Origin of the sequence: Homoserinimonas aerilata (assembly GCF_006716125.1) — a bacterium.
GTDB classification, from domain to species: domain Bacteria; phylum Actinomycetota; class Actinomycetes; order Actinomycetales; family Microbacteriaceae; genus Homoserinimonas; species Homoserinimonas aerilata.
Genome location: NZ_VFOM01000001.1, coordinates 1,202,733 through 1,431,508, shown reverse-complemented (window position 1 = coordinate 1,431,508; position 228,776 = coordinate 1,202,733). Strand labels below are relative to the sequence as shown.

Annotated in this window: 222 protein-coding genes, 1 tRNA gene, 3 pseudogenes and 1 riboswitch (2 of these 227 cut by a window edge); of the genes and pseudogenes, 112 read left to right on the top strand and 114 right to left on the bottom strand. The window is 66.2% G+C overall.

Annotated elements, in window-relative coordinates:
- On the top strand, positions 1-96 hold the end of the coding sequence (locus tag FB562_RS06760) for a hypothetical protein (RefSeq protein ID WP_036299925.1). Its footprint begins 105 nt before the window's first position; the window shows 96 of its 201 coding nt (coding positions 106-201); its start codon lies beyond the left edge, outside the window; its stop codon occupies positions 94-96.
- Positions 97-298: 202 nt separating this feature from the next.
- Here the strand turns inward: FB562_RS06760 and FB562_RS06755 are convergent, their stop codons facing one another.
- The 8 genes from FB562_RS06755 to FB562_RS06720 form a co-directional block, all read right to left on the bottom strand.
- Entirely contained in the window at positions 299-1,060 is a 762-nt protein-coding gene (locus FB562_RS06755; RefSeq protein WP_246081368.1) for a phosphatase PAP2 family protein, read from the bottom strand.
- Between the two features lie 408 nt (positions 1,061-1,468).
- Entirely contained in the window at positions 1,469-1,984 is a 516-nt protein-coding gene (locus FB562_RS06750; protein ID WP_141880424.1) for a PepSY domain-containing protein, read from the bottom strand.
- 186 nt (positions 1,985-2,170) lie between these two features.
- Positions 2,171-3,124 (bottom strand): sensor histidine kinase, encoded by a 954-nt coding sequence (locus FB562_RS06745; protein WP_036294215.1) that lies wholly within the window; start codon positions 3,122-3,124, stop codon positions 2,171-2,173.
- The gene (locus tag FB562_RS06740; RefSeq protein WP_036294218.1) at positions 3,121-3,801 is read right to left on the bottom strand and encodes a response regulator transcription factor; all 681 of its coding nucleotides are present in this window, start codon (positions 3,799-3,801) and stop codon (positions 3,121-3,123) included. Before FB562_RS06740 ends, FB562_RS06745 begins: the two co-directional genes overlap by 4 nt.
- 33 nt (positions 3,802-3,834) lie before the next feature.
- Positions 3,835-4,410 (bottom strand): hypothetical protein, encoded by a 576-nt coding sequence (locus tag FB562_RS06735; protein ID WP_141880423.1) that lies wholly within the window; start codon positions 4,408-4,410, stop codon positions 3,835-3,837.
- On the bottom strand, positions 4,407-5,360 hold the full coding sequence (locus FB562_RS06730) for an ABC transporter permease (protein ID WP_246081367.1): 954 nt from the start codon (positions 5,358-5,360) through the stop codon (positions 4,407-4,409). The genes FB562_RS06735 and FB562_RS06730 overlap by 4 nt, the downstream gene beginning before the upstream one ends.
- 10 nt (positions 5,361-5,370) lie before the next feature.
- Positions 5,371-6,270 (bottom strand): ABC transporter permease, encoded by a 900-nt coding sequence (locus tag FB562_RS06725; protein ID WP_036296859.1) that lies wholly within the window; start codon positions 6,268-6,270, stop codon positions 5,371-5,373.
- Positions 6,267-7,004, bottom strand: a complete 738-nt coding sequence (locus FB562_RS06720) for an ABC transporter ATP-binding protein (RefSeq protein ID WP_036296862.1) — start codon at positions 7,002-7,004, stop codon at positions 6,267-6,269. Before FB562_RS06720 ends, FB562_RS06725 begins: the two co-directional genes overlap by 4 nt.
- Positions 7,005-7,468: 464 nt before the next feature.
- Between FB562_RS06720 and FB562_RS13620 the strand changes: the two genes are divergently transcribed.
- Positions 7,469-7,630, top strand: a complete 162-nt coding sequence (locus FB562_RS13620) for a hypothetical protein (RefSeq protein ID WP_185740470.1) — start codon at positions 7,469-7,471, stop codon at positions 7,628-7,630.
- Between the two features lie 44 nt (positions 7,631-7,674).
- Here the strand turns inward: FB562_RS13620 and FB562_RS13615 are convergent, their stop codons facing one another.
- The 3 genes from FB562_RS13615 to FB562_RS13940 all read right to left on the bottom strand — a co-directional run bounded on the left by FB562_RS13615 (position 7,675) and on the right by FB562_RS13940 (position 10,162).
- Entirely contained in the window at positions 7,675-7,827 is a 153-nt protein-coding gene (locus FB562_RS13615) for a hypothetical protein (protein WP_158497520.1), read from the bottom strand.
- Positions 7,824-9,956, bottom strand: a complete 2,133-nt coding sequence (locus FB562_RS06715; protein WP_373457221.1) for a heavy metal translocating P-type ATPase — start codon at positions 9,954-9,956, stop codon at positions 7,824-7,826. The genes FB562_RS13615 and FB562_RS06715 overlap by 4 nt, the downstream gene beginning before the upstream one ends.
- A gap of 62 nt (positions 9,957-10,018) precedes the next feature.
- Positions 10,019-10,162 (bottom strand): YHS domain-containing protein, encoded by a 144-nt coding sequence (locus FB562_RS13940; protein ID WP_306342084.1) that lies wholly within the window; start codon positions 10,160-10,162, stop codon positions 10,019-10,021.
- Positions 10,163-10,518: 356 nt separating this feature from the next.
- Between FB562_RS13940 and FB562_RS06705 the strand changes: the two genes are divergently transcribed.
- The 4 genes and pseudogenes from FB562_RS06705 to FB562_RS13785 all read left to right on the top strand — a co-directional run.
- Positions 10,519-10,971, top strand: coding sequence for a DUF6153 family protein (locus FB562_RS06705; RefSeq protein WP_036296872.1), 453 nt, complete (start codon positions 10,519-10,521; stop codon positions 10,969-10,971).
- A 97-nt stretch (positions 10,972-11,068) separates the two neighbouring features.
- Entirely contained in the window at positions 11,069-11,674 is a 606-nt protein-coding gene (locus FB562_RS06700) for a DUF305 domain-containing protein (RefSeq protein ID WP_036296875.1), read from the top strand.
- Between the two features lie 129 nt (positions 11,675-11,803).
- Positions 11,804-12,643: a F510_1955 family glycosylhydrolase gene (locus FB562_RS06695; RefSeq protein WP_141880421.1), complete on the top strand. Its 840-nt coding sequence runs from the start codon at positions 11,804-11,806 to the stop codon at positions 12,641-12,643.
- A gap of 259 nt (positions 12,644-12,902) precedes the next feature.
- Positions 12,903-13,205: pseudogene (locus FB562_RS13785) on the top strand (hypothetical protein); the annotation flags it as partial.
- A gap of 140 nt (positions 13,206-13,345) precedes the next feature.
- Here the strand turns inward: FB562_RS13785 and FB562_RS06685 are convergent.
- A complete protein-coding gene (locus FB562_RS06685; protein ID WP_141880420.1) occupies positions 13,346-14,830 on the bottom strand; it encodes an ATP-binding protein in 1,485 nt (494 codons plus the stop codon).
- Positions 14,827-15,609: a hypothetical protein gene (locus tag FB562_RS06680; RefSeq protein WP_141880419.1), complete on the bottom strand. Its 783-nt coding sequence runs from the start codon at positions 15,607-15,609 to the stop codon at positions 14,827-14,829. Before FB562_RS06680 ends, FB562_RS06685 begins: the two co-directional genes overlap by 4 nt.
- 877 nt (positions 15,610-16,486) lie before the next feature.
- Here FB562_RS06680 and FB562_RS06675 point away from each other — a divergent pair.
- The 4 genes from FB562_RS06675 to FB562_RS06660 all read left to right on the top strand — a co-directional run bounded on the left by FB562_RS06675 (position 16,487) and on the right by FB562_RS06660 (position 20,031).
- Positions 16,487-17,203 (top strand): VIT1/CCC1 transporter family protein, encoded by a 717-nt coding sequence (locus FB562_RS06675; RefSeq protein WP_136042897.1) that lies wholly within the window; start codon positions 16,487-16,489, stop codon positions 17,201-17,203.
- Positions 17,204-17,276: 73 nt separating this feature from the next.
- Entirely contained in the window at positions 17,277-18,698 is a 1,422-nt protein-coding gene (locus FB562_RS06670) for a ferredoxin reductase family protein (protein WP_042538265.1), read from the top strand.
- A 14-nt stretch (positions 18,699-18,712) separates the two neighbouring features.
- A complete protein-coding gene (locus tag FB562_RS06665; protein WP_042538263.1) occupies positions 18,713-19,192 on the top strand; it encodes an FMN-binding protein in 480 nt (159 codons plus the stop codon).
- The gene (locus FB562_RS06660; protein ID WP_052492863.1) at positions 19,192-20,031 is read left to right on the top strand and encodes an FAD:protein FMN transferase; all 840 of its coding nucleotides are present in this window, start codon (positions 19,192-19,194) and stop codon (positions 20,029-20,031) included. Before FB562_RS06665 ends, FB562_RS06660 begins: the two co-directional genes overlap by 1 nt.
- Here the strand turns inward: FB562_RS06660 and FB562_RS06655 are convergent.
- The 4 genes from FB562_RS06655 to FB562_RS06640 form a co-directional block, all read right to left on the bottom strand.
- A complete protein-coding gene (locus FB562_RS06655; protein WP_042538261.1) occupies positions 20,022-20,999 on the bottom strand; it encodes a sensor histidine kinase in 978 nt (325 codons plus the stop codon). The two genes, FB562_RS06660 and FB562_RS06655, sit on opposite strands and share 10 nt — an antisense overlap.
- Positions 20,996-21,709 carry a response regulator transcription factor gene (locus tag FB562_RS06650; protein ID WP_228385636.1) on the bottom strand — a complete coding sequence of 238 codons (714 nt, stop codon included), beginning with the start codon at positions 21,707-21,709 and terminating at the stop codon, positions 20,996-20,998. Before FB562_RS06650 ends, FB562_RS06655 begins: the two co-directional genes overlap by 4 nt.
- Before the next feature lie 236 nt (positions 21,710-21,945).
- Positions 21,946-22,833, bottom strand: a complete 888-nt coding sequence (gene lgt / locus FB562_RS06645; protein ID WP_052492873.1) for a prolipoprotein diacylglyceryl transferase — start codon at positions 22,831-22,833, stop codon at positions 21,946-21,948.
- A 168-nt stretch (positions 22,834-23,001) separates the two neighbouring features.
- The gene (locus FB562_RS06640) at positions 23,002-23,295 is read right to left on the bottom strand and encodes a metal-sensitive transcriptional regulator (RefSeq protein WP_042538258.1); all 294 of its coding nucleotides are present in this window, start codon (positions 23,293-23,295) and stop codon (positions 23,002-23,004) included.
- Between the two features lie 294 nt (positions 23,296-23,589).
- Here FB562_RS06640 and FB562_RS06630 point away from each other — a divergent pair, with 294 nt between their 5' ends.
- From FB562_RS06630 to FB562_RS06610, 5 genes are all read left to right on the top strand, one after another.
- Positions 23,590-23,955 carry a thioredoxin family protein gene (locus FB562_RS06630; protein ID WP_042538256.1) on the top strand — a complete coding sequence of 122 codons (366 nt, stop codon included), beginning with the start codon at positions 23,590-23,592 and terminating at the stop codon, positions 23,953-23,955.
- Between the two features lie 160 nt (positions 23,956-24,115).
- Positions 24,116-25,525: an MBL fold metallo-hydrolase gene (locus FB562_RS06625; protein WP_042538252.1), complete on the top strand. Its 1,410-nt coding sequence runs from the start codon at positions 24,116-24,118 to the stop codon at positions 25,523-25,525.
- 17 nt (positions 25,526-25,542) lie between these two features.
- Positions 25,543-26,313, top strand: coding sequence for a sulfite exporter TauE/SafE family protein (locus FB562_RS06620; RefSeq protein WP_136057005.1), 771 nt, complete (start codon positions 25,543-25,545; stop codon positions 26,311-26,313).
- 20 nt (positions 26,314-26,333) lie between these two features.
- On the top strand, positions 26,334-26,852 hold the full coding sequence (locus FB562_RS06615; protein ID WP_042538248.1) for a DUF4395 domain-containing protein: 519 nt from the start codon (positions 26,334-26,336) through the stop codon (positions 26,850-26,852).
- Positions 26,853-26,884: 32 nt separating this feature from the next.
- Positions 26,885-27,250 carry a rhodanese-like domain-containing protein gene (locus tag FB562_RS06610; protein ID WP_042538246.1) on the top strand — a complete coding sequence of 122 codons (366 nt, stop codon included), beginning with the start codon at positions 26,885-26,887 and terminating at the stop codon, positions 27,248-27,250.
- A gap of 276 nt (positions 27,251-27,526) precedes the next feature.
- Here FB562_RS06610 and FB562_RS06605 read toward each other — a convergent pair whose 3' ends face one another.
- The 3 genes from FB562_RS06605 to FB562_RS06595 all read right to left on the bottom strand — a co-directional run bounded on the left by FB562_RS06605 (position 27,527) and on the right by FB562_RS06595 (position 30,668).
- Positions 27,527-28,072 carry a hypothetical protein gene (locus FB562_RS06605; RefSeq protein ID WP_136057006.1) on the bottom strand — a complete coding sequence of 182 codons (546 nt, stop codon included), beginning with the start codon at positions 28,070-28,072 and terminating at the stop codon, positions 27,527-27,529.
- Positions 28,073-28,295: 223 nt separating this feature from the next.
- The gene (locus tag FB562_RS06600) at positions 28,296-28,877 is read right to left on the bottom strand and encodes a hypothetical protein (protein WP_042538244.1); all 582 of its coding nucleotides are present in this window, start codon (positions 28,875-28,877) and stop codon (positions 28,296-28,298) included.
- 273 nt (positions 28,878-29,150) lie between these two features.
- Positions 29,151-30,668, bottom strand: a complete 1,518-nt coding sequence (locus FB562_RS06595) for a SulP family inorganic anion transporter (RefSeq protein ID WP_042538242.1) — start codon at positions 30,666-30,668, stop codon at positions 29,151-29,153.
- Positions 30,669-30,860: 192 nt separating this feature from the next.
- On the opposite strand from FB562_RS06595, the gene FB562_RS06590 reads away from it, so the two are divergent.
- Complete coding sequence (locus FB562_RS06590) at positions 30,861-31,214, top strand: MerR family transcriptional regulator (RefSeq protein WP_042538356.1); 354 nt, start codon at positions 30,861-30,863, stop codon at positions 31,212-31,214.
- 102 nt (positions 31,215-31,316) lie between these two features.
- Here FB562_RS06590 and FB562_RS06585 read toward each other — a convergent pair whose 3' ends face one another.
- On the bottom strand, positions 31,317-32,378 hold the full coding sequence (locus FB562_RS06585; protein WP_141880418.1) for a YeiH family protein: 1,062 nt from the start codon (positions 32,376-32,378) through the stop codon (positions 31,317-31,319).
- A gap of 63 nt (positions 32,379-32,441) precedes the next feature.
- Between FB562_RS06585 and FB562_RS06580 the strand changes: the two genes are divergently transcribed.
- The gene (locus FB562_RS06580) at positions 32,442-33,371 is read left to right on the top strand and encodes a LysR family transcriptional regulator (RefSeq protein WP_342777285.1); all 930 of its coding nucleotides are present in this window, start codon (positions 32,442-32,444) and stop codon (positions 33,369-33,371) included.
- 41 nt (positions 33,372-33,412) lie between these two features.
- Here the strand turns inward: FB562_RS06580 and FB562_RS06575 are convergent, their stop codons facing one another.
- The 7 genes from FB562_RS06575 to FB562_RS06545 all read right to left on the bottom strand — a co-directional run bounded on the left by FB562_RS06575 (position 33,413) and on the right by FB562_RS06545 (position 40,426).
- Entirely contained in the window at positions 33,413-33,946 is a 534-nt protein-coding gene (locus tag FB562_RS06575; RefSeq protein ID WP_141880416.1) for a signal peptidase II, read from the bottom strand.
- Positions 33,943-34,551 (bottom strand): cadmium resistance transporter, encoded by a 609-nt coding sequence (locus FB562_RS06570; protein WP_141880415.1) that lies wholly within the window; start codon positions 34,549-34,551, stop codon positions 33,943-33,945. The genes FB562_RS06575 and FB562_RS06570 overlap by 4 nt, the downstream gene beginning before the upstream one ends.
- Positions 34,551-36,476 carry a heavy metal translocating P-type ATPase gene (locus FB562_RS06565; RefSeq protein WP_221625364.1) on the bottom strand — a complete coding sequence of 642 codons (1,926 nt, stop codon included), beginning with the start codon at positions 36,474-36,476 and terminating at the stop codon, positions 34,551-34,553. The genes FB562_RS06570 and FB562_RS06565 overlap by 1 nt, the downstream gene beginning before the upstream one ends.
- Positions 36,473-36,832, bottom strand: coding sequence for a Cd(II)/Pb(II)-sensing metalloregulatory transcriptional regulator CmtR (gene cmtR / locus FB562_RS06560; protein ID WP_036275916.1), 360 nt, complete (start codon positions 36,830-36,832; stop codon positions 36,473-36,475). Before cmtR ends, FB562_RS06565 begins: the two co-directional genes overlap by 4 nt.
- A gap of 470 nt (positions 36,833-37,302) precedes the next feature.
- On the bottom strand, positions 37,303-38,769 hold the full coding sequence (locus tag FB562_RS06555; RefSeq protein WP_141880414.1) for an SCO6880 family protein: 1,467 nt from the start codon (positions 38,767-38,769) through the stop codon (positions 37,303-37,305).
- A gap of 6 nt (positions 38,770-38,775) precedes the next feature.
- Positions 38,776-40,119 (bottom strand): type IV secretion system protein, encoded by a 1,344-nt coding sequence (locus tag FB562_RS06550; RefSeq protein WP_141880413.1) that lies wholly within the window; start codon positions 40,117-40,119, stop codon positions 38,776-38,778.
- Between the two features lie 34 nt (positions 40,120-40,153).
- Positions 40,154-40,426, bottom strand: a complete 273-nt coding sequence (locus FB562_RS06545) for a DUF6112 family protein (protein ID WP_129073445.1) — start codon at positions 40,424-40,426, stop codon at positions 40,154-40,156.
- A 184-nt stretch (positions 40,427-40,610) separates the two neighbouring features.
- On the opposite strand from FB562_RS06545, the gene FB562_RS06540 reads away from it, so the two are divergent.
- Complete coding sequence (locus FB562_RS06540; protein ID WP_141880411.1) at positions 40,611-41,249, top strand: hypothetical protein; 639 nt, start codon at positions 40,611-40,613, stop codon at positions 41,247-41,249.
- A 99-nt stretch (positions 41,250-41,348) separates the two neighbouring features.
- Here FB562_RS06540 and FB562_RS13720 read toward each other — a convergent pair whose 3' ends face one another.
- Positions 41,349-41,624, bottom strand: coding sequence for a DUF6112 family protein (locus FB562_RS13720; protein ID WP_141880410.1), 276 nt, complete (start codon positions 41,622-41,624; stop codon positions 41,349-41,351).
- On the opposite strand from FB562_RS13720, the gene FB562_RS06530 reads away from it, so the two are divergent.
- A protein-coding gene (locus tag FB562_RS06530; RefSeq protein WP_141879659.1) for an IS3 family transposase occupies positions 41,517-42,709 on the top strand; the annotation gives its coding sequence in 2 pieces (ribosomal slippage) (positions 41,517-41,801 and positions 41,804-42,709; 1,191 coding nt in all). The genes FB562_RS13720 and FB562_RS06530 overlap by 108 nt on opposite strands.
- A gap of 13 nt (positions 42,710-42,722) precedes the next feature.
- On the opposite strand, the gene FB562_RS06525 is transcribed toward FB562_RS06530, so the two are convergent.
- Entirely contained in the window at positions 42,723-43,181 is a 459-nt protein-coding gene (locus tag FB562_RS06525) for a low temperature requirement protein A (RefSeq protein WP_185740469.1), read from the bottom strand.
- 115 nt (positions 43,182-43,296) lie between these two features.
- A complete protein-coding gene (locus FB562_RS06520; protein WP_141880408.1) occupies positions 43,297-44,046 on the bottom strand; it encodes an SDR family oxidoreductase in 750 nt (249 codons plus the stop codon).
- A 129-nt stretch (positions 44,047-44,175) separates the two neighbouring features.
- On the opposite strand from FB562_RS06520, the gene FB562_RS06515 reads away from it, so the two are divergent.
- From FB562_RS06515 to FB562_RS06490, 6 genes are all read left to right on the top strand, one after another.
- Positions 44,176-44,634: a MarR family winged helix-turn-helix transcriptional regulator gene (locus FB562_RS06515; RefSeq protein WP_141880407.1), complete on the top strand. Its 459-nt coding sequence runs from the start codon at positions 44,176-44,178 to the stop codon at positions 44,632-44,634.
- Positions 44,635-44,676: 42 nt separating this feature from the next.
- The gene (locus tag FB562_RS06510) at positions 44,677-46,635 is read left to right on the top strand and encodes a BCCT family transporter (protein ID WP_246081365.1); all 1,959 of its coding nucleotides are present in this window, start codon (positions 44,677-44,679) and stop codon (positions 46,633-46,635) included.
- 263 nt (positions 46,636-46,898) lie between these two features.
- Positions 46,899-49,913 carry an FtsX-like permease family protein gene (locus FB562_RS06505; RefSeq protein ID WP_141880405.1) on the top strand — a complete coding sequence of 1,005 codons (3,015 nt, stop codon included), beginning with the start codon at positions 46,899-46,901 and terminating at the stop codon, positions 49,911-49,913.
- Complete coding sequence (locus FB562_RS06500; RefSeq protein WP_141880404.1) at positions 49,910-52,639, top strand: FtsX-like permease family protein; 2,730 nt, start codon at positions 49,910-49,912, stop codon at positions 52,637-52,639. The genes FB562_RS06505 and FB562_RS06500 overlap by 4 nt, the downstream gene beginning before the upstream one ends.
- Entirely contained in the window at positions 52,636-53,577 is a 942-nt protein-coding gene (locus FB562_RS06495; RefSeq protein WP_141880403.1) for an ABC transporter ATP-binding protein, read from the top strand. Before FB562_RS06500 ends, FB562_RS06495 begins: the two co-directional genes overlap by 4 nt.
- The gene (locus tag FB562_RS06490) at positions 53,574-54,281 is read left to right on the top strand and encodes an ABC transporter ATP-binding protein (protein ID WP_141880402.1); all 708 of its coding nucleotides are present in this window, start codon (positions 53,574-53,576) and stop codon (positions 54,279-54,281) included. Before FB562_RS06495 ends, FB562_RS06490 begins: the two co-directional genes overlap by 4 nt.
- Positions 54,282-54,308: 27 nt before the next feature.
- On the opposite strand, the gene FB562_RS06485 is transcribed toward FB562_RS06490, so the two are convergent.
- The 7 genes from FB562_RS06485 to FB562_RS06455 form a co-directional block, all read right to left on the bottom strand.
- Positions 54,309-55,172: a MurR/RpiR family transcriptional regulator gene (locus FB562_RS06485; RefSeq protein ID WP_141880401.1), complete on the bottom strand. Its 864-nt coding sequence runs from the start codon at positions 55,170-55,172 to the stop codon at positions 54,309-54,311.
- Positions 55,150-55,980, bottom strand: a complete 831-nt coding sequence (phnE, locus tag FB562_RS06480) for a phosphonate ABC transporter, permease protein PhnE (protein WP_246081364.1) — start codon at positions 55,978-55,980, stop codon at positions 55,150-55,152. The genes FB562_RS06485 and phnE (FB562_RS06480) overlap by 23 nt, the downstream gene beginning before the upstream one ends.
- Before the next feature lie 8 nt (positions 55,981-55,988).
- Complete coding sequence (gene phnE / locus FB562_RS06475; RefSeq protein WP_141880399.1) at positions 55,989-56,795, bottom strand: phosphonate ABC transporter, permease protein PhnE; 807 nt, start codon at positions 56,793-56,795, stop codon at positions 55,989-55,991.
- The gene (phnC, locus tag FB562_RS06470) at positions 56,792-57,613 is read right to left on the bottom strand and encodes a phosphonate ABC transporter ATP-binding protein (protein WP_141880398.1); all 822 of its coding nucleotides are present in this window, start codon (positions 57,611-57,613) and stop codon (positions 56,792-56,794) included. Before phnC (FB562_RS06470) ends, phnE (FB562_RS06475) begins: the two co-directional genes overlap by 4 nt.
- A gap of 19 nt (positions 57,614-57,632) precedes the next feature.
- On the bottom strand, positions 57,633-58,640 hold the full coding sequence (gene phnD, locus FB562_RS06465) for a phosphate/phosphite/phosphonate ABC transporter substrate-binding protein (protein WP_141880397.1): 1,008 nt from the start codon (positions 58,638-58,640) through the stop codon (positions 57,633-57,635).
- Positions 58,641-58,647: 7 nt separating this feature from the next.
- On the bottom strand, positions 58,648-59,382 hold the full coding sequence (locus FB562_RS06460; RefSeq protein WP_141880396.1) for an HAD family hydrolase: 735 nt from the start codon (positions 59,380-59,382) through the stop codon (positions 58,648-58,650).
- 83 nt (positions 59,383-59,465) lie between these two features.
- The gene (locus tag FB562_RS06455) at positions 59,466-60,113 is read right to left on the bottom strand and encodes an amino acid deaminase (protein WP_141880395.1); all 648 of its coding nucleotides are present in this window, start codon (positions 60,111-60,113) and stop codon (positions 59,466-59,468) included.
- A 53-nt stretch (positions 60,114-60,166) separates the two neighbouring features.
- Here FB562_RS06455 and FB562_RS06450 point away from each other — a divergent pair, with 53 nt between their 5' ends.
- Positions 60,167-60,868, top strand: coding sequence for a polyamine aminopropyltransferase (locus FB562_RS06450; protein WP_141880394.1), 702 nt, complete (start codon positions 60,167-60,169; stop codon positions 60,866-60,868).
- A 26-nt stretch (positions 60,869-60,894) separates the two neighbouring features.
- Here FB562_RS06450 and FB562_RS06445 read toward each other — a convergent pair whose 3' ends face one another.
- Positions 60,895-61,848 (bottom strand): quinone oxidoreductase family protein, encoded by a 954-nt coding sequence (locus FB562_RS06445; protein ID WP_141880393.1) that lies wholly within the window; start codon positions 61,846-61,848, stop codon positions 60,895-60,897.
- A 73-nt stretch (positions 61,849-61,921) separates the two neighbouring features.
- Here FB562_RS06445 and FB562_RS06440 point away from each other — a divergent pair, with 73 nt between their 5' ends.
- Together FB562_RS06440 and FB562_RS06435 are read left to right on the top strand one after the other, a co-directional pair.
- On the top strand, positions 61,922-62,365 hold the full coding sequence (locus tag FB562_RS06440; protein WP_221625363.1) for a MarR family winged helix-turn-helix transcriptional regulator: 444 nt from the start codon (positions 61,922-61,924) through the stop codon (positions 62,363-62,365).
- Between the two features lie 47 nt (positions 62,366-62,412).
- Complete coding sequence (locus FB562_RS06435) at positions 62,413-63,192, top strand: alpha/beta fold hydrolase (protein ID WP_141880392.1); 780 nt, start codon at positions 62,413-62,415, stop codon at positions 63,190-63,192.
- A 24-nt stretch (positions 63,193-63,216) separates the two neighbouring features.
- Here the strand turns inward: FB562_RS06435 and FB562_RS06430 are convergent, their stop codons facing one another.
- Positions 63,217-63,918 (bottom strand): alpha/beta hydrolase, encoded by a 702-nt coding sequence (locus FB562_RS06430; RefSeq protein WP_141880391.1) that lies wholly within the window; start codon positions 63,916-63,918, stop codon positions 63,217-63,219.
- Between the two features lie 105 nt (positions 63,919-64,023).
- Between FB562_RS06430 and FB562_RS06425 the strand changes: the two genes are divergently transcribed.
- A complete protein-coding gene (locus tag FB562_RS06425; protein WP_141880390.1) occupies positions 64,024-64,212 on the top strand; it encodes a hypothetical protein in 189 nt (62 codons plus the stop codon).
- Between the two features lie 86 nt (positions 64,213-64,298).
- On the opposite strand, the gene FB562_RS13610 is transcribed toward FB562_RS06425, so the two are convergent.
- Positions 64,299-64,466: a hypothetical protein gene (locus tag FB562_RS13610; RefSeq protein ID WP_185740468.1), complete on the bottom strand. Its 168-nt coding sequence runs from the start codon at positions 64,464-64,466 to the stop codon at positions 64,299-64,301.
- A 5-nt stretch (positions 64,467-64,471) separates the two neighbouring features.
- On the opposite strand from FB562_RS13610, the gene FB562_RS06420 reads away from it, so the two are divergent.
- Complete coding sequence (locus tag FB562_RS06420; RefSeq protein ID WP_141880389.1) at positions 64,472-64,831, top strand: hypothetical protein; 360 nt, start codon at positions 64,472-64,474, stop codon at positions 64,829-64,831.
- Positions 64,832-64,923: 92 nt separating this feature from the next.
- Positions 64,924-65,454, top strand: a complete 531-nt coding sequence (msrA, locus tag FB562_RS06415; protein ID WP_141880388.1) for a peptide-methionine (S)-S-oxide reductase MsrA — start codon at positions 64,924-64,926, stop codon at positions 65,452-65,454.
- On the opposite strand, the gene FB562_RS06410 is transcribed toward msrA, so the two are convergent.
- Complete coding sequence (locus FB562_RS06410; RefSeq protein ID WP_141880387.1) at positions 65,451-66,158, bottom strand: NADPH-dependent F420 reductase; 708 nt, start codon at positions 66,156-66,158, stop codon at positions 65,451-65,453. The two genes, msrA and FB562_RS06410, sit on opposite strands and share 4 nt — an antisense overlap.
- A gap of 144 nt (positions 66,159-66,302) precedes the next feature.
- Here FB562_RS06410 and FB562_RS06405 point away from each other — a divergent pair, with 144 nt between their 5' ends.
- From FB562_RS06405 to FB562_RS06395, 3 genes are all read left to right on the top strand, one after another.
- The gene (locus tag FB562_RS06405) at positions 66,303-66,635 is read left to right on the top strand and encodes a heavy-metal-associated domain-containing protein (RefSeq protein WP_141880386.1); all 333 of its coding nucleotides are present in this window, start codon (positions 66,303-66,305) and stop codon (positions 66,633-66,635) included.
- 2 nt (positions 66,636-66,637) lie between these two features.
- On the top strand, positions 66,638-68,860 hold the full coding sequence (locus FB562_RS06400) for a heavy metal translocating P-type ATPase (RefSeq protein ID WP_141880385.1): 2,223 nt from the start codon (positions 66,638-66,640) through the stop codon (positions 68,858-68,860).
- A gap of 98 nt (positions 68,861-68,958) precedes the next feature.
- Complete coding sequence (locus FB562_RS06395; RefSeq protein ID WP_246081363.1) at positions 68,959-70,401, top strand: threonine/serine exporter family protein; 1,443 nt, start codon at positions 68,959-68,961, stop codon at positions 70,399-70,401.
- 20 nt (positions 70,402-70,421) lie between these two features.
- Here FB562_RS06395 and FB562_RS06390 read toward each other — a convergent pair whose 3' ends face one another.
- Positions 70,422-72,434: a DUF262 domain-containing protein gene (locus tag FB562_RS06390; RefSeq protein WP_141880384.1), complete on the bottom strand. Its 2,013-nt coding sequence runs from the start codon at positions 72,432-72,434 to the stop codon at positions 70,422-70,424.
- Between the two features lie 120 nt (positions 72,435-72,554).
- Here FB562_RS06390 and FB562_RS06385 point away from each other — a divergent pair, with 120 nt between their 5' ends.
- Complete coding sequence (locus FB562_RS06385) at positions 72,555-73,328, top strand: hypothetical protein (protein WP_141880383.1); 774 nt, start codon at positions 72,555-72,557, stop codon at positions 73,326-73,328.
- Between the two features lie 109 nt (positions 73,329-73,437).
- Here FB562_RS06385 and FB562_RS06380 read toward each other — a convergent pair whose 3' ends face one another.
- The gene (locus tag FB562_RS06380; protein WP_246081362.1) at positions 73,438-74,979 is read right to left on the bottom strand and encodes a deoxyguanosinetriphosphate triphosphohydrolase family protein; all 1,542 of its coding nucleotides are present in this window, start codon (positions 74,977-74,979) and stop codon (positions 73,438-73,440) included.
- A 64-nt stretch (positions 74,980-75,043) separates the two neighbouring features.
- Here FB562_RS06380 and FB562_RS06375 point away from each other — a divergent pair, with 64 nt between their 5' ends.
- Positions 75,044-75,505 (top strand): SRPBCC family protein, encoded by a 462-nt coding sequence (locus FB562_RS06375; protein WP_141880382.1) that lies wholly within the window; start codon positions 75,044-75,046, stop codon positions 75,503-75,505.
- Between the two features lie 15 nt (positions 75,506-75,520).
- Here the strand turns inward: FB562_RS06375 and FB562_RS06370 are convergent, their stop codons facing one another.
- Positions 75,521-76,360 (bottom strand): helix-turn-helix transcriptional regulator, encoded by an 840-nt coding sequence (locus tag FB562_RS06370; protein ID WP_141880381.1) that lies wholly within the window; start codon positions 76,358-76,360, stop codon positions 75,521-75,523.
- Positions 76,361-76,461: 101 nt separating this feature from the next.
- On the opposite strand from FB562_RS06370, the gene FB562_RS06365 reads away from it, so the two are divergent.
- Genes FB562_RS06365 through FB562_RS06355 form a run of 3 tightly spaced genes read left to right on the top strand, consistent with a single transcriptional unit; the run spans position 76,462 to position 78,749 of the window.
- Positions 76,462-77,232: an SDR family oxidoreductase gene (locus FB562_RS06365; RefSeq protein WP_141880380.1), complete on the top strand. Its 771-nt coding sequence runs from the start codon at positions 76,462-76,464 to the stop codon at positions 77,230-77,232.
- A gap of 48 nt (positions 77,233-77,280) precedes the next feature.
- A complete protein-coding gene (locus FB562_RS06360; RefSeq protein WP_141880379.1) occupies positions 77,281-78,015 on the top strand; it encodes an alpha/beta fold hydrolase in 735 nt (244 codons plus the stop codon).
- Entirely contained in the window at positions 78,012-78,749 is a 738-nt protein-coding gene (locus tag FB562_RS06355; protein WP_141880378.1) for an esterase/lipase family protein, read from the top strand. The genes FB562_RS06360 and FB562_RS06355 overlap by 4 nt, the downstream gene beginning before the upstream one ends.
- An 18-nt stretch (positions 78,750-78,767) precedes the next feature.
- Here FB562_RS06355 and FB562_RS06350 read toward each other — a convergent pair whose 3' ends face one another.
- Positions 78,768-80,516 carry a DEAD/DEAH box helicase gene (locus tag FB562_RS06350; RefSeq protein WP_425459823.1) on the bottom strand — a complete coding sequence of 583 codons (1,749 nt, stop codon included), beginning with the start codon at positions 80,514-80,516 and terminating at the stop codon, positions 78,768-78,770.
- Positions 80,517-80,957: 441 nt separating this feature from the next.
- On the opposite strand from FB562_RS06350, the gene FB562_RS13775 reads away from it, so the two are divergent.
- Positions 80,958-81,791, top strand: a complete 834-nt coding sequence (locus tag FB562_RS13775) for an aggregation-promoting factor C-terminal-like domain-containing protein (RefSeq protein ID WP_246081361.1) — start codon at positions 80,958-80,960, stop codon at positions 81,789-81,791.
- Positions 81,792-81,824: 33 nt separating this feature from the next.
- Here the strand turns inward: FB562_RS13775 and FB562_RS06340 are convergent, their stop codons facing one another.
- On the bottom strand, positions 81,825-83,279 hold the full coding sequence (locus tag FB562_RS06340) for a DHA2 family efflux MFS transporter permease subunit (protein ID WP_141881112.1): 1,455 nt from the start codon (positions 83,277-83,279) through the stop codon (positions 81,825-81,827).
- A gap of 294 nt (positions 83,280-83,573) precedes the next feature.
- Here FB562_RS06340 and FB562_RS06335 point away from each other — a divergent pair, with 294 nt between their 5' ends.
- Entirely contained in the window at positions 83,574-84,359 is a 786-nt protein-coding gene (locus FB562_RS06335; RefSeq protein WP_141880376.1) for a thioesterase family protein, read from the top strand.
- Between the two features lie 47 nt (positions 84,360-84,406).
- Here FB562_RS06335 and FB562_RS06330 read toward each other — a convergent pair whose 3' ends face one another.
- The 3 genes from FB562_RS06330 to FB562_RS06320 form a co-directional block, all read right to left on the bottom strand.
- Positions 84,407-85,210, bottom strand: coding sequence for an SGNH/GDSL hydrolase family protein (locus tag FB562_RS06330; RefSeq protein ID WP_141880375.1), 804 nt, complete (start codon positions 85,208-85,210; stop codon positions 84,407-84,409).
- A gap of 64 nt (positions 85,211-85,274) precedes the next feature.
- The gene (locus FB562_RS06325) at positions 85,275-85,886 is read right to left on the bottom strand and encodes a methylated-DNA--[protein]-cysteine S-methyltransferase (RefSeq protein WP_141880374.1); all 612 of its coding nucleotides are present in this window, start codon (positions 85,884-85,886) and stop codon (positions 85,275-85,277) included.
- Positions 85,883-86,377: an RNA polymerase sigma factor gene (locus FB562_RS06320; RefSeq protein WP_221625361.1), complete on the bottom strand. Its 495-nt coding sequence runs from the start codon at positions 86,375-86,377 to the stop codon at positions 85,883-85,885. Before FB562_RS06320 ends, FB562_RS06325 begins: the two co-directional genes overlap by 4 nt.
- A gap of 139 nt (positions 86,378-86,516) precedes the next feature.
- Here FB562_RS06320 and FB562_RS06315 point away from each other — a divergent pair, with 139 nt between their 5' ends.
- From FB562_RS06315 to FB562_RS06305, 3 genes are read left to right on the top strand one after another with little or no spacing between them, the layout of a single operon-like run.
- Positions 86,517-89,591: a DEAD/DEAH box helicase gene (locus tag FB562_RS06315; RefSeq protein ID WP_141880372.1), complete on the top strand. Its 3,075-nt coding sequence runs from the start codon at positions 86,517-86,519 to the stop codon at positions 89,589-89,591.
- 46 nt (positions 89,592-89,637) lie between these two features.
- Positions 89,638-90,084 carry a DUF1801 domain-containing protein gene (locus FB562_RS06310; protein ID WP_141880371.1) on the top strand — a complete coding sequence of 149 codons (447 nt, stop codon included), beginning with the start codon at positions 89,638-89,640 and terminating at the stop codon, positions 90,082-90,084.
- Between the two features lie 43 nt (positions 90,085-90,127).
- A complete protein-coding gene (locus FB562_RS06305; protein WP_141880370.1) occupies positions 90,128-90,706 on the top strand; it encodes a winged helix-turn-helix domain-containing protein in 579 nt (192 codons plus the stop codon).
- Between the two features lie 45 nt (positions 90,707-90,751).
- Here FB562_RS06305 and FB562_RS06300 read toward each other — a convergent pair whose 3' ends face one another.
- Entirely contained in the window at positions 90,752-91,411 is a 660-nt protein-coding gene (locus FB562_RS06300; protein ID WP_246081360.1) for a M50 family metallopeptidase, read from the bottom strand.
- 157 nt (positions 91,412-91,568) lie between these two features.
- On the opposite strand from FB562_RS06300, the gene FB562_RS06295 reads away from it, so the two are divergent.
- The 6 genes from FB562_RS06295 to FB562_RS06270 all read left to right on the top strand — a co-directional run bounded on the left by FB562_RS06295 (position 91,569) and on the right by FB562_RS06270 (position 97,182).
- Positions 91,569-92,867 carry a cysteine desulfurase gene (locus FB562_RS06295; RefSeq protein ID WP_141880368.1) on the top strand — a complete coding sequence of 433 codons (1,299 nt, stop codon included), beginning with the start codon at positions 91,569-91,571 and terminating at the stop codon, positions 92,865-92,867.
- Positions 92,864-93,310, top strand: coding sequence for a Fe-S cluster assembly sulfur transfer protein SufU (gene sufU, locus FB562_RS06290; protein ID WP_141880367.1), 447 nt, complete (start codon positions 92,864-92,866; stop codon positions 93,308-93,310). Before FB562_RS06295 ends, sufU begins: the two co-directional genes overlap by 4 nt.
- A 225-nt stretch (positions 93,311-93,535) precedes the next feature.
- A riboswitch (TPP riboswitch) is annotated at positions 93,536-93,645 on the top strand.
- 124 nt (positions 93,646-93,769) lie between these two features.
- Complete coding sequence (locus tag FB562_RS06285) at positions 93,770-94,381, top strand: ECF transporter S component (protein WP_141880366.1); 612 nt, start codon at positions 93,770-93,772, stop codon at positions 94,379-94,381.
- A 2-nt stretch (positions 94,382-94,383) separates the two neighbouring features.
- Positions 94,384-95,874: an ABC transporter ATP-binding protein gene (locus FB562_RS06280; RefSeq protein ID WP_246081443.1), complete on the top strand. Its 1,491-nt coding sequence runs from the start codon at positions 94,384-94,386 to the stop codon at positions 95,872-95,874.
- Positions 95,871-96,656, top strand: coding sequence for an energy-coupling factor transporter transmembrane component T family protein (locus FB562_RS06275; protein WP_141880364.1), 786 nt, complete (start codon positions 95,871-95,873; stop codon positions 96,654-96,656). Before FB562_RS06280 ends, FB562_RS06275 begins: the two co-directional genes overlap by 4 nt.
- Positions 96,643-97,182, top strand: a complete 540-nt coding sequence (locus FB562_RS06270; RefSeq protein ID WP_246081359.1) for a nucleoside/nucleotide kinase family protein — start codon at positions 96,643-96,645, stop codon at positions 97,180-97,182. Before FB562_RS06275 ends, FB562_RS06270 begins: the two co-directional genes overlap by 14 nt.
- An 81-nt stretch (positions 97,183-97,263) precedes the next feature.
- Here the strand turns inward: FB562_RS06270 and FB562_RS06265 are convergent, their stop codons facing one another.
- The 3 genes from FB562_RS06265 to FB562_RS06255 form a co-directional block, all read right to left on the bottom strand.
- Entirely contained in the window at positions 97,264-97,485 is a 222-nt protein-coding gene (locus tag FB562_RS06265; RefSeq protein ID WP_141880363.1) for a YbdD/YjiX family protein, read from the bottom strand.
- A complete protein-coding gene (locus tag FB562_RS06260; protein ID WP_141880362.1) occupies positions 97,485-99,779 on the bottom strand; it encodes a carbon starvation CstA family protein in 2,295 nt (764 codons plus the stop codon). Before FB562_RS06260 ends, FB562_RS06265 begins: the two co-directional genes overlap by 1 nt.
- A 148-nt stretch (positions 99,780-99,927) precedes the next feature.
- A complete protein-coding gene (locus FB562_RS06255; protein WP_141880361.1) occupies positions 99,928-100,638 on the bottom strand; it encodes a YceI family protein in 711 nt (236 codons plus the stop codon).
- 205 nt (positions 100,639-100,843) lie between these two features.
- Here FB562_RS06255 and FB562_RS06250 point away from each other — a divergent pair, with 205 nt between their 5' ends.
- On the top strand, positions 100,844-101,155 hold the full coding sequence (locus FB562_RS06250) for a thiamine-binding protein (protein ID WP_141880360.1): 312 nt from the start codon (positions 100,844-100,846) through the stop codon (positions 101,153-101,155).
- Between the two features lie 7 nt (positions 101,156-101,162).
- Here FB562_RS06250 and FB562_RS06245 read toward each other — a convergent pair whose 3' ends face one another.
- Positions 101,163-101,969 (bottom strand): EI24 domain-containing protein, encoded by an 807-nt coding sequence (locus FB562_RS06245; protein ID WP_221625360.1) that lies wholly within the window; start codon positions 101,967-101,969, stop codon positions 101,163-101,165.
- A gap of 32 nt (positions 101,970-102,001) precedes the next feature.
- Positions 102,002-103,519: an MDR family MFS transporter gene (locus FB562_RS06240; RefSeq protein WP_141880359.1), complete on the bottom strand. Its 1,518-nt coding sequence runs from the start codon at positions 103,517-103,519 to the stop codon at positions 102,002-102,004.
- Between the two features lie 187 nt (positions 103,520-103,706).
- Between FB562_RS06240 and FB562_RS06235 the strand changes: the two genes are divergently transcribed.
- Complete coding sequence (locus FB562_RS06235; protein WP_185740467.1) at positions 103,707-105,296, top strand: SPFH domain-containing protein; 1,590 nt, start codon at positions 103,707-103,709, stop codon at positions 105,294-105,296.
- Positions 105,297-105,419: 123 nt separating this feature from the next.
- On the opposite strand, the gene FB562_RS06230 is transcribed toward FB562_RS06235, so the two are convergent.
- The 3 genes from FB562_RS06230 to FB562_RS06220 form a co-directional block, all read right to left on the bottom strand.
- A complete protein-coding gene (locus FB562_RS06230) occupies positions 105,420-108,818 on the bottom strand; it encodes an error-prone DNA polymerase (RefSeq protein WP_141880357.1) in 3,399 nt (1,132 codons plus the stop codon).
- 85 nt (positions 108,819-108,903) lie between these two features.
- Positions 108,904-110,484: a DNA polymerase Y family protein gene (locus FB562_RS06225; protein WP_141880356.1), complete on the bottom strand. Its 1,581-nt coding sequence runs from the start codon at positions 110,482-110,484 to the stop codon at positions 108,904-108,906.
- The gene (locus FB562_RS06220; protein WP_141880355.1) at positions 110,481-111,188 is read right to left on the bottom strand and encodes a hypothetical protein; all 708 of its coding nucleotides are present in this window, start codon (positions 111,186-111,188) and stop codon (positions 110,481-110,483) included. Before FB562_RS06220 ends, FB562_RS06225 begins: the two co-directional genes overlap by 4 nt.
- A gap of 105 nt (positions 111,189-111,293) precedes the next feature.
- Here FB562_RS06220 and FB562_RS06215 point away from each other — a divergent pair, with 105 nt between their 5' ends.
- The gene (locus FB562_RS06215; protein WP_141880354.1) at positions 111,294-112,124 is read left to right on the top strand and encodes a type II CAAX endopeptidase family protein; all 831 of its coding nucleotides are present in this window, start codon (positions 111,294-111,296) and stop codon (positions 112,122-112,124) included.
- A gap of 28 nt (positions 112,125-112,152) precedes the next feature.
- Here the strand turns inward: FB562_RS06215 and FB562_RS06210 are convergent, their stop codons facing one another.
- On the bottom strand, positions 112,153-112,518 hold the full coding sequence (locus tag FB562_RS06210; protein WP_141880353.1) for an RNA-binding S4 domain-containing protein: 366 nt from the start codon (positions 112,516-112,518) through the stop codon (positions 112,153-112,155).
- A 64-nt stretch (positions 112,519-112,582) separates the two neighbouring features.
- Here FB562_RS06210 and FB562_RS06205 point away from each other — a divergent pair, with 64 nt between their 5' ends.
- Positions 112,583-114,049 carry a flavin monoamine oxidase family protein gene (locus tag FB562_RS06205; RefSeq protein ID WP_141880352.1) on the top strand — a complete coding sequence of 489 codons (1,467 nt, stop codon included), beginning with the start codon at positions 112,583-112,585 and terminating at the stop codon, positions 114,047-114,049.
- Positions 114,050-114,059: 10 nt separating this feature from the next.
- On the opposite strand, the pseudogene FB562_RS13770 reads toward FB562_RS06205, so the two are convergent.
- Positions 114,060-114,623 (bottom strand): annotated as a pseudogene (locus tag FB562_RS13770) (Pr6Pr family membrane protein); the annotation flags it as partial.
- Between the two features lie 85 nt (positions 114,624-114,708).
- Entirely contained in the window at positions 114,709-115,152 is a 444-nt protein-coding gene (locus tag FB562_RS06200) for a hypothetical protein (RefSeq protein WP_141880351.1), read from the bottom strand.
- A 152-nt stretch (positions 115,153-115,304) separates the two neighbouring features.
- Here FB562_RS06200 and FB562_RS06195 point away from each other — a divergent pair, with 152 nt between their 5' ends.
- From FB562_RS06195 to FB562_RS06185, 3 genes are all read left to right on the top strand, one after another.
- A complete protein-coding gene (locus FB562_RS06195; RefSeq protein WP_141880350.1) occupies positions 115,305-115,808 on the top strand; it encodes an FHA domain-containing protein in 504 nt (167 codons plus the stop codon).
- A complete protein-coding gene (gene ftsR / locus FB562_RS06190) occupies positions 115,808-116,524 on the top strand; it encodes a transcriptional regulator FtsR (RefSeq protein WP_141880349.1) in 717 nt (238 codons plus the stop codon). Before FB562_RS06195 ends, ftsR begins: the two co-directional genes overlap by 1 nt.
- Before the next feature lie 183 nt (positions 116,525-116,707).
- Positions 116,708-117,259, top strand: coding sequence for a MerR family transcriptional regulator (locus FB562_RS06185; RefSeq protein ID WP_141880348.1), 552 nt, complete (start codon positions 116,708-116,710; stop codon positions 117,257-117,259).
- A 143-nt stretch (positions 117,260-117,402) separates the two neighbouring features.
- Here the strand turns inward: FB562_RS06185 and FB562_RS06180 are convergent, their stop codons facing one another.
- Positions 117,403-118,191, bottom strand: coding sequence for a ParA family protein (locus FB562_RS06180; protein WP_141880347.1), 789 nt, complete (start codon positions 118,189-118,191; stop codon positions 117,403-117,405).
- A gap of 112 nt (positions 118,192-118,303) precedes the next feature.
- Here FB562_RS06180 and FB562_RS06175 point away from each other — a divergent pair, with 112 nt between their 5' ends.
- The 3 genes from FB562_RS06175 (at position 118,304) to def (ending at position 123,663) form a co-directional block, all read left to right on the top strand.
- Positions 118,304-121,708 carry a pyruvate carboxylase gene (locus tag FB562_RS06175; RefSeq protein ID WP_141880346.1) on the top strand — a complete coding sequence of 1,135 codons (3,405 nt, stop codon included), beginning with the start codon at positions 118,304-118,306 and terminating at the stop codon, positions 121,706-121,708.
- 77 nt (positions 121,709-121,785) lie between these two features.
- Positions 121,786-123,120, top strand: a complete 1,335-nt coding sequence (locus tag FB562_RS06170; protein WP_246081358.1) for a MinD/ParA family ATP-binding protein — start codon at positions 121,786-121,788, stop codon at positions 123,118-123,120.
- 54 nt (positions 123,121-123,174) lie between these two features.
- Positions 123,175-123,663 carry a peptide deformylase gene (gene def, locus FB562_RS06165; protein WP_141880344.1) on the top strand — a complete coding sequence of 163 codons (489 nt, stop codon included), beginning with the start codon at positions 123,175-123,177 and terminating at the stop codon, positions 123,661-123,663.
- Positions 123,664-123,757: 94 nt separating this feature from the next.
- Here def and FB562_RS06160 read toward each other — a convergent pair whose 3' ends face one another.
- Positions 123,758-125,584 carry an AMP-dependent synthetase/ligase gene (locus FB562_RS06160; protein ID WP_141880343.1) on the bottom strand — a complete coding sequence of 609 codons (1,827 nt, stop codon included), beginning with the start codon at positions 125,582-125,584 and terminating at the stop codon, positions 123,758-123,760.
- A gap of 201 nt (positions 125,585-125,785) precedes the next feature.
- On the opposite strand from FB562_RS06160, the gene FB562_RS06155 reads away from it, so the two are divergent.
- From FB562_RS06155 to FB562_RS06145, 3 genes are all read left to right on the top strand, one after another.
- Positions 125,786-126,733 (top strand): ROK family glucokinase, encoded by a 948-nt coding sequence (locus tag FB562_RS06155; protein WP_141880342.1) that lies wholly within the window; start codon positions 125,786-125,788, stop codon positions 126,731-126,733.
- A 30-nt stretch (positions 126,734-126,763) separates the two neighbouring features.
- The gene (locus FB562_RS06150) at positions 126,764-127,453 is read left to right on the top strand and encodes a lysophospholipid acyltransferase family protein (RefSeq protein WP_141880341.1); all 690 of its coding nucleotides are present in this window, start codon (positions 126,764-126,766) and stop codon (positions 127,451-127,453) included.
- A gap of 131 nt (positions 127,454-127,584) precedes the next feature.
- Positions 127,585-128,913, top strand: coding sequence for a class II 3-deoxy-7-phosphoheptulonate synthase (locus FB562_RS06145; RefSeq protein ID WP_246081442.1), 1,329 nt, complete (start codon positions 127,585-127,587; stop codon positions 128,911-128,913).
- Between the two features lie 42 nt (positions 128,914-128,955).
- On the opposite strand, the gene pknB is transcribed toward FB562_RS06145, so the two are convergent.
- Together pknB and FB562_RS06135 are read right to left on the bottom strand one after the other, a co-directional pair.
- Positions 128,956-130,887 carry a Stk1 family PASTA domain-containing Ser/Thr kinase gene (pknB, locus tag FB562_RS06140; RefSeq protein ID WP_141880339.1) on the bottom strand — a complete coding sequence of 644 codons (1,932 nt, stop codon included), beginning with the start codon at positions 130,885-130,887 and terminating at the stop codon, positions 128,956-128,958.
- A gap of 85 nt (positions 130,888-130,972) precedes the next feature.
- Positions 130,973-132,238, bottom strand: a complete 1,266-nt coding sequence (locus FB562_RS06135; RefSeq protein ID WP_246081357.1) for a LysM peptidoglycan-binding domain-containing protein — start codon at positions 132,236-132,238, stop codon at positions 130,973-130,975.
- Between the two features lie 292 nt (positions 132,239-132,530).
- On the opposite strand from FB562_RS06135, the gene FB562_RS06130 reads away from it, so the two are divergent.
- Positions 132,531-132,842, top strand: a complete 312-nt coding sequence (locus FB562_RS06130; RefSeq protein ID WP_141880338.1) for an Rv2175c family DNA-binding protein — start codon at positions 132,531-132,533, stop codon at positions 132,840-132,842.
- Between the two features lie 18 nt (positions 132,843-132,860).
- On the opposite strand, the gene FB562_RS06125 is transcribed toward FB562_RS06130, so the two are convergent.
- Complete coding sequence (locus tag FB562_RS06125; protein WP_141880337.1) at positions 132,861-133,958, bottom strand: polyprenyl synthetase family protein; 1,098 nt, start codon at positions 133,956-133,958, stop codon at positions 132,861-132,863.
- Positions 133,959-134,038: 80 nt separating this feature from the next.
- Between FB562_RS06125 and FB562_RS06120 the strand changes: the two genes are divergently transcribed.
- From FB562_RS06120 to FB562_RS06010, 23 genes are all read left to right on the top strand, one after another.
- Complete coding sequence (locus FB562_RS06120; protein ID WP_141880336.1) at positions 134,039-134,416, top strand: DUF3040 domain-containing protein; 378 nt, start codon at positions 134,039-134,041, stop codon at positions 134,414-134,416.
- A 254-nt stretch (positions 134,417-134,670) separates the two neighbouring features.
- Positions 134,671-135,102, top strand: a complete 432-nt coding sequence (mraZ, locus tag FB562_RS06115; RefSeq protein ID WP_141880335.1) for a division/cell wall cluster transcriptional repressor MraZ — start codon at positions 134,671-134,673, stop codon at positions 135,100-135,102.
- Between the two features lie 102 nt (positions 135,103-135,204).
- Positions 135,205-136,170: a 16S rRNA (cytosine(1402)-N(4))-methyltransferase RsmH gene (gene rsmH / locus FB562_RS06110; protein ID WP_141880334.1), complete on the top strand. Its 966-nt coding sequence runs from the start codon at positions 135,205-135,207 to the stop codon at positions 136,168-136,170.
- Positions 136,167-136,796 carry a cell division protein FtsL gene (gene ftsL, locus FB562_RS06105; protein WP_141880333.1) on the top strand — a complete coding sequence of 210 codons (630 nt, stop codon included), beginning with the start codon at positions 136,167-136,169 and terminating at the stop codon, positions 136,794-136,796. Before rsmH ends, ftsL begins: the two co-directional genes overlap by 4 nt.
- 73 nt (positions 136,797-136,869) lie before the next feature.
- On the top strand, positions 136,870-138,621 hold the full coding sequence (locus FB562_RS06100) for a peptidoglycan D,D-transpeptidase FtsI family protein (RefSeq protein WP_141880332.1): 1,752 nt from the start codon (positions 136,870-136,872) through the stop codon (positions 138,619-138,621).
- Between the two features lie 26 nt (positions 138,622-138,647).
- Positions 138,648-140,186 (top strand): Mur ligase family protein, encoded by a 1,539-nt coding sequence (locus FB562_RS06095; protein WP_141880331.1) that lies wholly within the window; start codon positions 138,648-138,650, stop codon positions 140,184-140,186.
- Positions 140,187-141,170: a glutamate ligase domain-containing protein gene (locus tag FB562_RS06090; RefSeq protein WP_141880330.1), complete on the top strand. Its 984-nt coding sequence runs from the start codon at positions 140,187-140,189 to the stop codon at positions 141,168-141,170. It begins immediately after the preceding gene.
- Positions 141,167-142,273 (top strand): phospho-N-acetylmuramoyl-pentapeptide-transferase, encoded by a 1,107-nt coding sequence (gene mraY, locus FB562_RS06085; protein ID WP_141880329.1) that lies wholly within the window; start codon positions 141,167-141,169, stop codon positions 142,271-142,273. Before FB562_RS06090 ends, mraY begins: the two co-directional genes overlap by 4 nt.
- Positions 142,274-142,285: 12 nt before the next feature.
- The gene (locus FB562_RS06080) at positions 142,286-143,344 is read left to right on the top strand and encodes a Mur ligase family protein (protein WP_141880328.1); all 1,059 of its coding nucleotides are present in this window, start codon (positions 142,286-142,288) and stop codon (positions 143,342-143,344) included.
- A 181-nt stretch (positions 143,345-143,525) separates the two neighbouring features.
- The gene (gene ftsW / locus FB562_RS06075; protein WP_141880327.1) at positions 143,526-144,815 is read left to right on the top strand and encodes a putative lipid II flippase FtsW; all 1,290 of its coding nucleotides are present in this window, start codon (positions 143,526-143,528) and stop codon (positions 144,813-144,815) included.
- Positions 144,812-145,888 (top strand): UDP-N-acetylglucosamine--N-acetylmuramyl-(pentapeptide) pyrophosphoryl-undecaprenol N-acetylglucosamine transferase, encoded by a 1,077-nt coding sequence (locus FB562_RS06070; protein ID WP_141880326.1) that lies wholly within the window; start codon positions 144,812-144,814, stop codon positions 145,886-145,888. Before ftsW ends, FB562_RS06070 begins: the two co-directional genes overlap by 4 nt.
- Positions 145,889-145,893: 5 nt before the next feature.
- The gene (gene murC, locus FB562_RS06065; RefSeq protein WP_141880325.1) at positions 145,894-147,300 is read left to right on the top strand and encodes a UDP-N-acetylmuramate--L-alanine ligase; all 1,407 of its coding nucleotides are present in this window, start codon (positions 145,894-145,896) and stop codon (positions 147,298-147,300) included.
- Positions 147,297-148,424, top strand: coding sequence for an FtsQ-type POTRA domain-containing protein (locus tag FB562_RS06060; protein ID WP_141880324.1), 1,128 nt, complete (start codon positions 147,297-147,299; stop codon positions 148,422-148,424). Before murC ends, FB562_RS06060 begins: the two co-directional genes overlap by 4 nt.
- 180 nt (positions 148,425-148,604) lie before the next feature.
- Positions 148,605-149,762 carry a cell division protein FtsZ gene (gene ftsZ, locus FB562_RS06055; RefSeq protein WP_141880323.1) on the top strand — a complete coding sequence of 386 codons (1,158 nt, stop codon included), beginning with the start codon at positions 148,605-148,607 and terminating at the stop codon, positions 149,760-149,762.
- 101 nt (positions 149,763-149,863) lie between these two features.
- Positions 149,864-150,367: a cell division protein SepF gene (locus tag FB562_RS06050; protein WP_141880322.1), complete on the top strand. Its 504-nt coding sequence runs from the start codon at positions 149,864-149,866 to the stop codon at positions 150,365-150,367.
- A gap of 71 nt (positions 150,368-150,438) precedes the next feature.
- A complete protein-coding gene (locus FB562_RS06045) occupies positions 150,439-150,750 on the top strand; it encodes a YggT family protein (RefSeq protein WP_246081356.1) in 312 nt (103 codons plus the stop codon).
- Between the two features lie 101 nt (positions 150,751-150,851).
- Positions 150,852-151,577, top strand: a complete 726-nt coding sequence (locus FB562_RS06040; RefSeq protein WP_141880321.1) for a DivIVA domain-containing protein — start codon at positions 150,852-150,854, stop codon at positions 151,575-151,577.
- Positions 151,564-152,145 (top strand): signal peptidase II, encoded by a 582-nt coding sequence (lspA, locus tag FB562_RS06035; protein ID WP_246081355.1) that lies wholly within the window; start codon positions 151,564-151,566, stop codon positions 152,143-152,145. Before FB562_RS06040 ends, lspA begins: the two co-directional genes overlap by 14 nt.
- A gap of 10 nt (positions 152,146-152,155) precedes the next feature.
- Positions 152,156-153,076, top strand: coding sequence for an RluA family pseudouridine synthase (locus FB562_RS06030; protein WP_141881107.1), 921 nt, complete (start codon positions 152,156-152,158; stop codon positions 153,074-153,076).
- Between the two features lie 106 nt (positions 153,077-153,182).
- Positions 153,183-156,698, top strand: coding sequence for a DNA polymerase III subunit alpha (dnaE, locus tag FB562_RS06025; RefSeq protein WP_281284311.1), 3,516 nt, complete (start codon positions 153,183-153,185; stop codon positions 156,696-156,698).
- Between the two features lie 61 nt (positions 156,699-156,759).
- The gene (gene hisD / locus FB562_RS06020) at positions 156,760-158,085 is read left to right on the top strand and encodes a histidinol dehydrogenase (RefSeq protein WP_141880319.1); all 1,326 of its coding nucleotides are present in this window, start codon (positions 156,760-156,762) and stop codon (positions 158,083-158,085) included.
- Between the two features lie 56 nt (positions 158,086-158,141).
- Positions 158,142-158,615: a transcriptional regulator NrdR gene (gene nrdR, locus FB562_RS06015; RefSeq protein ID WP_141880318.1), complete on the top strand. Its 474-nt coding sequence runs from the start codon at positions 158,142-158,144 to the stop codon at positions 158,613-158,615.
- A 69-nt stretch (positions 158,616-158,684) separates the two neighbouring features.
- A complete protein-coding gene (locus FB562_RS06010) occupies positions 158,685-159,749 on the top strand; it encodes a quinone-dependent dihydroorotate dehydrogenase (RefSeq protein WP_141880317.1) in 1,065 nt (354 codons plus the stop codon).
- A 16-nt stretch (positions 159,750-159,765) separates the two neighbouring features.
- Here the strand turns inward: FB562_RS06010 and FB562_RS06005 are convergent, their stop codons facing one another.
- A complete protein-coding gene (locus FB562_RS06005) occupies positions 159,766-160,347 on the bottom strand; it encodes a DUF3043 domain-containing protein (protein WP_141880316.1) in 582 nt (193 codons plus the stop codon).
- Between the two features lie 39 nt (positions 160,348-160,386).
- Between FB562_RS06005 and FB562_RS06000 the strand changes: the two genes are divergently transcribed.
- The 6 genes from FB562_RS06000 to FB562_RS05975 all read left to right on the top strand — a co-directional run bounded on the left by FB562_RS06000 (position 160,387) and on the right by FB562_RS05975 (position 166,026).
- A complete protein-coding gene (locus tag FB562_RS06000) occupies positions 160,387-161,802 on the top strand; it encodes a dipeptidase (RefSeq protein ID WP_141880315.1) in 1,416 nt (471 codons plus the stop codon).
- Between the two features lie 124 nt (positions 161,803-161,926).
- Positions 161,927-162,301: a HesB/IscA family protein gene (locus FB562_RS05995; RefSeq protein ID WP_141880314.1), complete on the top strand. Its 375-nt coding sequence runs from the start codon at positions 161,927-161,929 to the stop codon at positions 162,299-162,301.
- 209 nt (positions 162,302-162,510) lie between these two features.
- Positions 162,511-163,389, top strand: a complete 879-nt coding sequence (gene ctaC / locus FB562_RS05990; protein ID WP_141880313.1) for an aa3-type cytochrome oxidase subunit II — start codon at positions 162,511-162,513, stop codon at positions 163,387-163,389.
- Positions 163,390-163,398: 9 nt separating this feature from the next.
- A complete protein-coding gene (gene ctaD / locus FB562_RS05985; RefSeq protein WP_141880312.1) occupies positions 163,399-165,162 on the top strand; it encodes an aa3-type cytochrome oxidase subunit I in 1,764 nt (587 codons plus the stop codon).
- A gap of 5 nt (positions 165,163-165,167) precedes the next feature.
- The gene (locus tag FB562_RS05980) at positions 165,168-165,590 is read left to right on the top strand and encodes a cytochrome c oxidase subunit 4 (RefSeq protein WP_141880311.1); all 423 of its coding nucleotides are present in this window, start codon (positions 165,168-165,170) and stop codon (positions 165,588-165,590) included.
- A complete protein-coding gene (locus FB562_RS05975) occupies positions 165,571-166,026 on the top strand; it encodes a GNAT family N-acetyltransferase (protein ID WP_246081354.1) in 456 nt (151 codons plus the stop codon). Before FB562_RS05980 ends, FB562_RS05975 begins: the two co-directional genes overlap by 20 nt.
- Before the next feature lie 236 nt (positions 166,027-166,262).
- Here FB562_RS05975 and qcrB read toward each other — a convergent pair whose 3' ends face one another.
- The 4 genes from qcrB to ctaE all read right to left on the bottom strand — a co-directional run bounded on the left by qcrB (position 166,263) and on the right by ctaE (position 170,553).
- The gene (qcrB, locus tag FB562_RS05970; RefSeq protein ID WP_141880309.1) at positions 166,263-167,897 is read right to left on the bottom strand and encodes a cytochrome bc1 complex cytochrome b subunit; all 1,635 of its coding nucleotides are present in this window, start codon (positions 167,895-167,897) and stop codon (positions 166,263-166,265) included.
- Positions 167,894-168,967 carry a cytochrome bc1 complex Rieske iron-sulfur subunit gene (qcrA, locus tag FB562_RS05965; protein ID WP_141880308.1) on the bottom strand — a complete coding sequence of 358 codons (1,074 nt, stop codon included), beginning with the start codon at positions 168,965-168,967 and terminating at the stop codon, positions 167,894-167,896. Before qcrA ends, qcrB begins: the two co-directional genes overlap by 4 nt.
- A 71-nt stretch (positions 168,968-169,038) precedes the next feature.
- Positions 169,039-169,848, bottom strand: coding sequence for a cytochrome bc1 complex diheme cytochrome c subunit (gene qcrC, locus FB562_RS05960; protein ID WP_141880307.1), 810 nt, complete (start codon positions 169,846-169,848; stop codon positions 169,039-169,041).
- A gap of 60 nt (positions 169,849-169,908) precedes the next feature.
- A complete protein-coding gene (ctaE, locus tag FB562_RS05955) occupies positions 169,909-170,553 on the bottom strand; it encodes an aa3-type cytochrome oxidase subunit III (protein WP_141880306.1) in 645 nt (214 codons plus the stop codon).
- Positions 170,554-170,624: 71 nt separating this feature from the next.
- Here ctaE and trpD point away from each other — a divergent pair, with 71 nt between their 5' ends.
- The 3 genes and pseudogenes from trpD (at position 170,625) to helR (ending at position 174,100) form a co-directional block, all read left to right on the top strand.
- Positions 170,625-171,677 carry an anthranilate phosphoribosyltransferase gene (trpD, locus tag FB562_RS05950; protein WP_141880305.1) on the top strand — a complete coding sequence of 351 codons (1,053 nt, stop codon included), beginning with the start codon at positions 170,625-170,627 and terminating at the stop codon, positions 171,675-171,677.
- A gap of 73 nt (positions 171,678-171,750) precedes the next feature.
- Positions 171,751-172,080: a hypothetical protein gene (locus FB562_RS13715; RefSeq protein WP_141880304.1), complete on the top strand. Its 330-nt coding sequence runs from the start codon at positions 171,751-171,753 to the stop codon at positions 172,078-172,080.
- 144 nt (positions 172,081-172,224) lie between these two features.
- Positions 172,225-174,100 (top strand): annotated as a pseudogene (gene helR / locus FB562_RS05940) (RNA polymerase recycling motor ATPase HelR).
- On the opposite strand, the gene FB562_RS05935 reads toward helR, so the two are convergent.
- The 7 genes from FB562_RS05935 to FB562_RS05905 all read right to left on the bottom strand — a co-directional run bounded on the left by FB562_RS05935 (position 174,081) and on the right by FB562_RS05905 (position 178,417).
- A complete protein-coding gene (locus FB562_RS05935; RefSeq protein WP_141880303.1) occupies positions 174,081-174,593 on the bottom strand; it encodes a GNAT family N-acetyltransferase in 513 nt (170 codons plus the stop codon). The pseudogene helR and the gene FB562_RS05935 sit on opposite strands and share 20 nt — an antisense overlap.
- Positions 174,594-174,657: 64 nt before the next feature.
- On the bottom strand, positions 174,658-175,011 hold the full coding sequence (locus FB562_RS05930) for a nuclear transport factor 2 family protein (RefSeq protein WP_141880302.1): 354 nt from the start codon (positions 175,009-175,011) through the stop codon (positions 174,658-174,660).
- 159 nt (positions 175,012-175,170) lie between these two features.
- Positions 175,171-175,743, bottom strand: coding sequence for a dihydrofolate reductase family protein (locus FB562_RS05925; RefSeq protein WP_141880301.1), 573 nt, complete (start codon positions 175,741-175,743; stop codon positions 175,171-175,173).
- Positions 175,744-175,867: 124 nt separating this feature from the next.
- Positions 175,868-176,542, bottom strand: coding sequence for an SRPBCC domain-containing protein (locus FB562_RS05920; RefSeq protein WP_141880300.1), 675 nt, complete (start codon positions 176,540-176,542; stop codon positions 175,868-175,870).
- 52 nt (positions 176,543-176,594) lie between these two features.
- Positions 176,595-176,993, bottom strand: coding sequence for an ArsR/SmtB family transcription factor (locus tag FB562_RS05915; protein ID WP_141880299.1), 399 nt, complete (start codon positions 176,991-176,993; stop codon positions 176,595-176,597).
- Positions 176,994-177,149: 156 nt separating this feature from the next.
- On the bottom strand, positions 177,150-177,632 hold the full coding sequence (locus FB562_RS05910; protein ID WP_141880298.1) for a heme-degrading domain-containing protein: 483 nt from the start codon (positions 177,630-177,632) through the stop codon (positions 177,150-177,152).
- A gap of 5 nt (positions 177,633-177,637) precedes the next feature.
- The gene (locus FB562_RS05905) at positions 177,638-178,417 is read right to left on the bottom strand and encodes an SDR family oxidoreductase (protein WP_141880297.1); all 780 of its coding nucleotides are present in this window, start codon (positions 178,415-178,417) and stop codon (positions 177,638-177,640) included.
- Positions 178,418-178,532: 115 nt separating this feature from the next.
- Here FB562_RS05905 and FB562_RS05900 point away from each other — a divergent pair, with 115 nt between their 5' ends.
- The 4 genes from FB562_RS05900 (at position 178,533) to FB562_RS05885 (ending at position 181,172) form a co-directional block, all read left to right on the top strand.
- Positions 178,533-179,009, top strand: a complete 477-nt coding sequence (locus FB562_RS05900; protein WP_141880296.1) for an NfeD family protein — start codon at positions 178,533-178,535, stop codon at positions 179,007-179,009.
- Entirely contained in the window at positions 179,006-179,935 is a 930-nt protein-coding gene (locus tag FB562_RS05895) for an SPFH domain-containing protein (protein WP_141880295.1), read from the top strand. Before FB562_RS05900 ends, FB562_RS05895 begins: the two co-directional genes overlap by 4 nt.
- Positions 179,925-180,707 (top strand): glycerophosphodiester phosphodiesterase family protein, encoded by a 783-nt coding sequence (locus tag FB562_RS05890; protein WP_141880294.1) that lies wholly within the window; start codon positions 179,925-179,927, stop codon positions 180,705-180,707. The genes FB562_RS05895 and FB562_RS05890 overlap by 11 nt, the downstream gene beginning before the upstream one ends.
- Positions 180,708-180,809: 102 nt before the next feature.
- On the top strand, positions 180,810-181,172 hold the full coding sequence (locus tag FB562_RS05885; protein ID WP_141880293.1) for an RNA polymerase-binding protein RbpA: 363 nt from the start codon (positions 180,810-180,812) through the stop codon (positions 181,170-181,172).
- Between the two features lie 10 nt (positions 181,173-181,182).
- On the opposite strand, the gene FB562_RS05880 is transcribed toward FB562_RS05885, so the two are convergent.
- The 10 genes from FB562_RS05880 to FB562_RS05835 form a co-directional block, all read right to left on the bottom strand.
- Complete coding sequence (locus FB562_RS05880) at positions 181,183-181,920, bottom strand: polyprenol monophosphomannose synthase (RefSeq protein ID WP_141880292.1); 738 nt, start codon at positions 181,918-181,920, stop codon at positions 181,183-181,185.
- Positions 181,913-183,493 (bottom strand): apolipoprotein N-acyltransferase, encoded by a 1,581-nt coding sequence (gene lnt / locus FB562_RS05875; protein WP_141880291.1) that lies wholly within the window; start codon positions 183,491-183,493, stop codon positions 181,913-181,915. The genes FB562_RS05880 and lnt overlap by 8 nt, the downstream gene beginning before the upstream one ends.
- Positions 183,494-183,496: 3 nt before the next feature.
- Entirely contained in the window at positions 183,497-185,944 is a 2,448-nt protein-coding gene (locus FB562_RS05870; protein ID WP_141880290.1) for a DEAD/DEAH box helicase, read from the bottom strand.
- Positions 185,941-186,744, bottom strand: a complete 804-nt coding sequence (gene tatC, locus FB562_RS05865; protein ID WP_342777281.1) for a twin-arginine translocase subunit TatC — start codon at positions 186,742-186,744, stop codon at positions 185,941-185,943. Before tatC ends, FB562_RS05870 begins: the two co-directional genes overlap by 4 nt.
- A gap of 5 nt (positions 186,745-186,749) precedes the next feature.
- A complete protein-coding gene (locus FB562_RS05860; RefSeq protein ID WP_141880289.1) occupies positions 186,750-186,959 on the bottom strand; it encodes a twin-arginine translocase TatA/TatE family subunit in 210 nt (69 codons plus the stop codon).
- A gap of 72 nt (positions 186,960-187,031) precedes the next feature.
- The gene (locus FB562_RS05855; RefSeq protein ID WP_141880288.1) at positions 187,032-188,009 is read right to left on the bottom strand and encodes a helix-turn-helix transcriptional regulator; all 978 of its coding nucleotides are present in this window, start codon (positions 188,007-188,009) and stop codon (positions 187,032-187,034) included.
- The gene (locus FB562_RS05850) at positions 188,002-189,015 is read right to left on the bottom strand and encodes a helix-turn-helix transcriptional regulator (RefSeq protein WP_246081353.1); all 1,014 of its coding nucleotides are present in this window, start codon (positions 189,013-189,015) and stop codon (positions 188,002-188,004) included. The genes FB562_RS05855 and FB562_RS05850 overlap by 8 nt, the downstream gene beginning before the upstream one ends.
- A gap of 7 nt (positions 189,016-189,022) precedes the next feature.
- Positions 189,023-189,958: an FKBP-type peptidyl-prolyl cis-trans isomerase gene (locus FB562_RS05845; RefSeq protein ID WP_141880287.1), complete on the bottom strand. Its 936-nt coding sequence runs from the start codon at positions 189,956-189,958 to the stop codon at positions 189,023-189,025.
- 37 nt (positions 189,959-189,995) lie between these two features.
- Positions 189,996-191,012, bottom strand: a complete 1,017-nt coding sequence (locus FB562_RS05840; protein WP_141880286.1) for a tRNA (adenine-N1)-methyltransferase — start codon at positions 191,010-191,012, stop codon at positions 189,996-189,998.
- On the bottom strand, positions 191,009-191,746 hold the full coding sequence (locus FB562_RS05835) for an HAD family hydrolase (protein WP_342777280.1): 738 nt from the start codon (positions 191,744-191,746) through the stop codon (positions 191,009-191,011). The genes FB562_RS05840 and FB562_RS05835 overlap by 4 nt, the downstream gene beginning before the upstream one ends.
- A 172-nt stretch (positions 191,747-191,918) precedes the next feature.
- On the opposite strand from FB562_RS05835, the gene FB562_RS05830 reads away from it, so the two are divergent.
- Positions 191,919-192,773 carry a proteasome assembly chaperone family protein gene (locus FB562_RS05830; protein ID WP_141880285.1) on the top strand — a complete coding sequence of 285 codons (855 nt, stop codon included), beginning with the start codon at positions 191,919-191,921 and terminating at the stop codon, positions 192,771-192,773.
- Positions 192,774-192,795: 22 nt separating this feature from the next.
- Here the strand turns inward: FB562_RS05830 and mshC are convergent, their stop codons facing one another.
- The 3 genes from mshC to FB562_RS05815 are packed head-to-tail and all read right to left on the bottom strand — an operon-like array spanning position 192,796 to position 196,285.
- Positions 192,796-194,046, bottom strand: a complete 1,251-nt coding sequence (gene mshC, locus FB562_RS05825) for a cysteine--1-D-myo-inosityl 2-amino-2-deoxy-alpha-D-glucopyranoside ligase (protein ID WP_141880284.1) — start codon at positions 194,044-194,046, stop codon at positions 192,796-192,798.
- A gap of 9 nt (positions 194,047-194,055) precedes the next feature.
- Positions 194,056-194,934, bottom strand: coding sequence for an undecaprenyl-diphosphate phosphatase (locus FB562_RS05820; RefSeq protein WP_141880283.1), 879 nt, complete (start codon positions 194,932-194,934; stop codon positions 194,056-194,058).
- Between the two features lie 49 nt (positions 194,935-194,983).
- On the bottom strand, positions 194,984-196,285 hold the full coding sequence (locus FB562_RS05815) for a M20/M25/M40 family metallo-hydrolase (protein WP_141880282.1): 1,302 nt from the start codon (positions 196,283-196,285) through the stop codon (positions 194,984-194,986).
- Positions 196,286-196,397: 112 nt separating this feature from the next.
- Here FB562_RS05815 and FB562_RS05810 point away from each other — a divergent pair.
- Positions 196,398-196,482 (top strand) — tRNA-Leu (locus FB562_RS05810).
- Positions 196,483-196,654: 172 nt separating this feature from the next.
- On the opposite strand, the gene FB562_RS05805 is transcribed toward FB562_RS05810, so the two are convergent.
- The 8 genes from FB562_RS05805 to FB562_RS05770 form a co-directional block, all read right to left on the bottom strand.
- Positions 196,655-197,740: a TIGR03364 family FAD-dependent oxidoreductase gene (locus FB562_RS05805; protein WP_141880281.1), complete on the bottom strand. Its 1,086-nt coding sequence runs from the start codon at positions 197,738-197,740 to the stop codon at positions 196,655-196,657.
- On the bottom strand, positions 197,737-199,557 hold the full coding sequence (locus FB562_RS05800; protein ID WP_141880280.1) for a PhnE/PtxC family ABC transporter permease: 1,821 nt from the start codon (positions 199,555-199,557) through the stop codon (positions 197,737-197,739). Before FB562_RS05800 ends, FB562_RS05805 begins: the two co-directional genes overlap by 4 nt.
- The gene (phnC, locus tag FB562_RS05795; protein ID WP_141880279.1) at positions 199,554-200,444 is read right to left on the bottom strand and encodes a phosphonate ABC transporter ATP-binding protein; all 891 of its coding nucleotides are present in this window, start codon (positions 200,442-200,444) and stop codon (positions 199,554-199,556) included. Before phnC (FB562_RS05795) ends, FB562_RS05800 begins: the two co-directional genes overlap by 4 nt.
- 71 nt (positions 200,445-200,515) lie before the next feature.
- Positions 200,516-201,454, bottom strand: a complete 939-nt coding sequence (locus FB562_RS05790; RefSeq protein ID WP_185740465.1) for a PhnD/SsuA/transferrin family substrate-binding protein — start codon at positions 201,452-201,454, stop codon at positions 200,516-200,518.
- 327 nt (positions 201,455-201,781) lie between these two features.
- A complete protein-coding gene (locus FB562_RS05785; RefSeq protein WP_141880277.1) occupies positions 201,782-202,183 on the bottom strand; it encodes a hypothetical protein in 402 nt (133 codons plus the stop codon).
- Positions 202,184-202,277: 94 nt separating this feature from the next.
- Positions 202,278-203,210 (bottom strand): DMT family transporter, encoded by a 933-nt coding sequence (locus FB562_RS05780; protein WP_141880276.1) that lies wholly within the window; start codon positions 203,208-203,210, stop codon positions 202,278-202,280.
- Positions 203,211-203,752: 542 nt separating this feature from the next.
- Complete coding sequence (locus tag FB562_RS05775) at positions 203,753-204,265, bottom strand: hypothetical protein (RefSeq protein WP_141880275.1); 513 nt, start codon at positions 204,263-204,265, stop codon at positions 203,753-203,755.
- Between the two features lie 179 nt (positions 204,266-204,444).
- Positions 204,445-204,741 (bottom strand): hypothetical protein, encoded by a 297-nt coding sequence (locus tag FB562_RS05770; RefSeq protein ID WP_141880274.1) that lies wholly within the window; start codon positions 204,739-204,741, stop codon positions 204,445-204,447.
- 153 nt (positions 204,742-204,894) lie between these two features.
- Between FB562_RS05770 and FB562_RS05765 the strand changes: the two genes are divergently transcribed.
- Both FB562_RS05765 and FB562_RS05760 read left to right on the top strand, forming a co-directional pair.
- Positions 204,895-205,413, top strand: a complete 519-nt coding sequence (locus FB562_RS05765; protein ID WP_141880273.1) for a PadR family transcriptional regulator — start codon at positions 204,895-204,897, stop codon at positions 205,411-205,413.
- 4 nt (positions 205,414-205,417) lie between these two features.
- Positions 205,418-207,154: an ABC1 kinase family protein gene (locus tag FB562_RS05760; RefSeq protein ID WP_246081352.1), complete on the top strand. Its 1,737-nt coding sequence runs from the start codon at positions 205,418-205,420 to the stop codon at positions 207,152-207,154.
- A gap of 28 nt (positions 207,155-207,182) precedes the next feature.
- Here the strand turns inward: FB562_RS05760 and FB562_RS05755 are convergent, their stop codons facing one another.
- The gene (locus tag FB562_RS05755) at positions 207,183-208,226 is read right to left on the bottom strand and encodes an LLM class flavin-dependent oxidoreductase (protein WP_141880272.1); all 1,044 of its coding nucleotides are present in this window, start codon (positions 208,224-208,226) and stop codon (positions 207,183-207,185) included.
- 156 nt (positions 208,227-208,382) lie between these two features.
- Here FB562_RS05755 and FB562_RS05750 point away from each other — a divergent pair, with 156 nt between their 5' ends.
- Complete coding sequence (locus tag FB562_RS05750) at positions 208,383-208,730, top strand: winged helix-turn-helix transcriptional regulator (protein ID WP_141880271.1); 348 nt, start codon at positions 208,383-208,385, stop codon at positions 208,728-208,730.
- Positions 208,731-208,767: 37 nt separating this feature from the next.
- Here the strand turns inward: FB562_RS05750 and FB562_RS05745 are convergent, their stop codons facing one another.
- Positions 208,768-209,418 carry a YitT family protein gene (locus FB562_RS05745; RefSeq protein ID WP_246081351.1) on the bottom strand — a complete coding sequence of 217 codons (651 nt, stop codon included), beginning with the start codon at positions 209,416-209,418 and terminating at the stop codon, positions 208,768-208,770.
- A gap of 177 nt (positions 209,419-209,595) precedes the next feature.
- Between FB562_RS05745 and FB562_RS05740 the strand changes: the two genes are divergently transcribed.
- Entirely contained in the window at positions 209,596-211,182 is a 1,587-nt protein-coding gene (locus tag FB562_RS05740; protein WP_246081350.1) for a M20/M25/M40 family metallo-hydrolase, read from the top strand.
- Between the two features lie 110 nt (positions 211,183-211,292).
- The gene (locus FB562_RS05735) at positions 211,293-211,850 is read left to right on the top strand and encodes a dihydrofolate reductase family protein (RefSeq protein ID WP_141880270.1); all 558 of its coding nucleotides are present in this window, start codon (positions 211,293-211,295) and stop codon (positions 211,848-211,850) included.
- Positions 211,851-211,857: 7 nt separating this feature from the next.
- On the opposite strand, the gene FB562_RS05730 is transcribed toward FB562_RS05735, so the two are convergent.
- Complete coding sequence (locus FB562_RS05730) at positions 211,858-212,223, bottom strand: hypothetical protein (protein ID WP_141880269.1); 366 nt, start codon at positions 212,221-212,223, stop codon at positions 211,858-211,860.
- A gap of 46 nt (positions 212,224-212,269) precedes the next feature.
- Here FB562_RS05730 and FB562_RS05725 point away from each other — a divergent pair, with 46 nt between their 5' ends.
- A complete protein-coding gene (locus tag FB562_RS05725; protein ID WP_246081349.1) occupies positions 212,270-213,145 on the top strand; it encodes a hypothetical protein in 876 nt (291 codons plus the stop codon).
- A 289-nt stretch (positions 213,146-213,434) separates the two neighbouring features.
- On the opposite strand, the gene FB562_RS05720 is transcribed toward FB562_RS05725, so the two are convergent.
- The gene (locus FB562_RS05720) at positions 213,435-213,782 is read right to left on the bottom strand and encodes a DUF5997 family protein (RefSeq protein WP_185740524.1); all 348 of its coding nucleotides are present in this window, start codon (positions 213,780-213,782) and stop codon (positions 213,435-213,437) included.
- A 37-nt stretch (positions 213,783-213,819) separates the two neighbouring features.
- On the opposite strand from FB562_RS05720, the gene FB562_RS05715 reads away from it, so the two are divergent.
- Positions 213,820-214,530 (top strand): LysR substrate-binding domain-containing protein, encoded by a 711-nt coding sequence (locus FB562_RS05715; RefSeq protein WP_141880267.1) that lies wholly within the window; start codon positions 213,820-213,822, stop codon positions 214,528-214,530.
- On the opposite strand, the gene hemL is transcribed toward FB562_RS05715, so the two are convergent.
- The 8 genes from hemL to hemE are packed head-to-tail and all read right to left on the bottom strand — an operon-like array spanning position 214,527 to position 222,890.
- Positions 214,527-215,843, bottom strand: a complete 1,317-nt coding sequence (hemL, locus tag FB562_RS05710; RefSeq protein WP_141880266.1) for a glutamate-1-semialdehyde 2,1-aminomutase — start codon at positions 215,841-215,843, stop codon at positions 214,527-214,529. The two genes, FB562_RS05715 and hemL, sit on opposite strands and share 4 nt — an antisense overlap.
- Entirely contained in the window at positions 215,840-216,817 is a 978-nt protein-coding gene (gene hemB, locus FB562_RS05705) for a porphobilinogen synthase (RefSeq protein ID WP_141880265.1), read from the bottom strand. Before hemB ends, hemL begins: the two co-directional genes overlap by 4 nt.
- A 10-nt stretch (positions 216,818-216,827) precedes the next feature.
- Positions 216,828-217,598, bottom strand: coding sequence for a uroporphyrinogen-III synthase (locus FB562_RS05700; RefSeq protein ID WP_141880264.1), 771 nt, complete (start codon positions 217,596-217,598; stop codon positions 216,828-216,830).
- Positions 217,599-217,622: 24 nt separating this feature from the next.
- Positions 217,623-218,561, bottom strand: coding sequence for a hydroxymethylbilane synthase (hemC, locus tag FB562_RS05695; protein WP_141880263.1), 939 nt, complete (start codon positions 218,559-218,561; stop codon positions 217,623-217,625).
- Positions 218,558-219,703 carry a ferrochelatase gene (locus FB562_RS05690; protein ID WP_141880262.1) on the bottom strand — a complete coding sequence of 382 codons (1,146 nt, stop codon included), beginning with the start codon at positions 219,701-219,703 and terminating at the stop codon, positions 218,558-218,560. The genes hemC and FB562_RS05690 overlap by 4 nt, the downstream gene beginning before the upstream one ends.
- Positions 219,700-220,416 (bottom strand): hydrogen peroxide-dependent heme synthase, encoded by a 717-nt coding sequence (gene hemQ, locus FB562_RS05685; RefSeq protein WP_141880261.1) that lies wholly within the window; start codon positions 220,414-220,416, stop codon positions 219,700-219,702. Before hemQ ends, FB562_RS05690 begins: the two co-directional genes overlap by 4 nt.
- 30 nt (positions 220,417-220,446) lie before the next feature.
- A complete protein-coding gene (locus FB562_RS05680) occupies positions 220,447-221,829 on the bottom strand; it encodes a protoporphyrinogen/coproporphyrinogen oxidase (protein ID WP_141880260.1) in 1,383 nt (460 codons plus the stop codon).
- Positions 221,826-222,890, bottom strand: a complete 1,065-nt coding sequence (hemE, locus tag FB562_RS05675) for a uroporphyrinogen decarboxylase (protein WP_141880259.1) — start codon at positions 222,888-222,890, stop codon at positions 221,826-221,828. Before hemE ends, FB562_RS05680 begins: the two co-directional genes overlap by 4 nt.
- A 38-nt stretch (positions 222,891-222,928) precedes the next feature.
- Between hemE and FB562_RS05670 the strand changes: the two genes are divergently transcribed.
- On the top strand, positions 222,929-224,194 hold the full coding sequence (locus tag FB562_RS05670) for a glutamyl-tRNA reductase (protein WP_141880258.1): 1,266 nt from the start codon (positions 222,929-222,931) through the stop codon (positions 224,192-224,194).
- A gap of 39 nt (positions 224,195-224,233) precedes the next feature.
- On the opposite strand, the gene FB562_RS05665 is transcribed toward FB562_RS05670, so the two are convergent.
- Complete coding sequence (locus FB562_RS05665) at positions 224,234-226,045, bottom strand: DEAD/DEAH box helicase (protein ID WP_246081348.1); 1,812 nt, start codon at positions 226,043-226,045, stop codon at positions 224,234-224,236.
- Positions 226,046-226,202: 157 nt separating this feature from the next.
- Positions 226,203-226,469, bottom strand: a complete 267-nt coding sequence (locus FB562_RS05660) for a GlsB/YeaQ/YmgE family stress response membrane protein (protein WP_141881097.1) — start codon at positions 226,467-226,469, stop codon at positions 226,203-226,205.
- Positions 226,470-226,642: 173 nt separating this feature from the next.
- Between FB562_RS05660 and FB562_RS05655 the strand changes: the two genes are divergently transcribed.
- Together FB562_RS05655 and chvE are read left to right on the top strand one after the other, a co-directional pair.
- Complete coding sequence (locus FB562_RS05655) at positions 226,643-227,404, top strand: SGNH/GDSL hydrolase family protein (RefSeq protein WP_141880257.1); 762 nt, start codon at positions 226,643-226,645, stop codon at positions 227,402-227,404.
- 293 nt (positions 227,405-227,697) lie between these two features.
- Positions 227,698-228,776, top strand: partial view of a multiple monosaccharide ABC transporter substrate-binding protein gene (gene chvE / locus FB562_RS05650; protein WP_141880256.1) — the 5' portion only. 40 nt of this gene lie beyond the right edge of the window; only the first 1,079 of its 1,119 coding nucleotides appear in the window; it begins with the start codon at positions 227,698-227,700; the stop codon falls past the right edge of the window.

Below are 228,776 nucleotides of genomic sequence, written 5' to 3'. Positions count from 1 at the left end.
GTTATCGATCACGAGGGCGTGATCTATCGCCTGAGCGACACACAGAATGCACCGGGCACATTCGACTACCTGAAGACACCGGCGCAGCCGCGCTGAAGATCCTCGGCCTTCGCGAGGGTCCGTAGTCAGCTGAGTCCCTCAACCGGCTGTGGCCTTATCGCCAGGCAACGCGAGCGGTTGCACGTGGAGAATCCTGTCCGTGAAGACGATGAACGAGCCTCGAGATCGCATGTGAGACCGTTTGGAGCCGATGAGGCGGGCGATGTCCTCAGTGGTTTTTTCGATCGTGCCGTCGGCGTCACCTTCTCCGCTGCGTCCGATGCGCGCCTGGAACCAGGGAGGGGCTTGGACGAGACCCGTCGGGATCTTGTTGCTCGTGCAGGACGCGAGCGGTGAGGTAGAGCTGGTGTGCGGTGATGACCAGAGCGAGCCAGGCAGCGCCGAGCATCCAGGCACCGAGGACGTCGGTTGCCCAGTGGTGTCCGAGGTAGATCCGATCGATGCCTGTGGTGAAGGCGAAGAGTGCGGCGGTGGCGATCGTGACGGTCTTGGCCCGGAAGGTCGTCTGACGCAGGATGAGCAGGTAGGCGATCACCCCTATGACTGTCACCGCGTTCAATGTGTGCCCGCTCGGGAAGGATGCCGAGTGTTCATACGGGGGCACCGCATCGGCGAGAGGAGGCCGGTCGCGTCCGAACAGTTGTTTTCCTACGACCGTCATGAGGAGCGACCCGCCGCCGCTGGCGACGATCAGGATCACTGGCGTCCAGGATCGGCGATGGATCGAGAGAATCGCCATCGCAGCGATGGCGATGATGGGCATGCCAACGGGACCGGCGATATGGGTGTATCCGGTGAGGATCACGTCGAGAAATGGCGATCGGAGGGAAAGAACGAAGTCGAGCAGGGGGCGGTCGAGACCGGCTACCCCATCTGCGTCGGTGATGTTGTCGTACACCTGGGCGGCAGCGACGCTAAGCACGAGAACGAGAATCAGCCCAAACGCCAGGATTAGGATCAATGCACCGTTCGGTCCGAGTCGTTCGCTGACCGTGCGCACACCATGGGCGAGGCGACGCCACACTGAGTTACTCCGCCGTGGAGAGATCCGGCTATCGTGTGCGATCTCACCGGGATCTCCGTGATCAGGCTTTTCGGCTCGAATCATGCCGGGCTCCAATCGATAAGGGCCTTAATCCTGTGATACGTTCTCACGATCGGCCAAGAGCCTGCGGCGAGGCTCCCGCAGACCAACCTCCGACCTCCGGCCGACAACCTTCCCGGATCGGCAATCGTATACCGGGTACGGCGGCTCTCTGGCAACACTGTCCTGCCGCTCCATCACATGACGACTTCACGGAGGTGCCGCGCGATCGCAGACCAGATGCAGCCGGGCGGCGTCAACGACTCGAGGGTCTGCGCCGGCGCAAATGCCGGGCGCAGACCCTCACGGTCGCAGGCGACGCAATCAGTCCGAGGTCTCCGAGTCTGCGGTGTCTTGTGCGAGAACTGTTCCGTCGCCGGCATCGATCTTGACATCGATGACGGTGCCGTCGGCGGTGGTGACCTCGATGCCGTAGACGACGAACCCGTTCTCGTTCTCGAGCTGTGCGGCGGCGGCCGTCCCGGAGACCGCCTTCAGTGCGACCGCAGTGGCCTCCTCTGGCGTGACTTTCGCGAGGCTTTCCAGGGCGGTCGACTGTGCAGCTTCGGCAGCGGAGTCATCCGCCCCTTCTGCGCCTTCCGTCCCTTCCGCAGCTTCTGCGCCTTCGGCGCCCTTGGCGCCGTCGGCTTCCTCGGTGTCGGCTGTGCCGTCGTTTGGAGCGGGGATGGTTCCGACGTAGCCGGGGTCCTGCTCGCTGTTGGTGGTATTTGCCGGGGCGCTTGCCGCGCCGGTAGTGGCGACGGCCACTCCGGTGCCGCCCAGGGCGAGTGCGGTGACGAGTGCGCCGGTGGCGATCGCCCGCTTGGCTGTTGTCTTCATGCTGTTCTCCTTCGCGGTGTCGTTCACCGCCGCAGTGGCGGTTGCGGACTGCCTTTCGTTGAAGATCGAGTGAGTTCTCGACTGTGAATACAGGCTAAGAAGAAGGCGATGAGATGAACGTGAGAGCGCCAGAATTGCCTCCGGACCGTCGCCCGTTGGCTCTGTCGGTGGACCATCCGTTCGCGGTCAGCGCGTGGCGGTCGGTATTTTGAAGGTGACCGTGCTCCCGCGCCCGGGCCAGGATTCGAGAGCGATGGAGCCGTCATGGGCCTGCATGATCTGCTTTGTCAACGCCAACCCCAATCCGTGCCCCGGGGTGGTTCGTGATGTTTCGGCACGCCAGAACCGGTCGAAAGCATGGACGAGTTCTGCGGGAGTCATTCCGATACCGTCGTCGTCAATCCGGATCACGGCTGCACCCCCGTCGCCGCGGGTGGTACTGAGGGTGACAGCGCCGCCCGGGCCGCTGAACTTCACTGCGTTGTCGAGGACGTTCCCGATCGCGCGCGAGAGGAGTTCGGCTGATCCACGCACCGGTAGCGGGGGCCCAGTGTCGACGGCGATGTGAACATCGTCGCGGCGGCCCGCAGCAGCGACGACCAGCTCCGGAAGGATCTCATTCAGATCGATCAGGGTGAAGCTGTCGGAGAGTTCCGCCTTGCTCGTGCGGGACAGTTTCAGCAGGTCCTCGGTAAGCCGGATGAGCCCACCCGTGGCCGTAAGTGCGACAGTGATCGCTTCCTGATACTCGGCGGGTGAACGGGAGCGACTCAGAGCCAGTTCGAGTTCCCCCTGGATGACGCTGAGCGGGGTGCGCATCTCGTGGGAAGCACCATCGACGAACTGCTGTTGTCGTTCGAAGCTGACCCGGATCGGTTTCAGCGCCGAACGTGCCATCAGCCAGCTGAACAGCGGGATGACGACGAGGAGGCAGGCATAGAACACGATCAGCGCAGTGCGCAGCAACGCGAATCCTTGCTCCGCGGCATTAACTGCGCCTTCGCCATCGCTCTCGGCGGCGTCGAAATCGAACGTTCCGGTGACGAACGTGTACACGCCGATCGCGAAGATCGCGAAGATCGCCAGCTGGATGACCGTGTACGCGACGGTGAGGCGGATCGTCGCACGGCGGAAGATCATTCGTCTGCCGCGATCAGATAACCGGCGCCCCGGCGAGTCTGGATGATGTCGGATTCACCGGGCGTGGACAGCTTTTGGCGAAGGTAGCGGATGTACGTTTGCACGACGTTGCTGAACCCCTCGTAGTTGCTGTCCCAGGCATGGTCGATCAGTTCGGTGGAACTGATGATCGTACCTGCGTTGCGCATCAGGTACTCCAGGACCGCATACTCCTTGGGGGTGAGGTCGATGGTACGCCCATCGCGGATCGCCGTCTGTGTGGAGGGAATCAGGGTGACGCCCTGGGCGGTGAGCACCGGCGGCTGTGCGCGCGGCGCGCGGCGCAGCAGCGCCCGGGTACGGGCCAACAACTCGACCAGGTGGAACGGTTTGACGATGTAATCATCGGCGCCCGCGTCCAGCCCCGCGACCTTGGAGCGCATCGAGTCCAGCGCGGTCAGCATCAGCACCGGCGTGTCGTGGTTGATCTCGCGGATGCGCCGACAGACGCCCATGCCGCCGTCCGGCAGTCCGGGGAGCATCAGATCCAGGACGACCAGGTCGTACGTGTCGATCTCGAATGCTTCGATCCCGCCCGGAGCGGTTCCGGCGATGGTGACGGCATACCCGGTCTCAGCGAGGGCGCGGCGGATGACGTCGCCGAGCGCGACGTCATCCTCGACGACGAGAATCCTCACCGGGCACCCGCCTGCCGCAGGCCGGGGCGTCGGTCAGTCGGGCTGTTCACCGGTACCGGCCCCTTTCGATGCGTTCGCGGTAGCGACCTGAACGCCGTCGGCGCTGGCCTGGATGACGAAATCGACCTGGTTGGTGGACGTGCGGTACAGGCTGAAGGTGTTCTCGGGGAAGTGCCCGGGCTCGGTGCCGTTGTCGAAGTACACGGTCGTCTCGTCCTGGGCAGGAATTGTCACGTCATCAAGTGCCATGTAGTACCCCTCAGACTGTTGGGTGGTGACATCGGTCATCTGATAGTAGATCTCGACGTTGGTCAAGGGTGTGCTGGTGCTGTTGGTCAACGTGATCTGCAGCCGGTCATCCATCGCCTTCCCGGTGGCCGGGTCGACGAGGTCCTCCACGGCCGCCGAGGCGATACTCAGACCTGGTGCCGTGCTGGTGTTGCTGATCGGGTTGGACGCGACCGGCAGCACGGAGTTGGAGCCCGGTGTCGCGCTGGCAGAGGCACCGGGGGTCGCCAGGGCGGTGCCGGTGGCAGCTTGGCAGCCGGTGAGGACGCCGGCGGTCAGGACCATTGCGGCGACGAAAGGGATCAGGTTTTTGGTGTTCATGATTGTTTCCTTTGCAGAGCGCGCCGGGTGGTGACGGCGCTGGCGATAGTGATGGAGGCGACGGTCGCGGCGGTGAGCGTGAGGATGTAGGGCAGCATCGCCATCCACACCACGGGCAGTGGTTGTTGGTTGTACTGGCCCTTGATCCCCAGAAACGCGAACGCGATCCGTTCGAAGTGCTTGGTAACCGAGGACACTTCCAGTCCGTTGCGGATGCTGTCGAAGCGTGCGAACTGGGCGAGCACGGCCAGCTCATCCGGTTTCTGAATCTGCAACGCGGCGAACAGCCCGCCCGGGACCTGATTGTCCGGGTCCATCGTGTCGCCGATCTGGGGTATGAGCAGCACGAAGGTCAGCCAGACCAGCAGGCTGATGATCAGTCCGGCGCTGAGCTGCCTAGTGAGCACAGTGACAGCGATCGCGATGGCCGACCAGAACACCAGGTACAACCAGGCGAAGCCGCAACTGACTGCGAGCCGGGCCAGGTCGGTTCCGGTCAGGGTTCCCCCGCCGATGGTGGTGACCGCGATGGCGGAGACGATCGCTAGGCCCAGCACGACCAGTCCCCATATCGTCGCAAGGGCTGCGATCTTGCCGCCGGCCAGCGCGAAGCGCTGCACGGGGCGGCTGAGCAGCAGCGGCAACGTCCCGCGATGCTTCTCTTTCGCAATGGTGGCGTAACCCAACACGATCGCGAACAGCGCCCCGAGGATCTCGAGGTACTCCATCCCACCTCGCAGTAGTTGCAGGGGGAACAGCTGCGGGGCGGCGGGCGTCACACCGGAGCCGCTGGCAGTGACGTCTGCGACGTACAGGGTGTAGGCGTCCAGCTGCGCCCGGAAGTCGGCGGCGCCCACCGCGACCGAGATCACGGTGACGACGGCGAGGAAGCCGATCAGGATGAGGAAAAGGCGGTCGCGGCGCAGTTCCAGGATCTCTTTGCGGGCCACCGTGGCGATGTCAGTCATGAAGGGCACTCCGGATCTTTCGTCGAGGGATCACGGTGATCGCGATCAGGCCCGCGAGCAGGAATATCGCCAGGACGAGGACACCGGCCCCGGCGCTGCCGACCACCAGGTCGTTCTGGAGCAGCACGCTCGCGGTCGTCTTGAACTGTTCAGTGATCGCGAGCGGGCCGGTCAACGCGGACAGGACCGAGAACGAGTCCCCCGCGACGGGAACAGCCGGCACGGGGTTCAGCAGTGCCACAGGCCGGGCGGCGGAGCCCAACTGGGGCAGCACGAATGTGATTCCGCTCCACACCACGAACGGCACAAGGAAGGCGGTGCTCTCGCGGCGGGCGAACAGGCCGGAGATCATCCCGATGATCGCGAAGACCATCAGCAGCAACCACGACGTGCCCGCGAAGCCCACCAGCCGGGCGGTGAGGTCCCCGCCGAGGGGGGTTCCGGTGATGATCGCGATCGAGACCCAGCTGATCAGGGTGCTCACCAGTGACACCGTGGCAAGGACCAGCCCGATCCCGGCCAGCTGCCCGAGCAGACGCGCCTGGATGGCGAGAGGGCGGGTGAGCACCAGGATGGAGGTGCCCTGCTTGCGGTCGCGGAGCGTGGCCTGCGCGCCGAGGACGATCGCCATGAGGCACCCGATCAAGACAACGTAGATCGCCGAGTTACGTGCGTAGTACAGCGGGGCCACGTCAGTGAACGGGTTGGGCGCGGCGGTCAGACCCGCCGCGAGGATGCCCTCATACACGGAGGTGACGGTACGCGTGGTGATCCATCCGATAATCGCAGACACGGACACCATGCCGACGAACACCATCAGTAGCAATAGTGCGATGCGTGCGCGGGTGATGCTGAGCACCTCATGCCGGGCGCTCGTCCAGAAGCCATTCACGGTGTCCCGGCCCGCTCCAGCTGGAAGAAGATCTCCTCCAACGACTGCTCTTCGGGATACGCCGCCAGAGTGCTCGCGACCGTGTCATGGTGCACCAGGCGTCCTTGATTGAGGATGCCGATGCTGGTGCACGTGCGGGTGACCTCTGAGAGCAGATGCGTGTTCATGAACACTGTCAGCCCGAGTTCCTTGTTCAGTCGCACGATCGTCTCGCGCAGGGTTCGGACGCCCTCCGGGTCCAGGCCAGACGTCGGCTCGTCCAGAAAGAGAACGGCCGGGGCGTGCAGGATCGCCTGTGCGATCCCTACCCGCTGACGCATACCCTTGCTGAACGTGCCCAGCCGTTGGCTGTCGTGCCCCGTGAAGTCCAGGAACCGCAGAACATCCGCGATCCGTGCATCCGGGCGGCGCAACCCCGACAGTCGACCGAAGAACTGCAGATTCTCCACCAGCGTCAGATTGTCGTAGAACTGCACGTTCTCCGGCAGATAGCCGATCAGACTGCGCACCGCCGCAGCATCCGCGATGATGCTCTTCCCTCCGACCACCGCGTCTCCCGACGTCGGCGGAAGCAGGGTGGTCAGCATGTTGACCGTCGTCGTCTTGCCCGCCCCGTTGTGGCCGAGCAGGCCGAAGATCTCGCCCGCCGGGATCTCGACACTCACATCGGTGACCGCGGGTGTGGCCCCGAACCTGCGGCTGAGCCGCGTCAGGACGATCGCTGAATCTCTCATGACAGTGACGTTAGAACCCCGATCATGAGACCAGGATGAGAGACGATCGGCGAGCAGATGTCAGCTGCTTCGTCCACGAGCCGTCTCCGACCGCGACGTGCCGATGGGTGCGATGTCCGCAGCATGGTGGTGCTCTGCATTCGTCGCGGCGGGGCGGCGGATGAGTAGCTGCCTCCTTGGATCGAATATGGGCTGATCTGATCATCGGCGTTGGCCTGCTCGACAGGGACCTCCATCGAAGAGAATGCCCGAGATCCGTCCGCATACAGACGGACCGTCACCCGTCCGGGCGGGGTATCGGATGCGGCGCGACCAAACGCCTCTGTCTCTCAACAGTTGCAGCCTCTTGTGCGTTCATTTCGGCCTTCTGGTGACGCCCGCCCACGAGGCCGAACGACATGACTACGAGCCTCAGCCCGCGACGGCCGACGGCGTACAGTGAACCGAAATTTGGAGGAGAGCCTATGGACCCCTTGTCATTGCTCGCCCTGACCGCCGTCACCATTGGGGTGTTGGCTTACGCCGTCTACGGTGCCGTCCGCAAGGGTGTGCGCGATGGTCTAAAGGACGATCGTGAGAGACTCCGTGCGGAAGAGCACGCCGATCAGAACGGCGAGATGAAGTAGTCCTCACGCCAGTCCTCACCGGTTGGCGAACAGAATGCGAGTTGTTAGGGTCTTGCGAAGAGGTCAGGGAGGACCTCACGAATAAGGGGGGCGAGGTAGCGGACGTTGTCGCTGCTGTAGCCGTTTTCACCGTGGTCGCAGGCCGTTGCGGGTTCAATGGCGTCGGCCATCACGTCCTCCGGGTTCGTCATGGTCATCGGTCGAGGATGGTCCGGGTCGTGGTCTCCGGCCTGAGGTCGAGGCGTCGCAGCAGCTGGGCGTTGAGGGCGACGACGATCGTGGACAGCGACATTAGGATCGCGCCGACCGACATCGGCAGGATGAACCCGATGGGTGCGAGGACGCCGGCGGCGAGGGGGACGGAGATGAGGTTGTAGGCCGCGGCCCACCAGAGGTTCTGCTTCATCTTCCGATACGCCGCACGGGACAGCTCGATCACGGAGAGCACAGAGCGGGGGTCGTCGCTGGCGAGGATGACCCCAGCCGAGGCGATCGCCACATCCGTGCCCGCTCCGATGGCGAGCCCGACGTCGGCCTGCGCGAGGGCGGGGGCGTCATTGACGCCGTCGCCGACCATCGCGACCTTCCGGCCCTCTTTCTGCAGCTCTTGGACCTTCGCGGCCTTGTCTTCGGGGCGCACGCCGGCGAAGACCCGGTCGATGCCGAGATCCTGCGCGACGGCATGTGCGACGGCCTCGGCGTCTCCGGTGATCATGACCACCTGCACGCCCAAGACGTGCAGCGCGTCGACCGCTTCGCGCGACTCCGAACGCACCTCGTCGGCGAGCTTCAGCGCACCGATGACGTCCCCATCCTGAACGACATGGAGGATGATCGCGCCATCGGCACGCCACTGGTCTACGACGGGAAGCTCATCTGCGTTCTCTTCGGTGAGGAGGTGCGGTCCACCCACCCGGACGGTGGTGCCGTCCACGGTTGCGGTGACGCCAACGGCGGGAGACGAGGTGAAGTCACGGCTTCCGGGCACCGTGAGCTTCTTGTCGGCAGCGGCACGGACAATGGCCTTCGCCAGAGGGTGCTCACTGTCTACCTCGGCGGCGGCAGCGAGGGCGAGCACCTGGTCTGCGTCACGACCGTCGGTGACTGACACTTCGGAGACGCGGGGCTCGCCCTTCGTGAGGGTCCCGGTCTTGTCGAACAGCACCGTGTCAACGGTGCGCATGCTCTCCAACGCCAGACGGTCCTTGACGAGCACCCCGCCGCGCGCGGCGCGCTCGGTCGCGATCGACACGACCAGAGGGATGGCAAGACCGAGCGCGTGGGGGCAGGCAATCACCAAGACGGTGATCGTGCGGATGACCGCGGCATCCGGGAAGCCCACCAATATCCACACGATCGCGGTGATGGCCGCAGATCCCAGCGCGAACCAGAACAGCCACCCCGCGGCGGTGTCGGCGAGACGCTGGGCGCGAGAGGACGAGCTCTGCGCTTCGGTCACCAGCCGCTGAATGCCCGCGAGGGTGGTGTCGTCACCGGTCGCGGTGATCTCGACACGCAACCCGGAATCGGTGGCGACAGTGCCCGCCGTGACCGTGTCGCCCGTGCCGCGAGTGACCGTACGGGATTCGCCCGTGACCATGGATTCATCCATCGACGCGCGACCATCAATAATGCGCCCATCCGCGGGAACGCTGCCACCAGGCCGAACGACGACAACATCGCCAACGACGAGCTCAGTGGGTGAGACGACGACGACCTCGCCGTTCTCGACACGTTCCGCCTCATCCGGCAGAAGGGCGGCCAGGGAGTCGAGGGCGGAGGTGGTCTGGGCGAGGGAGCGCATCTCGATCCAGTGGCCGAGCAGCATGATCACAATCAGGAGTGCCAGCTCCCACCAGAAGTCCAGATCGTGATGCAGCAGCCCCACGCTCGCACCCCAGGATGCGAGGAATGCGACCGTGATCGCGAGGCCAATCAGGAGCATCATCCCGGGCTTGCGGGAGCGGATTTCGCTGACGGCGCCGACGAGGAACGGTTTCCCGCCCCAGACATACATCACCGTTCCGAGCACTGGCGACACCCAGGCGATCCCGGGGATGTCGGGGAGGGTGTAGCCGAGGATCATCGAGAACATGCCCGACAGGGCAACGGTCGGGACCGCCAGGATGAGCATGATCCAGAACAACCGCCGGAACTGTCCGACGTGATCCCCATGGCCACCATGACCCTCGTGACTGTCGTGACTGGCGCCCTCGTTTCCGTGGACGCCGTGGGCACTGTGCGTCTCGTGCCCGGCCGGGCTGGGGGAAGCGGGATGCGCGTGCGTATGTTCGACCTCGTCGTTGTGCGAGTGGCTCATGGTCATATCCTCCTCGGAGTAATGAACCTGTGGGGCTGCCAGGGCGGCGGACCCCGCGAGTGAAGTAGTCAGGCTGCGGCCGCGTATTTTGCGGGGTCAGCGTCGAAGCGGGGGCCGCATGCGGCGCAGCAGAAGTAGTAGCGGGTGCCCTCGTAGTCGCGGAACAGTCCCGCGGACTCGGCATCCGCCTTGACGACAACACTGCCGGCCATCACGGGGCATTGTGCGAGTTCCTCCGCGGATGGGGCGAGGAGATCTGTGCGTCCTTCGGCGGCGACCGCACCGTGATTGTTATGGCTGCAGCAAGATCCAGTGGGGGAATCGGACATGTGGGTGTTCCTCTTTCACGTTCGAGTGGTTCGTCTCTGACGCGGACAACCATATACCCACCGGGGGTATTCCTGTAGAGTGTGCGGAGCGGCATGAACTCGCTCAAATAGACGTCTACTGAAGCAGATTCGCGCACTGGTCCAGGAACTCGTCACTCGGCTGTGGGCGGTGAATCAGTTCCCCGAGGGTGCGCAAAGTCGACGGTGCTAGCGTGTGTCGCGGGAGGGGAGAGACAAGCATGCAGATCGCATCACGCATTCAGCGTCAGCAACTGTCGCTGCGCGTCCTTCTCCCGCTCGTCGGTGCGGCTGTCTTGATCATCGTCGGCCTGCTTGGCATGCATACCTTCAGTGCGGATCCAGCCGGCCACGGCACCGTCACCGCACACCACTCCGCGACGACGATGGCCGCGGATACCGGCCACGACGCACTGACACCGGCAGCCTCCGAGGCTGCCTCCGTTCCCTGTGATGACGCCTGCCTCTCGGGGACAGGGCAAGGCCATCCGGACATGACCACGGCCTGCATCCTCGCGCTGCTTGCCGGACTACTCCTCCTACTGCGCCCAATCCTCGTGGCCCGTCGTCTCGGGCCGCCTCTGCAGATCGTTGCGTCCTCAGTGCGCCTGCAGGCTGTGAGTATCCTGCCGCGCACACCCTCGCCCTTAGCCCTCTCGATCAGTCGTACCTGATAGGTCGCAACCGGCATCTCGCCGGCATCATCGCGTCCCCTCTGCGTGGCGCGCTACTCCCGACCCCTCACACACGACCCCATCGAAGGAATTACTCATGAAGAAGCTTCCCCTTGCCTTCGGCACTGGCATGCTCAGCCTCGCTCTCGTTCTCACGGGCTGCGCTGACGCATCAGCACCGACAGGCGAAACCACCACATCGTCCGATACCTCGTCCACCGCCACGGCGAACGACGCCGACGAGATGTTCGTGACCATGATGATCCCGCACCACCAGCAGGCCATCAAGATGGCCGACATCGTGCTCACCAAGGACGGACTCGACCCACGTGTCGCGGAGCTCGCCCAACAGATCAAGGACGCCCAAGGCCCAGAGATGGACCTGATGCTCGGCTGGCTCGAGAACTGGGGCGTCGAGTACGACCCCGACGCCATGGGCGGCATGGACCACGGATCAATGGACGACTCCGGCGACGGCATGATGTCCGACGAAGACATGACGGCCCTGGAAGAGGCAGACGCCACGCAAGCGAGCCGCCTCTTCCTCGAACAGATGATCATGCACCACGAGGGCGCCGTGGACATGGCGCGCACCGCGCTCGACGACGGTCAGAACCAGGACGTCCTCGACCTCGCCCAACAGGTGATCGACGACCAAACCGCCGAAATCTCAACCATGCAGGACCTCCTCAACGAGCTGTGAAACTTCCGGGCGGGTCGACACCCGAAACGGCCCGCCCGGCCTCACCAGGTCACAACACCCCCAGCTCCCGCACCCCCGCCCGCGATCTGTCGCCCGGTGCGGAAACCTTTTACTACTACCGGAGACCCTATGAACCGCCTCCTGCCCCTGACCGTTCTCACCACGCTGGCCCTCACGATCACCGGGTGTGCCAGCACACAGACAACCGCAACAGACATCGCCCCGCCGCGCATAGAGCATGTCCACGGCATCGCCGAAGACCCACGCGGGAGCGACCTACTCGTCGCCACCCACAACGGCATCTTCACCGTCACCCCCACCGGTGACGTCTCCGGCCCCATCGGCGGCCACGACTTCGACGCCATGGGATTCACCGTCACCGACAACACACTCTTCGCCTCCGGGCACCGCGGGCCCGACACCGCGGCAGAGCTCGGCGCGCCCAACCTCGGAATCATCCAAAGCGATGACTACGGCCAGACATGGTCCCCGGTTGCGTTGAACGGCAGCACGGACTTCCATGTCCTCACCGCCGGCCCCGACGGCACCCTCTACGGGATCGCCTCCAGCGGGGTCGACCTCCTCCGCAGCACCGACAGCGGCGGCGAATGGACCCGAGGAGCATCCATCGCCGCAGCGGACCTCGTCGTCACGGACGACGGCCTCTACGCCGCAGCAGAAGAAGGACTACTTCACAGCACCGACCAAGGCGTGACATTCTCCCGCGACGAAAGCGCCCCACTGCTCTACACGCTCGACGCACGCCCCGATGGCACCCTCCTGGGCGTAGGTACCGACGGCGCGATCTGGACACAGAACCCGGACAACACCTGGCAGAGCCTGGAAGCACTCGAAGGTGCCGTTCAAGCTTTCAGCGTCATCGACGCCAACCGCATCGTTCTCGTCGATGATCGCGGCATCGTCGAGATCACCCCCGACGGAACCACCATCCTCAGCCCACCTCGATAGCCGGAACTCACCATGAACAGATTCAAGACATCGCTCCAAAGCCCCGCCGACTTCATCGCCGCCGGGACCATCTTCGTCATCCTGCTCACAATCGTCAGCTACTCCTCATCATCTGGGCCCTCCGGTGAAGCACGCGCATCAGGCGCCGTACCCGCATCACCTCCGGCACCTTCCCACCCACCCCGGACGAGCGACTACTCCACGGCATGAACGCGTACATCGCAGGCTTGTGCAACTCGGACAGCTGCTACAGATCCCGTTTGTCGCCATCGGCCACGACCCACGCAACGAGCTCGTGCGCGGCCAAGTTGAACTCAACGAAGACGGTTACGTGTGTGTGCAGCATCCCACCACCGCGGCAGGAACCGGCTGCGGAGCTGCGCTCGACGCGCAGCATTATCTCGCTGGGCTTGTCGAAGCAGCCCTAGGTCTGGACGAAGTTGGCGTCGCATACGGCGTTCGGCTTGCGGGACGCCTGATACGCGAACCTGCGCACCAATCCTGCTCAGGTTCATCCCCAACGAGCGCTCACTTGGCTTGCGCCGTTGGCGAGCACAATTAAGAACGGAGGTGGGGCCAGATGTGGCCGTCGCGGTAGGGTCACTTCAGGTTGACAAAGCCACAGTCTGCGGACGGTGGAGTCATCGTGCGACGGATCGTTCGGTTCTGCACAGTTGCCGCCGACATGGCAATAGAAATGATTCAGCTCGTCATTCGGCTGGTGGTATCGAAAAGTTCCAGCTCTCCGGGGTGTAACTGGTGTTGGCAAACGAAGGAACGGTCCTTGATGCGCCAGAGTCCTTGGCCCACGCCGAGCCCGGGCAGCAACCTCTGCTCGGTGCCGGTAAGCCCGAGCGCTCTCGCAGTGGCTCCGAGCTGATCGGATTCCTGCCGGTAGATGATTCGCGTCTCGGCGTTAGCGAGAAGGCTGCTTGCCAGCGCTCGCATCGCGGAGCCCTGGTCACCGACATTCTCCAAGTCGGTCAGCTTGTGGAAGATCAACATGTTCGCGATCCCGTAGTGGCGGGCGAGCCGCCAGTGCGCATCCATCCGACGCAACAACGCCGGATGAGACATGAGGCGCCATGCCTCGTCGTAGATGCACCAGCGCTGACCACCGTTGGGGTCGAGTAGGGCGGATTCCATCCAAGCCGACGAACAGGTCATGAGGACCGAGGTCAGAGTCGAGTTCTCTGTGACTCTCGATAGGTCAAGAGAGATCATCGGTAGTGACGGATCGAAACGCACTGTCGACGGACCATCGAAGAGTCCGGCGAGGTCACCGGCGACAAGACGCCGAAGTGCATGCCCGACGAGACGCCCGTCTTCAGCGAGGCGCCCATCCGGATCGGCCTGCTCTGTCGGGGTGAGGATGTGTTCGACAATCATTGGCAGGATCGGTACATCGTTGCTGCGAACGACCCCGGTCAGAGCAGTGTCGATCGCAGTGTGTTCCAAAGGCGTGAGGGGGCGCGTCAGAACCGTTTCGGCGAGTGCGCCGATCAAGTCGCGTCGTCGAGCGGCGACCGTGGATGCCCAGGTCTCCTCGCTCATTCCGGCGGGTCGGTAGCCTTCGTCGAGAGGATTGAGCCGAGCGGCAAGCCCATGACCGAGCACGATCGCCCGCCCACCCACAGCTTCAGCGATCGCAGTGTGCTCGCCCTTCGGATCGCCGGGGACGTAGACGCGACGACCGAACGGGATCGAACGTGTGTAGAGGCTCTTAGCCAAGCTGGATTTTCCGGAGCCGACAATGCCTGCGAGCACGAGGTTCGGGGCGGTGATGAGGCCGCGCGCGTAGAGCACCCAGGGGTCGTAGACGAAAGATCCCCCGGAGTACAGATCCTGACCAACGAAGACCCCGTCGGATCCGAGCCCACCTTCAGCCAAGAATGGGTACGCACCCGCAAGGGTTGCCGAGGTGTCTTGATGCCGTGGCAGACGAAGCCTTCCGGGCGAACGCAGCTGAGCTGGTCCCGGTTCACCAGTAGGCGAAATGTATGTGGTTGCCCGACGCTCAGCCAGATCCGCGGCGTACTTTGCGCGGGATGCCTGATGCTTAGCCCTCAGTTGCTCCGCTTGCAACTTCGCGGCAGCCTGCCTGCGCTGCTTGCGTATGCGCCGCTTCTCGGATGCTGGAGCGACGAGGACCGCAGTGTGCAGGCGCTCGGCATTGTTGCGGCTCACAGTGCCAGACCTCGCTGCTGCCTGACCGCCGTGATGCTGGCGGGCTCAAACCAAGAAACTCTCTGAGACTCGCGAGCCCGGCTCGGTGCCGACGGAGCAGCAAGGCTTCGAGCGTCATCTGGCAGTTGATCTACCATGTCCACCGCGTGGATTCGGTAGAGCGCGACGTGCGCGAACGCGTGACTGTAGGCGAGGTGGTAATCACCGTCGTGCAGTTCATGCTCAAGCGGCCCGCTCGGCGGCGCGTCGTAGACGTATCCATTCTCCATCGCTGCGCTGGTGGTCTCGTCGCCGTAATCCCAGTACTTCAGATGGTTGAGCCCGGCGAGAGCACCGTCGGCGTCGATTATGTCCAGCACCTCTCCCGCCTCTTGACCTTGCATGAAGACGACATTGATCCAACGAGCGACAGCCGGTGCTTCGCTGGCTGGAACTTCGTGCCAAGCAACGCGACTCGCCGCACCCGCTGCGGCGTCGAGTCGTTCCTCGGCCTGGTCGATCAGGGTCGCGGCTTGGTGTAGTTCGTCGGCGGCTGCCAGGGCATCCTTGGATCCGATGGAGTGGTCACCTTGGTCGTCGAACGCGCGAGGGCGATTCTTGACGTGGGCGGAGGCGAGCTGATCGAGAATCTGCTTGAGCGATTGCACGCCTGAAAGCAGGTCACCGAGAACGCCGTAGAGATTCTGAGGACTCTCGAACGTTCGTGTCGCGTGGGCGAGACCGCGCAACGCTTCGGATGCTTCCCCGGCGTCAGCGCCGGGATCGTAGAACGTGGGCATGGCGACCTCCCAAGGTAGTTGCGTGACATCCAGGAGGTGCACGCAACGATCCTCTACGTCGAAGGCCCCAGTGGTGGGTCAATCGGACGCCACGTGAACAAGCAACATGAGGCTGAGGGCATGTATTCGTGCGCTTGCGCCGACGGGTCACCATGATGTTGCTCGCTCGCCAACTTGGCTCTCACTGCAACACTGTGCGGGCAGAGCCGCGCTAGGACGCCACGATTCGCCATTCTGTCCGGGGATCGTCGCTTGCGAACAGGATCTAGGTTCTATGACCTTTCCACTCTTTAGAGACTCCTGGACGACGAGGGCCGGGCTCTTCAGATCCTTAAACGTGCTTGTCTGAGCCAGTTCCGTGATCGTGGCAAGTAGCTCAGATACCTGCGCATGTCGATGTCCCAAGTCATCGGCACTTCTGCCCGAAGCCCTCAACACTCGTGGCGTCAGCCGATCCCACGGATAGGCAGCTGTCGTGCATCCCATGGGATGCGCGACAGCCATTGCGGCCTATAAACCAAGGTCGGAAGGCTGGACGTTCTCCCGATTCTCGCGATCAAATGCCAGCAATGCTTCTGGCGGTTCGCGTCTATCAGAACGGCCCGCGCGACTCGCCGAAAACGATCGTTTCCGGCGCGGTATCACTTGGTTGCCGGGGCGGTCGCCGCTAACGGGAGCCGGAACCCCGTTCTGGCATGGGCCTTCGGTTGGTGCCGCGACCGGACTTGCTAGCGGTCGAGCTGCGGAGGGCGCGTTTGTGGCGGGCGTATTCTTGTCCGATGACTCGACCTCTCACGAAGTGGCATTCCGCGCACGCAGAGCTCGACCTACGTCGGGATGTGCCTTCCATAGCCGCGCCGGGAGAAAGAACGGGGCGATGATGTTGGCGACGCATCCGGGTGAACCCCACCGCGGCGATCTCGCTGGGCGGCTCAACTGGCTCAGAGCCGGAGTGCTCGGCGCGAACGACGGCATCGTGTCGGTCGCGTCGCTCGTCGTCGGTGTCGCGGGGGCGACGACCGATTCCGCGACGCTGCTCGCCGCGGGTGTCGCCGGTCTCGTCGGCGGTGCGATCTCGATGGCGCTCGGGGAGTACGTGTCGGTGAGCAGCCAGCGAGACAGCCAACGGGCTCTGATCGAGAAGGAACGAGGAGAGCTGGCCGATAATCCTGCGACCGAGCTCGAGGAGCTGGCGGGCATCTATCAGGCGAAAGGTCTTAGCCCGGCGACCGCACGCCTCGTTGCGGAGGAGCTCACCGCGCACGACCCGCTGACCGCGCACCTCGAAGCGGAACTAGGCATCACGGAGAATCAGGTGGTCAGTCCGTGGGCGGCGGCGGGGGCCTCCGCACTTGCCTTCGCACTCGGAGCGCTGCTTCCGCTCTTGGCGATACTGCTCCCGCCTCCCGAGATCCGGGTGCCGGTCGCTTTCGCGGTGGTGCTGCTGGCGCTCGCGCTGACCGGATTCCTGAGCGCGAGGATCGGCGGGAACCCCGCGCTGAGGCCCACGATCAGGGTGGTGCTCGGTGGGGCGATCGCGCTGGTGGTCACGTTCGCGATCGGTACGCTGCTCGGGACGAGTGGCGTTGCCTGAGAGACAGATATGAGTTGCCTATCGGGAGCCGTTCCTTAGACCTGTCTCAGAGTCGGCGCAGCACGATTCCCCTATGACCACTCTGACGACGAGACCGCGTGCTTCCGTCCCCGCCGCTTCCCCTGAGCCACGGCGGGCAGCCCATGGCCGCGCGCGGGTCTGGCGTGCAGCGGCGATCACGGTGATCTGGGCGACCAGCCTGTTCGTCGTCGCTTTGTGGATCGCCTGTGGTGGAGTGACCGCAGTCCTGGGAGTCAACGCCGAGACCGTCACGACGCTCGGACGCCTCACCGGGTTGGTCGCGGCGAATCTGCTGCTCTATCAGGTGCTGCTGATGGCGCGCGTCCCGCTGTTCGAGCGCGGATTCGGTCGCGACGGGATCACGCGGCTGCATCGCTTCGTCGGATTCTGGTCGTTCTGGTTGATGGGCGCGCACATCGCACTGCTCGCGGTGGGCTACGCGATGGCTGCCGGCATCAACCCGCTCGTCCAGCTGTGGAGCTTCATCTGGGAATACCCCGGCATGCTCCTGGCGACTGCCGGCACTCTGCTGATCCTGCTCGTGGTCGTCACCTCGATCCGGCGTGCTCGTCGGCACCTGCGGTACGAGTCCTGGCACCTCCTGCACCTGTACGCGTACCTGGGCGTCGGGCTCGCGCTGCCGCACCAGCTGTGGACGGGCGCCGACTTCCTGTCCTCACCGATCGCGACCGTCTACTGGTGGTCGATCTGGGCGCTCTCCGCAGGATCGGTACTGCTCTTCCGCATCGGGATGCCGCTGCTGCGGTCCACTCGTCGGGCCCTGCGGGTGGCGGGGGTCGAGGCGGACGGTGCTCGGGGCGTCACCATCCGGGTCACCGGTCGCGACCTCGCGACGCTCGGTGCCAGGGCTGGTCAGTTCTTCGTCTGGCGGTTCCTCGATGGACCAGGCTGGACTCGCGCGCACCCGTTCTCGCTCTCCGCTGCGCCGGGAAGCGAGCTGACGTTGACTGCCCGTGTGCTGGGCGACGGCACGCGACGCCTCACCGCGCTGCTCCCTGGCACCAGGGTCATCGTGGAAGGACCATACGGGGAGATGACCGGTGAGCGCAGGACCGGGACGAAGCTGCTTATGATCGGCGCAGGCGCCGGGGTCGCACCGCTCGTCTCGCTGCTCGAGACGGAAGGCTACGGACCGGGAGAAGCGATGCTTATCACCCGGGAGTCCGCGGCCGAGGACGCTCTTCGGCAGGAGGCCATCGCTCACCTCATCAGTACCCGTGGCCTGAGCTACCTGCCGTTCATCGGCCCGCGATCTTCCGGCGCGTCGAGCTGGATCCCTGCCACGCACGAGGCGTGGTCGGGCGCAGATCTCCTCCGCCATCTCGTGCCGGAGCCGAAGGACCACGACGTGTTCATCTGTGGCGGTGAGGCCTGGATGAAAGACCTCAGGCGCGACCTGGTTGGCGCCGGGTTCCCCGCCCATCGCATCCATTCCGAATCGTTCACGATCTGAGCAGGGAGACGGCCATGAAGAAGATCCTCTACACGCTGCTCGCGACCGTCAGCGGACTCGTGCTGCTGTTCAGCTACCGAACGTCTCTGGAGGCGGTCACCCCGACCGACGCCAGTGCGGCGACAGCGGGCAGTTCATTGACGACCGCCGAGACCGGCGCGAGCGGCTCGGGAACCACATCGACGAACTCGGGAACCATGTCTGGCACCGGCCTCGCCGACGGAACCTACACCGGCGCATCATCGCAGACCCGCTACGGGCCGGTGCAGGTGCAGATAACCGTCTCCGGTGGACAGATCACGGACGCACAGGCGGTCGATTACCCGAACAGCAACGGTCGGGACCGGCAGATCAACGGCACCGCGATCCCGAGGCTCGTCTCGGAGACGATCCAGGCGCAGAGCTCGAAGATCCAGATGGTGTCCGGTGCCACATACACGAGCGGTGGCTACCTCTCGTCGCTGCAGAGCGCGATCGACCAGGCGCAGAGCTGATGCGTACCGCGAATGAGGTGACGCGGGTCTGGGTCGAGGAGATCATGGGCATTCCGATGAGCATCCATCTGATTGCTCCGGGGGAAATGACCGACGAGGGCGCCGACCGGGCAGTGCGAGCATGCTTCGACGAACTGCGTGACATCGACCGGGTCTTCTCGACATATCGCACTGATTCCGACATCAGCCGCATCCGTCGCGGTGAACTCTCCATCGCCGACGCTGACAGCAGGGTGGCGCTGGTCGCGGATGCCTGCGAACGCGCCGAAGAGGAGACTGGCGGCCTGGTCTCCGCCCGGTGGCGGGGAAGGTTCGACCCGACGGGATACGTCAAGGGCTGGGCGGTGGAAGCTGCGGGCCGTCGGCACCTCGAGCCGCTGCTGGCTGCCGCGACCGCGGTCGGCATCAACGCCGGAGGAGACCTGCAGCTGTTCACAGCCGAGGGAGCCGACTGGCGATGGCCGGTGGGAATCGCCGACCCGCACGACCGCGGTCAGTTGATCGCGGTGGTCGACGTGGTGAACGGTGCGGTGGCGACCTCAGGGACGGCGGAGCGCGGGCATCATATCCTCGATCCGCGCACCGGTAGGCCCGCGACAGGCACCGCGTCGGCCACGATCGTGACCGACGGTCTCACGCAAGCGGACGTCTGGGCGACCGCTGCCGTGGTGGCCGGCCCGGCGAACCGCTCGTGGATCGCGGCTGCGGGGTCGCGCACCGGCATCGTCGTCGATGCTGATCGTCGCGTGACCCGCTGGCTCGGCACGACGATGGTGGACGTGCAGACGACGACGGTCGGTTCGCATCCGATCGGAGGAGACGCACTCGTTCAGGGATGAGCCGGCAGTGTGAGCAGGAAAGTCGTGCCGGATGCTGTCGACCGTTCGACCTCGATGGACCCTCCGGCACGGCGAGCGACATCTCGCACGAGTGAGAGTCCGAGACCGAAGCTGCGAGGGCGCCCACTCTCGCGCGGACGCGCGAAGCGCTCGAAGACCTGCTCGGGCGAGATGCCTTCGATCCCGGAGCCCTCGTCGATGACGCGCACCGTCACGTTGCGGGCGTCCCGCGCGATGCGGATCGAGACGGTACCTCGCGCCGGGGAGTGCTGCACGGCGTTGTCGAGCAGCGCGACCAGGATGCGGACGAGCGTGACTTCCGGCAGCTGCGCCTTCACCTCCTGATCCACGGTGATCGCGAGCGAGACCTCGGAGCGCTTCTCGCTCGTCGTCATCGCTGCGACCGCTGTCGCCGCCGCTGTCGCGACGTCCGCGTTCCCGTCGGCGAACGATTCTCCTTCCGCGGCGATGAGCAGGTCGTTGAGCACGTCGGCCATCATGTCCGCATCGCGCCGGAGGTTGGTGAGACCCGCTCCGAGGTCCTCGCCTCGGTCATGACGGCGTTGCAACACCTGGATACGGCTCGTCAGCGCCGTCAGCGGCGTACGCAGTTCGTGGCTCGCGTCGGCCACGAAGTTTCGCTGCCGACGCAGCGCCTCCCCGAGCGGGCGGACCGATCGTCGAGCGGCGACCGCGGCGACAACCCCGAGCAGCACCACGCCGATCACTCCGATGATGATCACGGCCGGAACGATCACGTCGATGTCGACGATGAAGTCGTCCCGCGTTCCGGCGGGACCGCCGAACCAGCCGCCGCCGTGCTCCTCGCCTTCGCGGCGCGACGTTGAGAGCACCACCGCGATCAGCACGCCGATGCCGATCGCGACGATCACACCCGACGAGACTCCGACCCAGAGTCCGATGGATAGCGCTGCGCGACGCACGCGTCGATTATCGGCGTCGCTCATGACGGTGTTCCCGCGCGGTAGCCGCGTGCGCGGACGGTCTCGATCATGTCGGGGGACGTCTTGCGCCGCACATAGTGCACGTACGTGTCCACCGAACTCGTCGTATCTCCTTCATGGAACACGGCGCGGAGGATCTCGTCCCGACTGAACACGTGCTCGGGGCTGGTGCTCAACAGCTCCAGGAGCGCGCTCTCCGTCGCCGTCAGCGCCACTCGGATTCCAGATGGATCGTACGCGGCCTGGGCGTCCGGCGTGAACACCCACTCGCCGAGGCGTCGACGTACCCCATCAGCCCTGAACGCGCGTCGCAGCGCCCGAAGGCGCGCCAGCAGCTCGTCGTAATCGAACGGCTTCACCAGGTAGTCGTTCGCTCCGCCGTCGAGACCGGTGACACGATCGTCCACGGTGCCGAGCGCGGTCAGCATCAGGACCGGCGTCGTGATGTGCGCGGTACGCACGGCACAGATGAAATCGACGCCGTCCATGCCGGGGAGGCGTCGATCGACCACCATGGCGTCGTATCGCCTGCTCAGCGCGAGCCGGAGCGCGGTCTCGCCGTCCGCGGCATGCTCGACGTCGTACACCTCTTCCAGCACTTCGACGGTCAGCGCAGCGATCTCCGCATCATCTTCAACATAGAGCAGCGAACCGCGTGGCCCCTGTGCCGAGTCGCCCATGGTCGTCGTCCCGTCTTCCGCGATCGAGACCATCAGCGTACGCCCGGCGCAAACCGGGTCGGGTAACCCGGATGATCTTCCGCATGCCGTCGTCCGTCACACCAGAAACGATCGTTTTGGCGTCACTGGCCCGGTGGCTCCTTATGAGGCGCCACAAACGATCTTCGGAAACCCCTCTCGGCAGGGATTTTCGGCGCACCACGTCAAGAGGCGTTGTGTCCGTGATCGCTTAGACAGAACTAGCTGACAGCTGGAGGTGTGGGTGGCGTTCAGCTCTCGTCTGCGCTGCTGGGCTGATGTTCCACCGCTGGCGCGCGTCCTTCTTGGTACACGGAGGGTTCGGGTTCGGGGTGTCGTCGCCCCTGGACGACGAATAGCGCGATGCCGAGGGCGACGACGACGACGGATGCCCAGACGTTCGCGGGGATGCCGAACAGGGCGTCGCTGGTGGGGTCGATCCTGATGGCCTCGAGCCAGCTGCGTCCGAGGCCGTACCAGATCATATAGAGGGCGAAGGTTCGTCCCCACCGGAACCGGTATCTGCGCTCGAGGAGGAGGATGATCGCCACGCCGATCAGGTTCCAGATGATCTCGTACAGGAACAGCGGGTGGAACAGCGTTCCGGCCGGGAGGCCGTCCGGGAACATGGTGTCCGTCGGCAGGATCTCGAGCCCCCACGGCAGCGTGGTGGGCAGCCCGAAGAGTTCGTGGTTGAAGTAGTTGCCGATCCGACCCATGGACTGCGCGATGAGCATCGCGGGCGCGAGAGCGTCGGCGAAGGACCACAGCCGGATACCGGTTCGTCGGCAGCCGATGTACGCACCGACAGCGCCGCCCAGGAGGGACCCGTAGAGGGCGTTGCCGCCGTCCCAGATGGCGAAGATGTTCCCGAGGTTCGCGCCCGGATAGAAGTAGTCCCCGACGTGGGTGAACACGTGATAGAACCGGGCTCCGATGATGCCGATCGGGACAGCCCAGATGACGATGTCGACAACCACGCCGTCCTCCGCGCCTCGTGCCGACAGGCGTCGTTGGGTGATGATCACGGCGGCGATGATCCCGGCGATGATGCACAGCGCGTAGGTGTGGATTGTGAGCGGCCCGAGGGTGAACTGTGCCCACGACGGTGGGGGGCTGGGAAGACTCGTCAAAAGCACGAAGCACCGCTCCTCATCTGGCATCACTGTGAATGCTTCAACACATCATTGTTCAGCGCCGGTCCCATGCGAACAGCGCCCTGGGAAGACTAACGGTGTTCGACACGGGAATCGTCGAACTCCTCCCAGGTCACCAGGCGAGGGCCCCGAGGAGCGGGCCTGACCGGTTCAGGCCAGGGAGAGGAAGAGCTTCTCCAACTCGGCGGGGGAGGTGACGTCGTCGGCGTCCGGATCGGTGAGGCATTCCCGCAGCGCGGTCGAGATCACGAGGAATCCGGCCCGGTCGAGGGCCTTCGAGACGGCGGAGAGCTGCTGCACGACGTCGCGGCAGTGCGCGTCGTCCTCGACGGCCGTAATGACCGCCGCCAGCTGGCCCTGAGCTCGCTTGAGGCGGTTGACGACTTTGCGCTTGGCTTCGGGGTCGTGGACGAGCGGGTCGCCGGTGACGAGGGTGTCGGTCATGGGTGGTCCTTCCGTCGAGTTGACAACCACTATACCCCCTGGGGTATCGTATTCACATGAACTGATACTCCCCGGGGTATCGCCGAGCAAGGAGATCAGCGTATGTGCAGAGCAACGAAGTGCCACACCTGTGGAAAGACGACCTGGACCGGGTGCGGTCAGCACGTCGCATCCGTGCGGAAATCCGTGCCCGCATCCGACTGGTGCAATGGCAGCCATACCCGTGCCGAAGTCCAGGCCGCCCAGTCTCAGCGGGGTGGCTTCTTCGCCCGCCTGTTCGGACGGTGATCGGCGATGGCAACTGTTGAACTGACCACCGGGAACTTCGAACAGCTCACCCACGCCGAGGGCATCGCGCTGATCGACTTCTGGGCTGAGTGGTGTGGACCCTGCCGGGCCTTCGCCCCGGTATTCGATGCAGCATCCGACAGGCACCCCGACATCCTCTTCGGGAAGGTCGACACCGAGGCCGAGACCGCTCTGGCCTCCGCCCACCGCATCACCTCGATTCCGACCCTGATGGTCGTCCGCGACGGCGTCCTGGTCTACCGGCAGCCGGGAGCTCTTGCCGAACCGCAGCTCGAGCTGCTCATCGAGAAGGCCCGCGAACTGGACATGGACGACGTCCGCCGCCAGCTCGCCAACACCGCTACCCCCTGAAAGGACCTGGCACCATGTGCGCACGAATCACCTGCTCCTCCTGCGGCAAGCCCACCTGGGACGGCTGCGGCCAGCACATCGAACAAGCCCTCGCGGGCGTCCCCGTATCCCAGCGCTGCACTTGCACGCACTGACCCAGAAGAAAGCGACGGAGACCCTTATGCTCCTCGAACGCCTCTACGACGACGACCTCGCCCACGCCAGCTACATCATCGGCTGCCAGCGCACCGGTGAAGCGATCGTCGTCGACCCGCGCCGCGACATCCAGGTCTACCTCGACCTCGCCGCGAAGAACAGCATGACCATCACCGCGGTCACCGAGACCCACATCCACGCCGACTACCTCTCCGGCACCCGCGAGCTCGCAGCCCGTACCGGGGCGACGATGTATGTCTCCGGCGAGGGCGGCCCGGACTGGCAGTACGGTGTCGGGTTCCAAGACGCCACCCGGATAATGCACGGTCACCGCATCACGGTCGGCAACATCACGGTCGAGGCGGTCCACACTCCCGGGCACACCCCCGAGCACCTGTCCTTCCTCGTCATCGACGGCGCCACGACCTCCGAGCCGGGCTATGTCCTCACCGGTGACTTCGTGTTCGTCGGGGACGTCGGACGCCCGGACCTGCTGGACGAGGCCGCAGGCGGCATCGACACCCGCTTCGACGGCGCACGGGATCTATTCGCGAGCCTCCGCGACCACTTCCTCACCCTGCCCGACTACGTGCAGGTGCTCCCCGCGCACGGGTCGGGGTCCGCCTGCGGCAAGGCGCTCGGCGCCGTCCCAAGCTCGACAGTCGGATACGAGCGGCGTTTCGCCTGGTGGGCTCCCTACCTCGAGGCCGGCGATGAGCAGGGATTCATCGACACGCTGTTGAACGATCAGCCCGACGCACACGCCTACTTCGCACGAATGAAGCGGCAGAACCGCGTCGGACCGGCCGTGCTGGGCGAACTTCCTCCGCTCCTCGAGCGCAGCGTCTTCGATCTTGACGCCGACATCGACGCCGACCGGGTCATCATGGTCGACACCCGCCACCACTCCCTCGTGCACGAGGGCACTGTTCAGGGCGCGCTGAACGTGCCCGGAGTCGCGAAAGCAGCCAGCTACGGCGCCTGGGTCTACGACCCCGACACCGAGACGCGGCCGCTCGTCCTCATCATCGACTCGGGGGACGCCGCGGCCCGGTTCCGGGATCATCTGCTGCGGGTCGGCATCGATCAGGTCGACGGGTTCATCACCACACTCGATGGCCTCCCCACGGTGCAGCCCAAGACGATCGCCCCCACCGACCTGGACCAGGTCGACGCGGCGCTCCTCCTCGACGTGCGAAACCGTACCGAGTACAACGCCGGGCACATCCCCGGCGCCGCGCAGCTCTCCGGTGGTCGGGCCCTCTGGCACACCGACGAACTGCCCGCCGGCAAGATCCTCACCTACTGCCAGAGCGGCGTCCGCAACAGCGTCGCCGCCAGCGCCCTGCGCCGGGCCGGCCTCGACGTCATCGAGATCGAAGGCAGCTACAACGCCTGGCTCGCCGCGACGCCGTCTCGGCCGACGGCCGCCTGAGCGGCCGAGGAGCTCGAGTGGACACCTCCATCATCCTCGCGATGACTCTCGCGGCCCTTGTCGGTGTCGCACTCGGGCTCCTCGGCGGCGGGGGCTCCATCCTCACTTTCCCCATCTTCTCCCTCGTCCTGGGCATCGGAACGAGGGAGACGATCGTCTCCTCTCTCTTCGTCGTCGCTATCACCAGCGCCGTCTCCGCCGCCTTCCGTGTGCGCCGACGCGAGGTGCGCTGGAAAGTCGCCGGCGTCTTCGCGGCGACCGGCTTGATCGGGGGAATCGGTGGCGGGATGGTTGGTCAGCTGCTACCAGAAACCGTGCTCACCGTTCTGTTCGCGGCGATCATGATCGTCACAGCGATCGCCATGATGCGGCCGCGACGAGGACGCGCGGCGCGCCCTCCGACGCGGCCGGTCGTCCGTGGAATCCGAACGACAGCTACGGGACTCGGCGTGGGAGTCCTCACAGGGGCACTGGGAGCAGGCGGCGGGTTCCTCATCGTCCCCGCCCTCACCTTCCTCGGCCAGCCCATCGCCGCTGCAGTGGGGACATCGCTGCTAGTCGTCGCCGTGAACTCGTCCGCCGGCTTCCTCACCCAGATCACGACCGTGGCCATCCACTGGCCCATCGTCCTCACCTTCACCGCGCTCGCCGTCGCTGGATCCTTCATCGGTCTGGCACTGTCGCATCGCCTCCCGGCTGCCGGCATCCGGACCGGGTTCGGGGTTCTGGTGCTGGCCGTGGGGCTGACCATGCTCGCCACCCTCATCATTCAGACGCTCTCCGCCTGACCACCACCAGAAAGAAGCCCATGCCTCACGCGACCGACACCGCGCCCCGCACCGGGGAACACGTCGACGGATACGAGGTGCCCGTCCTCGACGAGCACGCCGTCCGCATCGCCGCCGGCATCCTCCTCGCCATAGGCATCACCGCCCTTACCATCACGCTCGCCTCCGACAGCATCAGGCCGCTGCAGATGTTCGGCATGTTCTTCCTCCTCGACATGACGACGCGCGTACTCATCAGCGACCGGCTGTCCCTCACTCTCGCCCTCGGCCGTGCTCTGACACGCCGCCGCCGTCGGCACTGGGTGGGCGCGCCGCAGAAGGTCTTCGCCTGGTGGCTCGCCCTCGGTCTCGCTGCTATCTCGTGCGTGACGATGAGCGCTGGAATGGTCCCGCTACCCGTGACTCTCGGGCTCTGCGGAGTCTGCTTCACAGTCCTGCTCCTAGAAGCCACCCTCGGGTGGTGCGCGGGATGTGCCCTGCACCAACGCTTCAGTAGGCAGCCCACCCGCCACTGCGCCAACGGCGCCTGCGACCGCTGACACTCTCGCTCCCTCACAACGAAAGGACGCACATGGGCCGCCTAACCCTCACCACCCTCGCCGTCATCACCGCACTCACGCTCACCTCCTGCGCCAGCACACCCACACCACAGGCTGACCTCGGCCCCGACGCGGTCATCATCGACGTGCGCACCCCCGCCGAGCGCGCCACCGGCCACCTCGACGGCGCCCTCCTGCTCGACGTCACGGGCGGCGACCTCCAAGCTGCGCTGCCGGACCTTGACCCCGAAGCCACCTACCTCGTCTACTGCCGTTCAGGTAACCGGGCAGGAGTCGCCATCGACCTGATGAAGCAGGCCGGCTTCACCGACCTCCTCAACCTCGGCTCCCTGGAAGACGCCGCCGCCACGACAGGCCTCCCCGTCGTGCAGCCCTGAGACGTACGTGCTCGCCCCCACGAGCACGTACCTGCGTGCACAGCACGCCACCGCATCGCTCGAGCACTGCCTCGCGATGCACAGTCGGGGCGGGGTCGCCAGATGCCCGCCCCGACTGTTCAAACCTGCTCGCCTTAGCCCACCGAAAACGATCGTTTACGGTGAGGTCAGGTGTCGTGCGCTTTCGAGGGTGCCACTAACGTTCGCCGGAAGCGCGTTTCGGCAGGCGCTTTCGGCAGCTCCCGTTGATCGCCGGCGGACGGAAAAAGTCGATGCCTACCCGTCGAACACCTCACCACTAGCAAATGCGGCATCCTCGGCTAAGAGTTCCACGAGGGGTGTTGGACACTTCGTGAGGATGTCTCGTTCTGCTGACGGCATTGGCTGCGAGCGAAAATCGGCCCTCACGTCGTAGCAGGTGTAAACCTCGCTTGGCCCGTTGTAGGCATAGCCATCATCGGTCGGGATGGCCGGTCGTGGTCCTGAGGCGATGAACACCGAGACGTGAGCGAAGGCATCCGTCGAAGAGATGTTGTAGAGGACGATGCCACCCTGCTCGATCTCGAACTCAGCCGCTGAGAGGGCGTCGCCATCCCACCGTGCGCCAGGAAGGGTGTCGAGGTAAGCCGTCGGACCATCAACTGGGGGACTGTAGAGACGCTGGGATAGAGGATCTTCGAAGGATGCGACTTGTCGCCAGAGCACACCATCTATTCCGCTGGGATAGCCATGGTATTCGACAGCGCATCCTGTGAATGTTGTCGTCGCCACGATTGCGCAGAGGAACATCGCGCCCGCTCTGCCCTTCCGCCTCATCTCCACGCTCTCACTCTCTCACTCTCTCACTCCGAAGCTCGAGAAATGTCGGAGATGTGGTTCAACGGGATCCCCCGGAGAATAGCCGCGATCGCAGCCGAAATCGATCGTTTACGGCGCGATCCTGGCGTGTGCAACGGAAGGCCTGCCGAAAACGCGCGGCGTAACCACCAAGCGGCAGAGGTTTTCGGCTGAGCGTGCGGGTGACAGCGACGCTAGGAGCTCGCCACTAGTCAGCGTCGGGAGCTACGTTAACGTCCCAACCGCCTAACGAGTCAGGCAGCGAGCTCGTCCAGCGCAGCATGTCTTGCCAGGGAAGAGGGGTCGCATGTACGACGCTGGGCTTTCCCGCGCATAGGTCGTACCCCCATTGGAACGCTGCAATCGGCGTGATCACTCGCGGTTCGTAAACAGAGAACCGGACAAGATATGAATGGGCGCGCCATTGAAGGTCTGGCGCGTTGGGATTCGCGGGGGCGTCAAACAGCGTCGGCAGAAACCCAAGCGAACTGAAAGGACCCTGCTGGTTCAGGCTCGGCATATTGTCCAAGAACGCTGTCGAGGGCGATTCATCTGCGGGGGTCATCTCCACGAACTGAACCCAGGCGAACACAGCGTTGTAGCCGGAGCCGGCATGCTCAACGGTTGCCGTCATGATCGGGTAGCCGATGAGCCGTTCGTGTGGCACATCGTTCAGAAGGGCGTTCAGCCCAGTCTGCGAAATGTTCGTGCTCGTCACCGTGTCTACAGTGACGACGCCTGCAAACCCCTTCGACTCGAACGGGATGCGCAACACCTGACCCGTGCTCATCCTCTGAGCCTACGGTGGGTCTCATCTGACGAAGGGCATACTCCGTAGTTGTGGAGTGCCGAAAACGATCGTTTACGGCGTGATTTCGTATTCTGCTCTGCGAGGGGTGCCGCAAACGTGCACCGGAAGCCGGTTTCGGCAGACTGTTTCGGCGCGCTGGAGGGCCGAGCCTCGCGCTCGATGCCGAGCTTGAGGGTCGAGGAGCGGCGGCGTCGGTGGATGACGAAGAAGGGGCGACCCGAGGCCGCCCCTTCTTCTTGCGTGAATCGTGACTCAGTGCCCGGCGCCGAGGTTTCCGGTGAGGCGGCCGTGGAACGCTGCTGCGGTGTCGTTCAGGCCTTGGATGGTGACGGTCTTCCCGTGGTTTTCGTACTTGGTGACGATGGCGTCGAGGGCGGCCACGGTGGAAGCGTCCCAGACGTGGGAGTGACTCATGTCGATGACTACCGTGTCGGGGTCGTCGCCGTACTCGAACTGGGTGGTGAGGTCGTTGCTGGAGGCGAAGAAGAGTTCTCCATCGACGGCGTAATGCGCTGTGTCGCCGTCGTCACTGAGGGTGCGGGTGACGCTGACGAAGTGTGCGACGCGTCGGGCGAACATGATCATCGCGGCCACGACTCCGAGGATGACGCCAACGGCGAGGTTGTGGGTCCAGACGGTGGCGATGACGGTGATGAGCATGACGGCGGTCTCGCTCTTCGGCATGCGCTTGAGCGTGCTCAGGCGGATGCTGTGCCAGTCGAAAGTCGCAATCGAGACGAGGATCATGACGGCGACGAGCGCTGCCATGGGAATGATCGCCACCACGTCGCCGAGCGCGAGCACGAGGACCAGCAGGAAGACGCCGGCGAGGAAGGTCGAGATCCGGGTGCGTGCGCCGGAGGCTTTGACGTTGATCATGGTCTGGCCGATCATCGCGCAGCCACCCATGCCGCCGAACGCGCCGGAGAGAACGTTCGCGGCGCCCTGTCCAAGTGCCTCGCGGGTCTTGCGGGAGTGGGTGTCGGTGATGTCGTCAACGAGCTTCGCGGTCATGAGCGACTCGAGCAGGCCGACCACGGCCATAGCCAGCGCGTAGGGAGCGATGATCTGCAGCGTCTCGAAGGTGAGCGGCACATTCGGAATGAACAGCGCCGGCAAGCTCTCGGGAAGTTCTCCCTGATCGCCCACGTTCGGCACGTTCCACGCGAAGACCACGACTGCCGCGGTGAGCAGCACGATCGCGACGAGTGGCGCCGGGATCACCTTCGTGATCCGCGGCATGAGATACATCACCAGCAGGCCGACCGCGACGAGCGGGTAGACCAGCCAGGGAACGCCGATGAGCTGCGGAAACTGCGAAGTGAAGATCAAGATCGCCAGAGCGTTCACGAACCCGACCATCACCGAGCGCGGGATGAACCGCATCAGCTTGGCGACCCCGAGCAACGCGAGGACGATCTGGATGAGTCCACCGAGCAGGACCGTGGCGATGAAGTAGTCCATGCCGTACTCACGAGCGACGGGCGCGATGACGAGCGCGATTGCTCCGGTGGCCGCGGTGATCATGGCAGGGCGTCCGCCGAGGAACGCGATCGCGACGGCCATGATGAAGGACGAGAACAGGCCGACTCGGGGGTCGACGCCCGCGATGATCGAGAACGCGATCGCCTCCGGGATCAGGGCAAGGGCGACGACGAGGCCCGCGAGGACTTCACGGGTCAAAAGGCGCGGGCTGCGCAGCGCCTGCATGACGGTGGGTTCGATGCGGTAACGCGACGCGGAGTCGCGGGTGGGGGTGACGGCAGTCATGTGCCCTCCGGGTGCTGGGCTCTCTCGTGAGAGCGCGGGAAACGAATGGGAGCGCAGCGGTGCGCAGGCGTCGGTCAGGCCGACACGGAAAGATAAGGGGAGCGGGCGCGAGAGCCGCGCCGATCTAGACTCTAACGTAACGTGAGTGTTGTGGGGAAATCAGTGGAAGACGAACACAGGACCGTCGAGACGATGCGGATCGGCGAAGTGGCCGAGCGCACGGCGCTCTCGTTCCGCTCGCTTCGACACTGGGACGACGTGGGGCTCGTGCAGCCGTCCGCGCGCACGGAGGGCGGGTTCCGGCTTTACACCGAGAAAGATGTCGATCGCATCCTCATCATCCGCAGAATGAAACCGTTGGGATACACCCTCGACGAGATGCGCGAACTCCTCGACGTCGTCGACGCCCTCACCGTCGACCCGAGCGACGTGGCGTTGCGCGCCCGGATCGATGACATCCGCGACGGCGCCGACCAGCGTCGCCAGAAACTCACGGAGCAGCTCGCCATGGCCGACGAGTTCGTGCAACTGCTCGGTCAGCTCTAAAGAGAGACGGATGCACCGCGTTGGAGGCCTCGGCCCATAGTCGATCGGTCTGCCGAAAACGATCGTTTGCGGCGCGTAGTGACGCCCTGGTGCCGGCCATGTTCAGCCGGCGAGGGTGACTCCGCAATAGGCGATGGTGGCGACGAGGAGGGTGGAGAGCGCGGCGAGGGCGAAGGGCTTGAGGCCCACCTTGATGAGGTTCCGAATCTTGACGCCGCAGCCGAGTCCGAACATCGCTGCAGCCAGCAACCCTGTCTGCAGCAGCCCGCCGGTCGTCAGCACGAAGTCCGGCAGAGGGATAAAGGAACGCAGGAGCACCATGGCGATGAACCCGATGATGAACAGCGGGACGACGGGCGGCAGCTTCGAATGCGACATCTGTTGACCGGGTTCGCCTGCCGTACGGCTGAGACGGCGCTGCCGGATGCTAAGGATGGCCACGACAGGGGCGAGCAGCAGCACTCGGGCGAGTTTGACGATGACCGCGACCGTGAGCGCTCCGCCACCGATGATGCCTCCAGCGGCGACGACTTGCGCGATTTCATGGATGGAACCCCCTGCCCACATCCCGGCCGTCTCGGAGCCCAGGCCAAGCAGGTCCGTGATCAGTGGGACGAGGGGAATCATCAGCGTTCCGAAGATCACCACGAGGGCGACCGCGGTGATGGTGTCTTCCTCGGCCTCGTCGTCCGGGTCGGTGACCCCTGCCGCGCCCGCCACGGCTGCCGCGCCGCAGATGGAGAATCCGCAGGCGATTAGCAGCGAGAGCCCGGATGGAACCCGTAGCAGCTTCCCCAGGAGAACGGTGCCGAACAGTCCGCCGGCGACAATGCACACGATGACGACCAGCATCGGGGCTCCGAGTTCGAGGATGTCTGTCAGTACCAGTTGGAGTCCGAGGAAGACGATGCCGGCGCGCAGGAGCTTTTTCGCGGAGAAGTCGATGCCGTCGGAGGCCGCTGCTGGCAGCCGGACGACGTTGGCCAGGAGTACGCCAAGCACGATCGCGATAATGAGCGGGCTGACTCCCGGCAGCAGCAGGCTGACCCCGTACGATGCTCCGGCCGCGGCGAGGCAGAGGACAAGCCCGGGCAGCAGCGCGCGGACTCGGGCAAGCAGCGTGTGTTCCGGTCGGGCGGTCGCAACGTCCTGGGCATGGGTCATGCATCCATCATTTCCTCGGACCGCTCGTGCGAGTAGAGGCAGATACCGTCCGCCATACAAGTTATGCTTGTGCTTGGGAGGCGGAAGATGCGCAACGGGCCGGACTTGGAGGCACTGCGAGCCTTGGCGCTCGTCGCGAAGGAAAGCAGCATGTCGGCGGCAAGCGCGCAGTTGGGCGTGAGTCAGCAGGCGATATCTCTGCGCATCCGGAACCTGGAAAAAGATCTGCGCATGCGACTGCTGGTGCGTTCCGCACGGGGCTCCCGACTGACTCCGACAGGCGAGCTGGTTGTTGGCTGGGGAACAACGCTGCTGACAGCGGCCGACGAGTTCTCGGATGCTGTCAACTCGCTCCGCACGGATCGCGGGAAGATGATGCGCATCGCCGCGAGCCTCACGATCGCAGAACACCTCCTACCGGAATGGATCGCCCGGTGGCGCATCTCTCACGGCAATGACGGCCCGGTCGTTCAACTCACAGCCGCCAACAGCAGCACGGTCGTCGAGGCCATACGCGAGGGAACCGCAGACCTCGGGCTCGTCGAGACCCCTGTCGTTCCCGCCGGCCTCCGGTCGGTCACCGTCGCTTACGACACCATCGAAGTCGTTGTGCAGCACGGTCACCGATGGGCGAAGACCCGCCGGGTGTCCGTCCGTGAACTGGCGGGCACTGGGTTGGTGCTCCGCGAGACCGGCAGCGGCACCCGACAAGCGCTCGAGAACGCCCTCACCGAGGCGGGCTTTCCCCTCGCAGCCGAGCCCGCAGCCGTGCTGACGACCACGCTCGGCGTTCGCAGCGCGATTATGGCCGGCATAGCCCCCGGCGCGTTGAGCTCCCTCGCCGTGTCCGAGGACGCCCGCGCCGGCCGACTCGTGCGAGTTCGGATCAACAATCTCCAGATCACCCGCCCGCTCACCGCCATCTGGGCCGGGACGACTCCGCCCCCTCACATACGGGACTTCCTGGACGTCATCGCGCGAACTGACCGGTAACGATCGATTTCGGCGCGGTCTGTCGCCGTGAAGCATCGGGGTCAGTCTTTGGACTCATCACCGCCCCGGATCATAAGGAACCCTCCGGCGATCGCGGCAGCGAAGATCACGATGTCGGCAATGTTCCCGATGAACCAGTTCCCGTAGGCGAGGAAGTCAACGACGTGCCCCTGGGCGAATCCCGGATCCCGGAAGAGGCGGTCGCCTGCATGTGAGGCGGCAGCTCCACCGAGCGCGCCGACGATGACCGCCCACCCCAGGCGGCGAATCCGGAACGCGAACACGATCGCTGTGACGGTGGCTGCGACAGCGAGCAACGCGAACACCCAGGTGAAGCCCTCCCCGAACGAGAATGCCGCACCGGGGTTGTACGCGAGTTGCAGGCCAAGCAGGTCACCGATCAGCGGGATGCGCTCGCGCTCGGTGAGGGTCGCTTCGGCCCACGCTTTCGTCCCCTGATCGATCAGAACGACGACCAGCGCGATCAGGAGCGCTCCGCCGGTGAGCTGCCAACGCCGCGCGGACGGCAGCTGTCGCGCAACAGACGGCTGAGATTCTGCCTCGGACGATGTCATGCGAGGACCTCGATCAAGCGGACGATGACGCCGGATTCGATCAGGATGAACAGCCCAAGACCGATGAACACGGCCGGTACGAGCCAGTGCTCGACGCGCTCCAGTCCCTCGGTGACGGCCTTGTTGGTGCCGATCAGCCGCCCGGCGGCGCACCATACGGCGACGAGGATGAGGAACACGACGATCATGACGGCGACGTCGCCTGGCGTGCTGGTGCGGAAGATCGGCGTGTACAGGGAGATGTTGTCCGCACCGTTGGCGATCGTGATTCCCGCGACCCCCCATAGTCCGACCGCGGTGATCTTCGAGTCGTCATCATCGTCATCGCTGTTACGGCGCAGGCCGCGAATGAGCGTCCAGATGCCGATGCCGAGCGGGATCAGGCCGAGGAAGCCGACCCACTCGTCCGGGACGATGGTGAGGCCGAGCGCAGCGATCACACTGATTACGACGAGGGTGATGAAGCCGAGGTATTGACCTGCAACGATCTGCCATGGCCGGGGTTTTCCTCGGCTGGAGGCGAGGAACAGCACGGTGAGGACGACAATGTCGTCGATGTTGGTCGCGGCGAACAGGCCGATCGCTGACCCGATGGTGGCGAGCATCAGCTGGCCACCCGTGGTGTGCGGGTGCGGGCGGCACGTAGGCCGTTGAGGATCACGATGACCTCTGCGACCTCGTGCACCATGACGACGGCCGCGAGCCCAAGCACCCCGAAGAGTGCGAGCGGAAGCAGTGCGGTGATGATCAACAACGACAGAATGATGTTCTGGTTGATGATCCGGCGGCCCCGGCGGGCGTGGTCAAACGCCCGTGGGATGAGGCGGAGATCGTGACCGGTGAAGGCCACATCCGCGGATTCGATCGCCGCATCGGAGCCCGTGGCGCCCATAGCGATACCGACGTCCGCACCAGCAAGGGCTGGGGCATCGTTGATGCCGTCGCCGATCATTGCGACCGGCCCCGCCTTCGACAGCTCTCGAATCGCGGTCGCCTTGTCCTCAGGGCGCAGCTCGGCGCGCACGTCACTGATCCCGGCCTGCGCAGCCAGCGCATGAGCCGTGCGGGCGTTGTCGCCGGTGAGCATCGTCACACCAACGCCCTGACCTGTGAGTGTCCGGACGACCTCGGGGACTTCAGTGCGCAACTCGTCACGAACGCCGATCGCGGCGACCGGTGACCCGTCACAGTGGACGATCACGACGGTCATGCCCTGCTCCTCGAGAGCTACGACCCGGTTGCCGAGCTCGCCAGCGTCAAGCCAACGAGGACTTCCGACAGTGATTTTCGATCCGTCCGCGGTGCCGTCAATGCCATGGCCGGCCTGCTCGGTCACGTCTGCAGCTGCCGGAGTGCCCGGAGCGGCGGCGGTGATCGCGGCGGCGAGAGGATGCGTGCTGTGCTGCTCCAACGCGGCCGCCCAGGCCAGCGCCTGAGCCTCCGTCACACCATTGGTGGTGAGCACGGCGGTGACGGCGGGCTCGTTGCGGGTAAGGGTGCCGGTCTTGTCGACGGCGACGTGACGTACTGTGCCGAAGCGCTCGAAGACAGCGCCAGACTTGATGATCACGCCGAACTTACTTGCCGCACCGATCGCGGCGACGACCGTCAGCGGCACCGAAATTGCCAGTGCACACGGAGACGCCGCGACCAGCACAACGAGCGCGCGGGTTATCCATACCTCTGGATCTCCCAGCAGCGACCCGATGATCGCGACGAGCGCTGCGAGGATCAGCACACCGGGCACGAGCGGGCGGGCGATCTTGTCCGCGAGACGTGCACGCTCGCCCTTCTCGGTCTGCGCCTTCTCGACCAGCTCCACGATCGTGGTGAGCGAGTTGTCGGTGCCCGCAGCGGTCGTTTCGACCTCCAGCGCGCCGGCGCTGTTGATCGCACCGGCCGACACCGCATCGCCGGGCTCGACCTCGACGGGGATCGACTCCCCGGTGATCGCCGAGGTGTCCAGGCTGGAGCGGCCAGAACGGACGATCCCGTCGGTTGCGATCCGCTCGCCGGGACGGACCACCATGACCTGGCCGACCGTCAGCTCTCTCGCGGGCACCTGCGCAGAGACGCCGTTCTGCAGCACGGTCGCTGTCTCCGGCACGAGCTTCAGCAGCGCCCTCAGCCCGCCCCGGGCACGGTCCATCGCTTTGTCCTCGAGCGCCTCAGCAATCGAGTACAAGAACGCCAGAGCCGCAGCCTCCTCCACGTAGCCGAGGATGACCGCGCCGATCGCGCTGATCGTCATCAGCAGCCCGATACCGAGCTTGCCCTTGAACAGTTTCCGGATCGCGCCGGGCGTGAACGTCGACGCACCGAGGAGCAGACCGGCCCAGAACAACACCAGCGCCGGGATCTCGAGGCCGGACCATTCAAGGATCAGACCGGCCAGGAATGCGACACCGGAGAAGACCGGCACCATGATCCCACGGTCCCTCCACCAGGGCCGCACAACCTCTTCGGTCTCATCCTCCGCCGCAGTGGCAGGCTGGGCAGGCTCGTGCTCGCAGCCACACGCCGCGCTCACGCGTCCGCCCCCGTCCCACAGCAGCCAGCCACCGTGCACGCAGAGTCCACGCACGGCGCGTGCTCATCGACCGCCAGCGTCACGTCCACGAGCGCGACGAGCGCAGCCGTAAGATGCGGGTCGGCGATCTCGTAACGAGTCTGGCGACCCTCCGGCTCGGCAACGACAATCCCGCAGTCACGCAGGCAGGTGAGATGGTTCGACACGTTCGAACGCGTCAGCTCCAGCTCACGAGAGAGCACAGCCGGGTAGCTCGGTCCACCGAGCAGAGACATTAGGATTCGGGAACGCGTGGGATCGGCCATGGCCCGGCCGAGCCGGTTCATGACATCGAGGCGTGAGGAAATAGTCAGCACACACTGAACTATACAGTGATTGATGACCTATTGGAACGGCTTCACCCCAGGCGACATCTCTGGGGCCTGGGTGTAAGTACATCCGGCTCACACCCCACCGAATACGCCTACCGAAACCCGCTTACGGCGCACGTTTCTGGCATTCGATCTGGTGTGCCTTCACTCACCGCGCCGCAAACGATCGTTTTTGACGGGCTTCCGCGCCCAGAGCAAGGCGCATGGGGTGCGCCAGTAAAGTGCCCGCCGAAACTTCCCGCCGAAACGTAGGAGCGCCGAAATAGACTGCCACCGTTTTCGGTGGACAGGAGGCGCCAGATCGGAACGTAACTGTTGACATATTTCGCGACGTAGGGCGCTGTCGTGACGCAGCATGGATCGCCGGGCACACCATATCGATCGATGCCTAGACACCTGATTCATCGTTGCCAGGCGCGGTAGTGGACCGGCTCCGTGCACGCGCTGTGTATGGCTCACACCACGCGACAAAGTGGCAGAGCCGCGGCGGTGAATGCTTGGGCCTGCTGTCCGACGAGGAGGCGCGTCTCGCAGGATGCTTGAATGGCGGCTTGCTCGATCGCGGCGACGGCGGCGTCGAGGTCTTCGGCTGTTCGTGCTGAGACCGAGATGAGTCCGGTGTAGCGCAGGACGCCGTGCCCAGCCGTGAGGTCAGCTTCCTGCTGGAGAACGTCCTGAAACTCAGCCGTCTGCGAGGCATCCTCTATCTGGCCGATGCGTTGACGCTGAGCTGCGTCTGAGATGTACTCCGTCTTCTTTTTTCGGATGTCACGTGCTGCCTGGTCGGACCGCATCGGTGTGCAGAGCAGCGAGAAGGACCGCTGTATCCCGGTCGACAGAAGCACGGGTGCCAAGAAGCCCGGGTAGACCATCGACCGCGGCCACTCTGAGATCCATAACACCGCGTGGAAGGCCGAGTCTGTGCGTAGCCGGGACCAGGATTCGTTCACTGCGACCGGACCTGCGGTGGCGAGCGACTGGCCGAGTTCGCCGTGCCGTTCAAGTGTCGCGGCGACTGCCGGGTCGTATGCCGAACGCAGGATGACGGCGATCTCGCCGCACGTCAACCACGATGAGGGTGCGAGGTCGGCTGAGCGCAGCGCGGCGATGAGCGTGGACATCTCTTGGCGAAGGACAGCAGCAGCGCCACGGATGCCACCACCGGCAGTGCGGATCTGTCGTGCCGCTGTCTGCATGTCGAGCGAGAGGGAGAGCGTGGTGGCGTGGCGTTCTCCAGCGGGTGCTGCGCGGTCGATGAGTTCGGCGTACGTCGTCGAGGCCCAGGAGTCATCTGCGTTGCCGTGCGATGCCCACCATTCAGCGAGTCCTGTCCCGGAGTCTGGGAGGGTGCGCTCAAGCACTTGCATCATTGAGAGGCGCCCGGACCTGCAGACGGTCGCGAGCACACGCCCCCAGGAGGAGACACGCCGTTCCTGCTCACCGGGATCGAGGAGCGCGAATGCTGGGTGCGAGACTGCAATGATGGCCGTGAGAGTGCTGGCGGTGGGGTCATGAACCATTCCGGCGCCAGTGATCGGGTCGTCGTACTCGCGCAGCCGTGCCATGTCGCCGGGTAGTGCGAGCGAGCCCGCAGGCCGCGGCTTCACAACGCGTCGCCGGTAGAGCAGCTGTCCACCGGTGGTTTTCCACATCCACCAGAAGGCAACGGGAATCCATTCGACGATCGGACGCCCAGCGATCCGGATCCACACCACGGATGCGGCACAGAGCCATACGGGTGCCGACAACGCGATGAGCATGCCGCCGCCGGCATAGAAGGCCCACACAAGCGTGGTCACACCAATTCCGAGCGCCACCAGCTGTGAGAGGGATAGACCGAGCAGGATGCCCCTTCGTGTCAGTCGGGAGAATTTCACCGGAATGAGGTCCCCGGCTCGTTGATTGTCGTAGTCCTTTGACATGGTCAGCTATTCCTTCCCAGATCGTGGCTGCTGGGTTCTGGGTGGTGCTGGATCTGATCGCGGTGCAGGAGGCTGAGGCGTGGAATGAGGAGCGGGTGCAGCCGCACCCGAACCACCTGCACCGGCAGCCGCAGTTTCGGCTGTGCTGCCAACAGCGCCTCCGAGCTGGGGTCCGGCAGTAGCGGCAGCTTTGATGACCTTCGCGCCAATGACCGCTGCCGCTGCGGGGCCGGCAGCTGCGGCAGCGCCACCGGCACCGGCACTGGCTCCCGCCCCCGCTCCGGCAGCTGATCCGCCGGACGTCGCCCCACCCGAAGCAGACGCGCTGGGTGAAGCGGTTGCTGCTGGAGCGGCGTTGGATGTCCCGCCACCACCGGAGCCACCGTCGAGAACTTTCTTCACTCCGTCGCTCTGAAGCTTCGACGGCACAGGCACCGGTCGGTTCACGGCGCTCTTCGCTTCCTGCTCGCTTCCCATCGCGTGGTAAAGATCGAAGCCGAGGAAAGAGATGAACCGGTAGACCATGTACGGCGCAAAGGCTGCGATGAACAGCAGCACGATGCCTGAGATCGGTTCAGTCACTGCCGACAAGTCAGCCTCGATCGGGGTCGAGACCTGCGTGATCGCAATGAGGAACACGACGACGAGTACGAGCTTGGAGATGATGAGCGCGACCACGAACGCGGCCCATTTGCCGATCCATCCGCGGGTGACATCCCATGCCGCTCCACCGAATGCGATCGGCGCGAGCACTATTGCGACGAGCAGCAGCGCCTTGCGGATCAGGAGCGAGAACCACACGATAGCGACAGCACAGATCATGAGCCCGGCGAGGAAGATTGTGACGATCGCACCGACCCCGGGAGCAGCGATATTGATTGTCGTGAGTCCCGCGGTCAGGAGCGCGATCTTGTCGCCCATGGTGGCGGTGGTTTCTCCCGCGGCCTGAACAACCCCGATGCACAGCTGATCCACGATCTCCAAGGCCGTCGCCGTCAACGTGATGACGACGAACGATCCCAGGACCGCCTTGGCTGCGCCGAGGGCCGCGCGGGAAAGTGCGGCGGGTTCGCGCCGGATCAGGCCGAGAATCAGCTGGAAGCAGAAGAACAGGAGAACGATGAAGACACCGATGCCGAAGAGCAGGTTGTAGACGTTCAGGTAGCCCGGGGATTGGACGTCCACGAGGGTTGTGCTGTCGAAGACGGTCCACATGGCTTCGATGAGCCATCCGGCAGCTTGCCCCATCGTGGAGGCGAGCCAGTCGAATGGCGCTGACACGAGTGTTGCGGCCCCCTCACCGACGGCATCACACACGTTGGAGATGACAGGAATATCGCAGACACTCATCGCAGGCCTCCCGGAAGTGATGGATGGGTGAGTCTCAGACCTGCTGTCCGACGTTCCAGAAGAAATTGATGAGCGTCACCGATGCGCCGCAAATGACGGCGGCACCACAGGAGATGAGCACGCCGAGCTTGCCGCGAGACGCGAGGTGCGGGTTGGACGAGTTCGATCCGAATCCCCAGACGATCGCCGAGATGATGAGCGCGAGCACGGAGAGAATCAAGCCGATCGTCATGACGGCGCCGACGATGGTGCGCAGCTGCGCGATCCCCGGCAGCCCCGAGTCGTTCGGGGTGATGTCGATGTCCATCGGCAGGGCTGAGGTGATGGTCGTGATGAGTTCAAACACGGTGGCTCCTTGCAGTCGGGGCGCCTTGGCGGCGGATCGTGAAACAGCGTCGACAACAAGGTGCACCGTCGTGTCCACTCCTCGATGGAAAGTGGGGCCAAGTTGTCGACGCTGGAATCAACCGCCTGGTCGATAGGCTGTGCCGATGAGCAAGCCTTCCGGTAGCACCGTCTTCGCTGAGTTCGCCGATGATCTCCTCAGAATCCCGTGGGGGTCGTTGTCAAAATCGGAACTTGAGTTCCGCCTATTTTTGCTTCTTGTAGAAGCGGGAAAACTCAAACTTGAATGGAGCGACGTGCGACTCGCTCAGGAACTTTCCACTAATCTGACCAAGATTCGGACACTGCGCTTCAAAGCTCAGCAACGTCAATATCGTGGAAAGACCACATGGGATTGGAACGAGCTGCTCGACAATGACTGCGTCACGCTGAACGCGGTGGATAAGAGCGGGGATGAGTTGGTGCTCCACGTAAAGGATCCATTCCTCAAAGATGTTCTCACCGAAAAGCTGCGTGAATCGCCGAACCCTGCGCTCGTCCGCTCATCTCTGACACCCGGGCATCTGAAAGTGGACGTTATCGATTTCTGGTCGAAAGTCTTAAACAGCGGCGGCTTGAGTGAGCAAGAGATCGGTGATCTTCGGGATACGATGATCGCTGCTTTGCCAGAGCGAAAGAAAGGGTTTGTGTTGAAGGCGCTTAATGTCGCGGATAAAGGCGCAGGTGCCGCTAACATCGCAAGCTTCGGAGTAGCCTTCGCGGCGCTGTTGTCTGGCAAGAACTAGAGCAGACCATCTCTCGCTGATTCGCCGTTCCTACGCTGAATTTGCCCGAGACCTAGTGGTGTGTGAAGTGGCGCGCGTGGGACTGCGTGACAGCGAAAACTACAGCTGCTCACCCAACTGAATGAGCCAGTTCATCCACGTCACGCCGCCGCCAGCGAGGATCGCTGCACCCAGCGCGACGAAGACCCCGGCACGTGCGGGACTGCTGCACGAATAGGTGACATCTGATCTGGCTAGCCCGGAGGGTTGGCCTGGAAGGATGGCATCATGCCTAAGCCCTATCCGCGAGAGTTCCGTGATGACGTCGTGCGCGTCGCGCGGGGCCGTGAGCCTGGTGTGACGATCAAGCAGGTCGCGAAAGATTTCGGTGTCCATGCGGTGACGTTGCATAAGTGGTTGCAGCGCGCGGCGGTCGACGACGGGGTCAAGCCCGGCGAAAGCCGTGGTGAGGCCGCGGAGTTGCGGGAAGCGCGTCAGAGGATTCGTCTGCTCGAGCAAGAGAATGAGGTGCTCCGCCGTGCGGCGGCGTATCTGTCGCAGGCGAATCTGCCGGGAAAAGGTTCTACCCGCTCGTGACAGAGCTCGCCGCTGCGGGGATCCCCGTGACGGTGACGTGTCGGGTATTGAAGCTTGCTCGCCAGCCTTACTACCGGTGGCTGGCTGACCCCATCACGACCAGCGAGGTAGTGCAGGCATATCGTGCGAACGCGTTGTTCGACGCGCACAAGGACGACCCCGAGTTCGGTCACCGGTTGCTCGCAGACGAGGCCCGCGACGCCGGGGAATCAATGGCGGACCGGACCGCGTGGCGCATCACGGCCGCGAACGGCTGGTGGAGTGTGTTCGGGAAGAAACGGGGCAAGAACGGCAAGAAACCCGGCCCTGCCGTTCACGACGACCTCTGCACGGTCACCGATGAGAGCGGGCGGGTCCGGCACGAGTTCACCGCCGAGGGTCCGAACCAGCTCTGGCTGACCGACATCACCGAACACAAGACCGCAGAGGGCAAGCTCTACCTCTGCGCGATTAAAGACGTGTTCGGGAACAAGATCGTCGGGTACTCGATCGACTCGCGGATGAAGTCGAGTCTCGCTGTCCGCGCGCTGGAGAACGCCGTCCAGATGCGCGGTGACGTCGCCGGGTGCGTGGTCCACTCCGACCGCGGATCGCAATTTCGAAGCCGAAAATTCCTGCGTGCTCTATCCCGCAACCGCCTGGTCGGATCAATGGGCCGGGTTGCATCATGCGGAGACAACGCCGCGATGGAATCGTTCTTTGCGCTGCTGCAAAAGAACGTCCTCGACCATCGCTCCTGGACAACCCGCGAGCAGCTGCGCATCGCGATCGTGACCTGGATCGAACGCACCTATCACCGACGCCGACGGCAAGCCGCTCTGGGGCGTTTGACGCCCGTCGAATTCGAGACCATCATGAACACGACCGTCGCACTGGTGGCGTGACTATAACTGTCACCTATCCGTGCAGCAGTCCCAATGTTCGCCAGATCGAGAAAGGCTGCCGCCCCCTCGCATGCGGCACCAGCCACATCACGAGCAGCACGAGTCGAATCCAGATCGCTCCGGCCGCGAACAGCCATGCCGAATGCTCAATGCCCGCTGAGATCGCGATCGCCATCGCCGCCGCGCCAGGCATCGCCGTGATGACGAGCACCCCAATGGAGCGATGGCTGGCGCCGAAGAGGTTATTGGTGACCATCAGGTTCACCCACGTCCACCACAGCGGAAAGAGCAGCAGCAGGAAGGCCACGACCGCGGCGAAGCTCATGTCCTTCTCCAGCAACCCTGCCGAGATCGCGATGACCACGACGAAGACAAGGTCAAAGAACAGTTCGTACCAGTCCGCGGCGCGGTGCGTCGACGCCGCACGCTCCGTGTCGTGGTTTGGGCTTGCGCCAGCTGACTCAGTCGTCATGCGACCATCATCCGCCTGAGAGGCACTGCGACGCCCGGTTATCGCCAATTTCGCGCTCATGGTCGTGCGTGTAAGTCGCCCAATGCGAAGGCGCGGTGGTCGAGCTTGCCTGCGCTTACCTCGTCGACTGCCCGAAGGCTGCGAGGGCCTCATCGGCCTTGGCCCGGTTCGGGAGGTGCACCAGCTGCCCAGGCAGGTCGGGAGCTGCGGAGACGGCGACCGCAACCGCGCCGATCTGCTCGGAGGTGACCAGGTTGGGGGCGCTGTGGGCGATGAAACGGGTCGCCACCGGGCCAAGCTCGAGCAGGAAGACGCGCTTGCTGCCTCCCAGCTCGGCGGCAAGCACCTGCTGCATCATCGCGAGTGCGCTCTGCTCCATACTGACCAGACCGCTGCCGGGCACCGCGTAGTGTGCGGACTGGCCGACCACGATGGAGTAAGCGCCCTGAGCGGTCATGCGGGGCAGGGCAGCGCGCAGGACCGCCATGTGGGTGGTCGCGAGCCCGACGAACGCCGACTGCCAGTCATCCTCGTCGATCTCCCACAGCCGCTTTCCCGACCACCAGCCGCCGATCGGGGCGACCACGTCATCGACGCTGCCGAGCTGCATCACCATCGTGTTCACGAGTTCCTCAGCCCCGGCGAAGGTCGTGTAGTCGTGCACGACAAGGTGCAGGTGTTCGGATGCTGCATCACCGAGTGCGGTGCGGAACTCGTCTGCGCGGGCCGTGCTGCGGGTCGGGACCACGACGTCAGCTCCGGCGGCGAGATAGGCGCGGACTGCGCCCTCGCCGACGCCGCCGGTGCCGCCCGGGATGAGGATGTGCCGGCCGGAAAGGTCGGGATGAGTGAGGCTGTCAGTCATGAGATCGCTCCTGAAGGATCGGTGCGCGCCCAATGGCGACGCGCTCACAGGTAGTGTTGGCTATGCCAACGTTGATATCCCCAACGTAGCACGGATTGCGTTGAGGTGACCAACGGATATCCTCGGTGTATGAAAGAGGCGGATGACGGACTTCAATCCCCGGCGCGGCTGCACGCGCTGGCGAGCTGGCAGGCGAACAAGGTCTCCACGATCGGTGCCCGTATGACTGCGCGCCACATGCCGCTGTCCGCCCGCGCAGAGTTCGCCGTACTCGCCGCTCTCGAAGAGTATGGGTCGCTCAGTCAGGCCGACCTTGGCAGGCGGCTGGGCCTCGATCGCAACGACGTGAGTGGCATCACTGCCCGGCTTGAGGCTGGTGGGCACGTCAACCGCAAGGCCAACCCCGCCGACCGACGACGCAACCTCGTCACGCTCACCGACGCAGGCATCCGCTACCTCGACGAGATCCAGCGGCACGCTGACGTCGCCCAGGGCGAACTCCTCGTCGGGCTTGACGCGGCCGAGCGTCAGCAGCTCAATTCTCTTCTCGCCAAACTGCTGCAGGCCCACAAACCCGAATCAGCCTGATGCGGCGGCCGACCGCACGCAGTTGCTGCAAGTATGGGACTCGTGAACAGCGATCACGGAACGGATGACAACGCCAACAACACGTCGCGGTCTGCGGCGCGTCCAGGCGCCCACGCCGCAGGAGTAGCACGAAACATCGCCCGCGGGCTGAAAGGCCTGGCGCCGAAGGGTGTGCATCCGGCGCTGATCCCCGGAGTGGGGGTGGAGCAGACCGGGCGGGTCTACCGCACCGACTGGCTGGTGTTCGGTGTCGCCGCGGCCTTCACCGTCGCCTTCATCGGCTGGGGCATCTTGGCTGGCGATAACCTCGCCGCGACCGCGCAGTCCTCGCTGAACTGGGTGATCGAGTACACGGGGGTGTTCTTCACCTCGGTGGCGACGGCGATTCTGCTGTTCATGATTTTTCTTGGCGTCAGCAAGTACGGTCGCATCAGCCTCGGGCGTGATGATGAAGCCCCCGAGTTCTCGATGTTCTCGTGGATCTCGATGCTGTTCGCCGCAGGCATGGGCATCGGCCTGGTTTTCTGGGGGGCTGCGGAGCCTCTGACCTTCTTCGAGACACCGCCGCCGGGAACAGTCGAGGGCGGCACGCTCGAGGCCATGCAGACCGCACAAGCCCAGGTGCTGTACCACTGGGGGCCGCAGGCATGGTCGTTCTATGCGCTGGTGGGTGTGGCGATCGCGTACGGGTCGTTCCGTCGCGGGCGCACACCACTGATCTCGTCGGTTTTCGCACCGCTGCTGGGGGAGAACAAGACGACCGGGCCACTCGGCAAGACGATCGACATCTTCTCGATCCTCGTGACACTGTTCGGCACCGCCGCATCCCTTGGCCTGGGCGCCCTGCAGATCGGCCACGGCATCGAGATCGTCTCCGGCATCGGCGAGATCGGCAACGGGGTTCTCATCGCCGTGATTGCGGTTCTCACCGCGTGCTTCATCGCATCCGCAGCATCCGGTGTCTCCAAAGGAATCCAGGCGCTGTCGAACACCAACTCTGTCGCGGCCATCGTTCTGTCGCTGTTCGTCTTCTTCGTCGGCCCGACCCTGCTGATCATGAACATGATCCCCACGATCGCGTTTGAGTTCATCAATAACCTTCCGCAGATGATGGGGCGTTCCGGCGCGCAGGGCGAGGCGACGGAGCAGTTCCTCGCCGCCTGGACGATCTTCTACTGGGCCTGGTGGATCTCGTGGTCACCATTCGTCGGCATGTTCATCGCCAAGATCTCTCGAGGCCGCACAATCCGACAGTTCGTGACGGTCGTGATCCTCGTGCCGTCACTGATCTCTCTGATCTGGTTCGCGATCTTCGGGTCGACCGCGATCGATCAGCAGATGAACGGGGCCGAGCTGCCGACGACACCGCCCGAGAATGTGCTCTTCGGTGTACTCGCGAACCTTCCGTTCACCGAGATCACGAACATCCTGCTGATCCTCCTCATCGCGATCTTCTTCATCACCGGTGCCGACTCGGCATCCCTCGTCATGGGAACCATGTCGCAGCAGGGTCGCCCCACCCCCAAACGCTGGGTCACAATCACGTGGGGCACGCTCGTTGGCGTGATCGCCGCGGTGCTGCTTGCCACAGGAGTGGAGGGGAGTGGCCTGCGCGCGCTGCAGAACGTGACAATCATCGCGGCACTGCCGTTCGCGCTCATTCTCGTCTTCATAATGGTCGCGCTGATGAAGGACCTCAGGCGCGACCCGCTGATCCTGCGAGACAAGTATGCGCGGCAGGCACTCCGCCACAGCGTGCGCACAGGGTTGGAGGAGCACGGGGACGACTTCGCGCTCGTCTCGACCGAATATGACCACTCGCTTGACGAGCATCCGTGGGTCGACGAACCGGCAGACGAGGCGTTCACCGAAATCTTCGAGACCGCTTCGCCGCCGCTCACCGAGGCAGACACCGACGCAGCGGTGAGCGACCCGGATGCTGCTGACGGGCAGTCCCCGACGCTCGGCCAGAGCCAAGACCCCGAGTCGACGAGCCAGTGATCGCCGTGCTGGTCGCATGATCCCCTAAACTGCCGCAGGGCCGTCGCATCAGATGACGCCACCAATGGAGGTGAACCGTCATTCATTCGTCAGGGGCTCTTCGAGGGTGGGTCGGCGCCCTCGCAGTACGCCGCTGGCGCGCGCAATCCAGGCTGTTTGCCCTCGTCGTTGCCGTCGCTGTCATCGCCGGATCGGTGCTTGCCGGATCGTTGCTCCTCGTTCGCGCTGCAGAAGAGGCGGGCGTTCGAGATGCCCTGACGTCGATGACCGGCGATCAGGTGGACGTCACCATCCGAGTGATCGGCCCCTCGAGCCCTGTCGCCGAGACTCGAAAGGCTCTGGATGACGCGACCGCGAAGGCCTATGGGCCTGAGGTCAGCTGGTCGAGCACCGGCTGGGTGAGCTCCGACTGGCGGACGACCGCAGCAGGTGTCTATTCCTACCTTGTTGAACTCGACGACCCCGCTGCGGAGGCAGAGCTTGTGGTCGGCCGGTGGCCGACGTCGGGGCTCGGCATCGCAATGCCCGAGGCAGCCGCGCGCTCCCTCGGCGTCGGCGTCGGCGACACGTTCACGCTCGTGAACGATGAGACTCCCGTCGAGCTGCACGTCGACGGTCTCTACCGGTCATCGCCAGACTCCGGCGTGTTCTGGCAGAACGACCCGCTGGCGGCGGCGGGGAATGCCGTCGATTTTGCAGAACCGGGCAGATCGTTCTACTTTCCCGTGCACGCAGTGGGCCCGCTCATCGCGGCACCGAATGGGGTAGACGCATCTCACATCCCGCCGGCGCAGCTGTCGGTGGTGGAGCATCCGTCGTTCACCTCCACGGGTGTGGCCGGGTTGCCTGCCCTGCACGAGCGGGTGGCGGATGCTGAGATTGAGATAGCGCGGGCCGCCGAGTACCCCGGTGAGATGCTCATCATCGACACCAAGATGGACACCGCGCTCGATGCTGTCTCCGAGGGGCTCACGGCATCGCGTGCGGCAGCACTGATCATCATCCTTCTGGTGCTTGTTGTCGTCGCCGTTGCGGTCGCCTCGGTGACGCGGTTGCTTGCGGATGCCCGTGCCGCAGAATTCGAGCTGCTCCGTTCGCGAGGGGCGTCGTGGCTGCAGACTTCCCTCGCCGTCGCGATCGACGCGACGGCCATCGCAATTGTGGTCGCGCTTGCCAGCCCCTGGGGTGGCGTGCTTCTTCATGCGCTGATCGTCGGGTCTGCGCCGCTGAACAAGGCGGGGCTCGAACAGTGGGTTCTCCCGGATGCGGCGGTGTGGTCAGGTGCGATCGCGTTTGCGGTGGTCATCGCCGCACTGATCTTCGTGCCGTCGGTTGCACCTCGCCAGCTGACCGCGACGACGTGGGCGCCCGCGATGGCAGTGGCAACCGAGAGCGCCGTCGTTGTGGCCGCGATGCTGATGGTGTGGAGAATCGCAGCAGTTCAGCCCGAGGGGGGCGACCTCCTCCTCACCGCCACACCCGCAGTGCTCCTGATCGCCGCCGTGATTATCGGAAGCCGTGTTCTGATCGTCGCAACCCGGGGGATTGCGGCGTTGACGTCGAAGGCGCGGGGAGCGATCCTGCCGCTGGGTGGCTGGTTCGCAGCCCGCGGCCCTGGCCGGTCCGCCGGGGCGGTGCTCATTGCGTTGACGGTGGGCGCATCCGTGGTGATTCTCGGCGTGAATGCGACCTGGCAACAGTCTGTTCAGAATGAGGCTGCCGTGGCGTTGGGGGCACCCGCACGAGTCGAGTCGGGCGATGTCTCCATCGCTCCGAGCATCGCGGCAAGTGCCGCGCCCGTGATGCGCCGGGACGCGCTGATCTCCAAGACAGATCCTGCGGGTCCCGGCGGACCCGTGCCGGTAGCACCGGCGCAGGTGCTGGGGCTCAGCGCCGCAGCACGCGCTGTGCTTGACGAGGGACCGGCTGCAGAAGCGGGCGGATCGGCGATCACCAGAGCCCTGACTGAGGCAGGCTCCGAAGACACCGGGCCTATGGTGCCCACCGGTGCTGTATCCCTGCAGGCCGGGGTGGCGTTCGAAGGGCCGGAGGGTGTGGTCGCCGAGGTCTCGATTGCGCTCGAAGACGCAGCAGGCACCATCACCGTCGTTCCGCTGGGTTCCATCACCGCCGGCACCGCGGTGACGTTGGTGGCGCCGATAGCATCGGACGGGTTGCAGGAGGATGTCCGCTTGGTCGCCGCAACCATGCACCTCGATTCCGACGTGCCCCTGACGGGTGAGACGCCAGCCGAACTGACTATCGGCACACTGACGGCGTTGACCGCAGAGGGCACGGCCACGAGCTCGCAGATGACACTGCGTGATGCTTCGAGCTGGCGCGGCACGAACAGCAACGACGAGGCAGAGCCGCCCACGGTCACGGTGACGGATTCCGAGATCCGCCTCGATTCCGTCGTCGGGGTCAGCTATTCGCCGGTCACCTACGGCGCGGTCGGGTGGGACCCGTCGGGGGCGATCAGCGCAGTGGTTCCCGAGTCCTTGATGGATGACCTTGATGTGGAGGCGGGCGCGCAGCTGCAGGGTTTCATCGCGGGCACACCGGTGTCGTTCCGAATCGTCGCCGACACGAGCGGCGTACCGGGTTCGGCAACGGCCAGTGACCTTGCGGCACTCGAATCCGGGCTTCCCTCACCGTCTCGAATGACGTCGACCATAGTCGTCGACGGAAAAGCTCTCGTTCACTGGCTTGTGCAGGCTTCAGCGCATGGGCCGCTTGTCGACGAGTTCTGGCTGAGTGGCGAGGTCGCAGACGCCTCGCTCACGTCTGACAGCAACGCGGGAGCAATCGTCGATACCGCGACTCTCGCGCAGGGGATGATGGAGGCACCGCTCAGAGCAGAGATCCCCGCAACGTCAGCGATCGCCGTCTGGGCCAGCGTGTTGCTCGCGCTCGCAGGATTCGGCGCCCGAACAGCCGCGATCAGCCGGTCTCGTCGTCTTGAGTCGGCGCAGTTGCGCGCCCTCGGGCTGTCGCGACGCGGGATGCTGGGTGTCGCGTCCGCCGACGCCGGTGCGGTTGCTGCAGGCGGCATCGTCATCGGGCTCGGAGCCGGCCTCGTGACGCTGATGCTTGTCGGCACCCGAGTCGTGACCGCGAGTGGAGGGATGGGGGTCAACCTCGTAGTGCCCTGGCAGGCTGTGACCGTTCTTCCTCTCGTACTACTGGGGGCGCTCGCCGTCATCTCCGTCGGAATCGCGAACGGGCAGCGTCGCCTGCCGCTTCCCGATCTCCTGCGACTGGGGGCAGACGGATGAGCGTGTATCGGTCCGGCAGCGGATGGCGCGGTGTGAGGGCTATCGGCGCATCGTTCCTTCTCGTCGTGCGGCGGGCGCGCAAAGATCTGGCACCCCTGCTCGGAATCGTCGTGCTGATCGCCATCATGAGCGCGATCGCGGTGGCGGCGCCCCGCGAGGTCGACGCGACACTTGACCGCGCTGCCCGCGAGGCAGTTGCCGCCGCCGGCACGGGGGCAGATCTGCTGCTGCGCTCGTCCATTTCGGATGAAGCGGGCGTCGGAACCACGACGGCTGAACGGCTCCTCACGTTCGCCGGCGAAATGCCGGGGCGCTTGCCGGATGGCCTGTCCGCTGCTGTGGCGGAAGTGCACACCGGAATCCTTGGTCCAGAACTCAGCGGAACAGGTCCGCTCGGAGTTGTGCGGATGCGTATCGGTGTGTTGGATCCATCAGCCGAAGCCGATCTGCGCGTTGTGCAGGGGGAGTTGCCGAGCGGTGATGAGAGCGAGGGAGCGGTCGAGGGAGCGGCCGTCGCGCCGATCGATGTCGTCATCTCCGCTCCTTCCGCCGAGGCGGCGGGGCTCACTGTCGGCGACTCCGTCACCGTCGCGGGCCGCGTAGGCGGCAACGACATCACCGTTCGTGTTGTCGGCATAGCCGAAGTGATCGACGCTTCTGCACGGGCGTGGGTTGACCTTCCTGGTGTGTGGGACCCGCGGGAGATCTCTTCACGGGGAGCTCGTTCAGGGGTGACGTTCACTGTTCTCAGCGACGTGGCCGCGTTCGATCGGGTGTCGAATGAATTTTCTGATGTGTCGATGGGCATCATCCGCACCGCATTCGAGCCCTCGACGTTCACCCTGCAGCGAGTCGATGACGTGCGTGCGGAGATCGACGCAATAGAGACATCGACGTCCGACATCAGTCAAGGGGCGCCGCTCAGTGTCAGCGCCACTTCGGGGTACGAGGCCGCATTGGAGGGGTTTACCGCGGCGGTGACTGCTGCGACGGCTCAGCTGTCTGTGCTCGCGGCCGGGTTGCTCGGCGTGGCTGTGCTCATCACAGTGCTGTCGACTACAGCGTTGGCTCGTCGTCGGCGAACGGAGATCGCGCTGCTTCGCTCACGCGGAGCCTCACTTGGTGTGATCGGCGCACACGCGGCCACCGAATCGGCGGTCGTCACCCTGATCGGCGCCGGTCTGGGCGTCGCTGCCGCTTCGATGTTCGGCGATCGTGTCGACTCTCTGCTGCTCCTGTGTGGCGCGATGGTCATCGTCGCCGTGACCCCTGTCGTGACCACTCTGAACTGGGCAAGAGAAGCCGTAACATCGTCTCGAGCACGCGCCTTCCGCATTGCCGGGGTTGCGGTTCTGGTCGCAGTGGCTGCCCTGGCGGTGATCGCGCAGCGTTCAGGAGTGAGCGTGGAGGGTGCGCGTATCGATCCACTCGCTCTTGCTGCTCCGATACTGTGCGCCGCAGTGGTCGCTCTGGTGCTTTCGCCGCTGTCCGGGGCTGCTGTGCGGCCGATCTCGAGGCTTGCGTCCCGCACACGCGGGCCTGGCGCGCTTCTCGCTGCGTCAAGCGCCAGGGATGGGCGGTCGGCCGTGACATTGTTCGCGTTGATCCTCGCCGTCAGCGTCGCGGTGACCTCCGTTGTGCTGCTCCATACCGTGGCGGCGGGTCAGGAATCTGCGTCCTGGCGGGCGGTGGGTGCCGACGTGCGCATCGACGATGCGACGGATGCCGCCACCCTGGTTGATGAATTTGAGGGCGCGGGAGCAACAGCAGCGGCGATCGCGGAGCTCCCGGGCGTGGATGTCAAGGGTGACGGCAGGTCGAGCAAGGCGACGGTGTTTGCCGTCGAGGAGGATTACGCCCAGGTGCTGTCGGCGCTTCCTGCCGGTCATGCACAGCGTGCGGATGCCGACGCGGTGAGACGACTTGTGGCGCAGGACGGCGGCGCCCAGGGCCCGGTGCCTGTGTTGTTCGACGCCCGGCTGACGGCTGTTACCGAAGGCGACACCGTCACCCTGGACATCGACGGCACGTCTGTTCCGGTGACGGTTGTCGGCGCAGCCGTAGCCGGACCGGCGGGGTCGGGGCGCTCGGTGTTTATCGACAGGTCGAGCTTGTTGGCCTATCTGGACGGCGTGGTCGCACCCTCGGCAGGGGAGGAGTCGCTGGCGGCCGTTCCGCTGTCAACTGTGCTTGCCGCCGGCACGAACGCGCGCTCCACCGCGCAAGCGATCTCCAACGGTGACGAAGGCAGCGTCATGATTCGCGAGGATGTTCTCACGCAACTCCGCGCTGATGCCCTGGTGTCGGGCGTTGCAACGGCAACCCTGCAGTCGCTTATCGGCACCGGGATCCTGGCGCTGTTGGCCCTCGTCGTCACCGCTGTTCTCGGTGCCCGGCGTCGGGGGCGCATCTTGGCGCTGCTGGGCGCACTCGGCGTACCCAAGCGAGCCAACATCGCTCTTGCAACCGGTGAACTGGTGCCGTTGGTCGTGAGCGGGATCGTCGGCGGAGGGGTTGCCGCTGCCGTCGCGATCGGCGTGGCCGGGTCGGCTTTCGGCGTTGAGATTCTTGCGGGAGGGCCCGCGCCCATCATCGTGTCACCATGGCTGATCGCCGCAGTTGTCGGGGCCGCCGCAGTGGCGCTGGCGATTGCGGTCGCGATCGATATGCCACTCTCGCGGCGCGTCAGCACGGCAGAGATCCTGCGAACAGGGGAGGAATCATGACCATAAGCAGTTCACTCTCAGAAGCGAGGGGGTCGGGATTCGGGGCGGATGCTCTCATTGCCTGTGACAGCGTCGTGCGAGTGTTCCGCAGCGGCGGCGTTGAGGTACAGGCGCTGCAGGGTCTCGATCTGCTCGTGCAGGAGAAGGACATGCTCGCGATCGTGGGCGCATCCGGATCGGGCAAATCGACGCTCCTCGGCATCCTTTCGGGGCTCGACGCACCGACGGCCGGCACCGCCCACCTGGCGGGGCACGACCTCACGACGATGCGTGGGGCAGAGCTCGTGCGGTATCGACGCTCAACTGTCGGCCTCGTGCGCCAGCAGTCCTCGCGCAACCTTCTGCCCCACCTGACCGCAGCCGAGAATGTGTCGTTGCCTCTCGCCCTCGCCGGAGCCGGGCGACGCGAACGGTCGAATCGGTCGGGTGAGTTGCTGCGGGCGCTCGGGCTCGCCGATCGCGCCGATCAACGACCAGCGCAGCTGTCGGGCGGCGAGCAGCAGCGTGTCTCGATCGCGGTGGCACTGGCCGGTTCGCCTCGGGTGCTTCTCGCCGATGAACCCACAGGGCAACTCGACGAAAAAACCAGCGACGAGGTGTTCGGCGCGCTTCGTGCCGTCAACGACACGTTCGGATGCACGATCGTGATCGTCACCCACGACGCCACAGTGGCCAGCCAGGTTCGGCGAACCGTGGCGATCCGCGACGGCCGCATCTCATCGGAGACGCTTCGCCGTGAGCAGCTCGATGCCAGCGGCGTTGCAACACTGTCTGAGGAGGAGTTCGCCGTGCTCGACAGGGTTGGCAGACTTCAGCTCCCCAGCGAATACCGTGAGGCCCTGGGGCTCAACGAGCGGGTGCGGCTCACGCTCGAGAGCGACCACGTGGGCGTCTGGCCGCAGCACGATCATGATGAGCCCGAGGGAGAGACGCGATGACTGACGTGCTCGTGGTGGAGAACCTGACCCGAAAATTCCGCACGCCGGCCGGCGAGGTCACGGCGCTCAAGGACGTGTCATTTCGGATTCCTCGGGGTGAAATCGTCGCCCTCTCTGGGCGGTCAGGGTCGGGCAAGACCACTCTGTTGAACTGCGTCAGCGGCCTCGATCTCCCTTCCTCCGGAACTGTCATGTTGGACGGCCAGTCGGTGACAGGGCTCGACGAAGCGGCGCGCACGCGCATGCGCCGCGACTCGATTGCGTTCATCTTTCAGACGTTCGGCCTGCTGCCTCACCTCACGATTGCTGAGAACGTCGGGCTTCCGCTGCGGCTGCGGCGAGAGCATCCTGAGCTTCGTGAGGAGCGTGTTGCGCATCTGCTCGACTTGGTTGGCCTCGCGCGACGTGGCGGATCTCACCCGGATGAGCTGTCGGGCGGGCAGCAGCAGCGCGTAGCCATTGCTCGCGCCCTGGCCAACTCGCCTCGGCTGCTCATCGCAGATGAACCCACTGGGCAACTCGACGCCGCCACCGGGGCTGCAATCATGGACCTCATTCGAGCGGCGGTGCACGCCGAGTCGGCGACTGCCCTGATTGCCACTCACGACAATTCGGTTCAGGATTCAGCCGACCGTATTCTGCACATCGCAGACGGAGCGCTCAGGGGCCGCGTTGGTCGTGGAGCGCATGCCATGCGTCCCTGATGAGGCACAGCTGATCGCTCGGGGGGCTTACTCCTGAATCGCCGCGCCCAGCACCGAGAGCGTTGTCGCACGCGCCTCGTACCCGCGCCCTCCGCGGCGCTCGACGAGCACGTCGACGAGACCCTCGGTGACGAGCATGAGTGCGGCCCTGGATGCGTGGAGCAGCTCGTCGGTGAAGCTACCGCCGGCGGGCGGCACGACGAGGGCGATGTCGGCGAGTTCGGCGACGGGGGAGCGTGAGAATGAGGTGATCGCGAGCGTCTGGGCGCCGCTGTCGTGTGCGGCCGTCATGCCGGTGAGGGTGGCCCTGCTCGCGCCCGAGCCTGACAGCACCAGGCAGACGGAGCCCGCGCCGAGGTGTCTCGCGGCGATCTGCTGCGCGAGCGGGTCGGAGAGGAGCTCTGCGGGCCGCCCGACCGCGCTGAGGCGCAGCACCATGTCGAGCCCGAGCGGTGCCGACAGGCCGTTAGCGATTACAAGCACGCGGTTTGCGCCGTCAAGGGCACCAATGAAGGCCTGCACGGTCTCTTCTGTGATGGCCGAAAAAGTGTGCCCGAGGCGGGAGCCGAAGCGGTCGACGCCCGCGCGCAGGGCGCCGAGCATGGTTCCGTCGTCGGTGACTCTCTCAGCGGATGTGCCGAGCGCGAGCTCCTGGGCGAGAGCCACCCGCAGTTGTGGGTAGCCCTCGTAGCCTAGCGACTGCGCCGCACGAATCACGCTCGCGCGCCCAACCCCGGCCGTGGTCGCGAGCTCCTGCGCGGTGCTGTCTACCGCTGCGCCGAGGTCGGCCAGGATGGTTTCGAGGATGCGCCGTTCGCTGGGCTGCAGTGAGGGGCCGAGCGCGACGATCCTCGCGGTCGGCGGGGCGTCAGTTGGTCCGTCCCATGCCACGCGCTCTCGCCCCCTCCATGATGCGACGGCGCAGAGCACCGGAGATCCAGTCGATGATCATGGTGACGACAACGACCACGATGAGCAGCATGCCCACCGTATCCCACTCGCGATAGTTGGTGTAGTTCGACAGCATGCTGCCGATTCCGCCCGCACCGACGAGGCCCAACACCGCGGATGTGCGGATGTTGATCTCGAAACGGTAGAGCGCAAACGACATGAGGGCGGGGGCGGATGCCGGCCACAGCGCCCAGCGCGTCACCTCGGCGACACCCGCACCGGCTGCGCGCACCGCCTCTGATGCGCCCTCCTGCACCGACTCGATCGTCTCGTACACCCACTTGCCCTGCGTGCCGATGCCGGCAATGCCGAGCGCGAGCGCACCCGTGAACGGGGTGAGCCCTGTCACGGTGAGAAGGATGAGCGCGATGATCACCTCGGGCACGGCACGAATGACGGCGAACAGACCGCGCAGGGGGATGCGCAACCAGGCGGGGCCCACGGAGCGTGCCGCCAGCATCCCGAGTGGAATCGACAGCACAACGCACAGCATTGCGCCCAGCCACGCCATCGAGATGGAGCGCCACATTTCGAAGAGCGCCCGCGGCAGCTTCTGCCAGTTGGGGTGCTCAAACATGAGCCCGCCGTAGCGCAGCAGTTCGCCCGGAATCTCGCCCGTCTCAGACCAGTTGATGTCGAGATCGAGGCTGGCCGCGATGACTATGACACCGACAATGAGAGCGGCGATTGTCGAGCCGAGCCGTGAACGCCGCGGGGGAACATCCATGCCGATCCGCTTGGCGGTCATCGTGGCACTCATACGAGCCTCCGGCGCAAGAAGTTTGAGCACACCTCGATGAGGATGACCACAACAAGAATTTCGAGGATTATGGTGCCGACATCGTCGTAGGCGTAGAACGCGCGACGCTCGTTGAGCAGCCGGCCGATGCCGCCCGCGCCGACGATGCCGAGGATCGCCGAAATGCGCACATTCAACTCGAGGGCATACAGCCACTGGTTGGCGAAGAGCGGCCAACTCTGCGGCAGCGCGATCAGTCGATTGATCTGCGCCTGGGTGCCGCCCGCAGCCAAACTCGCCTCAAGGTAGGGGTGATCGGCCGAATCGATGGCCTCGGAGACGAGCTTGACGACGATGCCCAGGTTGAACAGAAACAGCGTGATGACGCCAGGCAGGGCTCCGACGCCGATCACCGCCACGAGAACGGTCGCATACACGAGGTCGGGAACCGAGCGGATCACATTGACGGCGGTGCGCACGAGGCCGCGCGTGAGCTGGTTCGGGTTGGTGGGCCGCGCCGCCCACAGGGTGAGAGGGACCGAGATGATCGCGGATGCTACGGCGCCGATGAGTGCCATCTGCAGCGTCTCGAGCATCGGCTCGATGGTGCGGGGCAGAAACGCGAGGTCGGGCTGCAGGATCTGCCCGAGCTTCTCGGCGCCGTTGCGCCAGTTCTTCGCGATCGCAGCAAAATCGATGTCGACGCCGCCGATCGCCGGGATGCACGTGGCGATCGTGAAGGCGGCGAACGCGAGCACGATGAGCGCGGTTCGCAGCCGAGTGTTGGGCCTCGGCGGCAGCTGCAGTGGGGCGCGCTCGCTCACCGAGCCGTGCCAATGCGGTCGTGGGGCTGAATCGAACGCCCATAGATGCGCTCGAAGTCGGCGTCGGTGGCCTCTCCTGAGGGGCCATCGTGCACGATCTTGCCCGCACGGATGCCGATCATGCGGGTCGTGTACTGGCGCGCAAGATCCATCAGGTGCAGGTTCACCACAACCGTGAGCCCCTGCTCGGCGTTAATGCGCTCCAACTCATGCATCACCGAGTGGGCGGTCGGCGGGTCGAGGCTCGCAACCGGCTCATCGGCGAGCATGACGCTCGGCTCCTGCGCCAGCGCCCGCGCAATGGCAACACGCTGCTTCTGCCCGCCCGAAAGCGACCCTGCCCGCGCCCACACCCGCTCGAGCATCCCGACAGAGTCGAGGGTGCTGAGTGCGAGCTCACGATCGCGGGCAGAGGGCACACCGCTGAGCGTGCGGATGAGCGAGGCGTGCGCAAAACGCCCGACAAGAACGTTGTGATAAACGTCGACGCGCTCGGCCAGGTTGAAGCCCTGAAAGATCATGCCGATGTGGCCGCGCAGCTCACGCAGTTGGCGCCCACGCAGACCGGTCACCGTGTGCGGACCGACCGTGACCGTGCCCGAAGACGCCGGAACGAGGCCGTTGACGGTGCGGATGAGCGTCGACTTGCCCGAGCCGGAGAGCCCGACAACCGACACCATCTCTCCGGCCGCGATGTCGAGAGAGACATCGCGGAGGGCGACGGTGCCGTTGGGATACGTCACCGACACGCCAGCTAATTTGATAGGCCAAGATGCGGGGGCCGAGAAGGCCCCCGCAACTGACGTGACGTCATTCATGCGTCGCTCGCGTGCCTGATTAGTTCGAGAACTCAGCGAGGATCTCGCCGTAGCGGGTGATCTCCTCGTCGGCGGTCTTGTTCGTCCAGTCAGACAGGCCGACCAGGTCGAACATGACGGTCGCGGCTTCTTCAGATGAGTCTGCGTAGCCGTCCATGAGCTCGCTCAGCTTCTTGACGAGGTCGGCCGGCAGGCTCGATGACACGGCGACTCCACCGTTCGGAATCATGTCGGTGTAGGCGAATGCCACAACCTTCTCGGCGATGTCGGGTGCCTCGCTCGTGACCGTGGTGCGCGCATCCCAGTAGGCGAAGCCGACCTCGGCGTCACCGTTGTAGACCGCGAGGATGGCGTTGTTGTTGCCTTCGACGGGGATCTGCTTGATGTCGGCGTCGGTGTCGATGCCGGCCTCGCGCATGGCGACGACGGGGTACTGGTAGCCGGCGGGTGAGGTTGCGGCCTGCAGGGCAACGTTCGCGCCTGAGACCTTCGCGAGCGCGTCGAGCCCGGCGGGGCCAACACCCTTCGCGTCAGCGCCGGCCTCTTCGATGCCGTTGCAGTACGAGAGCTGGATGCCGCTGGCCGCGTAGTTCGACAGGGCAGGCTCGTCGGCGCAGTACTTGTCGGGGTTGTTGGTCACCGCGATGGCCGCGTACGAGGTTGCCCCGAAGCGCACGTCGCGCAGCACGAGCTTGGCGTCGTAGCGCTCGATCGCGTTGTAGAGCGAGCCCGCGTCGGTGATGATGACCTGCGACTGGTCGGCGCCGAGCGCCTCAACGGTCGCGGCGTAGTCGTTGGCAACAACACCCTTGACGTCGATGCCGAGATTCTCGGAGAGGTAGGCGGTGAGCGGGTCGAGTGCCTCGGCGAGGTCCTCGCCCTCGACCGAGGGAACGAGCGAGATGGTGATCGACTCGGGCCAGGCGGTCTCGTCGTCGCCGCTGGGCGCGTCGGTGTCGGTGCTGCAACCGGCGAGGGCGAGCGCGGCCACGAGACCGAGGCTCGTGATCAGCAGGGGCTTGCGCATTACAGGGTTACCTTTCGTTGGGTGGAGCTGTGGGTGAGGAGACCGCGTCTTGGGGCGCGGGGGCTGAGGGCGAGGCGACGGATGCTGCGGCTGCTGCTGCGGCCCAGGCTTCGATGTCGCCGCGGAGCTCGGCGAGGCTGTGGGCGCGCATCGTGACCTTGTCGGGGGCGTGGGATGCGGTGGCTCCGACGAGGGCGGTGTCGGCGCCGAGCGCGAGTGCGGGTGCGAGGTCGTTCTCGACGATGTCGCCGACCGCGAGCACGGGCCCCGAGGCGATGGCGTCTCGGATGACGGCGCTGAGCCCGGCGGGCTTGCCCACGGTGAAGCGGAGCTCGTCGAAGAGTTCGTGCACGCCCCAGCGCTCGAGCAGTGGTTCGATTCCGGATGCTGGCGCGTTCGTCGCGAGGATCAGTCGCGCATGCCGGCGCAGGCCGGTGAGAAAATCGACGAGTTCGGGCATGGCCTCGACTGGCGCGTGCTCGCTGCCGAGCTGGCCGCGGCTGATCTCGTAGGCGGTGCTGAGCTCGGCGGGCGAGACGCCGGCGGCTGCGGCGAGCGAGCCGACGATATCGTAGCCGTCGCGATAGCCGGGCTCGCCTGACTCGAAGGCTGCGAGTGCCTCGTGGACATGTGCGAGAAACCCGTCGCCTGCGGCCGGCGCGGCCTGCCGCGCGTAGGCCATGACCGGCCCCGACCCCGTGGCGATCGTGCCGTCGAAGTCGAATACGATGGTCGGTCTCACGGCACGCTCCTCAGCTGACTGGACAATGCGTCCAAGCTAAAGGCGGATTATGGCCGAAGTGGCCGTTTCTGGTGAACGGCCGGTTAACTCTTGAGCGCCGACGCGGCATTCCACCGCAGTCGAGGTTCAGCGGAGAAGTCATGGAGCAGTTCTGCCGTGTCGCCGGCGACCGGGAATACGGTGATCAGGCGCAATCCGTCTCCCGTGTCGAGGCCGTAGACCAGCGCTGTGCTCGACGCACCCGGCGCCCGCACGAGCACGACGCGCGAGAGCATCCCCTCGACAACAGCCTCGGCAACACCCACAGCGTCGCTCGGCGGATCGAGCAGCACAGGATACGCCGCTTCTGCGACCCGCTGCAGCGGCGTCGCATCCGGGTCGCTGCCGAGTCGGAACGCCGCACTATCCAGCCCGAAGGTGCGGGCGAGCCGCCCGTCGACCCAGCGGTCGCGCTTGAACCCGAACGGTGTCGGCTCGAGCGCGAACCAGTAGCCGTAAACGTGAAGCAGGCCCGCATTGCCGACGGGGTACCGGGCATCAAGGCCGGCGAGATCATTCAACTCAGCGAAGAGGGGCTCGGGCACCACGGCATGCCCCACGACCTCGTCGACGACCGTCGAGTACCCCCACGCGGCGAAGCGGCCCGCGCGCGCATCCGCCGTTATGCAGCGCGCGATCTCGGCGCGCTCGGCTGCGGTGGGCGCGGGCGCTGGCTGGGTGCTCTGAGTCACGAGTCGATTCTGCCCCAGCCATCGTGCGATCAGATGCCCCTAGGCTCAACGACATGATTACGCCCCGCTTCGAAGAGCTCGACTGGCAGCAGACACCGATGGGCGAGCTCATGCTGCGTCGCCGCGTCGAGCCGACGCTCGGCGTCGACGTGTACGAGGTGAAGCTGGGCGACGAGTTTCTGATGTCGAGCCTGTTCACCGTCGCGGAGGTGGCGCTCGCCGACCTCGGGCTTGCGGCGGCCACTGGCGACAAACTTGACGTCGTGGTCGGTGGGCTGGGCCTCGGTTACACCGCTGTTGCCGCCCTCGCCGACCCCCGCGTCGCCAGCCTCAACGTCATCGACGCCCTACCGACCGTGATCGACTGGCACGAGCGCGGCCTGCTGCCGGTGTCTGCGGTGCTGACCGGGGACCTCCGCACGACGCTCACGCATGCCGACTTCTTTGCGGTGATGCGTGGCGAACCTGCCAGGCGCTACGACGCGATCCTGCTCGATGTCGACCATTCGCCGCGACACCAGCTCGACCCGAGCCATGCCGACCTCTACACCGTCGACGGTCTGAGGCGAGTGCGGGGTCATCTCTCTGACGGGGGAGTGTTTGCGCTCTGGTCAGACGACCCCACCGACGATGAGTTCATGACGCGACTGGGCGAGGTGTTCGAGAATCCGGTGGCGCACACCGTCGACTTCGACAACGCGCTCACGCGTGGGGTGTCATCCAACACGGTGTACGTCGCGACCGCAGCGGCCTGACACCGGGCGGATGTCGCGCCGCCGCATCACGGGATGATGACGGTGCGCTCTCCGGGCTCGTCGACGTGAGACCACGCGGCCTCGATCTCGGTGAGGGGTATCGGTCTGGGCCGGATTGCCAGGGTGCCCGAAGCGACGGCGGCGGCAAGCTCCGGCAGGGCGGCCTTCGACATGTCGACTGATCCGAACCCGCTGCCGCTGATTCGCAGGGCGTTGGAGCGAAGACCAGCGCCGTCGAGCGTGATCGTGGGGCCGCCCATGCCCCCGATGTGCACCCAGTCGAGCAGTTGGGTGTGGTCGATGCGCGCCCCGAGAATGGCCCGCATGGCGAGCTCGCTTGGCGCGCCCCAGATGTAGTCGAGAACGACATCGACCTGCGCGGCGCGCTCTGCCAGTGCCGCAGCCGTTTCTGCATCGTCGGGCGACAGCGCGATCACCTCATCTGCGCCCTCCGCGAGCAGCTGCTCGAGACGTTCGCGGTTGCGTCCGGCCGCAATCACCCGCCCTGCTCCGAGGAGCCGGGCGGCCTTGACGGCCACCGACCCCGCGTTCCCTGTGGCGCCCAGCACGAGAACCGACTGCCCGGCAGTGAAAGGTACACGGGTGCGAAGGGTGATCCAGGAGGACATGGCCGGATTCATGGATGCTGCCACGGTCGCGGGGTCTGCGTGCGCCGGGAGCGGGATCGCGGCATCCGGGTCGATGAGTATCCGTTCGGCGAGCGTTCCGCTGCCCGCGCCGCCGACGTAGGCGAGCGAGCCATCAGCTCTGCGCACGACAGCATCGATGCCGGGGATGAACGGTAGTGCTGCGGAACTGGCGTAGTGCCTGCCTGAGGCGATGGCGCGCGTGACCGGGTGGATGCCGACGGCGAGCACCTCCGCCACTTCGTGGCGCGAGTCTGCTTGTGGCGCGGGGATGGACCGGTAGTGCGGTGGTTCGCCGAATGCTTCGACGAGCGCGGCCGTGATGTTCTCCATGGAGACCTCCTAGATAGTACGTGATACGCACTACTATAGTACGCGGCACGCACAATATTGCTAGGCTGGCCCAGTGAATGATGACAACATGCCCTCCGCCGTCGACGTCCTGGCCCGGCTCTCGTTCGTGACGAGCGCCCGCATCGAAGCGCGTGCCTCAGAAGCGGGGCTGTCGGTCCAGCAGATGCGCCTGCTGGGCATCCTGCGTGACCGCGAACCGACCATCAACGAGCTCACGGTGCACCTCGGCCTCGACAAGTCCAGCGTGAGCGGGCTGGTGATCCGTGCCGAGCGCCGCGGTCTCGTGAGCCGCACGCAGCACGAGCAGGATGGGCGGGCGGTTCGAGTTCACCTCGAGGTGGCCGGGCGCGCGCTGATCGACACGGCCAACTCGCAGTTCGAGAACGATGTGCACCGGATGTTCGCAGCGCTGACCGAGACGGAGCGCTCGCGGTGGGTCGCACTCACCACGACCCTGCTCGTGGCCGAAGCGGAGGAGCGCGGCCTCAGCCGATGATGCCCGGACTGCTTGACGGGAGTACGGCGACGCTGTTTCGTAGACACATGGAACACGTGATTTCGGCCGACGGTACGCGGATCGCCACCCACACCACCGGCGCAGGGCCAGTCATCGTCATCGTCAACGGTGCGTTGTCGACGTCGAACGATGCCGCGGATCTTGCTGATGCGTTCGCGAACGCGGGCCTGCGGGCGATCACCTATGACCGGCGTGCACGCGGCGACAGCGGCAACGCACTTCCGGCCGAGCCAGCCCGGGAGGTCGAGGACCTGGCTGCGGTCATCGCTGCAAGCGGCGGGGACGCGGCCGTTGTCGGCCACTCGTCGGGCGCGGTGCTCGCGCTGTATGCCGCCGGTGAGGGCGTACCGATGGCGCACCTCTTCCTGTCGGAACCGCCATTCCGTTTCGGCGAGACCGCCCACGCGACCGACCTCGCCGAGCGGCTGCAGGCCATGGTTGATGATGGGCGCGCCGCGGATGCCGTCGTCGCGTTCCAGCGCGAAGCCGTCGGGCTGCCCGAGCAGTTCATCGAACAGTTCCGGGCCACACCGGATTTCGCCACGACATTGCCGCTGGCCCAGTCCACCGTCTATGACACGCTGGTGACGCAGCGCACCTCCACCCCGTCCGCTGCGATGCTGGGCGTGGAGATGCCGGTGACGATCCTGTGCGGCACCGAGACGATGCCGTTCCTGACGGGGGCCGCGCAGCGGCTGGCGGAGGCGATGCCTCACGCCGAATTCCTTGAGGTCGCAGAGTCGGTCGGGCATCGTATGCATCCGGATGCGACAGCACTGATCGTCGCTGCCCGCGTGGCCGGCTGATCCGCATCCATTCCGGCGATTGATCTACTGCAGCAGTGCCTGCACCTGTTCGACGACCAGCTCCGGGCGGGAGATGAACGGATGATGCCCCGTCGGCAGCTCGACGGAGCGCGTCGCCCGTGCCGCGTGGAATCGTTGCAGCTCGAGTGACGTGCTGCGATCCTCCCCGGCGATGATGTAGGTCGAATCGACGCCCTTCCAGCCGGCCGCGCTGGTCGGCGTCATGAATGCCGTGGCCGCCTGGGCCGTCACGCGCTCCCATGCCTGCTGCTGGGTCGCGGCGTCAGCATCCTGAAGGAATCGCGCCCCGAATGAGCTCACGTCGTAGCCCGACAGGCTCAGCGTGCCGTCCCCGTTGTCGCCGATCGACACCGGGTCGCTCTCGCCGCCCATGATCGCTGCCTGCGACTGCCCGACCTCGGGCAGGTACGACGAGATGTACAGCAGATGCGCGATCGCCGGATGCGGGCCCGCCTCCGCGATGACGGTGCCGCCATAGGAGTGGCCGACGACGATGGCGGAGTCCACCCCGTCGAGCTCGCGCCGCAGCGCGGCAGCGTCGGCGACCAGGCCACCAGCAACCTCGTCAGGTGCGGTCTCTCCACACGACGGCAGGACGAGGGCTCTACTCCGGATGCCCGTGCGTTGCTCAAGCAGGTCGGCCGTATGCTGCCACCACCACTGCCCGTCACGCACCAGGGCGCCGTGCACGAAGATCAGTTCCATCACGCATTCCTTCCACGGGACATCCGCCCTCGTGATCACGACTGTATGACCCGGCGGGGAGGTATGGAACCGATTACGCCGTGCGCGGAGGGCTACCATGTCCCCATGGCCAAGAACAATGCTTCCGCGGCTGCCCCGTGGGGATTCTTCGGGCTGTTGGCATACATCGGCGCCGCGATCTATTTCGTCTCGGTATCAGACGGCACTTTCTGGGCGGTCATCCTTGGCCTGCTGCAGGCGATCGTCTGGCCGGTCTATGTGGTCTACCACGTACTGGTGCTTCTCGGAGCCTGAACGCCCAGGCGCCCGCGCGCCTGATGTCGCATCGGCCGCTCACCGCACGGTGATGCGCACCTGATTGCCCCACGGGTCGTCGACCGTCACGCCGGTGTGATCCTGCTCGAACCGCAGGTCGGCCAGTTGTAGGCGTCGACCAGGTCATCCAATTCGGATGCTTCCGGCAGCAGCACCGTGAACGCTCCGAGGCCCAGCCCTGCCGGGCGAGCACCGGCATCGTTGCCATGCCCGTGCGTCGCTGCTAGCGTCACTGATCGTGCTGCCCGAGAACTGGATCGAACATCGCCGCGAGGATCGCGAGTTGGTGGGCTGGATTGTGCCCGAGGGCGACAGCTTTCAACCCATGGATGTTCTCGGTCGGCGAGCCACGCCTGCGCCCGTCGAATGGCTCGAGGCCGAAGAAGTGCTGGACGCGCTCGGCATCGGCTTCCTCGCCGACCGCTACATTCTGCGGCTGCCGAACGGGTCTGAGCGCCCGGTCCGCATCGCCGAGGCGAGCCCGGATGGTGTCACCGTTGTCGCCGACGAATGGGGCAGCGCATCGGCGGTGGGCGCCGGCAGCGACAGGTTTCGCCTCCCATTCCCCGCGCCGAAGGAACTGCGCCCCGCCCTATAGCCTGGGAACACTTTCGGCCCGCCGCACGTTCTCATATACGTCGACGACATCCGCCGTCCCCGCACAGAAGTCCCCGCACAGAAGGAGTCAGCATGACTGCAACGACCGAAACCGCGATCCTCGCCGGAGGGTGCTTCTGGGGAGCGCAGGAACTTCTCCGCGTGCGCCCGGGCGTCATCTCCACCCGCGTCGGATACTCCGGGGGAACCACCCCGAATGCGACGTATCGCAACCACGGCAGTCACGCCGAGGCGGTCGAGATCGTCTTCGACCCGCAGCAGATCTCGTACCGCGACATCCTGGAGTTCTTCTTCCAGATCCACGACCCGTCCACGAAGGATCGCCAGGGCAACGATGTGGGCGCCAGCTACCGCTCTGCGGTCTTCTACCTGAGTGACGAACAGAAGCGCGTCGCGGAGGACACCATTGCAGACGTCGATTCCTCCGGGCTGTGGCCGGGCAAGGTCGTCACCGAGGTGACCGCTGCTGGTCCGTTCTGGGAGGCCGAGGAGGAGCACCAGGACTACCTGCAGAAGTACCCGAACGGCTACACCTGCCACTATGTGCGGCCGGGCTGGAAGCTGCCGCACCGCGAAACCCAGACGGCGGCGGCAGAGGCCTAAGCGACCGCGCCGTCGTCGTTGCGCGCGCGAGCGACCACAAGCCCGCGCGCCGAAGTCGGGAAGCGCTCGAGCATCGCCCGCACCTCGGCGGCGTCGACATCCGCACCGAACAGTTCTGCGTGCGGTTCGAGACGGATGCTGTCGGCGAGAGAGCCCGCATCCACCGGGTCGAAGCCCAGAGCATCGATCAGGGCGGCAACCTTCGCTTTCGCCTCGGTGTCGTCACCTGAGTAGGCGAGCGCCTTGCGGCCGGCCTTGCCGGAGGGGCACGCCTCCTCTTCGAGGTCGTGGTAGCCCATGTGGTTGAAGGCCTTCACGATTGTCGAGTCGGCAAGGAACGCCTGCACCAGCTCGCTTGTGGAGGTGCGGGGGTCGTCGAGGTCGTCGCGGATCCCGTCGACCTCCCACCAGTAGTTCATGGCGTCGACGACGAGCTTGCCCCGCAGCTCGTCGACGGGGATCGTGCGGTATTTACCGAGGGGCAGCGCGAGGATGACGATGTCGGCGCCCGCGGCGGCCTCGGCAGACGTTGTGGCGACGGCGCCCGTGCTGAGCACATCAACGGTGAGCGCGATCTTTGCGGCGTCGCCGGATCCGGAGATGAGCACGCGGTACCCGGCTGCAATCGCGAGGCGGGCAAGAACGGTGCCGACCTTGCCGGCGCCGAGGATGCCGATGGTCGTGGGGAGGCTTGTGGTAGTCATCCCTTCCATTCTGCCGCGTGATCCTGAACGGGTCGGGCGCGGGTGGGGGAGCCGCGAGACCGTGATCATGTGGAGCTTGATTCCAGATACCCCCGGGGGGTAGTGTCAATACCCCCACCCGGTATCGACAACAAGGAGACGCCCATGTCCAACCCCACCATCGATCTCGGCCTGAGCGACAAGAACAGCGGCGGCGGATGCGCCTGCTGCAGCACGCCTGCGCAGACGGTCGCGGACACAGCATCCGCCCCCGCCAGCCTGATCGAGACCACCGTTGCGGTCACCGGAATGACGTGCGGCCACTGCGTGTCCAGCATCACCGAGGAGCTCACCGCCCTCGACGGCGTGGAGTCGGTGAACGTTCAGTTGAACGTCGGCGGCGCGTCCACGGTCACGGTCGCCAGCTCCTCCGCCCTCGACTCGGCGGCCATTCGCGCCGCGGTCGGCGAGGCCGGCTACGCGCTCGCGGACGCGTAGACATGCCCATGTCGGATGTCGAACTCGATATCGGCGGGATGACCTGCGCCTCCTGCGCCAACCGGGTGGAGCGCAAGCTGAACAAGCTCCCCGGGGTCGAGGCCAGCGTCAACTACGCGACCGAGAAGGCGCGAGTGCGTGCGCCGGAAGGGGTGAGCGCCGAGCAGCTCATCGCCACCGTGGAGTCGGCCGGGTACACGGCGGAGCTGCCGGCTCCGCCGGTCGCCGAATCCGCAGGCGAAGGCGCCCCGGCATCCGATGGACTCGCCGAACTGCGGCAGCGGCTGATCGTGTCGGCAGCGCTGACCGTTCCGGTCGTGCTGCTGTCGATGATCCCGGCGCTCCAGTTCACCAACTGGCAGTGGCTGACCCTCACCCTCGCCGCCCCTGTCGCTGTGTGGGGTGCGTGGCCGTTCCACCGGGCGGCGTTCGTGAACGCCCGCCACGGCGCCGCCACCATGGACACGCTGGTCAGCGTCGGTGTTCTTGCGGCTCTCGCCTGGTCGCTCTACGCCCTGTTCTTCGGCACCGCGGGTATGCCCGGCATGCACATGACCTTCAGCCTGCTCGCCGAACCGGGTTCCGGGGCGGGAGAGATCTATCTGGAGGTTGCGGCCGCGGTCACCGTATTCATTCTGGGTGGGCGTTACATCGAGGCCCGCACCAAGAGGCAGTCGGGCGCCGCCATGCGCGCGCTGCTGGAGCTCGGCGCGAAAGACGCCATGGTGCTGCGGGATGGTGTCGAGGTTTCCGTCGCCGTCACCGCGCTCACGCCCGGCGACGTCTTCGTTGTGCGGCCCGGCGAGAAGATCGCCACCGACGGACTGGTGACGGATGGCGCATCCGCAGTCGACATGAGCATGCTCACCGGTGAATCGGTGCCAGTCGAGATCGGCCCCGGTGACCGTGTCGTAGGATCGACCGTCAACGTCGGCGGACGCCTTATCGTTGAGGTCACGCGCGTCGGCGCCGACACCGAGCTGGCCCGACTGGGCCGCCTGGTCGAGGACGCGCAGACCGGTAAGGCCGAGGTGCAACGCCTCGCCGACCGGGTGTCGGCGATCTTCGTTCCCGTCGTGATCGTGCTCTCCCTGTTGACCTTGGGTGCATGGCTGTTCTTCGGGGGATCGGTGGAGGCCGCATTCACGGCCGCCGTCGCCACCCTGATCATCGCCTGCCCGTGTGCCCTGGGCCTCGCCACCCCGACCGCGCTGCTCGTTGGCACTGGCCGCGGCTCGCAGTTGGGCATTCTGATCCGCGGCCCGCAAACCCTGGAGTCGACCCGTCGCGTCGACACGATCGTGCTCGACAAGACCGGCACGGTCACCACCGGCCGGATGGAACTACTGGATGCGGTGGCCGCCGACGGTGAGAGCGTAGCTGAGATTGTCGCGGTGGCGGCGGCCGTCGAGTCCGGTTCCGAGCATCCGATAGGTCGCGCCATCGTCACTGCGGGTCAGGCCAAGGGTGACCTGCCCGAGGCCGCTTCGTTCGTCTCCCACCAGGGGCAGGGCGTGACGGCGGCCGTCGGTGGCCGTGCAGTCGCGGTGGGCCGTGCTGATTGGCTCGAGCGGGACTGGGCGTTGCCGCTGCCAGCGCCGCTGCGGGAATCGTTTGACGACGCTGAGGCGGCCGGCAACACCGCTGTGGTCGTCGGCTGGGATGGCGCCGTTCGCGGCATCCTGATCGTCGGCGATTCGATCAAACCGACCAGCGCTGAGGCGATCGCCCGGTTCCGGCGGCTCGGCCTGACCCCGGTGCTGCTGACCGGTGACAACGCCGGTGCCGCGGCGACGGTGGCGGCGAGCGTGGGAATCACGGATGTTCGTGCCGGGGTGACCCCGGCCGGCAAACTGGCGGCCATCCAGTCCCTGCAGGCTGCCGGGCACGTGGTGGCGATGGTCGGCGATGGCGTGAATGATGCGGCGGCACTCGCGGCGGCTGACCTCGGCATCGCAATGGGGGCCGGAACCGACGCGGCCATTGCGGCGAGTGACCTCACAGTGATGAGCGGGGACCTGCTGGTGGTGGCGGATGCGATCCGTCTGGCACGGCGCACGCTCAGCACCATCAAGGGCAACCTGTTCTGGGCGTTCGCCTACAACACGGCGGCCATTCCCGTGGCGATGCTGGGTCTGCTGAACCCACTGCTGGCCGGAGCGGCCATGGCCTTCTCGTCGGTGTTCGTGGTGACGAACAGCCTGCGTCTGCGCGGCTTCAGGTAGCTCAAGCAGAAGCGCTGGGTTTCCGTCCCACGCTCTGGCATGGTGCTGCAGGGGCCGGAACGTGCCCATAGTTGGCGCAGTGCCCGTAGCCTTGACCTGTGAAAGACGATCGCAGGCAGGGCACACTCTCGCAGAGGCTGGGCCGCTACATCGCCGCAGTCGCAGGTGGGGCGATTCGGGGAATCGGGGTGCCCACCCAGATCCTCTCCCTCCCCGGAGGCGACGAACAGTTCTCACAGAAGCACTCGCGTGCCGTCATCGACCTCTGCCTGCGCGCAGGAGAAGCCATGCTGGCCACCGGCGCATCCGCAGCCGACGTCGTCGCCACAGTGCTGCGCATCAGCCTCGCGTACGGCATCAGCGGAATGCACGTCGACATCACGTTCACCTCGATCACCGTGTCAGTTCACCGCGGAATCAACGAAGATCCCATGTCGGTGATGCGCATAGTGCGCGTGCGCACCACCGACTACACACGCCTCCAGAGTGTCTACTGGCTCATCGACACGATCACAGGCGCCGACGGCCCCATCGATGTGAACGAGGCGCGGGAGCAACTCGGCACGATCCTCACCAGCCCGCACCCGTATCGGCGGTGGGTTGTCACGACGGGCAAAGCCATCCTTGCGGGCGGCGTCGTCGTGCTCTTCAACGTGAGCTTCGTTCTTGTGCTGGTCGCCGCCCTCACCGCGGTCATCTCCGACCTCATCACACGCAAGCTCGGCAAGTGGACGGTCCCCGCATTCTTCGCCCAGATGGCTGCCGCCGCGGTCACGACAGCGATCGCCGTCGTCATCTTCTGGCTACGCTCCGTGAATATCGATCTACCCGGGTCGAATCACCCGACAGTCATCGTCATTTCGGGTATCGTCATGCTTCTCTCGGGGGTCGGACTCACCACCGCAGCCAGGGATGCGATCGACGGCTACTACGTCACAGCGACAGCACGAGGCATGGAAGTCGTCATGCTCACCCTCGGGCTCGCCATCGGAATCTCGCTCGTGCTGGGCGCTGCCCTGCGCATGGGCGTGCCCATCACCGTCGCCACGGCGCTCGGCGACGGCATAAGCCTCGTCCCCGGCATGGTGGGGTCGGCCCTCATCGGTATCGGCTTCGCACTGACCTGCTACGTGAAGCTGCGACTGGTGCCACTCATGGCAGTCGCTGCCAGCCTGGTGTTCGCCGTCTACTCCGTGATCCTGCCATTGGTGCATCAGCCGGGGATCGCACCCGCGCTCGCCGGTGTGGTGGCCGGCATCATCGGCTATCTCACCTATCGCTGGCTCAAGGTGCCGGAGGAGGCCATGAACATGGCCGGCATCATCGCGCTCATCCCGGGCCTTGCCGTGTATCGCTCGCTCTACGGTTTCATGGACTCCGAGTTCGGGGTGGTGGAGGCGCTGCCCGCAATGGTTGTGGCACTCGCGACGGGTCTCGGGCTAGCGGCAGGAACCACCATCGGCGGCTTCGTCACCCGACGCGCCTTCGGCATCGACCGATCGGCGATCCTCGCGTTGCGGAGAACGCGCACCACCCGTTAGGCCCGCCGTCACTTCGTGCCTCACATGACGTCGCCGATGTAGGAATACTTGACGAAGACCTCGGATGCGATTCCGGCCTCCTCGAGCAGCCCCTGCACTGCGGCGAGCATGTAGCGCGAGTCCCAGCCCATGTAGAGGAAGTGCTCCTCGTCGAGGGAGTCCCAGTGGCCGTTCCACGAGTGGGCTTCGAAGATGGGTCCGCCATTGCGGGAGCTGAACGTTTCTACGTGAATGCGGCCGTCCGCCCACAGCCGCTTGAAGATGCGGTTGAAGAGGTGGCGAACATCTTTGACCTCCCAGTGCTCACCGCGGTACTCGACGTAGTCGAACTCGCGCTCCCACCCGCGGGGCCAGCCGCGTCTGCGCTTGGCGTCGAGAATGGGGGTGAGGCCGTCGTCGTCGATGTCGGCGGCGGTGTCGCGTGCCCACACGCGCAGAAACTGGGCGGTGAGGAGGTCGGTGCGCGCAGAGATGCTCACGGTGGACCACGCTTCGGTGTCGGCGAGCTCGCGCGTCAGGTCTATTCCGCTGCGCGCATATGCGGTGTCGCGCTTGACCGCGAACGAGGCGTCGAATGCGCTCTCGGCCAGGTTCTGCTCGAGAAGTACCAGGTTGCCCAGCGTGCCGGCGAGAGCGCGGTGGCTGTTCTGCTCGTCCTCGCTGAAGTCTGCCCACTCGCGTTCGCCATCTCCCGTCCATGCCGCCCCGGGCGCGAGCGGAAGGATATGGTCGACGTCGAACGTGTCGACGTCGTCGACCCCTGCGAGACGACCCAGAACGTAGCCGGGGTGGGGGAGCGCACCGTATTTGAGCGCGACCCGCACCCGGTCATCCGACGGCGTGATGCGGGCGATCGCGGTCGCGAGCTGCTCGCGCCCGAGCGTACGCGCGCGACAGAGGCGAGCGACGATGCGGTCGATGGGCAGACCCACCACGGTGCGCCGAAGCAGAAGGGACTGGATGCTGCGCAGGCCCGCCAGCAGAGTGTGCCGCTCGGTCGCGCCCTGGGTGTAGTCGTGGTAGCCCCGCATGACCAGCGGGTATATCCCTCTGCCGAAGACATTGATGCCGTCAAGCTCGCGCGCGATCTCGGCATCCGGCTCGAGGTTCGGTTCAAGGAGGGTGCGGTACACCTCGGAGAATTCGCGCCATTCGGCGGCGTGCTCCCGAAGCAGCGCGACATCGAGGCGCGGAAAGCGGTGGCGGAACGTGTCGTAGACGCCGCGCCCGTCGGCGACATCGATCTCGCGCCCGGTCGTCATGACCATGTAATGCCGCCAGAATGCGCCGATCGTCTCGCCGGTGTTGCGTTCGATCGGCAACCAGAACTCATCCTCGATCTCGCTCTGCTCCGCATGCGTCAAACCCATGAGCACGTAGTTGTGAATCAGCTCGTGGTCGCGCAGCGGTTGGCCGGTCGAATTGAGGCTCTCGAAGGTCTGCTGGGCGTTCGCTTCGGCACCGAGCGTGATCGACACATGTTCGAGGCGCCCCAGGCCGCGCCAGATGCGGGGGACCTCGTCGAGGGGGATCTGGCTCCTGAAGAACGCGTAGTTGTCGTCGAAGCGAGACTCCCGCAGGGGCTGGCCCGCGTTCCTGCTTTCAAGAATCACGCTCTCAAACACCTGCGCCCACTCGCGGTGCGGGCGCAGTTTTGTGCGCGAGGGCTCGGATGCGCTCACCAGCACCCGAGAGAACTCATCGGCCAGCTGCGGGTCGGCCTCTTCGACCGTGTGCCGGAGCGCCGCCACGAGCAGCATGATCGTGGTGATGCGTTGCTGGCCATCGATCAGGATCAGCTCGTCGGATCGGTCATCACCGCTGTTGCTTGTCGAGAGGATGGAACCCAGGAAGTGGGTGTGTCCGGCCGAACCATCTGCGGCCGCACGGATGTCCGCGAGCAGCTGTTCGCATCCGCCGATGTCCCAGCGGTACTGGCGCTGGTAGACGGGCACGACGATGGTGGTTTCGGGGGCGGAGAGCCAGCGAATCGTGTTGACAGCGGTCGCGTCGACGTTCGTGGCGTTGTCCATATGTATGTTTCTCTCCTTGTTGCCCGGCGTTCCCAGTTTATGCAGACGGCCGATGTTAGGCTCCCCTTAGTAGGGCCTGTTAAAACGTGCTGGCCCGATACGAAGGGAATAATCCACCTCATGGGTTACATCAAATCTGCTGCTCTCGAAGAGACCGGCTATGTGGTTCTGGACCGCTACGACAAGGAGATCGATCCGAAGGAATGGCTCGACCTCGACTATGTCGACTGGAAGTCATCAGGGGAGACCCGCTTCGCGCCCATCACGAGTGCGAAGGGTGAGATCGAGGTGAACGGCTTCTGGAATCACCAGCCGCCGCGCACCGACAAGGACGGCATCTGGATCGACTCGCAGATGGCGATCGCCCCGACCCTCACCGCGCGGGCCAAGGAGCCCGGTGCCAATGTGGGCCGCTGCCGCGTCATCGAGCTTATGCCGAATGACTACGCCGACTGCCTCTACAACCTGCACCAGGATGACAACAACCGTCTCAACCCCGACGGCACAGGCTGGATCGTTCGCGGTTTCTTCAACCTCACCAACGACGAGACCAGCTACTTCGTTCTGCGCGACAACCGCACCGACCCGAGCGTCGAGTACCGCATCGCGCTGCCTGCCGGCGCCCAGCTGATCGTCGACACGCAGCGCCTCTGGCACGCGACGACGCTCAACAGCGAGAACCCGCGCTACTGCCTGATCACCTCGTGGGAGTCTGGCCCTGAGCTCGACGCCTACATCGCCAAGTACAACGGCAAGAGCCGCGTGCCCAACGTCGAGGTGCCGCAGGAAGTGCTCGACGCCGGCCAGGCCGAGCAGACTCGCCGCCTTGCAGCCCGCGCCGCCTTCTACGCGGCCAAGGGCCAGGCGGAGAAGACGGCGATGAGCGAGGCATAGGCCTCAATCTCGTCACAGTTCATCTAGTCAAGCAGCGGATGCCCCGGTCACCTGGCCGGGGCATCCGTCGTCCGAGGCGAGTCTGCCGCCGGGGTGCGACCGAGCGCGGCTACAGGCTCCGGCCGTCGTCCCACAGGCGGTCGGATGTTCCGCCGAGCAGCGCTGCGGCCGACATTGCCTGCGCGTCGGTGAAGGATGCGATGTAGTCGATGACGGCGCGCGCCCGGCCCAGGCGCACGACGTCGCCGCCGATGTGGGTTCCGCTGCGCTGCAGCTCGGAGTATGACTCGATCGTCGACTCCACTGAGTCGAGCAGGCGCCGGGGTGCCCGGGCCACGTCGTCTGGGTCAGTCAGCCAGGCGTGGAAGCCCTCGACGAGCGACTCGAGCACGCGCGCCTGGCCGCGCTGGTAGATGGTGAGATCGGGACGGTCCAGCACGAAGCGCGTGTGCACGAACTTAAGCACCACCACGTCGTGCCAGGCGTCCTGGGTGAGGCGCACATGGCTGCTGCGCACATCCGGCTCCCGTTCGACCGCGATCGATGCTTTGAGGCGGTCGATCCAGTGCCGGGTGAATGCGGCGACCCTGCGTTCTGCGGCGACGCCACCGTCGAAGGGAACCGCCAGCAGGCCCTCGACCAGCCCGTCGCGCACACGGATGACCGCGTCACGGAATTCTCCTTCGTCCGTGATCCAGCCGTCCTTCTGCGCGGTGCGGCGCCACGCCCACTCGAGGGAATGGCCGGGCGTGCGAAGGGTGGCGAGCAGCGTCGCCTGGTCGAGCTCGGCCAGCTCTCGCTGCCGTGTGAGCCACGTTTCGAGCTCCGCGGCGACGGTCGTGTGCTGCAGCACGCCCGCCCGGTAGAAGTCATCCAGATCGTGCACCGAGTACGCGATGTCGTCGGCCACATCCATGACGGAGCACTCGATCGTCTGCTGGTTCGCGCCGATGCGCGGGTAGGCGCTGCGAACCTCCGCCATCTCGGCGGCGTTGAGAAGATACGCCGAATATTTGAGGGCGCCATTCGCGCGGTCGATACCGACGCCACGGGGCAGGCGGTCGGCCGGCACATCTGCCTCGTCGCGCCACTCGTCGCGGGCCCACGGATATTTGAGCACGGCGGCCCGCACGGCCGCCGTCAGGTTGAGACCGTGCTCCGAGACCTCGCTGTTGTCGAGCGTCGTGAGGATGCGAAACGTCTGCGCGTTGCCCTCGAACCCGTCGGCCAGGCCCAGACGTTCACGCGCGAGGCGGTCGAGCACCTGCTCGCCGAGGTGCCCGAAAGGGGGATGCCCGAGATCGTGTGCTGCGGATGCCGCCTGCGCGACAACGTGATCGCATCCACCCAATTCGGTGATGATGCGCTTCGTGTCGTCGTCGCTGTCGCGAAGGGCGACGGCGATCGAGCGGGCGACGGCGGTGACCTTCAGCGAATGGGTAAGGCGATTGTGGATGACAGTGCCGGATCCCGCCTGCGGGATCACCTGGGTGACGGCGGAGAGCCTCGAGAAGTAGGGGGAGAAGCGGATGCGCTCAAGGTCGACCCGGAAGGCACCGTCGGCCCTCTCTGGCGTGCTCTCGGGGATTCGCCGTGCGAGCGCTGCGGTGGGCGCTGCTGTGGCCATACGGGTGCTGTCTGAGGTATCCATCGCCTCCAGTTCACCATGCCCGGCCGCTCCGTGTGATGGCGGTGTCCGTGGTTAGACTCCGAACATGAGCAGATGGAAGCATTCTGAATCGATCGTCGTGTCTCGCGAGCCGGAGGAGCTGTACGCCCTCGTCTCGGATGTGACGCGCATGGGCGAATGGAGCCCGGTCAACACAGGGGGCTGGTGGGACGACGACAGCCGTGGTGTCGGCGCCTGGTTCACCGGCCGCAACGAGGTCCCCGGCAGGACCTGGGAGACCCGCTCGCAGGTGGTGGCGGATGAGCCGGGGCGCGAGTTCGCGTTCATCGTCGGGGGAGACAGGGTGCGCTGGGGCTACACCTTCGAGCCGACCGAGGGCGGAACCCGGATGACGGAGTCATGGGAGATCCTGCCCGCGGGCGAGGTCTTCTTCCGCGACAAGTTCGGGGAGCAGTTCGAGGAGGAGGTCGAGCAGCGTGCCGAGACGGCCCGCAGCGGCATCCACGACACCATCGCGGCCATCAAGAAGGCGGCGGAGGCGCAGTAGCCGCGCGTCTGAGACTCAGGCGAAGGTCTGTGTGCCCAAGACTCCGAGCAGGGCCAGCTTCTCGGCATCGACGGAGTGCGGCGACGCGGTGAGGATGAGCAGCAACTGCGACTGGTCCTCGGTGAACAGCACCTGACAGTCCAGCTCGATCGGGCCGAGTTCGGGATGGATGATCGTCTTGTGGTCAGTGAAGCGCTCCGCAACCTCGTGCAACTCCCACAGCCGCGCAAACTCGTCGCTGAACCCCAGCAGGGCATCGACGAGCTCGCCGGCGCGTGACCGGGAGCCCATCATTCCGTAGGCGACGCGCAGCGAGGCGACCTGCATGTGCGACTGCCGTTCGCGGTCGTCCTCCGGGTACACGGCGCGCTCCGACTCCGGATGCGCGAACCAGCGGTACGCCTTGCTCCGCTCCAGGCCCGAGTAGGCGGTCTGCTCGCCGAGCAGCGCCACCGCCAGGCGGTTCTGCACGAGCGTCTCGCCCACATTCGACAGCACCATGGCGGGCGTGTCGTCGAGGCGGTCCAGTACGCGAAGCAGAACGGGCGAGACATGATCGGATGCGGTTGCGCGGTCGGGCGGGTTGTGGCCGGCCACCCGAAACAGGTAGTCGCGCTCGTCGAGACTCAGCCGCAGGGCCCTGGTCAGTGCCGACAGCATCTGCACGCTCGGCTGCGGGCCGCGCCTCTGCTCCAGTCGCGTCAGGTAGTCGGTCGACATGGCCGCCAACTGGGCGACCTCTTCGCGGCGCAGCCCGGGGGCCCGCCGGCGCACGCCCGGCGCGAGCCCCACATCTGCGGGCTGGAGGGACTCCCTGCGGCTGCGCAGGAAGTCGGCGACGGCGTTGCGATCCATGCCCTCCATCATCCTCCCGTTGCGCGGCGGCAGGGAGGGATCGCCGATCCCACGATGAGCGGACTCTGCCACGCCTCTGCCACAGCGCCGAGGCTGACGGCATGAACATCACAGGAAACACCATCTTCATTCCCGGAGCGACCAGCGGCATCGGCCTCGCGCTCGCCGTCGAACTCCACGGCAGGGGCAACACCGTCATCGTCGGCGGGCGCCGTGCCGGGCTGCTCGATCAGATCGCCGCCGCGCATCCGGGCATCCGCACCGTGCAGATCGACACGGCCGACGCGGGGAGTATCGCGACCGTGTCCGCCAGGGTCATCGCCGAGCATCCGGATCTCAACGTCCTCATCGCCATGGCCGGCATCATGCGGGCCGAGGACTGGCACACCCCTGCCGGCTTCCTCGACTCGGCCGAGGCCATCGTCGCCACCAATGTGCTCGGCCCGATCCGCCTCATCGCCGCATTCGTCGAGCACCTGCAGGAGCAGGCGGACTCGACCATCGTCACCGTCTCATCCGGGCTCGCCTTCGTGCCGCTGCGCCACACCCCCAGCTACAACGCTGCCAAGGCGGCCGTCCACATGCTCAGCGAGAGCATCCGCCTGCAACTGGCCGACACGACGGTGAAGGTTGTGGAACTCGTGCCGCCGGCCGTGCGCACGCCGCTCATGCCGGGGCACGAGGAGCGAGAGGACGCGATGCCACTCGACGAGTTCATCGCCGAGGTCATCTCCCTGATCGAGTCGCAGCCGGATGCGCACGAGATCCTGGTCGACCGTGTCGCCGTGCTGCGGCACGCGGAGGCCCGGGGCGACTATGAGCAGGTCGTCGCCATGCTCAACGGCACCGAAACGCACGCAACAGCGCAGTGACGGCGGGCATGGCGCATCCGCTCGGCTGACGGCGGCTAGGGTTCTGCCATGCAGCAGAGCGAGGAGTTCCGGGTCGGCGACCATGTGCTGGTGGTGAGCGAGCGCGGCGGCGACGGGCCCACCTTCCTGCTCGTGCACGGCCTCGGCATGGGGCGTGACGCGTACACGGAGTTCATCGACGCGCTCGCCCGGAGGGGTCATGCGATCGCGCTCGACCTGCCCGGCTTCGGCGACTCGCCCGAACCGCAGCGCTCGCTGCCGATTCCGCAGATGGCCGACCTGGTGGCGCAGTATCTGGCCGAGAGCGGCGCCGAGCCCGTCGTCGCCATCGGGCACTCCATGGGAACGCAGGTTGTGGCAGAGCTGGCGGCGCGGCACCCTGAGCTGGTGCGGGAGCTGGTGCTCATCGCCCCCACCGTGAACGCGCGCGAGCGCACCGTGTGGCGGCAGGTGCTGCGCATGCTGCAGGATCTGCTGGGCGAGCATCCGAAGGTCATCGCGCGGGGTCTCGTGCTCTACGCGAAGGCGGGGCCGGCCTGGTTCGTGCGCAAGTTCCGCACCATGATGGCGCATCACATCGAGGAGGTGGCCCCGCAGATCGGGGTGCCCACGCTCGTGATGCGCGGTGAACGTGATCGCGTGTGTCCCGAGGGTTGGGTGCGATCCGTCGCCGAGCTGATCCCGGATGCGACGCTCAAGCAGGTGCCAGGCAAGAGCCACGAGACCATGATCTCCTCGGCGGAACCCGTCGCCGATCTCATCACCGAGTTCGCCCGTCGATGAACCCGCTCGTCAAGGCCTGGTGGTGGTCGCTCGACTACCTCTCGGCAATCGGCGGGCAGCTGCGCGGGGCATTCCTGCGGGTCGTGCCCGAGGCGTATGCGCGTGGCGACGATTCGCTGCCTGCTGTGGTGCTCATTCCGGGCGTGTACGAGCGTTGGGGTTTTCTGGCGACCCTCGCGGGCAGACTGAACGCCCGAGGCCACCGAATCGTCGTCATCGAGGGGCTGCGAGACAACCGGATGCCCGTGCGTGACGGCGCCGACGAGGTCGCCGCCGCGATCGCAGCGCACGGCCCGGGCCGCTACGTGCTCGTCGGGCACAGCAAGGGCGGGCTCATCGGCAAAGCCCTGCTCGCCCGTGCGGAGGCGGACCCCGCCGCCGCAGGACTGCGGGGCGTCGAACTCATCGGCATGGTCGCCATCGCCACACCGTTCGCCGGCTCCGCCTACGCGCGGTACCTGCCGGGTCGCACCCTGCGGGGCCTCGCGCCCGCCGATGAGACGATCGTGGCGCTCGCCCGAGCGGAGGCCGTGAACAGGCGCATCGTCTCGGTGCTGCCCGCGTTCGACCCGCACATTCCTGGCGAGCGCACGCTCGGCGGCGGCAGCACGACCGTCACGCTCCGGGCATCCGGGCATTTCAGGGTGCTCAGGCAGGAGGCGACCATCGCGGCCGTCGTAGAGGGGATCGACAGTCTCGGTGGCGGCCCGTCGGAGCGGCCCACCACCGAGTAGTCGTCAGTGCCGTGGCTGTCAGTACTCGCGGGTCTGGCGTGGGCGCCGCGAGCCGGGGCCGCGGTCGGGCGCGATCTCGATCAGCTTGCCACTGATGCGCGTTCCCTTCAGGCGAGACAGGATGTCGCGAGGCAGATCTGCGGGCAGCTCGACGATCGAGAAGTCGGGCATGATCTTGATCGCACCGAAGTCGTCGCGGCTCAGGCCGCCCTCATTGGCGAGGGCGCCCACGATCTGGCGCGGCTCCACCTTGTGCCGCCTGCCGACCTCGAGACGGTAGGCCGACATCGGCTTGGTCGAGCGCGAGCGACGCTCGGGGCGTTCGCCGCGGCCCCCGCTGTCGTCCCGGCTGTCCCTGTCGAATCGTTCAGCGCGGCCGTAGCGATCGTCGCGCCGAGCCCGCGGGTCCTCCGGGGCCAGCAGCAGGGGAGTATCGCCCTGTGCGACCACCGCGAGCGCGGCGGCCACATCGCCCTCGGGCACGTCGTGGTGCGCGACATAGTGGCCCACGATGTCGCGGAACGCGGCGATTCGGTCAGCCTGGCTGAGCGCCGCCGTGATGGCGTCGTCGAAGCGGGCGAGTCGCGTCACGTTGACGTCGTCGACGCTCGGCAGCTGCATCTCGGTGAGCGGCTGGCGGGTCGCCTTCTCGATGGCGTTGAGCAGGCGGCGCTCGCGCGGCGTGACGAAGCTGATCGCCGAGCCGCTGCGACCGGCGCGGCCCGTGCGACCGATGCGGTGCACATACGACTCCGTGTCGACGGGGATGTCGAAGTTGACCACATGGCTGATGCGGTCGACGTCGAGGCCTCGCGCCGCAACATCCGTCGCCACCAGAATGTCGAGCTTTCCCGACTTGAGCTGCCCGACGGTGCGCTCGCGCTGTGCCTGCGCGACGTCGCCGCTGATGGCCGCAGCAGAGTAGCCGCGCGCCCGCAGCTTCTCGGCGAGCGCCTCCGTCTCGTTCTTGGTGCGGACGAAGACGATCATGCCCTCGAAGTTCTCGACCTCGAGGATGCGGGTGAGCGCGTCGACCTTCTGCGGGTACGACACGACCAGGTAGCGCTGCGTGGTGTTGGCCGACGTCGTGGTCTTCGCCTTGACCGTGATCTCTTCTGGGTCGTTCAGGTACTTCTTGGAGATGCGCCTGATCTGGGCGGGCATGGTCGCCGAGAACAGGGCGACCTGCTTGTCGTCCGGTGTGTCGGCGAGGATCGTCTCTACATCCTCGGCGAAGCCCATCTTGAGCATCTCGTCGGCCTCGTCGAGCACCAGGTACTTCAGCTCGGAGAGGTCAAGGGTGCCCTTGGCCAGGTGATCCATGATGCGGCCGGGTGTGCCGACGACGACGTGCACGCCGCGACGTAGGGCCGACAGCTGCACGCCGTAGGCCTGACCGCCGTACACGGGCAGCACGTGCACGCCCTTGAGATGGGCGGCGTACTGCTCGAACGCCTCGCACACCTGCAGTGCGAGCTCGCGGGTGGGGGAGAGCACGAGCGCCTGCGGCGTCTTCTGCGACACGTCGAGGCGGGAGAGGATGGGCAGCGCGAAGGCCGCAGTCTTTCCGGTGCCGGTCTGGGCGAGGCCCACGACGTCGCGGCCGTCGAGCAGTGTCGGGATGGTCGCAGCCTGGATGGCCGACGGGGTCTCGTAGCCGACATCGCGCACCGCCTTGAGCACGGCATCGCTCAGACCGAGGTCGGAGAAGGTGATGGAGGGCGGGGCTGTCTCTGCCTCGTCGGGGGTGCTCGTCTCTGGAGGCATCATGGAACAACGGTAGCCCCTCGACGCGCCCAGACGCTGCGAAGTGGGCCCGCGAAATGCCGAAGCACACTTTTCTGGGAGAACAGTGATCAACTGCCCCCAAGAAGCTGAGTTTGCCTATCGCGTGATTGATGGCATCCGGATGCCTGTAAGTCGCCCCTGAGGCCCGGAACGGCGGGCAATAACCAGCCATGACGAGGCCCGGCCACCCGGCAGCCCGCGGCGCACCGGATGCAGCCGATTCACAGGAGATTGGCACGGGCCACGGAGAGGAGAGGCGAAGGGTGGCTGACTGGCCGGGCGAGAGCGCCCACATGCCACAACCCCCAAACCCCCAACCCCGGTGAATCGGCGCGCCCCCGCGCCCGTGCAGCGAGTGCAGCCCGGTGCAGACAGCCCCGGCGCGGCCCGCACGTGCACACGATTCCACCTGAAAGCCATATGCCTCACAACTTCGTTCGTCACCTCACGTCCGCCTCGTCGCGCATCCGCTCCTACCGTCCGCGGCGCTCCGTGCTTGTCGTCGGTTCCGTCGTCGCCATCGCGAGCGTCGTCGCGACCGGCTTCGCCGCGCAGACCGCGATCGCCGAGCAGGCGGAGCGCGAGACGGCCACGACCGTACTCACAGAGAGCACGGGGCTCCGCTCCGAGCAGTTGCCCATCTACGCCGCCATGCTCGACAGCCGCGCAGCGAACGAGGCCGACGCTGCCGTGGCGGCAGCGAACGAGACGATCGCCGCAGCCGACGGCAAAGCCGACGCCGCAGCGCTCGCCGCAGCCGTCACCGAGCTGGCTGACCGCGACGCGCTCTCGACCAAGCGCATCTTCGAGCTGGTCTACCAGCTCGGTGCCGACACGGCAACCGTGCAGGGCGCGATCGCCGAAGCCGACCGCGTCGCCGCCGAGCAGGCCGCGGCAGCCCAGGCCGCAGCCGTCGCCGCAGCCAGCCGCCCGGCCGCGCCCACCAACCCGAGCGCTGCGCAGGCGATCGCCCGCGACATGATGGCCGCCCAGTACGGCTGGGGCGACGACCAGTTCGGATGCCTCGTGGCCCTGTGGAACAAGGAATCCGGTTGGAACGCCAACGCCTACAACGCCTCCAGTGGGGCCGCGGGCATCCCGCAGGCGCTGCCCGGCAGCAAGATGGCCTCCGCCGGTGCCGACTGGCAGACCAACCCCGCCACCCAGATCGCGTGGGGCCTCGGCTACATCGCCTCCCGCCACGGCGACCCGTGCGGTGCGTGGAGCCACGCCCAGTCGACCGGCTGGTACTGAGCCGCACCCGCCCCTGAGTGCGCCCGTCGACGGCTACCTCAGCGCGTGCGGGCGGTGCATGAACGCGGCCGCCACGAATCCGATCAGCATCACGGCAGCGGGCAGGAACATCGACTGGGCCATCGCCGCAGAGAAGCCGTCGATGGCCACAGCAGGCAGCTGACCGCTGCCGAAGCCGCCTGAGGCATCGCCCACTCCGGGAAGGTTCGCCTCGAGGCGTGACTGCATGAACGCCGCGATCGCCGCAGACCCCATGACGGAGCCGACCGTCCGCGTGGTGTTGTAGATGCTCGACCCAGCACCCGCCAGGTTCACCGGAAGGTCACGATTCGCGGTCGTCGCCAGCGGCCCCCACATGCCTGCGCTGCCGATTCCCATGATCGCCGAGGGGATCAGGTACATCCAGATCGGGGTGTCGGCGTTCATCATGACGGCGTAGAGCGCAAGCGAGACGGCGACCAGCAGGATGCCCGGCAGCAGCACGACGCGCGGGTGAACCCGGTCGAGCAGGCCTCCGATCGGTGCGGAGAGCGCCCCGGCGAACACGGCCATCGGGATCATCAGCAGCGCCGACTCGGTCGGCGTGAGACCGCGGGCGAGCTGGATGAAGAACATCAGCGGCAGACCCATGGCCGTGATGCTGAAGCCGACGGCGGCGATGGCGAGGCTCGACATGGCGAAGTTGCGGTCGCGGAACAGACTCAGGGGCACGAGTGCCTCGCTCTTCGTCGTCGCCTGCTGCCAGATGAACAGGCCAAGGACCACGACCCCGGCGGCGATGAGGCCCCAGACCGAGAATGGGCCCCAGATCTGGCCCCAGTCGTAGCGCTCGCCCTCCTGGAGGCCGAAAACGAGGAGGAACATCGCGACGGCGCTGAGGAACACGCCGAACCAGTCGAAGCGGTGCCCGTGGTTCTGCAGCTTCGGCACCAGGATCCACGCCGCGATGAAGCCGATGATGCCGACCGGGATGTTGATGAAGAAGATCCACTCCCAGCCGAGCCCATCGACGAGCACGCCGCCGGCCAGCGGACCAACGAGCATTGCAACACCCGAGGTGGCGCCCCACAGCCCCATGGCTGCACCGCGTTGCTGGGCGGGGAAGGTGCGGGTGATGATCGCCATCGTCTGCGGCGTCATCAGCGAAGCACCCAGGCCCTGCACAGCGCGAGCCGCGATCAGGAGCTCGAGCGAGTCGGAGAGCCCGCAGGCGAGCGACGCCAGCGTGAAGATCGAGAGGCCGACCAGATAGAGGGTACGGGGGCCGAAGCGGTCGCCCAGCCTGCCCGTGATGAGCAGCGGCACCGCATAGGCGAGCAGATATGCGCTCGTCACCCACACGACGTTGTCGAGGTTCGCCGTGTCGGGGTCGAGAGCGGCCTTGATCGCCGGGTTCGCCACCGACACGATCGTCGTGTCGACCAGAATCATGAAGAAGCCGATGACGAGAGCCCACAGTGCCGGCCACGGGTTAGCCGGGCCCTGCACCTTATTGGAGCCCGTCGTCACGGGCGTAACGGATACGGATGCCGCGGCATCCGTCGGTGTCGTCTTGTCGGTCACTGGTTTGTCGGTCACTGGCGTGCAGCCCTTCACTGTTTCGGCGCACCGGCCGAGGGCATCCGCATCCTGCTCAGTGTCGATCCAGATGAACTATACGACTGTCCGGTGACAAGCGACCGCTGTTTCTCATCGTGAATTCAGCAGACGCACAGGGGCCGCCGGATGTGCGACTCCACAGACTTGCCGAGCATCCGTTCCGCCCGTCGGTAGCCTGAGTCGGTGAGCAGCGAAACCGAGCCCTACTACCTGTCCCGCGGCGATGGCCGCTACGAGTCGACCATCCACGCGCAGGGGGCCTGGAACCCGCACGAGCAGCACATGGCACCCGTGGCGGGGCTTCTGGCTCACTGCCTGGAGCGGTTCCAGCCTCGGCCGGAGCTGCGGATCGCGCGCATCTCCTTCGACATCCTCGGCCTCATCCCCGGCGGCGAGTTCGAGGTCGTCACCACCCTGCTGCGTCCCGGGCGAACGATCGAGCTGGTGCAGGCAGAGATGGTCGCGGATGGCCGCACCGCCGTGCGCGCGACGGCCTGGCGGCTGCAACGCTCCGACACGAGTGCCGTCGCTGCGATCGAAGACGAGCGGATGCCCGGGCCGGATGCCGCAGAACCGGTCGGCATGAGCGAATGGCCGGGTGGCTTCATCCAGTCCATCGAGGCTCGCGCCCTACCGGCCCATGCGCCGGGCCGAGGCCGCGGCTGGATTCGGACGCGGCACCCGCTTCTTCAGGGGGAGGAGTTCTCCGACTTCGCCCGCCTGGCAGGTCTCATCGACACGAGCAACGGCATCGCGCCTCGGGTCATGCCCGGGCCGGGCGGCTACGCGTTCCCGAACGTCGACCTGCAGCTGCACCTCTACCGAGAGCCGACGGGCGAATGGCTGGGGCTGCAGAACTCGGTCAGCTTCGGCACGGACGGCATCGGCCTCACCTCCACAGTGCTGCATGACACGAGCGGGCCGTTCGGCCGGGCGGAGCAGATCCTCACCCTCCGCACCCTGGGCTGACCCGCCCCCACGGATCCAACCGTCGCAGTGCTTGAGGAGACCGCAGACTAGGAACGCGGGGAGCCGTCGGCACTGTCAGCGCGGGGGAGCGACACGGGCTGCAGCGTCGCGATCTTCGGTGCGCGCCCGTCACCGGATGAGCGCCCGCGCAGGCGCCGCCCCACCCACGGCAGCACATGTTCCTGCCAGTATTCGACCCTGCCCAGCGCCGGTACATCCGCCACCGTTTCGTCATCGATGGCGGCGAATCGAAGCTCAGGCAGGGGAACACCCAGGGCCGTGAGCGCGTTGGCGGCCGCGCGCCGGTGCCCGCGCCGATTCAGATGGATCTTGTCTGCTGCCCAGTATTCGCGGCGACCGAGTTCCGCATCCGCCCAGTTGTCGACAAGCGTGACGCCGTCCTTCGGAAGTCGCATCCGCACCGCCTGCGCCAGCTGCTCACCGCGCCACTGCACGAGCGAACCGAGCGGCATGTGCCCTGAGGGGTTTCCGCCCGTCGCGAGCAGAACGTGGGCACCGCCGGCGACGGCCCGCTCGACGGCCAGCCCGATGCTGTCGGCGAGTGCCGGAATGGAGACGCGGGGGCGCAGGATGTCGTTGCCGCCCGCGTTGAGGCTCAGCAGGGCGGGGTGCAGGGCGATGGCGGCGTCGAGTTGCGCCCCGATGATGGGGGCGGCGAGGCGGCCCCGGATGGCCAGGTTCGCGTAGGTGATCGGCTCGGTCGAGGCCGCCGCGAGACCCCAGGCGACCATGTCGGCCCAGCCGCGAACGCTGCCGTCGGGCAGCTCGTCGCCGACGCCTTCTGTGAAGCTGTCGCCGACCGCCACGAAGCTCTTCCACGGAATCTGCACGATACGAGTCCATCACACCCGGGCGGATGCGGTCACCCCGGTGTTTCGAAGTGTGCGCGCCCGCTCAGGCCGCGCGCTCGAGTTCGAGCAGCGCCGTCTTCGCGTCGAGGCCGCCGATGTAGCCGCCCAGCCCGCCGTCGCTGCGCAGCACGCGGTGGCACGGCACGACCACGGGCAGAGGGTTCGTGGCGCAGGCCGTGCCGACCGCGCGGATCGCCCGCGGGTTGCCGACCTCCTCGGCGAGCTGCTTGTAGGACTCGGTGCTCCCGTAGGCGATGAGAGGCAGGTGTTCCTGCACCAGCAGCCGGAATCCGCTCGACAGCGAATGGTCGAGAGGAAGGTCGAAGGTGGTGCGCGTGCCGGCGAAGTATTCGTCGATCTGCCGTGCCGCCGCATCCAGCCGCTTCGGCGCCTTCAGGATGCGAGGGCTCAGCCGCGTCGCAAGCGTCTGCAGCACCGCGTCGTGGCCCTCCCGCGCGTAGGCGACCCGCACGAGGCCCGCGGCGGTGGCGGCGAGCAGCAGCGAGCCGACGGGGGTGTCGATCGTCGTGTAGGCGACATCGAGGATGCCCTCGCCCTCCGCGGCATCCGTGAGCCTGCCCCGGAGGGCGGCCAGCTGCGCGGCGGTGGGGTCGGTGAGCTCGTAGAGAGCCTGCGCTTCGTTCGTGTTCGTCATCGTGGATCTCCTGTCGTGTTCAGGGAAGAGTCGGTGCGGTAGTGCCGCCGCAGTGTGGCGATGCCATCGGATGCGGCCCGCCTGGCCGCCGCATTCGTGCCACCGAGGATCTCGGCGACCTGCGCGAAGGGCAGCCCGCCCAGGTAGTGGTACGCGATCGTCTTGCGCTGTTTGTCGGGGAGGTGGCCCACCGCATCCCACAGCTCATGGTCTGCCTCGGGCAGGGGCGTGGCTCGCTCCGGGACCTCGGCGACCGGCACCGCTCGGCGTTGCCGCTCGCGCGTCACATCGATCGCCTTGCGGTGCGCGATCGTGACCAGCCAGGCCTCCATGTTGGCGTCATCCGGCAACTGCGGGTAGGCGCGCAGCGCGGCCAGGAATGTCTCCGACCACGCGTCGTCCGCATCCGTGTGGGGGCCGAGTACGGCGCGGCACACGCGCAGCACGGTCGCTGCGTGCTCGTGCACGACCCGTTCGAAAGGCTGTTTCATGTTCATCACCAGGTAGACGAGGGGGAGACCCGAAACGTGAGGTCGGCCACACGACAGTCTTGCAGCCGGCGAAGCCGGAGGGTGCGGCTCACACCATCCACGGCGAAGCGGTGTCGGCGGCCGGTGGCACACTTGCTGGATGGCCCGCACCGAACCCGACCCGTCATCAGGCCGGGGCGAGGGCGCAGACGGCAGCACTGCAGGCGACACCGCCCGGTGGCGCGAAACCCTCGGCGACTATCTGACGACGGTGCCGGATGCGACGCCCACGCCATACACACAGTTGGCTCTTCAACTCGAGCTGCGAGAACTGATCCCGCGCACCACCCACCGGTGGAACGGCCCCGTCACGCGCGCCGTCGGGCGCACGGACGAGCCATCGGCGGCATGCAGGCTCGGCGCGAGGCCCGTTGCCCGCACCGCGCGCGGCTGGTCGCGCGGCAACCTCAGTTGGACGAATCTGCCGCACCAACTCAACCGACAGAATCTGGACCCGGAGCAGCAGCGCTGGTTCAGCCAGTTCGCGGCGCTGTACAGGGCGGCCGACCTGCTCGGCACGGGCCGCGACGCCGACTGGGTGATGCTCGACGACTACACGAACCCCGTGCTGTGGGCGCTGCTCGAGCAGGCGCGCAGCCTCGGCATCCTCGTCGTCGGGGCCAGCGGCACCGAGGTGCGCGTCGCCCAGGCCGCCGAGCCGGTGCTTGACATGCGCAGGGATACTGCGGGCGGCATCCGTGTCGAACCCCAACTGCTCATCGATGGTCGCGATCACGACATCCAGCATGCTCGTGCGATCGGTGCCCACGGCGTCTACGCCTTCGACGACGGTAAGCCGCGCACGATCGTGATCGCACCGGCCCCCACGACCAGCGAGACCGGCGCACCAGGCCGGTTCACCCCGGAACAGCTCCAGCTGCTCGGCGGTCGCGGCCGCATCGGAGACGGGATCGACGTGCCCGCCGACGGCGTCGACGAGTTCACCGGCAGCTTCCTGCCCGAACTGCTCGACCGCACTGCGGTGCGCAGTGGCGACAGCACCGTGAAGATCCCGCCGCCCGCACCACCGCGGCTCGTGCTCACGGCAACCCACCGCCCCCGCCATGTACTCGATCTGGAGTGGCACTGGACATCGCAGCGCCGCGGCACCCCTCCCACGCTCGCCGAGGTGATCCCCGCAGGCATCCTGCCCGACGAGTGGATGCCCGACGCCCGGCTGAATGTGAATGGGGGCCTGCCCTCGCCCGTGACCCTCCGAGGCATCGACGCCGCAGAATTCGCCACACGCGAGCTGTCCGCGCTGAAACGGCTGCCCGGCGTGGATGTGGTCATCGCCGGCGTGAAAGCCGACTACCGCGAGCTCACCGGAACACCCAAACTCTCCGTCTCGGCCGTGCCGAGTGAGAAGGTCGACTGGTTCGACCTCGGCGTCACGGTTACCGTCGACGACCGCACGATACCGTTCACACCGCTGTTCAAGGCGCTCGCCGCGGGTAAGCGCCGGCTGCTGCTCGTCGACGGCACGCACCTTTCGCTGCAGCATCCGCTCTTCGCGCCGCTCGCCGATCTCATCGCCGAGGCCGCCGAGCTCGCCGAATGGGACACCGTGCCCGTCATCGGCCGGCACCAGACGAGCCTGTGGGCCGACTTCGAGGATCTCGCCGATGAGGCCGAGCCAGCACTCGAATGGCGTGAACTGCTCGCGGATGCGGCCGGAGACGGCCCGCGGCCGGTCGACCCGCCGCCCAGTCTCACCGCGGAGTTGCGGCCCTACCAGGCCGAAGGTTTCTCCTGGCTCGCCCACCTCTGGCGGCACCGGCTCGGCGGCGTGCTCGCCGACGACATGGGGCTCGGCAAGACGGTGCAGGCGCTCGCGCTCATGCAGCACGCCCACGACACGGATGCGACGGCGCCGTTCCTTGTCGTCGCCCCCACTTCCGTCGCCCCCGGCTGGGTGGCCGAGGCGGCCAGATTCACGCCGGGCCTCACGGTGCGTCACGTGACCTCGACGGAGGCTGCGGGCGGGCTGCGCATCGCGGATGTCGCGGCGGGGGCCCACATCGTCGTGACCAGCTACGCGCTGCTGCGTCTCGACTTCGATGCCTATCAGGCGGTAGCCACGAGCACCGGATGGTCGGGGCTTGTGCTCGATGAGGCCCAGTTCGTGAAGAACCGCATGTCACGCATCCACGAATGTGCCCGAGACCTGCAGGTGCGGTTCACGCTCGCCCTCAGCGGCACGCCCATGGAGAACTCACTCACCGAGCTGCACGCCCTGTTCGCGATCGTCGCACCGGGCCTGTTCGCCTCCCCGCGCCGATTCGCCGAAGACTATGTTCGCCCGATCGAGCGCCCGGCCGCCGGCATCAGCACGGGCGTCGGAGCAGGCAACGCACCTGCTGTGGCGGAGGGCATGCGCGCCGAGCGCCTCGCCAAACTGCGGCGACGCATCCGCCCATTCATGCTGCGCCGCACCAAGCAGGCTGTCGCCGCGGACCTGCCGGAGAAGCAGGAGCAGACCATCGTCGTGGAGCTCGCGCCGGAGCATCGCGAGGTCTACGAGCTGTATCTCACGCGCGAGCGCCGCAAACTGTTCGGGCTGCTCGACGACCTCGACCGCAATCGCATGATCGTGTTCCGGTCGTTGACGCTGCTGCGGATGCTCGCACTCGATGCCTCCCTCATCGACCCCGCGAACGGCGGGGTGCCGTCGAGCAAACTCGACGCGCTGTTCGAACAGCTCGACGACGTCGTTGCGGAGGGGCACAGGGCGCTCGTCTTCAGCCAGTTCACCGGCTATCTGCGCAAGGCGGCCGAACGCCTCGACGCGGCGGGCATCCGCTATCAGTACCTCGACGGCAGTACCCGTGACCGGCAGGCCGTCATCAGCGCGTTCAAGGAGGGGGAAGCGCCCGTGTTCCTGATCAGTCTGAAGGCTGGCGGCTTCGGGCTCAACCTCACCGAGGCCGACTACGTGTTCCTGCTCGACCCGTGGTGGAACCCCGCCGCCGAAGATCAGGCCATCGACCGCACGCATCGCATCGGGCAGCACCGCAACGTCATGGTCTACCGGATGATCGCTGCCGACACGATAGAGGAGAAGGTCATGGCGCTCGGCCGGCGCAAGGCGGCACTGTTCGACGCGGTAATCGACGACGAGCAGCTGTTCGGTTCGGCGCTCACTGCAGAAGAGCTACGAGAACTGCTCGGCTGAACGCAAACCCATTGGCAGTTCTGTTCGCACGAGGGATCATGGAGGCATGACAGACCGCGACGACGTCACCGCATTCATCGACCGGGTTCCGAGCGACATCCGTCGAGAGGATGCGCGCATCATGATCGACCTGATCGAGCGCATCACAGGCATCGCCCCGGGGCTGTGGGGCCCCACGATCGTGGGCTTCGGCCAGTACCACTACAGGTACGCGAGCGGTCGTGAGGGCGACGCGCCCGCCGCCGGGTTCTCGCCGCGCAAGGCGGCAACAACGATCTACCTGCCCGACGGGGTGGGTGCCCACGCCGATGCGCTCGGCCGGCTCGGCCCGCACAGCACCGGTGTCGGCTGCCTCTACATCAAGCGGCTCTCCGAGGTTGACCTCGCCGTGCTGGAGGGCATCATCACCGCGTCGTGGAAGACGGTCACCGACGGCACCTTCGGCCACCGCGCCGCAGAATCATCGAAAAACAGTGGTGACGAAAACACCTGACTTTCAATAAACCAAATTTATGATTGGTTTTATGAAACCAAGAGTGCCCACGCTTACGCCAATCCTGCGCTCGGATACGCAGGGGCGGATGCTCGCCGCCCTCTACCTGCATCCGTCTCGTGAATACCGCGCGACAGAACTCGCAGGGGAGGCCAGGGTGAGTCTTCCCACCATCCTCCGCGACATCGACCGCTTGGTCGAAGCAGGCTTCATCAAGGAGCGCACCTCCGGCCGCAATCGCTACCTCAGCGTCAATGCGGAGCACCCGATCTTCGAGGCGATGGCCACCGTCATCCGCTACGCATACGGCCCGCTCGCCGTGCTGCCCTCGCTCCTCGCCGGGGTGCCCGGCATTGAGGAAGCCCACCTCTTCGGCTCATGGGCGGCGCGCTACCAGGGAGTCACGGGCAGCGACCCCAACGACATCGATGTCGTAGCCATAGGAAATGCTGACCGCATGCGAATCTACGAAACAGCAGGAGAAGCCACGGCGATTCTGGGGCGTGAGGTCAACATCCGCGCGGTCAGCAGAGATGCCTGGGAACGACACTCGGATGCCTTCCTGACGGCAGTCAAGGACGGGCCTCTGGTTGAGATTTCTCTCGGCGAGACCGCAGCATGATCACCAGGTGGGAACAGGGTAGAGCACTCATCCTGAGTTGCGAGGCTACGCCGGCAGATATAACGGCACGGCGAAGACAACACAGCCGCCGATTACGCCCACAAACAGGGCCAGCCACAGCGGCGACGGGATGCCGGTCCTGCGAAAGAGCAGGTAAGCATCCGATGTACCCAGTTGCTCGCGTCGTGACACGTGCACGCTGATCACTGTGAGCAGCCCGCGCACCGAGCCGATCAGCAGGGCGATACCGAGCACGAGCAGCGCGTAGCTCTGCACCTGGGGGCTCGCGAAGAACCACAGGGCGCCGCTCGTTGCGGCCGACGCCAGAACCACCAGAAAGCCGAACAGGTTGCGGATCACCAGCAGGGTCAGCACGAGCGCGACGCCGCCGGCGAAGAGCGCCACGGCGGTGTAGCCGTTGGCCACACTCCACAGCTGCGCAGCGCCGACGATCGCCGGCGCCGGGTAGCCCATGACGCCGCTGACGATGGTGCCGAGAGCACCTCGCCCGCTGCTGAGCGCATCGCCCGAATGATTCCGACGGATGCGGATGCCGTGCACGACGCGCCCGGTCAGGATCGCCGCCACCGCGTGGCCGAGCTCGTGCACGAGCGTGGTGAACAGGCCGAACCACCGCCACGTAGCCCGCGGAACGCTGAGCGCCACAGCGACGGCCACGATGACCAGCAGCACCGGCACGGGCACGTCGACGGGCTCGGCGCGCGAGAACAGCGCCGACCAGTCGAAGGATGCGGGAGTGAAGTCGATGACACGAGTCTGCCAGCAGACGCCCGCTGAAACGCAAGGAATGTCGCAGCACAGCGAACGGTTCTAGTCTGGAGGGACCACCGAGAGCAGGAACATCATCAGCACACCAGCAGTCGCAACAGCTTCGCTCACCTCGACGGAGATCGCAGGCATCCGCCGCGACTTCCCGATCCTCGGTGAACGCGTGAACGGGCATCCGCTCGTCTATCTCGACTCGGGTGCCACCTCGCAGAAGCCGCGCCAGGTTCTGGATGCCGAACGAGAGTTCTACGAGAAGCACAATTCGGCCGTGCACAGGGGCGCGCACACGCTGGCTGCCCTCGCCACGGAGCAGTTCGAGGATGCCCGGGCCACGGTCGCCCGCTTCGTCGGTGCCCAGGATGACGAGATCGTGTGGACCTCGAACGCGACGGAGGCGCTCAATCTTGTTGCGTATTCGCTGCTGAATGCGAGCCTCGATCGTTCCGCCGACCCGCGGCTGCGTCTGGGGGAGGGCGATGAGATCGTCGTCACCGAGCAGGAGCACCACGCCAATCTGATTCCGTGGCAGGAGCTTGCCGCCCGCACGGGCGCGACGCTGCGATTCGTGCCTGTCGACGACGAGGGCGCGCTCGTGCTCGACGCACTCGACTCGGTCATCACCGAGCGGGCGAGGGTCGTCGCCTTCACCCATGTCTCGAATGTGCTCGGCTCGGTCAACCCTGTCGCGGAGCTCGTCTCCCGCGCGCGCCAGGTCGGTGCGCTCGTCGTGCTCGACGCCTGCCAGTCGGCGCCGCACATGCCGCTCGATCTCGCCGCGCTCGATGTCGACTTCGCCGCCTTCTCCGGGCACAAGATGCTCGCACCGAACGGAATCGGCGTGCTGTACGGTCGCAGCGAACTGCTGAACGTGATGCCGCCGTTCCTCACGGGTGGTTCCATGATCACGACCGTCACGATGGAGCGCGCCGAATATCTGCCCGCCCCGCAGCGCTTCGAGGCCGGAACGCAGAAGGTGGCCCAGTCTGTCGCCCTCGCCGCCGCCATCGACTACCTGCAGACGATCGGCATGGATCGTATCGCCGCCCACGAGGCCGAACTGGGCGCTCGTCTCGTCGACGGTCTCTCCGTCATCCCGGGTGTGCGGGTGCTCGGGCCGGCCGCCGGGCAACCGCGGGTGGGGCTCGCCAGTTTCGATGTGACCGGCGTGCACTCGCACGACGTCGGTCAGTTCCTCGACGACCGCGGCATTGCGGTGCGGGTCGGGCATCACTGCGCGCAGCCGTTGCACCGACGGCTCGGCGTGACCTCCTCGACGAGAGCGAGCAGCTATCTGTACACGACGGCTGACGAGATCGATGAGCTCATTGTCGGCGTCGCCGAGACCGCCGCGTTCTTCGGAGTCGGCCGATGAGCTCCTCAGAACTGCAGAGCCTCTACCAGGAGATCATCCTCGACCACTCCCGCACGCCCATCGGCTTCGGCCTGCGCGGCGATGCGGCCGGCAGCTCCCACGAGTTGAACCCCACCTGTGGTGACGAGATCACGCTCGAACTGCACGTGGGCCCCGGCGACACGGCAACCATCCGCTGGGAGGGGCACGGCTGCGCCATCTCACAGGCATCCGCGTCGCTGTTCACGGAGATGGCCGACGGGCTGACCGTCGACGAGGTGGGGGAGCGCATCGAGTCGTTCCGCACCGCGATGCGCTCACGCGGCACGATCGAGCCCGACGAGGAACTGCTCGGTGACGCAGCGGTGCTCGGGGGCGTCTCCCGCTATGTGGCGCGCGTGAAGTGCGCCATGCTCGCCTGGGTCGCCGCAGAGAACGCCATCACGCAGGCCCGCGCGCAGTAACGCAGGGCTGTTCTGCGGCCCACGTGCTGCGCGGGCCGCGCGGTGAGGCTCCCTACCGGTGGTGGCCGGCGTTGCGCGAGAGCTGGATCACGGACACGATGCCCAGGATGAAGCCGATGCTCAGGGATGTGGCGATGATCGTCACCATCACGGTTTCCATACCGCCAGTATCATCCTCTTCTGGCGTCGTGCATAGGGTTCGCGTGCGGCTCATGGAGTAGAGTTGCGTCGTACACGGGAGTCCGGTGAGCCGGGCTGAGAGGAAGCTACTCCAAGCTTCGACCGTCGAACCTGATCTGGATCATGCCAGCGCAGGGAGGGATATCGGATGTCATTCTGCCTTCTTGAAAGAGGCCAGCGAGTGTGCGCCCCGGCGCGCAGCCCGCACCCTTCATCGCGCTCGCGTGACGGGCGCCCGCCCGCCCAGGTCTTCGCCATGAGATCCGAAAGAGACAGAGCATGAGCAGCACAGCTTTCACCGCCCCCAAGCGCAATCACCGTTGGCGTGTCGTCGACATCGTCGTCGCCAGCGTCATCGGCGTCGCGGCCGGCCTGATCTTCGTCGTCTGGAACAGCGCCTACGAGCCGCTCAGTGCCCCCCTGAAGGCGGCGCTGCCCGGGCTGCAGGCCCTCTCCTACGGTATGTGGCTCTTCGCCGGCGTCATCACGGCCCTCGTCATCCGCAAGCCGGGCGCAGCCCTGTATGGCGAGCTTCTGGCGGCGACCGTCTCGGCTCTCATCGGCAATGTGTGGGGCCCGCTCACGCTCGTCTCCGGCATCGTGCAGGGACTCGGCGCCGAGCTCGTGTTCGCCATCTTCCTGTACGCCAACTGGCGCGTGTACGTGGCCGTGCTCGCGGGCATGGGTGCCGGCCTCGCGATGGCCATCAACGACCTCGTGCTCTGGTACGCGGGCGCAGACGCGCTGTTCTCCACCGTGTACGTGATCGCCTCGATCATCTCCGGCGCTGTTCTCGCGGGCCTGCTCTCGTGGCTCGCGGCGCGCGGCCTCGCAAAGACAGGCGCGCTGAACCGCTTCGCGGCGGGCAGGGAAGCGACGGTGGAGGCCTGAACATCACACCCACCTTCGATGCGCGGCACCCGGCCGTCGGCGCCACGGTCAGCGCCCGCGGCTGGGGGTGGCGCCATGCCGGTCGCCGAGGCTGGGCGGTCAGTGATGTCGATCTGGAGATCGCGGCGGGGGAGCGCGTGCTGCTGCTCGGGGCATCCGGAGCCGGCAAGTCGACGCTCATGCATGCGCTCGCCGGAGTGCTCGGGGGTGACGACGAGGGCGAGCGGTGCGGAAGCCTGCTGGTCGACGGCATCGAGCCGGAGGCCGGCCGGGGCACGACAGGGCTCGTGCTGCAGGACCCCGACTCCCAGGTCGTGCTGGCCCGCGTCGGCGACGACGTGGCATTCGGATGCGAGAACCTCGGCATTCCCCGCGATGAGACCTGGCGCAGGGTCGGCGAGGCACTCGACGCCGTCGGGCTCGACCTGCCCCTCGACCACCCCACATCGAAGCTCTCCGGCGGGCAGAAGCAGCGGCTCGCCCTCGCCGGCGTGCTCGCGATGCGCCCCCGAATGCTGCTGCTCGACGAGCCGACCGCGAACCTCGACCCCGAGGGTGTGACGGAGGTGCGGGATGCGGTGGCGCGCGTGCTCGACCGCAGCGGCACCACGCTCGTCGTCATCGAGCACCGCGTCGAGGTGTGGCGGCGGCTCGTCGACAGGGTCGTCATCCTGGGTGCTGACGGTGGTGTGATCGCCGATGGCGTTCCGGATGCGGTGCTCGAGAACGAGGGAGTCCGGCTCTCCGCAGCGGGGGTGTGGGTTCCGGGTCACCCGCCCGCGCAGCCGGTTCGCCGGGCCCCCGCCTCGCTCTCTGCGGCACATCTGCTCCGTACCGAGTCGCTGGCGATCGCGCGCCCGGGCGGCACCGTGCTGCGCTCGGGCCTCGAACTGGAGCTGCGTCGCGGCGAGGCCCTCGCCATAACGGGTCCCAATGGGGCCGGAAAGTCGACGCTGGGGCTCACCCTCGCGGGGCTGCTGCCCCCGGCAGACGGAGCCGTCGTCGCGGCTGAGGAGCTCGCCGCCGGCGCGGGGCCGCACCCCATCCGCTGGAAGTCCCGGCAACTGCTCACCCGCATCGGCACCGTGTTCCAGGACCCCGAGCACCAGTTCCTGGCCGGCACAGTGCGGGAGGAACTCGCCGTCGGGCCGCGCGCACTGAAGCTCGAAGCATCCGTCATCTCCAACAGGGTCGACGAACTGCTGCAGCGGCTGCGCCTCGACAGGCTGGCCAATGCCAACCCCTTCACGCTGTCGGGCGGCGAGAAGCGGCGACTCTCCGTCGCCACAGTGCTCGCCACCCGGCCCGATGTGCTCGTGCTCGACGAGCCGACCTTCGGGCAGGATTCCCGCACCTGGCAGGAACTGCTCGCACTGCTCGCCGAACTGCTCGACGAGGGCAGCGCCGCCATTGCGGTCACACACGATGCCGCCTTCGTCGACGCCCTGGCGACATCCGAATACCGCCTCGACGGCGCCAAGGTCACACCGTGAGCGCGCTCGTCCAGGCCCGGGGCACCGCGGCCATCCACACGGTGAACCCCGTCGCGAAACTCGCCACGGCGCTGCTCATCGCCTTCACTCTCGTGCTGTCGATCGACTGGGTGTCGGCATCCGTCGCCCTCGCGCTTGAGCTCCCGCTGCTCGCGTTCGCCGGCGTGCGGGCCAGAACACTGCTGCTGCGCACCTCGCCCATCTGGATCGCGGCGCCCTTCGCGGGCCTCACCATCCTGCTCTACGGCAAGGCCTCAGGGGCGAGCCATCTCGAGTGGATGTTCGTGCACGTGACCGACGGATCCATCGAGTTGGCCGTCGCCACAGTGCTGCGGCTGCTCGCCATCGCCCTGCCCGGGGTTGTGCTGTTCATCACCGTCGACCCCACCGACCTCGCCGACGGGCTCGCCCAGATCGTGAAGCTGCCCGCCCGCTTCGTGCTGGGTGCACTCGCCGGCCTGCGGCTGGTCGGGCTCTTCCTCGACGACTGGAAATCCCTCGAACTGGCCCGTAGGGCGCGCGGACTCGCCGACAGCGGACGCATCCGCCGCCTCTTCGGGCAGGCCTTCGCGCTGCTCGTGCTCTCCATCCGGCGCGGCAGCAAGCTCGCGACCGCCATGGAGGCGCGCGGTTTCGGCGGGCCCACCGAGCGAAGCTGGGCACGCGAATCGCACTTCGGGCGTAACGAGTGGGCGCTTCTGCTGATCGGCGTCGTGATCGCGGCGACCGCCGTCACCACGTCCGTCGAGACGGGGGAGTGGAACTTCATTGCCGCGCCATGACGTCACACGCCCACAGAACATCGAGGCGATCCTCGCGCTGCTGCCGCGCGAGCGACGGCAGGTGGTACTCATCGACGGGGGATCAGGCTCGGGCAAGACCACGCTCGCACCCGTGGTGGCCGCCGCGATCCCGGACGCCCAACTGCTGAGGCTCGACGACCTCTACCCGGGATGGGACGGCCTGGAGGAGGGCAGCCGGATGGTGCACGAACGGGTGCTCGCGGCATCCGAGCCCGGTTGGTTCCGTTGGGACTGGGAGAACGACCGGACCGCCGAATGGCACACTGTCGACCCCTCCCGTTCCCTCGTGATCGAGGGTTCCGGTTCACTCAGCCGAAATAACCGTGCCCTCGCGACGCTGGGCGTGTGGGTTGAGCTTGATGAGCCGACCCGCAAGCGCCGGGCACTCGAGCGCGACGGTGACGCCTACGCCCCGCACTGGGACCGGTGGGCCGCGCAGGAGGCCGCGTTTCTCGAACGCGAGCGACCTCAACTGCTCGCCGATCTCGTCATCGACGAGCGCTGAGCCGCAGCCGCTTCAGCCGACGCGGCCGCTTCAGCCGACGCGGCCGCCTCAGTCAACGCAGCCGCCGCGGCCCGCGTGTGCTCAGCAGCACCTGCCCTGCGGCTCGCGATCCTGCCTGTCGTCTCGGTCGCGCCAGAACTCGCGTTCCGTCATGGGCGGATGCTCGAGGGCGTCATGGCTCGAGAAGTGGTGATCGAGATACTTCTCGTAGGCGTCGCCGCCCATGACCCCGCGCACGTACCAGGAGAGCCCGCCGAGCCCCCTGCGGATGGTGGCCGAGAAGCTCGAGCCTGAGACGCTCATCAGTGATCGCCCCTCTTCGCGCGGACCGAGCCGCGGGCATCCGGCCTCGCATCCCACTGGGACTGGATCTCGCGCTCGGCGGGCGTCGCCACGAAACCGGCCGGTGCGAAGAGGCGCGACGGCACGGCTGTGTCCTCGCTGGTGCCCAGTTCGCGCGTACGCCACGACCGCCAGGTGGCAGCCGCCGCGGCCAGGATGACGATTATCGCGAGCACGACGAACAACACCGACAGCACGCCCTGCACCATGGTGTTGCGCACGACAGCCTGCATGGCCTCGACGCTCGTGGCCGTTCCGAAGCTCGTCTCGCCAGCAGCGAGAGCCCCCGCGAATGCACCATTCTGCGCGAAGTATCCGATCGAGGGGATGGGCGAGAAGATCTTGAGCCCTGACGCCCAGATGGTGATGACCGCGGCGAATCCCAGCGGCAGGATGACCACCCACAGGTACTTGAACAGGCCCTTCTTCGCCATGATCGCCATGCACACCGCCAGCGCGATCGCCGCCAGCAGCTGATTGGCGATGCCGAAGAGCGGGAAGAAGGTGTTGATACCGCCGAGCGGATCCGTGACGCCCAGCACGAGGATCGCGCCCCACGCGGCGACCATGATCGCCGTCGTCAGCCAGGCTCCCGGCCTCCATGAGGTGTCCTTGAAACGGGGCACGGCATTCCCGATGCTGTCCTGCAGCATGAAGCGGGCCACCCGGGTGCCGGCGTCGACGGCGGTGAGGATGAAGAGCGCCTCGAACATGATGGCGAAGTGGTACCAGAACGCCATGAGGCTCGGCCCGCCCAGCCACTGATGCATGATGTGCGAGAGGCCGACGGCAAGGGTCGGCGCCCCGCCCGTCCGCGAGACGATGCTCTCCTCGCCCACATCCTTTGCGGTCTGCAGCAGGGCATCCGCATCGACGTGCACGCCTGTGAGCCCCAGATTGTTGACGAAGGCGACGGCACCCTCGACGGTTCCGCCGGTCGCGCCCGCCGATGAGTTCATCGCGAAGTAGATGCCCTGGTCGATCGAGAGGGCGGCCACCAGAGCCATGATGGCCACGAACGACTCCATGAGCATGCCGCCGTAGCCGATCATCCGGGTCTGGCGTTCCTTCTCGACGAGCTTGGGGGTGGTTCCGGATGCGATCAGGGCGTGGAATCCCGAGAGGGCACCGCACGCGATGGTCACGAACAGGAACGGCCACAGCGGCCCGGCCACGACGGGGCCCTCACCGGTGGCGGCGAACTCCGTGAACGCGGGAACGGTGATCTCGGGTCGCACGATGACGATCGCCACGGCCAGCATCACGATCGTGCCGACCTTCATGAACGTCGAGAGGTAGTCGCGCGGGGCGAGCAGAAGCCAGACCGGGAGGATGGCGGCGATGAAGCCGTAGATGACGATGCCGATCGCGATCGGCAGCGGGTCGAGCGTGAACAGTGCCGCGCCCCACTCCGTCTCGGCGACCGCGCCGCCGCCGATGATCGCCGCCATGAGCAGCACGAAACCGATGATGGAAACCTCCACGACCTTGCCCGGCCGCAGGAAGCGCAGATAGCAGCCCATGAACAGTGCGATCGGGATGGTCATCGACACGGAGAAGACGCCCCACGGGCTCTCGGCCAGCGCATTGACGACGACGAGCGCGAGGATGGCGACGATGATCACCATGATGGCGAGGGTCGCGATTATGGCGGCGGTGCCACCGACCGGCCCGAGCTCGTCCCGCGCCATCTGCCCGAGCGAGCGCCCGCCGCGGCGCATTGAGAAGAACAGCACGAGGTAGTCCTGCACGGCGCCGGCGAGCACTACGCCGACGATGATCCACAGCGTTCCGGGGAGGAAGCCCATCTGTGCGGCGAGCACGGGCCCGACGAGGGGACCGGCCCCGGCAATCGCCGCGAAGTGGTGACCGTAGAGAACCCTGCGGTCGGTCGCGACGAAGTCTTTGCCGTCGGCCTTGTACTCCGCGGGGGTGGCGCGCCGATCATCCGGCCTTGTCACGTACTTCTCGATGTACTTCGAGTAGAAGCGGTAGAAGATGAAATAGGTGCACACGGCCGCGAAGACGAACCAGATGGCGTTGACCGTCTCACCGCGCACGATCGCCAGCATCACCCAGCTGAGGCCACCGAGCAGTGAGATCGCGGCCCAGATGATCACCTTGAGCGGGGTCCAGCGCCGATCCTCGGCGGCCAGCTTCTGTGGATCGACCGCAACGGGTGGAAGTTTCGGATCCTGCTGCAGAACAGGTTCGGGCACGACTTCACCCTTGGAATACCGCGAGGTCGCGCTCATCGTCTCTCCCTTGAGGTTCTGAGATCTGCCCGCTCACAGCCACCACGAAGGCATACCGAGATGGGGCCCTACGCCTCGAGGTTAGGCCGACTCTGGTCGCCTGACCACCCTTTCGTGACCGAAATATCGGCCGGATGCTGGCCGGATGTCAGCCTCGCGGTCCCTGTTCCAGCACCACCAGGAACTCCACGAAGCCGGTGTCCTCCACCTTCACGAAGCCGAGTGACGGTGCCTGCACGCCGAAGTCGGCGAAGGTCACCGGGATCTGGCCGGCGATGCGGATGGTGTCGCCGTCGGCCGCAGCCGTCACATCCACTGTCACGTCCTGGCTGACACCGGCGAGGGTGAGCACCCCTGCGGCGGTCACCGTGCTCTCGGCGTCGACAGTGGCATCCGACGGTGCCTCGATGGGGCTCGTCAACTCGAAGGTGGCTGTCGGATGCTCCGACACCTGCAGGGCGCTGTCCCTGAAGTAGGCGTCGCGCTGGCTGGAGTCGGTCGCGATGCTCGCCACGTCCACCGTGATCGTCGCCGCAGTCACGGCGGTGTCGCTCGTGGTCACCGTTCCCGCGACGTCTTCGGTGCGTCCGGTGACGGTCACATCGACCCCGTTGAGCACCTCATCGACGCGATAGCCCGCATACGAGCCATCCGTGACCGTCCAGTCGCCCGCGAGGGTGCTCTCATCGAGCGTGCTCGGCGCGCGCGTGTCCAACTCTGCTGTGGGGGCATCGTCGGCCGGCCCGGCGATGACGTCCCGGTAGAAGACGGGGCCGGCGATCGCCGCGGTCGCCCCGAGCGCGATCACGGCCGCGACGCTGATGAGGATGATCGTCTTCTTCTTCGATGGTCGTGCCACGGGGCCTTCTCTCGTCGTCGCTGTGCCTTGCGGTCTGCATCCCTACGGCGTCGGCGGCGGGGAGCCCCAGATTAGCGAGCGAAACCTATGGATAGGCTCGGAATGCGCGACGGCACAGGCAATCGCACAGGCAATCGCAACACGGATGTGACACCAGCGACCGAGCATCATCGGCGCCGGCATCGTCAGAACAGGGAGGTCCAGCATGTTGATCGCATTCTCGGTGGCGCCGAGCGGGGGAGAGAACCCCGACGCGTCCGTTCACGACGCCGTCGCCGCCGCAGTGCGGGTGGTGCGCGAGAGCGGGCTGCCGAATCGTACCTCGTCGATGTTCACGGAGATCGAGGGCCCCGACTGGGACACGGTCATGGGCGTCGTGAAGCGCGCGGTCGAGGCCGTCGAACCGTTCGGATCACGGATCTCCCTGGTGCTGAAGGCAGACATCCGCCCCGGTCACAGCGGCGAGCTGAGCGGCAAGGTCGAACGGCTGGAGCAGGCGATCCGAGAGCAGAGCTGAGACGCGGCTAGGGTGTCGGCGTCGCCGCAGGGCGCACGGCCTCGCCGAGCGCGGATCGGGCCAGCAGTGTGCCGCCCGCGACCGCCGCAGGCATCGTCACGATGGCGCCGAGCGGCACGAGGAACAGCAGAAATGTGACGACGCCGAAGCCGAGCGTCACCGAGCGTCTGGTCCCCAGCATCCGGCGTCGCTGTCCGAAGCGCAGGCCTCGACGCTGAAGCGGCACCGCACTGAGTTCGAGCGCCAGGAACCAGCCGCCCGTGAACGCTCCGGTGACGGCCGCGAGTGGAGAGCCGACCACCGGCACGAGGCTCAGCAGGAACAGCCCCAGGCCGATCAGGAGGGTCAGGGCGAGAACCCCGAGCGCCTCGGCCATGCCACGCCACAGCCCCCGCCAGAAGCCCGGCTGGGGCGCCTCGGGAACGGTGCCGAGCGCATCATCCACGTCGCGGGAGATGCGCTCGAAGAACGGCTGCCCGACCGCGAGCGTCACCACGGTGAACGAGTAGACGAGCACGAGGGATGCCGCCACGGCGAGGGCCAGGCCGACGGCGATGCGCAGGAGCGTGCGCAGCGAGTCATCCCAGCCGCTCGCGAACGGCGTCAGCCAGTCGGTGATCGGCCCGATCGTCGCCACGAACGCGATCACGATCGCGATGTAGATCGCGAAGGTGATCGCGCCGGGGATGAGGCCCAGCAGCATGCGTTTCGGTGAAGTACCCCAGGTAGCGAAGCCACGGAACAGCAGCCCGGCGCCCTCGAAGAAGCCTCGCACTGCGGAGAATCTCGGATGCTTCGGAGCCACGGCTGTCACATCACGATCCTAGAAGGCCGGGCCGTGGAGGCTCAGTGCCCCGCGTGCATTCCCTCAGGCATGTCGGCCGGCTTGCGCACGAAGAACGCGGCGACGACCGCGAGCAGCGAGATGACTGCACCGCAGACGAAGGCCATGTGGATGCCCCCGGCCGTGTCCGCGACGTCGGGCGCGCCTCCGCCCGCGAGTGCGATCGACTGCGCCGTCATGACGCTGATGAACAGTGCCGTTCCGGCCGCGCCGGCGAGCTGCTGCACGGTTCCGACGATCGCACTGCCGTGCGAGTAGAGGGAGGGCCGCAGCGAGCCGAGTGCCGAGGTGAACAGGGGGGTGAACAGCAGTGCGAGGCCGATGCTCAGGGCGACATGCGCGACGAGCACCCACAGGAACGGTGTGTCAACACCGAGCAGCGTGGTGCCCCAGAGGGCCCCGCTCACGATGATCGAGCCGGGCACGACGAGCGGTGCCGGCCCGAAGCGGTCGTAGAAACGCCCCACGAACGGTGCCATCACACCCATCAGCAGCCCGCCGGGAAGCAGGAGGAGCCCGGTGGTCAGCGTGTCGAGCCCCAGTACCTCCTGCGTGTAGATGGGGAGCACGACGACCATGCCGAACAGGGCGATCATGCTGATGACGAGCATGATCGTGGAGACGCTGAACACGGGCGACAGGAACGTGCGCAGATCGAGCAGGGCACGGTCGGAACGCTGGAGCCTGCGCTGGCGCAGGACGAACAGCACGAGGGCGGCGATGCCGACCCCGATGGGGATCCAGAGCGGCACGGTGGCCGCGCCCCGGGCGGCCTCGCCGAGGCTGCTCAGGCCGAAGATGAGCCCGCCGAAGCCGAGCGCGGACAGCACGACCGACAGCGAATCGACGGGAACCTTGCGGGGCTCTGTGACGTTCTCGATACGGGCCGCGCCGAGCACAAGCGCGCCGATCGCGATCGGCAGCACGAGCAGGAACAGCCAACGCCATTCGAGCACGTTCAGGATCAGGCCCGAGATGGTCGGGCCGAGCGCGGGCGCCACCGAGATGACGATCGAGATGTTGCCCATGGTGCGGCCGCGCGCCGACGGCGGCACGAGGTTCATGACGGTCGTCATGAGCAGCGGCATCATGATCGCCGTTCCGGTCGCCTGCACGATGCGGCCAGCTAGTAGCACCTCGAAGCCGGGGGCGAGGGCACAGATGAGGGTGCCCAGGCTGAACAACGACATCGCGGTGATGAAGACGCCGCGCGTGGTGAAGCGCTCCAACAGGAAGCCCGTGATCGGGATCACGACGGCCATCGTCAGCATGAACCCCGTCGTCAACCACTGGATGAGGCTGTAGGGCACGCCGAGGTCGTGCTCGAGGCGCGTCTGGGCGACGCCCAGAACCGTCTCGTTCAGGATGACCACGAACGCCGAGACCAGCAGCAGGCCGATCACGAGACGGTTGCGTGACGCGATACGGGCCTCGGCCTCGGTAGAGGGTGCGGTTCCCAGCGATGCGGCGTTCGGCACGGGAACGGCACCCGTGGCGGTGCTGGAGGAGGTGTCAGTCATACGGCTGTCCTGTCGAAAAGAGTGGGGGTGCATCGCGATCGCGGCCCTGAGGGCAACGCAGAAACCAGTGTGTCGTATTCCACCGACATTGAAATCTTTCTGCCGGGAGCGCATCCGCTTTCCATCCGTTGTCCACATATTGTCCACCCGGTGGCATCGTCGCCGGATGTTCGGCCATACTCGATTGATGCCCCTCTTCTCGGGGGTCGCCCCTTCCGCCCGTTTCATCGACGAGAGGCCCCTCGTGCCGTTCTTCCCCTTCGAACTCCTGCTGCTTCCGGTGCTCATCGGCATCGCCGTGGTCGTGGTGCTTGTGTTCCTCGTGCTGACGCTGCGCGGTATCAAGATCGCCAAGCCGGATGAGGCGATCATCGTGACCTCGCGCCAGAAGGGTGCCAGGGCGGCGAGCGGCGAGTTCGAGAACGCCGGGCAGAAGGTCGTCTTTGGTTCGCGCGTCTTCGTCAAGCCGATCGTGGAGGCACACTTCAAGCTGAGCCTGCGCAGCCGCCAGCTGAATGTACAGGCGACAGCGCAGACGAAGGATGCCATCACGATCCGCGTCAACGCGGTGGCCGTCGTCAAGGTGGGCGGCTCCGAGGAGATGGTACGTGCCGCCGCCCAGCGCTTCCTCAACCAGCAGGACCAGATCGAGACCTCCACCGAGGAGGTGCTGAGCGGGTCGGTGCGATCGATCGTCGGCCAGCTCACGGTCACCGAGATCATCACCAACCGCCAGGTGCTGCAGGGGCAGGTGCTCGAGGCGGTGCGTGAGTCGCTCGACGTGCAGGGCCTCCAGATCGACACCCTGCAGATCAAGGAGATCGACGACGACAACGGATACATCCGTGACCTGGGTCGCGCCGAAGCCGCCCGGGTGAAGCAGGTCGCCGAGATCGCCGAGTCGGTGTCTCGTCAGGCCTCCGAGGAGGCCCGCATCGGTGCGGAGCAGGCCGTCGCCGAGCAGCAGCGCAAGCTCGACCTGCGTAACGCCGAGATCCAGAAGGAGACCGACAAGGCGCGCGCCGAGGCTGATTCTTCTCGTCCTCTGGCCGAGGCGATCGCCCAGCAGGAGGTCATCTCGCAGCAGGAGATCACCGCGGGCAAGCGCGTCGGCCTGCGCAAGCAGGAGCTCGACGCCGAGATCCGCGCCGTCGCCGACGCTGAGGCCTATGCGGTCGAGAAGAGTGCCGAAGCATCCGCCGGCGCAGCAGTGGCCGCAGCCAACGCCGACCGTGACCGCCGCAAGTCGTCGGCCGAGGCGCTCGAGGCCGAGAGCATCGCAGAGAAGAACAGCCGAGGCTACGCGGCGCAGGCTGTTGAGGCCGAGGGAATCGCCGAGCGCAACCGCCGTATCGCGGCCGCTGAGGCGCTGAGGGCTGAGGGTGAGGCCGAGGCCGAATCGATCCGAGTCAAGGGTGCCGCTGAGGCGGAGTCTGCGAGGGCTCGCGCCGAGGCGCTCGAGGAGCGCGCCACCGAGCTGCTCCGCCAGCAGCTCATCAACCAGCTGCCCGATATCGTGCGTGCCGCATCCGAGCCGCTCTCCGCCATCTCGAACATGACGATCATCTCGAGTGACGGCAACGGCTCGGAACAGCTCGGCCAGAGCGTCGCGTCGCAGCTGGCCACGTCGACGAAGATCATCAAGGATCTTGTCGGCATCGACATCTCCGAGATCGTCACGGGCCGTGCCACGGGCGAGGCCGTGGGGCGCGCGATGACCGAACAGTCGAAGCCCGCCCGTCGGGCCGCCGCCCCGAACGCGCCCGCCACGGACTGACGGGCGCGACCACGGCCGAAGCGACCAGTGACCACTCGCGTGATACCGCGAGTGGTCACTTTTCGCCCTTCATGTGCGCGTAAAGGGCTCATCGTGACCTTTCGTTGATCCGGATGGGGCCGCTCACTGGAAGTCGCGCGACCGCGTGCGCACCGGCATCCGCAGCTCTTCGAAGCGGTCGGCGACGACGTTCACGATGCCGTCGGGGGAACGCTCCAGGATGCCGCGCACGAGCAGCGCGGGCGACTCCCTGGCGATACGCCGGTAGCGAGCCCACGCCCCCTTGCTCACGATGATGTTCAGGATGCCCGTCTCGTCTTCGATGTTCATGAACGTCATGCCGCTGGCCGTCTGTGGCCGCTGGCGGTGCGTGACGATGCCGCTCACATGGATGCGCCGCCCGGATTCCGCTGTGGTGAGCGCGTCGATGGGGAGCACCCCGCGTCCGGCCAGTTCGGGGCGCACATGCCTCATCGGGTGGTCATCCGTCGACACCCCCGTCGCCCACAGGTCGTAGGCCACCTGCTCTGCCGGTGTCAGCATCGGCAGCAGAGGAGGCTGGATGCTCGTCCCGCTGCCGTCGAGATGGCCTGACTTCTCCTGCGCGGCGGCCCCCGCATCCCACAGCGCTTCGCGGCGGCTCATGCCGAGCGAGTCGAAGGCTCCGGCGGAGGCGAGCGCCTCCAACTGTTCGGCGCTCAGGCCGACCCGGCGCGAGAGATCTGCGAGGTCGGCGAATGCTCCGCTCGTCTCCCGTTCTGCGACGATCCTCTCGGCGAGGGCTGAGCCGATTGTGGTCACCTCGGCCAGGCCGAGCCGCACGGCGAAGCCTGCGTCGCGCCGGTGGGAGGCGGTGTCCGCGGGTGAGGTTCGGTCGAACGCGCCGATCGGTGGCTGGTTCTGCTGCACGCAGCCGTCCTGCCTCCGGTGGTCGGCTCTGCCGAGTTCGCTGTCTCTGGGCTCGGTGATCGATTCGAGCTTCGCCTGCGCGTCAGAGAGCAGGATGTCGGGCCGCAGCACGGCCACACCGTGCCTGCGGGCATCCGCCACAAGCGTCTGCGGCGAGTAGAAGCCCATCGGCTGCGCCCGCAGCAGCGCCGCGAGGAATGCGGCGGGATAGTGCAGCTTCAGCCAGGAGCTCGCATAGACGAGCACGGCGAAGCTCAGAGAATGCGATTCGGCGAAGCCGAAGTCGGCGAACGCTTCGATCTGCGCGTAGATGCCGTTCGCCGTGTCACCGGTTATACCGTTCGAGGCCATGCCGGCGAAGAGCTTCTTCTTGAGCGAGTCGATGCGTTCGACCCCGCGCTTGGATCCCATCGACCGGCGCAGCAGGTCGGCGTCTTCTGCCGTGCATCCGCCGACGGCCACGGCCATCTGCATGAGCTGTTCCTGAAAGAGGGGAATCCCCAGGGTTCGCTCCAGCACCTCCTTCAGTCGGGGGTGCGAGTAGCTGACCTTCTCCTCGCCTGCTCGGCGGCGGATGTACGGATGTACCGCACCGCCCTGGATGGGACCCGGCCGGATGAGGGCGATCTCGACCACGAGGTCGTAGTAGCAGCGCGGCTTGAGTCTCGGCAGCGTCGCCAGCTGGGCCCGGCTCTCCACCTGGAAGACGCCGATCGCATCCGCCCTGCACAGCATGTCGTAGACGCCCTGCTCCTCTTTGGGGATGGTCTCGATGCTCCACCGTTCGCCGAGGTTGTCGTCGACGAGGTCGAAGCAGTACTGCAACGCCGCGAGCATGCCGAGCCCGAGCAGGTCGAACTTGACGAGGCCCATCCATTCGCAGTCGTCTTTGTCCCACTGCAGCACCGTTCGGTTCTCCATGCGTGCATGCTCGATGGGGCATACCTCGCCGACGGGTCGCTCGGTGAGCACCATCCCGCCCGAGTGGATGCCCAGATGGCGGGGGGCCTTCAACAGCTGCTGTGTGAGCCCGATGACGGTGGCGGGGATGCCGTCCCCCTTCTCGGTGGCGGGAATGTCGCGTTCCAGTCGCTTCGACCAGGCGTCCTGCTGGCCCTGGCTGTAGCCGAGCGCCTTCGCCATGTCGCGCACGGCGTTCTTGGGCCGGTAGCTGATGACGTTCGCGACCTGGGCGGCGTTGCGTCTGCCGTATTTTCGGTAGACGTACTGGATGACCTCTTCGCGGCGATCCGAGTCGAAGTCGACGTCGATGTCGGGCTCTTCTTCGCGCATGCTCGACAGGAAGCGCTCGAACGGCAGCTTGAAGAAGATCGAGTCGACGGCGGTGATGCCGAGCACGTAGCAGACGGCCGAGCTGGCGGCTGAGCCGCGCCCCTGGCACAGGATGCCCCGCTCGCGAGCGAACTGCACGATGTCGTGCACGATGAGGAAGTATCCGGGAAAGTCCTTCGTCTCGATGACGCCGAGTTCCTGCTCGAGCCGGGCGTGCACAGTCTTGTCGGCGTCCGGGTATTTCGCCGGGGTTCCGCGTCGCACCAGTTCTCTGAGCCACGACATGGGTGTGTGGCCGTCGGGCACGTCCTGTTTCGGCAGTTTCGGTCGGGCGGCGCGCAGGCTGAAGGCGAGATCGTCGGCCAGTTCGACGGTTCGGGCCACGGCGCCGGGGTAGCGGGAGAAACGTCGGGCCATCTCGGCACCGCTGCGCAGGTGAGCCCCGTCGGAGGCGGGCAGCCAGGCATCCATCTCGTCGAGGCTGCGGTGTGCCCGCACGGCGGCGATCGCGGATGCGAGGGGCTGCTCGTCGGGGTGCGCATAGTGCACGGCGTTGCTGGCGATGTAGGGGATGCCCAGCCGCGCGGCGATTCCGGCGAGGGCGTCGTTGTGCTCGCTGTCGAGGGGGCCTCCATGGTCGATCAGTTCGACGACGACGTTCTCGTCGCCGAACAGTCGCATGAGCCGCAGCACCTCCCCTTCTGCCGCCTGCTCACCGTGGGAGGTGAGCGCACGGCGCACGGCGCCCTTGCGGCATCCGGTGAGCACGACCCAGTGGCCGCCGGATGCCTCGGCGAGCTGTTCGAGGTCGTAGACGGGCTGCCCCTTCTGGGCGCCGTCGGCGAGTTGCGCGGTCGTGATCGCGCCGGCGAGCCTGTGGTAGCCCTCCTCGCGTCGGGCGAGCACGAGCAGATGTTCGCCTTCGGGGTCGGCCTGGCCGTTCTGTGGCATGCCGAGGTCGAGCGAGAGTTCTGCCCCGAACACCGTCTTCAGTGGTGTTGTCTCTGCCGCTTCCGCCATCCGCACGATGCCGTAGAGGCCGTCATGGTCGGTGAGGGCGAGGCCGTGCAGGCCGAGGCGCATGGCTTCGGTGACGAGTTGGGCGGGGGAGGAGGCGCCGTCGAGAAAGCTGAAATGCGAGTGGATGTGCAGTTCGGCGTAGGGCACCTGCGGCCCGGCCGGGGTGTCGTCCGGCTGAGGGGTTGGGGCCGAGGCTGGGGGTGGGCGTCGGCGGGAGTGGTGAGGTCGTTCGGGCTGCGGTTCGCCGCTGAGCGTTCGCTCGAGTTCCGCCCAGGTGACCGGGGGATTGTTCCATCCCATCCGCTGTTCCTCCTTCCCTGTTCACCCGCCGATGTCCGGTTGGGCCCGTGTTCAGCTGGACGTTGTCCAGCGGGTCGCAGTGGTTTCAGTCGTAGCGCCCCTCCGCCCACCAGCAGTGTTGTTCGAGCAGAAGAAGCCAGGCCGTTCCGTTGTCGTCGAGTATCTGAAAGCGGTCGGAGCGGCGGCTCTTTGCCGGATCCCACCAGCGTTGTCGTAGCGGCCAGGGCCCCGCCCAGCCCGCGATGCGATGTCTGCCGGGCGGGCCGGTGCCGCCCTGTTCGTGCCCCAGCCAGGTGGGCGCACCGCTGAGGGAGCCGCGCCGGTCCACGTCGACCGTTGTGCCGCCTGCGTCGAGCACGGTGACGGGTTGGGGCGTCTCGAACACGGTTGTCGGCTGCGGGTCGGGAAGGCTGCCCGGCCAGGGGCGTGACGAGGCGGCCCGTGCGGTGGCCGGCGGGGCGTCTCCCCAGGGCACGAGAACCCGCCGCTCTGCGAGCAGCCGCCCGCCGCCCGCCACCGCTGTGAGTACGGCTTCGTGCCCGAGCATGCTCTGGATGCGCGACAGTCCGTGGTGGATGCGCTCGTCTGCCATCTGCCCCCACAGGCCCTCTTCGTGGCCTGCCGCAGCGTCGACGTGTTCCGGTGCGATCTGTACCCGCGCGACGGGGGAGTCTGGCCCGCCGTCGGCGCCGGAGTCTCCCTGCAGCTGCCAGCGGACCCGGTCGAGCACATCCGCCGCTGTGAAGTATCGCGGATGCGCCCAGCCGCGTTCCGAGTTCACCCCCGTCTCATCCGTCACGGTGATGCGGATCCCCGTGCACACGAGCCTCTCGCGCGTGAGTCGGGTTATGAAGAGTTCGGATGCCGCCCGCATCCCGAATGCGATCTGGTCGACCCGATCGAGGGGCGGTTCGAATTCGACGGAGCAGTCGAGCTCACGCGGCGGCACCCGTGCGATCACGGGGCGCGGGTCGTTTCCTCCCGCGCGGGCGTGTGCCCTGGCGCCGGTTTCACCGAAGCGGGTGCGCACATCTGTCGCCGACAGGGCGGCGAAGTCGCCGAGGGTGCGCGCCCCCAGCCTGCGGAGCAGCGGGGTGACGCTGTCGTCGCCGAGCGCCTCGATGGGCAGGCCTGCGAGGAATCGTGCCGATTCTCCGGCCGGCACGATGATGAGCGGATGCTGCGCGGTCGCCTGCCAGACCGCCTGCTCTGCTGCGAAGAGGCTGTCGGCGATCCCGATGCCCGTTCCTGCCAGGCCGTGTTCTTCGAGCGCGGTGAGCAGTCGTTCTGCTGCTTGTTGTTCTCCTCCGTAATAGCGGGCGGCGCCTCTGGCCCGCACCGCGCAGAGCCCGGGTCTCAATATCTGCACTCCCGGCACGATCTGTTCGATGACGGCGACGACGGGGTCGAAGGCCCGGGCATCGGCAGTCGCGTCGTAGGGGGCGAGCACCAGTTCGGGGCAGCGCAGCTGTGCTTCGCGCAGGCGCAGCCCGCGGCGCACGCCTTCCCGCCGGGCCGATTCGGAGCAGGCCACGACGTGCCCGCGGTCGACGAGTGCGAGCGGGCCGTCCGGCGGAAGCCCCTGCTCCATCCGTGCTGCTGAGATGGGCCAGTCGGGCAGCCAGACGATGAGCGCCCGCAGTGGGTCTGCTGCCGTCTCGGTCATCCGGCGATCCCCTGCACGAGTCGGATCGAGGGGCTGTGCGCCGTGCCTGTTGCCGTTGCGATCGGATGCCCCCGCTCGGCCAGGTCGAGCCGGATGGCGCGCATGCGCCCGCTGCGTCCGGTCGACTGCACATCCAGGTGCCGCGTGCGCAGTCTGCCGTGGCCATCCGAGAGCCCTTCCCAGCGGTTCGTGGCCACCCGCAGCGTCGCCTCGGCGTGCGGCCAGTCGCCCAGCACGAGGAGGGTGCTGCCGCGCTGCCGCAGCCGGGCCGCGAGCCTGTTGGCGTCGGCGGCGGTCGCCCTGCCCGGGGGCGCCAACAGCACCATGCCGAGGACGTCGGCCATGGCGGCGGCGACGGTGAGCCAGCGGTCGCCGGGGCGGGGCACCAGCACGAGCCGTTCGAGGTCCACGCCCAGCCCGGCGGCCGCCTCCGTTCCGAGCCCGGGCATCCCGAGCACCCCGCACCAGGCACCCTGCCGGGAGGGTCCGGCCAGGAGTGCCAGGGCGAGCGTCACAGCCCCCGCGGCGCTTCCGTCGATGGAGTAGCTCGCGCCTGCCCGCAGCCCTTCGGGCAGCAGCGACTCCATGCCGGGGGGCATGGGTAGGGTCTTCTCGTCGAGCCGGGTGGCCTGCATCTGCCGGATGCGCGTCTGCAGCTCGTCCCGCGCGAGGGCGGGGGAGGAGGTTTCGGCGAGCAGCGTCATGCCCATAGTTTCGAACATATGTTCGAGTTAATCAACTGAGAGCTTTCCTCGTCGCCAAGCCACCCGCATCCGCCTGACTGCGGCACCGTGTGACATCCTGAACGGGTGACGTCGACACTGATCGCAGCCGAAGCGCCGCGCACCGCCCTCAGCTGGAAGCTGCTGCCCGCGGTGCTGCTCTCGGCATCCGCCGTCGTCCTGTTCGGTCTTGAGAGCGACGCCGGCTATCTGCTGATCGCGGCGAGCCTTGTGGCGGCTGCCGTCATCGATCGTGTGCTTCTGCGCCATCTGGCGCTCATCGCATCCGGTCTCATCATCATCAGTCTGGTTCCGCTGAACGCCGATCTGAGCCTCGGGCACATGGCGCTCATGGGCGGCGCGCTCGCGCTCGCCGTTCTGGTGCCGTGGCTGGTCGACCGGTTCGTGTTCCGGGAGCGCATCATCCGTTTTCCGGTGCGCACGGGCCACCGCTGGTCGCTCACGGCGAAGCTCTACCTGCTGGGTGTCGTCGCGCTCGGCTATTTCATCCTGCCGGTGTATCTGATCAGCACGGATGTCTTCCAGAACTGGCCGAATGCGATCAGCACGGATGATCCCACCATCTTCTGGCGCCTCTTCCTCGGTGTGAACACGGTCGGCATCTGGGATGAGTTGTTCTTCGTCTGCACGACGTTCACTCTGCTGCGCCGCCATTTTCCGGATTGGTTGGCGAACATCCTGCAGGCGGTGATCTTCTCGTCGTTCCTGTGGGAGATCGGCTATGAGGCGTGGGGGCCGCTGTTGACGTTTCCGTTCGCGATGCTGCAGGGGTACACGTTCAAGCTGACCAAGTCGCTCACCTATGTGGTGTCGGTGCACCTGTTGTTCGATCTGGTGCTGTTTCTGGCGCTTGTGCACGCGCACAACCGTGACTGGCTGCCGATCTTCCTCTACTGAGACTGAGACTGAGACTGAGCCGGGCCGTTCAGTAGCCGCGCAGTTGCTCCAGTTCGCGCCGTTCGCGTTTGGTGGGGCGGCCGGCGCCGCGGTCGCGTACCGGCAGGAGGGGCCGTTCCTCCCGGGGTGGCGGTGGTGGGGTCGTCTCGTTGTAGGCGGTTGCTGCGTCGGGCGCGCCGACCCGTTTGACGAGGAGGCGCTGCACCACGAGCGTGCGGTCGAAGCCGGCGATGCGCACGCGCACCTCGTCGCCGATGCGCACCGTCTGGGCGGCTTTGACGCGCTCGCCGCCGACCCGCACATGCCCGGCGCGGCAGGCCGCTGTGGCTGCCGAGCGCGTCTTGTACACGCGCACGGCCCACAGCCAGCTGTCGACCCTGGCCCCGTTCTGCATGCTCTCAGGGTAGTCGGCGCGGTCGCTGGTGGTTCCGGATGCTCACAGCTACAGTGACCGAGGGATGACTATATCGAGGCGCACCTTCCTTATGGGCTCGGCTTCCGGGCTGACCCTCCTTGCCGTTTCGGCGTGCACGAGTGCACCGCCGCAGCCGACTCCGACGGTTCCGCCGACGCGCACGAAGATTCCGCAGCCGTCGGCGTTCGAGCGCAGTTCTTGGGCGAGCGATCCGTTCTCGCGGGGCGCTCTCAGCTTCCAGCCGGTCGGCTCGAGCCCTGAGCAGCGTGCCGCGCTGGGCGAGCCGGTGGCGGGCCGCTTGTTCTTCGCGGGGGAGCACACCGCTGATTTCGAGCCGGGAACGGTGCAGGGCGCCCGCGCTTCCGGCCTGCGGGTCGCGCTCGAGTTGGCAGATGTTGTCGGCGAGCGGGAGCGCATCGCCGTCGTGGGGGCCGGGATCGCTGGGGCGACGGTCGCGCGGCGTCTCGCCGATGCGGGCCACAGCGTTGTGGTGGTGGAGGGCCGGGATCGTTCGGGTGGCCGCATCCGCACGGTCGATGACGAGCGTTGGCCGGCGCCGATCGAGTTGGGGGCCGCCTGGGTGCACGATGCGTCGACGAATCCTGTGACGTCGGCGTTGGCTCGTGCCGAGGTGTCGACGAGCTCGTTCGATTTCGTGTACGACAGGCGTACGGCGGCGGGGGCGTCGATCGAGGCTGGTTCCGTGGCTCCGGATGCTGTGGCCGCCGCGATCGCCTGGGCCGCGTCCCAGCCGGGTGATGTCTCCATCGCCGACGCCCTCGTGGCGTCGGGCGCGGCGGATGTCAGTTCGTCGCGCTCGCCCGACGGGGTGTCCGACGCCGATCTGCTCGAGAATTTTGTTGCCGGCGATGTCGTGATCGAGGGCGGTGCGGAGGCCGATGAGCTCTCTGCCTGGTTCACGGCCGACCCGACGCGCAGCACTGATGACGATGTTCTGGTCACGGGCGGGTTTGCCGGCCTGGTGACATCCGAGCTCGACGGTCTTGACATCCTGCCGTCGAGCACGGTGTCGAGTGTCAGCTATGACAACGATGGGGTGAGTCTGCGTCTGGCGCGGGGCGAGTCGCTGTCTGCGGATCGTGTCGTCATCACGGTGCCGCTGGGTGTTCTGAAGGCGGGGTCGATCGAGTTCGATCCGCCGCTGCCGTTCGCCCACCGGGGCGCGATCTCTGCGCTGGGGATGGGTCAGCAGGAGAAGATCGTGCTCCGTTTCGATGCCCCGTTCTGGTCGACGGATGCCACGGTGTGGAGCGTCATCGACGGCGACTCCGATTTTCCGCTCTGGTACAACCTGTTGCCGCTCACGGGTGAGCCCATGCTTGTGGGGATCTGTGCAGGCGAGGCAGCGACGCGCTTGGCCGAGTTCTCTGATGCCGATCTGCTGCAGGCGGCGTTGACGAGTCTGGAGCCGTTCCTTGATCCCGAGGTGCTTGAGGGGCCTGGGGGCGTGCTTCCGTCGCCGTCTGGCGAGAGTGGTGCCGCCGACTGATCGCGATCAGCCCGGAGACGACGCCGGTGAAGATGACGATTGTCGCGAGGATGTAGAGCCCGAATTCGAAGGGGATCTCGACGAGTGCGGGGTCGAGGAAGAAGTACGGGTACCAGTACACCTGTGAGCCGCGGATCATCGTGAAGACCACCCAGATCGCGGGGAACAGCAGCACCCAGCCGATCGTCTTCCACGGAACTTCTCTGCCGGGGGCGACGATCCAGTCGAGCAGCGCGTAGGCGGGCAGCACGAAGTGCAGCAGCTGGCTCGACCAGGGCGCCCAGACAGGGATTCCGCGGAAGGTTCCCTCCACGAGGATCACAGCGAACACGAGCCCCGAGACGATGACGTAGCAGGTGGAGACGGCCCTGAGCTTGTCCAGCCAGAGGGGGTCCTGCGGTTCGCGCAGGGCGTTGGCGGCTCCCAGCGCGAAGACGATGACGGCGATCGTCATGCTCTGCACGGTGAAATAGCTGAAGAAGTTGGCGATCGCGAACGGGCCGGTGCCGATCGTGTAGTTGATGTCACCGATGAGCGCTACGACGGCGACGCACGCCGCAGTGATGCGCGTCACGCCGAAGATCGTGCGCGCCCCGCGGGTGTGACGCGCTGCATTGATCCTGCGCACGGGTTCCTCTGACTCGCCGTTCGCGACGGACTCAGGCGTCGACGAGCGCGCCCTTCCAGTTCACGAGCTTGCGTACGGTCTCGCTGGGGTCCGCTGCGAGGCGCTCCATGACGTCCGCCGGAACGTAGTAGTTGACGGCGAGCCATCCGCGGACCTGCTCGGATGCGTCGTCGGCCATCGATCGGAGAACGTCGCAGGGCGCGTATTCATTGCGGGCGACGCAGCTGCGCACACCGTCGTCGGGGTCACGCGCCAGCACCTCGAAGAGGTCCTCCGGCGTGTGGTAATTACTGGCGACGCTCTCGCGGATCTTGGGGTTCTGATCCTGGGCCAGGATGCGCAGCCGGCGGATCTTGCTCTCCGTCACGGGCGGGGCGGGATGCAGCGCCGCAGCCTCCTCGGGGGTCAGCATGACGGGAACGTGCTCGCGCATGGCCGCGAGCTGCGCCGGAGTGTTGAAGCGGATGCACGACATGCTTCGAGCGTACCCTCCGAGGCTCGGGCCCAGCAGATCGATCCGGCGTGCCGCGAATGCGGGGTGCCTTCTCATCTTCGGCTGGGAAATCGGGCCCCCGGGCAGGCCTTCGAATCCGATACGCTGGGACGCTAACGAGCTAGGAGGTCCACATGGTTGATTCACCGCGATCGGATCACACCGGTGCGAACGGTTCTGGTTCGAACGGTGAGCACGACGAGCCCCGCACCACCGACACGACAGCTCACTTCGGCGAGGAGTTCGAAGCCCAGCTGGCTGCGCTCACGGGAACGATCTCTCCTGAGGAGAAGGATGCCGTCGGCGCGCTCCCCTCGGGGTCGGCGCTGCTGATCGTTCGGCGCGGCCCGAATGTGGGGTCTCGCTTCCTGCTGGATTCTGATGTGACAACGGCGGGCCGGCACCCTGAGGCCGACATCTTCCTCGACGATGTGACGGTCTCGCGCAGGCATTCGGAGTTCCTTCGTCACGGCACGACGTTCGAGATCAAAGATCTGGGGTCGTTGAACGGCACCTACTTCGACGGCGTGCGTATCGAGTCTGCGCTGCTCACGGATGGCGCTGAGGTTCAGATCGGCAAGTTCCGGCTGACGTTCTACGCTTCACGCGTCGATCTCGCGCAGCAGGCAGCCCACTAGTGGCGCGGTCCGCCGCGCAGCAGAGTTCGGCTGCGCAGGAGTCTTCTGCGGCCCCCGCGCTGCTCAGTATCGGCCAGGTGCTTGCCAGGTTGACGGCTGAGTTCCCCGATCTGACTCCCTCGAAGTTGCGCTTCCTGGAGGAGCGCCAGCTGGTCTCTCCGGCGCGTACCGAGTCGGGCTACCGCAAGTTCTCGCCGAGTGATCTGGAGCGGTTGCGTTTCGTTCTCACGATGCAGCGCGATCATTACCTGCCGCTGAAGGTCATCCGCGGCTATCTCGACGACATCGATGCCGGCCGCCAGCCGGAGCTTCCGGGCGCTGCGACGTTGTCGACGCCGTCGATGCTCCCCTCGGAGCGTCGCTTCCAGCGTGATGAGCTGATGCGCGAGGCCGGGGCCACTCCTCAACTGTTGAGTGATGCGGTGTCGTCGTCGCTGATCGTGGCGGCGGATGTCTATGGCGAGGATGCGCTCCATGTGCTGACTGCTCTGGTCGAGTTGAAGCGCAGCGGCATCGAGCCTCGTCATCTGCGGGGCTTCCGGGCTGCGGCGGAGCGCGAACTGGGGCTCATCGAGAGTGCCCTGATTCCGGTCGCGCGCAGGAATGACGCGTCGAGCAGGGCGAAGGCGGGGGAGCTTGCCCGTGAGATCGCGGGGCAGCTCGAAATCGTGCGGAGCAGCCTCATCCGCAGTGCGCTTTCGCGGCTCGACCCCTAAGCTGTCAGGAAGGCCACGCGATTGCGGCGACACGCCGCCCGCGATGTGGTCAATACAGGTTTTCGGGGTCGAAACCTCGTACCGTTGAGCTACATCAAGTTCAACCAGACCTTGAACGTTGCAGAGCAGCGTTCGGGCTCCTGCGGACTCAATCGGCAGGCACAGCGTGGAAGGCACATCGAGATGAGCGAACTCTCCAGTCGTAACGAGGATGCTCGTTACGACCTCGGGCTGCTGTTCACCGATGGCCTGCCCGATCTGGGTGATGCCGGCGCTGGCTACCGCGGTGCGGTCGCCGCCCGTGCGGCGGGTATCAGCTACCGCCAGCTCGACTACTGGGCTCGCACCGAACTGGTCGAACCGACCGTTCGTGGTGCCGCTGGCTCTGGTTCGCAGCGTCTGTACGGCTTCCGCGACATCCTCGTGCTCAAGCTCGTGAAGCGCCTGCTCGACACGGGCATCTCGCTTCAGCAGATTCGCACCGCCGTCAACCAGCTCCGCGAGGCGGGCGTCAACGATCTGGCGCAGACGACCCTCATGAGCGATGGCGCGAGTGTCTATCTCTGCACCTCCAATGACGAGGTCATCGACCTCGTCAACCGCGGCCAGGGCGTCTTCGGCATCGCTGTGGGCAAGGTCCTCCGCGAGGTCGAGCACAGCCTCGTCGAGCTTGAGGCCGACAAGCCGGATGCCATGGACGAGCTCGCGGCCCGCAGGGCGTCACGCGCCTCCTGAGCACCCGCCCCTGAGGCGTCGAGCCGTGACACCCGCTGGTCGAGGTGTGGAGCCGCAGCGCATCGGTGATACCCGCTGGTCGAGGTGTGCGAGTGCGGAGCGATCGCACAGTCTCGAGACCTGCCTCCGACTGACCCCTGGGGCTACGCCAAACCAGCCGTGCGGATGATCCGCTCGAGCAGCTGGTCGAAGTTGCGCGCCATCTCCTGTGCGCTCTCTCCGGGCCAGATGTGCAGCGGCTTGGCGGCACCTTGAGCCTGCTGCAGGGAGGTACGTTCCGGCAGTTGCGGGCTGAGTACGAGCGGCCCGAACATGTCGCGCAGTTCTTTGATGCGGAACTGGTGTTCGAGTGATTGCACTCGCGCACGGTTGACGATGATGCCGAGGGGCTGCAGGCGGGGGGAGAGGCCGCGGCGGATCTCTTCTATGGCGCGCAGTGCGCGGTCGGCTGCGGCGACGGAGAAGAGCCCGGGCTCTGTGACGACGGTGACCCGGTCGCTGGCCGCCCAGGCTGTGCGGGTGAGCGCGTTGAGTGAGGGCGCGCAGTCGATGAGCACGAGGTCGTAGTCGGCTTCGACGTTGGCGAGGGCCTCTTCGAGCTTCCAGATGTCGCGGATGCTGGGGTGCGGCCCGTCGAAGTTGATCGCCGAGGGGCTTCCGATCATGACGTCGATCTTGCCCGGGCGGCCGCGTGTCCATCCGCTGGGGGCGATCGCCTGGCGCACGATCTTCTCTTTGGGGGAGGCGAGCACGTCGGCGACGTTGAGGTGTCCGGCGACGTTGATGTCCATGCCGGTGGAGACATCCGATTGCGGGTCGAGGTCCACGACGAGGGTTCTGAGCCCCTTGGCAAAGGCTGCTGAGGCCAGTCCCAACGTGACGGTCGTCTTTCCGACGCCCCCCTTGAGGGAGCTCACGCTGAGTACATGCACAAAAAGAAACCCTACCTTCACTACTCTGAAAGAACCCAGCACATCGCACAGCGTTTGCCGCTCCGAGGCGGCTTTCTTTCGCAATAGAGTTGCGGAAGTCGGAAGGGACCGGATGTTTAAGAAGATTCTTGTGGCGAATCGTGGCGAGATCGCCATTCGCGCTTTTCGTGCCGCCTTCGAGTTGGGGGCGAGCACTGTCGCGGTGTATCCGTATGAGGATCGCAATTCCCTTCACCGCCAGAAGGCCGACCAGGCGTTCCAGATCGGCGAGAAGGGGCATCCGGTCAGGGCCTATCTCGATGTTTCTGAGATCATCCGCGTGGCGAAGCTGAGTGGCGCTGACGCGATCTACCCGGGCTATGGCTTCCTGTCGGAGAATCCGGAGTTGGCGCAGGCGGCGGCGGATGCCGGCATCACCTTCATCGGTCCGGGTAAGAGCGTGCTCGAGATGGCCGGCAACAAGGTGACGGCCAAGGAGTACGCGATCGCTGCGGGCGTTCCTGTGCTGAAGTCGTCGCCGGCGACGACGGATGTCGATGTGCTTGTCGCGGCGGCCGATGAGATCGGTTTTCCTGTCTTCGCGAAGGCGGTGGCGGGTGGCGGTGGCCGCGGCATGCGTCGCGTGAACACGCCCGAGGAGCTGCGTCCGGCGCTCGAGGAGGCCATGCGGGAGGCCGACAGCGCCTTCGGTGACGCCACGATGTTCTTGGAGCAGGCGGTGCTCCGCCCGCGTCACATCGAGGTGCAGATCCTGGCGGATTCCTCAGGCGAGACGATTCATCTGTTCGAGCGGGACTGCTCGATCCAGCGACGCAATCAGAAGGTTGTCGAGATCGCTCCCGCCCCGAACCTCGACGAGGGCATCCGGCAGGCGCTCTACCGTGATGCGGTCGCGTTCGCGAAGTCGATCGGCTACGTCAATGCGGGAACGGTCGAGTTCCTGCTTGACACGGTCGGCGATCGCGCCGGCGAGCATGTCTTCATCGAGATGAATCCGCGTATCCAGGTCGAGCACACGGTGACGGAGGAGGTCACGGATGTCGACCTCGTCCAGGCGCAGATCCGTATCGCCGCGGGGGAGACACTCGATCAGTTGGGCTTGAGGCAGGATTCGCTGAGCCTGCGGGGCTCTGCGTTGCAGTGTCGCATCACGACGGAGGATCCGACGCAGGGTTTCCGCCCCGACACCGGCAAGATCACGACGTATCGTTCGCCGGGCGGCGGCGGCATCCGTCTCGATGGCGGAACGGTGAGCCCCGGTTCGGAGATCAATCCGCACTTCGATTCGATGCTGGTCAAGATGACCTGCCGCGGGCGTGACTTCGCTTCGGCGGTGAGCCGTGCCAGGCGTGGTCTTGCGGAGTTCCGCATCCGTGGCGTTGCCACGAACATCCCGTTCATCCAGGCGGTCCTGGAGGATCCGTCGTTTGTCGCCGGTGATGTCAGCACGGCGTTCATCGATGAGCGCCCGCAGCTGATGCACGCGCACCCGTCGAGGGATCGCGGCACCAAGGTTCTCAACTGGCTGGCGGATGTGACGGTGAACCACCCGAACGGCCAGCCGTTCGGTGCGATCAATCCTGCGCTCAAGCTGCCCGAGTTCGACCGTCTGGCGACCCCGAAGCCGGGTTCGCGTCAGCGGCTGCTCGAGCTGGGTCCGGCCGGCTTCGCCGCCGCCCTGCGCGAGCAGAAGGCGCTTGCGGTGACGGAGACGACGTTCCGCGATGCCCACCAGTCGCTGTTGGCGACGCGGGTGCGCACCCGTGATCTGGTGCAGGCGGCACCTGCCGTGGCTCGGCTCACGCCGGAGCTGTTCTCGGTGGAGGCCTGGGGTGGCGCCACCTATGATGTGGCGTTGAGGTTCCTGGGTGAGGACCCGTGGGAGCGCCTTGCGAAGCTGCGCGAGGCCCTGCCGAATGTGGCCATCCAGATGCTGCTGCGTGGCCGCAACACTGTCGGCTACACCCCGTATCCGACGCAGGTGACGGATGCCTTCGTGCGTGAGGCGGCGAGCACCGGCGTCGACATCTTCCGCATCTTCGATGCGCTCAACGATGTCTCGCAGATGCGCCCGGCGATCGATTCGGTTCTTGAGACGGGTTCTGCTGTTGCGGAGGTCGCCCTCTGCTACACCGGTGATCTGCTGAACCCTGCCGAGGATCTCTACACGCTCGACTACTACCTGCGTCTGGCCGAGCAGATCGTGGAGTCCGGCGCGCACATCATCGCTGTCAAGGACATGGCGGGGCTGCTGCGCGCGGGTGCCGCCGAGAAGCTCGTCGTTGCTCTGCGCGAGCGTTTCGATCTGCCTGTCCACGTGCACACGCATGACACGGCGGGTGGCCAGCTGGCGACGCTGCTGGCGGCGAGCCGTGCGGGCGCGGATGCCGTCGATGTGGCGAGCGCGCCGATGGCGGGCACGACGAGCCAGCCTTCGTTCTCTGCCCTCGTGGCGGCTCTGGCGAACACGGAGCGCGACACCGGGTTCTCGCTTGACGCGGTCTCCGATCTCGAGCCGTACTGGGAGGCCGTGCGCGAGGTGTACCGTCCGTTCGAGTCCGGTCTGGCCGGCCCGACGGGGCGCGTGTACCATCACGAGATCCCGGGTGGCCAGCTCAGCAATCTGCGTCAGCAGGCGATCGCGCTGGGCCTCGGCGACCACTTCGAGAAGATCGAGGACGCCTATGCGGCGGCGAGCACGATGCTGGGCCGCCCGCCGAAGGTGACCCCGTCGTCGAAGGTCGTCGGCGATCTGGCGCTCGCACTCGTGGCAGCCGACGCCGATCCCGCCGATTTCGAGGCGAATCCGCAGAAGTTCGACATCCCCGATTCGGTGATCGGCTTCATGGCCGGCGAGCTCGGGGATCTGCCTGGCGGATGGCCCGAGCCGTTCCGCAGCCGGGTCCTGGAGGGCCGCACGGTGCGCATCGGCGTCAACGAGGTGTCCGAGGAGGATCAGGCCGCGCTCGACGGTTCCCCTGCCGAGCGCCGTGATGCGCTCAACCGGCTGCTGTTCCCCGCCCCGACGGCGCACTATGCGGAGGTTCGGGAGAGCTACGGCGATCTCTCGGTCGTCGACACGATCGACTACCTGTACGGGCTTCGTCAGGGCGATGAGCACATTGTCGAGATCGCGACGGGCGTGAACCTGTATGTGGGTCTCGAGGCCATCGGCGACGCCGATGACAAGGGCATGCGCACCGTCATGGCGACGATGAACGGGCAGCTTCGTCCTGTCTTCGTGCGCGATCGCAGCATCTCGGTCGATACGAAGGCGACGGAGAAGGCGGATGCCTCCAATCCGGGCCATGTCGCGGCCCCCTTCGCCGGAGTGGTGACGCTCCAGGTGGAGGAGGGTGCCGTTGTGGCGGCGGGCCAGGCGGTGGCGACGATCGAGGCCATGAAGATGGAGGCTGCGATCACGGCGAGCGTGGCGGGCACGGTGTCGAGGCTGGCGATCAAGGCGACGTCTCCTGTTGAGGGCGGCGACCTGCTCGTGGTGGTCGACCCGGCCTGAATCGGCGGCGACCGCAGCGATTGATAGACTGGATCGTTGCCGTCGGAGCCCATTCCGGTGGTGGAGGGATGCGATCGGTGGCCAACAGAGGAGACAGGGCGGATGCCGCGGGCAGGCCCAGCGGCTCGACGCGGGCCGTCGATGCTGCCCACGCCCTTGACGATGACGACGACATTGCGGCTGACGAAGCTGCGGCGTTGACCGTCAGCGTCGATCTTCCCGCCCCTGTCCGGGTCGCCCCGGAGGAGGAGCTGGCGCTCTCCATCCCTGATGAGCCGATCAGTGCCGGGCAGCTCGGACTGGTCGACACCTCGACCATGTCGATCGAGTTCGTGGGCACGGATCTCGAGGGTTCCGAGTCGATTGACGATGTCGATGATCCGGGCGTTCTCGATGTGGTTCCGCTGCCCGCGTCGGACGAGCGGCAGAGCCGTCGCGACCGGATGCGGGGCGAGGTGTCGAAGTCGCCGGAGTCGGCGAACATGCTCACGGCCGATCGCCTCATCGACAATCGCAAGCGCCGCCGTCCCGCCCCGGAGGGGTCGTGGCCGGCCTTCGTCTATGCGGTGACGCTGCATCTCGTGAATCTGGGCGATTCGCCCAAGGTTCGCGCCCGCAAGGAGATCGACGCCCGCATCGACAAGCAGTTCGAGGGCGGCACCCGTTTCGTGCCGGTGCTCACCCGCAAGGGCGGTGTCGGCAAGACGACGATCACTGCGCTGCTGGGCATGGCGCTCTCCGACGTGCGTGAAGACCGCATCATCGCGATCGATGCGAACCCCGACCGGGGCACCCTGTCAGAGCGTGTGAACAAGCAGACCAGGTCGACCGTGCGCGACATCGTCACGCAGGCGCCGTCGATCACGAGCTTCAACGACTTCTCCACGATGGTGTCGCGTGACGAGACCCGGCTCGACATCCTCGCATCCGACACCGACCCGATGCTGTCTGAGGCGTTCGACGAGAACGACTACAACGTTGTGGCAGATCTCGCGGCACGCTTCTACTCGATCGCGTTGACCGACTGCGGCACCGGCATCGTCCACTCGGTGATGCGGGCGACGCTGCAGCGCGCCGATTCGCTGGTCATCGTCTCCGGCGGCAGCGTCGACGAGGCGAGGCTCGCATCCGAGACCCTCACCTGGCTCGAGGCGAACGGCTACGCGAAGCTCGTGCGCAACGCGGTTGTCGCGATCAACACGGCCACCCAGGGAACCAGCCTGGTCAAGCTCGATGAGATCGAGTCGCACTTCCGCTCGCGCGTTCGCGAGATCGTGCGCATCCCGTATGACCCGCAGCTGGCTGCGGGCTCGGTGATCGACTACAAGGGTCTCAGGGATCTGACAAAGGATGCTGCGCGCAGGCTCGCCGCCATCGTGATGGATGGTCTGCCCGCTCGTCGCTCCGACTAACGGTGGCACGGCTCAAGCCGCCCCACCCTCTCGTACAGCCATGAAAGGCCACTCATGACCGCGCGCCAGATCAGGATCTTCGGCGATCCCGTGCTGAAGACCGTCTCCGACCCGGTGGGGCCGAACGACGACGTCGCGGGCCTCGTCGAGGATCTTGTCGACTCAGTGAAGCTGCCGGGGCGGGCCGGGGTGGCTGCCCCGCAGATCGGCGTCAACCTGCGCGCGTTCAGCTACAACGTGGACGGCGAGATCGGCTACCTGCTGAACCCTGAGCTTGTGGAGGTGTCGGGGGAACCGGAGCTGCTCGATGAGGGATGCCTCTCGGTTCCCGGCTTCTACTTCGAGCGCCTCCGCTATCCCTTCGCCCGTGTGCGCGGTGTCGACCTCGAGGGCAAGGAGATCGAGATCAGCGGCACCGGTCTGATGGCCCAGGCACTGCAGCATGAGATGGACCATCTTGAGGGCAGGCTCTACATCGATGGCCTCGACAAGGAGACCAAGCGGGAGGCCATGCGCCTCATCCGCGAATCCGACTGGTTCTAGGCACCCGGGGAGTGTGGCTCCTCACAGGATGCCCCCGCAGGAATAAAGGGAGGCCTGGGCGAATCCGCCCGGGCCTCCCTTTTTCTGGTCTTCGTCAGCCGGCGACCGAGATGCCCTCGGTTGCGGGACTGTCGTTGTACATGCTCTCGATGGAGTTCGAGAAGTCCTTCAGGATGACGGCGCGCTTGATGGAGAGCTTCGGCGTCAGGTGGCCGCTCGCCTCCGTCAGATCCTTCTCGAGGATGGTGAACTTGCGAATGGACTCGGCCCGAGAGACCGTCGCATTGGCGGCGTCGACCGCCCGCTGAACCTCGGCGATGACCTTCGGGTTCCTGGCGGCCTCTGCAACGCTGAGCGTCGCATCCTCACCGTTGTTGTTCAGCCAGACGGGGAGCATCTCGTCGTCGAGCGTGATCAGCGCGGAGATGAACGGCTTCTGGTCGCCGACGACGATGACCTGGCCGACGATCGGATTGGCGCGGATGGGGTCCTCGAGCGCTGCGGGGGAGACGTTCTTGCCGCCAGCGGTGACGATGATCTCCTTCTTGCGTCCGGTGATCACGAGGTAGCCGTCGGAGTCGAACTCGCCGACGTCACCCGTCTTGAACCAGCCGTCTTCGAAGGAATCCGCAGTGGCCTCCGCGTTCTGCCAGTACCCCTGGAACACGCTGACGCCCTTGGCCTGCACCTCGCCGTCGGAGGAGATGCGCAGCGCATTGCCTGGGACGGCCGGGCCCACCTTGCCGATCTTGAACTTCGAGGGGAGGTTCACCGTGACGGGCGCGGTGGTCTCGGTGAGGCCGTAGCCCTCGAGGATCGTCAGGCCGAGAGCACGGTAGAAGTGGCCCAGGCGCAGGCCGAGCGGCGCGGAGCCCGAGACGGCGTAGCGGACATTGCCACCCATCGCCGCACGGATCTTCGAGAGCACGAGCCTGTCGAGAACGGCGAACTTGAGTTTGAGTCCGAGGGGCACCGAGCCGGTGTCGAGGGCCTTCGAGTACTCGATCGCCGTCGTGACTGCAGCATGGAAGATCTTGCCCTTGCCTCCGGCCTCGGCCTTCTGCTCTGACGAGTTGTAGACCTTCTCGAAGACTCGGGGCACGGCGAGCAGGAAGGTGGGCTTGAAGGTTCCGAGCGACGGCACGAGCTGCTTGGTGTCGGGCTGGTGACCGACCTTGACTCCACCGTGGATGGCGAGGACCGAGATGAAGCGGGCGAAGACGTGGGCGAGCGTGATGAACAGCAGGGTGCTCGACTGGTCGTTGACGACCTCGGGGATGGCGAGCCGGCAGTTGCGTGCGAGCTCGTAGAAGTTGGAGTGGTTGAGTATCACGCCTTTCGGGCGCCCGGTCGTTCCCGAGGTGTAGATGAGGGTCGCGAGATCGTCGGCCTTCGCGAGGGTGCGCCGCCGTTCGATCTCCTCGTCGCTCACTCCACCGCCTCCTGCGACGAGCTTGTCGAGGTCACCCAGGTTGATCTGCCAGACGCTGCGGATGAGCGGGACATCGGCGTGGATCTCGTCGAAGCGCGCGAAATGGTCGGGTGTCTCGCCGATGAACGCGATCGCACCTGAGTCGGAGAGGTACCACTGGATCTGCGCGGGGGCCGAGGTCTCATAGATGGGCACGAGTACCGCTCCGGCGAACCATGTCGCGAAGTCGATGAGGGTCCACTCGTAGCTGGTCTTGGCCATGAGCGCGATCTTGTCGCCGGGCTCGATCCCTGCTGCGACCAGGCCCTTGGCCAGCGCGACCACCTGACGAAGGAACTCGCTCGAGGAGACGTCTTTCCAGCTGCCATCGGGCTGCGGGAGCGCGAAGAGGGCCTTGTCGGGCGTTTCTGCGACACGCTCTATGAGCAGGTCTGTCGCATTCGCATTCGGGTCGGCCTCAACGAGGGCGGGCACGATGTACTCTTTCACGGCAACTCCTTCGGTACCTGTGCGGGTGTGGCTAAAGGATATCGCTAGGCCCATCCCGTCACGAGGCAGTTGTTGATTCCCTACACTTGTCGAGGCACCCTCGCCGCGATGGTTTATCGCGCGACGCATACCGAGCATGGTTCGGTTCGGGTGCGCCCAGACTATCCGGCTGGGCTTCATCATGCAGAGAGGACAGCGCTGATGCACGCCGTCGGAATCGATATCGGAGGCACGAAGATCGCGGGGGCCCTCGTGACGGAGGCGGGGGAGATCGTCCGCTCCGATCGCACGCCCACGCCTGCGGGTGATCCGGGGGCCATCGTCGATGCTGTCGTTGGGATGATCGAGAGGCTCGTCGAGGGCGAGGAGGTGCGCGCGGCAGGCGTCGCCGCTGCCGGGTTCATCGACGAGCAGCAGTCGACGGTCTACTACGCCCCCAACATCAGCTGGCGGAACGAGCCGTTCCGCGACAGGCTGCGCGAGCGGCTCGATCTCGACATCACGATCGACAACGATGCGAATGCGGCCGGATGGGCTGAGTACCGTTTCGGCGCCGGCCGCGGGGTGAAGAACATGACGATGCTGACGATCGGCACCGGCGTGGGCGGTGCGATCATCGTCGATGGTCGCCTGCTGCGCGGCGGTTTCGGCGCCGGGGCGGAGCTCGGCCATCTGCGGGTCGTTCCGGGCGGTCTCCCCTGCGGATGTGGCGCGCGCGGATGCATCGAACAGTACGGCTCCGGCAGGGCTCTGTTGCGGATGGCGAACGAGATCGCCGATGTCGGCGGCATCGGCCTGCGGTTGGCGGGGCTGCGCGAGCACGGCGGTCAGCTCACGGGGCAGCACGTCGCGAAGCTCATCGCCGAGCAGGATCCGGGCGCGATCCAGGCGCTCCGTGAGCTCGGCGGCTGGCTCGGGCAGGCCTGTGCGTCGCTGAGCGCGGTGCTCGATCCGAGTCTCTTCGTGCTGGGTGGCGGAGTCGCCTCGGCGGGCGATCTGCTGCTGGACCCCATCCGTGAGGCTTATCTCGCCCACCTGCCGGCCCGCGGATATCATCCGGAGCCGTCGTTCGAGACAGCGCAGCTGGTGAATGACGCGGGTGTCGTGGGCGCGGCAGACCTCGCCCGGTTGCACCAGCAGTCGCGTTAGAGTGGGTGCACACTTTTCAGGAAGGCTCCGATGTTCTATTGGTTCATGAAGAACCTGGTTGCCGGTCCGATTCTGCGAACCGTGTTCCGGCCCTGGGTGACGGGGCATGAGAACATCCCGAAGACCGGTGGCGTGATTCTCGCCAGCAACCATCTCTCCGTCGTCGACTCGGTGTTCCTGCCGCTCATGATGGATCGCCGCATCAGCTTCCTCGCCAAGAGCGATTACTACACGACGCGTGGAATCAAGGGCTGGGCGATCAAGACATTCCTGAAGGCGACGGGCATGATCCCGATCGACCGCTCGGGCGGCAAGGCCTCTGAGGCGTCGCTCAACACCGGCCTGGGGGTTCTGGCTCGCGGCGAGATCCTCGGCATCTACCCCGAGGGCACCCGAAGCCCCGACGGCAACCTCTATCGCGGTCGTACGGGCGTGGCCCGGATGATCCTGGAGGGCAATGTCCCCGTCGTCCCTGTCGCGATGATCGACACGGAGAAGGCGATGCCGATCGGAACGCGCCTGCCCAAGGTTCGTCGTATCGGCATCGTCATCGGCAAACCGCTCGACTTCTCCCGCTTCGAGGGGATGGAGGGGGATCGTTTCATCCTGCGCTCCGTGACCGATGAGATCATGTACGAGCTCCTTCAGCTCAGCGGGCAGGAATATATTGACGTCTATGCGTCTTCTGTCAAGGAGAAGCGCTCGAGCCTGACGCGCTGAACCCGGGGGCATCGCTGCTCCACTAAACTCGGGGGAACGATGCCATGAGGCCCGTTTCCTGCCCATCCCGAAGAGGAACCCATTTCGTGACCAAGTCGTCCGCAGATCTCGTCGTACCAGCCGATCCCTCTGTGATCGCGGGCCTCGACTATTGGCGCACGCTTCCGATCAAGCAGCAGCCGCAGTGGCCGGATGCTTCGGCGGTCGAGCAGGCATCGGCCGAGATCGCGACGCTGCCTCCTCTCGTGTTCGCTGGTGAGGTCGACCAGCTGCGCGATCGTCTCGCGGCGGCGGCGGCGGGCAAGGCGTTCCTGTTGCAGGGCGGCGACTGTGCCGAGACCTTCGCGGCGGCCACGGCCGACCAGATCCGCGACCGCGTGAAGACGATCCTGCAGATGGCGGTCGTGCTGACGTACGGCGCATCGATGCCGGTTGTGAAGATGGGCCGCATGGCGGGCCAGTTCGCGAAGCCGCGCTCCAGTGACACCGAGACGCGAGGCGAGGTGACCCTTCCCGCCTACCGGGGCGACATCGTCAACGGCTACGACTTCACGCCGGAGTCCCGCACCGCCGATCCCGCGCGTCTCGTGAAGGGGTACCACACCGCTGCGTCGACGCTGAATCTCATCCGCGCGTTCACGCAGGGCGGCTTCGCCGATCTCCGCGAGGTGCACAGCTGGAACAAGGGCTTCGCCTCGAACCCGGCGAACAAGCGCTACGAGCACCTGGCCGGCGAGATCGATCGCGCCATCAAGTTCATGGAGGCGGCGGGCGCCGACTTCGAGGAGCTCAAGCGGGTCGAGTTCTACTCGAGCCATGAAGGCCTGCTCATGGACTACGAGCGGCCGATGACTCGCATCGATTCCCGCACTGGCACGCCCTACAACACCTCGGGTCATTTCCTGTGGATCGGGGAGCGCACCCGCGAGCTTGAGGGCGCGCACATCGACTTCTTCTCGCGCCTGCGTAACCCGATCGGTGTCAAGCTCGGCCCTTCGACGACCCCCGAGGTCATGGAGAGGCTCATCGACAAGCTCGACCCCGAGCGGGAGCCGGGCCGCCTCACCTTCATCACGCGGATGGGCGCGGGCAAGATCCGCGATGCGCTTCCGCCGCTGCTGGAGGCCATCAAGGGCATGGATGCGCAGCCGCTGTGGGTGACCGACCCCATGCACGGCAACGGCATCACGACACCGAACGGCTACAAGACGCGTCGCTTCGACGACGTGGTAGACGAGGTCAAGGGCTTCTTCGAGGCGCACCGCGCGGCGGGAACGCACCCGGGAGGTATGCACATCGAGCTCACGGGTGATGATGTCACCGAGTGCTTGGGTGGTTCAGAGCAGATCGACGAGGCGACTCTGGCGACCCGCTACGAGTCACTCTGCGACCCGCGGCTCAACCACATGCAGTCGCTCGAGCTCGCGTTCCTGGTGTCGGAGGAACTCAGCTCTCGCTGATGCTGTGCGGTGCCCGCCACGGGCATCCGGAGTGTCTGCGGCTCAGGAGTTGAAGTTGACCTTGATGGTCGCGCCCTTGTCGGCCATGCTGCCGCCCTCGGGCGTCGTACGCGAGACGGTGAAGAGGCTCGGTGCCATGTCGGCGAAGATGTTGTAGTCGAGTTTGAACCCTGCGGCTTCGAGCTGCGGCTTCGCCTTGGCCCAGCTCTGCCCCACGACATCGGGCACCTGTACCTGCTCGACGCCCTTCGAGATGATGAGGTCGACGGTGCCGCCGGGGGCGACGGACGTCTGTCCGGCCTGCAACTGTGCCCGGATGACGTTGCCGGCGGGAACGGTGTCGCTGTAGTCCTCGGCACCCTCAACTCCCGTCAGCTCGACTTCCTGAAGCGTGTTCTTGGCGTCGTCGACGGACCTACCCGAGACATCCGGAATGGCTCCGAGTGAGACGATGAGCGTGACGGGTTGGCCTTCGCCGTATTCGGTGAGCCCTGCGAGATCGACGTCGTCGGCGCCGAGCGCCTGCAGCACGATGCCGTCGGCGGTGTCGGCGTTGAAGAGGTACCGCGAATCGCCCAGACTGAACTGCGCCTCCTCCACGAGTCTGCGGGCTTCATCCTCCGTGACCCCCACCAGTTCGGGAATCGGCAGCGGCTGGGGCCCCTTCGAGAGAACGAGGGTGACGGATGCCCCGTGCGCGACGGCGGATCCGGCCCCCGGCTCGGTTCTCACGACCGTGCCGAGGGGCGCGTCGGGGTCGAAGTCGTCGAGCGTCGCGTCTGCGACCTGCAGGTCCTGCGCCAGCAGCGCATCCCGGGCGGCGGCGGGCTCCAGCCCGGAGACATCCGTCACGAGCACCTGCGACCCGGGCCCGGCGCCGAAGTACCAGCCGGTTCCGGCGGAGAGTGCGGTGAGCAGCAGCACGAGGACGAAGAGCCAGCTGCCCCGGGCGCGACGACGCTCGCTCTTGTGGGCCAGCGCATCCGCGTTCGCGCCCAGATCGGATGCGGCCCGCGGCAGCTTCACAGGGTTCAGCACCTGAGTGGCCCCGCCCGTGTCGTGCTGGGCGATCGCCATCGGCATGACCATGGTGCGCTGCACAGATGTGGCTGCGAGGTCGCCGTCGGAGGAGTCGAGCAGGCGCTGCGTCTCGTAGAGCTGTTCGAGCATCGCGCCGGCGTCTGCCGGGCGCTGCTCGGGGTCGCGGGCGGTCGCCCACAGCACGAGCTCGTCGAGCTCGGCGGGCACCTTCGGGTTCTTGGTGCTCGGCGTCGGCACCGTGTCGTTGGCGTGCTGCTGGGCGATCTGGAACGGCTGTTCGCCCTTGTACGGCTGCTCTCCTGCGAGCATCTCGTAGAGCATGATCCCCACGGCGTAGATGTCGCTGCGGGTGTCGGCGACCCCCCTCGTGACGAGCTCGGGGGAGAGGTAGGCGATCGTCCCGAGCAGCGCGTTGCCGGTCGCGGTGTTCGCGCTGGCGGCCCTGGCGAGCCCGAAGTCGCTGATCTTGATGCGTCCGTCGTCGGCGAGCAGTACGTTCTCGGGCTTCAGATCGCGGTGCACGATGCCGCTTCGGTGGGCTGCGGCGAGCCCCGCGAGCACGGCCTCCATGATGTCGATCGCCTGCTCGGTCGTGAGTATCTTGTGTTCGTTGAGCAGATCGCGCAGCGTTATGCCGGGCAGATATTCCATGACGAGGTACGCGGTCTCGGCGTCCTGCCCCTGGTCGTAGACATTGACGACATTCGGATGCGCGAGTCTGGCGGCCGAGCGCGCCTCCTGGATGAAGCGCATCTTGTACTGGGTGTCGTCGGCGAGGTGACCGTGCATGACCTTTATGGCGACCCGCCGTTCGAGGCGAAGATCGGTCGCGAGGTAGACCGTCGCCATTCCGCCCCGCGCGATGCGCGAACGCACCTGGTATCGGCCGTCGAGAAGACGGCCGATCAGCGGATCGGAACTCTGGTTACTCACCGTTCAAGTCTAGAGACGGGGGTGTCGGATGCCTGCCTAAAACACCGCTCGCCGGCAACTGTCCGGTAACGGTGGTCGGCGGATGTCAGCCGAGTTGCGCGAGCCACGCGCGGGCCGAGGTCTCCCACTTGGCGTAGGCATCCGGGTAGGCGGAGATCTGCACGGCCTGGGCTGCCTGCGTCACGGTCATCGACTGCCATCCGGGAATCTCGAGCAGGCCACGGGTGACGCCCTTGTTGGGGTTCTGATCGCCGCCGAAGAAGAGCCGTGCGGAGCGCTCCGGCGTGGTCAGCTGGGCCACGGTTCCCCAGCCGGCGGTGGGTCGCTGCTGGAACAGGCCGACGGAGTCGAGGTCACCCCAGCCGAGGTTGCGCAGCGTCGACTCCTGGGCGGCAGCGGCAAGGGCGATCACAAGCCCGTAGTCGCTGACTCCGAGGGAGCGGCCCACCGAGATGATGGTGCGGGCATGGCCGGCCATCTCGTTGCTGAGCGGCACCACCGTGCCCGCGCTCGCCACGACGGGTGCCGGAGCGCTCGGGATGCTGAGGCTGGCGCCGGCGTAGATCGTGCTGTCGAGGGTCATGCCGTTGGCTGCTGCGAGGGCTGCGGGGCTGACCCCGAACTCGCCTGCGATCGAGCTGAGGGTGTCGCCCGAGGCGATGGTGTGCGAGGAGCCGGGTGCCGGCGTCGACGCGGGAGGAGCGGTCGGGGCGAGGCTCGCGGGGGCCGACTGCCCGGGGATCGCAAGGGTCTGGCCGGGGTAGATGATCGAGGACCAGCCGAGCCCGTTCGCCGAGAGGACCGACGTGGCGCTCACGCCGAAACGGGCCGCGATGCCGCCGATGGTGTCGCCGCGTTCGATCGTGTAGCGGCCCGAGGAGGGGGCGGCGGTCGTGGGCGTCGCCGCCACCGGCGTGACGCTGCTCGAGAGCACGAGCTTCTGGCCGGGGTGGATGATCGACTTCCAGCCGAGGCCGTTGAGGGCGAGCACGGATGCGGTGGAGAGGCCGTAGTGTCCGGCGATGCTGCTGATGGTGTCGCCTGCGACGACAGTGTAGCTTCCCGGTGCCGCGGCCACAGCGATCTGCCCTTCGGGCAGTTCGGTGGGCGCGGTGGTGGGGGTGGCAGAGGCGAGCGCCTTGCGGATGCTGTCACGGAGCTGCGACGGTGCCGTCGCCTTGTCCTTCTCTGTCTTCTTCGCATCGTCGAGGTGGATCGGCCCCGTGAGGTTCATGGTCATGGCCAGGGAGCCAGCCAGCACGATGGGCAGCGTCGAGAATGCACCACGTGCGACCCTGCTTCGCCCGCGGGCTGCGATGTGTCGTGGCGTGCGTTCTGTTGTGTTGCTCATGCTGATCCCCGTTGTTCTGCGACGGTGCGCGTGGTCGGGCCACGATGCGTGGACCCCATACGAAACGCTGGCACAGATGTAACTCACTGTCAATCAAAGGGATCAATGTGAAACAAGTGAATATTTGATATCAAAGTGACTGATGTTACTGAAGTGACAGTTATCTACTCGCCCAGAGGAGCCGATCGCTGGGAAGAACACGCCGCGGTCCGGCCATGCCCGCGAATGTGCAGCCAGTCCACGAATTTTCTGACAGGCTTTTCCTGTGACAAGTACCTCCGAAATTCGTTGGATGACCATTCCCGAGCTCGTCGACGCCCTCGGCCTCGGCGTCAGCAAGGTTCGCAGACTCATCGAGGATCGCAGCCTGGCGGCCCGTCGCATCGATGGCGTCTGGAAGGTCCCTGAGCTCTTCATTCGCGATGGAGAGCCACTCTCCGAGCTCAAGGGCACGCTGATGGTGCTCGCGGATGCCGGCTTCGGCGATGACGAGGCGATCGATTGGCTGATCGGGCCGGAGGAGAGCCTGGGTGTTTCGCCCATCGAGGCACTCCGTGCAGGCCGTAAGGCCGAGGTTCGGCGCGTCGCGCAGGCTCTCGCCTAGCTGGAGTGATCGACGGGCCTACACGGTCCGCCGCGTCACCGATTCAGCCAGGCGGAGAAGTTGCGACTGCGCGCTGTCGGAGATGTCGACATCCTGCAGTGCCGAATGAGCGATCTCCGTGTTCGTGGCGATGATCCGCTCGACGTCGTCGACGGCACCGCTCTGACGGATGGACGATTGCAGGGTTCGGATCTGCTCTGAGTTCAGCTCCGGATCGCCGAGCAGCTCGTCGAGCAGCCGAGACGATGTGCCGGGCAGTTTTCTTCTCGCGATCGCCACGAGAACGGTGCGCTTGCCCTCGCGCAGGTCGTCGCCTGAGGGCTTGCCTGTCTGCTCCGGGTCACCGAAGACTCCCAGCAGGTCATCACGAAGTTGGAATGCGATTCCGAGGGGCAGGCCGAAGTCCCGGAGGTGCTCGACCTGGTCAAGCGATCCATTGCCGATGAGCGCGCCGATCACGAGGGGTGCCTCGACGCTGTACTTCGCCGACTTGTAGACGATGATGCGACTGGCTCGGTCGAGCACATCCGCCTCGTCCCGCGAGCGCCAGGAGTGCTCTTCGAGGATGTCGAGGTACTGCCCGAAGGTGACCTCTGTGCGCATCCGGTTGAACTCGCGGCGAGCGGCCCGTGCCGCATCTCGATTCTCCAGGCGGGAGAGCCCATCGTCGAGCAGTTCGTCGCTCCACCCCAGCAGGAGGTCGCCGAGCAGGATTGCGCTGGAACGTCCGAATGCGCTCGCGTCACCGTCCCAGCCGGATGTTCGGTGCAGCTGCTCGAAGCGCCGATGGGCAGCGGGCATGCCCCTGCGGACATCTGAGCTGTCGATGATGTCATCATGCACGAGCGCGGCTGCGTGGAAGATTTCGAGCGCCGCAGCCACTCTGACGATGCAGTCGAGCTCGGCCTGCCGCGAATCGGCCGACTGCGTCACAGCCTCCCACCCCTGGTAGCAGAACAGCGCCCTGAAGCGCTTGCCGCCCGCGAGCAGCGCCCGAGAGTACTCGATATAGGGGGAGAGTTCCGCTCCTATCTCGCCCGCCGTCACCTCATGGGCCGAGAGGAAATCATCGATTGTCTCCTGCACCAGCACAACTAACCGCTTACTCTCAGTCACGCTTCTAGCCTAGCCAGCCGGGGCAGCATACAATTGGAGGTCACCAGCCATTTTGTCGTGCTGGCCGGGAGGGAGTCATCATGCCGCTGTCAGAACGAGAACAGCGTCTCCTGGACGAGATGGAACGCAGTCTTTACCAGAACGACGCCGATTTCGTCTCAACGGTCAATCCGCGACGCGGACGACCCAACTATCGCGTTCTTGCGATCGGGGTCCTGATCGCGCTGTTGGGCATTGCCGCGATCGTCGTCGGAGTCATCGTCAAGCAGCCGATTGTCGGTGTCATCGGATTCATCGTGGTGTTCGTGGGCGCTCTGCTCGCCATCTCGCCGCCTCGCGGTTCCAAGTCGGTTCCCGAGGAGCGCATCGGCGGTTCGACGCATGCGCCTCGTGGCCCCGGCTTCATGGATCGCATGAATGACCGCTGGGAGCGACGTCAGGGTGGTGGCGGCCGCTGAGTCGTTGATCCTCATCCAGCCTTCCCTCTGAGGGATTGTGGGCCGGCCTTCGGGTCGGCCCTTTTTTCGTGCCATTTTTGGGCAGGTATTGGAGTTTTCCCTCCACTCCACTCCACCCCCGTTTCTCCCCGTAAATGTGGGGGTGTTTGGTGAACAATTCTGCGAGAACACCGTGATTTCGTTGTTTTGTGGTGGAGAGTGGAGTAAAGTGGGGGATACCTGAATCCGGGCCGGAGAGTTGAGGGGGTGACCGCGTGTTCCTTGGTACCTATGCCCCCAAGCTCGACGACAAGGGCCGCGTCATCCTGCCGGCCAAGTTCCGGTCCGAGCTCGAGAACGGCGTCGTCATCGCCCGCGGCCAGGAGCGGTGTCTCTACGTGTTCAGCACTCGCGAGTTCGAAGAGCTCGCCGACAAGATGCGTCTCGCGCCCGTCACCGGTAAGCAGGCGCGCGACTACATGCGTCTCTTCCTCTCCGGCGCCAACGCAGAGGTCCCCGATTCCCAGAACCGTGTCACCATTCCCGCAGCCCTCCGCTCCTATGCGGGTCTTGATCGTGAGCTGACCGTCATCGGCGTCGGCAACCGTGCCGAGATCTGGGACACGGCGGCGTGGGAGAGCTACTACGCCGAGCAGGAGAGCGCATTCGCCGACACGACCGAGGAGGTGATTCCGGGACTCTTCTAGTTCCTGCTGCCTGACTCCCAGCCGAGCGCCCTGCCGCACCTTCCCCGGTGACAGGTCGAATCGGATGGGGATCAGGAATCAGGAGCCATCCCGGTACATGCCATGGTCGAAGAACAGGGACTCTCCGAGATCCACACCCCCGTCATGCTCGAGCGCACGATCGAGCTGCTGGCGCCCGCACTCGAGCAGCCCGGTGCCGTGCTTGTGGATGCGACGCTCGGCATGGGCGGGCACGCCGAGGCATTTCTCACCCGATTCCCCGAGCTGGTACTCATCGGCCTCGATCGCGACCTCGATGCGCTCGCGATCGCGGGGGAGCGGCTCTCGGCTTTCGGCGACCGGGTTCGCCTCGTCCACACTGTGTACGACCGCTTTGCCGAGGCGATCGAGGGCATCGGTGTCGAGAGCGTGCAGGCGATCCTCTTCGATCTGGGTGTGTCCTCGCTTCAACTCGATCGCGTCGAGCGCGGCTTCTCCTATTCGAAGGACGCCCCGCTCGACATGCGGATGGATGCGACGTCCGAGCTGACCGCCGAGCGCATCCTCGCCGAGTACAGCGAGGCTGACCTCCGCCGCATCTTCCGCGACTATGGCGAGGAACGGCTCGCTCCCCGTTATGCGCAGCGCATCGTGCAGCGCCGCCAGGAGGAACCCATCGTGCGCTCGGCGCAGCTCGTCGAGATCATCACCGCGGCGACCCCTGTGGCCATACAGCGCAAGGGGCATCCGGCGAAGCGTGTCTTCCAGGCGCTGCGTATCGAGGTCAACCAGGAGCTTGCCGTGCTGGAGAGGGCGATCCCCGAGGCGCTCGATTCGCTCGCGGTGGGCGGTCGCATCGTCGTTCTGGCCTACCAGTCGCTCGAGGATCGTCTGGTCAAGCGTTGTCTGGCGGCCGCGTCGTCGTCATCGGCACCTGCCGGCCTGCCTGTCGAGCTTCCGGAGCATGCGCCGCAGCTGAAACTTCTGGTCCGCGGTGCGGAGCTCGCCTCTGAGGAGGAGAAGCAGCGCAATCCCCGTTCGATTCCGGTGCGCCTGAGGGCAGCAGAGAGAGTGAGGGCAGCAGTATGACGAGTAGTCTCGCCGTCAGTCTCCCGCAGCAGTCGCCGCGTCCCTCGCGTGACGAGCGCGCTCCTTACATCGAGATCGCGCCGAGTCGTTCGCAGCGTCGGGCCCGCCCCAAGCTCGCCTATGCGCTCGTCGTCGTCGGAGGGCTCTTCGCCGTTCTGGTCTCCCAGTTGCTCCTGAGCATTGCGTTGGCCGACGGGGCCTACGAGATCGCTGCCCTGCAGTCGCAGCAGAAGGAGCTGACCAGGGACGAGCAGATCGCGACCGAGAAGCTCGATGTGCTCAACTCCCCACAGAATCTTGCGGTTCGCGCTGAGTCGCTCGGCATGGTCAGCAATGACAGTGCCGTCTACCTCAGTCTCGCGACGGGTGCGGTGATGGGGCAGCCGACTGCTGCGAGCGCGGATGCGGGCAGCGTGATCGGTTCGAACGGTTCGCTTCTTGTCCAGAATTCGCTGATCAATGACATCCCCGACATGGGGGCGATCCTGGCGGCCCAGTCCGCGTCCGACACGGAGAAGGCATCCGACACCACCGCCGGCGGCATGCTGGGCGCGTCGGATGCTCAGACGGAGGGCGGTTCTGTAGCGTCGTCCCCAGATGGGATTCCGGCACCGCAGACCCGCTAGGGCATGGCGTCGTGAAGAGATCACCGCGGTGGTCACCAGGATTGAGTGAAGGGCGACAGTGAACAACCCACGGATGTCAGGGCGCAGGCTCTCCGTAGCGATCCTTGTCACGCTGGCGATCGTCTCCGTCTTCGTGGTGCGGCTGGTCGACTTCCAGGTCGTGCGGGCGGATGAGCTGAATGCGGCGTCGCTGAACAAGCGAGCCGTCGCGACCAAGACATTCGGGCTGCGTGGTTCCATCATCGACACCAATGGCGTGGATCTCGCCGCCACCGTGCTGCGATATGACGTCACCGCTGCTCCGAAGAATGTGAAGCCGAGCTTCGATCGCACGATCACGGCGGAGGACGGAACGAAGAGCAAGGTCACCGTCACGACCTTGGATGCCCTGACGGAGATCGCTGAGATCACCGGCGGAGATCCCGCAGCCCTGTACACGACGCTCATGGCCGACCCCGAGTCGAACTGGGTGCTCCTCACTAAGAATCTCGACACCGAACAGTTCCGGGCGGTGCGCGAGCTGAACATCCCGTGGGTCTTCTTCGAGTCGAAGCCGACGCGTACCTATCCGAATGGTGCTGTCGCGGGCAATCTCGTCGGATTCATCGGTAAGGACGACCCGCTCAACGGCCTCGAGTACAGCGAGAACGGTTGTCTCGACAAGGTCGATGGCACATCCACCTATGAACGCGGGCTCGACGGTGTGCGACTGCCGGGCAGCACGGTGGTCACGGAGGACGCAGTCGACGGCGGCACGCTCAAGCTCTCGATCGACAGTGACCTGCAGTGGTTCGTGGCCCAGCGTCTGGCCGAGCAGGCCACGGCCCTCGGCGCCGAGTCGGCCAACGCCATCGTGGTGCGGGTCAAGGACGCGCACATCATGGCGGCTGCTGACTGGCCGGCACTCGACCCCAATGATGTCGATGCCACGGATGTTGCGAACATGGGTTCGCATGTCTTCAACGCGGCCTACGAGCAGGGCTCGACCTTCAAGCCCATGAGCGCGGCCATGCTCATCGAGGAGGGCTACGCGTCCACGGGCACCAAGCTGACCGTTCCGGGCATCTACCAGACCCCCGAGGGAGGAGTCGTCAGGGATGCGACCGCTCACGGGCCGCTCAACCTCACCCTCGCGGGCATCCTCGAGCAGTCCTCCAACGTCGGTATCTCGATGCTCGCCACCCAGATGCCCAGCTCGCTCCGCTACGACTACTTCAAGAAGTTCGGCATCGGCGACTACACGGCGGTGGGCTTTCAGGGTGAGTCGAAGGGTCTCCTCTCGGACTACTGGGACAGCCAGCAGAAGTACGACGTCTCCTACGGGCAGGGCGTCTCGGCGACGATGGCCCAGATGGCGAGCGTCTTCCAGACGCTCGGAAATGGGGGAGTGCGGCTTCCGCTCACCCTCGTCGAGAGTTGCACGAAGGCCGACGGCACGGTCGTTCCGCGCGAGACGCCGGCGCCTGTGAACGTCGTCTCCGAGTCGACCGCGGATCAGGTGCTCGCGATGATGGAATCGGTCGCCACGGGCGGTTATCTCGCCTCGCAACTGCAGATTCCCGGCTACAGGGTCGCGGCGAAGACGGGTACGGCAGAGGTCGCGGAGAACGGCGTCTACACGAGGGAGCGCATCGTCTCCGTCGCAGGTCTGGCTCCCGCCGAGAACCCCGAATACGCAGTCATCGTCAGCTTCGTGAAGCCGACTACTATAAAGACTTCGGCCGCGGCTGCTCCGACCTTCCAGAAGGTCATGACCCAGGTACTCAAGGCGTATCGGGTGGAGCCGTCGACAGAGCCGGCCCCCAATCTGCCGACGACCTGGTGACGCAGACCCCGTAGAAAGAGGATCAATTGTCTGATCGGATTCCCCCGGTCCTCAGGCCGGAGCATCCGTCGGCGAGATCGCTGGCCGGTCTCGTCTCAGAATTCGAGCTCGAGCATCGAGGCTCCCTTGACGGCGTCGAGGTCACCGGCATTACGCTGCGATCCAACGAGGTGCAACCGGGCGATCTCTTCGTCGGCGTTCCCGGGGCCGTCGCCCATGGGGCCAGCTTCGCGGTCGATGCGCGCGAGTCGGGCGCCGTGGCACTGCTCACCGACGCCGGGGGCGCCGAGCTTGCCGCAGACAGCGGGCTTCCCGTCATCCTCGTCGACTCTCCTCGGGCGGCGCTCGGCGCCGTCTCGGCCTGGGTCTATCAGACGAACGTGCACCCCCCGCTCACGCTCGGCGTGACCGGAACGAACGGCAAGACCTCGACCTCGTACATCCTCGAGGGCATCCTGAAGCAGCTGGGTCTCGTTACCGGTCTGAGCACGACGGCGGAGCGCCACATCGGTGAGCTCTCGGTCGTCAGCAGGCTGACGACGCCTGAGGCGAGCGAGATTCACGGTCTTCTCGCGCGGATGCGCGAGAGCGAGGTGCGGGCCGTCGTGCTCGAGGTGAGCGCCCAGGCTCTGAGCCGCAACCGCGTCGACGGCATCGACTTCGACATCGTCGCATTCACCAACCTCAGCCATGACCACCTGGACGACTACGCCGACATGGAGGAGTACTTCGAGGCGAAGCTCGTGTTCTTCGACCCCGACCGGGCCCGCCGCGGCGTCGTCTCGCTCGACTCACCGTGGGGTGAGCGGATCGTGTCGGCCTCGCGCATCCCCGTCACGACGGTGACATCCGTCGAGGGTGCGGATGCGGAGTGGCGCGTCGAAATCCTTGACGAGACCGCCGCGTACACCTCGTTCAGGCTGACAGGCCCAGAGAACCGGTCCATCGAGACGAGCGTTCCGCTCATCGGTCGACACATGGCGGCGAATGCGGCCGTCGCGATCGTGATGCTGGTCGAGGCGGGCTTCGAGCTCGAGGCGATCGGCCACGCCATCCAGGGTGGCATCGACGCATATCTTCCGGGTCGCACCGAACGGGTCTCAGGAGACCGCGGCCCCGCAGTGTTCGTTGACTTCGGTCACAGCCCGGATGCCTTCCTCAACACCCTCACGGCCGTGCGCACCTTCACGACGGGCCGTGTGATCATGCTGTTCGGCGCGGATGGCGACCGGGATGCGACGAAGCGGCACGAGATGGGGAGGGTCGCGTCGGAACATTCCGACATCCTCGTCATCACCGACCACCACCCGCGTTTCGAGGATCCTGCATCGATCCGCCGCACCCTCATCGAGGGTGCGGCTCTGGCCGAGCATCAGGCGGAGCTGCACGAGGTGAGTCCCCCTGAGGATGCGATCCGCTTCACGGTGTCTCTGGCCCAAGAGGGCGACTCGATCCTCTGGGCGGGTCCCGGGCATCAGGACTATCGCGATATCCGCGGCGTCCGCACGCCGTATTCGGCGCGTGCGCTCGCCCGCGATGCCCTCCGCGATGCGGGTTGGGCCTAGATGGGCGCAGAAGTGCCCGCCGCAGTGACGACAGTGGGCATGGTCGGGCGCGCCAGCACGAACAGGATGCTGCACGCCGCAGGAGTGCTTCCGGCGGTTGGGCCGGGCGGTCTGCTCGTGCTGCTCGCACGCGGTCGCACCCGTGACGATGCCGTCTCTTCGCAGTCCTGGAGCGAGGCGCTGTCCGGCCTCGACTCTTCGTCCGTGGCCGTCGTGACCGCTGACGAGCCGCGCCTCGTCGACCTGGCCAGCGCATCCGGAGCCAGAGTCGTGACCTTCGGCTTCTCGGAGCTTGCGGATGTCAGGGCCACCGACATCGAATCGAGTTCGCAGGGCACGTTGTTCAGCGCGGTGCTTGCGGGATCCTCGCACAGGGTACGTCTCGCGCTTCTCGGCGAACATCTCGTCACATCGGCGATTGCGAGTCTCGCGGCCGCGCACGCCCTGGGTGTGCCGCTCGGAGACGCCATCGAGGGGCTGGAGGCGCTCGACGCCACAGGAACGGCGACCATGGAGCCACTGCGCAGGCCCGACGGTTTGCTCGTCATCGATGATGCTGCTTCAGCGACCGCCGCATCGACAGCGGCCGCGCTGAAGACGCTCGCCGTGATCGGGATGGAGGGGCGGCGCACCGTCGCCGTGCTCGGAGAACTCGACGGCGACGGGGCGGCTTCGAGTGTCGAGGAGGAAGACGAACTGAATCGCGAACTCCACGACAGGATCGGTCGACTGGTGGTGCGCCTCAACGTCAAGAAGCTCGTCGTCGTGGGTCACGATGCTCGACACATTCACAATGCTGCAGGGCTCGAAGGTTCATGGGACGGAGAGTCGATCCTCGTGAACGGCCCGGAGCAGGCATACGATCTTCTCCGTGACGAGTTGGACGCGGGAGATGTCGTGCTGGTGAAGTCGTCGCGTGACGGCGGACTCCAGGGGCTTGCGGCCCGGCTGGCGTCCGGGCCTGTCCAGGGAGTCGCCTCGTGATCGCGCTCCTCGTCGCCGGCGGCGTCTCGATGTTCTTCTCGCTGTTCCTGACCCCGGTCTTCGCCAACGCCTTCCGGCGGATGAATCTCGGCCAGTTCGTCCGAGCCGACACACCGACAACGCATGTGGTCAAGCGCGGAACGCCGTCGATGGGCGGCGTGGTGTTCATCATCGCCGCGGTGATCGGCTATTTCGTCGGCAAGCTGCTCAGTCAGGAGGCACCCTCGGTATCGGCGCTGCTCGTCATCTTCATGATGGTGGGCCTCGGCGGTGTCGGCTTCATCGACGACTACATGAAGGTCAGCCGGCAGAACAGCCTCGGGCTGAGCGGGCCGGGCAAGATCATCGGCACCATCATCGTCTCGATCGCCTTCTCGCTCATCGCACTGCTGTACACGGACGAGAACGGGGTCTCGCCGGCATCGACGGCGATCTCCTTCGCCCGCGATCTGTCGTTCCTCGATCTCACCGCGATCTTCGGGGCCGGCGTCGGCATCGTGCTCGTGATCATCTGGATATCCTTCCTGACCACAGCGGTCTCCAACGCGGTCAACCTCACAGACGGTCTCGACGGTCTCGCGGCCGGCTCGTCGATCTTCGCGATCGGCTCCTATGTGATCATCGGCTTCTGGCAGCAGAACCAGTGGTGCCAGAACCCGGCGCTCGACCCGGATGTCGCGTACAAGTGCTACGACATGTCGAGCCCGCTCGAACTCGCGGTCATCGCGGCCGCGATCGTGGGCGCGCTCATCGGCTTCCTCTGGTGGAACACCTCGCCCGCCCAGATCATGATGGGCGACACCGGCTCCTTCGGCCTCGGCGGCGCACTCGCAGCGCTGGCCATCCTCTCGCGCACCGAGCTGTTGCTGGTCTTCATCGGTGGCCTCTTCGTGGTTGTCACCAGCCAGGTGATCATCCAGCGAATCTACTTCAAGGCGACGAAGGGCAGGCGGATCTGGAAGGCCAGCCCACTCCACCACCACTTCGAGATGCAGGGCTGGGCCGAGGTGACCATCGTGGTGCGCTTCTGGCTCATCGCGGGGCTCTTCGTGGCATCCGGCGTATTCCTCTTCTACATCGAATGGCTGACCCACACGCCATGATGAGGAGCATCGATGGCTGAGGCGGGCGGCATGGAATCTCGTGTCGAATCGCTGCGCAGCTGGCATGACGATTGGCGCGGGCTGCGCGTCGCGGTGCTCGGTCTGGGGGTCACGGGATTCTCCGTCGCCGACACGCTGGTCGAGCTCGGGGCAGAGGTCCTCGTGTTCTCGCCGTCGCACGACGCCCGCCGGGCCGAACTGCTGCAGGTGATCGGGGCACGCCTCATCGACCGGGTATTCGACGACGCGAGTGCTGACGAGTTGTTCGACTTCGAGCCCGAGCTCGTGGTGGCCTCCCCGGGCTTCTCGCCGCAGCATCCACTGATCCGTCACGTCGAGGAGGCGGGCATCCCGCTCTGGGGCGACATCGAGCTGGCCTGGCGGTTGCGAGACAAGGTGGGCAAGCCCGCCGACTGGCTCCTTGTCACGGGTGCGGGCGGCGCAGCGGAGACAACGCTTCTGGCCGAGGCGATGCTCCTCGAGGGTGGCCTGCGCACGCTCGCGTGCGGCAATCTGGGCATCCCCGTTCTCGACGCCATCCGTGACCCCGTCGGTTGGGATGTGCTCACCATCGAGCTGTCGAGCGCGCAACTGCACTACACACGCTCGTTGTCGGCCTGGTCGAGCCTGTGCATCGAGGCGGGCAGTGGGCCTGTCGACTGGCACGGCAGCCGTGGCGAGTATCTCGCTGCCACAGCACGCGTCTACGAGAACAGCAGGGTGGCCTGCATCTACAACCGCTCGGACGCCGACACACTTGCCATGGTGGAGGGCGCGAACGTGGTCGAGGGGTGCCGGGCCATCGGTTTCGATCTCGGCACGCCCGGACCGAGCGATCTGGGGCTCGTCGACGGGATCCTCGTCGACCGCGCGTTCCACGATGATCGGCTTGCGAGCGCGATCGAGTTGACGACGGTCGAGAAGCTCACCGAATCGGGTCTCGGCGATCGAGGTTCTGTCGTGAACGTGCTGGCAGCATCCGCCCTCGTCCGTTCCTACGGTGTGCCGGTGGTGGCAGTCCACGGTGCGCTCTCAAGCATCCGGGGTGGCAGGCCGACCTTCGAAGGCTGAGCGTTCGCAGAGGGTCTGGGTGGCGATCGGCGACACGCGTCGTGCCTCACGCCGATCGCTGATCGCGCAACCGACACTAGTCAGGTGGGTTCGGCGAGCACTGCCGAAAGCTGCACCGGGGCGGATGCCGCCGTTCCGGGGTGCCGGTCGAAAACCGGAAGATGTTGGGGAGGAGAGGCCGATGACTGCGAGTCCGCCACGCCGCCCGATTCCCGGCGGCCATGACAGACGTGGCCCGCAGGGTCATCCGGCTCCGGAGCGTGGCGACGCGGCTTCCTCTGGCCGTTCCGGTGCCGCCGCGGTGATTGCGGTGCGCAGGCTCTTCGGGGCGGAGACGGGCAACTACTTCCTGCTCCTGGGTACGACCCTGTTCCTCGTCGCGCTCGGCCTCGTCATGGTTCTGTCGTCGTCCTCGGTGACGTCCTACACAGAGTCGGGCGGCTTCTTCGGCAGCTTCAGCCGCCAGGCCCTGTTCGCAGCCATAGGCCTCCCGTTGATGCTTCTGGCTTCGCGCGCTCGCGCGGCGTTCTGGAAGCGATGGGCCGGGATCGCCGTCGTCGGTGCCGTCGCCCTCCAGTTCCTCACCGTGGCCACCCCGCTGGGCGTCAACGTCAACGGAAACCGAAACTGGATCGCCATCGGCTCCATCCAGTTCCAGCCCTCCGAGCTGGTCAAGCTCGCCCTGGTCATCTGGCTGGCACTGATCCTCTCGCGCAAGCAGGGTGTTCTCGGCGACTGGCGAGAACTCGCGATCCCGATCGCCCCGGTGACCATCGTCGCTGTGGGCCTCGTCATGGCCGGGGGTGACCTCGGAACCGTCGTCATCCTTGCGGGCATGATCCTCGGAACGCTGTTCTTCGCCGGCGCGAAGCTCACCCATCTGGCACTCACGATCGCGGTCGGTGCGGTCGGTGCCGTGTTACTGGCCTTCGGCACCCTCTCCAGACAGGACCGGATCGCCACCTGGCAGGCCGGATGCGGAACGAGCGACGACCAGCTCGGGTACTGCTGGCAGACGCTTCACGGGTGGTGGGCGCTGGCATCCGGCGGCGTCTTCGGTGAGGGGCTCGGCAACTCGAAGGCCAAGTGGAACTGGCTTCCCGAGGCAGACAATGACTTCATCTTCGCCATCATCGGCGAGGAGCTCGGACTGATCGGTGCGTTGCTCGTGCTGGTGCTCTTCATCATCATGGTGATCGCATTTGTCCGCATCATTCGGGCAAATCCGGACCCGTTCGCCAAGATCGCGACGAGCGCAGTCATGGTCTGGCTCGCAGGACAGGCCTTCGTGAACATCGCGGTGGTGTTGGGGGTGTTGCCGGTGCTGGGCGTTCCGTTGCCGCTGATCTCGTCTGGTGGCACGGCGCTCATCAGCAGCATGATCGCCATCGGTGTTGTCCTCTCCTTCGCGCGCAAGCCTGTGCCACGACCGGCGGCTCGCGCCGACGCACACGGTCGGGTCGACTCGTGACGAGGTATCTTCTGGCCGGTGGGGGGACCGCTGGTCATGTGAACCCCCTGCTCGCGATGGCCGACAGGCTCCGCGAGCGTGAGCCGGAGTCCGAGATCATCGTGCTGGGCACGGCGGAGGGACTTGAGGCACGGCTGGTGCCGCAGCGCGGCTATGAGCTCGTCGTGGTGCCGAAGGTGCCGTTTCCTCGTCGTCCGGGTCGCGCGATGCTGACATTCCCGGGCAGGTTCCGAGCCATGGTCGGCTCGATCGTGCAGACGCTCGAGGAGCGTGAGGTTGATGTCGTGGTCGGGGTCGGAGGCTATGTCGCGGCACCCGCCTATCTGGCTGCCCGACGTGCCCGTCTCCCCATGGTCGTGCACGAGGCGAATGCCCGGCCCGGCATGGCCAATCGGTTCGGCAGCATGCTCACCCGTTTCGTCGGTGTCGCGTTCCCCGGAACAAGGCTGCGGCACGCCCGGCTGGTGGGGATGCCCCTGCGTCGTGAGATCGAGGAGCTCGACAGGCATGCGTCCCGCGCGGAGGCGATCGAGTTCTTCGGCCTCGATGCTGCACGTCAGACCCTTCTTGTGACCGGCGGCTCGCTCGGCGCGAAGCGCATCAACGACACGGTCTTGGCCTCCGCAGCGGGCGTGATCGGTGCGGGATGGCAGCTGCTTCACATCACGGGGGAGCGCGGCGACCTGCGGGGCCAGACCCTGAAGCATCATCATGCGATCGATTACTGCGACAGGATGGACCTGGCTCTCGCCGTGGCCGATCTCGCGGTGTCGCGGGCGGGTTCCGCGACGGTCAGCGAGTTGACGGCCCTGCGCATCCCGGCCGTCTATGTTCCTCTGGCCATCGGTAACGGCGAGCAGCGGCTCAACGCTCGGCAGGCGGTGGAGTCGGGTGCGGCCCGTCTCGTCGACAACGCCGTCTTCACTCCCGAATGGGTTGGAACATCCCTGGTCCCGCTACTGCAGGATCGTCGGGCACTGAGCGAGATGGCGGGTGCTGCGGCGTCGATCGGCATGCGTGACGGAACCGATCGTATGGTGGGGCTGATCCACGAGGCAGTCAGGATAAGTTAGGCACGATGATCAAGTCGGATTTCTCCCAGCAGGTTCCAGACGAGCTGGGTTCCGTGCACTTCGTCGGCATCGGCGGTGCCGGGATGAGCGGCATCGCGGCCCTGTTCGTTGATGCGGGCATTCCCGTGACGGGCTCGGACGCCCGCGAAGGGGCCACCGTCGAGGCGTTGCGGGCGAAGGGTGTGTCGGTCGCGATCGGCCATGACGCGGCGAACATCGGCGCTGCAGACACCCTCGTGGTGACGGGGGCGATCTCTGAGGACAATCCCGAGTATCGCGCGGCGCGCGACCGGGGCACACCGATCATCCACAGGGCGCAGGCCCTCGCCTGGTTGACCCGGCAGGACAGACTCGTGGCGGTTGCAGGCGCGCATGGCAAGACGACGTCGACGGCGATGATCGTGACGGCGCTGAAGGCGCTCGGCGCCGACCCGAGTTTCGTGAACGGCGGTGTCATCCGCTCGCTCGGGGTGAGCGCGGCGTATGGCTCGGGCGAGGTCTTCGTGGTGGAGGCGGATGAGTCCGACGGCTCCTTCCTGCTCTACGACACCTCCGTCGTGTTGGTGACCAATGTCGACCCCGATCACCTCGATCATTACGGCTCGCGGGAGGCCTTCGAAGAGGCCTTCATCTCTTTTGCGGATGCCGCAGACGAGCTGGTCGTGATCTCCTCCGACGATCCCGGGGCCGTCGACATCACGAGCCGTCTCTCGGCGCGGAGGGTGCTCACCTTCGGCACGGATGCTTCCGCGGATGTGCGCCTCCATTCGGTCGAGTCGGGTGCGACGGTCTCCTTCACACTCTCGTGGGAGGGGTTCGACCACGCCGTCGAGATGAAGGTCGCGGGGATGCACAATGCGATCAATGCGGCCGGTGCTTTCGCCGTGCTCGTCGGCCTCGGCTTCGACCCGCGTCGTTCGCTCGACGCCATCGCGGGTTTCGAGGGAGCGGAGCGTCGTTTCGAGTTCCGCGGCGAGGTGCGCGGGGTTCGCGTGTTCGATGACTTCGCGCATCACCCGACAGAGGTCGAGGCGGCGCTTTCTGGCGCCCGTGGCGTCGCGGCGGGCGGCAGGGTCATCCCGATCTTCCAGCCGCATCTCTTCACCCGCACGCGCGACATGGCGGGAGAGTTCGCGCAGGCGTTCGAGCGTCTCGCCGACCATACGGTGATCGTGCCGATCTACGGCGCGCGTCAGGATCCGCTGCCCGGTGTGACCGGTGCCCTGATCGCGGAGCAGTTCGGAGATCCGGATGTTGTGCGCTATTTCGATGGCTGGCAGCAGGCCGCGGAGTATGCGGCGTCGATCGCCCGCGAGGGTGATCTGCTCGTGCCCATGGGCGGCGGCGACATCCACCTGATCATCCCGCAGTTGCTCGCTGCTCTCGATTCTGTGGGACGTGACAGTGCATGAAGCGTCCTGAGGGGTTCGACCGCAGGGCGACGCCCACGGGTGCCGGCCTCCCGGATGATGCAGTGGGTGGAAAGCCTGTCGAGGGGACTCCCACGAAGCGCAGGAGGCCGCTGCAGGGCATCGGTGCGCGACTGAGGCGATCGGATGCCGCCAAGGACGCGTCGACGCCGTCGAAGGTGAAGCGCTCCCGCCGTCCGGTGGCCGACGATGTCGACACCGACAGCATCCCGGTGATCGGGGCACCGCCTTCTGCCGCCTCGCCCGCCGGCGCTCGTGCATCCGGAGACCCCGTCCCTGGCGCGAGTGATCGTGGGGGAGCGAAGGCTGCAGCCTCGGAGAAGAGCACGCTTCGGGCGGCACAGCGTCAGGCCCGCCGTGCAGCTCATGAGCGGCGCCGCTTCGAGAAGCTCGAGGTCAGGCGTTTCACCCGTCGCTCGCGCCACCGCCGCCTCGCATGGCTGTCGGCGCTCGTGGTCACGGCCCTGCTGGGGGGACTCATCGCGGTGGCCGTCTATTCGCCGCTGCTCGCGCTGGAGGAGATCGAGATCACGGGAACCTCCCGTATCAGCCCGGACGAGGTGCACGCCGCCGTCGACGGGCAGCTCGGCACACCCCTCGCGCTGCTCGACTACGGTGCGTTGACGGATGAGTTGTCGGCGTTTCCGCTCATCCGCAGCTATGTCACCGAGGCGGTTCCTCCTCACACCCTGATCATTCACATCGCAGAGCGCCAGCCGATGGCGTCGCTCATGACGGCATCCGGCTATTCCCTTGTGGATCCGGCGGGTGTGGAGATCGAGCTGTCGGAGACCCGGCCGGCGGGCGTGCCGCTGCTCGAGCTGGCTGATCCGGATGCGAAGGGCGCTGCATTCGAGTCGGTCGTGTCGGTGCTGCTGGCGCTTCCTGAGCCGCTGCTTGCACGGGTCGACCGGGTGACGGCGTCGACGATGGACGATGTGACGCTCGTGTTCGGCGGCGTCGGTCAGCGGGTCGTGTGGGGGAGTGTGGATCGCACGCCGCTCAAGGCGCGTGTGCTCGAGAAGCTGGTGGCGCTGCAGGATCCGAATGCGCTGGTCGAATATGACGTCACGGCGCCGTTGAGCGCTGTCGTCCGCCCCGGCTGATTCGGGGCATTCGGGCCGAGTTCAGGGCCCTGCGACTGTTAATCGGCTCCGAGTTCGCGACACGCGGGTACGCCTGAGTCCCGCAGGGCCGGAGCCCGCCTACTTTCGAGTCAGGAAATACATACTGAGCATAACTTTAAGCTTCTAGTAGAGGTTGAAAGTTCCCAGCGGAGGCCGGACGTGTCAACAAATCAGAACTACCTCGCCGTGATCAAGGTCGTCGGCATCGGTGGCGGCGGAGTCAACGCCGTCAACCGCATGATCGAGCTCGGACTTCGCGGGGTCGAGTTCATCGCCATCAACACGGATGCCCAGGCCCTGCTCATGAGCGACGCCGACGTCAAGCTCGACGTCGGCCGTGAGATCACCCGCGGCCTCGGCGCAGGAGCCGACCCCGAGGTCGGCCGTCGCGCCGCCGAAGACCACGCGGACGAGATCGAGGAGGCCCTCGCCGGCGCAGACATGGTCTTCGTCACCGCGGGTGAGGGAGGCGGCACCGGAACGGGTGGTGCGCCCGTGGTCGCACGCATCGCCAAGTCGATCGGCGCTCTGACGATCGGCGTCGTCACGCGGCCCTTCGGATTCGAGGGCAAGCGTCGCGCAGCTCAGGCCGAGGTCGGTATCTCCGCCCTCAAGACCGAGGTCGACACGCTCATCGTCGTGCCCAACGACCGCCTGCTCGAGATCAGCGACCGCGGCATCAGCTTCCTCGAGGCCTTCGCCACGGCAGACCAGGTCCTCCTCGCCGGTGTGCAGGGCATCACCGATCTCATCACCACGCCCGGCCTCATCAACCTCGACTTCGCCGACGTCAAGTCCGTCATGCAGGGCGCCGGCTCCGCGCTCATGGGCATCGGCTCGTCCCGGGGTGCCGATCGTGCGATCAAGGCGGCCGAGCTGGCTGTCGCGTCGCCGCTCCTCGAGGCGAGCATCGACGGCGCGCATGGCGTGCTGCTCTCCATCCAGGGTGGCTCGAACCTCGGCATCTTCGAGATCAACGACGCGGCCAGGCTCGTGCAGGAGGCTGTGCACCCCGAGGCGAACATCATCTTCGGTGCCGTTATCGATGACACGCTCGGCGACGAGGTGCGGGTCACCGTCATCGCCGCCGGATTCGACGGAGGGGAGCCTGTCATCAAGAAGCAGGGCCACCGTTCGAACTACATCGATCCCGCGAGCGGCGAGGCGCTTCCGGCCGACGCGTCCGCGGCGACCACCTCGCAGGGCGCCGAGAGCGCGCCCGCATGGTCGGCTGAGCCCGAGCTGCCCCAGGCACCTGCAGACCCGGTGTTCGATGACGCTGAAGAGGGTCTCGACATCCCGGACTTCCTCAAGTAGCGGCCGCAACACACCTTCGACTCGCCCCCGGCAATGACCGGATTCGGGCGGCATCCGGGTTAATCTCGCAGGAGAAACGTCACGATCAGGAGGCTTCAACCATGGCAAACCCACTTCGCAAGACGATGGTCTACCTCGGCCTTGCCGATGAGGAGTTCGACTATGAAGAGAGCGCCGCGCCCGTCGCTGCCCAGCAGCCGGCACAGCACGCCCAGTCACATCAGCCTGCGCCCGGCAACGCGGTGCAGCACTCGGCTCAGCGTGCGCCTGTCACGCCCCTTCGCCGTGCGACGCCCGCTCGCGTCGTCGCCTCGAACGACATGAACGAGATCCTCACGGTGCACCCGCGTCAGTACAAGGACGCTCAGGTCATCGCCGAGAGCTTCCGCGAGGGCATCCCGGTCATCATCAACCTGTCGCAGATGAGCGAGCCGGATGCTCGGCGCCTCGTCGATTTCGCCAGTGGCCTGTCGCAGGGCCTCTACGGCAAGATCGAGCGTGTCACCTCGAAGGTCTTCCTGCTCTCTCCGGCACATATCGCGGTCAGCGGCGAGCAGTCGCATGTCGACGCGGAGCCGGCTGACGCCTCGTACTTCGCCCAGTAGTCGTCCTGCTGTGGCCTGCCGGTGCTCCGAGTCGTGACGGGGCATGCCCCGGCGGGCCCTAGGCTCGTCCTGTGATCCTCTTCGTCCTGCTGACCATCGCGTACTTCGCGCTGCTCATCTACTTCCTCCTGATGTGGGGGCGTTTTATCCTCGAACTGGTGGTGGCGTTCTCGCGCGGCTGGCGCCCCAAGGGTGCCGTACTCGTGCTCGCTGAGTTCGTCTACACGCTCACCGACCCGCCCGTGCTCTTCACCAGACGGCTCCTTCCTCCCATTCGGCTGGGGGGAATTTCGCTCGATTTCGCATGGAGCATCGTGATGCTGGTGGTGTTGGTGTTACTTTATGTAGTCTCGGCGGGTCGTCAGATGGCGTCCGCCCTGTAACCTTGAGGAGCATCCCGCGCTTTCAGGTTCGGGCAGCCGTGTATTGCTAGCGTTGTCCCAACGTTGCAGTTGATCAACAGAGAGTTTTTGAGGTGACGAGAATGGCGCTTACGCCTGAAGACGTAGTCAACAAGCGGTTTCAGCCGACGAAGTTCCGTGAGGGCTACGACCAGGACGAGGTGGATGACTTCCTCGATGAGGTTGTCGTAGAGCTTCGCCGCCTCGGTCAGGAGAATGAGGAGCTTCGTCAGCGCCTCATCGCCAGCGACTCGCGAATTGCCGAGCTGCAGCGCAGCGGCGCCACGGAGTCTCCTGAGGCCGCCGCTCCGGCCGCCGCAGAGGTTCCGACGTCTGTGGTCGCAGAGCCCGTGCCGGCACCGGCTCCCGCCGCCCCGGCAGAGGCCGCGGCCACTCCGGGTCTCGACGAGACCGGCAGCACCAACAATCTTCTGCAGCTAGCGCGCCGCCTCCACGAGGAGCACGTGCGTGAGGGCATCGAGAAGCGCGACGCGCTCATCGCCGAGGGCCACGCCACTGCGGCTCGTGTCGTCGGCGAGGCAGAGGCCGAGCAGCGCCAGAAGGTCGGCGAGCTCGAGTCCCAGCGTTCCGCACTCGAGTCCCAGATCGAAGAGCTTCGCACCTTCGAACGCGAGTACCGCCAGAACCTCAAGGGTTACATCGAGGGTCAGCTGCGCGAGCTCGAGTCGGCCAACTCGCTGAACACCGGCAGCAACGATGTTCCTGCCGCGCAGAACGAGTTCGGTTCCGACTTCTCGGCTCCGGCCAACCAGCCTCCGGCGAACTTCCAGGGCTTTGTCGGCAACTGAGCCGACAACGAAGGGTCGCTCTCCCCGGGTCAACATTCGGGCACTCGGCGCGCTCGTCGTCGTCGCGTTGCTCGTCTATGGGGCAGATCAACTCAGCAAGGCCTGGGTTGTCGCGGAGCTGATTCCGCGGGAACACAACGAGGTTCTGGGGGAGCTGCTGCAGTTCGTGTTCGTCAAGAACTCGGGTGCGGCGTTCTCCCTGGCCAGTGGCTCGACCTGGATATTCTCCATAGCCGCTTCGGCGGTCACGATCTTCATCGTGCTCTTCGCCCACCGCATCCGCTCGATCGGTTGGGCGGTGCTGTTCGGCATGCTGCTGGGAGGAACGATCGGTAACCTCACCGATCGTCTCTTCCGGGAGCCGGGCTTCGGTGTGGGTCACGTCGTCGACTTCATTCAGGTCTGGGGATTCCCCGCGATCTTCAACATCGCCGACATCTTCATCGTCTCCAGCATGGGGTTGTTCATCATCCTCACGATCCGGGGCATCGGCCTCGACGGCACACGGCATGAGAGCCGCGAGGCTTCGGATGCTGAGCCTGCCGCAGTCGTTGACCACGATCGCTAGCGGGGTGGGTATGGAATCGCGCACGCTTCCCGTTGCAGACGGTCTGGCGGGCGAGCGGGTGGACGCCGCATTGGCGAAACTGATGGGCTTCTCTCGCACCTTCGCCGCCGAGGTGATCGATGCGGGAGGGGTCAGATCCGACGGGGTCACTCTGTCGAAGTCCGACCGCCTTCGCGCCGGCAGCTGGCTCGAGATCGAGTGGCGTCCCCGTGAGGAGCCCTCCATCGTGCCCGCTCTCGTGCCCGGTTTCACGATCGTTCACGATGACGACGACATCGTCGTGATCGACAAGCCGGTCGGGGTTGCGGCGCACCCGTCCGTCGGATGGAACGGGCCCACCGTGCTCGGCGCTCTCGCCGGGGCGGGCTTCCGCATCTCCACGTCGGGGGCAGCCGAACGCGCCGGAATCGTGCATCGGCTGGATGCCGGCACCAGTGGGCTCATGGTGGTCGCGAAGTCGGAGCGCGCCTACACCGAGCTCAAGCGGGCCTTCCACGACCGCGACGTCGACAAGATCTATCACGCCGTCGTCCAGGGGCACCCCGATCCGCTGCGGGGAACCATCGATGCGCCGATCGGTCGGCATCCCTCCTCTGCCTGGAAGTTCGCGGTCGTCGCCGGTGGCAAGGACTCGGTCACGCACTACGAGACGCTCGAGGCCTTTCCCGGCGCGTCGCTGCTCGAGATCCATCTCGAGACGGGGCGCACACACCAGATCCGGGTCCACATGGCGGCGCAGCGGCATCCGTGTGTCGGCGACTCCATGTATGGTGCCGACCCGACCCTGAGCGAGCGCCTCGGGCTGACGCGGCAGTGGCTGCACGCGATGCGTCTCGGGTTCCGGCATCCGGCATCCGGGGAGTATGTCGAGTTCGAGTCGCGCTATCCGGATGATCTCCAGCACGCGCTCGACACGCTTCGCGACGCCTGACGGCCCGCTGCGCGGCCTGTCGGTGGAGTCGACCGTCGTGGGCTCGCCGTAGACTGGAGAACCACCCCGCCCCCTTCTGGATGACCCTCGGCTAGACGGAGAAGTAGTGCCTTCGAGCAACGATTCCTTCGTGCACCTTCATGTGCACAGTGAGTACTCGATGTTGGACGGAGCGGCGCGCGTCAAACCGCTCATCGACGCTGCCGTCGAGCAGGGCATGCCCGCAGTCGCGGTCACCGACCACGGCAACGTCTTCGGGGCGTACGACTTCTGGAAGACGGCTACGAGCGCCGGCATCAAGCCGATCATCGGCACCGAGGCCTACGTCACTCCGGGCACTCACCGCACCGACAAGACCCGCATCAAGTGGGGTAACGGCGGTGAAGACGACGTCTCGGGTGCCGGCGCGTACACGCACATGACGCTTCTGAGTGCCAGCAATGAGGGCCTCCACAACCTGTTCCGGCTGTCGTCGAGGGCCTCACTCGAGGGGTACTACTTCAAGCCGCGTATGGACAGGGAGCTCCTGTCCACGTACGCGGGTGGGCTCATCGCGACCACCGGATGCCCCAGCGGCGAAGTGCAGACCCGCCTGAGGTTGGGGCAGTACGAGGAGGCCAAGAAGGCCGCCGCGGACTTCCGTGACATCTTCGGCAAGGAGAACTACTTCGCCGAGATCATGGATCACGGGCTGGGCATCGAGCGGCGCATCATGAGCGACCTCCTGCGTCTGGCCAAGGATCTCGAACTCCCGCTCGTCGCGACGAACGACCTGCATTACACCCACGCCCACGACGCCACGAGCCATGCCGCACTGCTGTGCGTGCAGTCGGGAACGACCCTCGACGACCCGAAGCGCTTCAAGTTCGACGCCGACGAGTTCTACCTCAAGTCGGCGAGCCAGATGCGTCAGCTGTTCCGCGATCACCCGGAGGCCTGCGACAACACGCTTCTCATCGCGGAACGCTGCGATGTCACCTTCGATGAGGGCGCGAACTTCATGCCGCGGTTCCCCGTTCCCGAGGGTGAGACCGAGGAGAGCTGGTTCGTCAAGGAGGTCGACAAGGGCCTGCACTACCGCTACCCCGATGGGATCCCGGCCGATGTGCGCAGGCAGGCCGACTACGAGGTCGGCGTCATCCTCCAGATGGGGTTCCCGGGTTACTTCCTCGTCGTCGCCGACTTCATCAACTGGTCGAAGGACAACGGCATCCGGGTCGGCCCCGGCCGTGGTTCCGGTGCCGGCTCGATGGCGGCGTATGCGATGCGCATCACCGATCTCGACCCGCTGAGGCACGGGCTCATCTTCGAGCGCTTCCTCAACCCTGATCGTGTCTCCATGCCTGACTTCGATGTCGACTTCGACGACCGTCGCCGCGGCGAGGTCATCAAGTATGTGACCGAGAAGTACGGCGATGAGCGAGTCGCTCAGATCGTCACGTACGGCACCATCAAGGCGAAGCAGGCTCTCAAGGACTCCTCCCGGGTGCTCGGCTTCCCCTTCGGCATGGGGGAGAAGCTGACGAAGGCGATGCCTCCGCCCATCATGGGCAAGGACATCCCGCTCACAGGCATCTTCGACAAGGATCACCCACGCTACAAGGAGGCGGGAGACATCCGGGCCGTCGTCGAGAGCGATGCGGAGGCGAAGACCGTCTTCGAGACGGCGCTGGGCCTCGAGAACCTCAAGCGTCAGTGGGGCGTGCACGCTGCGGGCGTGATCATGTCGAGCGAGCCCCTCATCGACATCATCCCCATCATGAAGCGCGAGCAGGATGGCCAGATCGTCACCCAGTTCGACTATCCGGCGTGTGAGGCGCTCGGCCTCATCAAGATGGACTTCCTGGGGCTGCGAAACCTCACGATCATCGACGACGCCCTCGACAACATCGAGTCGAACCGTGGACACAGGCCCGTTCTCGAGGACCTCGAACTCGACGACCCGGATGCGTATGCGCTTCTGGCGAGGGGCGACACCCTGGGCGTGTTCCAGCTCGACGGCGGCCCCATGCGTGGCCTGCTCCGGCTCATGAAGCCTGACAACTTCGAGGACATCTCCGCCGTCATCGCCCTGTACCGACCCGGCCCCATGGGCGCCGACTCGCACACGAACTATGCGCTCCGCAAGAATGCGATGCAGGAGATCACGCCGATCCATCCCGAGCTCGAGGAACCCCTTCAGGAGATCCTCGGCGGCACCTACGGCCTCATCATCTACCAGGAGCAGGTGATGTCGGTCGCGCAGAAGGTTGCCGGGTTCTCCCTGGGTCAGGCCGACATCCTCCGTCGAGCGATGGGCAAGAAGAAGAAGTCCGAGCTCGACAAGCAGTACGAGGGCTTCAGCGGGGGCATGAAGGAGCGCGGCTTCTCGGATGCCGCGATCAAGGCGCTGTGGGACATCCTGCTGCCCTTCTCCGACTACGCGTTCAACAAGGCGCATTCGGCCGCCTATGGCGTGATCTCGTACTGGACCGCGTATCTGAAGGCCCACTATCCGGCCGAGTACATGGCGGCTCTGCTCACGAGCGTCGGCGATTCCAAGGACAAGCTGGCGATCTACCTCAATGAGTGCCGTCGTATGGGCATCAAGGTTCTTCCGCCGGATGTCAACGAGTCGATCGGTTTCTTCGCCGCCGTCGGCGACGACATCCGTTTCGGTCTGGGAGCCGTGCGCAATGTCGGTTTCGCCGTGGTAGATCAGATCCGTCATGCTCGCGATGAGAAGGGGCGCTTCATCGCGTTCCATGACTTCCTCAAGAAGGTGCCGATCTCGGTCGCGAACAAGCGCACGATCGAGTCACTCATCAAGGCGGGGGCGTTCGATTCGCTCGGCGACACGAGGCGTGCCCTCTATGAGATCCACGAGGATGCGGCCGAAGGTGCTGTACGCGACAAGCGGGCCGAGGCCAATGGCCAGGTCGGCTTCAATTTCGACGATCTCTGGGATGAACCCCAGGCGGCCGGCGGAGTTCCTGAGCGTCCCGAGTGGTCCAAGCGAGATAAACTCCTCTTCGAGCGGGAGATGTTGGGCCTGTACGTCTCCGATCATCCTCTGGCCGGGCTTGAGCTCCAGCTCGCGAAGCATGCCAGCGTGACGATCGCCGACATCCTGGGCGGTGAGGCGGTCAGCGACGGCGAGACGGTCACCATCGCGGGTCTGGTCACATCTGTGCAGCATCGCACGGCACGCAATTCGGGCAATCCGTACGGCCTGATCACGGTCGAGGATTTCGGCGGCGAGATCACGGTCATGTTCCTCGGCAAGACCTACCAGGAGTTCTCTCCTGCGCTTGTGGCCGACTCGATCATGGCCATCCGTGCCAGGGTCAGCGTGCGCGACGACGGCGTCAATCTGCACGCGTCGAGCATGTTCCAGCCCGACACGGGGCAGAGCCTCGGCTCGGGCCCGCTCACGATCTCGGTGCCCGAGTTCCGGGCCACAACCGATGTGGTGACGGCGCTGGGAGACGTGCTGATCCGCCATTCGGGTGACACGGAGGTTCGGCTCAAACTGGTCAAGGGCGACACGGCGCGGATGTTCGAGGTTCCCTACCCGGTGACGGTGACCGCCGATCTGTACGGTGAGCTGAAATCGCTGCTGGGCCCATCCTGTCTGGCCTGACGGTCGGGAGGACCCGCCTGATCATCCGCTGGTCGGCACTGAAGATAAGGTTGATCTCGCCATGATCCAGACCATTGACCTGCGAGGCCTCGAGCCCAGTGCGAGTGAACTTCTCGCCCTCATTCCCCGCTCCCTGACGGATGTGTCGGCGGCGTCCGCAGTGGCGGAGCAACTTATAGGGGAGGTCAGGAGCGGCGGCACAGATGCGCTGCTCGGGCAGGCGGAGCGCCTCGACGGAGTTCGACCCGCAACGCTGCGGGTTCCGGCCGAGGCGATCGCTGCTGCGGTCGAGGCGCTCGAGCCGTCCGTTCGGGAGGCGCTCGAGGAGGCCATCCACCGTGTGCGCGCGGCGAGTTCGGCGCAGGTTCCGGCTCCGACGGTGACGTCGCTCGGGGATGGCGCCGAGGTCCTCCAGCGGTGGACGCCCGTCGCCCGCGTCGGGCTGTATGTCCCCGGCGGCAAGGCGGTGTACCCGTCGAGCGTGGTCATGAATGTCGTTCCCGCGCAGGTCGCGGGGGTCACGTCAATCGCCCTCGCATCGCCTCCGCAGAAGGCTTTCGGGGGTTCCGTGCATCCGACGATCCTCGGAGCAGCCGGCCTGCTCGGCGTCGATGAGGTCTACGCCATGGGAGGGGCCGGCGCGATCGGCGCCTTCGCCTATGGCGTTCCCGATGCGGGTCTCGACCCTGTTCAGCTCATCACCGGCCCGGGCAATGTGTATGTCGCCGCGGCGAAGAGACTCGTTCGTGGTCAGGCGGGAATCGACTCTGAGGCGGGCCCGACCGAGATCCTGGTGATCGCGGATGCTGCGGCCGACGCCTATCTGGTCGCATCCGATCTCATCAGTCAGGCGGAACATGACGAGCTCGCCTCTGCGGTGCTCGTCACCGATTCGGCAGAGTTCGCCCAGGCGGTCGAGCGGGAGCTCGGGCGACTGGTCCCGCTGGCGGCGCACCGTGCCCGGGTCGAGGAGGCGCTCGGCGGCAGACAGTCGGCGCTCGTGCTCGTCGACGGGCTTGCGGACGCGGCCGCGTTCAGCAATGCCTACGGTCCGGAGCATCTTGAGCTTCAGGTCGCCGATGTCGACGCACTGCTCGAGCTCATCGACAGCGCGGGTGCGATCTTCGTCGGCGAGAACTCGCCCGTCAGCCTTGGCGACTATCTCGCGGGCTCGAACCATGTTCTCCCGACGGGCGGGCAGGCCCGTTTCTCCTCGGGGCTGGGGGCCTACACCTTCCTGCGACCGCAGCAGGTCATCCGTTACAGCCGGGAGGCGCTGCGTGGCGTCGAGCAGCGCATCGTCGCGCTGGCGACGGCGGAGGATCTTCCCGCTCATGCCGCAGCGGTCACGGCGCGGTTCGATGGGGGAGCCGAGCGACAGGGCTGAGCCCGGGGCTGCTCCTGCGGGGCTTCCCACCTGCGGTGGCCTATCCTTGTGTCACCATGTTCTGCCCTTTCTGCCGCCATCCAGATTCGAGGGTCATCGATTCGCGCACGAGCGATGACGGCCTGTCGATCCGTCGTCGTCGTCAGTGCCCTGAGTGCGGGCGCCGTTTCAGCACGACCGAGACCGCGAGCCTCAGCGTCGTGAAGCGCAATGGCGTTCTCGAGCCATTCAGTCGGGAGAAGGTCGTGGCGGGCGTGCGCAAGGCATGCCAGGGGCGGCCTGTGACGGACACCGATCTGGCTCTTCTCGCCCAGCGTGTGGAGGAGTCGATCCGGGCCACCGGTGCCTCTCAGATCGAGGCGAACGACATCGGGCTGGCGATTCTGGCGCCGCTGCGTGAGCTGGACGAGGTGGCGTATCTGCGCTTCGCCAGCGTCTATCAGGCCTTCGAGTCGTTGGAGGATTTCGAGTCCGCGATCGGCCAGCTGCGGGTGGAGCACGGTGGTCGTCCGGAGGAGCAGACGTCATAGTGACGGATGCTGTCGGCTTCGCCGAGGGGTGACATGCGTCGACGCCGTGACCGCTAGTGTGGCAACGGCATGTATCGCTTACTCTTCTCCCTCATCCTGACCCGACTCGATCCGGAGTTCGCCCACACCGTGGCATTCCGGGTCATCCGTGCCCTTCCCGTGACGGGAGTCGGCCAGCTTCTTCGTCGTTTCCTGCGGCCGGATGCCTCGCTGCGGGTCACCGCGCTCGGAACGACGTTCCCGTCGCCGTTCGGTGTCGCCGCCGGCTTCGACAAGGAGGGGCTCGCCATCCGTGCCCTGGGGCAGCTCGGCTTCGGGCATGTCGAGGTGGGAACCCTCACGGCGCGGGCACAGCCGGGCAACGAGCGCCCGCGCATGTTCCGGCTTGTCGCCGATCGTGCCGTCATCAATCGCATGGGTTTCAACAATCACGGCTCCGCGGCGGCGGCCTCGCGCCTGGAGCGCGAGATGGCGAGACGCATCCGCCCCGTGATCGGCGCGAACATCGGCAAGAGTCGTGTGGTCGAGGTGGACGATGCGATCGACGACTATCTGCAGAGCACACGGTTGGTGGCTCCGCACAGTGACTACCTCGCGGTGAATGTCAGCTCACCGAACACTCCGGGCCTGCGCGGTCTCCAGGAGATAGACCGTCTTGCCCCGCTGTTGTCGGCGGTGCGGGATGCGGCGGGCGCGACGCCCGTTCTGGTCAAGATCGCCCCCGATCTCTCCGACGACGAGGTGCGTCGCATCGCCGCCCTCGCCGTCGAGCTCGGCCTCGCCGGTGTCATCGGCACGAACACCACGATCTCCCGCGAGGGGCTGCGCTCCGATCCCGCGACGATCGAACGGATCGGTGCTGGCGGCCTCTCCGGGGCACCCGTGCGGGCGCGGTCGCTCGAGGTTCTACACATCCTGCGTGAGGAGCTCCCCGAGACGATGTGCGTGATATCGGTCGGCGGCGTGGAGACCGCCGCCGATGTCATGGAACGACTGGATGCGGGTGCCACCCTTGTGCAGGGATACACCGGATTCATCTACCGTGGCCCGTTGTGGGCAGCCGGTATCAACAGGGCGCTGAAGCGGGCAGGCTACAGAGCTGCCACGCCACGAACGGGTGCTGCCGAGAGCTGAGCTGCCCGCTGGCGGATCACTCGGGGTATGCCCAACGCTTGACCTGCGGCTTCGGCAGTCGCATGAAGCGCATCTGCAGGCAGCGCATCGCGCAGTACCAGCGGGCGCCCTTCTGCACCTTGTCTGCTCCGAACTTCTTCGCGAGACGTCGTGAGACGAGCATGCCGGCGATGATGCAGTCGAGCACTGCGAGCAGGAAGAACGCCCACAGAACGAAGATGGCGATGACCTGCATGGCCGCGCTGTTCACGAACGAGATGATGATGACGAGGAACATGACGGGGATCATGATCTCGCCGACGCTGAACCGCGCATCGACGTAGTCGCGCACGTAGCGGCGCTGTGCGCCCTTGTCGCGCTCCGGCAGGAACCTCTCCTCGCCATTGGCCATGCCGATTCGGGCCCGCTCACGAGCCTCGTTGTACTTGGCCTTGGACTCCTTGTTGGCCGCCTTACGGTCGTTGGAGACGAGGGGGCGCAGATTCGCGGCTTCGCGCTCCTTGCGCGTCGGCGTCGGCCGGCCCTTGCCCGAGACGGATTCGTCTGTTGTGTCGGGTTCGGAGGATCCGGCGGGGGAGGTGGGGTCGGGCTTGGCCATGGAGTTTCCTTGCGTAGTGGTCGCCTTAAGATTACCTGCATGAGTTCTTCTGAGATCACGGCAGCCCCCGACGACGCGTCCCTGGTCGACGCACTCCGCAGTAGCGTTCGCGATGGAATGCCTGCGGCGATCGCCGACCTTTCGCGCCTCGTGCGCATCCCGTCCGTCTCCTGGCCGGCATTCGACCCGCGCCATGTCGATGAGAGCGCGGATGCTGTGGCCGCGCTTCTGGAGGGTCTGGGCGTCTTCGAGTCGGTACAGGTCGCGCGCGCGCCGATCGGCGACGGTGAGGCATCCGGCAAGCCTGCTGTTCTCGCCCGCAGGGCGGCGAAGAACGGCAAGCCGACGATCCTGCTCTACGCGCATCACGATGTGCAGCCCCCCGGCCAGGACGAGGACTGGGAGTCGCCGCCGTTCGAGCCGACCCTCCGGGGCGAGAGACTCTTCGGCAGGGGTGCGGCCGACGACAAGGCCGGCGTCATGGCGCATGTCGGCGCCATCCGGGCGTTCGTGGAGACGGTCGGTGCCGATTTCGATCTTGGACTCGCGGTCTTCATCGAGGGCGAGGAGGAGTCCGGCTCCCTCTCATTCCGCAATTTCATCCAGCAGCACAGGGCCGAGCTCGAGGCGGATGCGATCGTGGTGGCCGACTCCGACAACTGGGACGTCGACACCCCGGCGCTCACGGTCGCCCTCCGCGGCAATGTGGCTTTCGTGCTCGAGGTGCGCACGCTCGCGCATGCCTCCCACTCCGGCATGTTCGGGGGAGCGGTTCCGGACGCGATGATGGCGCTCGTTCGCATCCTCGCCTCCTTCCATGGAGCCGACGGCGCCGTCGCCGTCGAAGGGCTGACGTCGCAGGACATGCAGACGCCCGAATACCCCGAATCGCAGTTGCGCGAGGAGGCGGGCCTGCTCGAGGGCGTCACGCCGATCGGCTCGGGCAGCATCCTGAGCAGGCTGTGGGCGCAGCCTGCCGTCACGGTGACGGGAGTCGACGCGCCGTCGGTCGCGAACGCATCGAACACACTGTCCCCGATGGCGCGGGCGCGCGTGAGCGTGCGCATCGCGCCCGGGCAGACGGCGGATTCCGCGCTCGAGGCGATTCGGCAGCACATCGACGCGGCCACACCCTTCGGAGCGCAGGTCTCGCTCTCGGGATTCGAGCTGGGCGACCCGTTCCTCGTGGACACGAGCGGTTGGGCGGTCGCGGAGGCCAGACGGGCGATGACGGATGCCTGGGGCGTCGAGTCGGTCGAGACCGGCATCGGCGGCTCCATTCCGTTCATCGCCGATCTCGTCGAGGTGTTCCCGTCCGCTCAGATCCTCGTCACGGGTGTCGAGGATCCGGAGTCCAAGGCGCACAGCCCCAATGAGTCGCTGCATCTGGGCGTGTTCCAGAAGGCGATCCTCACGGAGGCTCTGCTCCTGGCACGGATGAACGCCCGCGACTGATTCGGGGCGGGTTCGGGCATCCGGCGCGGCCCACTTTCGGACGTGGAGCCTATTTGCCCGCCGGATGCTTACACTGGAAGAAGAATTCCCCGGCCGGTCCGGGGCGAGAACCTAGGGAGTGGTCATGACTGACACCACACTGGCAGAAGCCGTCTCGGAAGAGACGGCGGCCGCGCACGGCGTGCTGCTGACGGATGCCGCCGCAGGCAAGGTGCGCGCGCTCTACGAGCAGGAGGGTCGCGACGACCTGCGCCTGCGCGTTGCCGTACAGCCGGGCGGATGCTCCGGGCTGATCTACCAGCTCTATTTCGACGAGCGTCTGCTCGACGGCGACAACACGGTCGATTTCGACGGCGTGGAGGTCGTGGTCGACAAGATGAGCGTGCCGTACCTCGACGGTGCGACGATCGATTTCGAGGACACGATCCAGAAGCAGGGCTTCACGATCGACAACCCCAATGCTGGCGGAAGCTGCGCGTGTGGGGACTCGTTCCACTGATTTCTGCATGACCCGGTGGTTCCGGATGCCCCGACACGGGCAGCAGGAACCGACAAACTTCTCGACACGGCGGGGAGTCGCCATCGGCGGCTCCCCGTTTTCGCCGCTCCGGGCCGTTTCGGGTTCGAGACAGCGCGTCCGAAAGGGATAGGCTGATTCCTGTCAATAGACTGTGTCCGTACAGTTCCACGTCATCCGAGAGGTCACAGGTGCGTTTCAACCGCCGTCTTCGATGGGCCGCAGTGCCGATTGCAGCAACCCTTGTCGTCGTCCTTGCAGGATGCACCCAGGCTCAGCTGAGGGGCTTCCTGCCCGGCGAGCCGGGGATCACCAACCACACCGACCGCATCGCCGGCCTGTGGACCACCTCCTGGATGGTGCTGATCCTGGTCGGCCTCATCACCTGGGGTCTCATCCTCTGGGTCGCCGTGGTCTACCGCCGCCGCAAGGGCCAGACCGGGCTTCCCGTGCAGCTGCGCTACAACCTGCCGATCGAGATCTTCTACACGATCGTTCCGCTCATCCTTGTGATCGGCTTCTTCGCGTTCACAGCGCGTGACCAGGCGGCCATCGAGGAGCCGACCGAGAACCCGGATGTCCAGATCGAGGTCTTCGCCAAGCGTTGGGCCTGGGACTTCAACTACCTCAACGAGGGTCCCGGCAGCGAAGGCGTCTACTACCAGGGCATTCAGGCTCAGGAGACCGATGAGGCGCCCTTCATCGATTACGAACAGCTTCCGGTGCTCTACCTCCCGGTCGGCAAGACGGTCGAGATCGACCTCGAGAGCCGCGACGTCGTGCACTCCTTCTGGGTCGTTGACTTCCTCTACAAGAAAGACAACGTTCCCGGCAAGAGCAACTACATGTACTTCACTCCTCTCGAGGAGGGCGAGTACATGGGCAAGTGTGCCGAGCTCTGCGGCGAGTATCACTCGCTCATGCTCTTCAAGGTGAAGGTCGTCTCGCAGGGCGAATACGACGACTACATCCAGAGCCTCGTCGATGCAGGCCAGACGGGAACCCGTGGCCCCGAGTACAACACGAACACGAATCAGCCCGGCACCGAGGCGCCGGCACACCGGGAGTAGCGCGACATCATGAGCACCACAACTGAGAGTCGTCCGGAAGCCGCCGACGCGGCACCCGCAGCGGGCACCGTGGCGTCGAGCCACACCATCTCACCCACCGCGCGCCGCAAGGGCAACGTGCTGGTGAACTGGATCACCTCGACCGACCACAAGACGATCGGGTACATGTACCTGATCAGTTCCGTCGTGTACTTCTGCATCGGCGGCGTGATGGCCCTGATCATCCGCGCCCAGCTCTTCGCACCCGGTCTGGACCTGCTCCAGACCAAGGAGCAGTACAATCAGCTCTTCACCATGCATGGCACGATCATGCTGCTCATGTTCGCGACCCCGCTGTTCGCCGGATTCGCCAATGTGTTGATGCCTCTGCAGATAGGGGCGCCCGATGTGGCGTTCCCGCGTCTCAACGCCTTCGCCTACTGGCTGTACAGCTTCGGCAGCCTGATCGCGGTGGCCGGGTTCCTGACGCCGCAGGGTGCGGCGTCCTTCGGATGGTTCGCCTATACGCCGCTGTCGAGCACGACGTTCTCGCCAGGGCTTGGTGGGCATCTATGGGTGCTCGGACTCGGCATCAGTGGTTTCGGAACGATCCTCGGAGCCGTCAACTTCATCACCACGATCATAACGATGCGTGCCCCGGGCATGACCATGTGGCGCATGCCGATCTTCACGTGGAACACCCTCGTGACCTCGATCCTCGTGCTCATGGCGTTCCCCGTTCTTGCTGCCGCCATGTTCGGCCTCGCCGCGGACCGTATCTTCGGCGCTCATATATACAACGTCGAAGCCGGGGGAGCGATCCTCTGGCAGCATCTGTTCTGGTTCTTCGGCCATCCTGAGGTCTACATCATTGCGCTGCCGTTCTTCGGCATCGTCTCCGAGGTGTTCCCCGTCTTCAGCCGCAAGCCGATCTTCGGGTACAAGACACTCGTCTACGCCACCATCGCCATTGCGGCCCTGTCGGTGACCGTCTGGGCTCACCACATGTACGTCACGGGCTCCGTGCTGCTGCCGTTCTTCTCCCTCATGACGATGCTCATTGCGGTTCCGACCGGAGTGAAGATTTTCAACTGGATCGGAACGATGTGGAGGGGCTCCGTCACCTTCGAGACCCCGATGCTCTGGGCGATCGGCTTCCTTGTCACGTTCACCTTCGGTGGCCTCACCGGCGTGATCCTCGCGTCGCCGCCGCTCGACTTCCACGTCTCCGACACCTACTTCGTCGTGGCCCACTTCCACTACGTCGTGTTCGGAACCGTCGTGTTCGCCATGTTCAGCGGCTTCTACTTCTGGTGGCCCAAGTGGACGGGCAAGATGCTCAACGAGAAGTTGGGCAAGATCCACTTCTGGCTGCTGTTCATCGGCTTCCACACGACCTTCCTTGTGCAGCACTGGCTCGGAGTCGTGGGCATGCCTCGCCGCTACGCCACCTACCAACCAGAAGACGGCTACACGTGGATGAACGAGCTCTCCACGATCGGCGCAGCCATCCTGGGCATCTCGATGATCCCGTTCCTGCTGAACGTGTACCTCACCGCCCGTAACGCTCCCAAGGTCACGGTGAACGACCCCTGGGGCTACGGACGCTCGCTCGAGTGGGCCACGTCCTGCCCGCCGCCTCGGCACAACTTCACCTCCATCCCGCGTATCCGTTCGGAGTCTCCGGCGTTCGACCTCAACCATCCTGAGGCTGCCATGCCGGTCGGCATCGGTCCGGCCAAAGACGCGCCTGACGCTCCCGTGTACGACAAAGCCGACGAGAAGGTGAAGTAACCGCAGTGAAGACCAGTGCCAATATCTTCTGGACGATCGCCGTCTTCTTCTTCGTCGTCTCCGCCATGTACACGGTGTGGAGCCTTCTCGACTTCCACCATGGAACGGTCGAATGGGCGGGTACGCTCGCTCTCGCGCTCTGTGGGATTCTGAGCGGTTTCATCGCCTTCTATGTCGGAAAGTCGTACAGCTCGCAGGGCGGCGAGCTGCCCGAAGACAGGCTCGACGCGAATATCGACGACGGTGATCCCGAGCTCGGTCACTTCAGCCCCTGGAGCTGGTGGCCCATTCTGCTCGCTGGAGGAGGCTCGCTCGTAGTGATGGGCATCGGCGTCGGTGTCTGGATCAGTTTCATCGGTGCTGCCCTCCTCCTGGTGTCGCTGGTCGGATGGGTCTATGAGTACTACCGTGGAAACTTCGGTCACTAGGACTCGTATACGGTCGGCGTCCGCTGCGGATGCCGCCGGAGTCTTTGCGCTTGTGGAGCAGCTCGCCGACAGCTATGTCGTCGAGCGTTCCGCGTTTGAGAGCGCCTTCGCAGAGGCCATCGATGAGCGAAGCCACACTGTGCTTCTTGTCGCTGAGGCCGGGGATTCCCGCATCGTCGGTTACGCCCTCATGACGGTCGCGCGCCTGCTGTACACGAAGGATGACGCCGCCCAGATCCAGGAGTTGATCGTGGATTCGGCGGCACGGGGCTCTGGTGTAGGCAGCAGGCTCGTCTACGCGGTGGAGGACATCTGCAGGGCCAGAGGCCTCAGTCAGCTTTCCGTCGCCAGCAGCAGGGCTCCAGGCTTCTACGACCGGCTCGACTATCGCTCGACCGCCGACTTCCTCAAGAAGGTCTTCGACTCGGAGCACTGAGCGATCCCCGCTGTGCAGATGCGAGAGGACTCCTCGTCGCGCACAGCCAATCTTGCTCTGCCGTCTGCCGCTGCTTACTGCCTGCCCGCCTACTGTTGCCGGTTGCTGGTTGCTGGTTGCTGGTTGCTGGTGCTGTCCGCAGCACGTGATTCTTGGTGCCAGTGTCGGGTGTGATGGAGAGAAAGAAGAGGCCCCGCGCATTGCTGCGCGAGGCCTCTTCGTCGTTCTGAGGCTGCCTAGTGGTGGCCGCCCTGCTCGAGCTCGCCCTTGGTGGGCGGGGAGATGCGGTCTTCGAAGAACCAGCGTGAGAGGCTGGCGCGCATCCGCTGCCCAACGGTGATCTTTCCCTGGTCGTTCGGGCGGATCATGAGCGGCGTGTAGTCGTCGTAGCTGACCAGTCGCCAGCGGTCGTACTCCGACAGCGGCTGGTGAACCTCGACGTACTCGCCCCCGGGCAGGCGCACGATGCGTCCCGACTCGTAGCCGTGAAGGGCGATCTCTCGATCCTTCTTCTGAAGGGCGAGGCACACGCGCTTCGTGATCAGGTAGGCGATGATCGTTCCAAAGATCAGCAGGGCCTGCAGGGCGTGGGTGACGCCCTCGATGCTGAGTCTGAAGTGGGTTGCCATGAGGTCCGAGCTCGCGGCGGCCCACATCACGGCGTAGAAGGTCACCCCGGCGGCACCGATCGCGGTGCGCGTCGGGGCGTTGCGGGGGCGCTGGGCCATGTGGTGTTCGCGCTTGTCGCCGGTGATCCACGCCTCGATGAAGGGGTAGATCGCGACGAGCACGATGAACGCACCGATGACGGCAAGCGGAGCCAGGATGTTCATCGAGACGGTCCACGGCCCGAGCATGAACTCCCAGCCCGGCGGCACGAGACGAAGCCCGCCGTCGGCGAACCCGATGTACCAGTCCGGCTGCGTTCCCGCAGAGACGGGGGAAGGGTCGTAGGGGCCGTAGTTCCAGACCGGGTTGATCGAGAACAGCGAGGCGATCAGCACGATCGTTCCGAAGACGATGAAGAAGAACCCACCGGCCTTTGCCGCGAACGTCGGCATGACCGGCACACCGACGACGTTGTCGTTGGTGCGACCGGGGCCGGCGAACTGGGTGTGCTTGTTGATGATCATCAACAGCAGGTGAACGCCGAGTGCGGCGATCAGGATCGCGGGGAGCAGCATGATGTGCAGCACGAAGAGGCGAGGAACGATGTCGAGCCCGGGGAACTCTCCGCCGAAGAGGAGGTAGGAGATCCAGGTGCCCACGATCGGGATTCCCTTGACCATTCCGTCGATGATGCGCAGGCCGTTGCCCGAGAGGAGGTCGTCGGGGAGTGAGTAGCCGGTGAAGCCCTCTGCCATTGCCAGGATGAACAGCACGAAGCCGATCACCCAGTTGATCTCGCGGGGCTTGCGGAACGCGCCCGTGAAGAACACGCGCAGCATGTGGAGGCCGATGGCTGCCACGAACAACAGGGCAGCCCAGTGGTGCACCTGGCGCATCAGGAGGCCGCCGCGGATGTCGAAGGAGATATCGAGCGTCGACGCCATGGCGGCGGACATCTCGATGCCCTTCATGGGAACGTATGAGCCCTCGTAGGTGACGTGTGCCATCGACGGCTCGAAGAAGAACGTGAGGAACGTTCCCGAGATGAGGATGGCGACGAAGCTGTACAGCGCCACCTCGCCGAGCATGAACGACCAGTGATCGGGGAAGATCTTACGGCCGAGCTCTTTGACGACACCGGAGACGCTGGTGCGCTCATCGATGTAGTTGGCGGCGGCGTTGGTGAAACGCATCCCGCGTCCCGGCGGAGTCACCGGTGCGTCGGGCGTCGTCGTGGTGGTCTCGGGGGCTGTGGTCGTCATGCTGAACGCTCCCAGAAGCTCGGGCCGACTGGCTCTGTGAAGTCGCTCTGGGCGATGAGATAGCCCTCTGAGTCGACGGCGATGGGCAACTGCGGCAGCGGCCGCTTGGCCGGGCCGAAGATGACCTCACAGTGGTTCGTTACATCGAACGTTGACTGGTGGCAGGGGCACAGCAGGTGGTGCGTGTGCTGCTCGTACAGTGCCACGGGGCATCCGACGTGGGTACAGATCTTGGAGTACGCGACGATGCCGTTGTACGACCAGTCCTTGCGCTCGGGAAGCTCGTTCAGATCAGACGGGTCGAGCTTCATGAGGAGGACGGCAGCCTTGGCCTTCTCCTCGAGCTTGTGCTCGGCATTCTCGAGGCCTTCGGGAATGACGTGGAAGACGGAGCCCAGCGTGACGTCTGATGCCTTGATGGGGGCACCGGAGGGGTCGAGGGCGAGGCGCGTGCCCTTCTTCCACAGTGTGGTCTTGAAGAGGGCGACGGGATCCTCGGCTGGTGCCAGATCGCGGAAGAACACGATCGCCGGCAGCGGGAAGACCGCGAGTGCACCGATCAGGCTGTTGCGGATGAGCTTGCGGCGGGTGAAACCCGACTCCTTGTTGCCGAGGGTGAAGATGTTCGCGGCGGCGGCCCGGGTGCTTTCGGTGCCGCGCGTGCTGTGCCGCTGCTCGACCATCTCCTCGCTGTGCATGAGGTTCTTCGCCCAGTAGATCGCGCCAATGCCAAGAGGAATCAGCGCGAGGGTGATGCCGAGGCCCAAGAACAGCGTGTTCAGGCGTACCGAAACCAGATCACCCGGGACGATCGGGAAGACGATGTAGGCGACGATCGCGAAGATGCTGCCGACGATCGAGAGGATGAAGAGTCCGCCGACGCGGCGTGAGGCCTGACGCTCCTTGGCCGGATCGAGATCTGTCACCCGCAGGTTGTGCGGAGGCAGTCCCGGGTTCGCGAACGCGTCTGAGGCGACGACCGCCGTGCCCGGTGATGCTGCGGGCGGCAGGCTCTTCTCGACAGCCGAGCCGGCAGCGGCGGAAGAATCGCCGTTGTCCTGCTGTGCCATTCTCTTCCCTTCGATTGGCGTCGTTCGTGCGAGCGGCGCTTTGTGCTGTGGTGATAAGTGGTGGTTGGCGCCTAGTTCGCGCGTGCGGCGATCCAGACCGTCACGCCGACGATGGCCCCGAGGCCGAAGATCCAGATGAAGAGGCCCTCCGAGACCGGGCCGAGACTGCCCAGTGTGAAGCCGCCCACTGAGGGGGACTCCTCCAGATACTTGAGGTAGCTGACGATGTCGGCCTTGTCCTGGGGGGAGATGTTCATGTCATTGAACACCGGCATGTTCTGGGGGCCGGTCGCCATGGCCTCGTAGATGTGCTTCGACTCGACACCGTGCAGGGCGGGGGCGTACTTGCCCTCGGTGAGCGCCCCACCGGCACCGGCCACGTTGTGGCACATGGCGCAGTTGATGCGGAACAGTTCGCCTCCGTTGGCGAGGTCAGCCTCGCCGTTGAGAAGCGACTCGTCAGGGATTGCAGGCCCGGGGGCGAGGGACGCGACGTATGCGGCAAGCGCGGCGATCTGAGCATCCGTGAACTGGACCGGCTTCTTCTCAGCCTGCGGTCCTTGAATGGCCATGGGCATCCGGCCGGTCCCGACCTGGAAGTCGACTGCTGCGGCGCCGACGCCGTGCAGGCTCACCCCGTCTTCGGTGCCTTCAGCGTTCATGCCGTGGCAGGTTGCGCAGTTCGCGGCGAAGAGGGCCTGGCCCTCTTCGATGGTCTGCTGCGAGACCACCGAGGTCTCAGCAGTGGCCGTCGAGGTGAAGAGTGCGTAGGCGCCACCGGTCGTGACCAGACCGACGAGGACCAGGGCGACACTCGCCAGCGGATGACGACGACCGGATCGCTTGCGGCGATTGGCGGATGATGTCGAATCGATTCCCATGGTGTTGTGGTCTTCCCGTTCCTGATCTGCGTGTTTCGTAAGCCTGAGGAGCCGTGGTGGCTATTTGAGGACGTAGATGACCAGGAAGAGCCCGATCCATACGACGTCGACGAAGTGCCAGTAGTAGGAGACGACGATCGCGCTGGTCGCCTCCTTGTGTCCGAAGTTCTTGACCGCGTATGCGCGACCGATGATCAGCAGGAACGCGATGAGCCCGCCGAGAACGTGAAGGCCGTGGAACCCGGTGGTGATGTAGAAGGCTGACCCGTACTGGTTGGAGCTCAGCCCGATGTACTCGCTGACCAGGGTTGCGTACTCGAAGACCTGGCCTGTGACGAACATCGCGCCCATCACGTAGCTCAGGAAGAACCACTCGACGAGGCCCCACTTGCTCAGCTGCCAGATCGAACCCGTGCGGCGTGGCTGCAGTCGCTCGGCAGCGAACACCCCGAACTGGGCTGTGACCGAGGAGAGCACGAGGATGATCGTGATCGTCAGCGCGAAGGGAACGTTGAGCACGGCGGTCTCAGCGGCCCAGACCTCCGGCGATGTGCCTCTCAGCGTGAAGTAGATCGCGAACAGCCCGGCGAAGAACATCACCTCGCTGCCCAGCCAGACGATCGTGCCGATCGCGACGACATTCGGCCTGTTGATGACAGGGGCCGCAGGGGAGTGAGTAAGAGAGGTGCTGGTCACGACTCCCATTATGGCTGAAATTCACAGGCGGCGTTGTCATTGGGGAGGGCGAGGCGCAGGGAGTCGATAGTATTTTGGGCATGCCCGTCGATGTCACATGGCCTTTACTGCTGACCACGCTGCTCGAGGGAGACGATCTGAGCATCTCTGAGTCGTCCTGGGCGATGCGCAACATCATGGCGGGAGAGGCCACTCCCGCGCAGCTCGCAGGCTTCCTCGTGGCATTGCGACGCAAAGGCGAGACGGTCGATGAGATCGTCGGGTTCCGTGACGCGATCCTCGAGGCGGCCCTGCCGATCGACGTCGACCCGCTCGCACTCGACATCGTCGGAACGGGAGGGGACCGCTTCGGCACGGTCAACATCTCCACCATGGCCAGTGTCGTGTGCGCAGCATCCGGGGCCCGCGTGCTCAAGCATGGCAACAGGGCAGTCAGCTCGGTGTCAGGGGCATCGGATGTGCTCACCGAGTTGGGTGTGAACCTGCAGTTGAAGCCGGAGCAGGTCGCCAGCGTGCTCAACGAGACGGGCATCTCCTTCGCCTTCGCTTCAATGTTCCACCCGGGATTCCGCCATGCGGGGCCCGTACGCAAAGAACTGGGCATCCCGACGGTGTTCAACTTCTTGGGTCCGCTGTGCAATCCGGCGCGCCCCGAGGCATCCGCGGTCGGTGTCGCCGATCTCGACGTCGTTCCGTTGTTCGTCGGAGTGTTCCGCACCCGTGGGGCCACGGCGCTCGTGTTCCGTGGCGACGACGGACTGGATGAGCTGACGACGACCGGCCACAGCCACATCTGGGAGGTCTCGCGCGGTGACGTGCACGAACACGACCTCGACCCGAGGGATCTGGGTATCGCCCGGGCCAGGATCTCCGATCTCGTCGGCGGGGACGGCGCGCACAATGCGGCCATCGCCCGTGCGACGCTGGCGGGGGAGAAGGGGCCGGTCAGAGACATCGTTCTGCTCAACGCGGCAGCCGGCCTCATCTCGTGGGAGCTCGCACAGGACTCCAGCCAGGTGCAGGTGCCGATCCTCGATCGCTTCCGCGACAAGATGGCGGTCGCCGCGGCGGCCATCGATTCGGGTGCGGCGATCGCCAAGCTCGACGAGTGGGTCGCCGCGACCCAGCGCTAGGCGCTCAGTCGCCCAGATTTCGTCGCCCGGGTTCCTCTGGCCGAAGTGACAGGGGAGGCGTACCCTTGGGGGTATGGACCAGAGAAAAGCTGGTTTCCAAGGCCAGCAGAACACGCAGGAGCCACAGGGCGAGACTCGACGCGGGCCGGGAATGCGGCTCGTGGACTGGCTGAATGAGCACCTCATGACGGCGTTGGGGCCACCTCCCACAGGGCCCTACGAGGATGTCGCGGCAGAAGTCAGGGGCGATTGCCCCGTCTGTCGCCATCCGATGGGGGAGCACTTCATCGATCACTCGGCGAGCAATACTGTGCTGACCTGCCCCGTTCCCCGCGGGGGCCAGTTCGACCGGATCGAAGACAGGCCGCTCAACGAGGTGGGCATGCCGAAGCGGACCAGCTGACTCAGGCCTCGGGCGCACGCCGCGAATGTGCGATCGGTGCCGGACAGATAAGGGTGTGACGCCCTTCCATTCTCAAGATATATCGCAGTGGGGGGCTTGCCGCAAGGCCCCCCTCATGTCTGAGAATCGTTCACTGTGACATCAATGAACAGCGCTTTCAACCTTCCCGAACGACTTGCCGCCAAGAACGCCGCCGAGCTGATCGGCGACGATGAGAACCATTTCGTGGCCATCGCCGAGAGTCTGGAACAATCGGCCGTCGAACTGTCCGATCGCCTCGATGTGCTGCGCCGCGCACCCGGCGGGGCGGGGCAGGAGGCCTTGGAGCGGGATCTGGAGATCCACCGACTGAGCGCGCGCCTGCGCATTCTGAGCCGCTTCGGCCTCGATCTGTGCCTCGGGCGCATGGTCGGTGCGGATGACCTCGAGCCCGTTTATGTGGGGCGGATCGGGCTCACCGACGGTGATGGCCACAGGCTGCTGCTGGACTGGCGTTCCCCGGCGGCCGAGCCGTTCTTCGGCGCGACCCACGGCAACCCGATGGGGCTGGCCAGTCGGCGCAGATACCGGTGGGCCCATGGGCGGATCAGCGACTACTGGGACGAGGTTTTCGCTGCGGATGGGCTGGAGGGGAATGTCGCGCTCGATGACCAGTCCGCGTTCATTGCGAGCCTCGGCAGCAGTAGATCGACGCGGATGCGCGATGTGCTCGGCACCATCCAGGCCGATCAGGATGCGATCATCCGTGCCGGTTCTCGCGGCGCACTCGTCGTCGACGGAGGCCCCGGAACGGGAAAAACCGTCGTCGCCTTGCACCGCACCGCCTACCTCCTGTATTCCGACCCGCGCCTCGGGCATCGCAGGGGAGGGGTGCTTTTCGTCGGCCCGAGCAGGGGCTATCTGGGCTATGTCGACGACGTTCTGCCCAGCCTGGGTGAGGACGGCGTTCAGAGCTGCACTCTGCGGGACCTCGTCGCCGAAGGCGCATCGGCGGTGCCGGAGACAGACCGGCGCGTCGCCGGGGTGAAATCATCCGCAGATCCGATGAAGGCGATCGCGGCGGCCGTCGCGCACTACGAACAACCGTCGACGGCGGGGATGGTGGTCGACACCGCGTGGGCGGAGCTCTGGCTGGACGCCGGCGACTGGGCCGAGGCGTTTGCGACCGCAGAATCAGGCATCCCGCACAACGAGGCACGCGACCAGATACGGGAGGCGCTCCTCGACATCCTCGTGGACAGGATCGACGAGGATGTGCCCCCTCATCTGCTGCGTCGGTCGTTGGCGCAGAACGAGGACCTGGGAGGCGCTTTCGCTCGGGCATGGCCGCTGCTTGATCCTGTCGGTGTGGTTGCAGACCTGTGGTCGGTGCCCGCCTATCTGCGAAAGTGCGCCCCCTGGGCTCGGTGACGAAGAGATCCGGGCGCTGCAGCGTGAGCACCCGCGCGCGTGGACGGTGTCGGATCTGCCCTTCCTCGACGCGGCACGGCAGCGGATCGGCGACCCTGATGCGTCACGACGCAGAAGACAGCGTGAAGCGGTGAAGGCAGCAGGGGAGGAGCGGCTGCACCGTGTCGGACTCGACCAGATCACGCTGGCCTCCCTGAGCGTCAACTACCGTACGCCGACGGAGGTGATGGAGGAGGCCGAGCCGGTCATCCGTGCGGCCATCCCCGACGCCAATGTGCCCACATCGATCCGCAGCAACGGCCTTCTGGTCAAGCACGGATCGATCACTGAACTGGGGTCGATCCTCGGTGACTGGCTCGAGGGCTCCGCGGACGGCATCGCCTGCGTCATCAGCGCCGACGGCACGGTCGCAGGCCGAGCGGATCCGCGCATCCGGGCCCTCACTCCGGAGCTGTCGAAGGGCCTCGAGTTCGATCTGGTCGTGCTCATCGACCCGGATGCCTTCGGTGACGGAATCGAGGGCGCCGTCGACCGCTATGTGGCGATGACGCGGGCCACCCAGCAGCTCGTCATCCTCGAGAGCGTCTCGCTCAGCGCAGCTGGTATTTGAAGCCGAGGTGGGATCCGACGAAACCGAGCCTCTCGTAGAAGCGGTGAGCATCCGTTCGCGCCTGATCCGAGGTGAGCTGCACGAGCGACGCGCCCATCGCGGGGGCAGCCGTGTCGACCACCCAGCGCATCATCGCCTCACCGATGCCGCCCGAGCGGTGTGTGCTGCGCACCCGCACCGCCTCCACAAGGAGTCGGGTCGCACCACGCCGTGCCATGCCCGGGATGCGGGTGAGCTGCATCGTCGCGACAGCCTCACCGGATGCGTTCACCGCCAGGAGGAGTTCGTTGCTCGGGTCGTCGAGAATCGCGTGCAGGGCGGCGGCGTATGCGGCGGCATCCGCCTCGTCGGCGCGGTCTCCGCGAGTGGCGCTGATGGGGTCATCCGACAGCAGCTCCATGAGCGACTCCAGATCGGCTTCGACGGCTCGCCGCAGTGTCAGCTCCTGTGCTCGGGCCTGAAGGGAGACAGGGAGGAGCAGGGGAGAGAGCATGCTCGTATTCTCTCACCGGTGGCGAACGCACCCAGCCGAGGAACTCTGGATGCTGGTCTGTTCGCTACGACCAGATGTACTCCTCGGCGATGGCGCCATCAACCCATCGTGCGACTGTCACCATGCGACCGCCGCCTTCGAATTCGCCCACGACGCAGGTCCACTCGCCGGAGCCGAACTTGATCGGGTGGGAGGTGATCTGCGGGGGAGTCCCTCCGCCGGCCTGTTCGACGTAGGCCTTCATCGCATCGATATGTTCTTGGATGCCATGGGTCGCGCGTGCGCCCTTCCAGTCGACAAGCACATCCGCTGTGTGATGGTGGGCAAACACGCCGTCCCAGTCGGCACCGTTCCAGCCCTCGAAGTCAAGGTCGTCCATGCCCTGAAGGTTGCGTTCGACCTGCGTTTCGTCTGACATTTTCTGATGTCCTCCACCGATTGCATCGAGTCGAGTGTCGAACGATCAGCGACCGACAACCGCGCGAATCGCGCGTCTATCTGAAGCGTTGCACTCGGATGCTGTGATGGCAGTGGCAGTGGCAATGGCAATGGCAAGGGCAAGGCGAGATCTGCATCACTACAAGGCTCCAGCTTGCGTGTGTCGGTATCGTAGGGCGATCGCCCCCGACCGGAGCTCATGGCGATCCATGAGTTCGAGCTGGATGCGCTCGCGCAGACCGGCGAGCAACGTCGGCCCGTGTCCGGCAAGGATCGGCTGCACAAGAAACTCGTACTCGTCGATCAGCCCCAGATCTGCCAACGCCAGGGGGAGCGTCACGCCACCCACCCACAGGCCCTCGCCCGACTCCTGCTTGAGTCGCTGAACCGCTTGCCCCACGTCGCCGTGCACAAGCTCGGCATTCCAATCGACGCCGCTCAGCGTGCTCGACACGACGTACTTCTTCGCTCGGTCGATGGTCTCGGCGAACGGGACCTGCCACTCATCCATCCAGTCGGGCCACATGCCCGTGGCCGGCCTACGCCACACCGACTCCATCATCTCGTAGGTCACCCGGCCGAACAGCAGGGCATCGGCCCGCTCCATCTCAGCGGTCCAGTAGCGCATCGACTCCTCGTCCGGGGGGAGCCCTGCCTCGTGATGGACGCAGCCATCGAGCGTGACGTTGATCGAGTATCGGAGCGGTCTCATCTCACTACATCTCCCTTGATGTGTGCGCCGCTCTCAGCGGACTGTACTCAGGCGACTGCCGGCACCACTTCTCATCGGCGCTCGGAGTGCACCCACTTTAACGCCGGTGTGGTGTGAACTGGCGTTACATTTGGGGCGGCACGATCTCGCCGGTGTACACGCCGTAGGTGGTGTTCGCCGCGGCCTTCGCAACCGCGGGGTCGGCTCCCGAGCGCTCGTGAACGGCGGCCCAAGCATCCGCTGATCCGCGCATGAAAGCCTTGCCCTCTGCGCTCGCAACCCATTCAGCTGCCTTCTCCGGCGTGATTCCGTCCTCACCGCCGGAGTAGTACTGCGCGAGGCCGAGCAACCCAGAGTCCCAGCCCATTCCGGTGGCGGAGGGTCCGAACTGCTCCCAGACGCCGTCGGGAAGGCTGTCGACCGCCGCGACGTTCTCCAACTCGAAGCGGGTGGATGTCGCATCGACCGCCGTCAGCCGAATGTGAACCATCGCCGGCTCACCCTGACCCCTGCCCCAGGTAACCGAGTACCCCGCGAAGCCACCGCTCGGCGGGGTGCAGCTTCGGATCTCGCCGCCGGCGTTCCCCTCGAACTGGTAGGTGCCGCCCAGTCGCAGATCGCCTGTGATCGGCAGGAACCAGCGGGGGATGCGGTCGAGCGAGGTCACGGCGTCCCACACATCGTCAATGGGGGAGGGGTAGGTCTGGCTCAACGTCTGGACGTACGAGCGCACGCCGTCCACATCTTTGGTCTCGAGGCCGCGATCGACGGCGTCGATCTGGACGTTCACATTCACCATGATGGTGCTCCTTCTTCGTGGGGTCTTCGTGAGGTCGGATGGGCATCCGAGGTCATGGTTCGTCGTCGGTGGTCTTGTCGCCCTCGTCGGCTGTGACGGAGGTTTTAGGAGGCAAGCTGGAGGCTTTGCGCTGGGCGAGGCGCCCGCGGGCCAGCTCAGTGCCGAGCGCGTCGAGCTTGGGCTGCCAGAAACCGCGGAACGTGTCGAACCATGCGTCCGCCTGGGCGAGCGGTGTGGGGTCGACCGCGTAGAGCCGTCGAGCGCCCTCGGCGCGCACGCTGGTGAATCCGGAACCACGGAGCACCCTCAAGTGCTGCGAGACCGCGGGCTGTGAGATGCCGAACTCACGCTGGATGACCTTGCCGAGGTCTCCTGCGGATTCCTCACCGTTGGCGAGCAGCTCGAGGATGCGCCGGCGGACCGGATCTCCGAGAACGTCGAGTGCGTGCATGCGGCAATACTTGCACCATCACTTATATAAGTCAATTATTATGCAGCGCGACCAAGCGGATTGTGGAGTGTCGCCTGTTTGCGTGCTTGAGCTGACATAATCATCATTATCGGCGCTTTTGTGATTGAGATGGAAGTGGTTCTGCTGGGCATCTGCTCAGCCTTTCTGTTGCTGTGCGTGGAGCTGCTCGAGCGCCTCCACGGCAAGGGCGTGGTCGTCTGCCTGTGGCAGGCCCGAGACGGTGACCGTGCCGACGACGCCGACATTTGCGATCCTGATCGGAAATGCGCCGCCGTGCGCCGCGTACAGAGCCGAATCGAGATGCGGCTCATCGTCAAATGACCGTCCGGATGCTGCAAACCTGAGCCCGACGAGATACGAGCTGACCTCGAACCGGGTGACCGTGCGATTCTTGCGTGCGATCCAGTCGGACTGGTCGGCGATCGCACCGGGAAGGACAGCACGGAACAGTTGCTGGCCGTTCCTTGTGATGTCGAGCGTCACCGGCAGCTTCCGCTGCCGGGCGAGCTCGACGAGGATCGATCCGAGCCGCCACGCGTCATCATTGTCGAAGCGGGTCAGCGTCAGGCGTTCCTCCTGGGCGACGACCTCGGCGATGAGGCTGCGGAGGTCGTCCATCTGCGCTACTCCCCTGTCGCCGAAGCGCTGGTGAAGTCGCTGATGTTGCCGACGTACCGGGTGTTGTCAGCCGGGACCGGCTCGACGGCGGCGAGGGCTACCTCGGCGGCGAACTCGTTGACGTTGTAGAGACGGCCAGCCTGCTCCTTGCGAGAAGAGATCGCACCCGGGTTCGCGCGCTCCAGCAGCGTCGCGGTGATGGTTCCCTCGATCATGTCGCCCGAAACCACCACGAATTCGACCCCTGCAGCCTCGAGGCGCGGGATCATCGCGCGCAACGCATCCTCACCTGCCCGCTTGCTGAGCGCGACGGGCTCGTACTCCGGCATGGTGGGAACTGTCTTGATGAAGTGCGCCTGGTGGCTGGTGACGAACACGACGCGGGCGCCCTCTGCGAGGTGCGGGAGGGCCAGCTCGAGCAGCTGAACCTGGGCGTCACGGTTGAGACGCATGGCGTAGTCCTCAGCCATTCCGCTCTCCATGCCGCCGGATGCGTTCATGACGAGGATGTCGAGCCCGCCCAGTCGCTCCTGCGCAGCGTCGAAGAGGGCGGTGACGGAGTCGGCGTCGGTCAGATCGGCCCCCACCGCGAAGGCCTCTCCCCCGGCCGCTTCGATCTTCTCGACGAGCTGCTGGGCGCGCTTCTCCTTGTTGCGGTAGTTGATGACGACACGGGCGCCGGCTTCGGCGAACATCGCGACGGTGTCCGCGCCGATTCCGCGGGATGATCCGGTGACAAGGGCACGGCGTCCGGTGAGCGATCCGGGCGAGAGGGGGTTGGTCACGCTTACTCCTGTTGTCGAAATGGCGGCGGATGCCGTGACGAGACTACCAATACCCTCCCGGTCGACCCAGCGGGTGATAGTTTCGGGAGCACCCGACACATGAGGAGTGCCGATCATGCCCCTGGAGTTCCTGAGCGAATACGCATGGATCGTCTGGCTTGCGGTGATCCTGGTATTCATCATCATCGAGGTGTCTAGCCTCGAGTTCACCTTCCTGATGCTCGCGATCGGCAGCCTCGGCGGTCTTGTCTCCGGCCTCCTCGGCACCGACGGATGGCTGCAGATCGTCATCGCGGCGGTTCTCTCCGTCCTGCTGCTCTTCCTGCTGAAACCCGTGCTGCTGCGCAGGCTGCACAGGGGTGGTGACACGGCGAGGAGCAATATCGACGCGCTCATCGGCACCGAGGGCACCGTGGTGATCGACTTCGTCGACGGCACGGGCCAGGTGCGGCTCGACAACGGCGAGACCTGGACGTCCCGCTTCTCCCCCATCATCACGCGACGCACCGCCGACAGCGGCGACCGCGTCGTCGTCACGACCATCGACGGGGCCACCGCCATCGTCGTCCCTGCTGAAAGGAATGACGTATGAACGACATAACGCTCGGCCAGGTGGTGCTCATCGTGCTTCTGGTGCTCCTCGCGATCTTCGTGGTGTCGGTCCTGTTCCGCAGCATCCGGATCGTCCCGCAGGCGACAGCGGGCGTGGTGGAGCGCCTCGGCAAATATCACAAGACGCTGCAGCCGGGCCTGAACCTGCTGGTGCCGTTCATCGACCGGATGCGGCCGCTGCTCGACATGCGTGAGCAGGTCGTGTCGTTCCCGCCGCAGCCGGTCATCACCGAGGACAACTTGGTGGTCTCAATCGACACCGTCGTCTACTTCCAGGTGACGGATGCGCGTGCCGCGACCTACGAGATCGCCAACTACCTCGGCGCAGTCGAGCAGCTGACCACGACGACACTGCGTAACGTCGTCGGCGGGCTGAACCTCGAGGAGGCGCTGACCAGTCGCGACAACATCAACGCCCAACTGCGCGTCGTACTCGACGAGGCCACCGGCAAGTGGGGCATCCGTGTCGGCCGTGTCGAGCTGAAGGCGATTGACCCGCCCCTCTCGATCCAGGATTCGATGGAGAAGCAGATGCGCGCCGAGCGTGACCGTCGTGCGCAGATCCTCACCGCAGAGGGCACCAAGCAGGCTGCGATCCTCGAGGCCGAGGGTTCGAGGCAGGCTGCGATCCTCTCGGCGGAAGGTGACGCCAAAGCGGCTGTTCTCCGCGCCGAAGGTGAGGCCCAGGCCATCACGACCGTCTTCGGGGCGATCCATGCGGGCAACCCCGATGCTCCCCTGCTGGCGTACCAGTACCTGCAGACCCTGCCGAAGATCGCCGAGGGCGAGGCGAGCAAGCTCTGGATCATCCCCTCGGAGCTGACCGAGTCGCTCAAGAGCATTGCGGCCGGCTTCGTCGGCGGCGGAGCGGGAGCAGCAGCGACGAAGGATCCGGGTGCGCGGTAGGCAGACGGGCGACGGCACTTCGTCGGGATTCCTCTCCCCCGCTCCCCCACGCGTCATCGCCCACCGTGGTCTCGCGTTGGAGGCGCCGGAGAACACGAAGCTCGCCTTCCTGAAGGCCCTCAGCATCGGCGTCACCCACCTGGAGACGGATGTGCACGCATCCGCCGACGGCGTCGCCGTGGTCAGCCACGACCCCGATCTGGTGCGCGTTGCGGGGCGCGAAGTGCGCGTGGATCAACTGACGATGGCAGAGTTGCGCCGCATCGATCTGGGTGAAGGGCAGGGCTTCTCGAGTCTCGCCGAGGTGCTCGACGCATTCCCGGATGCCCGGTTCAACATCGACGTGAAGGTGGCGGATGCGGTGGCCCCCACGATCGAGGCGATCAGGGAGGCGCGTGCCGTCGATCGGGTGCTCATCGCATCCTTTGACAATCGTCGTCGGCTCGCGGTGCTCGATGCCCTCCCCGGCGCGGCGACATCGGCCTCGTCGTCGGGTATCACGAAGGCCCTCGTCGCCCTGCGGGTGGGAAGCCCGTCGCTGGTGGCGCGCGCGCTCGGCGAGGTCGACGCCGTGCAGATTCCTGTGCGCTACGGCGCGCTCCCCCTCGTGACGGCCCGCAACGTGCGGCTGCTGCATGCCGCAGGGGTTGAAGTGCACGTCTGGACGATCAACGAGCCCGCCGAGATGGGGCGACTGCTCGATCTGGGCGTCGATGGCATCGTCACCGATCGCGCAGATCTCGCTCTCGACGTGCTCAGATCCCGCCTCTGAAGCTGGGAGTCTGCTGATAGCGGACAAGTTCGCTCGCGCGGAGGGAAGCTTTCTCCCAGCTTGAGGCGTTATAACTTGAGCAACGCGAGAAGGGACCACACAATGGCGGATCGCAGTTTGCGCGGAATGAGGCTCGGATCTCAGAGCCTGCAGAGTGAAGAAGGCGTCACCTTCTCCCCGCGCAAGAAGAGTACTTATCGGCAGGCCGACGGTTCGACCTTCGAGGTCATGTTCTCGTCCGACGCGGAGGTTCCCACGGTGTGGGAATCGCCCAAGTCCGGCGCGGAAGGGCGGCTCGTCGCCGAGGACGGAACCCTCGTCGAACGAGATGACGCCGAGCAGAAGGTGGCACGTACCCACTGGGACATGCTGCTTGAACGGCGCACGAGGGCTGAGCTCGAAGAGCTTCTCGAAGAGCGGCTGAGCTACCTTCGCTCACGCAGAGGCGAGAAGATCGGCGCATAGCCGACAGCCGTCACGGCTGACGCCCCAGACGCATCAGGACGCTCCAGGACGTCACCCGGAACAGTGCTTCAAGCACGATTCCGAGGTGCATCTTGGAGCGTCCTTGTGTGCGCTCGACGAACGTGATCGGATGCTCGACCACCGTGCATCCCTTGGCCTCGATTCGCCACGCCAGCTCCACCTGGAAGCAGTAACCCTGCGATGAGACCGTCGCCAGGTCGAGAGACTGCAGCGCACTCGTGCGGTATGCCCTGAACCCTGCCGTGAGATCACTCACGCGGGAGCGAAGGGCTGCGCGGGCGTAGCCGTTGCCGACCCGGGAGATCGCCCTGCGGTGGGCAGGCCAGTCGATGACCCTTCCCCCGTCGACCCATCGCGAGCCGATCACCAGATCAGCTCCGGATGCGATCTGCGCGAGCATCGCAGGAAGCTCGGCCGGGTCGTGAGAGCCGTCGGCGTCGATCTCGACGACCACGCTGTAGCCGCCGTCGATGGCGTGTGCGAAGCCGGCCAGATAGGCGGCACCGAGCCCGCGTTTCTCCGGGCGGTGCAGCACGGCTATGCGGGCGTTTGCTGTGGCGAGCCGGTCGGCGATCTGCCCTGTGCCATCCGGGGACGCGTCATCGACGACGAGTACATGCGCTGCGGGCACGGCCGCAACGATGCGCGCGATGACGGCCTCCACATTGTCGGCCTCGTTGTACGTGGGCACGACGATGAGTGTGCCCTCGCCGGCAGGCTCAGCCATGGGAGCCTCTGCGCCACACGGCCAGGCCGAGCGCCAGCAGGAGCGCCCCGAGGCCGAAGGCGGAGAGGCCCCACTCGACGCCGCGGCCGATGACCGCCGCAGGCGTGACTGTGTCGCTGAGCGGAACATCCTCGACCATCGCGCCCGGTTCGAATGTGGGCAGCTCTGCGATGGTGCCGCCATCCGGGGCGATGATCGCGCTTGTGCCGACCGTGGAGGTGTTGACCACCGTTCGCCCGTATTCGAGCGCCCGCAGCCTGGCGATCGCCAGCTGCTGCACACTCTCATCGGTGGGTCCGAAATCGGCATTGTTGGTGGGGGCCAGGATGATCTGCGCTCCCCCGTCGATCATCTCGTGCAGCAGACCGTCGTCCACGATGTCGAAGCAGATGGCGATGCCGGCGAGCAGACCGTCGATGTCGAACACATTGGGGCGAGTGCCGAGCGTGTAGTCGCGGGGAACCAGATCGAACAGCGCGGGCGCGAGCGGGTACCAGAACTCGCGATCGGGCAGGTACTCGGCGAAGGGCACCGGATGCGCCTTGTCGTACTGTGCCACGGAACCCTCGCCGGAGCGCCACAGCAGCACACTGTTGAAGAGTTCGTCTTCGGGCCCGTCGGTTATGGTGCCGACGACCAGCGGGGCATCCATCTCACCACTGACGTAGTCGAGCACACCGGCCGCCCGGGGGTAGCGCAGGGGGTTGACGTCTGCGGCATTCTCGGGCCACACGACGAGGTCGACGCTCTCATCGATGATCGGCATGGTGGCCTGCAGGTGGTCATCGAGGATGGCGCCGGCTTCCCTCTGCGCGAAGAGCCCCGCATCCGCATTGCCCTGTACCGCTGCGACACGGATGCTCGACGTCACCGTCACAGGGAACGGCGGCATCAGGAAGGCCAGCAGGGCGAGCGCCAGCACCGCGGCTGTCGGGGCCAGCGCGGCCCTGCCCGCGCGCAGGACGGCGAGCTCTCTGATGGCCTGAAGCAGCATCGCAGCGATCAGGGCGACGACGAAGCTGAGGCCGGATGCGCCAAGCCAGGCAGCGAGGTCGCCGAGCGAGCTCTGCGACTGCGAGAACGCGAGCCGCCCCCAGGAGAAGCCGCCGTAGGGCCACACCGCGGTGATGCCCTCGCGCAGGGTCCAGATGCCGGCGAGCACCGCCGGCAGCAGGAGCATGCGGCCCCAGACACCGGGCACCGCGCGCGGGACGAAGCGCCACGCCAATGCCAGCAGAACGGCGCCGAGGGCGAAGAAGAGCGCCTCGAGGCCGGTGAGCGCGAGCCACGGCACGGGGCCGAGGTAGATGGTGAGCCAGACGATGTGCAGGCCGTAGAAGGAGAAACCGCCGAGAAGGCCCGTCAGAAGTGCGCCGCCGATGCCGCGCCCGTCAAGCGACCAGAGCAGGAGGCCCGTTCCGACGAAGGCCAGAGGCCACCAGCCGAGAGACGGGAACGCCCCCGCCAGCAGAGCCCCGCCGACAACCGCAGTGAGAAGAGAGAGCCACAGCCGACGGCCACTCCCCCGGTCGCCCGCCTTCGACCCGCGCGTGCGGGAACCCCTGAACGCCATGCCTCAGCCGACGCTCGAATAGGCGACAATGCCGCGACGGATGGCATCCAGAGCCTTGCGGGCGGTCGGTCCGACCGGCGCATCGGCGACGATCGACAGCTGGTCGAGCAGGTCGATCGCCTGCTTGGTCACCCGAACGAAGTCGCCGGCGGCGAGCTCGGCGTCGCGGAGCACCGCGTCGAGCGGGGCGCCCTCAGCCCAGCGGTACATGGCCATGCAGAGCCCCGCCGAGACCGGATTGCTACCGGAGAGCTTGTTGTCGCGCTCCAGATCGTCGAGCGTCGCCCACAGGGTGGTCGTGTTGTCGAAGGCGGCCCGGAACGGCCCGCGAGGCAGACTGCGCTCATCGATGGGCCCCTCCTCTCGGCGCGGCTCATACACGAGTGCTGCAGCCATCGCCGCGAGGCCTGGCACGTCGAGGGCATTCCAGAGGCCACGATTCACAGACTCTGCGACCAGAAGGTCGCGTTCGCCGTAGATGCGACGCAGCACTCGCCCAGACGGGCCCACCGACACGGCGCCATGCTCATCACGCGACAGATAGCCCAGCTCGAGCAGAACATCCGTGACCCTGTCGAAGACCTTCGCGACGGCCCCCGTGCGCGAGCGCACCTGCCGCCGCAGCTCGTCGGACTGCTTCTTCAGCCGCCACCAGCGCTCCGCCCAGCGGGCGTGCGCCTCCCTGTCGCTGCAACTGTGGCAGGGGTGCTGCTTCATGCGCTTGCGCAGTGCGGTCAGCTGGCGTTGGCGCCGGTCGCGCTCGCCACGGGAGCCCGTGTCGCCGCGAAGGCCTTTGCGTTCGAGATCGCCCAGTTCGCGCCGGATGCCCGCATACTCGGCGAAGTCGCCCAGATGGCACTCCATGGCCTTCGCGTAGCCCTCCAGCGCCTCCTCCTGGCCGCGCACCTTGCGCGCGATGTCCACGACGGAGCGGTCCGCCTGGAACTGCGCGAACGACGACTCGAGGATGTCACGGGTGCGGTCGCGGCCGAACTGCTCGATCAGGTTGACGGCCATGTTGTAGGTCGGGCTGAAACTCGAGTTCAGCGGGTAGGTGCGGCGGGATGCGAGAGACGCGACCGCCTGCGGGTCGAGCCCGCCCTGCCACTGGATGACCGAGTGGCCCTCCACATCGATGCCGCGGCGCCCCGCCCGGCCCGTGAGCTGCGTGTACTCGCCGGGCGTGATGGGCACGCGGGCCTCACCGTTGAACTTCTCGAGCTTCTCCAGAACGACGGTGCGCGCCGGCATGTTGATGCCCAGGGCGAGGGTCTCGGTCGCGAACACGGCCTTCACAAGCTTCTTCTGGAACAGCTCCTCGACGACCTCCTTGAACGCAGGAAGCATGCCGGCATGGTGGGCTGCGACGCCGCGCTCCAGACCATCCAGCCACTCCCAGTAGCCGAGCACGATCAGATCCTCGTCGGGGATCGTGCGGCAGCGTTCCTCCACGATGCCGCGGATCTCCTCGCGCTCGTGCTGATCGGTGAGGCGCACACCCGCCCGCAGCACCTGGCGGACGGCCTGATCGCATCCGACCCTGCTGAAGATGAAGAAGATCGCGGGCAGCAGATTCTTGGAGTCGAGCAGCCCGACGATCTGGGCGCGATCCATGCGGCCGTCATCGTTCCTGTTCTGGTAACCGCCGCGACTGCGGTCGCGCCCCCGGCCGTGCACGGGCCGCCCGGATGACTGCCGTCCACCCGTGCCCGTCAGGCGCATCAGTTCCGGGTTGACCCGATGCGAGGCTGCCTCGCCCGAGGAGTCGAACAGGTCGAGCATTTTGCTGCGCACCAGCACATGCTGATCGAGCGGCACCGGGCGCTCCTCCGAGACGATCACGGCCGTCTCGCCGCGCACCGCCTGCAGCCAGTCGCCGAACTCCTCCGCATTGGAGACCGTGGCACTCAGCGAGACCAGCCGCACACTCTGCGGGAGGTGGATGATGACCTCCTCCCACACGGCGCCGCGGAAGCGATCGGCCAGGTAGTGCACCTCATCCATGATCACGTAGGAGAGATCGCGCAGGAGGTCGGAGTCTGCGTAGAGCATGTTGCGCAGCACCTCCGTCGTCATGACGACGATCCGGGCGCCCGAGTTGATGTTGGTGTCGCCCGTGAGCAGACCGACCTCGCTCGCCCCGTACTCGGCGACGAACTCCTGGAACTTCTGGTTGCTGAGCGCCTTCATCGGCGCCGTGTAGAAGACCTTCGCGCGGGGCTGCTGCATCGCGAGGTAGACGGCGAACTCGGCCACGACGGTCTTGCCGGCGCCCGTGGGTGCGGCGACGAGAACGCTGTCGCCCCGCTCCAGTGCGGCGCCCGACGCCAACTGGAAGGGGTCCAGATCGAAGGACAGCCCCGAACGGAACGCTTCCAACTGCGGGGAGCCCTGCCGGGCCTTCGCCAGCGCATAGCGTTCGGCGGGTGAGGGCTGCTGTTCTGCGGTCATGCGGATGCTGTCCCGTATTCCTCGTCGAGGGCTTTGTCGCGCCTGCGCACGGCCCGGTCGTGCAGCCAGGCCACGCCGGCCGCAGCGAAGTAGAGGACGCCCATGGAGCCGATCAGCAGCATCATCGACACGACATCGGCCGCCGGTGTCGCCAACGCCGCGAACACGCTGATGAGAAGGATGGCGATGCGCCAGCCCTTCAGGATCTGCTTCGCGCTGAGCACGCCCACGAAGTTCAGCAGCACCAGGAACACCGGCAGGATGAACGCCAGACCCACTGCGAGGAGCAGCTTGAGCGCGAAATCGAGGTATACCTTCGCCTGCAGAAGGGTCGCGGTATCGGATGCCGCGAAGCGGATCATCAGTTCGACCATGTTCGGGAGGATCAGCCAGCCGACGAAGCAGCCCGCGAGGAACAGGGGGAACGCCGCGAGTACGAAGCCGAGGGCGTAGCGCTTCTCCTTGCGGTGCAGCGCGGGAACGAAGAATGCCCACAGCTGGTAGAGCCAGACGGGGCTCGAGATGACGAAACCCACGGTGAACGAGATCTGCAGGAGGGTGTCGAATGCCTCGGTGATATAGGTGTAGGCGACCTCGGCGGTTCGGCCCTGCTCCTCGGCGACCTGCAGAAGCGGCTGCTGAAGCTGGGCCCACACCCACTCGGAGGTGAAATAGCCGCCGACAGCACCCAGGATGACCGCGAGGCCGGCGATGAGAAGCCGCTTGCGGAGTTCTAGCAGGTGCTGGCCGAGGGGCATCCGACCCTCGCGGTCTCGCGGCGTGCGTGTTGGCGCAGCCACAGTGCTCAGTTCTTCTGGTTCTTCTCGTCGGCCGGAGTCTTCTCGTCAGCCGGGGTCTCAGACGAATCCGTGGAGTTGCCGCGGATCTCCTTCTTGAAGATGTTCATCGACTGGGCGACGCTCTTGGTTATCTGCGGAAGCTTGGGCGCGGCGAAGAGCACCAGCACGATGATCACGAGGATCAGGCCGGTCCAGCCACCAAGATGTGCAGGCATGTCTGTTGTCCTTCGAAAGGGGAAGAGTCCTAGAAGTCTACGCGCAGTGGGCAGGAATCCCCTGCACCGCACTCACTCGTAGCGGACGAGCGCAGCACGGGCCCACTCGGCCACGGCAGCACGGGCATCCGGCGGGCCGACCACCGACACGACACCCGCACGGCTCGACACCAGCCGCTTCAGGCCGTGGAAATGCGGGACGGTGATGTCCATGCGCATGCGGCCACCCGACTCGGTGACCGGCGAGCCCTCCGGGACATAGTCGGCGATCAGGGGTAGGGCCGACGGCGCCACATCGAGCGTCACCGACACGTCATCGCGCGAGCCCTCGAACAGCCTGTCGCCGAGCGGGATGTCACGCAGGTGGAACGTCACCGGCTCATCCGTCACACGCGGATCGATGATGCGATCGATGCGGAAGGTGCGCACCGCCTCGCGCAGATGGCACCAGCCGCGCAGATACCAGTCGGCGTCGAGTGACTCCACCCGCAGCGGATCCACCCGGCGGCTCTGACGCTCGCCGCGCAGGCCCAGGTAGTCGAACTCGAGTTGAACGCCGCCGTCGACCGACCGCCTGATCAGCGCCAGCGTCGCATCCGACTCCGAACCCTCGACGGCCATAGGACTCGGAGTGGCGGATGCGCCCCGCGACAGCTTGGCCATGAGAGTCGCGATGGCGGCCCGGTCAGCGTTCTCGGGCAGCCCGGAGAGATACTGCAACCCCGCGATGAGTGCGGCGGCCTCGCGTGCCGAGAAACGTGGCGCATCATCGATGGCGACCATCTGGGTGAGCACGATCTCGTCGTGCTCCTCGAAGGCATCCCAGGCCAGGTCGAAGAGATCACCGTGCTGGTAGGTGCCCGTCTCGCCGGGGATGCCCGAGATGGCGATGAGCCTGACGGCCTCGCGGATCTGCTCCGGCTCCATGTCGAAATGGCGGGCGGTGTCGGCGACGCTGATGCGGTCGTTGTCCATGAGGAACGGCACCAGCGACAGTAGGAACGCGAGCTTCTCCCCCGCGGGAACGGCCTTGCTTCGGCGCTCAGCCATGGTTCGCTCCCCCGTCCGCTCCGTGGTCTGCAAGGATCTGCCGCAGCCGGCCGATCACGGCCTCACGCAGCTCCGGCGGTTCGACGGCGCGCACCTCAGGGCCGAAACCAGCCAGCTCGTCAGCCAGGATGTTGAGATCGGCGTAGTGCAGCAGGAGCCGGCCGGGGCCCTCCTCGCGGGTGCCGCGCCGCTTCATCAGCCGTGTCGCCGCATCCGAACCCTCTACGACCTCGACGATCGCAGACTTCGCGTTCCACACCTCGCTCAGTTCGGCCATGCCGATCGCAGCCTGATCACCGGGCGGCGGGGTGAATCCGCGATTGCTGAGGGTGACCGTGCCGACGATGCGCCGCAGCAGATACGTCTTCGTCGTCGACGTGCCGGGCATGCGCGAGAACAGGTGCCAACGACCCTCGTGCTGGAACAGGGCGAGCGGTTCGACCGTGCGGATGCCCGCATCCGCCTCCCCCGGCTTCAGATAGGCGAAGGAGACGACGACGTTCTTCTGCAGCGCCATGCTGAGCGGTTCGAAGGCGCTGTCGCGCACGCGCAGGCGGGGGGCATAACCGAGCACGGGCTCGTCCGGACTGAGCCCGAGTGAGCGAAGCTTGAGCATCGCGCGATGCGACTCCGTCGACAGCGAGCCCTCACGCCACACCATCGCCGCAAGATGCAGCAGGGTCGTCTCGTCGGCCGTGAAGCGGACATCCGCCGGAAGCTCGTAACTGCCGCGCGGGATGCGATAGCGCAGATTCTGATTGTTGCCCGCGTCGGACGGGTCGTCGACCGTCTCGAGAGGCACCCCGAGTTCGCGGATGTCGTCTTTGTCGCGCTCGAACTGACGCTCGAGATTGGCGTTGTCGCCGGATGCGGAGAAACGCTGGCGGTACCCCTGCACGGTCGACAGGATCTCGAGCTTCGTCAGCCCTGCCTCGGTGGCGAGCAGCGCGAGGACCAGGCTGAAGAGGCGCTCCTCAACCGGGATCCGGGGCTTCGCTGCCGACACTGCTCCCCTAACCGGCGATGCCGAGGATGTCGACGACGAACACGAGCGTCGAGCCCGCAGGAATCGTGTCACTCGCCTGGTCGCCGTAGCCGAGGCTCGGCGGGATCACGAGGAGCACCTGGGAGCCGACCTTCTGGCCGACAAGCCCCTGGTGGAAGCCGTCGACGACGGAGCCCGCGGTCAGCTGCATGACGGCGGCCTGGTCGCGATCCCAACTCGAGTCGAACACCTTGTTGTCGGCCCAGGTGACACCCGTGTAGTGCAGCACGGCGTAGTCGCCATCCTTGACCACATCGCCATCGCCCTGCTTGAGCACTGAGGTGACCAGATCTTCGGGGGCGTCGGCCTTGGGGATCGTGATGCCGGGGCGCCCGTTCGGGGCCAGCACCACCGTCGGGTCGCCGTTCTCGCCTGCGCGCGTCGCACCATCCGCCTTGGGCAGGAAGGCATCGAGCACATCGACGACGTAGACGAAGGAGTCCTCGGCGGCAACGCCGGAATCGGGGACGGCCTGGCCGCCATGCGTGTCGGCGGCCGTGCCGACGACGACGATGCGCGAACCCACGGTCACACCCTTGAGGGCCTCCGTCACAGGCGGCAGCGCATTCGAGCCGACCGTGAGCAGAACGCCGCTCCTCTCGCCGGCGTAGCCGCTCTGCTGCAGCACCTCGCCGGTTCCGCCGTTGAGGATCGTCGCCTCGATGAGAACAGGCTGGCCGTCGCTGAGGACCTCGCCGTCGCCGTCGATGAGGACGGAGACCTGGGTCTCATGAGCGATGACAGGCGTCGGCATGTCGACGACCGGCTGCGCCCCGAAGTCTCCCGACGCGGTCACCACCGACGAGGCGTCGCCCGAAGGGTACTCCTCCCGGGGAGAGGCCGAGCATGCCGCGAGAGCGGGCAGCAGGGCGGCCACGACGAGAAGCGCTGGAAGCTTGCGCACGAATCCTCTTTTCATTACCTGCGGGGATGCCGCAATTCTAGTCACTGACGACATCGTCGCCCTCCGCATCCGTCTCGCTGTTGGCGGCGATGGCATGGGCGGCACCCGCCGCAGCCACGCGAACCGTCTTGCGCAGCTTCTTCGGGCTGCCGGCACGCTCGCCGAGGGCACCCGGAGTCCACAGCTCGACATCCTCGTCGCTGAACTCGGTCTTCGACGCCCTCCGCTTGAGCTGAGGCAGAATCGTGTCGGGCGCGAGGCGGCGAGCCGTGAGCAGGAAGCCCGTGTGGGCGACCATGCGGTGATCGGGGCGAACCGCGAGACCCTCGACGTGCCATCCGCGGACCATCGTCTCGGATGACTGCGGGTCGGTGAACAGCCCGGTCGCCCTGATCGCCTCGGCGACACGGGAGAGCTGGGTGACCGTCGCGATGTAGCAGAGCAGCACACCGCCGGAGCGGAGCGCCGTCGCGCACACCTCGAGGCACTCCCACGGCGCCAGCATGTCGAGGACCACGCGGTCGACGGTGCCCTCCTCGGCAACGGTCGGCAGCGACTCCACGAGGTCGCCCACCGTCACCGACCAGTTCGCGGGCTCCTCGCCCAGAAAGCTCGTGACGTTGCCGCGTGCGATCTCGGCGAACTCCTCACGGCGTTCGAACGACATCAGGCGGCCCTCCGGCCCGAGGCCACGCAGCAGCCACAGGCTCAACGCGCCCGAGCCGACGCCGGCCTCCACGACCGTCGCCCCCGGGAAGATGTCGCCGAGCGCCAGAATCTGTGCGGCATCCTTCGGGTAGATGATCGCCGCGCCACGCGGCATCGACATGACGAAGTCGTTCAGCAGCGGGCGAAGCGCCAGATACTCATCGCCCGAGGAGTTCGAGACGACCGAGCCGTCGGGCAGCCCCACGAGCGCATCGTGGTCGATGGTGCCCCTGTGGCTGTGGAAGACCTTGCCCGGCTCCAGGATGATCGTGTGCAGTCGCGCCTTCGGCCCCGTCAGCTGGACCTTGTCGCCCGCCCGGAACGGCCCGCTCTGTTTGGCGGTCATGCGCCTGCTCCGGCCGCGGCATCCTGCTCGACAGGCGCGCGCCGCGCCTCGACGACAGCGCGCAGATCGGCCACCGTGGCACCGGCGAGTGACTCCCAGAGCGTGTACTCGCTGCTCGGCGGCAACTCGACATGAAGCGGCACGCCGATGGTGACGGCCCCGGATGCGACGGCCGAGGCCACGCCCGTGCGCGAATCCTCGATGGCGATGCAGTCGGCCACGTCGACGCCGAGCGCAGCCGCGCCGAGCAGGTAGGGCTCCGGATGCGGCTTGCCGTGTGTGACGGAATCTCCTGTGATCAGCGCGGCGAAGACATCCGAACCGATCGCATCCACCACCATCTCGGCCATCGCGCGGTACGACATGGTGACGAGCGCGGCCGGGATGCCCGCGTCCTTCAGCTCGGCGAGAAGCTCGCGCGCGCCGGGCCGCCACGGAACCTCGACCCGGATCTGCTCGATCACCCGATTGCTCAGGCGCGCGATGATCTCGTCTTCTGGGAGATCCACTCCCCTGCCCTGGAAGGTGCGGGCGGCATGGCTCAGCGAGGCGCCGACGATCTCGAGGGAATCCTCATGGGTCCAGCTGACGCCGAACTCGGCGACCAGCTCCTCCTCGGCGAGCATCCAGTACGGCTCGGTGTCGACGATCGTGCCGTCCATGTCCCACAGGACACCGGCGGGAAGGACGGGCTCGAGGGCTGCTCGATCAGAGGAAGTGGCGAAAGAAATCACACGGTCGATTCTACGGGAGGCCGGATGAGCCGCCGCCGAACGGGCCAACCACGCCGCGCGCTGTTCGCTGTTCGTGGAATCGGGGCACGAGCATCGGCGCCAACCGGATGCGTCGGCCCCGGCGAACTATCCTTGGACGAAGCGAGAAATCGACGGAACAGAGGAACACCACGTGCCAGACGGAATCCTGAACGGACGACTGCTCGTCGTCGCGTTCGAGGGCTGGAACGATGCGGGCGACGCGGCAAGCGGAGCCGTCGTCGCGCTCAAAGAACTGCTCGACGTCTATCCGATCGCCGAGATCGACCCCGAGGTCTACTTCGACTACCAGTTCAACAGGCCGACCGCGACCCTCGACGAGGAGGGCAACCGGCTGCTCGTCTGGCCGGGCGTGACCGTGTTCGGCCCCGTCGCCGACGGCGAACTGTTCCTGATGCTCGGCACCGAACCGTCCCGCAACTGGAAGAGCTTCGCGGCAGAGATCATCGAGATCATCGAGGATCGCGACATCACCGGCGTCGTATTCCTGGGTGCAATGCTCGCCGATGTGCCGCACACCCGGCCCATCTCCGTCTTTCTCACAAGCGACAACGACGAGGTGCGCAGGGAGCTCGAACTGGAGCGCAGCCAATACGAAGGGCCGGTCGGCATTCTCAGCGTGCTCGCCGAGGCGGCCGAGAACATCGGAGTGGAGACGGTGTCGATCTGGGCATCCGTTCCCCACTACGTGCACAGCGTTCCCTCGCCCAAGGCGACCCTCGCGCTCATCGAGAAGCTGGAGGAGGTCGTCGGCGTCGTCATCCCCCGCGGCGACCTCGAGGAGCAGGCCAGCACCTGGGAGGCCAGCATCGACACGCTCGCCGGTGACGACGAAGACATGGCCTCGTACATCCACCAGCTCGAGCAGGCGCGCGACACGGTCGACTCGCCCGAGGCGAGCGGTGAGGCCATTGCCCAGGAGTTCGAGAAGTACCTGCGCAAGCGCGACGGCGGCAAGGCTGACGGTCGCGGCGGAAGCCCCGCGTAGTTCGGTCTTAGCTGAGCGGTGGCTACGCAGCCAGGCGCACGCCGAGGAGCGACTCGATAGCATCCACCGCGAGCTGTGTCGCCGGCACGCCCGAGGCGACCCGCGCATCCACGAGCTGCACAGCGCGCGGGCTGTCGATGTCGTCGACGAGGGCGTCCCTCAACTCCGCAAGCAGTGGGTCTGAGGGTGCCTGCGCCGCTCCTGCGGCCCAGCCTGACCACGCAGCCAAGCGCTGCTGCGCCGCATCGAGGTGGCCGGATGTCCACTCCCAGTCAGAGCGGTAATGCTCAGCGAGCAGGGCGATGCGGATGGCGCGCGGGTCGACCCCGTCGGCGACAAGCCGCGAGACGAAGACGAGATTGCCGAGCGACTTGCTCATCTTCTCGCCCTCATACGAGACCATGCCGGTGTGCGCGTAGATCTCGGCGAGCGGCGCACCCGTCAACGCCGTCGCGTGGGCGGCGCTGAACTCGTGGTGCGGGAAGACCAGATCTGAGCCGCCGCCGTTGACGGTGATGGACGCGTCGTGGTGGTCGAGGGCGATGACGGTGCACTCGATGTGCCAACCGGGCCGACCGCGGCCGAGGGGCGTCTCCCAGGCGGGCTCCCCCGCTCGCTCGGCGCGCCACAACAGCGGATCGAGCGGGTCGCGTTTGCCCGGGCGCTCGGGGTCGCCGCCGCGCTCAGCGGAGAGGGCCAGCATCGTCGCCCGATCGAGGTTACTCTCATCGCCGAGCTGCCAGGGCGTCAGTCGGCTCGCCGCCGCGATGTCGAAGTAGATGTCTTCGTTGCCGGTGACCAGAGCATCCGGGGTCTCGATGCGGTAGGCGGTGCCGCGCTCGAGCAGAATGGCGACCGCCTCGGCGACCTCGTCGATCACCTCGGTGACGCCCACGTAATACTGCGGCGGGATGACCTGCAGCAGCTCCATGTCGGAGCGGAACAACTGCACCTGCGACTCGGCCAGCTCACGCCAGTCGACGCCGGTGGCCGCAGCTCGCTCAAGGAGCGGATCGTCGACATCCGTCACGTTCTGCACGTAGCGAACATCCTTGCCGGCGTCGAGCCACAACCGCACGAGCGTGTCGAAGGCGAGATAGGTGGCGGCATGGCCGATGTGGGTGGCGTCGTAAGGGGTGATGCCGCAGACATAGAGGGAGGCGTGCGTCTTGGAGCAGGCCTCCTGCACCGTGCCCGTCGCTGTGTCGAAAACCCTGGGTGTGGGCCCATTGCCCGGCAGCGACGGAACGGGCGGGTGACTCCAGGATTTCACCCTCTCAGCCTAGAGGGGTTGGAGGATGCCGTTCGCCAGCAACACGATGAGCACACCGCCGAGCAGCAACCGGTAGATGACGAACGGCAGGAAGGAGCGCTTGGAGATGTAGTTCATGAGGAACGCGATGACCGCGAAACCGACACCGAATGCGACAACCGTGGCGACGGCGGTCTCGGCGTAGCCGTAATGGCCGGCCGGCTCGCCAAGGCTGTGCAGCAGCTCATACAGGCCGCTGCCGAACACGGCCGGGATGGCCAGCAGGAAGGCGAAGCGGGCCGCAGCGGGCCGGGTGTAGCCCAGCGCGAGCCCCGCAGTGGTCGTCGCGCCGGAACGGGAGACGCCCGGGATGAGTGCCAGCATCTGGGCGAGGCCTATGAGGATGCCGTGCGGGTACGTCATGTCGTTCATCTCGCGGGTGCGCTTGCCCAGCCAGTCAGCCAGCCCCAGGATGAGGCCGAACACGATGAGCACGATGGCGACCAGCCACAGGTCGCGGAACACGGAGCGGATGTACTCCTGCGCGAAATAGCCGACCAGCACGATGGGGATGGTGCCGATGATGATCAGCCAGCCGAGGCGGACATCCGGATCATTGCGGGTGATGACGGCGGATGCGCCGCGACGGTCTGCGGGCTGGCCCTCAGCGCGTGCACCCTTCCCGAAGTGGCGGAACCATTTGCCGATGATGCGGGTGATGTCACCCCAGAAGTAGATGATGACGGCGGTCTCGGTGCCCAGCTGGGTGATCGCCGTGAACGTCGCGCCCGGGTCGGTCGCGGAGGGCAGGATCTCGCCCACGATGCGCAGGTGCGCGCTCGACGAGATCGGCAGGAACTCGGTGAGGCCCTGCACGAGGCCGAGGATGATCGCCTCTATGAAACTCAACTGGACTCCTTATCGCCGCCCTGGAGTCGTCTCGGGCACGGCATCCGGCTCAGTATTCCAGGAGCAGGTCGTGGAGAACCTGCCTGCCAAAGACTAATGCGTCGAGCGGCACACGCTCGTCAACGCCATGGAACATCCCGGGAAAGTCCAGCTCGGCTGGGAGCTTGAGCGGGGCGAAGCCGTAGCCCTTGATGCCGATCTTGCTGAGCGCCTTGTTGTCGGTGCCGGCGGCCAGCAGGTACGGGAGCACTGGGGCGCCCGGGTCGTGCTTGTGCAGGCTTGCCTTGACGGCGTCGACGAGGGGGCCTTCGAAGGAGGTCTCCATGCCGATGTCACGGAACACGGTCACCACTTCGATGTCGGGGCCCACCGCATCCTGAATGGCGGCGATCACCGCATCCTCCTCGCCCGGGAACGCGCGGATGTCGATGAGCGCCTCCGCAGTGTCGGGGATGACATTGTGCTTGTATCCGGCCTTCAGCACGGTCGGGTTCGCGGTGGTGCGCAGCGATGCCTGGATGAATCCGGATGCTGTGCCGGTGGCGAGGGCGAGCTCATCGGGCCCGACCTTCTGCGGGTCGACCCCCAGGATGCGGGCGATCTCGCCCAGAAGTTGCGTGGTCGTCTCGGTGAGACGCACCGGCCACTCGAGCCGGCCGACCGTGGCGACCGCCTCCGCCAGCCGGGTGACGGCGTTGTCGTGAATGATGCGGGAGCCGTGAGCGGCCCTGCCGTGTGCGACGAGTTTCGCCCAGATGAGCGCCTTCTCGCCCGTCTGCAGCAGGTAGGCGCGCTGATCGCCGAGCGTTATCGAGTATCCGCCGACCTCGCTGATGGCCTCGGTGGCGCCCGCGAAGAGCTGCGGGTGGTGCTCGACCAGGTAGCCGGAGCCGAGCACTCCCCCGGCCTCCTCATCGGCGAAGAACGCGACGATCAGGTCACGCGCCGGCCGTTTGCCCGAGCGAAAGATGTCACCCAGGGAGGTGAGGATCATGGCATCCATGTTCTTCATGTCGACGGCGCCGCGGCCCCACAGCATGCCGTCCTTGATGACCCCGCCGAAGGGGTCGACGCTCCAGTTGTCGGCCACCGCCGGCACCACATCGAGGTGGCCGTGCACGACGAGCGCCTCGTCGTGACTCTCCCCCTCGACCCGAGCGATGACGCTGATGCGCCCCGGCTCGCTCTCGAACATCTCCGGCTGGAGGCCCAACTTGACCAGCTCGGCGGCCACATACTCGGCCGCCTCAGCCTCGCCATTGCTCCGACCCTCACCGTAATTGCTGGTGTCGAGGCGGATGAGATCACGGGCAATGCGGGCGGTCTCTTCGAGTTGCTCGGCGGCAGACATGCCTCAACGGTACTAGGACGGGCTGCAGCCGGTCAGCCGAGCTCCCAAGTGGACAAAATGGGGTCGCCGATCATGCTAAAGTCATACCTCGTTGCGTAAGCAACATCATCCTGTCCGGATGGCGGAATTGGTAGACGCGCTAGCTTGAGGTGCTAGTGCCCGTATAGGGCGTGGGGGTTCAAGTCCCCCTTCGGACACGAAACGAAATCCCCGAGTCAAAGGCTCGGGGATTTCTTCGTTTCAGCGCTTCGCTTCGCCGCGTTTTCGGATGCCGAGACTACGCAAATTGACCAGAATTGTCGACTTTTCGATCAATTTGTGCAGTCTCGACGATGTCGCTCCGTGGAGATGAAGCGAGCGGGCGGGTGCTTAGGGCTGAGGCCCGAAGAGTTCGTCGATGACGGATGCTGCGAGCCCAAGCCCCGTCGTCATCCCGATTCCGCTGGTGACCGAGACCACGCGCACGCCGTCAGCCGGTGCCGCGCGCAGGAAGTCGCCCGGCCCCGTCGCGTACACGCCCTGCCAGCGTTGACGGATGCGCAGCGGCCGGGCGAAGAGGTTCTCGGTGAGGCGGGTCAGCAGGCCGAAGGCGGCCTCATCCTGGAACGGCATGATCGTGGTGCCGCTGTAGTGCGTGTCGCCGACGATGAGCGTGCCGTCGGGGCGCTCCGTGTACATCTGGTTGACCTCGCGGGCCAACAGATCCGGATGTTCCGCCTCAAAGCGGCGCCGAACATCCCGCAGCGACGGAGCCGATGCGAAGGCCGAGTAGCGAAGCATCGAGGAGCCGGTCAGTAGCGGGATGCCCAGACCCACGCCATCGGCGAGCATCATATCGAGCCCGTTGCGGATGACGCCGTGCGCCTCGGCGATCTGCGGAAAGAGCTGATCCACATCCGCGTTGACGGCAACGACAACGGCCCGCGCCCTGATCTCACCGCGTGAGGTGTGCAGCAGGCCCGACTCGGCGCCGAGGGCGGCGGTGCGCCATCGGAACTCGACGCCCTCGCGGGCGAGCCAGCGCGCGATCGCGGGGCCTGCTTCGCGCGGATCCACCTGGATGTCGCCGTGCAGCAGCGCTCCCCCGATGGCGCCGGATATGGGAGCCAAGCGGGCCACAGCATCCGCTGTCAGAGGCTCGCCGAGCCCGGACTCGTCGAGTACCGCGCGTTCATCCTCATGCCGAGCGATCACGAGCGTGCCCGCCTGGCGGAGCCAGAATCCGGCCTCCACAGACAGCCGCAGCCACTCCGCGCGGGCGACCTGCGCGTACTCCCCCGCCTCGCCGCTGTGCGCGGAGAACCCCGCATGGCCGAAGTTTCGAACGGTTGCTCCGGAGATGGCGGATGCCCGCTCGACGACGACCACGCGAAGCCCGCGCCGATGCGCCGCCACAGCGTGGCCAAGCCCGACGATGCCCGCGCCGACGACGGCGAGGTCGAAGGTCTGCGTCACTTGAGTGCGCGCCGAATCAGCATCGCCGCGGCCTCCACGACGACGACCATCGCGATGATCACAAGCAGGTACGCGAACATGTGGTCGAAGTGACGGCCGTTCATCGCGTTGAGCAGCAGGAATCCGATGCCGCCACCGCCGACGATGCCGAGCACGGTTGCCGAGCGGATGTTCTGCTCGAGCAGGTAGAGCACATGGCTCACGAGCGTCGGGATCGACATCGGCACGGTCGACGAGAAGAATCGTTGCGGCCTGCTGGCACCCGCCGCAGTGAGGGCCTTCTCCGGGCCGGGGTCGACCTCTTCCATCGAGTCGCCGATGAGCTTTGCGAGCAGCCCCACTCCGCCGATACCGAGGGCGAGCGTCGCCGCCTGCGGCCCGAAGCCGGTGGCGATGATGAAGAGAATCGCGACAACGAGGTCGGGGATCGCCCGGATGACAAGCGCAACGCCACGAAAGAAGTTGCGGGTGAAGGCATTCGGCGCAACGTTGCGTGCAGACAGTGGGCCGACGATGGCCGAGATCACCGCACCCATGAGTGTGGCAGCAAGAGCGACCTCGATCGTCACAAGCGCCGCATCGAGAACATCCGCTACTGGCTTGTCACCGAAGTTGAACGGCCACACGGCACGATCGAGGCCCTCATTGTGAACCTGGTCGAAGCGCCACCCACTGAACATGCGGCTGAACTCGGGCTGCAGGTAGAGGAACGAGGCGGCAACGACGATGATGCCGCTCCAGATCCAGATCATCGTTGTGCGGCGATCACGATCCCAGGGGCGATCCATTGCGGCATCGATGCGTGCGGCATGATTCGAGGAGGCAGTGGCAGCAACCTTGGCGGCCGCCTTCATCGAATTGCGGATGATCGTGTCGCCGAGTCCCTTACCCGTCGGCTGCACATTGAGCAGACGCGCACGGATGCTGGAGGAGACGATCTCGAACACGATGCAGAGCAGGATGATGATCACCACGAGGGGGATCACGCGGCGCATACCTGCGGCGCCAGCATGCATCGCACCGTTGAGTTCGGCGCCGATTCCGGCGACCCCGACGTAGCCGAGAATGACGGTGCCGCGCAGGTTGATGTCGGCGCGGTGGAGCCCGACGGCGATCCACGCGGGCAGCACCTGCGGAAAGATGCCCGACCAGAACTGCTGCGAACGTGATCCCCCGGCAGAGCGGATCGCGTTCCGTGGCCCCTCATCGACCTGCTCGATCGCATCCGCGAACATCTTCGAGATCATGCCCACCGAGTGCAGCGCGATCGCGACGATCGCCGGAAGGATTCCGGAGCCGAACCAGAGGAAGATGAGAAAGACGGCCATCGCAGCATCCGGAATCGCTCGCGCGACAACCCCGAGACCGCGGCACAGCAGACGAACGGTGCTGTTCGGTGTCGTGTTCGCCGCAGCGCCGTAGGCGACCGGGATCGACAGCAGCACGGCAAGCGCGGTGCCGGCGATCGTCAGGGCGAGGGTGAGCAGGATGACCTCGCCCATCTGCCAGATGGGCTCAAAGCCGACCCACTCGGTCGTGAAGATCTTGGTGCCACCGGAACCGACCACAGCGGTGACATCCCACCCCGGCCACTGCATGGGGGTTGCCATGCCGACGAAGCGGGTGATGTTCGACCAGGTCGTCTCGATGTTCTTGACGCTGTAGTCAAGGCGGATGAAGGAGACGACGCCGAGCACGGCGATGCCGATGAGTGTGGCGGCGCTGACAATGGTCGACACGCGCGGGCGCGGGCGTTCGACCGACTCCACACGCTTCTCGAACTCAGGCTTGGTGGGTGGTGCCAGAAGCGTGGTCACGCGGGCTCCTCGCTCGCGGAGTCCTGCGCGAACCGCTCGGCAGCCCGACGCGTCACACCAGCGCGAACCTGCTCGCGAGCCTCAGCCAGCTCGACCTCCACCGCCTGGATCTCGCTGGTCGAAACGGCCACACGGCCATAGATCTCCATGACCTGGTCTTTGCTGAGCGCCTCGGTCGGAGTGTCGAGAACCACTGCACCGCCGCGGAGCCCCACGATGCGGTCGCCCCAGCTGAGCGCGAGATCCACCTGGTGCAGCGAGCACACGACCGTCAACGCGCGCTCCGCAGCGATCTCGCGGATCAGCGACATCACCTGATCGCTCGACTCGGGGTCAAGGGAGGCCACCGGCTCATCGGCCAGAAGAATCTCCGGGTCCTGCATGAGAGCACGGGCGATGGCCACACGCTGCTGCTGGCCACCAGACAGGGTGTCTGCGCGCTGGTAGGCACGCTCGAGAAGGCCGACCCGGTCGATGTGCTCGAGCGCCTTGCGGCGGAGCGACTTCGGATACGTCCAGATACCGAGGCGTGGGCCTGTCAGCGTCGACAGGGCCCCGGTCAACACATTCTCCAGAACGGTGAGCGGGCCGACGAGCTCGAACTGCTGGAAGATGAAACCGATCTTGCCGCGCAGCTCACGCAGCTCGCGACCCTTGAGGGCGTCAACACGCTCCCCGAGCGAGGTCACGGACCCGGAGGTCGGGGTCTCGAGACCGTCGATATGACGCAGGAGCGTCGACTTACCGGAACCAGACAGGCCCAGAAGCACAACGATCTCCCCACGGGAGACCTCAAGCGAAATGTCGGTGAGGGCGGGCGTGGCCGTGCCGGGGTAGGTCTTGCTGAGTCCTGTGGTCTGGACGACGAAATCGTTTGGGATGCTCATATCAATCCATTCGCGGATGGTGCGGATGTAGGGGGCCGCGCATTCGCGACCCCCTACAGCTGGACTCGAACTCAGGCCTGGCAGGCCTCAACCTCGTCAGCGACCTCGGCGCACACGGTGCGGATCGAGTCGTAGTACTTGTCATCGACGGCGTCGAAGCCGAACCAGCCGTCGCTCAGGAACTCGTTGAGATCGATGCCGTGACCGGTGAGCGTCGCCTGGGTGGAGCCGGCGATCTCGGCGAGCAGCGCATCCTTGACGCTCTGCGGCAGACCCGTCTGCATGACGATCGGCGCAGCGGGAACCAGGAAGCGCTCGATCTCCTTGAGCTGGCCCGACTTGATCAGCGGGTCAGCGTCGATGTCCTGCGCGAAACCGACCATGCACTCCTGGCCTTCAGCGACCTTGAGCGCGTTGAGGTCATGCGCGCCGCCCTCGGGGGCGAGCACGTTCTCCGGGGCGACGGTGACGCCGGCGGCCTTGAGCTGCGAAGCGGGGATCGCGCGACCGGATGTCGAGGTGGGGTTGACGAAGCAGACGGGCTCGTCAGCGAAGTCAGCGAACGTGGAGCCATCCCAAGCCGGGTTGGCGATCGCGACCGAGTAGTAACCGGCGGCGGCACCATCCTCGGTGATCTGTGCACCGATCGGCTCGATCTCAGCACCCGCAGCCTGCGACTGGTAGTAGGTGAACGCCGAGATCTGTGCGACGTCAATCTGGCCAGCGGCGAGACCCTGCACGACTGCCGTGTAGTCGGTGGCGGGGAAGAAGTCGACGGTCTTGCCGGTGATCTCGGCGATCCAGTCGGCGATGGGCTGAGCATCCGAATCGGCGCCCTCATGGTCAGGGAGCACCGCGAAGACGATCGTGTTGTCGTCCTTGGCGAAGGTACCGTCGCTGGCGGCGGGGCTCTCCGCGCTCTCCGAAGGGGTACTGGCGCAGCCAGCGAGGAGGGCGAGCATGGCGACGCCGGCGAAAGCGGTCGCGAGGCGGTTGGGACGAAGACGCATGAGTGCGGCCTTTCTTGTGGAGGCAAGGAAATAGGCCCGACTCATCGAACGCTGCATCAGCCGGGTCTCAGGTGAGACTAGGGACGCCAGGTATCCCGGTCACGACTCGCGATGGTGGGAAGTGTGTCGCGTTGGTGAACTGTCGGTGCGCACTCACCAGGGTAGTTTCCCTGCCTCGTCGTGCTTCAGGGCCGCGTGCACTCATACGCGGCCTTGCGGCAGTGAGCCAGCCAGAAGCGAAACAGTAAAGACTGTCACCGGTGGTGAGCCGCCCAGACGGGCGAGTACACGTAGTCCTCGCCGCCGTCAGGCCGCTCGGCTGTCGACTCACTCGGGGATGAGCTGCAGGACGAACGACGCCACGGAGGCCACGATGCCGACACCGCCGAGCAGGAGAGCCAGGAACATGAGGGTCTGCTCGCCACCGCCGCGCCGGTGCAGACGCATCCGCTCGGGCCGCACGACGCTGACGAAGACCATCACATCGTCGGATGCCGTCAGCTGCGCCGCCTCCGCAGGATCGAGCGGCCGAGAATGAATGGTGCCGTCATCTGCCAGCCAGCGCGCCGCCGCCGACCCTGACTCGTGCACGACGACAGCGGTCGTCTCCACCCAGCGTCCGCTCACCGCACGGATGATCAGAGCAACCACGAGACACGCGGCGCCGAGCGTCAGACCGATCCACGAGAACAGCTCCAGCAGGGGGCCGAGAAAGTCTGAACCGCTCACCGGGCAATGCTAAGCGGGCGACGGCCCGAACGGCGTGACCATGAGCATCCGCGAACAAAAGCATGACCGGCCGGCCCCGTGGCCGGACGCCAGCTCAGGCGTCACTATCGCCCGGGACGCCACCCGGTTCACCCTTCGGGCGGCGTCGCGGCTGGATCTTGAGCTCGCTCACCAGCACACCCAACACGACGAACACGGCGCCCAGGAGCGCGATGCCGGGCAGGCGGTCGCCGGCGAGGCGACCGATGATGCCGCCCCAGACGGGCTCGCCCGCATAGATGATCGTGGCGCGAGTGGGCGAGACCGACTTCTGCGCCCAGTTCATCGTCACCTGGATGAGGCAACTCGCCACGCCGAGGCCGATTGCGGCGCCGGCCCACGCCCACGAGAAGTCCGGAACCGACTCGCCCACGACAGGCATCGCCGCGAACGCGAGCACCCCGCAGACCAGCAACTGCACGACAGTCACACGCCCGAGATCCACCTTGCCCGCGAAGACACTGATCAGGATGATCTCCGCCGCGATCGGAATCGTGCTGATGAGCGTCGCGATCTCCCCCGGGCCCAGCCCCACCCGCAGGGCGTCCGGTCCCGCGATCAGGAGCAGACCGACAAAGGCGAACGCAACCCCCAGCAGCGCCATCACGCTCGGCGGCTTGCGGAACACCGCCCACTGCAGAAACGGCACCAGCGGCACATACAGGGCCGTCAGGAACGCGGATGTGCTGCTGTTGATCGTCTGCAGGCCGACAGTCTGCAGGCCGTAGCCGAAGAAGATCATCACGCCGATCGCCGCACCGGCGCCGAGCTCAAGCCGTGTCATCCCGCGCAGTGAGCGGCTGAAGACGACCGCACCGATGACGCCGGCCAGCAGGAAACGCACGCCGACGAAGAACATCGGCCCGCTGTGCATCATCGCTATATGCACGAGCAGGAATGTTCCGCCCCACACGGCTGTGATCGCCAGGAGCGCCACCTCTTGGCGGCTCAGCGACAGCAAACGGACCCGCCCGAACAAGTGCATCATCCTGCACATATTAGGGTGTGGGAAGTTCCGGCATGGCCACCGTCGAGCCCCTGATCATCTTGCGTCTTGCGCCATGCAGCGGCTCGATATTCAGCGTCGAGCTCCGTTTTCTCTTTAGCGCCATGCTGGTCCAGCGGTTCCGCTCGGCGCCATTGGATGATGTCAGGTGCCATGCATGGCACGTGGAGCAGGGATGAACTCCGCACTCGCGGCGACGAGGATCCTCAATGCGACTGATGGCCATCAGCGCCTCACCAGCTTGGTGAAGCGACGAGTAGGCGAGTTTGTGACAGGTCATAGAGACTCCTTGAAGTAGGCCATTCGGTAAGGAATGACGTGCTTCGTCTCTATCAACGACCAGCGTCTGAAATCGCTCGGTAATCCGACGGTTCCGTGGGCGGCATGTATGTCCGATCCGATAGCAGTCTGATGCTTCCGGCGAATCTCTGCAAGTGGGAAAATCCGAGATCCCGGGCGATGCTCAACTCAGTCGTTGATGCCTTTCTGGTGAACCGCGCGATACGTGTCGGTCGCATAGATCTCTAGCCGATTAGCAACGGTGTGACTTCGACGTTCACCAGGCCGAAAGGGAAGGGGAAGATGAAGAAGTAGCCGGCGCCGTCCCAGTCAGTCAGCGGAATCTGCCAGAACCACACCTGACTGATGACAACCGACGCGACGGCCACCGTCACGATCAGAAGGATCGCCTTGTCAAGCATCCGGATTGCTGCCTGCTCATCCTGTGTCTTGCGGAGCACGCGAGTGATCGCGGCGACGACGATAACCACGAGTGCCACGAACACCAAGGGACTAGGCCCGAGGGTCAACTGCATGCACAAAGGCGCAGTCTCTGTCGCTTCTCCGGAGGAGTCGACGAAGCCACCATCCCCCGAGGACCCTCCGGGACAGTACCCCCTGCTGGCTAGCACGAACACCGAGTATGCAAAGATCACGAGCGCCACGGCGACGACCATGCGGCGTATGCGCCTGATCACGGTCGCACCCGGCAGAATCGACAGATTCTGGGTGGCAGTTGCCTCCGAGGTCTTCGCCATGAGTGCTCGCCCTTCTGCATGTCGTGCGGTCATCGCTGGGGAGCAACGATGATGCTTGCAAGCGCTTCTCACCTCGATAAAACCACCGACGGCTATGAGACGTTCTCATGCAGGCTAGTTCATATGCCCTCAGGCCGCAGGCGGGCCTTGGTTTCAGCGCCTATTGCGCCCGGAGCTCGTCAGAGCAGATGCACGAGATCGGCGGCAAGCCGTGGGGCGGCGTAGGTGCCCACCCAGATCATCGCGGCGACCAGGGAGGCGACCGCAACCACCCCCGAAACTGCGGCAACACGCCACACCCGTTTACTCGAAGGGCGCTCGACTGTGCGACGCCACAAGCCGTACCCGACGGCGACCTCCGACACGTGCCCAGCGAGCAGCACCGGAACAAACAACAGGATCCCCCACCAGCCTTCTCCCCCGAAGGCAGCCGTCACCGGCGCCCACAGGTCCATCACGAAGCCTTTCGTCGACACATCCGGATTCTGTGAGGTCGACCCTGCCCTTGGATGCTGAGATGACGCTGTGAGAACAATGCTTGGCCTATATCGCTAACACGCCCCAACGATGTATCGTCGGGATTCAACAGGGGCCCGCGACGGCCCTCACCCTCACGGAACGGGATCATCATGAGCAGCGCACACGAACCGGGCTTCGGCCTGTGGGAGACGGTCGAGAATCTGCATTCTGAGTTCGAGCGGAGGGTTGCGCCGAGGATGGGGCGAGGCGATGTTCGCGCCGGTATCTTGGCACTCCTCACTGAGGGGCCGATGCACGGTTACCAGATCATTCGTGAGATAGAGAAGCGCAGCAACGGCACCTGGAAGCCGAGCCCCGGCTCGGTCTACCCCACCCTCCAGCTGCTTGCAGACGAAGGCCTCATCCTTGCCGAGGAGGCAGACGGCAGAAAGACCTACTCGCTCACCGAAAGCGGTAGCGCCGAGGCCGCGAGCAGTCGCACCGCACCGTGGGAGGCAACGGCGGGTGACAGCGGCACGCGGTCGAAGGTTTTGCCGAAGGCCGCCGCGAACCTTGCCCACGCCGTCGTGCAGGTTGTGCGCGGGGGTACCATCGAGCAGGCTCAGGAGGCGGTCACCGTCATCGATGAGGCCCGTCGCAAGATTTACGCGATCCTGGCCCGCGAATGATCGGATGCCGCCCCCGCGGCGGCAGCGGCGTCAGGGAGAATTGATGAGCACAGATCGGCACCTGCGCGCCCGGTACCGGCGAATTTTGCGGTTCGCTGCACGCTATATCGCCCAGGAATGGTGGTTCGAGGTGGTGCTGCCCCGCGTCGGGTTGGCGCGGTTGTCGTGGCGGGGGCGCGCGAAGAGGGCTGGCGGTATTGCCCGACACTTTCACGCTCTGGCTCTTGACCTGGGCGGGCTGATGATCAAGGTCGGCCAGTTCATGTCCTCCCGGCTTGATGTTCTTCCCACGGAGATAACCAGCGAGCTTGAGGGGCTTCAAGATGAGGTGCCTCCCGCAGACTTCGCGGAGGTTCGCACACTCGCCGAAACAGATCTGGGAGTGCCGCTGGAGCGTGCCTTCTCGTTCTTCGACCCGTCACCGATCGCTGCTGCGTCCCTCGGCCAGGTGCATCGGGCGAGGTTGTCGCCGGCCGACGCCGAGCTCATGGGTTTCGCGGATGTTGTGGTGAAGATCCAGAGGCCAGGCATCGACGCGATCGTCGCAGTCGACCTTGCCGCCTTGCGCAAGGTTGCCGGCTGGCTGAACCGCGTCGCAGCCATTTCACGGCGGGTGGATCTTCCTGCGCTCGTGAAGGAGTTCGCTGCGGTCAGCATGGAGGAGATCGACTACCTGCATGAGGGTGCCAACGCTGAGCGTTTTGCCGAGAACTTCTCGGACAACCCGGGGGTGCGAGCCCCGACCGTGGTGTGGGAGCGCAGCACGAGGCGGGTACTCGCCCTCTCCGACGTCGCAGCAATCAAGATCAATGACCGCGAAAGTCTCATCGCGGCTGGCATCGACCCGGCGGCGGTTGCTGTTGGGCTTTCCAGTGCAATGTTTGACCAGCTTTTCGTGCACGGCTTCTTTCATGCGGACCCCCACCCGGGCAACATTTTTGTGACACCCCACAGCCCCGCTGCCGGCGGCCCCGCGACCGGCTGGGCGCTCACCTTCGTCGACTTCGGCATGATGGGCGAAGTGCCTGACACGTTGAAGTCTGGCCTGCAGCGACTGGTCATCGCGGTCGCGGCGCGTGATTCTCAGGGGCTTGTGTCGAGCATCCGTGCCATGGGGATGCTGTTGCCTTCTGCAGAGAGTGCCCCGCTTGAGCGGGCGTTGGGCGAACTGTTTGACCGTTTCGGGGGTTTGGGTTTTGCTGAGCTGCAGAATGTTGACCCGCACGAGTTCCGTGATTTTGCCAAAAAGTTTGGTGACACGATGCGCACGATGCCGTTCCAGCTTCCCGAGGATCTGCTGCTGATCATTCGCGCGGTCTCGGTGACGTCGGGTGTGTGCACCTCACTGAACCCGGCATTCAATATCTGGACCGCGATTGAGCCGTATGCGGCACGCCTCGGCAGTAACGCGGGCGGTGCGGCTGCCCGTGCTGTGTTCGACCAGGTTGTTGCCACAGCCGGTGTGATCGCACGACTGCCCGGGCAGCTGGATGAGCTCAGCACGCTGGTGCAGCGGGGCCGGCTTTCGATGGAGATCCCGGGGATCGAACGTCGTTTGCGCGCTCTCGAAAAGCTTGTTCTCAAGGGGGTGTCGGCGCTTCTCTTCGCGGCCCTGCTTTTTGGTGGGATATTCCTCAAAGAATCCGAACCCGTGTTCGGCTGGGTGTTGATCTTCGGGTCGGCGCTGCCGCTACTTCATGCCGTTTTTGCGGGAATGGGTGGCCGGGGGCGCGACTTCTAAACGCACATACCCGTCTGGCGCGGAGCTGCTATTTCGCTGCGAGGAGTCGCTTGACGCGGGGCTTCACCTCGGTGGCCAGCAGGGTGAGCGACTCCAGGAAGTGCTCCTGCGGAAGCCCGCCGATATCCATCTGCAGAAAGTGCCGCATGTGGCCCATGTAGCCGTGCAGGTGCACGATCCGCTCCGCGACGTCATCAGGGTCGCCGACATAGTAAGCGCCGGGGGCTTGCGCCTGAATGTCGTAGTTGCGCTTGTCGGGTGCGGACCAACCGCGGAGCCTGCCCATCTCGATGTTCAGATTGCGCCAGCCCGGATAGAAACGCTCCAGCGCCTCCTCCTTCGTCGGCGCGATCAAACCGAGCGCGCCAACAGAGACCCGGATGTCGTCACCCGAGTGCCCGGCCTGGGCCGCCGACTGCCGATACAACTCAGCCAGTGGTGCGAAGCGGTGTGGCTGTCCCCCGATGATTCCATAGGAGATGGGTAGGCCGAGCTGGCCGGCGCGCACAGAGGACGACGGATTGCCACCCGTGGCGAGCCAGAGAGGCAGGCGCCCCTTCACCGGCCGCGGCACCACGGCGAGGTTGTCGATGCTCGGGCGAACGGATCCCGACCAGGTCACCCGCTCAGAGTCCGCATCGTTGATCGTCATCAGCAGCTCGAGCTTCTCTGAGTAGAGCCTGTCGTAGTCGCGCAGGTCGTAGCCGAACAACGGGAAGGTCTCAACCGAGGAGCCCCGCCCTGCCGTGATCTCGACGCGGCCGCCGCCGGACACCGCATCGGCGATCGCGAACTGCTGAAACACCCGCACCGGATCATCCGTGCTGATGATGCTGGCACCGCTGCCCAGCTTGATCTGGCTCGTCGCCCCTGCCACCGCCGCAATGACGGTACCCGGAGACGACGCAGGCATGCTCACGGTGTGGTGCTCGCCGATGCCGAAATAGTCCAAGCCGGCTTGATCGGCGTGCACAATCGCGTCGAACAGGTTGCGGATGGCCTCCGCGGTCGAACGCGTGCTGCCATCCGGGTCGAGCTGGGTGTCGCCGAAACTGTAGGCGCCTATCTGCATGATGTCTCCAATGCGTTGCGTGCTGTCGGGTGGGTCGCGGATGGTCAGAAACGGCCGATGCTTCGAGCGCGGACACCGCCAAGCACCACGATGCCAAAGCTTGTGAGCGGATGCCAGCGGGCGGTAAGCTACTAACCAATAGTAAGCGAGGTCCCCATGAGTGACGCCGAGTTCGCCCACATCGATGACGAGGAATGCCGACGCTTTCAGGTGTCTGCCGAACTGGCGGGCCGCAAATGGAACGCGGCCATCCTCCTGGCCGGAGCCCGAGGCGCCCGACGCTTCTCGGAGTACCGCGCACTCGTCTCCGGCATCTCCGACCGGATGCTCACGGCACGGATCAAAGAGCTGGAAGCCGAAGGGCTCATCGCACGCGACGTGCAGCCGACGACGCCTGTCTCCATCGCCTACGAACTCACGGCGTCAGGTCGGCAGCTCATCTCGCTCCTGCATCCCCTGGTGAACTGGAGCAAGGCGCGAGCGGAGCGCACCGAGCTTCGGTGACCCGGGGGCGGCGCTCTCTCGAGTGGGCGTCGCGGCCTCAGCCGAGGTAGCGCCCCGGTCGATGGTTCATCGCCAGAATCACGTTCAGCACGACCACTCCCGACACTGAAGCCAGCACGATCATCGGAGCCGCCACGAGCAGGGCCAGCAGCACGATCACCGCGTCGAACCCCAACTGCACGAGGCCCGCGCTGAGCCGGAAGCGGTCCTGCAGGAACAATGCCAGAATGCCGAACCCGCCGGCGCTCGCCCTGTGGCGGAACAGGATGAGCATCCCCAGCCCCATGAACATGCCGCCGAGGATGCACGCATAGAACGGGTCGATCGATTCGATCGAGAAGAACAGCGGATGCACCGAGGTGAGCACCGAGATCATCACGACCACACACAGCGTCTTAATCGTGAACGCCACCCCCATGCGCATCAGCGAGAGCACATAGAACGGGATGTTGATCAGAAAGAACACGAGCCCGAACGTCCAGCCCGAGGAATAGCTGATCAGGAACGCCACGCCGGCGAGCCCGCCCGTCACCGCGCCCACCGCATTCAGGAGCACCACGCCGAACGACATCGCAACGGAACCGGTCACGAGGGCGACGGCATCCTCCCAGGGGCGGTGCGGGCGAGCGGGGGCGCCCGGCTGCGTCGTCTGTGGCGCTCGCGGTACCCGCGGGGAGGAAGGATTCACCGGCCGAATCTATCGCGGACTCGCCTCTCGCGACAGCACGCATCCGGCCGGGATCATCCGACACACGCGGGGCTAACTTGTCTACCCCTATTCGGGGGCCATCTCGATTACGATCGATCGGGTTGGTCCCGGCGGCGGACATCCGGCGCCGGATTCGTTCGATCAAAGGAGATTCCCATGAGGGACAAGCGAACGCTACGCAGGGTGGCCATGGCCACCGGCATCGGGCTCGTCGCGGGGCTCGGCATCACCGCCGGCTTCGGCCTGCCGGCCTACGCGGGCGGAGGGCACAGCGGAGGGCATGGCGGCGGCCACGGTCCAGGCAAGGGCAACTCGTCGCTCGCCGATGCCGTCAAGGCGGATGCCATCGTCGCCCACCTTGATGCGCTGCAGGCAATCGCCGACGCAAACGACGGCACCAGGGCCGCAGGCAGCGCAGGCCACATCGCGGCAGCGGAGTACATCGAACAGCAACTGCGCGACGCAGGCTACGACCCCGTGCGACAGCCGTTCAGCTACGACCAGTTCGTGGAGAACAGCTCTGCGTTCGAACAGCTCACGCCGACCGCGACGAGCTATGTCGACCAGACTGACTACGACGTCATGGACTATTCCGGTTCAGGCGATGTGAGCGCCGTCGTCACCCCTGTCGACATCAACCTCGCGGGCGACCGCGCCTCGACCAGCGGATGCGAGGCCGAAGACTTCGCCGGATTCACCGCAGGAGAGATTGCGCTCCTCCAGCGCGGCACCTGCGACTTCAGAACCAAGATCGACAATGCGGCAGCAGCAGGCGCCGCCGCAGCCATCGTGTTCAATCAGGGCAACGTCGTAGAGGGTGACGACCGGCTCGGGCTCGTGCTCGGCACGCTCGCAACCCCGCAGGCCGCCATCCCCGCTATCGGCACCACCTTCGCCATCGGCGAGGGCTTCGCGGCCACCGAGACCACCCTGCGAATCCAGGTCGACGGCACCACGCAGGCGATCGAGACATTCAACGTGCTGGCGGATGCCCCCGCCAAGACCAAGGGCAAGCATTCTGCGCCGGAGATCGTCGTGGTCGGAGGCCACCTCGACTCGGTCGCAGAGGGCCCCGGCATCAACGACAACGGCAGCGGAAGCGGAGCCATCCTGGAGACGGCGATCCAGCTCGCAAAGTCGAAGCTGAAGCCGCAGAACACCGTGCGCTTCGCCTTCTGGAGCGGTGAGGAAGATGGGCTCGTCGGATCGGCGTACTACGTCTCCCAGCTGACGGATGCCGACATCGCGCAGCACGCCGTGAACCTGAACTTCGACATGGTCGCGTCGCCGAACTTCGTACGTTTCGTCTATGACGGCGACGGTTCGGCATTCGGATCCGAAGGCCCCGAAGGCTCGGCCGAGGTCGAGCAGCTCTTCACCAAGTTCTTCGCGAAGCAGGGCCTGGCGACTGAGGAGACCGCATTCGATGGTCGCTCCGACTACAACGCCTTCATCGAGGCGGGCATCCCGGCGGGTGGCCTGTTCACGGGTGCCGAGGGAGTCAAGAGCGACGAGCAGGCGGCCGTCTTCGGCGGTACCGCGGGTGAGCCGTTCGACCCGTGCTACCACCAGGCGTGCGACACCTCAGCCAATATCAACGTCGACGTGCTCGACGAGATGGCCGACGGCATCGCCTACGCCACGCAGCACTACGCCGACGTCAAGGCGGGCAAGGGTCACGGGCATGGCCACGGCCACGGCCACGGCGACTCCGACAACCGGGGTCACCACTCGCGTCGTTAGCGAGCAGCGGTTGGGGGCATGACAGCCCGGCGTGTGCGGGTCCCGGCAAACGCCGGGGCCCGCATTGCGTCAACCCCTGCGATGTCGGAGGCACGGCGTAGTGTGCGGCCATGCCGCGTTTCATCTACTACACCGCATCCACGCTCAACGGGTTCCTTGCCGACGAGCACAACTCGCTGTCCTGGCTCTTCGCCGTCGAGCATCCGGGCTCCGAGCTGACCGAGAAGCTGCTGGATCGCGTCGGTGTCATGGTCGAGGGCTCGACCACCTACGAGTGGATGCTGCGCGAGGAACGCATGCTCGAGGAGCCGCAGCGCTGGAGCGAGTTCCACGGTGAGCGGCCGGCATTCGTGTTCACGAGTCGCAAGCTGCCGGTGCCGGAGGGCGTCGACGTGCGCTTCGCATCCGGGTCGGTGGCGGATGCGGTGCCCGCGATCGTCGAGGCTGCAGGCGAACGAGACATCTGGCTGGTCGGTGGCGGCGAACTCGTCGGGCAGTTTCACGACCTCGGCCTGCTCGATGAGATCCAGGTGTCGATCGCGCCCGTCACCCTGCCGGGCGGGGCACCACTGCTCCCGCGCCGTATCGAGTCCGATGCGCTGCAGCTGCGCACAGTCGAGCATCTGGGCGGATTCGCACACCTCACCTTCGATGTGAAGCGCCCCTAGGCTCCGATCACGCCCGGGCGTCGACGATTCCGACGAAACGGCTGCCGATGCCGTCGAACTCCTCGCGGTAGAGCCCGTCGGCGGGCCCCGGAAGGTCGAGCGGCGAATGATCGCTGCAGCTCAGATAGGTGAACGCCGGCCACCACTTCTTGGGTCTGGCCGACTCCGTGAAACCGCACACATCGCACTTCAGCTGAACCCAGACGGGCCGTGCGCCGGAGCGACGATTGGCCCGCGACTGCACGAGCCAGGCGGGCGGATGCTGCTCGAGCTCCGAGAACTCGGCCTCCGACATCCGTGACGGCAGCTCATGCCGTTGCGCCATCTCGAGCGGAATATCGAGCCGCTGGGCGGCCTCGCGTCTGGTGATCATCGTCGTCAACGATACGGCCTGCCACGCCTGGTGGAAGAATGGACGGATGTCCGCACCGATTCCCGCCCTCGGCCTCATGCTCGACGTCGACGGCCCCATTGCCAGCCCCGAGACGCGCACCATCGCCATCCCCCGCATCGTCACCGACCTTGTTCTTCTCGCGGGTGCGGGCATCCCGATCGCCTTCATCACGGGGCGTTCGGAGCAGTTCATCAGGGAGCAGGTCGTGGAGCCTCTCGTCGCGGCGCAGCTGCCCGCGGCATCCCGCGTCTACGGCGTGTGCGAGAAGGGCGGCGTCTGGTTTCCGATCACAGCCGAAGGTGTCGGCCACGTGAGCGTCGATGAGAAGGTCTCGCTTCCGCGCGAAACTGTCGATGCTGTGCGTGTGCTGGTCGAGCGGGACTTCGGCGACACCATGTTCTTCGATGAGACGAAGCACGTCATGATCTCCGTCGAGCAGCGCACGGATGTCGGCTCCGAGGCATACAAACGGGCCCAGGTGCGCTTCGACGATGCCGCCTTCGAGCTGCTCGCCTCGCACGGCCTCGGCGTGCGGCATGGCGAGCGAGAGCATCCGGATGCCCGTGGCGAGACCCCCTTCCGCCTCGACACGACCATCATCTCCACCGACATCGAATCCGTCGCTCTCGACAAGGACCACGCGGCAGAACGCGCCCTCGCATTCTTCGCCGAGTCGGGGCCTCTCCCCCAACTCTGGCGTTCCGTGGGCGACTCGCGCGGTGACTACCTCATGGCCGACCACCTGCACGAGGCCGGCTACGACGCGGCGCATGTCGACGTACGACCCTCAGACGGCGTTCTCGAGCGGCCCTACCCCGTGATCGAGATCGAAGGCAAGATCCACGATGAAGCCGGCGCCGAGTTCCTCTCCTACTGGGTTAAGAAGCTCGGGCTCCGCTAGTCAGGGCAGCCGACAGCGCTTCAGCCGACTTGAACCGCGCCCGGAAACGCGTAACCTCAGGGGTAGAGCATCCGGCTCCGAAGGAGGAACCCGAGCATGGCAGACAAATCGCCCAAGAAGTCGACCACCAAAACCGCTGCGTCGAAGTCGCTGAAGGAAAAGCGCCTCGACAAGAAGGACAAGGCAGCAAGCAAGCGCAAGGCGGAATAGCCCAGCGAACTGAAAGGAGCCGGACCCACGGGTCGGGCTCCTTTTCGTTGCGCGGTTACTTCTGCGGTTACTTCTGCGGTTACTTCTTGGGGGCGGCCTTGATGCGCGCCTTCTCCTCGCGCACCTTCGCCTGCGTCGCACGCTCCGTGACGAGCCACTCGGGCGGTGTCTGGAGGAGGGCCGTGATGTCTGCCGTCGTCAGGGCATCCGTCACACCGCCGCGGGCGAGGCCGGCGTTGGAGACGCCCAGCTTGCCTGCGACGACAGAGCGCGGATGCGGCCCGCTGCGTCGCAGCTCGGCCAGCCACTCCGGCGGCGACTCGAGCAGATCGTTCAGCTCGGAGCGGGTGATGGGGTTGTTCTGGAATGCCTCGGGGGTCGCCGGCAGGTACACGCCGAGCTTCTGGGCCGCCGTGGCTGGTTTCATGGTCTGCTCGGTCATGCATCCAGCGTAGCCTTTGGGGATGCCCGTCGAATCCGAACCACTCCGTATCGCCATGGTCCCCGGGGTCACCGTGGCGAAATGGACCAGAGCCTGGCAGGAACGACGCCGCAACAGCCCCCTCATTGTCACCCCCATTTCCGAGGCCGAGCAGATCGAGGTGCTGCACGACGGGCGCGCCGATCTCAGTTTCGTGCGGCTGCCGATCGAGCGGGAGGGGCTCAGTGTCATCCGCCTCTACGGCGAGGTTGCCGTCGTGGTCGTGGCGAAAGAGCATCCGGTGTCGCTCTTCGAATCGGTGACCGAGGCTGAGCTTGAGAGCGAGGTGGTGCGCACCGAGGACCCCGCCGATGCTGTCGAGGTCGTCGCCGCCGGCGTCGGGGTGCTGCGGGTTCCCCACTCGGTGGCGCGGCTGCACGCGCGCAAGGATGTCGTCGCCGTTCCGGTGTCGGATGCCGCCGAAACCGAGATCGCGGTCGTCTGGCTCGCCGAGAACACCACCCCCGACATCGAGGAGTTTGTGGGAATCGTGCGCGGGCGGCGACCCGGCAGCTCACGCGGCCCCGCGCGGGAGGAAGTGCCGACGGCGAGCGACACGAAGCCGGTGCAGAAGAAACCCGCGCAGAAACAGGGCGGAGGCGCACCGAAGGGAGGCGGCAAAGCCAAGGCGAAGCCGGCCGCGAAGCATCCACCCAAGTCGAAGGCACGCGGCCGCAAGAAGACGGGTCGTTAGCGCGAGCCCTCGGGGGCGCTCGCGGAGGCCGCAGCCCGGGCCGCCGCAGGCAGCGCCTCAACGATTCGCGACACTGCCGCGTCGTCGTGGGCGGCCGTGACGAACCACGCCTCGAAGACGCTCGGCGGGAGGGAGACCCCCGCATCGAGCATGGCGTGGAAGAACGGCGGATAGCGGAACGCCTCCTGCGCCTTCACCTGCGCGTAGTCGCGAGGTGCCGACTCGGCGAACGCGAAGGAGAACAGGCTTCCGGCCCGCTGCACGACATGGGCGACGCCCGCGGCAGACAGCGCGTCGGAGGTCGCCGCCGCGATCGTGTCGGCCGTGCGGTCGAGGTGCTCGTAGACGCCAGCGTCGGCCGCCTCGAGCGTGGCGATGCCCGCGGCGACCGCCAACGGGTTGCCGCTCAACGTTCCCGCCTGATAGACGGGGCCGAGTGGGGCCAGATGATCCATGATCGCGGCGGAACCGCCCAGCGCGGCCAGAGGCATGCCGCCACCGATGACCTTGCCGAAGGTGAAGATGTCCGGGGTGTACGGCTCTTCTTGGTCGATACCCCACCACCCCGCGGGCCCCACCCTGAACCCGGTGAGCACCTCATCGAGGATCACGAGCGCGCCATGGTCGTGGGCGATACGCACGAGGGCCGCGTTGAACCCGGGGTCCGGGGGCACCACGCCCATGTTCGCAGCTGCCGCCTCGGCGATCACGGCGGCGATGCGCGGGCCGTGCTCGGCGAAGACCGTGCGCACGGCGTCGAGATCGTTGTACGGAATGACGAGGGTATGCGCGGCGACCGCCTCCGGTACGCCCGCCGACCCGGGCAGCGCCAGCGTCGCGATACCCGATCCGCCCTCGGCGAGCAGCCCGTCAGAGTGCCCGTGATAGTGGCCGGCAAACTTCACCAGGAGATCACGGCCGGTGGCTCCGCGCGCGAGCCGGATCGCCGTCATTGTCGCCTCCGTGCCGGTCGAGACCAGCCGGAGCCGCTCCACGGCCGGTGCGAGGCGTGCCGCGACCAACTCGGCCAGACGGGTCTCGCCGGGTGTCGACGCCCCGAACGACAGCCCCTTCTCGGCGGCGCGCTGCACGGCCTCGACGGTTGCCGGATGCGCGTGGCCCAGCAGGGCGGGCCCCCACGACGCGACAAGGTCCACATATTCGCGACCCTCGACATCCGTCACATATGCCCCTCGGGCCGAGGTGATGAAGCGCGGGGTGCCGCCGACCGAGCCGAAGGCGCGCACGGGCGAGTTGACACCGCCCGGGATGAGCGCGCGCGCGGCGTCAAATGACTCTGAATTGCTGGTCATCGCTTGCCTCCAGCGATTTCTGCGGCCCAATAGGTGAGCACCGCGTCGGCGCCGGCCCGGAAGATGGAGAGAACAGACTCCTCGATGGCGCGCTCGCGGTCGATCCAGCCCTGCGCTGCGGCGGCTTCGATCATGGAGTACTCTCCCGAGACCTGGTAGGCCCAGACGGGGATGTCGCTGACGTCGGCGACATCGGCGAGCACATCGAGATAGCTCATCGCGGGTTTCACCATGACGATGTCTGCGCCCTGCTCGATATCGAGCATGACCTCGCGCAGCCCCTCGCGCCGATTCGCCGGATGCTGCTGATATGTGGCGCGGTCACCCTCCAGGCTGGACTGCACAGCGTCGCGGAAGGGCCCATAGAAGGCGGATGCGTATTTGGCGCCGTAGCCGAGGATGGCTGTGTCGATGAGGCCGTGCGAGTCGAGCTCTTCGCGTACGGCCGTGACTTGGCCGTCCATCATGCCGCTGAGGCCGAGCAGCTGGGAGCCGCTGACCGCCTGCGCGATCGCCATCTCGCGGTAGCGCAGCAGGCTTGCATCGTTGTCGACGCGACCTTCCGCGTCGAGCACGCCGCAGTGGCCGTGGTCGGTGAACTCGTCGAGGCAGAGGTCGGTCTGCACGACGAGCGCGTCACCGGCTTCTGCGACGGCGACGCGGGTGGCCACGTTGAGGATTCCCTGCTCATCCGTCGCGCCAGAGCCGATGGCGTCCTTCTTCTCGGGGATGCCGAAGAGCATGACGCCGCCGAGCCCGAGCGTCGCGGCCTCGGCGACGGCGGCCTTGAGACTGTCGAGACTGTGGTGCACGACCCCCGGCATCGACGGGATCTCCTGCGGGCCGGTGGCGCCCTCCCTCACGAACATGGGCAGCACGAGCTTCTCGGGCCGGATGGCGGTCTCCGCGACGAGGCGGCGCATGGCGGCACTCGTGCGAAGGCGGCGGGGGCGGATGAGGGGGCCGGTTGTCATGGATTCCACTCTATGAGTCGTGTTCTGGGAGGTTGTGGGTGAGCGCATCCGCCACCGCGTCGACAAGAGCCTCCGCGCTGCTCCTGGTGGCGATCGCGGCGACGGAGAGCCCCGCCTCGCTCGCCGCCTGCGCGGTGGGGGCGCCGATGCAGACGAGAAGGGTGGATACCGGCAACGGATGCAGCTGCCGGGCCACTTGGCGGGCCACGCTTGCCGAGGTGAGCAGGATGGCGTCGAAGAGCCCTGCGTGCGCCGCATCGACGACGTCGCGGGGGGCGTCTACGGGCAGCGTGCGGTAGGCGGCGACCACGTCGACGGCGAGGCCGAGCGCGGCGAGCCCCTCCGCGAGTGTGGGGGCGGCGATGGCGGACTGCAGCAGAAGCGCGGATGCTCCGCCGCCGGGCCATTCACGGAGCATTCCCGCCGCAGAGCCGTCGTGCTCAGGAACAAAGTCGACCCGGTGGCCGGCCCCGCGGAGCGCGGACGCCGTCGCCTCCCCCACTGCGGCGACACGTGTCGTCGCGGGGATCACGGCGTCGCCCTCCGAGAGCACGGTGACGGTCGTGGCGCTCGTCACCGTGAGCCAGTCGTAGCGCCCCTCCGCGAGCCGTTCGAGGGCGGCGGCGACGGCCGAGGGGTTCTCGGCAGCGGTGAAGCGGATGAGCGGGGCCGTCGTGACAGTTGCCCCCGCCTCCCGCAGCAGACTGGCGAGCCGTTCGCCGAGCTCGCCGCCGCGGGGAACGAGAACGTGTCGGCCGTGCAATAGCGCGTGGTTGGTCATCTGCCGGCGGTCAGCCTTCGCGGCTCACCGCAGCGGGGCGAGCTCGGCCGCGCCGGCCTCGAGCAGTTCGTCGGCGGCGCGGTGGCCGAGCTCGGTCGCGAGTTCGATCCTGGCCGCAGGAGGGCCCTCGAGCACGAGCCCGTGTGAGGCGGAGAGCGAGCGTGAACCGTCGATGGAATAGACGGTGGCGGTGAGCAGCAGCAGGTCGCTGTCGATCAGGGCCGTCGCGCCGACAGGGGCGGCGCATCCTGCCTCCAGACGGGCGAGGACCGCACGCTCAGCGGTGGCGGCGAGACGCGTCGAGGCGTGCTCGAGGCCCTGCAGTACCCCGGCGAGTGCCGCCGGAACGCGCTCACGGACCTCGATCGCGAGGGCTCCCTGGCCGGGAGCAGACGGATGCGCAGAAAGCTCGAACAGCTCCGTTGCGGCGTCGAGGCGGCCCAGCCGGCCGAGCCCGGCCGCGGCCAGAACGACCGCATCGAGGCTGCCGCCGTGCACGAAGCCGAGCCGCGTGTCGATGTTGCCGCGGATGTCGCTCAGCACCAGATCGGGGCGAACCGACCGCAGCTGCGCGACCCGCCGGGGCGAGCCCGTGCCGACCCGGGCGCCCTCCGGAAGCGTGGCGAGCGTGAGCCCGTCCCGCGCGATCAGCGCGTCACGCGCATCCGCTCTCTTGGGCACCGCACCGATGCGCAGACCCTCCGCGGGGGCGGTCGGCAGATCCTTGAGCGAATGCACGACGAGATCGCATTCGCCGGCCAGAAGTGCCTCGCGCAGGGCGCTGGCAAAGACGCCCGTTCCGCCGAGACTGGAGAGCGAGGCACGGGAGGTGTCGCCCTCCGTCGTGACCGTGACGATCTCGACCTCGCCGCCGGATGCGCGACGAACCCGGTCGGCGATCTGCCCCGTCTGCGCCAGCGCGAGGGCGCTGCCGCGGGTTCCGATGCGGATCGGCGCGCTCACGGTGCCACCCCCGCGACGGCCGGTGAGAAGCCGCGGCGCACATTCTCGCAGCAGCCGGGCCGACAGACGTCGTACCAGGGCCCGAGGCTCGTCACGGCGGGGCGCTCGGCGACGGGCACGCCGTCGCGACGTTCAAGCACGAGGTCGAGCAGGCCGGAGACGAAGGCGGCATGAACGCCGGGCGTCGGCACCCGCGTCGCGAGGAGACCGTTCTCGCGGGCGGTCTGCAGCGCCTCCGTGTCGAGATCCCAGAGCACCTCCATGTGGTCACTGACGAAGCCGAGCGGCACGATCACGACGGCGCGCACACCATCACCCGCAAGGCCGGCGATGGCGTCATTGATGTCGGGTTCCAGCCAGGGCTGGGTCGGGGGGCCGCTCCTCGACTGGTAGACGAGGCTCCACGGTGACGGCTCCCCCGCCATGACCGCCTCCGCCACGGCGAGATGCTGCGCAGCGTAGGCGCCGCCCTCCCCGAATCCGCGGCTCGCCGGACCGCTGCGCGCGGCATCCGTCGACGGGATCGAATGCGTGGAGAACAGCACGTGGATCTGCTCCGCCGAGAGACCGCCCGCCTCGAATTCGCGCAGCGCCCCCGTGACGCCCTCCACGAAGGGCTCCACGAAGCCGGGGTGGTCGAAGAACTGACGAACCTTGTCGATCGTGACCGTGCCATCGAGGCCCGTGCGTTGCAGCGCCTCCGCGAAGTCCTCGCGGTACTGGCGACAGCTCGAATAGGAGCTGTAGGCGCTCGTGCCGATCGCGATGAGAGTGTCGTGGCCCGCAGCATGCGCGTCCTGCAGCGCCTCATCCAGATAGGGCGCCCAGTTGCGGTTGCCCCAGTAGACGGGCAGCTCGATGCCCCGGCGGGCGATCTCCGCCTCGAGGGCGACCTTCAGCTCGCGGTTCTGGTCGTTGATGGGGCTCACTCCGCCGAAGGCACGGTAGTGGTGTGCGACCTCTTCGAGGCGTTCATCGGGGATGCCGCGGCCCCGCGTCACATTGCGGAGGAAGGGGATGACATCGTCCTGCCCCTCAGGCCCGCCGAAGGATGCCAACAGGATGGCGTCGTAGGCGACGGCCTCGACGATGTGCTCGGCACCGGATGCCGCTGCCGCACTTGCCGAGGGAACAAGAGTCATCGGAGCACGTCCACGATCTCCTCGATGCCGATGCGTCGACCGGTGTAGAACGGGACCTCCTCGCGAACGTGGCGACGGGCATCCGAGGCCCGCAGGTGGCGCATCAGGTCGACCAGGTCGAGCAGATCGTCAGCCTCGAGCGCCAGGACCCACTCGTAGTCGCCGAGCGCGAAGCCCGCGACCGTGTTGGAGAGCACCTTCGGAAACTGGGCACCGAGGCGGCCGTGCCCGCCGAGCATCGACCGGCGCTCGTCGGGGTCGAGCAGGTACCACTCGTAGGAGCGGACGAAGGGATAGACCGTCAGCCAGCCGGCGGGCTCGGTGCCACGCATGAACGAGGGGATGTGATTGGCGCTGAACTCGGCGTCGCGGTGCACCCCGAAGGTGTTCCAGGTGGGCAGCAGCGGCGCGAGAAGGCCCGTACGGCGCAGCTCACGCAGAGCCCCCTGGATCGCCTCAGGCGAGGTGCCATGGAGCCAGACCATGATGTCGGAGTCCGCCTTGATCGACGACACGTCGTAGAAGCCGCGGACCGTGACGCCGGATGCCTCGACCCGCTCGAGAGCGGCCACAAGCTCGTCTGCTCCGCTCGGCTCGGTGCGGGCGGCCGGGTCCTTGCGCAGCACCGCCCACAGCGTGTATTCGGTGTCCCCTGCAACGGGCGTCGTGACAGGTTGCGCAACAGGGCCGGAGGTGGGGGAACCGTGAGTCATGACCCCATCATCCCCCTGCCGTCGAGCAGATCAGAAATCTGCCGGAGGTGCTGACAGCAGTGTAATGATCTGGGCCGATTCTGCCCGGGAATGGGCGATGACGGCTGCGAGGCCGGTTCCGGCCACCGACTCGCCGATGACCGACACTCCCTCCGGCGCGGGGCGCTCGTCGGGGCTCGGCGCACGCCACTCGACACGGTCGAAATCGAGCACATCGGCTGCGGCGATGGGCACTCCCAGCAGCGCCTGGGCATCCGCGATCGCAGTCCGGCGAAGCGCGGCGTCATCGCCGTCGCCGAGGCGGGAACCGTCATAGGAGAGCCGCAGCACATGGCGGTGCTCGCCGGCCTTCTCTGCGAGCCACGACCATTTGCGCGTCGCATGGGTGAGCGCCTTGGCGGTCACGGTCGTCGATCCCGGGGCGACGAGCACGCCCGTGCCCCGAGGCTCCGCGTCGAGCGCTTCAGAGCGCAGCACGAGGGTCGCCAACACGATCGGCGCAGGAGTGGCGGATGGGTTGCCCGCGCGACCCGTGAGGCCGTCGTCGGGCGCCGCGAGCACCACATGGCGTGCCGAGATGCGGGAGTCGTCATCGAGGGTGACGCCTGAGGCGTCGAGCTCTGTCACGCGGGTGCCGAGGCGCACCTCGACCCCGAAGCGCTCCAGATCGCCGGTCAGCACATCGACGAGGCGAGCGATCCCGCCGCGGATGCCCGCCACCAGCGATCCCGCGGGCGCGGCAGCGCGCATCGCACGGACGGCGCTCGCGAGCGACTCCTCCTGCTTCAGTCGGCTTCGCAGGCCGGGGGCGACGACGTCAGCCACGAGCTCATCGGGGTGCCGCGAGTGCACGCCCATAGCGACGGGGGCGACGAGCCTTTCCAGCACAGCGCGGCCCATTCGCTTGCGCACGAGACCGCCGAGGGTCTGCTCCTTGGAGCCATAGACACCCGGCAGCAGCGAATCGAGCTGGGCGCGGAGTGCTCCCGCCAACCCGACCACATCGATCACATCCGCCGCCAACGGGATCGAAGGGATGCCGAGCAATCCAGCCTTGGGCAGCGGGAGGGCGGGGCCGTTCACCGGTTGCAGCCACGCCCCGCTCGCGTTCGGGGCGACCACGTCGTCGCCGAGACCCAGTTTCGTCGCATAGTCGGCGACAGTGCCGCGCCGGGTGGAGAAACTCTCAGCTCCCGCATCGAGCACAAGGCCATCGAGGCTGTGTTTCGCGACCTTGCCGCCGAGACGATCGGATGCTTCGACGAGCGTCACCGAGAGGCCGCCGACGACGAGCTCCCGCGCCGCCACGAGCCCCGCAATGCCGCCACCGACGATGACGACATCGACCTCAGCGCTCGGCTGCGCCGGGGCATCCGCTTCGTCGTTCTCTGGCACCTCTTGGGCGTCGCTCATGCCTCCTCCGACATCCCGTGCACCAGCTCGACCACACGGGTGAGCACAGTGGGGTCGGTGTCCGGCGGAACACCATGGCCGAGGTTCAGCACATGGGCAGGCGCGCTGCGACCTCTCGACACAACATCGCGCACATGCGCCTCGAGGATCTCCCACGGGGCCGCCAGGAGGGCGGGGTCGATGTTGCCCTGCAGCGGCGTCGTGCCACCAAGGCGTCGGTTCGCCTCATCGAGCGGGATCCTGTGGTCGACGCCCATGACATCCGCCCCTGCCGAGCGCATCGCCGACAGCAGCTCGCCCGTGCCGACGCCGAAGTGCACGATGGGCACCCCGAGGTCCGCAACATGAGAGAGCGCCCGCCGGGAGTGCGGAAGAACTCTGGCCTCGTAGTCTGCGAGCGAGAGCGAACCCACCCAGGAGTCGAACAGCTGCACGGCGCTCGCGCCCGCCAGCACCTGCGCGCGAAGGAAGGCACCGCTCGCGTCAGCAGCCCAGTCCAGAAGCCGCGCCCACACCTCGGGCTCGGAATGCATGAGCGCCCTGGTGCGCAGCTGCTCACGCGACGGACCGCCCTCGACGAGGTAGGAGGCAAGTGTGAAGGGTGCCCCGGCGAAGCCGATGAGAGGCACCGCGCCGAGTTCTGCGACCGTCAGCCCCACCGCCTCGATCACAGGGGCGAGCGCCGCAGGGTCGAGCTCGGGCAGCGCCAAGACATCCGCCGCGGTACGCACGGGCGAGTCCAGAACGGGGCCTCGCCCGGCGACGATCTCCACCCCCACGCCGGCCAGCTTCAACGGGATGACGATGTCGCTGAAGAAGATCGCAGCATCCACCCCGTGACGCCGCACTGGCTGCAGCGTGATCTCGCTCGCCAGGGCCGGGGTGAGGCATGCGCCGAGCATGTCGGTGCCGACGCGGAGCTCCCGGTATTCGGGCAGGGAGCGCCCTGCCTGCCTCATGAACCAGACAGGCGGTGTGGTGGCGCGCTCACCGCGGTAGGCGCGGATGAGCGCCGACTCGGATGCCGGGTGGACGGGGGTGGAGGGCTCGTGTTGGGTCACGCACCAAGTCTGTCATCTACGCCGGTTACGATTGACAGGTGCTCCTCTGTCTCTCCGCCAACCATCACGGCGCGAGCTTCGAGCTCCTCGAGAAGTTGTCGGTTGGCGGCTCCGAGGTCGCGTCTCGGCTCGTCGAGTCCACCGACTTTCTCGATGGCGCAGTCGTTCTGGCCACCTGCAACCGCTTCGAGGCGTACCTCGATGTCGATGACACGATGCGTGAAGCGGATGCTCTGGGCGCGGTCATCGAGACCGTCGCGGCCCATGCGGGCGTCGACACGGTCGAACTCGCATCCTCGGCCGAGGCGCTCAGCGGCGACGCGGTGGTCCACCATCTCTTCTCGGTCTCTGCCGGGCTCAAGTCGGTCGTCATCGGCGAGGACGAGATCGCAGGCCAGGTGCGTCGGGCGCTCGGCTCCGCACGCAGCAACGGAACATCCACCTCGAGTCTGGAGCGGCTGTTCCAGAAGGCATCGTCGACATCCCGCGGGGTGAAGACCCGCACCGAGATCGGCCGCGCCGGTCGTTCGCTCGTGCGGCTCGCCCTCGATCTCTCGTCGAGCCGCATCGCCGACTGGTCGGCGACCCGCGTGCTGCTCATCGGCACGGGCGAGTACGCTGCCACGACCGTCGCTGCGCTGCGCGATCGCGGCGCCGCCGACATCGCCGTCTATTCGCCTTCGGGTCGGGCGGGCGCGTTCGCGGCACGGCTCGGTCTGCGTGCCGTGACCCAGCTGTCGACGGCGCTGAACGCATCCGACATCGTCGTGACCTGCACGAGCAGGCCAGAGCCTGTCGTCACCGCAGATCTGCTCCTGCCGGGCCGACGTCTCATTGTCGACCTCGGGCTCCCCCGCAACGTCGACCCCCTGGTGGCGAGCGTGCCCGGGGTGGAGCTGCTCGATCTGGAGACGGTGCGCCTGCATGCGCCGCTCGAGCAACTGAACGCGACGAGCGACGCACACGGCATCGTCGACGCCGCAGCAGCAGAATTCCGTGCCCGTGAGGCCGAACGTGAGGCTGCGCCCGCGATCGCGGCACTGCGCGGGAGGGTCTTCGGGGTGCTGGATTCCGAGATCGAGCGGATGCGGCGGCGCGGCACATGGAGCGCAGCCTCTGAGGCAGATCTCCGCCACCTCGTCGGAGTGCTGCTGCACACCCCTTCGTTGCGCGCGCGGGAGGCGGCCCGCGCGGGAGACGCCGACGCCGTCATCGCTGCCGTCGAACTCCTGCTCGGCCCCGTGGAGAATGCACCTGAGGCAGTCGCGGACTCCTCTGAGCAGGTCGAGGGTCTGGCCGGCTGAACCTGCTCTCTGCGGAGAGAGCCCGGGTTTCGGGTCGGATCAGTTGGTCCGGCGCAGCAGCTCGATTCGCGCTTGAAGCTGGGCGACACTCGCCTGCGGAACGGCCGGCCCGCCGACACTGCGCCGCAGCTCGGCATGGATCTGCGCGTGTGGCTCTCCTGTGCGCTTGGCCCGCATGCCGACGAGACTGTTGAGCAGGCGCCGCTGCTCCTTGAGGGTTCGGTGAAGCGCCGGGGGTTCGTGCAGCTCGCCGCCGAGCGCCTCAGCGACACGCTTGCGGCCCTCTGAGCGCTTCGACTGACGGGCCTGTCTGGCCTGCAACAGCTCGCGCACCTGGTCGGGTTCGAGCAGGCCGGGCAGCCCCAGGAAGTCGAGCTCCTCGAGGCTGCCGACCTCGGCGGAGAAACCGAACTCACCGCCGTCGTAGAGCACCCTGTCGAAGGAGGCATCCGAGGCGAGGGCTTTGAAGTCGAACAGATCGGCATCCGCCGAGGCCGATTCGGTGCGGTTCGCCTCGTCGAGGGCGTCGTCGTCGAGTGTGATCTCCTCGAGCCCGTCGCGGTCCTCGCGGTCGAGCGCGTGATCGCGCTCGAGTTCCATGGTGGTCGCCAGTGCCATCAGCGCTGGCACATTCGGCAGGAAGATCGATGCGGTCTCCCCTCGGCGGCGAGTGCGCACGAAGCGGCCGATCGCCTGTGCGAAGAACAGCGGCGTCGAGGATGATGTCGCGTACACGCCCACGCCGAGCCGCGGCACGTCGACGCCCTCGGAGACCATGCGCACGGCGACCATCCAGCGTGAACTGCCTGCCGAGAACGAGGCGATCCGTTCGTTCGCCTCCTTCTCGTCGGAGAGCACCACGGTCGGCTTCTCCCCCGTGACCTTGTGCAGGATGTCCGCATAGGCCCGTGCCGTGTAGTGGTCGGTCGCGATGACCAGACCGCCCGCATCCGGAACCCCCTGCCGCACCTCGGTCAGCCGCGTGTTTGCGGCTTTGAGCACCGAGGGCATCCAGTCGCCCTCCGGGTCGAGGGCCGTGCGCCAGGCCTGCGCCGTCACATCCTTCGTGTCGCCCTGCCCGAGCTGGGCCTCCATCTCGTCGCCCGAGCGCGTGCGCCAGCGCATCCGCCCCGCATAGGAGAGGAAGATCACGGGGCGCACGACGCCGTCCGCGAGGGCACGCCCGTAGCCGTAGCTGTAGTCGGCGTGCGATGTGCGGATGCCGTTCTCGTCGGGATGGTACGTCACGAACGGAATCGGCGATGTGTCGGAGCGGAACGGCGTTCCCGTCAACGACAGGCGCCGGGTCGCCGGCTCGAAGGCCTCACGGATCGCGTCGCCCCAACTGAGAGCGTCGCCGCCGTGGTGCACCTCGTCGAGGATGACGAGCGTGCGCCCGCCCTCGGTGATGCTGCGGTGCAGGCTCGCTCTGGTCGCCACCTGCGCATAGGTCACGGCGACGCCGTGGAAGTGCCGCCCTGCCGAGCCGTAGGCGTTCTTGAAGTTCGGGTCGAGCCGGATGCCCACGCGATGCGCCGCATCCGCCCATTGGGTCTTGAGATGCTCGGTGGGGGCGACGACGGTGATGCGGTTGATGGCGCCGCTCGCGAGCAGCTCCGTGGCGATGCGAAGCGCGAAGGTCGTCTTGCCTGCGCCGGGTGTCGCGGCAGCGAGGAAGTCGCGGGGTCCGCGGGCGAGATAGGCGTCGAGCGCCTCCTGCTGCCACGCACGAAGCTTGTCGGCTGTTCCTCGTGCAGCACGTTCCGGAAAGGCCGGAGAGAGGTTCTCTGCCGCCGAGGTTCCCACCTGATGCGCGCTGGGGCGGCGAGCGGAGGATGGGGAGATGTTCACTGAATAAGACTTTAGCCTCAGCCGCCGACATCCTCAGCCACCGGTGTCTTCCGAGGCCGGTGGGCGGCATCCGGATGCCCTCCTGGCGCAAAGAAGCGCCGCCTCACCATTCGCCAGGAACGGTGAGGCGGCGCAGCAGAGAACTGCTGTTCGCCCGTCAGGCCTTGCGGCTGCCGCGGGTGATGAAGCCCCAGATCAGGAGCACGACGATGGCTCCCACGATGGCGATGAGCCACGACTGGATCGACCAGAAGTCCTCATAGCCGATACCGAAGAGCAGGCCACCGAGCCAACCGCCGATGAGTGCGCCGATCACACCGAGGATCAGCGTTGAGAGCCAGCCTCCGCCCTGCCTGCCAGGCAGGATGAGCTTGGCGATGGCACCCGCGATGAGTCCGAGAATAATGAACGATAACCAACCCATGACGACCTCCCAGTCGATCACTTTCGCAGCCGCCGAGTCTCGACGACCTGAGATAAGTTTTACATGCCCCCCGAAAGCGGGGCAATACTGAGCTCGGAGAGTCGTGTGATAAAGAAACGAGCCTTCCTACAAGAGTTTTGGCGGTTCAGCACACGATCATGCAGCATGGAATCATGACCTCACAGCATCCCTGGTCGCGTTATGTCGCCCTCGGCGACTCATTCACCGAGGGCATCGGGGACCCGGAGCCGAACAGCCCGGGCGGGCATCGGGGATGGGCAGATCGCGTCGCCGAGGTCCTCGCCACCCAGACCGCAGACTTCGCCTACGCAAACCTGGCGGTGCGCGGCCGCCTGCTGCAACAGATCATCGACGAGCAGGTGGAGCCGGCTCTTGAGCTGCGCCCCGACCTGATCTCGATCTCCGCTGGCGGCAACGACATCATCCGCCCCAACACGGACCCCGACGAGGTCGCCGCACGGCTGGAGGGGGCCATCGAGCGGCTGAGGTCCGCGGGTGCGACCGTCGTGCTCTTCAACGGACCAGACATCGGAATGACGCCCATGATGCGGCGCATCCGTGGCAAAGTCGCGATCTACAACGAGAATCTCAGGGGAATCGCGCACAGACACGACGCGATCGTCGTCGACATGTGGGCGCTGCGCGAGCTGCAGGACTCGCGCATGTGGGCGCCGGATCGGCTGCACTTCTCCCCCACCGGCCATCACACCATCGCCAGGGCCATGCTCGAGGCGCTCGGCGTCGACCACGGCCTGGAGGCGTTCTCCCCCGAACCCCTGCCGCCGAGGCCGTGGCGCCAGGCGCGCACGGACGACATGGTCTGGGCTCGCGAACATCTCATGCCGTGGGTGATCCGTCGCATCCGCCACCAGTCCTCGGGCGACGGAATCGCACCGAAGAGGCCCGGCTTCTAGGCGTATTCGATCGGCTGCATGCTGGCAGCCGCGTGATCTCGCGGGCTGCACGCGATGCGTGGTCGGGGCATCCGTGACGGCGTCGAGCCGTGCCCTCGGAAATTTCTTTGTTGTCGGCGTAGACAAACCTCCGAAGAAGTGGCTATGTTGTCCCCGTCAACAAATGTCGCGCGAAGCTGCCGACGGTACGAAGGCGCAACGCACCGGTTCCCTGTGGTGTCGTCTGCGCCCTCTGCCATTCCTCGGACGGCTCGTGATTCGCGTCATGACCGCATTCAGAGAGGAAAGCACCCATGTCCATCCCCAAGAAGCTCCTGGCCGTCGCAGCCACCGGAGCACTCGCAGTATCGCTCGCAGCATGCTCAGGCCAGGCGCCCGGTGGCGGCGACGCATCCGACAGCGCCGTCGACTGCAACGTCGGCATCTCGATGCCCACCCGTTCGCTCGAACGGTGGATCAACGACGGAGAGCAGCTGCAGAAGCTGCTGAAGGACGACGGCTGCACCGTCGACCTGCAGTACGCAGACAACAAGACCGATCAGCAGATCAGCCAGATCCAGAACCAGATCGCCGGCGGGGCCAAGATCCTCGTCGTCGCATCGATCGACGGCCAGGTGCTCGCGCCGGTCCTCGAAGAGGCGAAGAAGCAGGATGCCGTCGTCATCGCCTATGACCGGCTCATCAACGGCACCGAGAATGTCGACTACTACGCGACCTTCGACAACTACAAGGTCGGCCAGCTGCAGGGCCAGTACATCGTCGACACGCTCGGCCTCGACTCGGAGGCCGGGCCGTTCAACCTCGAGCCCTTCGCCGGAAGCCCCGACGACAACAACGCCAAGTTCTTCTTCTCGGGCGCTTGGGATGTTCTGAGCCCCTACATCGAGAGCGGCAAGCTTGTCGTTCCGAGCGGCAAGTCACCCGCGACGACGGATGACTGGGCCTCGATCGGAATCCAGGGTTGGGCGTCAGACAAGGCGCAGGCCGAGATGGACAACCGCCTCTCGTCGTTCTACACGGGCGACGAGAAGGTCGACGTCGTGCTCTCCCCCAACGACAGTCTCGCCATCGGTATCGAGGCGTCGCTCAAGTCCGCAGGCTACAAGCCGGGTGCCGACTACCCGGTGATCACGGGTCAGGATGCCGACAAGGCGAACGTCAAGGCGATCCTCGCCGGCGAGCAGTCCATGACCGTGTGGAAGGACACCCGTGCCCTCGGCGCGCAGGTCTTCGAGATGATCAAGGAGATCGTCGGCGGCGACGAGGTCTCGGTCAACGACACGGAGACCTACGACAACGGCAAGAAGGTCGTGCCGTCGTACCTGCTCGAGCCTGAGGTCGTGACGAAGGACCTGGTGCAGTCGAAGCTCAT

Coding starts and splice junctions, on each gene's coding strand:
- FB562_RS06410 (WP_141880387.1), bottom strand. CDS start 66,158: ATGACTACCACAAGCCTCCCCACGACCATCGGCATCCTCGGCGCCGGC.
- FB562_RS06525 (WP_185740469.1), bottom strand. CDS start 43,181: ATGACGACTGAGTCAGCTGGCGCAAGCCCAAACCACGACACGGAGCGT.
- FB562_RS13775 (WP_246081361.1), top strand. CDS start 80,958: ATGCCTCACAACTTCGTTCGTCACCTCACGTCCGCCTCGTCGCGCATC.
- FB562_RS06490 (WP_141880402.1), top strand. CDS start 53,574: ATGACTGACGTGCTCGTGGTGGAGAACCTGACCCGAAAATTCCGCACG.
- FB562_RS06450 (WP_141880394.1), top strand. CDS start 60,167: ATGATTACGCCCCGCTTCGAAGAGCTCGACTGGCAGCAGACACCGATG.
- FB562_RS05995 (WP_141880314.1), top strand. CDS start 161,927: ATGACTGACACCACACTGGCAGAAGCCGTCTCGGAAGAGACGGCGGCC.
- def (WP_141880344.1), top strand. CDS start 123,175: ATGACCGCGCGCCAGATCAGGATCTTCGGCGATCCCGTGCTGAAGACC.
- FB562_RS06360 (WP_141880379.1), top strand. CDS start 77,281: ATGCAGCAGAGCGAGGAGTTCCGGGTCGGCGACCATGTGCTGGTGGTG.
- FB562_RS06575 (WP_141880416.1), bottom strand. CDS start 33,946: ATGACATCGTCCGAGGCAGAATCTCAGCCGTCTGTTGCGCGACAGCTG.
- FB562_RS13720 (WP_141880410.1), bottom strand. CDS start 41,624: ATGGACACCGAAATCTTTCGCGACCTGCTTGATCGTCACACCAGGCTC.
- FB562_RS05655 (WP_141880257.1), top strand. CDS start 226,643: ATGACCTCACAGCATCCCTGGTCGCGTTATGTCGCCCTCGGCGACTCA.
- FB562_RS06630 (WP_042538256.1), top strand. CDS start 23,590: ATGGCAACTGTTGAACTGACCACCGGGAACTTCGAACAGCTCACCCAC.
- FB562_RS06090 (WP_141880330.1), top strand. CDS start 140,187: ATGGGCGCAGAAGTGCCCGCCGCAGTGACGACAGTGGGCATGGTCGGG.
- FB562_RS06555 (WP_141880414.1), bottom strand. CDS start 38,769: ATGTCAAAGGACTACGACAATCAACGAGCCGGGGACCTCATTCCGGTG.
- FB562_RS05855 (WP_141880288.1), bottom strand. CDS start 188,009: ATGGCTGAGCGCCGAAGCAAGGCCGTTCCCGCGGGGGAGAAGCTCGCG.
- FB562_RS06750 (WP_141880424.1), bottom strand. CDS start 1,984: ATGAAGACAACAGCCAAGCGGGCGATCGCCACCGGCGCACTCGTCACC.
- FB562_RS06505 (WP_141880405.1), top strand. CDS start 46,899: ATGACCGGCGATCAGGTGGACGTCACCATCCGAGTGATCGGCCCCTCG.
- FB562_RS06350 (WP_425459823.1), bottom strand. CDS start 80,516: ATGCCTCCAGAGACGAGCACCCCCGACGAGGCAGAGACAGCCCCGCCC.
- qcrC (WP_141880307.1), bottom strand. CDS start 169,848: ATGGGAATCGATTCGACATCATCCGCCAATCGCCGCAAGCGATCCGGT.
- hisD (WP_141880319.1), top strand. CDS start 156,760: ATGATCCAGACCATTGACCTGCGAGGCCTCGAGCCCAGTGCGAGTGAA.
- FB562_RS06050 (WP_141880322.1), top strand. CDS start 149,864: ATGGCAAACCCACTTCGCAAGACGATGGTCTACCTCGGCCTTGCCGAT.
- FB562_RS06380 (WP_246081362.1), bottom strand. CDS start 74,979: ATGGATACCTCAGACAGCACCCGTATGGCCACAGCAGCGCCCACCGCA.
- FB562_RS06185 (WP_141880348.1), top strand. CDS start 116,708: ATGAGCGAACTCTCCAGTCGTAACGAGGATGCTCGTTACGACCTCGGG.
- FB562_RS06500 (WP_141880404.1), top strand. CDS start 49,910: ATGAGCGTGTATCGGTCCGGCAGCGGATGGCGCGGTGTGAGGGCTATC.
- FB562_RS06600 (WP_042538244.1), bottom strand. CDS start 28,877: ATGAGCACGGGTCAGGTGTTGCGCATCCCGTTCGAGTCGAAGGGGTTT.
- FB562_RS06260 (WP_141880362.1), bottom strand. CDS start 99,779: ATGAGCGCGACCTCGCGGTATTCCAAGGGTGAAGTCGTGCCCGAACCT.
- FB562_RS06435 (WP_141880392.1), top strand. CDS start 62,413: ATGGAACACGTGATTTCGGCCGACGGTACGCGGATCGCCACCCACACC.
- FB562_RS06205 (WP_141880352.1), top strand. CDS start 112,583: ATGACTATATCGAGGCGCACCTTCCTTATGGGCTCGGCTTCCGGGCTG.
- FB562_RS06040 (WP_141880321.1), top strand. CDS start 150,852: ATGGCGCTTACGCCTGAAGACGTAGTCAACAAGCGGTTTCAGCCGACG.
- FB562_RS05780 (WP_141880276.1), bottom strand. CDS start 203,210: ATGATGCACTTGTTCGGGCGGGTCCGTTTGCTGTCGCTGAGCCGCCAA.
- FB562_RS05755 (WP_141880272.1), bottom strand. CDS start 208,226: ATGCAGATAGGCGCCTACAGTTTCGGCGACACCCAGCTCGACCCGGAT.
- FB562_RS06370 (WP_141880381.1), bottom strand. CDS start 76,360: ATGGATCGCAACGCCGTCGCCGACTTCCTGCGCAGCCGCAGGGAGTCC.
- msrA (WP_141880388.1), top strand. CDS start 64,924: ATGACTGCAACGACCGAAACCGCGATCCTCGCCGGAGGGTGCTTCTGG.
- FB562_RS06200 (WP_141880351.1), bottom strand. CDS start 115,152: ATGTCGTGCATCCGCTTCAACACTCCGGCGCAGCTCGCGGCCATGCGC.
- FB562_RS06680 (WP_141880419.1), bottom strand. CDS start 15,609: ATGCCCACGTTCTACGATCCCGGCGCTGACGCCGGGGAAGCATCCGAA.
- FB562_RS06130 (WP_141880338.1), top strand. CDS start 132,531: ATGACCATTCCCGAGCTCGTCGACGCCCTCGGCCTCGGCGTCAGCAAG.
- ctaD (WP_141880312.1), top strand. CDS start 163,399: ATGAGCACCACAACTGAGAGTCGTCCGGAAGCCGCCGACGCGGCACCC.
- FB562_RS06665 (WP_042538263.1), top strand. CDS start 18,713: ATGAAGAAGATCCTCTACACGCTGCTCGCGACCGTCAGCGGACTCGTG.
- FB562_RS05720 (WP_185740524.1), bottom strand. CDS start 213,782: ATGAAACCAGCCACGGCGGCCCAGAAGCTCGGCGTGTACCTGCCGGCG.
- FB562_RS06615 (WP_042538248.1), top strand. CDS start 26,334: ATGCCTCACGCGACCGACACCGCGCCCCGCACCGGGGAACACGTCGAC.
- phnC (WP_141880279.1), bottom strand. CDS start 200,444: ATGAGCATCCCAAACGATTTCGTCGTCCAGACCACAGGACTCAGCAAG.
- FB562_RS05690 (WP_141880262.1), bottom strand. CDS start 219,703: ATGACTCTTGTTCCCTCGGCAAGTGCGGCAGCGGCATCCGGTGCCGAG.
- FB562_RS06430 (WP_141880391.1), bottom strand. CDS start 63,918: ATGGAACTGATCTTCGTGCACGGCGCCCTGGTGCGTGACGGGCAGTGG.
- FB562_RS06225 (WP_141880356.1), bottom strand. CDS start 110,484: ATGACCGAGACGGCAGCAGACCCACTGCGGGCGCTCATCGTCTGGCTG.
- FB562_RS05915 (WP_141880299.1), bottom strand. CDS start 176,993: ATGCACGCACTCGACGTTCTCGGAGATCCGGTCCGCCGGCGCATCCTC.
- ftsL (WP_141880333.1), top strand. CDS start 136,167: ATGACGAGTAGTCTCGCCGTCAGTCTCCCGCAGCAGTCGCCGCGTCCC.
- FB562_RS06580 (WP_342777285.1), top strand. CDS start 32,442: ATGCTTGTGCTTGGGAGGCGGAAGATGCGCAACGGGCCGGACTTGGAG.
- FB562_RS06060 (WP_141880324.1), top strand. CDS start 147,297: ATGAAGCGTCCTGAGGGGTTCGACCGCAGGGCGACGCCCACGGGTGCC.
- FB562_RS06365 (WP_141880380.1), top strand. CDS start 76,462: ATGAACATCACAGGAAACACCATCTTCATTCCCGGAGCGACCAGCGGC.
- FB562_RS06150 (WP_141880341.1), top strand. CDS start 126,764: ATGTTCTATTGGTTCATGAAGAACCTGGTTGCCGGTCCGATTCTGCGA.
- murC (WP_141880325.1), top strand. CDS start 145,894: ATGATCAAGTCGGATTTCTCCCAGCAGGTTCCAGACGAGCTGGGTTCC.
- FB562_RS05750 (WP_141880271.1), top strand. CDS start 208,383: ATGAGTGACGCCGAGTTCGCCCACATCGATGACGAGGAATGCCGACGC.
- FB562_RS06315 (WP_141880372.1), top strand. CDS start 86,517: ATGGCCCGCACCGAACCCGACCCGTCATCAGGCCGGGGCGAGGGCGCA.
- FB562_RS05680 (WP_141880260.1), bottom strand. CDS start 221,829: ATGAGCGACGCCCAAGAGGTGCCAGAGAACGACGAAGCGGATGCCCCG.
- FB562_RS06285 (WP_141880366.1), top strand. CDS start 93,770: ATGAGCAGCACAGCTTTCACCGCCCCCAAGCGCAATCACCGTTGGCGT.
- ftsW (WP_141880327.1), top strand. CDS start 143,526: ATGACTGCGAGTCCGCCACGCCGCCCGATTCCCGGCGGCCATGACAGA.
- FB562_RS05775 (WP_141880275.1), bottom strand. CDS start 204,265: ATGGCGAAGACCTCGGAGGCAACTGCCACCCAGAATCTGTCGATTCTG.
- FB562_RS06375 (WP_141880382.1), top strand. CDS start 75,044: ATGAGCAGATGGAAGCATTCTGAATCGATCGTCGTGTCTCGCGAGCCG.
- FB562_RS06240 (WP_141880359.1), bottom strand. CDS start 103,519: ATGACTGACACCTCCTCCAGCACCGCCACGGGTGCCGTTCCCGTGCCG.
- FB562_RS05740 (WP_246081350.1), top strand. CDS start 209,596: ATGAGGGACAAGCGAACGCTACGCAGGGTGGCCATGGCCACCGGCATC.
- FB562_RS06545 (WP_129073445.1), bottom strand. CDS start 40,426: ATGGACATCGACATCACCCCGAACGACTCGGGGCTGCCGGGGATCGCG.
- FB562_RS05860 (WP_141880289.1), bottom strand. CDS start 186,959: ATGCCTGCACATCTTGGTGGCTGGACCGGCCTGATCCTCGTGATCATC.
- FB562_RS05885 (WP_141880293.1), top strand. CDS start 180,810: ATGGCGGATCGCAGTTTGCGCGGAATGAGGCTCGGATCTCAGAGCCTG.
- FB562_RS06585 (WP_141880418.1), bottom strand. CDS start 32,378: ATGACCCATGCCCAGGACGTTGCGACCGCCCGACCGGAACACACGCTG.
- FB562_RS06495 (WP_141880403.1), top strand. CDS start 52,636: ATGACCATAAGCAGTTCACTCTCAGAAGCGAGGGGGTCGGGATTCGGG.
- qcrA (WP_141880308.1), bottom strand. CDS start 168,967: ATGGCACAGCAGGACAACGGCGATTCTTCCGCCGCTGCCGGCTCGGCT.
- FB562_RS06100 (WP_141880332.1), top strand. CDS start 136,870: ATGTCAGGGCGCAGGCTCTCCGTAGCGATCCTTGTCACGCTGGCGATC.
- FB562_RS13620 (WP_185740470.1), top strand. CDS start 7,469: ATGGACCCCTTGTCATTGCTCGCCCTGACCGCCGTCACCATTGGGGTG.
- FB562_RS06735 (WP_141880423.1), bottom strand. CDS start 4,410: ATGAACACCAAAAACCTGATCCCTTTCGTCGCCGCAATGGTCCTGACC.
- FB562_RS05840 (WP_141880286.1), bottom strand. CDS start 191,012: ATGACCGCCAAACAGAGCGGGCCGTTCCGGGCGGGCGACAAGGTCCAG.
- FB562_RS06155 (WP_141880342.1), top strand. CDS start 125,786: ATGCACGCCGTCGGAATCGATATCGGAGGCACGAAGATCGCGGGGGCC.
- FB562_RS06650 (WP_228385636.1), bottom strand. CDS start 21,709: ATGGTCTCGATCGCGGAAGACGGGACGACGACCATGGGCGACTCGGCA.
- phnC (WP_141880398.1), bottom strand. CDS start 57,613: ATGAATGACGTCACGTCAGTTGCGGGGGCCTTCTCGGCCCCCGCATCT.
- hemQ (WP_141880261.1), bottom strand. CDS start 220,416: ATGACTCACGGTTCCCCCACCTCCGGCCCTGTTGCGCAACCTGTCACG.
- FB562_RS05725 (WP_246081349.1), top strand. CDS start 212,270: ATGTCCGCACCGATTCCCGCCCTCGGCCTCATGCTCGACGTCGACGGC.
- FB562_RS06540 (WP_141880411.1), top strand. CDS start 40,611: ATGAGCAAGCCTTCCGGTAGCACCGTCTTCGCTGAGTTCGCCGATGAT.
- phnE (WP_246081364.1), bottom strand. CDS start 55,980: ATGACCGCCAAGCGGATCGGCATGGATGTTCCCCCGCGGCGTTCACGG.
- FB562_RS06745 (WP_036294215.1), bottom strand. CDS start 3,124: ATGATCTTCCGCCGTGCGACGATCCGCCTCACCGTCGCGTACACGGTC.
- FB562_RS05895 (WP_141880295.1), top strand. CDS start 179,006: ATGAACGACATAACGCTCGGCCAGGTGGTGCTCATCGTGCTTCTGGTG.
- FB562_RS06400 (WP_141880385.1), top strand. CDS start 66,638: ATGCCCATGTCGGATGTCGAACTCGATATCGGCGGGATGACCTGCGCC.
- FB562_RS06195 (WP_141880350.1), top strand. CDS start 115,305: ATGGTTGATTCACCGCGATCGGATCACACCGGTGCGAACGGTTCTGGT.
- FB562_RS06705 (WP_036296872.1), top strand. CDS start 10,519: ATGCAGATCGCATCACGCATTCAGCGTCAGCAACTGTCGCTGCGCGTC.
- FB562_RS06355 (WP_141880378.1), top strand. CDS start 78,012: ATGAACCCGCTCGTCAAGGCCTGGTGGTGGTCGCTCGACTACCTCTCG.
- FB562_RS06700 (WP_036296875.1), top strand. CDS start 11,069: ATGAAGAAGCTTCCCCTTGCCTTCGGCACTGGCATGCTCAGCCTCGCT.
- FB562_RS06695 (WP_141880421.1), top strand. CDS start 11,804: ATGAACCGCCTCCTGCCCCTGACCGTTCTCACCACGCTGGCCCTCACG.
- FB562_RS05930 (WP_141880302.1), bottom strand. CDS start 175,011: ATGTCAGACGAAACGCAGGTCGAACGCAACCTTCAGGGCATGGACGAC.
- FB562_RS06720 (WP_036296862.1), bottom strand. CDS start 7,004: ATGAGAGATTCAGCGATCGTCCTGACGCGGCTCAGCCGCAGGTTCGGG.
- FB562_RS06325 (WP_141880374.1), bottom strand. CDS start 85,886: ATGACGAACACGAACGAAGCGCAGGCTCTCTACGAGCTCACCGACCCC.
- FB562_RS05660 (WP_141881097.1), bottom strand. CDS start 226,469: ATGGGTTGGTTATCGTTCATTATTCTCGGACTCATCGCGGGTGCCATC.
- qcrB (WP_141880309.1), bottom strand. CDS start 167,897: ATGACGACCACAGCCCCCGAGACCACCACGACGACGCCCGACGCACCG.
- FB562_RS06235 (WP_185740467.1), top strand. CDS start 103,707: ATGCCCCTCTTCTCGGGGGTCGCCCCTTCCGCCCGTTTCATCGACGAG.
- FB562_RS06265 (WP_141880363.1), bottom strand. CDS start 97,485: ATGAGCGTCTCAGGCTCGAGCTTCTCGGCCACCATCCGCAGGGGGCTC.
- FB562_RS13715 (WP_141880304.1), top strand. CDS start 171,751: ATGGACCAGAGAAAAGCTGGTTTCCAAGGCCAGCAGAACACGCAGGAG.
- FB562_RS13940 (WP_306342084.1), bottom strand. CDS start 10,162: ATGGCCGGCAGTGTTGTCGTCAAGGCGGATGCCGAGTCCGCGGGACTG.
- FB562_RS05700 (WP_141880264.1), bottom strand. CDS start 217,598: ATGACCAACCACGCGCTATTGCACGGCCGACACGTTCTCGTTCCCCGC.
- FB562_RS06250 (WP_141880360.1), top strand. CDS start 100,844: ATGTTGATCGCATTCTCGGTGGCGCCGAGCGGGGGAGAGAACCCCGAC.
- sufU (WP_141880367.1), top strand. CDS start 92,864: ATGAGCTCCTCAGAACTGCAGAGCCTCTACCAGGAGATCATCCTCGAC.
- FB562_RS06390 (WP_141880384.1), bottom strand. CDS start 72,434: ATGGACAACGCCACGAACGTCGACGCGACCGCTGTCAACACGATTCGC.
- lnt (WP_141880291.1), bottom strand. CDS start 183,493: ATGGCGTTCAGGGGTTCCCGCACGCGCGGGTCGAAGGCGGGCGACCGG.
- FB562_RS05880 (WP_141880292.1), bottom strand. CDS start 181,920: ATGGCTGAGCCTGCCGGCGAGGGCACACTCATCGTCGTGCCCACGTAC.
- FB562_RS06230 (WP_141880357.1), bottom strand. CDS start 108,818: ATGGGATGGAACAATCCCCCGGTCACCTGGGCGGAACTCGAGCGAACG.
- FB562_RS05815 (WP_141880282.1), bottom strand. CDS start 196,285: ATGTCTGCCGCCGAGCAACTCGAAGAGACCGCCCGCATTGCCCGTGAT.
- FB562_RS13615 (WP_158497520.1), bottom strand. CDS start 7,827: ATGACCATGACGAACCCGGAGGACGTGATGGCCGACGCCATTGAACCC.
- hemL (WP_141880266.1), bottom strand. CDS start 215,843: ATGACCAGCAATTCAGAGTCATTTGACGCCGCGCGCGCGCTCATCCCG.
- FB562_RS06080 (WP_141880328.1), top strand. CDS start 142,286: ATGGCTGAGGCGGGCGGCATGGAATCTCGTGTCGAATCGCTGCGCAGC.
- FB562_RS06595 (WP_042538242.1), bottom strand. CDS start 30,668: ATGACTGCCGTCACCCCCACCCGCGACTCCGCGTCGCGTTACCGCATC.
- ctaE (WP_141880306.1), bottom strand. CDS start 170,553: ATGGGAGTCGTGACCAGCACCTCTCTTACTCACTCCCCTGCGGCCCCT.
- FB562_RS06670 (WP_042538265.1), top strand. CDS start 17,277: ATGACCACTCTGACGACGAGACCGCGTGCTTCCGTCCCCGCCGCTTCC.
- nrdR (WP_141880318.1), top strand. CDS start 158,142: ATGTTCTGCCCTTTCTGCCGCCATCCAGATTCGAGGGTCATCGATTCG.
- FB562_RS06310 (WP_141880371.1), top strand. CDS start 89,638: ATGACAGACCGCGACGACGTCACCGCATTCATCGACCGGGTTCCGAGC.
- FB562_RS05920 (WP_141880300.1), bottom strand. CDS start 176,542: ATGGTGAATGTGAACGTCCAGATCGACGCCGTCGATCGCGGCCTCGAG.
- FB562_RS05735 (WP_141880270.1), top strand. CDS start 211,293: ATGCCGCGTTTCATCTACTACACCGCATCCACGCTCAACGGGTTCCTT.
- FB562_RS05900 (WP_141880296.1), top strand. CDS start 178,533: ATGCCCCTGGAGTTCCTGAGCGAATACGCATGGATCGTCTGGCTTGCG.
- FB562_RS05910 (WP_141880298.1), bottom strand. CDS start 177,632: ATGGACGACCTCCGCAGCCTCATCGCCGAGGTCGTCGCCCAGGAGGAA.
- FB562_RS06175 (WP_141880346.1), top strand. CDS start 118,304: ATGTTTAAGAAGATTCTTGTGGCGAATCGTGGCGAGATCGCCATTCGC.
- FB562_RS06570 (WP_141880415.1), bottom strand. CDS start 34,551: ATGCTCGCCACCATCGGGTCAGCGATCGGCCTGTTCGCCGCGACCAAC.
- FB562_RS06445 (WP_141880393.1), bottom strand. CDS start 61,848: ATGGAGAACATCACGGCCGCGCTCGTCGAAGCATTCGGCGAACCACCG.
- FB562_RS05925 (WP_141880301.1), bottom strand. CDS start 175,743: ATGAGACCGCTCCGATACTCGATCAACGTCACGCTCGATGGCTGCGTC.
- FB562_RS05790 (WP_185740465.1), bottom strand. CDS start 201,454: ATGCGTCTTCGTCCCAACCGCCTCGCGACCGCTTTCGCCGGCGTCGCC.
- FB562_RS06010 (WP_141880317.1), top strand. CDS start 158,685: ATGTATCGCTTACTCTTCTCCCTCATCCTGACCCGACTCGATCCGGAG.
- phnD (WP_141880397.1), bottom strand. CDS start 58,640: ATGCGCAAGCCCCTGCTGATCACGAGCCTCGGTCTCGTGGCCGCGCTC.
- FB562_RS05715 (WP_141880267.1), top strand. CDS start 213,820: ATGCCCGTCGAATCCGAACCACTCCGTATCGCCATGGTCCCCGGGGTC.
- FB562_RS05935 (WP_141880303.1), bottom strand. CDS start 174,593: ATGCTCTCTCCCCTGCTCCTCCCTGTCTCCCTTCAGGCCCGAGCACAG.
- FB562_RS06660 (WP_052492863.1), top strand. CDS start 19,192: ATGCGTACCGCGAATGAGGTGACGCGGGTCTGGGTCGAGGAGATCATG.
- FB562_RS06210 (WP_141880353.1), bottom strand. CDS start 112,518: ATGCAGAACGGGGCCAGGGTCGACAGCTGGCTGTGGGCCGTGCGCGTG.
- FB562_RS05730 (WP_141880269.1), bottom strand. CDS start 212,223: ATGATCACCAGACGCGAGGCCGCCCAGCGGCTCGATATTCCGCTCGAG.
- FB562_RS06385 (WP_141880383.1), top strand. CDS start 72,555: ATGGGTTACATCAAATCTGCTGCTCTCGAAGAGACCGGCTATGTGGTT.
- FB562_RS06715 (WP_373457221.1), bottom strand. CDS start 9,956: ATGACCATGAGCCACTCGCACAACGACGAGGTCGAACATACGCACGCG.
- rsmH (WP_141880334.1), top strand. CDS start 135,205: ATGGTCGAAGAACAGGGACTCTCCGAGATCCACACCCCCGTCATGCTC.
- trpD (WP_141880305.1), top strand. CDS start 170,625: ATGCCCGTCGATGTCACATGGCCTTTACTGCTGACCACGCTGCTCGAG.
- FB562_RS06640 (WP_042538258.1), bottom strand. CDS start 23,295: ATGACCGACACCCTCGTCACCGGCGACCCGCTCGTCCACGACCCCGAA.
- FB562_RS06610 (WP_042538246.1), top strand. CDS start 26,885: ATGGGCCGCCTAACCCTCACCACCCTCGCCGTCATCACCGCACTCACG.
- FB562_RS06675 (WP_136042897.1), top strand. CDS start 16,487: ATGATGTTGGCGACGCATCCGGGTGAACCCCACCGCGGCGATCTCGCT.
- FB562_RS06000 (WP_141880315.1), top strand. CDS start 160,387: ATGAGTTCTTCTGAGATCACGGCAGCCCCCGACGACGCGTCCCTGGTC.
- FB562_RS06550 (WP_141880413.1), bottom strand. CDS start 40,119: ATGAGTGTCTGCGATATTCCTGTCATCTCCAACGTGTGTGATGCCGTC.
- FB562_RS06320 (WP_221625361.1), bottom strand. CDS start 86,377: ATGAAACAGCCTTTCGAACGGGTCGTGCACGAGCACGCAGCGACCGTG.
- FB562_RS06520 (WP_141880408.1), bottom strand. CDS start 44,046: ATGACTGACAGCCTCACTCATCCCGACCTTTCCGGCCGGCACATCCTC.
- FB562_RS06625 (WP_042538252.1), top strand. CDS start 24,116: ATGCTCCTCGAACGCCTCTACGACGACGACCTCGCCCACGCCAGCTAC.
- FB562_RS06030 (WP_141881107.1), top strand. CDS start 152,156: ATGGAATCGCGCACGCTTCCCGTTGCAGACGGTCTGGCGGGCGAGCGG.
- FB562_RS06220 (WP_141880355.1), bottom strand. CDS start 111,188: ATGACGCTGCTCGCCGAAACCTCCTCCCCCGCCCTCGCGCGGGACGAG.
- FB562_RS05760 (WP_246081352.1), top strand. CDS start 205,418: ATGCCGCCCCCGCGGCGGCAGCGGCGTCAGGGAGAATTGATGAGCACA.
- FB562_RS06120 (WP_141880336.1), top strand. CDS start 134,039: ATGCCGCTGTCAGAACGAGAACAGCGTCTCCTGGACGAGATGGAACGC.
- FB562_RS06405 (WP_141880386.1), top strand. CDS start 66,303: ATGTCCAACCCCACCATCGATCTCGGCCTGAGCGACAAGAACAGCGGC.
- FB562_RS06590 (WP_042538356.1), top strand. CDS start 30,861: ATGCGGATCGGCGAAGTGGCCGAGCGCACGGCGCTCTCGTTCCGCTCG.
- FB562_RS06135 (WP_246081357.1), bottom strand. CDS start 132,238: ATGAGCAACACAACAGAACGCACGCCACGACACATCGCAGCCCGCGGG.
- FB562_RS06515 (WP_141880407.1), top strand. CDS start 44,176: ATGAAAGAGGCGGATGACGGACTTCAATCCCCGGCGCGGCTGCACGCG.
- FB562_RS06425 (WP_141880390.1), top strand. CDS start 64,024: ATGGCCAAGAACAATGCTTCCGCGGCTGCCCCGTGGGGATTCTTCGGG.
- hemB (WP_141880265.1), bottom strand. CDS start 216,817: ATGACAACCGGCCCCCTCATCCGCCCCCGCCGCCTTCGCACGAGTGCC.
- FB562_RS06655 (WP_042538261.1), bottom strand. CDS start 20,999: ATGAGCGACGCCGATAATCGACGCGTGCGTCGCGCAGCGCTATCCATC.
- FB562_RS05870 (WP_141880290.1), bottom strand. CDS start 185,944: ATGACCGCAGAACAGCAGCCCTCACCCGCCGAACGCTATGCGCTGGCG.
- FB562_RS05765 (WP_141880273.1), top strand. CDS start 204,895: ATGAGCAGCGCACACGAACCGGGCTTCGGCCTGTGGGAGACGGTCGAG.
- FB562_RS06005 (WP_141880316.1), bottom strand. CDS start 160,347: ATGGCCAAGCCCGACCCCACCTCCCCCGCCGGATCCTCCGAACCCGAC.